The sequence below is a fragment of the Acidovorax sp. FG60 genome (assembly GCF_057808995.1).
Genome location: NZ_JBMDJC010000007.1, coordinates 113205 through 289670 on the forward strand (window position 1 = coordinate 113205; position 176466 = coordinate 289670).

The window sequence follows — 176466 nt, forward strand, 5'->3', positions numbered from 1 at the left end:
AAGCCGAACCGCCCTACATCTGCACCCCCATTTGCCCGCAGTGCCTGGTGGCCGCCCCAAGGGCCGGGGGCCGGAGATGTAACCTTTTGGGAACCTTGAGGCGTGCCGCCGTATCATTGGGACATGCGTCGCGGCCTCTATTTCGTGTTGATGGTGGTGCTGGTCCTGCGGGGACTTACCGGCACCGCCATGGCCGCCGGGGTCTTGCCGCCCCTGCTTCCTGCTAGCGCGCCGCATGCGCAGGAGCACAGCCACCTGGTGGCAGCCGAAGCGGCATACCCTACCTCACAAGAGCACAGGACTGACCAGGCCACAGAGGCCGTGGCTGCAGAAATGCAGGAAGGCAGTCACACCATCGCCCATCACGATGACCATGCCGTGCATGCTGCTGCGGCATCCGCGTGTGATGGTGAACTGGTGGGATGCGCTGCACACGATCACCACTCTGCCGCATGTTCCGCCTGCGAAATCTGCCATTCGGCAATGCTCGACGCCGCCCCGGCAGCGTCCTGCACTCTCCGCCGCCCGGGCACCGCGCTGCCCACGGCGTCTGCACGGTTTGACAGTGCGCCTCCCGCACTGACCATCAAACCACCCATCGCCTGATCTCCAACGCCCGAAGTGCGTCTGCCCCAGCCTGAGCACCCCTGAAACAGGGTGGCCCGGGCGGTAGCGCAACACCTTTTTCGTCCGTTGTCTGGAGATCGCCATGCGCGCGCCTGCTTCATTTCCGTATCACGCTTCATCGCCCCCGCGAACCGCCTGCCTTGTGCTGCTGGCACCGCTGCTTTCGCTGGCCCAGGGCCTTGCTCCCACACCCAGCCATCCTCTGGCACCGGCTGCCGACGCTGCCCATGTTGGTGCCTCGACGGCTCCACTGGCTCACCCCGCCCTCGTCCCACAACCCCCATTGCCCGGCGCGCCCCCATCGCCCCGGTCATGGCGCGAGGCGCACGAGGCGGTGGCTGCCTTTCCCAGGGGGCATGCCGACATCGTCGCCTGGGAGGCTCGGCAGAGCGCCCAACCCGCCACACCCCCGTCCACCGTCGAAGGGCAAAAAAGCCCCCACCGTCATCACCACGGGCACCACGGCAGCAGCAGCAGCAGCAGCAGCAGCAACGGCCAGTCCGCTTCACCCACGCCGATGCATCAACGCCACCACGCACCGGGAGGCAAGCCATGAACCTCCCCGCCCAAATGCCGCACATTTCTCCACACCTGTCCCCGCGCCTTTGCCTGCTGGCCGCTGCAGCCGTACTGGCCGGTTGCGCCAGTGTCTCGCCCGATGGCCTGCGCGGTGACGTCGCCACTCTCGCTGCGGGCCGCACCGGGGGCGTGCAAGCGAGCCTGCCTGCAGCAGACCCTGCCGCCCGCGCCTCTGCAGCAAAATCCGTCGAAGGCTGGCTGGCACAGCCCTTGACACAAGACGCTGCCGTGCGCATTGCCCTGCTCCACAACCCCGGCCTGCAAGCCCGCCTGGCCGCACTGGGCGTGGCCGACGCTGAGCGCGTGCAGGCCATTACCCTGCCCAACCCGCACCTTGCACTGGGGAGATTCACCAACAGCCACGAGCGCGAAATCGAGCGCACCCTGGCCTTCAGCCTGATTGACCTCATCACCCTGCCCTGGCGCACCGCGCGCCAGGCCGAGCGCCTGCAGATCGCGACGCTGCAAGCCGCGCAGGACGTGGTGACGCTTGCTGCCGACACCCGCCGCGCCTGGCTGCGTGCCGTGGCCGCGGAGCAAATAGCCGCCACCCACGACCGCATGGTCGAGGCGGCCGAGGCCGGTGCCGAGCTGGCCCGCCGCATGGTGCAGGTGGGCAACTGGAGCCGCCTGCAGCAGGCCCGCGAGCAGGCCGTGCTGCAAGAGGCCACCCGCCAGCGCGCCCGCGCCCGCCTTGCCGCAGCCACCGAACGCGAGCAGCTCAACCGCCGCATGGGCGTGTGGGGGCTGCAGACGCAGTACCAGCTGGCCAACCAGCTGCCGCCCCTGCCCGCCAGCGCCTTGCCCGCGGAGGGCATCGAAGCCACCGCGCTGCGCGAACGGCTCGATGTGCAAGCGGCCCGCCGCCAGCTCGACACCCAGGCCACCCGGCAGGGCTGGAGCCGCGCAGGCGCCGTGTTTGGCGACATCGGCCTGGCCTATAGCCGCAACACCACCACCGAGCGGGATGGCGGCCACCGCGAGATCACGCGGGGTTGGGAGCTGGAACTGCCTTTGCCCCTGTTCGACTGGGGCGGCGCAGCCCGCACTCGCGCCCAGGCCGAGGTGGAGCAAAGTGCCGCCCAGCTGCAGGACACCGCCGTGCGCGCCCGCAGCGAGGTGCGCGCCGCCTGGCTCACCTACCGCACCGCGCTCGACCTGGCACGCCAGCAGCAGGCTGAGGTGGTACCCCTGCGCCAGCTCATCAGCGACGAGACCACCCTGCGCTACAACGGCATGCTGGCCAGTGTGTGGGACATGCTGGCCGAAGCGCGCAACAGCACCCAGGCCGTGGCCAACGCCATCGAAGCACAGCGCGACTTCTGGCTGGCCGAGACCGATCTGCAGCTCGCACTCACCGGCACATCGCCAGGCGCCCTGCAGGGCCTCGCATCGGGCGCCGCAGCCTCCACCACCCCACAAGGCCACTGACATGAACCGCCGCAATTTCTTCTCCGGCGCCGCCACGGCAGTGGCCGCAGCCTCCGTCAGCCGCGTGGCCCTGGCCGCGCTGCCCGAGCCCGCCATGCAGTCCAGCGCCGACACCGCGCCGCCGCAGCACCCGCCCACGGGCCGCCCCTACAACCCGGTGGTCACTTTGAATGGCTGGACCGCCCCCTGGCGCATGAACGCAGGCGTCAAGGAGTTCCACCTGGTGGCCGAACCCGTGGTGCGCGAGGTGGCGCCCGGCTTCATGGTCAACATGTGGGGCTACAACGGCCAGAGCCCCGGCCCCACCATCGAGGTGGTTGAAGGCGACCGCGTGCGCATCTTCGTCACCAACCGCCTGCCCGAGCACACCACCATCCACTGGCACGGCCAGCGCCTGCCCAACGGCATGGACGGCGTGGGCGGACTCACCCAGCCCGCCATACAGCCCGGCAAGACCTTTGTGTACGAGTTTGTGGCGCGCCGCCCCGGCACCTTCATGTACCACCCGCATGCCGACGAAATGGTGCAAATGGCCATGGGCATGATGGGCCTGTGGATCACCCACCCGAAGGCCGCGCACCCGCACATCGCCAAGGTGCAGCGCGACTACGCGTTTTTGCTCAACGCTTTTGACGTGGAGCCCGGCAGCATGACCCCCAAGGTCAACACCATGCTGGACCACAACATCTGGTGCTGGAACAGCCGCGTGTTCCCCGCCATCAGCCCGCTGGTGGCGCGGCAGGGTGAGCGCGTGCGCATGCGCATCGGCAACCTCACCATGACGAACCACCCGATACACATCCACGGCCACGAATTTGAAGTGACCGGCACCGACGGCGGCCCCGTGCCCAAAAGTGCGCGCTGGCCCGAGGTGACCACCGACGTGGCCGTGGGCCAGATGCGGCAGGTCGAGTTCATTGCCGACGAGCTGGGCGACTGGGCGCTGCACTGCCACAAGAGCCACCACACCATGGGCGCCATGGGGCACGACGTGCCGACCATGATCGGCGTGGACCACCGGGGCCTGGTGGGCAAGATCCAGAAAATCGTGCCCGACTACATGGTGATGGGTGAGCGCGGCATGGCCGACATGGGTGCCATGGAGATGCCGCTGCCGGACAACACCTTCCCGATGATGACCGGCACCGGCCCCTTTGGCCCGCTGGAGATGGGCGGCATGTTCACCACGCTCAAGGTGCGGGCCGACCAGCCTGCGGGCGACTACCGCGACCCGGGTGACTTCAAGCAACCTGCGGGCACGGTGGCCTACGAATGGCAGGGTGCCCCCGCCAGCACACCACGCCCCGCCCGCGCAGACACCCCAGGCACCGCGCCCGGCGCAGCGAGCGCACGCAAGCCCGCTGCCAGCGGCCACCAGCACTGAACCTCCCCATCAGCACACACCATGAATACTATTAAATTGATAGCTGCTTGCGCTTTATGGATAAGCGCTAGCACCTCTTTTGGCCATGAAAACGCCCATCACACCGCATCGAACAGCCCGGTGGTCAAGGAGCAAAAGGACTGGGGCATCGCAGGCGACGCCAAGGCTGTGCGCCGCACCATCACCGTCCGCATGAGCGATGACATGCGCTTTGCGCCGAATCACATCGAAGTGCGCGAGGGCGACACCGTGCGGCTGCGTGCCGAGAACAAGGGCAAGGTGCTGCACGAGATCGTGATCGGCACCAAGGCCGAGCTGAACCAGCACGCCGAGATGATGAAAAAGCACCCCGGCATGGAACATGACGAGCCCTACATGGCCCACGTGGCGGCGGCCAAGACCGGTGACATCGTGTGGCACTTCAACCGCGCCGGGAGTTTTGACTTTGCCTGCCTGATCCCCGGCCACTACCAGGCCGGCATGACCGGCACCATCACTGTGCTGCCGCGCAACCCATAACGCCAGGAGAGACACGCCATGACCAACTCACGCAATCCACGCTCCGCATCCACCGCAGCCCACCCTGCACGACGCCAATGGCTCACCACCGCACTGCCTTTGCTGGGTGCGGGTGTAGCCGTCGCCCTGCTGCCCGGCCTGTCCCGAGCAGCCACCAACACCACTACACCGCTGGAGGTGTGGAAAGACCCGAACTGCGGCTGCTGCCAGGACTGGGTGGACCACATGCAGGCCAACGGCTTTGCCGTGAAGGTGCACGCCACCGGCAACAACGCCGTGCGCGCACGGCTGGGCCTGCCGCAAAAGCTGGGCTCGTGCCACACCGCGCTCGTCGGCGGCTATGTGGTGGAAGGCCATGTGCCTGCCAGCGACGTGCGCGCGCTGCTGCAGCAAAAGCCCAAGGCCCTGGGCCTGGCGGTGCCCGGCATGCCCGTGGGCTCGCCGGGCATGGACGGCCCTGCGTATGGCGACCGGCGTGACCCGTACGACGTGCTGCTGGTGGCGCGCGACGGCAGCACCCGTGTTTTCAAAAGCTACAACAAGAAGGCATCGACATGAAAATCCTTTACATCCCACTGGTCGTCAGCCTGCTTCTCCTAGGCGCAGGGCCCGCTCTGGCGCAAGCCCCCACCGCTGCAGCCTCCGATAGCCACAACAGCCACCATCCGGCCCCGTCGGCGACCCAAGCGGAACTGAGCGAAGGCGAAATCACCCGCTGGGACCCGCGCACACTGCGCCTCACCTTGAAGCATGGCGAGATCAAGAACCTGGAAATGCCGCCCATGACCATGGTGTTCCGCGTGGCGGACGCCAGCGTGGTGGGTGACATGAAACCGGGTGACAAGGTGCGCTTTCGGGCAGAGCAGGTCAATGGCGCTTACCACGTCAAGCAGATCGAAAAGGCCCCGTGATCCCCCTGCCGGCTGACTGACGTCGCACAAACCAGCTCGTGCGCCCGGGCACCATAATCGACGGCCATGAGTTCTCAACACGTTCTGGCCGGCAGCGCTGGCAGCATCACCCGCGTGGCGGGCATCGAGGTCGGTCACTTCACCGAAACCCGCCGTCCCACGGGCTGCACCGTCATCATCACCCGCGAAGGCGCCGTGGCCGGTGTGGATGTACGGGGCGCAGCACCCGGCACCCGTGAGACCGATCTGCTCCATCCCTCCAACCTGGTGGACAAGGTGCACGCCATCATGCTGGCCGGGGGCAGCGCCTGGGGGCTGGATGCCGCCACTGGCGCTGTGCGCTGGCTGGAAGAGCGCAATATCGGCTTCGATGTGGCCGTGGGCCGCCTGCCCATCGTGCCTGCTGCCGTGTTGTTTGACCTGCTGGTGGGCGACATGCACATTCGCCCCGACGCTGCGGCGGGCTACGCGGCGTGCGATGCGGCATCCACCGCCGACCCGGCCGAGGGCAATGTAGGTGCGGGCACGGGTGCGGCACTGGGCAAGATCTTCGGCATCCAGCGCGCGATGAAGGGCGGCATTGGCACCGCCTCTGTCACGGTGGATGGCGTGACGGTGGGCGCACTCATCGCCTGCAACGCCCTGGGTGACGTGATCGACCCCGACACCGCACAAGTGATTGCAGGCGCCCGCACCGACGACGGCCTGCGCCTGCGCGACACGCGCCGTGCCCTGCTGCGCGGCGACCCACCCCAGCCCCTGCTGGCGGGCACCAACACCACCATCGGCGTGGTGGCCACCGACGCTGTCATCACCAAGGTGCAGGCCCACCGCCTGGCCGTGGCCGCCCACGACGGCCTGGCGCGCAGCATCAACCCGGTGCACACCATGTCGGACGGCGACACGCTCTTCAGCCTGGGCACTGGCCGCGCAGGCAAAAGCCTGGGCATGATGGTGCTGGCCACCATGGCGGCCGAGGCCACGGCCATTGCCACGGCACGCGCGGCACGCGCGGCGCGGTCCATCACCACGGCGGAAGGTTTGTACTTGCCGTGGGCTGGTGAGTTGGGGTAAACAATGGTCATGGGGCCATGGCCCATGAGCCCATATGATGCCCACACGGCGCAGGGCTCAGCCGCCAGAACACGCCCGCAGCGCACCGCGGCCCCCACGCGCCAGTCTTGCCACCCTATCAATCGCGACAAGGAGAATTCATGAAAGACCTAAACCGTCTGCGGCACAGCTGGTTTTTGTGCCTGCCTTTGCTCCTGAATACCCAAGCCGCCATCGCCCAGGACCAGTTCGTGGACCTGCAATCCAACGGTGGCTACACGTCCTATCGCCTGCCGGACGACACCACACAGGTGGACCTGAGCGCACAGACACAGGGGGCTTGCCGTTTCAATCGCACCTGGGGCTATGACCTGACGAACCGGGAACTGTGGACCAACGGGGGGTGTGGCGGCCGCTTCCAGATTACCCGCAGCTACGCCTCTGGCAACAGCAGTGGGTCCAACGCTGGCGCAGCTGTGGCCGCGGTGGCTGCCATCGCGGGCCTTGCGCTGCTGGCCAACCACAACCGGCACGACAACGACCGGCGACCCGAGTACCCGGACTATCCCGGCCAAGGTGGCGACTGGGGGCGAGAAGTCCGCGTGGACGGCCGCCTGTGCCTGGACGTGCGGGGTGGCAAGTTCCAGCCAGGCACCTCATTGCAGGTGTATGAATGCAACGGCACCGCGTCCCAGCGGTTTGCTGTGGGGCGCGGGGGTGAGATCCGGGTACGCGACCTGTGCGTGGACGTGGACCGTGGCGACCCGCGCGATGGCGCACGGGTGGTGCTGTGGTCGTGCTCAGGCTCGCGCAGCCAAAGCTGGGCCACCCGGGGCGGCCAGATCGTGAGCCAGCTCACCGGAAAATGCCTGGACGTGGAGGATGGCCGGGTCCGCCAGGGCGCACACACCATGGTCTGGCCCTGCAACCGCAGCCCCAGCCAACGCTGGTGGTGGTAAGGAGGGCCCAATGATGATCACAACCCAATCCCCACACGCTCTGCGCACCATGCGCTTGCTGTGCAGTGCAGCGGCGGCAGGCACCTTCGCTCTGGCATGTGCATCCGCCGCGCAGGCAGCGGATGCCCCGGTGTCTTCCCCCACATCCCCACCCAAGGTGACCACCACGGCCCAGAAGCCAGCAGCACCATCGCGCGCCAACCGGCTCCAGGCGATCTGCTCGTCTGCTGACCTGAACCACGACGGCAAGGTGTCTCTGGAAGAGTTTCACCGGGACATCGTGCAAGGCTGGCACAACCTCTCGCCCGATGCGACAGGCCATGTCCAGCTCTCCGACCTGGCCCAGGTGCCGCGCATGGGCAAAGGCCGCCTGAAGCGACTTGCAGCCGTTGACACGGACAGCGACGGCAAGCTGTCGTTCAAGGAAGTCGTTGAAAGCCGCATGGCCTATTTCGACGCGGCGGATACCGATCAGGACGACCAGCTCTCCCTTTCGGAATGTGTGGCTTACGAGCGCCAGCGGCGCGGCAGCAAGCCATAGATCTCAGGAACTCCTTGTCGCTCCTGGCCCCATGTGCCTGGAGGGCGTACGCCACAGCCACATGAACAACCACGGGGCCTCGGATGGTCGCAGAGGCCTCGTGGTTGCTCCACCCCATGTTCAGCACTTATTCCATGTCCCAGGCTTTCCGCAATACCCTGCTTTCTCTGCGCGATCTGATCGTGTCGGCCGGTCCTCTCGCGTTTCTGGCGGTGGGACTGCTGGTGCTGGCGTACTGGTGGCTCAACCCCAACCCACCCAAAACCGTGACACTGGCCACAGGCCCGGCGCAAAGCGCTTACGAGGAGTTTGGCAAGCGCTACCAGAAGGCGTTGGCGGTGGATGGCATCGAAGTCCGGTTGCTGCCCAGCGACGGCTCTTCGCACAACCTGCAGCTGTTGCGAGAAGGCAAGGCCGATGTGGCGTTTGTGCAGGGTGGCACGGCCGAACTGCAACCCGATGATGCCGACGAGCTGGTGTCTCTGGGCAGCCTCTTTGTGGAGCCCGTGTGGCTGTTCTATCGTGCGGAGACTGCAGAACGTGTGTACCACACGCCGCGCATCGACAGCCTGCGGCAGTTGCGTGGCTGGCGGGTCAATGTAGGCTCGGACGGTAGTGGCGTGCCCAAGTTGATGGAGCGTCTGCTCGACGCCAACAAGGTGGCGCCTGGTGCGGTGCAGATGTCCCGGCTGGAGCAGACGCCAGCCACCGTGGAATTTCTGGCGGGAAGACTTGATGCGCTGGTGTTCGCCTCGGCCCCCGAATCGCTGATGGTGCAGATGCTGCTGCAGACACCCGGCGTGCAGTTGCTGGACTTTGCCCAGCACGAGGCCTATGCGCGGCGGTTTCCGTTCCTGACTCCGGTCACATTGCCGCGCGGCGTGGTGGACCTGGCGGCCAACGTGCCCACGCGGGATGTGCGCCTGGTGGCATCCACCACCTCGCTGCTGGCACGCGATGCCACGCACCCTGCCCTGCTCACCCTGTTTGCGCAGAATGCGCAGAAACTGCACGGCGGATCGGGCTGGTTCAACCGGGCCCGCGAGTTCCCCAACTCACGCAATAGCGAACTTCCGATTGCCAAAGAAGGCGACCGGGCCATGAACGAGCCGGTGCCGATGCTGCAACGCTACCTGCCGTTCTGGATGGCAAACCTGATTGAGCGCATGTGGCTGGTACTGGGCATTTTGCTGGCGATCATGCTCCCGCTGTCGCGCGTCGTGCCACCGCTGTACCAGTTCAGGGTGCGATCACGCGTTTTCCGCTGGTATGGCCGGCTTCGTGAGATTGAAAACGACATGGAGGCTGGCAACATTGACGCCGCCGAGCTGCTCAAGGCCCTCAATACGCTGGAGGCACAGGCTGAAAAAGTGAGCGTACCGTTGTCCTACGCAGACGAGTTGTACGCGCTGCGCAATCACATTCACCTGGTGCGCAAAAAGTTGCTCCGCACTTGAGTGCACCGCTGAGTTGAACGCCTCTTTTCTGCAGGCAGCAGGCGAGGTAAACGGCCGAATGTGTTTTGGAGCGCCCGGAAGGCGCCCGCAACTTAGTGCGGCTAACAAAACTCCCCTGGCATCGTCGTTGCGTCCTGTCGTACCGTTTGTACTGCCTGCGACGTAACGCCTAGCCAGGGCCGTTGCGCTGGGTTTTGTGAGCCGCTCTTAGCGTGTCTTGGAAGACTTGGAGCCCAACGGGGCAACTTTGGAGGAAGGGGCGCTGCTGGTCACCTTCCGGGACGACCCCGCTGAGACAGCGTCCAGAACACGGACCGTGGAGGACACTGCCGGAACCACCCGCAAGGAGCCGTCCGCAGCCAGCTTGTCGCGCATTCGCCGGGTCATGGATTGCGTGCTCGCATCGGGTGCTGTGAAAAGGAACAAGGTACCGTGTGGGCTGGCCCAGGTAAGTTGCGTGCGGACGACCCGGCCGTTGGTGACCAGCTCGACCCATGCGCCAATTACAAAGTCAGCGTAGGGATCGGGCGCATCCACGGGCGCCTGAACACTGTCCTCGGGGGCCACAGCGGAGGCTTGCGCTTCAGCAGGGGCTGCTTCTTGGGCCACCGGCTCGGGTTCTGGCTGAGGCGCCGCCACAGGTGCGGGCGCTGGCTTTTCAAAGGCCGACTGATGCAGCCCCACCAAACGCTGCAAGAAGGCGCTGGTCTGCACAGCGGGGTAATTGATGGTCTTGAGCCCCTTGCGCAGCTTGGCCAGCAGGCCGGGAATGGCCTCGTTCAGGCGCTCAGGTTCCTGGCGGGTCAGGTCGGGTTGGGCGCTCCATAGCAGCACAGGTACCAGCGCCAAGTAGCCACCGGGGTCCTCATCCTGCCCATCTCCGCCCTTGAGCACCTGCGCCAAGGCGATCACATCCGCCCATGGGCCGGCGGCAAAATCGAGCACATCGGCAGGCACGTTCTCCAGATCAGGCAGCCTGCGGATGTCGGCCGCAGTCTTTTCGGCCAGCATTTCCCGCTGCTCCGCTTGGAGCAAGGCTTTTTGCTGCGCTTCCTGATGGGCCTTGATCTTCTGCTCCTGAGTCTCCCAGGCAGACTGCAGGGCCTTGAGCACGGTATCAAAAGGCCCTGCATCTTTGATTTCGTTGGCAGTCAGGTGCTCCACCGCCCCTTGCACCAAGCGCATGAAACTGCTGAACCCCGGAGTTGCCTCTGCGGTAAACGCCAGGCTGCGTTGCGTCAGCTCATCCAGCAAACGGCGCGCGGGATGGGTGCCATCGGTGAAAAAACGCCCATCGTGTGTCACCAGTTGTTTGAGTGCGGGCTCCAAACTCTTCACAGCCTTCTGCACGGGCGGCAGAAGGCGAGCATCCTGGGCAATGTTCTCCATCATGCGGCCAACCACCTCAATGGCCATGGCCGGGGATTGGGTGGCCGCCTCCATCGGCATGGCCGCGTACACCACAGGAGCCACACCCGGGCCCCGCCACCCCGTCAAAGGCGCCGACAGCGAAGCTGCCTGGCTGCCGCTGGCAAGCCTTCCCACCAAGCGTTCGAGCTGGGCCATGTCCTCGATGGCCTCGGCCGCTGCACCCACAGAGTAGTAACCACCGCCTTGCGGCATGGGTTGGGCACCCGCCACAACCCCACCCGCAGGAGGCACACCCCACGCAGGCTGCAAAGCCACCGGCTGCGAAGGCATGGCGCCATATGCGCGTGGATCAAAAGGATCTCCGCCAGCCAACATCTGGCGCAGGATGCCCACCGTCAACAATGCTTCTTCTGCGGCTGGCGCCATCGGCGATTGCAGGGAATCGCCACTCCAGCCAGTGGAGGGCCCCATGCCACGGCCATAGCCGGTGTTGCCATAGTCCCCCATGGGCGCGCCCATCGAGTTGCCATAGCCGGAGTACCCGCCACCATAGCCGGTACCCATGCCGGTGTTGGTGCCGGGGCCGCCGTAACCACCGCCACGACCCGCGTTGCCGCCGGGCGTGCCGAGCACCGCGTAGCCCACGGGCTGAACACCATGTTCGCGCAGGCTGGCAGCCGTTTTTTTGTATTCATCCACCAGCAACTTACCCAACAGGTCGCGCATGTGCTGCATCCACAGCTGGCGCACTTCGGGCGATACACCAGTGTCTCCCACCACTTGCTGGAGAGCGCGGATATAACTTTCGGGGCGCAGCGGGTTGCGCTCGGGTTGCACACTGCGCAAGCCCTGTGCGGAACTGACGAGGGTGTTGAGTTCGGCCAGCACCGCATCAGTGGCATGCAGCGCCGATTGCTGCGCCTTGGACAGTTCCACCTGCGCCTGCATCTCGTTCTCATCCATGAGCGAGAGTTCACCGAAGTCCATGCCGGTGTCCTCGGCAGAACTGCGGCCTTTGGCAGCGGGACCTTCTGCAAAAATCTCCAGCAGGGCCATGGGATAACCCTTGACCAGCGCAGCTTCATGCTGGTTCAGCAAGCGCAGGCTGTCACTGACCAGATTGCGCTGCTGGATATTGCGGACGACAGACTCCTCACCCGTCAGGGCCCCTTGCGTGACCTTGACCAATTCCTGCATCAACGCCTCGCCGCCGCGCACGGCGTTGACGACACAGGCGCGGAAAACAGTTCTCGAACGAGAAGCAGTCTGGGACATGGTGGGGAGGAATCGATCGGACAACAGGTTTCCAGATGCAATGCTACTTGACCTGACGCCTTATTTGAGGGCTTTGAACCTCATTCGTTTGGGTTTTGCCCCTTCTTCACCCAGGCGCTTCTTCTTGTCGGCCTCGTACTCCTGGTAATTGCCGTCAAAGAACGTCCACTGGCTGTCACCTTCAGCCGCCAGGATGTGGGTGGCGATCCGGTCCAGGAACCAACGATCGTGGCTGATTACCAACATCGTGCCGGCAAATTCCAGCAGCGCGTCTTCCAGAGCCCGCAAGGTTTCCACGTCCAGATCGTTGGACGGCTCGTCCAGCATCAGCACGTTGCCGCCCGCAATCAGGGTCTTGGCCAGGTGCAAACGACCGCGCTCCCCCCCTGAGAGCATGCCAACCTTCTTTTGCTGGTCGCCGCCATTGAAGTTGAACCGGCCACAGTAGGCGCGGCTGGCCATCTGGAATTTGCCCACGTTCAGGATGTCGAGCCCGCCCGATACGTCTTCCCAGACGGTCTTGTCATTCGACAAGTCATCGCGGTGCTGGTCCACAAAGGCCATCTTGACGGTGGAGCCGATAACGACCTCCCCCGCGTCCGGCTTTTCCTTGCCCGCAATCAGCTTGAACAGCGTGGACTTACCGGCGCCGTTGGGCCCGATGATGCCGACGATGGCGCCTGCAGGAATGTTGAAGCTCAGGTTGTCGATCAGCACGCGGTCGCCAAACGACTTGGTGACGTTCTTGAACTCGATCACCTGGCTGCCCAGACGGTCCGCCACGGGGATGAAGATTTCGTTCGTTTCGTTGCGCTTCTGGTATTCGTAATCGCTCAGTTCCTCAAAGCGGGCCAGACGGGCCTTGCTCTTGGCCTGGCGGGCCTTGGGGTTCTGGCGCGACCATTCCAGCTCCTTCTTCAGGGCCTTGGCGCGGGCTTCCTCACCCTTTTGTTCGGCTTCCAGACGGGCGCCCTTCTGGGTCAGCCAGTCGGAGTAATTGCCCTTGTACGGAATGCCGGACCCACGGTCCAGTTCCAGAATCCATTCGGCGGCGTTGTCCAGGAAGTAGCGATCGTGGGTGATGGCCACCACGGTGCCGGAGTAGCGCTGCAGGAACTGCTCCAGCCAGTCCACCGATTCGGCGTCCAAGTGGTTGGTAGGCTCGTCGAGCAGCAGCATGTCGGGCTTGGACAGCAGCAGGCGGCACAAGGCCACGCGGCGCTTTTCACCACCGGAGAGCACGCCGATGTTGGCGTCCCACGGGGGCAGGCGAAGCGCGTCAGCGGCGATTTCCAATTGGTGTTCGGAGTCGGTACCCGCCGTTGCAATAATGGCTTCCAGCTCGGCCTGTTCGGCGGCCAGCGCGTCAAAGTCGGCATCTTCAGCGCCATAGGCGGTGTAGACCTCTTCCAGACGGGCCTTGGCGGCAAAAACCTTGCCCATGCCGGCTTCCACGCTCTCCCGCACGGTTTGTGTCGGGTCCAGCTGGGGTTCCTGGGGCAGATAGCCGATGTTCAGGCCGGCCATGGGGATGGCCTCGCCTTCGATTTCCTTGTCAAGGCCCGCCATGATCTTCAGGAGGGTGGACTTACCCGAACCGTTAGTCCCCAATACGCCAATCTTGGCGCCCGGGAAGAAGCTCAGGGAGATGTCTTTCAAGATCTGCCGCTTGGGCGGCACGATCTTGCCGACGCGATTCATGGAAAAAACGTATTGGGCCATTGAGTGTCAAACCTGCAAAAATGAGCAGAAATTCTGCGTGCAAACCGAGATTATCGGGCCATGCGACAATACCCACCGTAGCGGGCTCCAGTTGCCCGCCACATCAGCACACTGCTGGGGACGAAGGAAGCATCAACTTCCAGGCTCCCACTCTTGAACCTCATCGGCTTGAGACTGGCTCGACAACCTCCCGGTTGCACGACAGGCCGATACCCAGCGCCCCGGACGGGCGCATCCAAAGACATGACATTTGACGAACTGAACCTGGCTCCTGCCATCCTGAAGGCCGTGCACGAAACGGGCTACGAAACCCCCACGCCCATTCAGGCCCAGGCCATTCCCGCCGTGCTCGCAGGCCACGACCTGCTGGCTGGCGCGCAGACTGGCACCGGCAAGACCGCCGCGTTTACCCTGCCCATGCTGCACCGCCTTTCGCAAAGCGCTGCCCCCAAGAACAAGTTCGGTGGCAAGGGCATCCGTGCCCTGGTGCTGACGCCCACCCGCGAACTCGCCGCCCAGGTGGAAGAATCCGTGCGCGAATACGGCAAATACCTGGACATCAACTCCACCGTCGTCTTCGGCGGTGTGGGCATGAACCCGCAGATCGACCGCGTCAAGCGCGGGGTGGACATTCTGGTGGCCACGCCCGGCCGCCTGCTGGACCTGCAGCAGCAGGGCTTCCTGGACCTGTCGACCGTGCAGGTGCTGGTGCTCGACGAGGCCGACCGCATGCTGGACATGGGTTTCATCCACGACGTGAAGAAGGTGCTGGCCCTGGTGCCCAAGGACAAGCAAAGCCTGCTGTTCTCGGCCACCTTCAGCGATGAAATCCGCGACCTGGCCAACACCCTGCTCAAGAACCCTCAGAGCATCCAGGTCACCCCCAGCAACACCACCGTGCAGCGCATCTCGCAGGTGATTCACCCCGTGGGCCGCGGCAAGAAGAAGCAGGTGCTGCTGCATATCATCCAGCAGCACAACTGGAGCCAGGTGCTGGTGTTCACCCGCACCAAGTTTGGCGCCAACAATGTGGCCGAGTTCCTGACCAAGAACGGCGTGCAGGCCATGGCCCTGCACGGCAACAAGAGCCAGAGCGCGCGCACCCAGGCACTGGCAGGCTTCAAAAGCGGCGAAATCCGCGCTCTGGTGGCCACCGACATTGCAGCGCGCGGCATTGACATCGACGACCTGCCGCACGTCGTCAACTACGAAATCCCGAACGTCTCTGAAGACTACGTGCACCGGATTGGCCGCACGGGCCGCGCTGGCGCTACCGGCGAAGCCGTGAGCCTGGTCTGCATGGACGAAGAAGGCTTCATGATGGACATCGAGCGCTTCACCAAGCAGCAGATCCCGGTCCAGATCATCGAAGGCTTCGGCCCCGACGCGGGCGAGAAGGCAGAGCCCATCGCCATGGGCCGCCAGACCATCTGGGGCGGTGCAGGCAAGCCCCCGAGCCGTGACGTGATGCAGGCAGCCGCCAAGGCAGCCCGCAGCGAAATGATGGACCGCATCCGCACCAACAAGGCCGGCCAGGGTGCTGGCGGCGGCGGTGGCGGTGACCGCGGCCCCCGCAGTGGCGGCGGTGGTGCCCGTGGTGGCCGCGCCGGTGGTGCCCCTGCTGCAGCGGGCGGTGGCGGCAATGGTCCGCGCGGTGGCCGTGCCGGTGGTGGCGGTGGCGCCCAGGGCGGCGGCGGCGCACGCGCTGGCGGCCAGGCACCTGCACGCGGCCGCTCCGGCGGCAGCGCCGGTGGCGGAGGCGGCGGCTACGAAGGCGGCAATCGCTACGACGACTCGCAACCCCCACGCGCGAATGCCCACCTGGGCACGCACATGGGCCATGCCAACCCAGGCCATCGCAACTCCAGCCATGCAGGCGGCGGCGCTGGCGGCCAGCCAGATCCCATGCGCACCAGCGTGGACAGCTTGGGCGGCGGCGGTCGCCGTGGCGGTGGTGGCTATCGTGGCAACAACGGTGGAGGTGGCGGCTATGGCGGAGGCACGGGTGGTTCTGGTGGCCGGGGCAACGGGTCTCGTGGGCCGGGCGGTTCTCGCGGCTCTTTTGGCCGCTGATCCGTCGGTAGGCAAAAACACAGCCCATACCGGCACAGCGCCGGGCGAAGCGCTGCCACCCGAGGTGCATGCGCTGTATGCCCTTGGTCGGCACATGCCGGACATCACGCATCCACGGCTGCACCTGCACGCTGTGGATTTTGCGGCCTTGGGTGCCCAGCCCGCGGTCCCGGGCCTGCCACATGTAGATGATGTCTACATCACGTTGGGGACGACCATCGCAGCGGCCGGCAGCCAGCAGGCTTTTCGCGCGGTGGACCACGACGCGGTCATTGCCACCGCGCGCACAGCGATGGCGGCAGGTGCCACCCGCTGCGGGGTAGTGACCGCCATGGGCGCAGACGCAAATTCCCGCATCTTCTACAACCGTATCAAAGGCGAGGTCGAGCAGGCGCTTAAAAGCCTGGGCTTTGACACGCTCGTGATCGCGCGCCCATCCTTGCTGCTGGGTGAACGCCGGGCTCTGGGCCAGGCCGCGCGCCCCGCCGAGTCCCTGTCCATCAAGGCCTTCAAGTTGCTGGACCCGCTCATCCCCGCCAGCTACCGCGCCCGCCCCGGTGCCGATGTGGCGCGAGCGCTTGTCCATGCCGTGCAAACGCGGCCTTCGGGGCTGCACGTCCTGTCAGGCAACGCGCTGCAGGTCTTCTGACCTCCTCCCCAGTCCACTGCAGTTGCCTGTGCGATGCTGTGGCCTATGCGCCCCAACGACTTCCCCCAGCCCCTGGCCACTTTGATGGTGGCCACCTGCAATGTGCTCAACCTGGTCAATCCTGGCCGCCTGTTCTACGAGAACCAAGACCCCTACAGCCAGACGGAGTTTGATCGCAAGCTCACCTGGCTGGGCGACCGGTTTCGCATGCTCAATGCCGACGTGCTGGCAGTACAAGAGGTGTGGGACGACGCAGCATTCAAGGGCGCCCTCGGCCGCAGCGGCCTGCGCTACGACTTCGTGGCGGTACCCGGGGCGGAGAACGATGCGACGCGCACCGGAGCACAAGGCACGCCCCGGGTCGGCATTGCGACACGGCTCAAGGTGGATGCCTTGCAGTCGTTTGCGGAATTTCCCCCGGGCTTCCAGGTAGAAATACCGGGCCTGGGCCTGCACACGCGCTTTGAACGGCCGCCTCTGGTTGCAACACTGCGCATGAAACACGGACAGAGCCTGAACGTACTGACGGCCCACCTCAAATCCAAACGGCCCAAGTTCCTGCAGGATGCACAGGGCAACCCCACGGAAGACCGGGACGACCGCAAGGTGATGGCGCTGGCATCGCTGCGCTCGCTGATCATGCGGGGCGCCGAAGCCATGGCGCTGCGCTGCCTGGTCATCGACCTGCTGCACCGCACCAGCGTGCCGCTGGTGGTCTTGGGCGACTTCAACGACACGCCCGACAGCGTCACCACACAGCTCATCTGCGCCACCAATGAGATCGCCTACGACCGCTCGGCACGCGATGTCGCGCTGTTCAATGCCTACGACCTGCAGGGCGATGCAGCGCTGAAGAAGGATGTCGCGTACTCACACATCCACCAAGGCTCGCCCAGCGTGCTGGACCAGATTCTGGTGAGCGAGGAATTCGTGCACAACGGCAGGAACAGCATGGGCGACGTGCGGCGCGTGGACTACTTCAACGACCACCTGCACGAAGGACGTGACAGGACCCGATCGGACCACGGTTTTGTGCGCGCACTGCTGCGGCTGAAGATGGCACAGCAGACGGAGCCCTCACCTGCACCGTCCACCTCCGCCGGCAGCTCGCTGGCCTCGAATCCAGTCCCATCGGCCCCAAAACTGTGACATCGCACAGGGCTTTGGCGCGTCAACCCCGGGTTTGCAACGGGATGTACGCTGACACGGCATGGCAGTGACGGGCAGGTAACATCGCCGTAACAAAGCCGCCCGGTCAGGCCTCAGAAGGCAGATACCACCATGAACATGTACTCCAACCCTCACCGCACCCCACCAGAAGCGTCATCGGCCCTGCCGCCACCGGCTCGCCCACAGCGCATGCCCTGGAAGGTCTCGGCGTTGCTGGCAGCCGTGCTGCTGACGGCGTGCTCCAGCACCCCGCTGCCACCCTGGCCATCAGCGCCAGCCACGCGAACCAGCGCGCCGGCCCCCTTGCCCCGCGTTCAGCCAGGTACGGTGGTGCCAGCGCCCTTGGGCCAGGCCCCACAGGCGCAGGCCCCGCGCCAAGGGGCGATCGCCAGCCCGCTGCCACCACCCGCGCCGCTGGTGGTGCAAAACGAAGGCCCGATGGCGCCCCCCTACGGTGCGGCCGTGGCTGCCCGGTTCCCTGATCCACCCATGGCCTACAGCACACCCGGCCTGGGACCGGACCGCAGAGCTTTCACCACCAATGCCGAGCTGGGCCAGTGGCTGCATTCCCTGGCCGATCCGGCTCCCCGTGGGCCCACGCGCACCAAGCTGCTCAACCTGGGCATGTCGCAGCGCGGTGAACCCATCCTGGGTCTGCTGGTGACCCGCGCTGCGGGCACGGAACCCGCCAACCTGGACACCAGCGGGCGGCCCACCGTAGTGCTCGTCGGCCAGCAGCACGGCGACGAACCCGCAGGCAGCGAAGCGCTGCTCGTGATAAGCCGCGAACTGGCCCATGGCCTGCTGGAACCCCTGCTGGACCGCATCAACGTGGTGATAGTGCCGCGCGCCAACCCCGATGGCGCCGCCGTTGGCACCCGCGTCACGGCCAATGGCGTGGACATGAACCGCGACCACCTGCTGCTGAACACCCCCGAGGCCCGCGCTCTGGCCAAGGTGGTGAACGACTACCGCCCCATCCTGGTGGTGGATGCCCATGAATACACGGTGGTGGGCCGCTACCTGCAGAAATTCAACGCCATCCAGCGTTATGACGCCCTGCTGCAGTACACCACCACCGCGAACTACCCCGAGTTTCTGACCAAGGCCTCGCAGGAGTGGTACCACCAGCCCATGGTGGCGGCCCTCAAGGCCCAGGGCCTGACCAGCGACTGGTACTACACCACCTCGACGAACCCGGACGACAAACGCATCTCCATGGGGGGCACCCAACCCGACACCGGCCGCAATGTGAACGGCCTGAAGAACACCGTCAGCCTGCTGATCGAAACACGGGGCGTGGGCATCGGGCGCATGCACATCCAGCGCCGCGTGCATTCGCAGGTCACAGCCATCACCAGTGCGCTGCGCAGCACCGCAGAGCGGGCGGCCAACCTGGAGCAGGTCCGATCCTTCGTTGCTCGCGACGTGAGCGCCCAGGCCTGCCGCGACCAAGTGGTGGTAGAAGCAGCGGCCACTCCCACCCAGCGCGAGCTGGACTTCCTGGACCCCGAAACGGGTGCAGACCGCGCCATCCGGGTGGACTGGAACTCATCCCTCACCTTGCGCCCCACCAAAACCCGCGCCCGCCCCTGCGGCTACTGGCTGTCGGCCGGCTCCACCGCCGCCGTTGAGCGCTTGAAAATGCTCGGCCTGCAGGTGATGCGCGTGGCCGAATCTGGATCGGCACTGGCCGATATCTACCGCGAAACAGCGCGTGAGTCCGGCGACCGGCAGGACGTGATCGGCACCATCGCTGGCGGCAAGGGCATTGTTCGCGTGCAGGTATCGCCAGTGCGCAGTGCCATTGACGTGCCTGCGGGCAGCTTCTATGTGCCACTGAACCAGCCCCGCGCCAACCTCGCCGTGGCCGCCCTGGAGCCCGACACGCAAAACAGCTACTTTGCCAACCACCTGATTGAAGAGCTGGGAAATACCGCGCGCATCATGTCACCCCCTGCCCTGGTGTTCGAAGACATCAACTAGCCTTGAACGCGCCTGCCTGAAACCCACCACCGACGAACAATGCAAGGTCTTGTGGGTCGAGGCGGCAGAAATGCGGGCCAAGGCGCAGCGGGTAGGACGCTGAAGCAGCCCAAAGGAGTCTGCAACCAGTGCCCCGACAGAGAAAATACTATAAAAATAATAGCTACTAACGCTTATCCATAAAGCGCTAGCAGCCAAAAATGCATTGAATTCAGGCCCCACCGTGCAGCGATGCAGGGCGGGTATGCCGCGCAAGGCGTGCTTCGGTACGCTCCAGCACATGGCGGGCCATGGCCTGGGCCAGCGCCTCGTCGGCCAGGAACACCGTGCTGTCGCATTCCTGCGCAAGCCGCCGCGCTTCATCGCCGCTGTGGCTGCGCACCACGGTTTCGATATGGGGGTTCAGTGTGCGCGCGGTGGTGATGATCTGCCGCACATTCAGGGTGTCCGGCGTAGCAATGACCAGCATGGCGGCGCGGGCGATGTGCGCCTGTATGAGCACGGCAGGGTCCACCGCATCACCAAACACTGCTGCAATGCCGGACTCCCGCAATGACTCCACCAGTTCGCGGTTCTGCTCGGCAACCACGAACGGGATGTCGTTGACCATCAGCACGTTGGCAACGCGGCGCCCCACCCTGCCGTATCCCACCAGCACCACCTGCCGCGCGAGATAGCGGGCGTCGGTGCTCATGGGCAGTTCGGCCAGGGGGTCGTCGCGCTGCTCCAGTCGCCGCGCCAATGCCGAACGGGCACGCAGCCAGGCCTGCAGCGGGGCAATGGCGTGAAAAAGCATCGGATTGAGCGCCATCGAGATCAACGCCCCCGCCAGCACCAGGCTGGCCCCTTCGGGCGGCAGCAGCCCCAGTGACGAACCCAGCGCCACCAGAATGAAAGAGAACTCCCCGATCTGGGCCAGGCTCGCCGAAACGGTGAGCGCCGTATTGAGCGGGTAGCGAAATGCCAGCACCAGCGCGGCAGCCGCCAGCGTCTTGCCCAACATGATGATTGCCACCACCGCCAGCACCTGCAATGGCCGGCTCCACAACACGGCGGGGTCGAACAACATACCCACCGAGACAAAAAACAGCACGGCAAAAGCGTCGCGCAGCGGCAAGGACTCTTGCGCAGCCCGGTGGCTGAATTCCGACTCGCGCATCACCATGCCGGCAAAAAAAGCCCCCAGCGCAAACGACACCCCAAACAGCGCGGCAGACCCAAACGCAATGCCCACCGCAGCGGCTACTACGCAGAGCGTGAACAGCTCCCGCGACCCCGTGCGCGCCACCTGCCAGAGCACCCAAGGGAACAGACGGCGCCCCACCAGCAGCATCAGCGCAACAAACCCTCCAACTTGCAGCAACGTCCATCCCAAGGTCTGCCACAGCGCCGCGCCATCCACGCCCTGGGCGGCGGAACCTTCCCCCCCTTTGCCGCCACCCAGCCAGCCTGCCAGCGGCGGCAGCAACACCAGCACCAACACCATGGCCAGGTCTTCCACCACCAGCCAGCCCACGGCAATCCGCCCGGTGTGACTGTCCAGAATGCCCAGGGTCTCCAGCGCACGCAACAGCACCACCGTGCTAGCCACCGAGAGCGCCAAGCCAAACACCAAAGCCCCACCCAAGCCCCAGCCCCACCAGGTGGCCAAAGCCATGCCCAGCGCCGTGGCCACCATCATCTGCACCACCGCCCCGGGCACCGCAATCTTGCGCACGGCCAGCAGATCACCCCACGAGAAATGCAGGCCGACGCCAAACATCAACAACATCACGCCGATTTCAGCCAACTGGCTGGCCATTGCCGCATCTGCCACAAAACCAGGTGTGTACGGCCCGATGACCACGCCCGCCAGCAGATACCCGATCAACGCTGGCAACCGCAACCGCGTAGCCACAAAACCCAACGCCAGGGCCAGCCCAAGCGCGGCAGCGATGGTGTGTATGAGCGTGACGCTGTGCGGCATGGTGCGGGCGGGGTGGGGGAATGCGTTAGCGGGTAGGTGACCTCGTTATACCCGCATCCACCGGGCTTTTGCTACTAACAACATCGGAGCCGCCGTCTTCGGGCCAGCTCCGTACGCAGGGTATGATTCGCGGTCTGCGCTACAGCGCAGTTGCGAAATGTTTTGCAATACAAGCAAGTAGGCGCTTCTCTGCCAAAAGCTTGTCTACTGCCCGTAGCTCAACTGGATAGAGCAATAGCCTTCTAAGCTATAGGTCGGGGGTTCGAGTCCCTCCGGGCAGGCCACCCCATCCCCTCTGAAAAACACCTTTTCTGCATTGCGCCAGGGAAGAATCGGGGAGGAATTTTCGATTCATGCGACGCCATCCTGACAAAATCGCAGGCATGGCCGCCCAGAACATCGTAGACCTCCCACCCTGCCGCCCAGGCATGGCAGAAACCCACCGCCGCGCGACAAACGCATTCCGCGCACACTGGCGCGCACACGGTACAGCGCAACCGCAGAAGCTGGTCCTGACCAGGGCCCAGGCCGACGATCTGCTTCTGTGCCGCCTCTATGGCTGCGTGCCAATGAATGGCGTGAAGCCAGAGCAAGGCAAATTCAATGGCAGCCCGATAGAGGTATCGGATGCCACTGCTGGCGTTCTTGTGGCCCACGATGGCACCGAGATGCCGCTGGCGGACTTTGACCAACTAGCTCACGCCTGAAGCCAGCTCTGGACGGTCGTTCTATATGGATGACCTCCTGCGACGGCCGACACAGGCGAGTGTCCCAATGGACTCTTTCCACAAGGAGCTCGCCATGGCCACCGACCCGAACGAACACCCAGCCCACAAGGTCCCCGAGACCTATCCCCTTCCCCCGGGCGACCTGCCGCCCAGTACCGAGACGCCGACTATCCCCCCGCAGCCCCAGCTCCCCCAATCAGGGCCGGACTACGTTGGCGAAATTGAGGATGAAGGTGCAGATCCTGTGGGCCTGTCGCCCAGGACCAGATTTCTTCCGATTGCGGACGTCCCTTAGCCCCGCTGACGCCGCATAGCTACCATGCCCAGAATAGCTAGCAATGACGACAGTCCAAGTAAGGCGTACTCACCGAGCGTGGGAATGCTAGCTGGAGCGGCGGGTGGCGCTAGCCCCACATTGATGATGATCTCGTCGCCAGATGGCACGAACAACGTTTGAATCCCCACGTTAAGGCCAATCGCTGCCAACGTCGTGCCTGCAAAAATCGTTTGATTGACGATCGGAGACGCAGAAACATAGTTTTCCGGTAGGTACAGCTCAGTTCCCAAGAGAAACACGTTGGGCCCCGAAGAGCTTGACCCAGCGGTCGGTACTATAGAAGGCAGCGAAATGCCAGGCGACAGCGCCCCAGGGTACCAATCTCCGTTTGTGTCTGAGCCAATGCAGAGGGCATTTGCACCGATGAATCCATCGCCAAGAAGACACGGTCCAATGAGGCCTATGGAGGAGAAAGAACTGGTGTTTATCGAGCCTGAGCCACTCATCACGACATCAGGACCCACCTGATTGATGTTGATCGTGTAAACAGCCTGAGCTAGGTTCGCTCCCAGGAAGAAAATCAAGCCCACGCCAACGTCTCGCAAATTCATCTCCACCCCTTCATAAGAATACGTATCATTTGAAGTGTAGAGGATGTCTTTGATCCAGCCTAAGCGAAAGTTGCGGGCACGGCCCATGTAACGTCGGTTTTGGGGTGGTGAAGAGGTCGGCCCCTCCAGCTCCCGAAGGGCGATGCAAGGCGCCAAGCTGGTGAATTTGCCTATGTCCTCCCGGGGCTCCAAACTCACCCAGCTCCTCACGGCCGTCAAATACTTGGGCCAGGTAGTTCCCGGGTTCTATCTTGTCGATTCCAGCGTCAGGATCATCAGCGTTCAATGGATCAGGAGACCGCACAGCCACAGCGTGGAATGCGGTCCACAGCCGACCATCACAGCGTCGGCTTCCACCCCTTGCTCACGATTCAAGCGGCGCGGTGGCTCAGTTCTACTTCGGCACGGACATTTCATGCACTGATGCCTGAAGGGACACTCCCTTCCATCAAAACATTCGGAGCACTATCGGTTTGGCTGCGGGACTGCAGCGTAGTTCATGGCAATGGCCTGGACCACTGCGCCAATGAGCGCGCCATCGCCCGCACTCTGAGGCAAAACCTCCCGAACGATCTGGACCGCGTACTCCAGCTGCTCCTTGGCAAGGGCTGCTGACATGGCGTTGCCACGTTTTTCGCTGGGCGACGCGTCGCGGATCACAAGGCTCATGGAAGACTCCAGAAAAAGCTAAAGACGCAGTATGCGCTGCATACGACGCGCTCCATCCCGGCACTACCCAAATCCCGCCAAGAAAGACTGTTCGAAGAATGGGCAGAAGCAATGGCTCCGGACTACCCCTCACATGCTGGAGGCCCAAAACAAAAAAGCGCCGCAACATTTGTTGCGGCGCTTTTTCTGATTTGGGGTGGCTGATGGGGCTCGAACCCACGACAACAGGAATCACAATCCTGGACTCTACCAACTGAGCTACAGCCACCGTAGCTTTGTATTATAGCCTGGGATTTGAGCCCCAAGACCAATTTGCTTAATTTTCTGCAGTGGCCTGCAAAGTGGCCGAGGGCCGCGGCGCTTTGATCTCTGCCTTGAAACGCTTCTTGAGCATCTCATAGTACGCTTGGCCTTCCGCCGAAGCCCACCACTGCATATATTGCTGCCGCTCCTGTTGCGCGCGCTGGCCCTCTGGAGACGGCCGAGGCACCACACGGTTCACCTTGACCACGGCATAACCCTCGCTCCCCAGGTCCACACCAACCCAGGCTGGGAGAGCGTCGGCTGTCGGCGCGTGCAACGCTGCATCAATCAGAGGACGGGGCAGGTTCTGGACCTGCTCACGCGAAATCTGGATGGGGGCACCGAGGCCGCTGGCGGTTGCCGGGGCCGCTTTCCACGCAGCCAGCTTGGCTTCGCCATCCTTGCGCGCCAATTCAGAGGCTTTCTGCCCCACATACAGTTCGCGCACGCGGGCTCGCACTTCTTCCAGCGGCAGGGTTTTGGCGGGGGTGTACTGCACCACACGGCCAGCAGCCAGTTGGCTGGGGCCTATTTCCACGGCCTCGGTATTGCGTTTGTTCTGCACCGAATCCGAAGAGAAAAGTGCTTCCAGGAACTTGGGGTTGGCCAGTGGCCCCACCGCGCCAGGAGCTGGCGTGCGGGTGAGGCCGGACGCGGTCTGCACCTTGAGCTTGAGCTTGTCTGCCACCGGCTTGAGGCTGTCTGCCTGTTCATACACGCTGTTCGTGAATGACTCCGCCACCTCGGCAAACTTGCGCTGCGCCTGCTGCTGCTTGAGTTCGGCTTCCATGGTGGGGCGCAGTTCTTCAAAGGAAGGCTGGCGGGGTGCCTTGATGTCGGTCAGCTGGATGATGTGGTAACCGAAGTCGGTTTCCACCAGATCGCTGATTTCACCCTTCTTGAGGGCAAAGGCCGCGTCTTCAAACGGCTTGACCATGGCGCCCCGTCCGAAGAAATTCAGATCGCCACCTGCGGTGGCCGATCCTTTGTCGTCCGAGGCCTTCTTGGCCACATCCGCAAACGTGGCTGGCGCCTTGCGCACCTGGGCCAGCAGTTCCGTCGCACGTGCCTTGGCCTTCTCACGGTCGGCAGACGATGCGTCCTTGGAGGCATTGATCAGGATGTGGCTGGCGCGACGCTCTTCCTTGCCAGCCATGCGCGCAACGTTTTCCTTGTAGTAGGTGCGCAAGTCGTCCTCATTGAGGGTGATACCGGAACGCACGCTGTCGAGGTCCAGAACCACATACTCCACCGAAGCCTGCTCCATCTGAAGGAACTTTGCGGGATTTGCCTTGTAGTAGGACTCCAGATCTGCATCCGTGGGCGCAACCTTGGCAGAGAAATCTGCAGACTTGAAGCGCACCACCTGGATTTCTCGCTGCTCATAGAGCGGGTCCAGCGCGAGCTTGACCTGGGCATTGGTACTGAAGGCGGTACCCATCACACCACCAATGACCTGGTTGATCGACAGATCGCGGCGGACATTGGCCTCGAAGCCTTCCGGCGTCAAACCTTGCGTACCCACCAGGGCCCGATAGGCTTCTGCGTCCAGCGTACCGTCAGCGCGCTTGAGCCCTGCAATGGCGGGAATCTCCTGCAGGCTGCGTGCCAGCCGCGAATCACTCGTCACCAGGTGCATTTCCTTGGCGGCTGCTGCCAGCACGCGGTCGCGCACCAGGCGCTCGAGCGTGGCGTAGCGGGCCTGGGGAGAGTCAAGAAGCTTGGGATCGACCGAGGGAGACTGCGCACGCATGCGGTCGGTCTCCATGCGATGGGCATTGTCCCAGTCAGTCTGGTTGATCTTGTCGCCATCGACGCGCGCCACCACTGGGCTCTTTTCAGAGAAGTAGTTGCTGTCAATGCCTACCAGCACAAACGATGGAATGATCAGCAAGAACAATAAGATCATCACGATCTTGGAGTGCTTGCGGATGGATTCAAACATGGTCGATCTTTCAGAAGGCAAAAAACAAAAGGCGAACTTGCGTTCGCCTTTGTTCGGTGGTGGTGGGTCCTGACGGTCTCGAACCGCCGACCTACTCCGTGTAAAGGAGCCGCTCTACCAACTGAGCTAAGGACCCCACCTAAACTGATCCTCAGTTCAAGGCATCTTTCAATGCCTTGCCAGGACGGAACTTTGGAACTTTAGCAGCTTTGATTTTAATCGTAGCGCCGGTACGGGGATTGCGGCCCGTGCGAGCAGCGCGTTTGCCGACCGCAAAGGTACCGAAACCGACGAGCGAAACGGTGCCGCCCTTCTTCAGGGTCTTCTTGACGGCCTCGATCGTGGATTCCAGGGCACGAGCAGCGGCGGCCTTGGAGATGTCGGCGTTGGTAGCGATGTGCTCAATCAGTTCGGTTTTGTTCACAAGAAGCCTCTCGGAAAAGAGTTGATGGAATGTCTCGCGGATATCTGGTCTTCACACGTCCGAAAGCGCAGCCGGAGGCTGGTTGAAAACAGACGGGGGAATGACTGGCATACACAGCAGTGGCTGCTGCATCAGATTAAAGCCATCGAGTTTCCGGGTGTCAATACAACACGCTGGTTTGGCGCAGCGTTGGGATGAATTCTAGTCGTATTTCACGCTGCGACAGGGCTTGTGGGGCGTTTTTGTCTCAAACACGCCGTATGGGCAGCACTCCGTATTGACACCCCAGTTCCGACAATGCAGCGCAGGCCACAGTCCCCCGCATTCATCCACAAAACCCCCGACGGGATGCGCGCGCCCCACTCCTGCTACTTCACACGCGCCCGGATTTCTGGCAATGCCTTTTGCAGGTAGTACACCATCGACCAGACCGTGAGCACAGCCGAGGCCCAGATGAGCCAGGTGCCCCACACGCCGGTATCGATGACGCCGAACAGGCGCCCGTCATAAAGAAGGAAGGGGATGGCCACCATCTGCACCGTAGTCTTGACCTTGCCGATCATGTGCACAGCAACGCTCTTGCTCGCGCCGATCTGCGCCATCCATTCGCGCAGGGCTGATATGGCGATCTCGCGGCCGATGATGATGAGCGCAACGAACACATCGGCACGCTGCAGATGCACCAGCACCAGCAGCGATGCACACACCAGAAACTTGTCGGCCACCGGGTCCAGAAAGGCGCCAAACGACGAGGTCTGGTTCAGTTTGCGGGCCAGGTAGCCGTCCAGCCAGTCGGTGGCTGCGAACACCACAAACATCACGGTGGCAATGAGGTTGCGCGTGGCCGGGTCCAGCGGCGCGTAGAACACCCCCACGATCAAAGGTATCGCGACGATGCGCGTCCAGGTCATCAAGGTGGGGATAGTCCAGAACATGGGTCGATTGTGTCACGGCAGGACGAGCAGTCCGGCCGGGGACTCAACGCAAGGCGCGATAGATCTCTTCGGCCAGCTCACGCGAGATGCCGTCCACGGTGACCAGGTCCTCCACACTGGCCGCAGCCACACCGCGCACCCCGCCAAAACGCTGCAGCAGCCGTGCACGCTTCTTGGGGCCCACCCCCGCAATTTCTTCGAGCTGACCACCACCCACCCGCACCTTGGCCCGTGCAGCGCGCATGCCGGTGATGGCAAACCTGTGGGCCTCGTCGCGGATCTGCGCCACCAGCATCAGCGCCGCCGAGTCCTTGCCCAGGTAGACCTTCTCGCGGCCATCTGCAAACACCAGCTCTTCCAGGCCCACCTTGCGGCCCTCGCCCTTTTCCACGCCCACGATGCGAGTCAGATCGAGCCCCAGCGCGGTGAACACCTCGCGCGCCACGCCCACCTGGCCCTTGCCACCGTCGATGAGCACCAGATCGGGCAGGCGTGCCACACCTTTGGGCTTGGTGGGCTCTTCACCCCCGGGCGCGGGGTTGGCCGCAAAGTCGATGCCCCCAGCTTCGCGCGCGGCCTCGGCCACCTTGCTGTAGCGGCGCGTCAGTACCTGGCGCATGGCGGCATAGTCGTCGCCGCCCGTAATGCCTTCGATCTTGTAGCGGCGGTATTCGCTGCTCTGCATCTTGTGGTGATGGAACACTACGCACGATGCCTGGGTGGACTCACCCGCCGTGTGCGAGATGTCAAAACACTCGATGGTGAGTTGGTCCAGATCTTCGGGCGGCAGATCCAGCGCCTCGGCCAGGGCACGCGTGCGCGCCTGTTGCGAGCCCTCTTCGGCCAGCAGGCGGGCCAACTGCAGATCGGCGTTCTTTTGCGCCATGTCCAGCCAGGCGCGGCGCTGTTCGCGCGGCTGGTGGATGGCGGTCACGCGCACACCACTTTGGTCGCCCAGTGCCTCCAGCAACGCCTTGTCCACGGGTTCGCTGGTGACCAGCACCGGCGGCACCGGCACGCCGATGTAATGCTGGGCGATGAACGCTTCCAGCACCAGCACCTCGACACGGCGAATGGGCGCGGCCGGAGTATTCTCATCGGTGCCATCACCGCCCTCTTCCTCGAACACGGCGGCAGCGTCTTCCACATGCACCGGGAAATACGGCCGGTCTCCCAGATGCCGCCCCCCGCGCACCATGGCCAGGTTCACGCAGGCGCGGCCGCCTTGCACGCGTACGGCCAAGATGTCCACATCCTTGTCGTCCGCAATCTCGATGGACTGCTGGTGCAGCACCCGCGACAGCGCCTGGATCTGGTTGCGCACATCGGCGGCCTGCTCAAATTCAAGCTTGTCGGAATGCGCCATCATCCGCACCTCCATGGCCTTAAGCACCTCCTGCGTTTCGCCGCGCAGCAGTGCCTCGGCATGCTGCACGTCGGCGGCATAGGCCTCGGGCGAGATCAAGTCCACACAAGGCCCGGTGCAGCGCTTGATCTGGAATAGCAGGCAGGGCCGCGTGCGGTTGGCAAACACCGTGTCTTCGCAGGTACGCAGGCGAAACACCTTTTGCAGCAGTTGGATGGTTTCCTTGACCGCCCAGGCGCTGGGGTACGGACCGAAATAGCGGTGCTTCTTATCGACCGCACCCCGGTAATAAGCCATGCGCGGAAACACTTGAGCGGGCGCATTGCCGCTGGCCGTGGGCGTGCCTGTGATCTTGAGATAGGGATAGCTCTTGTCGTCCCTGAACAGGATGTTGAACTTGGGGTTCAGCGTCTTGATGAGGTTGTTTTCCAGCAGCAGCGCCTCGGCCTCGGAGCGCACCACCGTGGTCTCCATGCGCACGATCTTGCTGACCATGTGGCCGATGCGCGTGCCGCCATGGTTCTTGGTGAAGTAGCTCGACACGCGCCGCTTGAGGTGACGCGCCTTGCCTACATACAGCAGCGCGCCCTGGGCGTCGAAATAGCGGTACACGCCCGGCAGCGCGGGCAGCGCAGCCACCTGGGCCAGGAGTTCTTCGGCATGCACTTCTTCAGACATGGGCGCTATTGTCATGGCAACGCTGTGCTTCTTTCTAAGGACACGTTTTGCCAAGGTGGGAGCCTCGGCATGGAAGGGTACGCAGAGCCAAGACACCAGGTCCAACTGAACAACTTCCAAGCCAGCAAAGGCCTGACCGAGGTCAACTGGAGCAACCTAGCGCCGCAGGACCTGCGCGGCCAATGCGCTCAAGAGCCGACACCGCTCCTTAGAAGCCCTCGAGGGAGGGCAGTTTCCGCTACGGTGACCAATCCATAGCCCCGGTATCCGTGTAAATTAACCTCCTCACAAAGAGAGGGATAAATGAGGAATCTCACCACATACAGGGTAATCGCCACTGCACTGGCTTTGCCACTGTTAGTCGCCCCATTTGGCAACGCCCAGGCGGGCGATGCCGAAGAGCGCGGCGAAATCGTCGTTCTGTTCATCAAAAACTATTCTTCGGGCGACTACGCCAAATTGGACGCTTGGTACACCAAGGCACTGCGGGAAGACGCACGCATGCCCTCCGGCGTTTACCGCGCCAACCGGTTGGTTCGATCCATAGGGTTCGGCGGGGTTTCGCCCCTGCCGCCTTGCGCCAAAGAGCCTTGCCCGCGCGTGAACGACACTTTCTGGGTCGAACACCAGCAACGGGCTCAGGCTTGGCTCGCACAGAACCCCCAGTCCACTCTGGCCGCAATGACCCTGGCCAGCGCCTACAGCAAGCAGGCGTGGGCCTATCGGGGCGGAGGCTATGCCAACACCGTGCGCGATGAGGACATGAAGAAGTTCCAGGAACTCAACCATGAGGCCCTACGCGCCCTTTTTGCGAGCGCCGAGTACGGTCGCAAGGATCCAAACTGGTGGACCCAATTACTGACCTACGCGCAGTATGGCCAAGTCAGCCGCCATGACTATGCCAAGCTGGCCCAGGACGCCATCGCCGCCTTTCCCAAAAACCACGACATCTACTTCACCATCTCGCATAGCCTGCTACCGCAGTGGGGCGGCAGCTACAAGGCAATTGCCGACCTGGCGGCGCAGGCCGTGGCGAACACAAAGACAGACGAAGGGCAGACCTTTTACGCTCGCATCTACTGGAATGTCTACGGTAGTCTAGCCCACCAGGGCGCCGCTGTATTCACTCGTCCGGACGTGGACTGGACTCGCATCCGCGCGGGCTTCGAGGACCTGGTCAAACGCTACCCGGACAACTACAACCTCAACTCATACGCCCGCCTAGCCTGCGTGGCGGCCCAGGACAAGAAGACCACCGCAGCGGTGCTACAGCGAATCGGTCAAGACGTTGTACCGGACGCCTGGGAAGGTCGCAATGAGTATGCGCGCTGCAAAAGCTGGTCGCAGGATGGAACGCCGTAATGTGGCGCTCACCACTGGCGGTGGCTGCTCTCTCTAGCGCAATGGTCGGTACGTGCGTAGCTCAACCAACCTTTCGTGATTACTTAGATGCCTACCAAAGCCTGGAGCGCCAGGAGTTCGCAGAGGTAGAGCGCCTGTATGCCATCGCATCACAACAGCCCGCCAGCAACTCCAGCCGAAATGGGGCCGAATCCTTCTTCAGCGCCCTGCGAGTAGGCAGCGGCGGCACGGGTGGCAACACGCCCAAAGCTGCAGCCGCCTGGAACCTGGCGCTGCAATGGATACAGGCTTCGCCGAATAGCGTGCCTGCCGCTATCTTCCTGGGCCGACTGGCGATGCGCGATGCCCCCGCCAACCGCGACTGGGTAGCCCAAGAATACCAGACTGCACACGCCACCAGGGCCCTGGAAGAGGTCAAAGAGCAAGGTCGCCTGGACCCGATGTGGAGTGCCACATACATCGCCCTGAAGTCCATGAGCGGAGCCACGCCTGCGCAGACGCTGGCACTGGTGAAAGCCCATCTGCCAGCCATGTCGGAGCCGGGCCAGATGTTCTTTGAAGAAGTGGTGGCCGCACTGAACCTCAAAAGCACGGACGCCGTTTCCCAGCTAAGGGAGCTATCTAACCTCGCAGTGCAACGTACGGCCAACACGCAAGGCACGGGAATGCATGCCGTGATCTACCTCGCAGCCTTCCACCACTGGCCAGCGCTGCGACTCAACCCATTCAAACCCGGACTGACAGACTGGAAAACGATAGACACATCCCTCACCGACCTCGGCAACCGCCGCCAGGACTCAATCAACCAAGTTCATCATGCCGCGCTGGCTTGCCTGGCCCAGGACCGGAAACGAGTAGTCGAACTGTTAACCGGACTACCTGAACCCAAGGGCATCAGCACATCGATATGGCGCTCATGGGGGGGCGAACCGTTCTACCAACGTTGCAAAACATGGGCGTATGGGCAACCCGTGCCCGCATGACAGCGTCCGGTAGTGCTCGAGGACAATCTGCACCACCCAATCTGCCGGGGATGCCTGATATGGACTTTTCAACGGCCCATCACGACTGCATAGCTGCTCACATCACTCGTTGAAACTGCAACAGGTGTGCAGGGAAATCGAACCATAGTTAACTTGAGAGGCAACCTTGCAGAGCAACCGGTGCTCCCAATTAAATTCACTCTGCCTCGATCTTCGAAGTCTTCACCACCGTGGCCCAGCTGGAAAGGTCCGCCTTGACCTTGTCACCCAGCTGCGCCGGGGTCTGGTAGTCAGCCGTGGCGCCTTGCTCTTGCGCCTTTTGCTGGAAGGCCGCGCTTTGCACCACGGTGCGGATGTCGGCAGTGAGCTTGTCCACCACCGGCTTGGGCACTGCAGCGGGTACAAACAACGCGAACCACGACGTGGCATCGACCTTGGGGTAACCCGCCTCGGCCGTGGTGGGCACATCGGGCAGGCTGGGCAGCCGCTGCTTGCCCGTCACGGCCAGCACGCGCAGCTTGCCGCTGGCGATGTGGGGCATGAACGGAGGCGCGGTGCCAAAAGTCAGGTCCACCTGCCCACCCAGCAGGTCCTGCAGCGCGGGGCCCGTGCCTTTGTAGGGCACGTGGACCATCTTGATGGAGCCCTGCTGCTCCAGCATGGCGCCCGTGACATGCTGCAGCGAGCCATTGCCCGATGAGGCGTAATTGAGCTTGCCGGGGTTGGCCTTGGCATAGGCCATCAGCTCAGGCAGCGTCTTCACGGGCAGGTCGTTGCGCACCACGATGATCTGCGGGGCCGAGATCACGTTGGCCACGGGCTGAAAGTCGGCCTGGTCCCACTGCTTTTGTTTGGTGATGTGGGGCGAGATGACGTGGTAGCCCGAGTACTGCATGAACACGGTGTAACCATCGGGCTCGGCGCGTTTGACGATGCTGGCGGCAATATTGCCGTTGCCACCGCCCTTGTTGTCCACGATGACCGACTGGCCCAGCACCGGCGACAGGGCCTGGGCCAGCATGCGGGCCGACAGGTCGGTGGTGCCACCTGCGGCGGTGGGCACCACCATGGTCACGGTCTTGGTAGGGTAGGCGCCTTGCGCCAGGGCAGAAGCCCAAAAGCCGGTGGCGATGGCCGCCAGGGCCAGGGACGTGAATTGCTTGCGATGCAGGTTCATGCGATGTCTCCGCTTTCTCTGTTGTTGAATGTCGTTCCGGGGCGGCGGCTGGGCAGCCAGCACCCGCCATAGCCATCTCAGGCGTTCAATCCACGGTGGCGCCGGTGTCCTTGACCACACGGCTCCACTTGGGCAGGTCGGACTGCACCAGCGCCGCCAGTTGCGCTGCCGTACCCTTGAAGGGTTCACAGCCCACGGTAGCCAGCTTGTCCACCACGTCCTTGTGCTCCAGCGCCCGGGCCACCTCGGCCTGCAGCTGCGCCACGATGGGCGCGGGCGTGCCGGCCGGGGCAAACAGCGCGTACCAGGGCGCCTGGCCAAAGCCCTTGATCGTCTCGCCAATGGTGGGCGCATCGGGCAGCGCAGCCACACGCTTTTCATTGACCACACCCAGCACCTTGAGCTTGCCCGCCTTGATGAACGCAATGGCCGACGGCAGGCTTTGCACCGACAGCGGCACCTGCCCGCCCACCACGTCGGTGGCGGCTGCGGCAGAGCCCTTGTACGGGATGTGCTGCAGCTGGATGCCAGCGGCTTTTTGCAGCATCTCGCCGATCAGGTGGTTCAGCGTGCCGTTGCCCGCCGAGGCAATCGAATACTTGCCAGGGCTGGCCTTGGCCAAGTTCACCAGCTCGGCCACGTTGTTGGCGGGAAAAGACGGGTGCGCCACCAGCACATAACCGGCCGTGGCGACAGGGGCCACGGGGGCAAAATCTTTCACCGGGTCAAAGCCGGGGTTCTTGTACAGCGCGGGGCCAATCACATGGGCGCTGTCGGCCGTCAGCAGCAGGGTGTAGCCATCGTTGCGCGCGCGGGCCGTGGTGCCCGTGGCCAGGGTGCCGCCGGCACCAGGGCGGTTTTCCACGATCACGCTCTGGCCCAGTTGCTCGCCGAGCTTTTGCGCCACCACGCGCGCAATGGCGTCGTTGGCGCCACCCGCAGCCTGGGGCACGACCACGGTGATGGGCTTGGAGGGGTATTTGTCCTGCGCGCCCGCTGCGAAGGCAGCGGAGCACAGCACGGCGGCGGTGAAGATGCGGCGGGTCAGTGGGGCGGGGAAGGTCATGGCTTTTGTCTCCTGGTGTTATGTGTGAATGCAGGCTCGCCCGCGCTCAGCGGGCCAGCGCCCTTTCACGGATCGCTTCGAAATCGGCAGGCACCGGGTGCAGCGCCAGGCGCGGACCCGCCTTGGCGATCTGGCTGGGAATGTCGTGGCCAATGAACGCAGGCAGTTGTTGCGCAGCGGCCACCAGATGCACCAGATCCACCCCGGTGTCATAGCCCATCAGCGCCAGCGCATGCACGATCTCTTCGCTGCACACATTGCCGCTGGCACCGGGTGCATAGGGGCAGCCGCCCAGGCCACCCAGCGAGGCATCGAACCGGTCCGCACCCGCGTCGATGGCCGCCAGCACATTGGCCAGCCCCATGCCGCGCGTGTTGTGGAAATGCAGGGTGAACTCCACCCCCGGCCAGCGCGCGCGGGCGGCCGCCGTGAGCTGGTGCACCTGCGTGGGGTAGGCCATACCCGTGGTGTCGCACAGCGTGATGCCGCGCACGCCCAAGTCCGCAAAACGCTGCACCCAGCCGAACACATCGGCCTCGGCCACATCGCCCTCCATGGGGCAGCCGAACACGCAGGACAGCGACACATTCACCGCCACGTTGGCGCCCTGCGCCAGGGCCACCACTTGCGCCAACGCCGCAAACGACTGTTCCTGCGTCATGCGCAGGTTGGCCAGGTTGTGCGTGGCACTCACCGACATGACCAGGTTCAACTCATCCGTGCGCGACTCGATGGCACGCTCTGCCCCTCGAAGGTTGGGCACCAACGCGGTGTAGACCGTGCCCGGGCGGCGCGTGATCTCGCGCATGACGATCTCGGCATCTTTCAGCGCGGGAATGGCGGTGGGCGATGTGAACGAAGTCACCTCGATCTTGGACAGGCCCGCTGCCGACAGCGCATCGCACAGCGTGATCTTGTCTTCAGTGGGAACGAAGGTCTTCTCCATCTGCAGGCCGTCGCGCAGGCCGACCTCCTGCATGTGGATGCGGCGATTCGCGCCTTGCCACACGGTGTTGGATGCACTCATTGAATGACCCCCTTGCTGCGCAGCAGGGCGATCTGTTCGGCCGTCAAACCCGCGTCGGCAAGCACCGCATCGGTGTCATCGCCCAGGTGCGGAGCACTGCTGCGGATGGTTCCGGGCGTGCCCGAGAGCTTGGGCACGATGCCCGGCACTTCCACGCTGTAGCCGTCGCGCGTCTGCTGCGTCAGCAGCATGTCGCGGGCGCGGTAGTGCGGGTCTTCGGCGATGTCCTTGGCGGTGTAGACCTTGCCCGCCGGCACGCGGGCGGCGCCCAGCGCGTCCAGCACCTGCTGCACGGTGCGCTGCGCGCTCCAGATGCCAATCGCAGCGTCGATCTCCTCCACGCGGGCCACGCGGCCGGTGTTGTTGGACAGGTCCGGCGCGGCGCCCAGGTCGGGCCGGCCGATGGCATCCATCAGCCGCTTGAAAATGCTGTCGCCATTGCCCGCCACCAGCACCCAGCCGTCCGTGCAGGGGTAGGCGTTGCTCGGCGCAATGCCCGGCAGCGCGCTGCCCGCCGCCTCGCGCACGGCACCAAAGGCGCTGTATTCGGGGATCAGGCTTTCCATCACGTTGAACACAGCCTCGTGCAGCGCCACGTCAATCACCTGGCCTTTGCCGCCGTTGACCTTGCGGTGGTACAGCGCCGTGAGCACGCCGATGGTGCCGTGCAGCGCCGCCAGCGTGTCGCCAATCGACACCCCCACGCGCACCGGCACGCGGCCCGGCTCGCCCGTCAGGTGGCGCAGGCCGCCCATGGCCTCGCCAATGGCGCCAAAGCCGGGCAGGTCGCGGTAGGGCCCCGTCTGGCCGTAGCCCGAGATGCGCAACATGACCAGGCCGGGGTTGATCGCGTGCAGTTCCTCGGGCGACATGCCCCAGCCTTCGAGCGTGCCGGGGCGGAAATTCTCGACCAGCACATCGGCCTCGGCGATCAGCTGGCGAGCTATTGTTTGCCCCTCCTTTTGCCGCAGGTCCAGCGCCACCGAGCGCTTGTTGCGCGACTGCACCTGCCACCAGACGGAGGTGCCTTCCTTGATCAGGCGCCAGTTGCGCAGCGGGTCGCCCGTCTCGGGCGCCTCGATCTTGATCACGTCGGCGCCAAACTCGCCCAGCGTCTTGCCGCAGAACGGCCCGGCAATCAGCTGGCCCATTTCGATGACGCGCACGCCTTGCAGTGCGGCGGGGGATGCAATGGAATCCATGGAAATGTGTGTCTCCTGCGGGCGGTGATGCTGGGCGGGAATGATGCGCACCTGCGGCCCTCCTGCAAAACGCTCAAGCAACAAGCCACCATCGCAATCCGGCATGGCAATAGTCCACTGAATCACAGAAATCAGCGGTGCGCCGGGGTTGCAGCGGGATGCGCGGCAAGGCGCCTGGGGCAGCCAAGGCAGGCCGCCTTGGCAAGCCAGGCAACGCCGGCGCGCGCTCGCTGCAACCCCGGCCCGCAGGGTGAGTGTCTGGCAAGGCCGCACTCGTCGTTGCCGTGCTCGCCGGGTGTGCAACCCGGCTCCGCCCGGCGTCTAGATTGCAGCCTTGCCAGACCCTCACGCACCGCCGATTTCTGTGATTCAGTGGACTACGCTGCTTGCTACCATCGGTGCCCCATGAAACTCGACCCCGTCTCCCTGCGCCTGTTCGTTGCCGTGATGGAAGAAAACACCATCGCCGCTGCCGCCGCGCGCGAGCACCTGGCCGCATCGGCCGTCAGCCGCCGCCTGGCCGACTTGGAAGACGCGCTGCAGGTGGCCTTGTTCACCCGCAGCAACAAAGGCACCGAGCCCACCGCCGCCGCGTTTGCGCTGCTGAACCTGGCGCGCGGTGTGCTGAACGATCTGGACGGCATCGCCACGCAGATGCGCGACTACGGCACGGGCGTGCGCGGCCATGTGCGTGTGGTGGCCAATATTTCGGCCATCACGCAGTTTTTACCCGCCGAGTTGCAGAGCTTTTTGGAGCAACACCCGCAGGTGGATGTGCGGCTGCAGGAGCAGATCAGCAGCGCGATTGCCCATTCCGTGGCCGAGAACGCCGCCGACGTGGGCATCCTCAACGAAGGCAGCTACGGCGAACGCGTGACGCTGCTGCCCTACCGCACCGACGAACTGGTACTGGTGGTACCCACCGGCCACGCGCTGGTGCGGCGCAAGTCCGTGCGCCTGGCAGACGCCCTGCCTTTTGACTTTGTGGGCGCGCACCCGGGCAGCGCCATCAACAACCAGCTGACCCGCGCGGCCGCCGAGGCCGGCCTGCCACTGCGCCTGCGCATGCAGGTGACGAGCTACGACGCGCTGTGCCTCATGGTCAACGCGGGCCTGGGCGTAGGCGTGATGCCCCGTGGCAGCGCCGCGCTGTACCGGGGCACGCTGGCCATCCGCACCGTCACGCTGAACGAGCCCTGGGCGCAGCGGCGGCTGGCGCTGTGTGTACGGTCTGAAGAATCGCTCTCCAGCGTTGCCCGGCTGCTGGTGGAGCACCTGCGCGCGCAGCCAACGGGGCCATCACCATGAGCCGCCCCCTGCCCCCGCTCCAGTGGGATGTGTTCTGCCGCGTGATCGACAACTTTGGCGACATCGGCGTGTGCTGGCGCCTCGTGGCGCAACTGGCCGCGCTGGGCCACCGCGTGCGCCTGTGGGTGGACGACGCTTCGGCCCTGCAGTGGATGGCGCCCCAAGGCTGCCCCGGCGCGGAGTTGCGCGCCTGGGGTTCGCCACCACCGAGCCCTGATGAACCCGCCCCCGATGTGATGGTGGAGGCCTTCGGCTGCGACATTGCTCCTGAATTCATAGCTTATAGCGCTTATCCATCAAGCGCTAGAGGCCAAAAATCCTCCAAACCAGTCTGGATCAACCTGGAATACCTGTCGGCAGAAGGCTATGTGGAGCGCAACCACAGGCTGCCGTCACCCATCCTGTCCGGCCCCGCCGCAGGGTGGACGCGCTGGTTCTTCTACCCTGGCTTCACGCCCGGCACGGGCGGCTTGCTGCGCGAACCCGACCTGATGGCAAGGCGCGAGACGTTTGACCGCAGCGCCTGGCGTGCAGAGCACGCCGCCGTCTTCGGGCTGGGCGATGGTTGCGCCGAGCAGCGCTGGGTTTCGCTGTTCTGCTACGAACCCGCCGCCTTGCCGGAGCTGCTGCGGCACAGCCAGACACGGCCCACGCAGTTGCTAGTGACTCCGGGCCGCCCCACGGCTGCCGTGCGGGCTACATTGGCTGAGGGTTGTGATCAAAATATCGGTCAAATGGGCCTCCAGCGCTTATCTGACAAGCGCGAGCAGCTATCAATTTCATATCTACCCCACCGCCCCCAGCCAGCGTTTGACGAGATGCTCTGGGCCTGTGACTTCAACGCCGTACGCGGCGAGGACTCGCTGGTGCGGGCGCTGTGGGCGGGCCAGGCGTTTGTGTGGCAGATCTACCCACAGCACGACAACGCGCACCACGACAAGCTCTGGGCGTTTCTGGACTGGCTGCAGGCCCCCGCATCGCTGCGGCAGTTCCACGCGACCTGGAACGGACTGGACGCCGAGCCGCTGCAATGGCCCAGCGACGACACCCTGGCCGAGTGGACGGCCTGCACCCAGGCCGCCCGTGCGCGCCTGCTGACACAGGACAACCTCGTCGCACAACTTTTGGGCTTTGTCGCCGAAAAACGGTAAAATCCGAGGCTTTGCGCAAATCAGGTACGGCACAGCAGTGCCACCACCCCGCGCACTTTCGCCGCAGAACATGCACCGGCGCGCAAACCAGGCGGTTTGCCAGCCCGCGCGTTGAGCGGCCCCAACCCAAGCAACTTGCTATGAAAATCGCTCAAGAAATCCGCGCCGGCAACGTCATCATGCACGGCAAGGACCCCATGGTGGTCCTGAAGACCGAATACGCCCGCGGCGGCCGCGGTGCAGCCACCGTGCGCATGAAGCTCAAGAGCCTGATCGGCAACTTCGGCACCGAAGTCGTGTTCAAGGCCGACGACAAGATCGACAACGTGATCCTGGACAAGAAGGAGTGCACCTACTCCTACTTCGCCGACCCCATGTACGTGTGCATGGACACCGAGTACAACCAGTACGAAGTGGAAGCCGAAAACATGGGCGACTCGCTGAACTACCTGGAAGACGGCATGACCGTGGAAGTGGTGTTCTACGACGGCAAGGCCATCTCGGTCGAACTGCCCACCAGCGTCGAGCGTGAAATCACCTGGACGGAACCCGCCGTCAAGGGCGATACCTCCGGCAAGGTCATGAAGCCTGCCAAGATCGCCACCGGCTTTGAAGTGCCCGTGCCCCTGTTTGTCAGCCAAGGCGACAAGATCGAAATCGACACCCGCACCGGCGAATACCGCAAGCGCGTGTAAGCTGCCCTGCGCAGTTCTCCCTTGCGGGAGAACGACCACAAAAAAGGCTTCCCCTGGGAAGCCTTTTTTCATGGTATTTTTAGCCGCCAGCGCTTATCTACAAAGCGCAGATAGCTATCAATTACATAGCTATCAAATGGGTTGCGCCACCAGATCGTGCCCACGCACGCCGACAATGCGCGCCTTGGTGAACTCGCCCACCTTCATGGTCTTGCTGATCTTCTCGGGCGGCAGCAGCTGCACGGTGCCGTCGATCTCGGGCGCATCCGCATAGGTGCGGCCCACACCGCCCTTGCGGCCCAGGCCAGGCGCTGAATCCACCAGCACCTGCATGGTGGCGCCCACGCGGCGCTGCAGCTTGGCAATCGACACCTCTTCGGCCACTGCCATGAAGCGGGCACGGCGCTCTTCGCGCACTTCCAGAGGCAACATGCCCGGCAGCTCATTGGCAGCAGCACCTGTCACATCACTGTAGGCAAAGCAGCCCGCACGGTCGATCTGCGCCTCGCGCACAAAATCGAGCAGGTGCTGGAACTCTTCTTCCGTCTCGCCAGGGAAACCGGCGATGAAAGTGCTGCGGATCACGATCTCGGGGCAGGCCTCGCGCCAGCGCAGGATGCGCTCCAGGTTGCGCTCGCCGCTGGCCGGGCGCTTCATGCGCTTGAGCACGTCGGGGTGGCTGTGCTGGAAAGGCACATCCAGGTAGGGCAGCACGCGGCCCGTGGCCATGAGCGGGATCACCTCGTCCACGCTGGGGTACGGGTACACGTAGTGCAGCCGCACCCAGGCGCCGTAGGGCTCGGCGATCTCGCCCAGCGTCTGCACCAGCTCCAGCATGCGCGTCTTGACCGGCTTGCCGTCCCAGAAGCCGGTGCGGTACTTCACATCCACACCGTAGGCCGACGTGTCCTGGCTGATGACCAGTAACTCCTTGACGCCACCTTCAAACAGGGCCTTGGCCTCGCTGAGCACATCGCCAATGGGTCGCGACACCAAGTCGCCGCGCATGGACGGGATGATGCAGAAGGTACAACGGTGGTTGCAGCCTTCGCTGATCTTGAGGTACGCATAGTGCTTGGGCGTGAGCTTGATGCCCGCAATACCAAAGCTGCCCGGCACCAGGTCCACAAACGGGTCGTGCGGCTTGGGAAGGTTCAGGTGGACGGCATCCATCACCTCTTGCGTGGCATGCGGACCGGTTACGGCCAGCACGCTGGGGTGCATCTGGCGCACCATGTTGCCGCCGTCGTCGCCCGTGCGGGCGCCCAGGCAGCCGGTGACGATGACCTTGCCGTTTTCGGCCAAGGCTTCGCCAATGGTGTCCAGGCTTTCCTTGACGGCGTCGTCAATGAAGCCGCAGGTGTTGACGATGACCAGGTCCGCGCCCTGGAAGGTCTTGGAGGTTTCGTAACCCTCAGCGCTCAGCTGCGTGAGGATCAACTCGGAATCGGTCAGCGCCTTGGGGCAGCCCAGGCTGACGAATCCGACTTTGGGTGTTTTGGTGGGGGCAATTGCTTCGCTCATATCCCCGTATTGTCCCAGTTCCGGCATCAGACCGGTGGGACGGGCAATTGCCTGCAATGCTTGCGACTCGCCGCGACCTATGAAACTGGCACGATCCTAGGCCAGCGGCCGTCGCGCAAGGGCCGCCGCGCTGGCGGCGTCCCCCTGGGGGGAAGCCGCGAAGCGGCTCCGGGGGGGCTACCGCTTGAGTCCAAACGCGCCCAGCATCTGCTCCGTCTGCTTTTGCATCTGCTCCTGCATCTGCGTGAGCATGGACTGCGACTGCTCCACATAGTTGCCCATCATGCCCTTGAGCATGGGCGATTGCAGGCTCATGAACTGGGCCCACATCTCTGGCGTCACACTCTGCGACTGCTCGGCCAGCTTGGCCTGAACGTCGGTAAACGCCTGTACGTTCTTCTCCAGGTACGCGCCCATGAAACCCTGCATGGCATGGCCATAAAAACGGATGATGTTGGCCAGCACCGCCTCGGTAAACATGGGTGCGCCACCGGCCTCTTCTTCCAGAATGATCTGCAGCAGAATGCTGCGCGTGAGGTCTTCGCCCGTCTTGGCGTCGCGCACTACCACCTGCTGGTTGGCCATGACCAACTGGCGCACCTCGGCCAGGGTGATGTAGGTGGAGGTGTCTGTGTCGTACAGACGGCGATTGGGGTATTTTTTGATGACACGCTGCGCCGACTTGGGCGCGGCACTTTTCTGTTCGGACACGACGAACTCCTCGGGCTGGAAGCCCATGTATTGCAGTGCAGCACATTCTAGGGAACGGGCAGCCCGGCACCAGCAAAGGAATACCCTGATGACTAGCTGCGCGCCACTGTCGCCGGGGTGACACTTTCCAGACCCGGTAGCGTCACCACGCTAGGCGCAGCCGTCACAGGCCTGCACCAGCCCATCCACCGATGCGGCGCACCGTCTGACAGCTGAATACGTTTGCCGGTGCGATAGTGGGCGTTTGCCCTCTTTTCCACACGATGCTCGAAAGTTTGCAACTCTCCCCCTGGCTCGCTACAGCAGTAGCGGCCTTGTTTGCCACGACCTTGGCAGCCATCGCCCATCGGATGATCGCCATCATCCTGCGCCGCGCAACAACCCCCCTCCCAGTGGTGCATACCGTGGTGCTGGCATGCATACCGGTCATGCGGATTCTGCTTCCGTTGATCGCGCTGCAACTGGTGTGGCAAGCCGCCAGCGATGATCTGCCGTACATCGGCGGTATCCGCCATCTCAACGGCCTGGCGGTGATTGGCGCGGCCTGCTGGCTGCTGATTGCGGCGATTGGCGGCCTGGCCAATGGCGTCATTGCCCAACACCCGGCAGATGTGGAAGACAACCTCACGGCCCGACGCATCGCCACCCAGGCACGCGTGCTGTCGCGCACGGCGATGACGGGTGTGGTGATGGCGGGCCTCGCACTCATGCTCATGACTTTTCCAGGGGCCCGGCAAGTAGGCGCCAGTTTGCTCGCGTCGGCCGGGGTGGTGGGGATCGTGGCGGGCATTGCAGCGCGCCCGGTCTTCAGCAACATGATCGCCGGCCTGCAGATCGCGCTGGCCCAGCCCATCCGTATCGACGATGTGCTCATCGTCGAAGGGGAATGGGGACGGGTAGAAGAAATCACCAGCACCTATGTGGTGCTGCGCATCTGGGACGAGCGGCGCTTGATCATCCCGCTGCAGTGGTTTATAGAAAACCCGTTTCAAAACTGGACACGCACCAGCTCTGAAATCCTGGGAACCGTTTTCCTGTTTGCCGACTACCGCCTGCCGCTGGACCCGCTGCGGGCCGAATTGCAGCGGGTGCTGGAAACCGCACCAGAGTGGGACAGGCGAGTGAACGTGCTGCAGCTCACCGATGTGACCGAGCGCACCATCCAGATTCGCGTGCTGGTCTCCGCGCGATCATCCGGACTAGCGTTCGACCTGCGGTGCCGGGTGCGCGAAGCACTGGTGACCTTCATTCAACGCGAATACCCGGACTGCCTTCCACAAGTGCGTGTGCCTGCACAGGGGGCTGAAGCACCGACGAGACCACTCGAGCAAGAGCCCCCGTTGAAGGCCTGAGCCAAGGCAGCGCTATCGATGCACCCACAAGAAGCCCCGCCGGATTTCTCCACGGTAGCAACCATGCCGGAACATGGGCATTCTTCCTCAATAGCCCATCTTGAAGTACGCCACGGCAAGCACCGCAACGATGGCGGCGAGAGCAGCAAGCCAGAAGATCCGGATGTCGTACAGACCCAGTTCAGGATCAGTGTCCACAAAACCCTGATGGACACTTGAAGAATTGGATGGGGTGTTCATGGTGGCATCCCTTCTCTTTGAAGCCACCAAAGTTATCGCGACCCCGTGCGTCTTCGTGTCAGACAAAAACCAATTCAGTGATTTGCCGCCAGGCACGCAGGCGCCGTCACCCTCGGTGAACCCAATGGGTGCAAGGAGCCAACAAAGAAGTTCGTCGGTATCCCCAGGGCGATGAACGACCGCGACGCCCGACATCGCATAAAAAAGAGGACTGATTCGAGCGCGACCAAAGAAAAAGCCACCTGTAAAAAGGTGGCTTTGTGCTTTTTGAAACCTGGTCAAGGTTTTCACAAGTTTTTCAGTGGTCTGAAAGCTGGTTTCTTTCAGGAAAAAACTTGGTAGGCGCGATTGGACTCGAACCAACGACCCCCACCATGTCAAGGTGGTGCTCTAACCAGCTGAGCTACGCGCCTGTCGTTGTTTAGACCACGATTATAGCCATAAAAATCGGGTGCTTTGCTCAAAACAGCACAGCAAACGGCAAAGAGATGTTCGTGGTTCTTGTTCCATGCCTACGGACCCGCTACTCAGCGCCTGCGCGCGGAGCGCACACCGGGCACGCCGGCCACGATGCCCAACACCTTGTTCAGCCGGCCCGAATCGGCAACCTCCACCGTGAAGGTCATCCACGCCGTGCCTTTCACCGACTGCGTCTGCACGCCGATCACATTGGTCTTCTCGCGCGCAAAGACTTCGGAGATATCGCGCAGCAGGCCCTGGCGGTCGGCGGCTTCCACGGCGACGTCCACGGGGTACACGGCAGCCAGTGCAGCCGATTTGGAGGTGGAGCCCCACTCCACATCGATCACCCGCTCAATGCTGCGTGCAGCCATTTCGCGGAAGTTGCTGCAGTCGGCCCGGTGCACGCTCACGCCCTTGCCCCGCGTGACAAAACCACGGATCAGGTCCGGAGGGGCTGGCTTGCAGCACTTGGCCAGCTGGGTCATCAGCGAGTCAATGCCCACCACCAGCACACCGCCCTTGGGTGCGGCATCGTTGGTGCGTGTTTTCTTGAGCAACAAATAGTCGTCGGGCTGCAAAACCGGCTCGGGCGGTCGCAGCACCGTTTCGATGTTGCGCAGCGAGAATTCATCCTTGCCCACCACTTCGAACAAGGCATCGGCGGACTTGAAGCCCAGCTGCACCGCCAGATCGTCGAGCTTGATGGCAGTCTTGCCCTCGCGCTGCAGCAGCTTTTCGACCGCCTCACGCCCACGGGCCACGGTTTCGTGCGTGGCCTGGGCGTTGAACCAGGCTCGCACCTTGGCTTTGGCGCGGTTGCTGGTGAGGTAGCCCAGCTCAGCATTGAGCCAGTCGCGTGAGGGGCGGCCTTCCTTGACGGTGGATATCTCCACCGTCTGTCCGTTTTGCAGCGGTGTGTTGAGCGGCACCATCGCACCGTCCACCCGGGCGCCCCGGCAACGGTGCCCGACACTCGTGTGCACGGCATACGCAAAGTCCACCGGTGTGGCGCCCTGGGGCAGCTCCACCACAGCAGCATCTGGGGTCAGCACATAGATGCGGTCTTCAAACAGGCCCCGGTTGGGCAAGGCACCCGACAGATCGCGCTCCCAGGCCAGCAACTGGCGCAGCACCGCAATCTTGGCGTCGTATTCACCGGTGGCCGAAACCCCTGCATAGCCCTTGCTGCCTGCCTCTTTGTAGGCCCAATGCGCCGCCACTCCGTGCTCCGCATGGTCGTGCATGGCCTGGGTACGGATCTGGATCTCGATGGGCTTGCCGTTGTCGTCGCGCACGATGGTGTGCAGCGACTGGTAGCCATTGGGCTTGGGCTTGGCGATGTAGTCGTCAAACTCCTCCACGATGGGCTTGAACTGCTCGTGCACCCAGCTCAGGGCCGCGTAGCAGTCCTTCACCGTGGGCACCACCACGCGCAGCGCGCGGATGTCAAACACCTGGTCAAAGTTGAGCGACTTGCCGCGCATCTTCTTGACGATGCTGTAGATGTGCTTGGGGCGCCCCTGCACGCTGGCGCTGATGCTGCGTGCGCGCAGGTCGGATTCAAGCCGCGCGCGCAGCTGCTCCATGTACACCTCGCGCTCGCCCCGCTTTTCGTCGAGCAGGCGGGCCACTTCCTTGTAGGTGTCAGGCTCCAGGAAGCGAAAGGACAGGTCCTCCAGCTCCCACTTGACCTGCCAGATACCAAGGCGGTTGGCCAGCGGTGCAAACACCTGCAGCGACTCGCGCGCCAGGCTGGGCGATACGGGGCGCTTGCTGGCCGCATGAAAACGCAGCGTCTGCAGGCGCGAGGCCAAGCGCAGCATCACCACACGCAGGTCGCGCGAGAAGGCGAGCAGCATCTTGCGCACGTTCTCGGTCTGCACGGCGGGGTCTTCCAGGTGCTCTGCGGTGCGGGCCTGCTGCTGCACGCGCATGAGCTTGGTGGTCTCTACCGCCAGCGCGGCAAAGTTGGCACCAAAGGCCTTGGCGATCACCTCTTCAGGCTTGTTCAGATGAATGCACGCATGCACCAGGTAGCTGGCGGCCTGCATGGCCTCCGAGCCGCCAATGCCCTTGAGGATGGCAGCCACGGCATCGGCGTGGGCCAGCGTGTTTTCGCCGGAATCCAGCGTTTCGCCAGCCATCAAGGGCTCGGCAAACGCGCGCGCACGCGCCAGCGCGTTCACCTGCTCAGGCAGGGTGTGTGCGGTAGCGGCAATGAGCTGGGGGACAGCGTCGGCCTGGGGGGTGTGGGACGCCTGTGCGGGAGGGTAGGTTTTCATCCGGCCACAACACCTTCCGCCGAAAGCAAAAAGCCGGTGACCGCAGCCACCTGATCGCCCGCCACCAGCGTGGGAGCATGCCCCACGCCTTCAAATTCGACCACGTGTGCCCGGGGCCCGCGCTGCGCCATGGCCTGCGCGGTTTCGCGAAAGAGCAGGTCAGACTGTGCACCTCGCAACAGCAAGGTGCGGGCCGTGATGTGGTCATACTGTTGCCACAGCATGGCCTCACCAGCCACTGCGGACTCTTGCGTGAGTGTTTTGAACGGCACCGCGATGGCCGGGTCATAGTGCAGCGTGATGCCACCACCGGCAGATTCCGGCAACGCGCGCACCATGGCACGCGACAAGTCCAGCCACTGCTCGGGTGTATGGGGGCCAAAGCTGGTGGAAATCGCCCACATGGCGTCGGCCGCCTGCTGGAGCGACTCGAACCGCGCCTGTTGCCCCAGGTACAAGCCGATGCGCTGCAGGGCCTCCCACTGGATGACGGGGCCCACGTCGTTGAGTACCAGCCTGCGCACAGGCACCGGCAAAGGCAGCCCCGGCTGGCCCGCAATGCCCATGCCAATGAGCCCCCCCATGCTGGTGCCCACCCAGTCGAGGGTGGTGATGGGTGCCTGCTGGTGCACCTGGGCCAGCATGGCCAGCATGTCCGCGGCGTACTGGGGAATCTGATAGCCCATGGGGTCAGCCAGCCAGTCGCTCTGGCCGCGCCCGACCACGTCGGGGCAGATCACGCGGGCATGCTGGCTCAACGCACGGGCCAGGGTGTCGAAGTCGCGCCCCTGGCGCGAGAGGCCATGCACACAGACCACCACATGGGGATGCGCCGGGTTGCCCGTGGCATTCCACTCCCAGTAAGCCATGCGATGGTGTGTAGCCGCAGATGCGGAGGAGTTACCGGAAGACACCACAGGCGCCCCCGGGCCAGGGCACAGTACGTAGTTCAGCGTAGGTTCAATCATGGGTGCGAAATCCGGGGGCAGCGCTCGATAATGCAGGAGCCGTCGGCACCCATTGTTCGTTCATGCGTGCCGACTTTTTCTTGCGTTGCATCGTAATTCATTCGGAGAGACTCACATGCTGAAAGGCAAAACCGCCCTCGTCACCGGCTCCACCAGTGGCATTGGTCTTGGCATCGCCAAGGCGCTGGCCCGCCAGGGTGCCAACATCGTGCTCAATGGCTTTGGCGATGTGGATGGCCCCCGCGCCGAAGTGCTGGCAGCTGGCGAAGCTGCTGGCGCCAAAGTGGGTTACCACGGTGCAGACATGAGCCGGGTGGCCGACATCGAGGACATGATGAAGTACAGCGCCGCGCAGTTCGGGCGCGTGGACATCCTGGTGAACAACGCAGGCATCCAGCACGTGGCCAATGTGGAAGACTTCCCCGTGGAGCGCTGGGATGCAGTGATCGCCATCAACCTCACAAGCGCCTTTCACACATCGCGCCTGGCGCTGCCGGCCATGAAGAGTGCCAACTGGGGCCGCATCATCAACGTGGCATCGGTGCACGGCCTGGTGGGCTCGGCACAGAAGGCTGCGTACGTGGCGGCCAAACACGGCATCGTGGGTCTGACCAAGGTGACGGCGCTGGAGAACGCCACAAGCGGCGTGACCTGCAACGCCATCTGCCCTGGCTGGGTGCTGACGCCCCTGGTGCAAAAACAGGTGGATGCCAAGGCGGCCGAACACGGCCTGTCGAACGAAGACGCCAAGAAGCTGCTGCTGGGCGAAAAAGAGCCGTCCATGCAGTTCACCACGCCCGAAGAACTGGGCGAGCTGGCTGTGTTCTTCTGCTCCCCCGCCGCCAACAATGTGCGTGGCGTGGCATGGAACATGGATGGCGGCTGGGCAGCGCAGTGAGAAAGCACGCGCGAGCGTCTGATCGCTGGTGGCATGCCAGCACAGGCGCCCGGTAAACTGCAAAACTGATAGCTGCCAGCGCTTACCAGATAAGCGCTGGCGGCCAATATTTCCTAAAAAATCAGCGCATCTGCACCGAACCCGACACGTTCACGATGACCTGGGCCTTGCCCGCTTCGACCGGCACGGCGGAATCAGAGAACGAGCCCGCCTTGGCCTCCATGGCCATCATGCGCGGACGTGGCCCGGGCACCATCTCATTGCTGTTCACCGCCACCTCGCGCAGGCTGTAGTTGCTGAAGCCAAAACCCTTGGCCAGTTCGGCCGCGCGTGCCTTGAACTGTTCGATGGCCTGGGTCTGGGCTTCGCCCTCCACCTTGGCCCGGGCCTCGCGCGACAGGCCGAAAGCCACATTGCTGATGGCCAGCGTCTGGATCTTGCCGGCCGTGGCCGTGATGCGCGCGAAGTCGCGGCCTTCCAGCACCAGCTCGGCACGACCCTGCCAGCCGTTGATCTTCCCGTCCTTGCCATAACGCGGGTACAGCCCGAAGGGGCCGGTACGCACATCGAGCTGTCCGGGCTGGGCGTTGCGCTTGGCTTCGGCCAGGGCTGCGTCCAGCGCCTGCTTGAGCTGTGTCTGTACTGTGGCGGCGTCGGCAGCCTCCTTGCTGGTGGCAAGGTTGAGCACCAACAGGTCCTGCTGCACCTCCACCGTGCCCGTAGCCGACAGCTGCACGACATTGCCCAGCTCGGGGGGGGGAGAATTTTGAGCAAAAGAGGCACCAGCGCAAGCAATCAAAACGCCAGCAGCTATCAATTTAGTAGTAATTTTCATCACAAAGGTGTCCTTGATATCGGTGCACGGCCCGGGGCCGGGCCATGCGGGGCACCACCTTAACCGCACTGCCCATGCGTTGCGATGAAGCCCCTCCACCGCGCGTGCGAAGCTGGGCAAAACTTGTAACAGTTGGTCAAACCCAGCCCCAAAACCCGAACTTCGGCGTTCCAAGTGGTCAGAATCGGCTCTGTTACAAATTGGACTTGGGATCAAGATGGCCACAACAACCAATCGCACCGACAAAGTTCTGGTGGTGGACGACGATGCACGAATCCGTGATCTGCTGCGCCGCTACCTCACGCAGGAAGGCTTTGAAGTCATGGTCGCCGAAGACGGCAAGGCGCTTAACCGCCTTCTGCTGCGCGAAACCGTGGACATCATCGTGCTTGACCTGATGATGCCGGGCGAAGACGGGCTTTCCATCTGCCGCCGCCTGCGTGCCGCCAATGACCGCACCCCCATCATCATGCTCACCGCCAAAGGCGAGGACGTGGACCGCATCGTGGGCCTGGAAGTGGGCGCCGACGACTACCTGGGCAAGCCCTTCAACCCCCGCGAACTGTTGGCCCGCATCCACGCTGTGCTGCGCCGCCGCCCCGCACAGGAAGCGCCTGGCGCCCCCTCGGGCGACAACGAGGTCGTGACCTTTGGTCCCTTTACCTTCGACCTGGGCACCCGCGCACTGCAGCGCAATGGCGAAGAACTGCCCCTGACCACCGGCGAATTTGCCATGCTCAAGGCGCTGGTGCGCCACCCACGCCAGCCCCTTTCGCGCGAAAAGCTGGCCCTGCTGGCCCGTGGCCGCGAGTTTGAGCCGTTTGACCGCAGCCTGGACGTGCAGGTCTCGCGCCTGCGCAAGCTGGTGGAGGTGGATGCCGCCGCCCCGCGCTACATCCAGACCGTGTGGGGGGTAGGCTACGTGTTCGTGCCGGACGGAACCAGCTGACCCCTCTTTCCTTGCCTGTATGCACAATTCCGACGGCAATTCGAGGTCGAGATCTTCATCATCGGTCCGGCAGTCCGTGACCGCTTCCCCCGACGCCACCAGCCCCGCCCCCCTGGAGTCCTTGCGACAGGCCCGGGAGCAGCGGGCGCGTGTGGGCCTCAATCTCTTCTGGCGCACTTTCTTCCTGCTGGCGCTGCTGTTGGTGGGGAGCATTCTGGCGTGGCTGCAGACCCTGCGGGCGCTGGAGTTCGAGCCGCGCACCCTGCACACCGCGCAGCAGATCGCATCCCTGGTCAACCTGAGCCGCGCAGCGCTGGTGCATTCCGACGCCATTGCTCGTGTGTCGCTCATCAAGACCATGGCCGACCAGGAAGGCGTGCGCATCCTGCCGCGCGAGCCGCGCGACAAGTTCGAGCTTCTGGAGGGCACGGCCCTGGGCAACCGCCTGACCGACGAACTCACCCAGCGCCTGGGGCCCGACACCATCGTGGCGCAGAACGTGAATGGGGAAACCGGCCTGTGGGTCGGCTTCAACATCAATGGCGACCCCAACTGGCTGCTGATGGACCGCTCGCGCTTCAGCCCGGCGGGCGGCCGTACCTGGCTGATCTGGCTGATCACAGCAGGGGCGTTGTCCTTGGCCGGTGCGGCGGCCATTGCGCGGCTGATCAACCGGCCTCTCAAGCAACTCTCCTACGCGGCCAACCGCGTCAAGGACGGCGACTTCGCAGCGAGCCACCTCGACGAAGAAGTGGTGACCAGCGAAATCCGCGAAGTGAACATCGGCTTCAACCGCATGGCGCAAAAATTGGCCAAGCTGGAGCAGGACCGCGCCGTGATGCTGGCGGGCATTTCGCACGACCTGCGCACGCCGCTGGCGCGCCTGCGGCTGGAAACCGAGATGAGCGTGACCGATGAAGTGGCCCGCGAGCACATGGTGGCAGACATCGTGCAGCTCGACGCCACGATCGACAAGTTCCTCGACTACGCTCGGCCGGACCATGTCACGCTGACACCGGTCAACCTGCATGCCGTGGTGTCGTCCTGCGTCTATGCCGTGCAAGACCATCGCGAACTGCAGATCACGATGTCCGTGCCCGAAGACCTCAACGTGCTGGCCGACGAAGTGGAACTGGCCCGCGTGATCTCCAACCTGCTCGAAAACGCGCGGCGCTACGGCAAGGCCGAGGACACCGGTATCACCAACGTGGACATTGCCGCCAAAGGCCGTGAGAACTGGGTGCTGGTCAAACTGCGCGACCATGGCCCCGGCGTGCCACCCGAGCAGTTGTCGAATCTGACCAAGCCCTTCTTTCGCGGTGACTCTGCGCGCACCGCAGCGGCAGGCGCGGGGCTGGGGCTCTCCATCGTGGACAAAACCGTGCAGCGCATGGGCGGCATCTTTGCACTGGCCAACTCCAGCACCGGCGGCCTGGTAGCCCACCTGCAGTTGCAGCGGGCCACTGATCTGCCCGAGGGTGCAGACCCCAAGCAGCGGCTGCAGCGCCCGTCCGTCAAACGCCAGCTGCCGCGGCGTCGCGCCGAAGACCGGATGGCGTGATCGCCCCGCACTGCCCCATGTACAAAGCTCTCACCTGGAGGGCTTTGTTTTTGGCGCATCCTCTCGGCATCCGAAGGTGGCGGCGACCAGACCGCAAGAGCCCTCAGCGCACCATGCAGGGCGCCTTGTTGTTGAACTTCCAGCCTGGGATCAGGAACTGCATGGCAACTGCGTCGTCGCGTGCGCCCAGGCCATGCTGCAAGTACAGGCGGTGGGCACGCTCGACCTCGTCCATGTCCAGCTCCACGCCCAGGCCGGGCTTCTTGGGCAGCTGGATGAAGCCGTCCTTGATCTGGAACGGTTCCTTCGTCAGCCGCTCACCGTCCTGCCAGATCCAGTGCGTATCAATCGCCGTCACGCGGCCAGGGGCGGCGGCGCCCACGTGGGTGAACATGGCCAGCGAGACGTCGAAATGGTTGTTCGAGTGCGAACCCCAGGTCAGGCCGAAGGCCTGGCACATCTGCGCCACGCGGACCGACCCGGCCATGGTCCAGAAGTGCGGGTCGGCCAGCGGGATGTCCACCGACTGCAGGGCCAGGCTGTGCGCCATTTCGCGCCAGTCGGTGGCCACCATGTTGGTGGCGGTGGGCAAGCCCGTGGCGCGGCGAAATTCCACCATCACCTCGCGGCCCGAAAACACGCCTTCGGCACCGCAGGGGTCTTCGGCATAGGCCATCACGCCGTGCAGATCACGCGTGAGGCGAATCGCATCTTTCAGCAACCAGCCGCCATTGGGGTCCAGCGTGACGCGCGCTTCGGGAAAGCGCTCATGCAGCGCGCGGATGGCCTCGACCTCTTCCTCGCCGCGCAGCACGCCGCCCTTGAGCTTGAAGTCGGCAAAGCCATAGCGCTCGTACGCCGCCTCGGCCAGGCGCACGATGCCGTCGGCCGACATCGCCTTCTCGTTGCGCAGGCGGAACCAGTCGTTGTCGGCACCGGGCTCGGTGCGGTAGGCCAGGTCGGTCTTTTCGCGGTCGCCCACGTAGAACAGGTATCCCAGCATCTGCACCGCCTCGCGCTGCACGCCGTCGCCCAGCAGCGCGGCCACGGGCACGTTCAGGTGCTGGCCCAGCAGGTCCAGGAAGGCGGACTCCACGGCCGTGACGGCGTGGATGGTGATGCGCAGGTCAAAGGTTTGCAGGCCGCGTCCGCCTGCATCGCGGTCGGCAAACTGCGCGCGCATGGCGTTGAGCACGGCGTTGTGGTGCCCGATGGGGCGGCCCATGATCAGCGATCGCGCGTCCTCGATGGTCTGGCGAATCTTCTCACCGCCGGGCACCTCACCCACCCCGGTGTTGCCCGCGCTGTCGCGCAGGATGATCAGGTTGCGCGTGAAGAAGGGGCCGTGTGCGCCGCTCAGGTTCATGAGCATGCTGTCGTGGCCCGCCACGGGCACCACGCGCAGCTCGGTGACAACGGGGGTACTGGCGACGGAAGGGATGGAGGAGGTGGTCATGGTGGTCTGGAAACGAAGATGGGGCGGGCAAAGGCGCCCCGTGACAAGGCTCAATCGGCAGTGATTTTTCGGGTTTCGATGACGGTCTTCCAGCGCGCGAATTCGCGCGCCTGGTAGGCAGTGAAGGCTTCGGGCGTGCTGGCCACGATCTCCAGGCCCTGGTCGAGCATGCGCTTCTTCACGGCGGGGTCGTTCATGGCGGCGATGGCTGCGTCCGAAAGCTTCTTCTTCACGGCGGCGGGCAGGCCCTTGGGCGCGGCCATGCCCTGCCACGAGTAGACCTCGGCACCGGCCACGCCAGCCTCGGCCAAGGTGGGCACGTCGGGCAGCACGGGGCTGCGCTTGTCGCCGGTGACGGCAATCGCGTGCAGCTTGCCCGCCCGGATGTGCTGCAGCACGGCGTTCACGTTCTGGAACGAGAACTCCACCTGCCCGCCCAGCAGGTCGTTGATGGCCGGTGCGCCGCCCTTGTAAGGGATGTGCAGGCCTTCGGTGCCGCTCTGCTGCCAAAAGACCTCGGCCGAGAGGTGGTCCGACGAGCCGTTGCCCGAGCTTGCAAAGCTCACCTTGCCAGGATTGGCCTTGAGCTGGGCAATCACCTCTTGCACGGTGCGCGCCTTCTGATTGGGGGCAGCCACCAGCACGTTGGGTGCCTGCACGGGCACGGTGATGTAGTCAAAGTCCTTGAGGGCGTCGTACGGCACGCTTTTGAGCAGGTGCGGCGCCACCACAAACGCACCGAGCGACGACACCAGCAGCGTGTAGCCGTCGGGTGCGGCGCGCTTCACCGCACCGGCCCCCAGCGTGCCCGTGGCACCGGGGCGGTTGTCCACCACGAAGTTCTGGCCCAGCTTGTCGCCCATGTGCTGCGCCATGGCGCGGGCCACCATGTCGGTGGAGCCCCCTGCCGGAAAAGGCACGACGACGGTGACTGGTTTTTCGGGCCAGGGGGTGGCGGCGGTCTGGGCCGATGCAGCCAGAGCGATGGTGCAGGTACTGGCAATCAGCAGCAGTTTCTTGAACATGGGGAGGTCTCCTGAACAGTTGTGGAAGGGCCTTCTACGGGGCCTTGGTTGGGGAAAGTGAACCGGGGTGTGCCCAGGTTGACGACGAGCTGGCACCAACGTGAACATCCGCTCACCAAAAGTAAGAGGTCATACAAGCAGCTATTCATTCAATCAACCCTGATTCAAGCCTCAAACACCTTATTAACAGGCGCATTCTGAATGCCTGGATGGGCAAATGTTAACGTTAACAGTCGCATTAAAGACTATGGAAAACCCTTAGTCATAGGACCACCAACCCATTGATGGGAAAAGCGCTTGTAAGCCCCGGAGCGTTTGGCCTGCAGTCTGCGTTACGCTAGGCATCCACCCGCCTAGCCAGCCCATGAGCATCCAAACACAGTTCTCTCTTCTCAGATTGCAGGGCGAGCCTCTGCCACAGGACCTTGCAGCCCTTCTCCATCACCAGGAAGAGCTGCAACGCCGCACCGGCGTCTGTATGGGCACAGCGGCCGACTGGGCCCCCTGGTTGGACACCAGCGACCTGAGCGAAGCCGAGCGGGCCGACCCCGAGATTGCTGCGAACCTTCGGGCCATCGCCGAGGTCTGCCGCCATATTGCTTTTGTGGTGGCCGATGATGAAGGCAATTACTTTGGCTACTGGCGCGGGCCGTCGTCAACACCCATTGCCGACAGTGTGGTGGTGCAACTGAGCAACGAAGCGCAGTTCTCGGTGTGCGGAACCGCGAACATCGCGGGAGCCATCCTGACCCAGTGTTGCTACGGCGGAACGTTCGACGAGACCCGCCAATGGTTTCTGCGCCTGGGGCTGACCGCCCTGCCCGCCTACCCCTATGACCTCGGCAATCCGCAGGTCACGCCCTCCCCGGCAGCCTTGCACGAGCAGCTTTTCAAGGCATATCTACCTGAGGCTGGGTAACTACACGCCCTACTTCGCTTATCAGCGAAAAGGCGGAACCGGTAGCAGCGGTATCAGCGGACCGCGCTTCTTTGAACCTGTGGCCCTCAGCCAAAGCCATCTGCGCCCACTGTGCAAAAAAAAAGAGGCTCGCGGCCCATCGCACCCGGGTGGGTGTACACAGCATCGCAGCTTGCCGCCGTCCAGATGGTTGCGCTCGCGCGCGTGGATTTCCAGCCTGCGTAATGGACTGTAATCGCTTACACCCAACCCGCTCGATATTCTGAAGTCGTGCTGTTGAGGAAGACCTGCATAACCCTTGCGAGGCGGTGGTCGTGCGGATCGGGATGGGGCACAAGGCGTCTTTTCTTGCCAATAGCCGCGCTATTGACAAGAAAAGCAATGCAGTGGACCGCCCGAGACCGCGCCATCACAGACCGCAGGGAGTTGTGCAGGTCATCCTCAAGGGCCTCTTTTTCAAAGGCCCTGCAGTACACAAGAGTCAATGCAATTGCATTTGACTGCTGTCTCCGCATTACTTATTCACTTTCAAGGAAGCACCATGCCCAGCACTCTCTCTACCGGCTTTGGCCAGACAGGCATTTTGGCAAACAGCCCCAACAACTACGACACCCTGCAACCTGGCCAGTACCGCCTCACCAACGTGACGCTCGTTCCTGGCATCCCGGTATTCAGCACAGAGGAAATCTACAAGTTGAGCAACGGCGCTGGCACGCCCGATATTTCGGTCAAATTTCAGTCAATGATTGGACATGCTGCCGGGGCTATCGTTATCAACGTGTACGCCATCTAGCAGGACTGGTTCGGCGGGCGCCCCATAGGATGGACTGCTGGGCAGTTTCTGACCAACAGCGAGGCGCCCGTCCTGAGGAATCATCGCTTCGTGGATAGACTCGGCGGATGCCGCCCCCTCCCCCAAGCACCCTGCCAGAGACACCGGAACCTATTCGCAACCGACCGGTGGTGACGTTGCGTGAAGTGGCTGAGCAGGCGGGGGTGTCCATGATCACCGTCTCTCGCGCCATCAACACGCCCAGCCAGGTGTCCGAGCCCACACGCATTCGGGTACAGGCAGCCATCTCCAGCCTGGGCTATGTGCCCAACCTCATTGCGGGGGGCTTGCGCTCGGCGCGCAGCCACCTGGTCACGGCCCTCGTGCCCACCACCACGGGGCAGCTGTTCGGCGAGATGGTCCAATCGCTCACCGACGCGCTGGAATTGCGCGGCTACCAGGTGATGTTGGGCCAGGTGGGCTATGCACATTCGCGCGAAGACGAACTGCTGCGCGCCATCGTGGGCCGCAGGCCCGACGGCATTGTGCTCACTGGCATCATGCATTCGCCCCAAGGGCGGCGGCTGCTGCAGGCCTCTGGCATCCCTGTGGTGGAGACCTGGGACTTCACCCCCAACCCCATCGACATGCTGGTCGGGCTGTCGCACGAACAACTGGGCGCCGCCGTGTGCAAGCACCTGCATGCCAAAGGTCGGCGCCGGCTGGCGCTGCTCAGCGGCGACGATGAGCGCGCCGCGCGGCGGCGAAAAGGCTTTTATGCCGAAGCGGGCCGACTGGGCTTGCGAGAGCCCGCCCTGCAGTTGGAGAAATCCCCCACCTCCCACACCGAAGGGCGTGCGGGTCTGGCGGCCTTGCTGGCCGCCCAGCCAGACATCGATGCCGTGTTCTGCAGCTCCGACATGCTGGCCTTGGGGGTCCTCACCGAGGCGCGGGCGCGCGCCATGGCGGTCCCCGACCAGTTGGCCGTCGTCGGTTTCGGAGACATCGAGTTCGCCCAGACCGTGATCCCCAGCCTCACGACCGTGCGCATCGACGGCACGCGCATGGGCCAGACGGCGGCAGGCTTCATTGCCGACCGCGCGGAGGGAAAGACCGTGGCAGAGCCGGTGGTGGATATCGGCTTTTCGATCATGGAGCGCGAGAGCGCATAGCGGGTAGCCCGGCACCTCCAGAGATCCAGGCCGTACGCATCGGCATGTCTCTACAGGCCAATACCGTTCAATTTGTGGTGTATTGTATGAACACCATGCGCAGCAGCCCCTCGCCAGATCTCGAGCAATTCCTGGAACAACTCGCCCACGAAGCCCGCCCGGGCGACCGACTCCCCACCATCCGCGAATTGATGAAGCGCTTTGGCGCATCGCAAATGCTGGTTCAGCGGGCTTTCCAAGGCCTCAAGGAAAAGGGGCTGATTGATGCCCAGGTGGGTCGGGGCACCTACTTCCTGGGCGCAGGTTCGCAACCTGTGACGACGACTGAAACGAGTCCCTTACCGAGCAAAATCCCGCATCCCAAAGCCCCTGCGGCAGTCACCTCCACTGTGAAATCGGTGCTGCTGCTGCGCCGCTCCATCAGCATTGCGCGCGGGCGCGTGCTGATCGAAAGTCTGCAGCACCGCCTGGCGGCCGACGGGCACCGGGTGCTGGAGCTGTCGTACAACGACCCGGACCATGCGCTCACGGTGCTCAAGGGCCTGCCGCGCTTCGATGCCTGCGTGGTGCAATCCACCTTCAAGGCCATTCCCATCGCCCTTCTGGCGGCTCTGCGCGACAAGTGCGACGTGCTGGCCGTGGACGGGGCGGCGCTGGTGGGTGCCGACGTCGAGGCCGTGGGCACCGAGTGGGGCGAGCCGCTGGCAGCCGCCATTGCCCTGCTGATGGAGCAAGGCCACCGGCGCATTGCCTACGCATGCACCTCGCACCCCTTTCTGGCCACTCAGCTCGGGCGTCGGCGCTTTAAGTATTTGCAAGCGACGCTGTCCGATGTGGTGCTGCAGGAAATCACGCTGGACATGCTGCCGCACGAGGACTACACCGCCCGACTGGTGGAACAGATCCAGGTCCGCGCGAAGGGCGCCGACAGCGCGAGCGCTTTGCCCTTTACAGCCCTGGTGGCCTGGGGCATCGAGGATGGCGCCCTCTTCCAGCGCCTGCTGGCCCACAGCGGGATTTCGGTGCCCGCGCAGCTGAGCGTGGTATTGCTCGGCCGCACGGACCTGGCCAGCGAACATGCGGACTTTTTCGAGGTGATCGGTTGCAGCGTGGCTGACCAGGTCGATGCCCTGCACCGCGCCATCACGGCGCGCTGGGCTGACGCAGGGACACCCTACGGCGTGCACCTGACGCCGGTCACGCACCGTGCGGGCACATCGGTAGCAGCCCCTGCGCGGTAGCTATGGCTCCACGCAGCCGGGTGCCACGCGCGCCACGGTGTCCACCACGAGCCGCGCCGATTCGCCGACATAGGCTTGTGCATCCAGCGCCTGCAGCAAGTCATCCGGCAAGGCACCGCCATTGAACGGCGGCTGTGCGCGGATCGCGTCGATGAAAGGCACGCCCTCAGACTGCGAGCGCTGCGCCGCCGCGTAGAGCAGGCGATGCGCCTCATGCCGGCCCATAAGGCGGGTGAGCCGCATCATCACAGCCTCAGAGGCGATCAACCCCCGCGTCATTGCGAGGTTGCGGGACATTGCCTGCGGGTTGACCGCCAGGCCTTGCGCCAGCCGCGCCAGCGTCTCGGCCACCGAGGTGGCGATGATGGCGATCTCGGGCAGCAGCGTATCGGCCACGTTGGTGGCCGATGAGTCACCCTCGTCCATGCGCACCATGGTCTCCAGCGCGGCCTGGGTGCGCGTACGCAGCATGCGCGCCAGACTGACCAGCAGCAGTGCCAAGGAAGGGTTGCGCTTTTGCGCCATGGTGGAACTGCCCACCTTCCCGATGTGAAAGGCTTCCGCCACTTCACCGACCTCGGTGCGCTGCAGGAAGACCACGTCCTGCGCGATCTTCTGTGCCGTGCCCGCCAGGAGGCCCAGTGCGGCCAGATAGTCGCTGGCCCGGTCATAGGACGACCGCAGCGGCATGTCGGCCGACAGCAGGCCCAGTTGCTGCGCCATCAGCGCCTGCACTGCGGGCCCGAGCGGCCCGGTGGCAGCAAAGGTGCCGATGGCGCCCCCCATGCTGGCTGGAAACGAGGAGGCAAGCCGCTCGGCAAGGCGACGGCGGCCACGGTCCAGTTCATCGACCCAGCCCGCGATCTTGAAGCCCAGGGTCATCGGTAACGCGTGCTGGCCATGCGTGCGACCTGCCATGGGCGTGGCCTGGTGCTCCAACGCCAGCGCGGCCAATGCTGCTATGGCGGCATCCAGGTGCCCTGCCAGCAGCCTGTGGGTTCGCACCATCTGCAGTGCGCTGGCCGTGTCGAAGATGTTCTGCGTGGTCGCGCCCCAGTGGATGAAGCCAGCCGCAGGCTCACCGCACAGCTCCTCGAACCGGTGGAGCACTGGCACCAGCGGGTGTTGTGCGAAAGCGATGGCCTTTGCCAAATGCGGCAGGTCGAACAGTTCTGCCCGAGCATGGGCAGCGATCACCGGTGCCACTTCGGCAGGTATCACGCCCAGCCCGGCCTGGGCGTGGGCCAAGGCCGCCTCCACGTCCAGCCAGGCCTGCAGAGTGGCCGAATCGCTCCAGATGGCCTTGGCAGGTGCACTGAACCAGTGACCCGTGATGAAAGATTCGAACATACCGATCGCCATGTGTGCTCCATCCATACAACTACGGGTATATCCGTAGATTGTGTTGTATTGCGTTGTCCATCGAGGGCAAGCCGCATTCCAAACGCCAAGTGCCAGCGAATTTGCGACCACCCACTGATTGCATTGTATTGCATTAAGAAAATTCAATACATACAATTCACATGCAACCGCCAAACCACAATCCACGGAGACAAATCCATGACACGGCATTTCCTGGCAAGCACGGCTTGCCCAACCTCTTCAGCGCCCTACTCCGCACTTGTGTGCGTCGCCTTGGCCAGCCTCGGGGCCTGCGGTACAGCGCAGGCCCAGTCCTCGCTGACCATTTATGGCATCGTCGACCAGGGCCTGGCCCGTGCCAATGGGGGCACAACCCCCGGCGCCCTGCTACCCGGGCGCGGCGTGGCGCCGCGGGTCTGGACCATGAAGGCCGGCAACACGTCGCGCCTGGGGTTCATGGGCCGCGAGGACATGGGCGGCGGTCTCTACTCGCGCTTTCAGATCGAGCACCGCTTTGCCGCTGACACGGGCGCGCCAAGCAATCCCAGCATCTACTGGCTGGGCCGCTCGGTGGTGGCAGTAGGCAGCAAGCAGTGGGGCGAGGTGTATGCGGGGCGCGAATACTCGGCTGCCTACACAGTGGCTCTCAACGCAGACCCCACCTATTGGAGCTACGTGAGCCAGTTGGGCTCTGCCTACACCTATGCCAACTACACGCCAGTGGCGGCTCCCGCAGAAGCATCCAACATCCGTTGGGCAAACGCCGTAGGCTACAAATCGCCCGTGATCTCTGGCGTGAGCATGGAGATTGCAGGCGCTTTTGGCGAAGGAGTGCGCAGCAACGCCACCTCGGGCAACCTGCAGTACAAGAACGGGCCTGTATGGGTGGGCGCTGCGTTCGATCGGCTTGACTCCAGCACCCACCTGGCTCTGGTGGCAGGCGGGTACGACTTCGGCATGGTTCACACCAAGGCCAGCTACAGCCGCGCCAAAGGCGGGGTCAATGGCGATGCCACGGCCTACAGCGTGTCGGCCATGGTGCCGCTGAGTTTTGGTCGTACCTACCTCATGGTTGGGCACCTGAAACCCGCCACCCAACTCGATTCGCAGATGATCGGCGCTGGTCTTCAGTACGACCTGAGCAAACGCACATTGCTCTACACCAACCTCGGCACCGCCAAGCGCGACGGCCTCACACGCACCACAGCCATCGACTTTGGCGTGAAGCACACGTTCTGAACAGGAGTCACCATATGCAACGCAGACAACTCCTCCGTCAGGCCGCCGCGATGACAGTTCTGAGCACGGGCACTCTTATCACGCACACCGCGCAGGCGCAGAGCGACAGCGGAAATACCAAACCCATCTCACTGATCGTGGGCTATTCCGCTGGCGGAAGCGCAGATCTTGTCGCGCGCATTGTTGCGACCGAGCTGGGCAAGCGCCTAGGCCGTACCGTCATCATCGAGAACGTGGCGGGCGCCAGCGGCATGCTGGCCGCACAGCGGGTGCTCAACGGACCGGCCGATGGCAGTCTGATCTACATGGGAGGCACCGACACAGTGGTCGTGCCCATGGTCAACCCCAAGGTCAAGCTCGACTGGGAGAATGATTTCATTCCGGTGGGGCGCATGACCACCGTCCCGATGATCTTTGCCGTGCGCAAGGCGTCTCCCTACGCCAACCTGCAAGATCTTGTCGCCGCGCTGCGCAAGGGTGGCAAGGACAGCATCAACTTCGCCACGCCAGGCATCGGGACGATGCAGCACCTGTACGGCGCGCTGATCAACAAGCAGGCGAAGGTGTCCATGCTGCACGTGCCCTACCGAGGTGGCACCCACATCACCAACGACCTGGTCGGCGGACAGGTGGACAGCGCCATGTTGGTGCTCTCCACGGCCATGCCATTTCTCAAGGACGGCAAGATCAGAGCGCTGTCGGTCTCCGACACCGCACGGGTGCAGCAGCTGCCTGACGTCAAGCGCATTGGAGAGGAGGAGGGGTTCTCCGGCATGGCACTGCCATTGTGGCAAGGCCTCTTCATGAAGGCGGGCACGCCCGCCGCGACTGTGAACGCCGCCGACAAGGCACTGCAGGAAGCGCTTGCGCAATCCGAGCTGCGGCAGAAGCTGCAGGAAGCAGGCATTACGGTCGCCCCCTTGAACGGTCCTGAATTCAAGACATTCATCAAACCGCAGGCGAAGCTGTACCGCGATATCGTGACGACATCCCAGATCACGATGGAGTGAAGTCGCGCGGCAAGCGCGGCAGAACCATGGGGCCCAGCGCAGCCCCCAACGCTCTTTTTGCTCTGGATACCGGATTGCGAAGTGTGTGGCCCTCTCCTGGTGGTTCAGGCCCCACACTCCTCGCAGCGCGGGCAAGACAGGCATCCCCCCGGACGGGGGATGCCGCGCAGGCTACGAACAGACAATGCCGCCCGGGCCGGTCGGCGCAAAAATTCAGGACGCATAGATCAGCGCCGCCGCCCGAGCTTCCATCGCCAGCCCCTGCCCCACGGGCCCCAGGCGCTCGGCCGTCTTGGCTTTCACATTGACTTGCCCCTCAGCGATGCCCACGGCCCGTGCAATGGCGGCACGCATGCCGGGAATGTGCGCCGCCAGTCGCGGAGCTTGCGCGATCACGGTGCTGTCGATGTTGCCGATCTCGTAGCCCGCCGCACGCACGCGCCGCGCTGCTTCGGCCAGCAACACGCCGGAGTCGGCACCGCGAAAGGCAGCGTCGGTGTCGGGGAAATGGCTGCCAATGTCGCCCAGGGCAGCTGCGCCCAGCAGCGCATCGGTGATGGCGTGCAGCAGCACATCGGCGTCCGAGTGGCCCAGCAGCCCCGTGGGGTGGGCAATGTCCACGCCACCAATCACCAGCCGACGACCGGGCACCAGGGCGTGCACGTCCCAACCTTCACCAATCCTGAAATTCATCCGCTTGCCTTTGTTGTTGCTTGCCTTGCGGCGTTGTATTGCCTTGCGCCCCCGCCGCACTCATCCACGGCGCCGTGAGGCCGGGGTTAAAGCACTGAAGGAAACGGTTCTAGAACAGATTCTTTTTGCCCGGTGCGGTGGTCACCTGGCCACGGTCGCCCCCAAAACGCTCCAGCGTCGTGCCGTGCGCACGCGCAGCCAGTACGGCCGCCGCCAGCGCAAAATCGTCCGGGTAGGTGACCTTGAAGTTCTGCGCCCCACCTGGCACCAGGCGCGGGTGCAGGCCCATGGCCTCCATGGCGCTGGCCTCGTCGGTCACGTTGGAACCCACCTTGTCGATGGCATCCATGAGGGGGCCGATGCGGAACATCTGCGGCGTCTGGGCCAGCCACTTGTCGCTGCGATCCACCGTGGAGGCCACACGCACGCCGCCGGGGCCGTCGATGGAGGTCTTGAGCGTGTCGGCCAGCTTGTGCGCCAGCAGGCCCCCGACACTGTCGCCAGCGCACTGGTCGATGAGGGAGTCGATCTGCTCGGACGTGACCAGGCAACGCGCGGCATCGTGCACCAGCACCCAGTCATCCGGCTGCGCGCCCCGTTCCAGCAGCGCCTTGAGGCCGCCCAGCACCGTATCGGCCCGCGTAGGGCCGCCACACTCCACCACAAAAAAGGTGGGGTGCGCATGCGTGTCCAAAAACCGGTCCCCGGGGGCCACCGCGACCAGGGTGCCCAGCAGCCGCCCTACACCGGCAAAGGCCGCGAGCGTGTGCAGCACCATCGGTTGGCCCGCCACCAGGTGGTACTGCTTGGGCAAAGGGGCTGTGGGCGGGGGCGCCGCAACTTCCACAGCCGAAAACGCAGCCACGGTCGAGGTCGATGGCGCAGCATTGCCGGAGGCGGACGCGGGGGCAGCAGCGCCCGCCGCAACAGCCCGCAAGCCCATTCCGGCACAGGGCACCAGCGCCCAGAATCGCCCATGGGCAGACAAAGGGGCGAGCGGGGGTTGGAGCAAGGGAGCAATCATGAAGCGCTCATTCTAAAATCCTCCGTTGCCCTCCGATCCAGCCCGTGCGTGTTTCGCGCCCCTGGGGATGCGGTGGGCCCAGACGACACCGTCCGCATGGAACTGCCCAAACTCTCCCCCGGAAAACGTTTCACCCTGCCCCGCCCCGTGGGCAGCGCCGATTCCCTTCTACTGGCCCGTCTGGCCGAACGTGACAAGGCAGGGGGCCGCACCACCGCCATCGTCACGGCCGACGCCACCGATGCGCAGCGGCTCATCGACGAGATGGCCTTTTTTGCGCCGGGCCTGCGCTGCGCGCTGTTCCCGGACTGGGAGACGCTGCCCTACGACACCTTCTCGCCGCACCAGGACCTGATCAGCGAGCGGCTGGCCACGCTGTGGCGCATCTCCCAGGGTGAAGCCGACGTGGTGCTGGTGCCTGCCACCACAGCGCTGTACCGCCTCGCGCCGCCCTCCTTCCTGGCGGGCTATACCTTCCACTTCAAGGTCAAGCAAAAGCTCGATGAAGCCAAGTTCAAGGCCCAGCTCACGCTGGCAGGCTACAGCCACGTGTCCCAGGTGGTCAGCCCTGGCGAATACGCGGTGCGCGGCGGGCTGATCGACCTGTTCCCCATGGGCTCGCTGGTGCCCTACCGCGTGGATCTGTTCGACAACGAGATCGACAGCATCCGCACCTTCGATCCCGACAGCCAGCGCAGCCTGTACCCCGTGCCCGAGGTTCGCCTGCTGCCCGGCCGCGAGTTCCCCATGGACGACGAGGCGCGCGCCAAGTTCCGCAGCCGCTGGCGCGAAATGCTTGAGGGCGACCCGACCAAGAGCCGCATCTACAAGGACATGGGCGCCGGCGTGGCCACCGCCGGCATCGAGTACTACCTGCCGCTGTTCTTCGACGACACCGCCACCGTGTTCGACTACCTGGGCGGCGAAGCCACCGTGGTGCTGCACGGCGACCTGGAGCCCGCCTTCCAGCGCTTCTGGCAGGACACGAAAGACCGCTTCCGCCTGGTGCAGGGCGACCCCGAGCGCCCGGTGCTGCCACCCGAGGCGCTGTTCCTGTCGGCCGACCAGTTCTACACGCGCGCCAAGGAGCATGCGCAGCTGTCCATCCGCCCCGGCGTGGAGGACATTGCCGACAACCCGCACTTCCACAAGCTCGGCGACCTGTCGGTGGTGCGTGGTGCCGAGGACCCGCTGGCCCGTCTGCACGCCCACATCCGCAACACGCAACACCGCGTGCTGCTACTGGCTGAGAGCGATGGCCGGCGCGAGAGCCTGCTCGACTTTCTGCGCGCCAGCGGGGTGAACCCACCGGCCTTCGACTCGCTGGCCGAATTCCAGGGCACGGCCGACGAAAAGGTGGGCATTGCCACCGCAGGCCTCACCGTGGGCTTCAGCTGGATCGAGGACGGCATCGACTTCGTCACCGAGACCGAGCTCTTCGCCGCCGGCCCCACCACGCGCCGGCGCAAGAAGCAGGAGCAGGTGAGCGACGTCGAGGCGCTGATCAAGGACCTGGCCGAGCTCAACGTAGGTGACCCCGTGGTGCACAGCGCGCACGGCATCGGCCGCTACCGCGGCCTGGTCAACATGGACGTGGGCAACAAGAACCCCGACGGCACGCCCGCCATGCAGGAGTTTCTGCACCTGGAATACGCCGACAAGGCCGTGCTCTACGTGCCCGTGAGCCAGCTGCAGCTGATCAGCCGCTACACCGGCGTGAGCGCCGACGAAGCGCCGCTGCACAAGCTGGGCAGCGGCCAGTGGGAAAAGGCCAAGCGCAAGGCCGCCGAGCAGGTGCGCGACAGCGCGGCCGAGCTGCTCAACATCTACGCCCGCCGCGCCGCGCGCGAAGGCCACGCCTTCCGCTACAGCCCGCAGGACTACGAGACCTTTGCCAACGACTTCGGCTTCGAGGAGACGGCCGACCAGAACGCCGCCATCCACGCCGTGATCCAGGACATGATCAGCCCCCGCCCCATGGACCGCCTGGTCTGCGGCGACGTGGGCTTTGGCAAGACCGAGGTGGCGCTGCGCGCGGCCTTTGTGGCCGTCACAGGCGGCAAGCAGGTGGCCTTTCTTGCGCCCACCACGCTGCTGGCCGAGCAGCACTACCAGACGCTGGTGGACCGCTTCAGCAAATGGCCGGTGAAGGTGGCCGAGGTCTCGCGATTCCGTTCCGGCAAGGAGATCACCTCGGCCATCAAGGGCATCGGCGACGGCACGGTGGACATCGTGGTGGGCACGCACAAGCTGCTCAGTGAATCCACCAAGTTCCACAACCTGGGCCTCTTGATCATCGACGAGGAGCACCGCTTCGGCGTGCGCCACAAGGAGCAGATGAAGGCCCTGCGCGCCGAGGTGGACGTGCTCACGCTCACGGCCACGCCCATCCCCCGCACGCTGGGCATGGCGCTCGAAGGGCTGCGCGACCTCTCGGTCATCGCCACCGCGCCGCAGCGACGCCTGGCGATCAAGACCTTTGTGCGCAACGAGGGCACGGGCGTGATCCGCGAGGCCGTGCTGCGCGAACTCAAGCGCGGCGGCCAGGTCTACTTCCTGCACAACGAGGTGGAGACCATCGAGAACCGCCGCCAGAAGCTCGAAGAGATACTGCCCGAGGCCCGCATCGCCGTGGCCCACGGCCAGATGCCCGAGCGCGAACTGGAGCGCGTGATGCGCGACTTCGTGGCCCAGCGCTACAACATCCTCCTGTGCTCGACCATTATCGAGACCGGGATCGACGTGCCCACCGCCAACACCATCATCATGAGCCGCGCCGACAAGTTCGGCCTGGCGCAGCTGCACCAGCTGCGCGGGCGCGTGGGCCGAAGCCACCACCAGGCGTACGCCTACCTCATGGTGCCCGACGTGGAAGGACTGACCAAGCAAGCGCAGCAGCGGCTTGAAGCCATCCAGCAGATGGAAGAACTGGGCAGCGGCTTCTACCTGGCCATGCACGACCTGGAGATCCGCGGCGCGGGCGAGGTGCTGGGCGAGAACCAGAGCGGCAACATGCTGGAGGTGGGCTTTCAGCTGTACAACGAGATGCTCAACGAAGCCGTCAAGGCGCTCAAGGCCGGCAAGGAGCCGGACCTGCTCAGCCCCCTGTCCGTCACCACCGACATCAACCTGCACGCCCCCGCCCTGCTGCCCGACGACTACTGCGGCGACGTGCACCTGCGCCTGTCGTTCTACAAGAAGCTGGCCACGGCCAAGAACCCCGACCAGATCGACGGCCTGCTCGAAGAGATCGTGGACCGATTCGGCAAGCTGCCGCCGCAGGCCCAGACCCTCATCGACGTGCACCGCCTGCGCGTGCTGAGCCAGCCCTACGGCGTGGTCAAGGTGGATGCGGCCCCTGGCGTCATCAACATCACCTTCAAGCCCCAGCCGCCCATCGACCCGATGCGCATCATCGAGCTGATCCAGAAAAACAAGCACATCAAGCTGGCGGGCAACGAGAAGCTGCGCATCGAGCGCGAGCTGAAAGAACCCAAGGACCGGGCACAGATGGTGCGGGACATCTTGCGCAGCCTGGGGCAGCCACTGGTGGTTGCTTGATTTTTAATGAAATTGGCCTCTAGCGCTTATCTGGAAAGCGCTAGTAGCTATTAATAGCATAGCGAACAGAACCATGTGGCTGGAAGCCGCCCTCGCCCTCGTCGCTCTGGTTACCGCTCTGGCGGCCCGTCCCTGGCGCATGCTGGCCAACCGCAAGCCTCTGGCACACGAGACGCAGGGCGCGCCGTCTGCGCTGTGGACGCCACTGCTCGCCACGCTGGTCTTCCTGCCCTGGCTGTGGGCCCTGCCCACACTGCACGCCATGCCGCTGCAGCTGCAATGGTCGGGCGCCTGCCTGGTGGTGCTGATGCTGGGCTGGCCGCTGGCGATCCCGGTGCTGATGGGCGTGGGCATCGTGGCCTGCCTGATCTCCCCAGCGATGGCCTGGGCCGATGCGCTGGGTGCCACGGTGTGGCTGGGCGTGGTGCCCGCCACGCTGGGGCTGGGCCTGGGTGCGCTGCTGCGGCGCTACACGGGCACCAAACCGTTTGTCTATGTGCTGGGCCGTGCGTTTCTGGGCACCGTGGTCTGTGTGTTTGCAGCGGGCGTCCTGTCGCAGTGGAGCGGCCACCTGCTGCCCGGCGTGGGCGATGAGCTGTCGCTGGTGGCGCGCTGGCTGATGGCCTGGGGCGATGGGTTTGTCACCGGCATGCTCGCGGCGATTTTTGTGGCCTTCAAGCCCGAGTGGCTGGCCACATGGTCGGACCGGCTGTACTTGCCCCGGCCGGACTGAGCCTCGGCTGCTGCAGCGATGGTTGACACAGCGCAAGGGGTATCCGCCTTTGCAGCGCGATAGTGGACATCACACCAACAAGGAGTGCCCCACCATGAAGCTGCTGAACGATCTTTTCTCTACCGACTACGGGCTGATGAGCATCATTGGCATCGGGTTCATGCTGTGCATGGCCGCGTTTTTCCTGCGCATGTTCCTGGTCAAGATGAACGAACCACCTACGCCCAACCCCGCCACCGCCGGGCGCACGGGCAACGGCAAGAGCCTGCCGCCTTCGCGCTGATCCGGCCCGCACGGTCTGAGCGCCGTAGCCCGGCACGGGGAAGCCGAGGAGGCGATGCGATTGCGGGCTGTAGCCCTTAAAAAACCGCTCCCACGTTCTGCCATGGTCCACGGCCCGTTGCCGCCAAACTCCAGCGCGCAGTGCATGCCGCCCTTTTCGACCCGGACACCCAAGCCAAGCTTGCCGCCAGCGGCACAAGCGTCTTAGAACCTGTTCAAAATCTTTTCGGGGATCGCATTGGAGTGCAATCGGGATGAGTGGAAGCTTCGGATGCGCCGCATGGGCTCGTGCCCATGCAAGCAGCCGGGGCGTCCAATCACCCGATTTCACTCCAACCCTTCGGGCAAGTGCCTTGCCGGGCGGTCCGCGGCGTTGCGGCGCTTGCCAATAGCCGGGCTATTGGCTGCACCCCGCGCCTTGCATCCCATCCCGGCAAGGTACTCGTGCGACCCTGAAAAGATCTTGAACAGGTTCTTAGCCCAGCGCCAGACTGTCCGCATCGAACGACGGTGGTCGCAAAAGGTCCTCGTCGATGCCCATCACTTTGCTGGCGCGCTCCAGGGCCTGCCACAGGGGCGCAGGCATCTGCAGTATTTCTTCGGGAGAGGCTGACTGCGCAATCCATGCGCTGATGTCAACGTGCTGCTCGGCGGTGAGCAAGTCCAGGTGCAGCATTTCGTCAATGGTCTTCATCGGTGGTCTATCGGTAGCGGGTCTTGGTAGCGAGGGCACCTGCTGGTGCTGGGAAGTGGAAGCCCAAGGCTACCTGACAACCATCAACATGCGGCCGAGAGCGCCAATATCAACCGGGGCACGCCGAGCCCCCGGCGCTCGGGAAACGCGACCATCCAGCCCTGATCATGAAAGAACCTGGCCACCGGGCTGGTCACCGTGGCGCTGAACCTGGTAGCTTCATTGCCGATGGTCGCGCAAAGCCGAAACGCTACTCCCCGCGCCCCCGCACCTGTACCCTGAACCCCCAGTTGTTCTCCAGCCCCACATTCACCGCCTTCCCGCCGTCCTCGAATTTCAGCGTGACCACGGTGACCTCGCCATCCGCCACCGAGCGCGAGATGAGCTGAAAGGTCTGCGCATCAAGCCAGTGGCCCTTGATGGCGATGACCGCATGGGGTCCCTGCTGCACGGTGCGGTACTTGCCGTCCAGGCCCAGCGGGCCGGTAACCGGCTCGCGCGGCAAATCGGGGCGGCTGCTGTCGAAGGTGACCTCATAGCGCGGGTTAGCAGGCGTGAGATCCAGCACCAGGCGCTGGATGCCCATGCCGTTGCGCTCCAGCAGCCAGGCCTTGCGCGAAACGGTGGCGGCCAGTTCGGGCGTGGTGGCGGGGATGGCGCTGGGCTTTTCCACCCCGGCGTCGCGGATACGGGCGGCCAGATGGTCCTGCCCGGCAGCGTCAGCAGGCAGGGGCTCGCGCGAGCGCACGGCGGCGGTGATGTGGTCGATGAACAGGGTCAGCGGGTAGTGGCGCCGGCCGGTCACGGCGACGACCACGTCGAGGTCGGGCAGCACCACGATGAGCTGGCGGTTGAAGCCGGCCGTGAAGTACGCGCGCTTGGACGGGATGCTCCACCAGCCGTTGGCGTACTTGAAGGCGGGCGCACCGTTGCTGGTGCCAAAGCCCATGTCCACCACGGGATTGAAGACCTGCTCCACCCAGGCGGCGGGCAGCAGCTGGCGGCCGTTCCACTGGCCCTTGCGCAGGTAGAGGTAGCCGATGCGCGCCATGTCGCGCGGGTGCAGGTACAAGCCCCAGCCGCCAACCTCCAGGCCCTGCGGGTCCTTGCGCCAGCGGACGTCGGTGATGCCCAGGGGGCCGAACAGGCGTTTTTGCGCATAGGCCAGGGTGCTGCCGCCGGTCTTGAGCGCCAGGATGGCCGAGAGCAGATGGGTGTTGCCACTGTTGTAGTTGAAGCCCGTGCCGGGCGCCTGGGCCATGGGCCGGTCGAGCACAAAGCCCTGCCAGTCGCGCGTGCGGGTCAGCTGCAGCATGGTCTCGGGCACGGCGTCGCTGAGCGGCTCGATCCAGTTCAGGCCCGAGGTCATGTCCAGCAGGTGGCCCACAGTCATGGCCTTCTTGGAGGCATCGGCGTTGGCGACCTTGCGGTCAGCAAAGAAGTCGAGCACGGGCGCATCGCGCGAGGCGATCAGCCCGTCCTGGATGGCCATGCCGGTGAGCGTGGCGACGACACCCTTGGTGGTGGAGTTGACGGCATGCTTGAGCCCCTCGCGGTACGGGGCATAGAAGGCCTCGGCCACCAGGCTGCCGTGTCGGGTGACGAGCAGGCTGTCCATGCCCTGCGCTGCGCCAAAGTCGACGAGCTTGGCCAGCGCTGCGGAGTCCATGCCCTGCGCCTCGGGCGTGCTTTCTGCCCAGTCGTCAGCAGGCCAGATAGCGGCGAGAGGGGCTTCGGCAGCCGATGCAGCGGGGGATGCGGCAGGTGATGCGGGGGCCGCTGCATCCTGCGCTCCCGCTGGGGTAAAAGGCACCGCCGCGCTGGCCAGCAGTACGGCCGTGGCCTGCCTGCGGTTGATCCATGTCGCGGAGACTTTCTCTCCCGCGTTGCCGTCTCTGTGCATGGCCATCGTCAGTACCCTCAGTGCATGTTGTGCAGAAATCATATGCGCCCATGGGCCCGTACTGCACATCGTCCGCATCCAAGGCAAACCCAAGAGCTGGAAGCAACCGCTCTCGGCCGCGAGCCGCGGAATTTATGCCCTGCGGGGCGATACGGTTTGGGGCTATCGAGTACGCAGGCGCGGGCGATACCATTGCAGGTTGTGCTCCCCCAAAAAATCGACTCCCACGTTCTGCCATGACCCACGCTACCGAATTCGCGCCCGGCCTTGTTGTCCAGGGCATTGAAGCCCCCCTGTCCCTGTCGAGCTACAAGCTCATCGCGTTTGACATGGACTCCACCCTCATCAACATCGAGTGCGTGGACGAAATCGCCGACGCCGCAGGCCGCAAGGCCGAGGTGGCCGCCATCACCGAAGCGGCCATGCAAGGCGTGATCACCGACTACAAGGAAAGCCTGCGCCAGCGCGTGGCCCTGCTCAAGGGCGTGACGGTGCAGCATATGGAACAGGTGTTCACAGAGCGCCTGCGCTTCAACCCTGGCGCCCAAGAGCTGATCACCGCCGCCAAGGCGGCGGGCCTCACCACGCTGCTGGTCTCCGGCGGCTTCACCTTTTTTGCCGACCGCGTGAAGGCCGGGCTGGGCATTGATTTCGCCCGCTCCAACATGCTCGAAGTGCAAGATGGCCAACTCACCGGCCGCATGGTGGACCAGGCCTGGGGCGACATCTGTGATGGCGCCGAAAAGCGCCGCACGTTGCTGGAAGTGGCTTCGCTCATGGGCATCTCGCCCCAGCAGGCGATTGCCGTGGGCGATGGCGCCAATGACCTGCCCATGATGGGCGCGGCGGGCCTGTCGGTGGCCTACCACGCCAAGCCCGCCGTGCGCGCGCAGGCCAAGGTGGCCATCAACCAGGGCGGGCTCGACCGGCTGCTCGAAGTGCTGCGCTGATCAACGACGGTATCGCCCTCCAGTCATGCTGAAAGTCCGCATCACCCGCGCAGCACAGGCCCTGCGCCGGGGCTGGAAGCAGCACCTGGCCACCCTCGCGCTCGCCTGGATCGCCATCGTGGCGGTGGACACCTGGCGCACGCGCGACCTGCCCCAGGGCCCTGCGCCCGATGTGGCGCTGGTGATGGCCCCCAGCGCTGGCGCCACCGCCCCCACCACCCTGGCCCAGTGGCGCGCCCAGCACCCCGGTCAGGCCGTGGCCGTGCACTTCTGGGCCGAATGGTGTGCAGTCTGCAAGCTCGAAGAGCCCAGCATCGCCAGCCTGTCCACCGACTGGCCCCTGCTGGGCGTCGCCATGCAGTCGGGCAACGCCGAGCGGGTGGCCCAGGTGCAACGCCAGCGCGGCATGCCGTGGCCCACGGCGGTGGACCCGCAGGCCACCCTGTCGCGCAGCTGGGGCGTGCGTTCCGTGCCCGCGCTGGTGGTCATCGACGCGCACGGCCAGGTGCGGTTCGCCACCTCGGGCTACACACCCGAATGGGCCATGCGCCTGCGGCTGTGGTGGGCGCAGACCGTGCCGCAGTGGAGTGCAATGCTTCCAAAATGATAGCCTCTAGCGCTTGATGGACAAGCGCTGGAGGCCATTTTCATTCAAATCCCCGGCCCGACGCCAAAGTTACCGCTCTGATCTGTTTGGCGCAGATCTTCAAGACCAACCGCCTCCGCCTTTGCACACTGGCCCCGTACCACCCACGGAGGCCCGCATGCACATCACCCTGAACCAACAGCCCCAGCCCGTACCACCCGGCTGGGAGGACGAACCCCTGCTTTGGCTGCTGCGCGAGCCCCTGGGCCTCACGGGCACCCGCTTTGGCTGCGGCATGGGCCAATGTGGAGCCTGCACCGTGCTCATCGACGGCGTAGCGCAGCGCGCCTGCCTGCAGACGGCGCGCGGGCTGCAAGGGCGCTCCATCACCACCATCGAGGGGCTGGCGGCGCCCGACGGGACGCTGCACCCCGTGCAACAGGCCTGGCTGGACCTGCGCGTGCCCCAGTGCGGCTACTGCCAGAGCGGCCAGATCATGGGCGCCGTGGCCTTGCTGCGCGCCACACCCCGCCCCAGCGATGCGCAGATCGACGCCGCCATGTCGGCCCACCTGTGCCGCTGCGGCACCCAGCACCGCGTGCGCGCAGCCATCCACCAAGCAGCCGGGGGAACCAAACCATGAAGCGCCGCCAGTTTTTGGCAGCGGCAGGCGCCGGGGTACTCACCGTCACGCTGGCGGGCTGCAGCCTGGTGCCAGTGATCCCCAAGCGCCCCACTTCCACCGCCGATGACGCGCTGGGCTGGATACGGCACGAAAACGGCCGCTACACCCTGTGGCTGCCCAGCGCCGAAATGGGCCAGCAGATCAGCGCCGCCATGCAGGGCCTGGCCGCTGCCGAGCTGGGCGTGCCGCCTGCACAAGTACACCTGCAACTGCCCAGCACCCGCCACATCGCCCGCGTGCGCGCCACCGTGGGCAGCGCCAGCGTGCAGGACTTTGCCCTGCCCCTGGCCCGCGCCTGCGCCACGCTGCGCGAGGCCCTGGCGCAAGGCCAGACCACGGGAACGCTGGCCCCGCGCGACATCCCGGCCAGCGCGCTGCGCAGCCTGCAGGCGCGCACGGGGGCCGCCAAAGAAGCTGCGGCGGCGCCGGGCCAGCTGCACGCCCTCGTCACCGGCCGGCCGCTGTTTGCGGGCGACACGCGCCTGCCCGGCCTGCTCTATGGCCGCGTGCTGCGCGCACCGATGTCGGCCGAAATCACCTCACGCCCGCAAGCGTGGGATGAGACGGCCGCCCGCGCCGACCCAGCCTGCGTGGCCGTGGTGCAGCACCCGCGCCTCGCGCGGATGGGCAGCCTGGGCCTGGGCATCGCGGCGCGCACGCCCTCGGCGCTCGACCGCATCGAGGCCGCGCTGGCCGTGCAATGGCAGGTGGAAGATGGCAGCGCATTCGAGCAGGCCGCCATCGACGAGCGCATCGACATCGACACCCACCTGCGCCGGGGCGCGCTGCAGCACCGGCTGCGCAAGGACGACCTGCCCACAGACACAGCATGGACGCTGGACCTGCGCATGGACGTGCCCCTGGCCGCCCACGCGCCCATAGAGCCGCTCAGCGCAACGGCGCACTGGCTGGCCGACGCAGACCAAGGCATCGCCCTGAAGGTATGGGCGGGCACCCAAGACCTGTTCTACATGCGCGACGTGCTCGCTCGCCAGCTGGGCCTGGATGCCGAACGTATCGAGGTGCAGGCCTGCCGCATCGGCGGCGGCTTTGGCGGCCGCACGCTGTGCACGGTGGAGCTGGAGGCCGCCGTGCTCGCCCAGGCTGCAGGGGCACCCGTCAAGGTGCAATGGAGCCGCGCGCAGGAGTTTGCCCAGGGCTTCCAGCGCCCGCCCTCCAGCCACCGTGTGCGGGCCCGCGTGCAAGGCGGGCGCATCACCCACTGGTGGCATGCGCTGGCCAGCAGCCACATCCTGTTCACACCCGCCGCCATGCCGGTGTGGATGCAAACCCTGGCCGACCTGGCGGGCGACAGCGGCGTGGCGCGCGGCGCACAAATGCCGTACGACGTGCCCCAGCAGCGCATCGAGTTCACCGCCCAGCGCCTGCCCGTGCACACAGGCCCCTGGCGCGGCCTGGGTGCGGGGCCCAACACCCTCGTGGTGGAGAGCACCATGGACGAATGCGCGCGCCACGTTGGGGCCGACCCGCTGGACTGGCGCCTGCAGCACACCACCGATGCACGCCTGGCGCAGGTGCTGCGCAGTGCCGCTGCAGAATCCAGATGGTCAGAGCGCCCCGCCAGCGACGCCACCACCTTGCGCGGGCGCGGCATCGCAGGCGGTATCTATAAGGGCGTGAGCTACGCCGCCGCCGTGGCCGACGTGGAGGTGCAACGCGCCACCGGCCAGGTGCGCGTAACGGCGCTGTGGTGCGCGCACGACTGCGGCCTGGTGCTGCAGCCTGACGGCGTGCGCGCGCAGACCGAGGGCAACCTCGTGTGGTGCCTGGGCATGGTGCTGCACGAGCAACTGCCCGTGGCCCGCTCGGGCGTGGCCGCTGCCAGCTTTGCCGACTACCCGCTGCCACGCATGGGCGACGTGCCGCCGCTGCATGTGCACCTGATCGACAGCAGCGCGCCGCCCACCGGTGCCGGAGAAACCGCCATGGTGGCCGGGGCTGGAGCGATCACCAACGCGCTGCGCGACGCCACCGGCGTGCGTTTTGCCCGCCTGCCGGTGCGCAGCGCGGATGTGCTGCAGGCCTTGAGCACGCGGGACTAGGGATGTCCTGCATAACTCCCTGCGGTCCGTGATAGCGCGGCCTCGGGCGATCCGCTGCGTTGCTTTTCTTGCCAATAGCCGGGCTATTGGCTGCGAAAAGACGCCTTGCGGCCCATCCCGATCCGCACTACCACCGACTCGCGCGGGTTATGCAGGACATCCCTAGCGGGGCAGCACCAACGGCACAATCCGCCCATGCAAGACTTTGCCAGCGCCGCCATGGTCCGCCTGCTGGTGCGCGCCATGGCTGCGCACGGGCTGGTGCCGCCACCGCCCCCACCGGGTGCCGACGGGCTGGCCGCGAGCCACGTGCCCCTGGCCTACAAACGCAGCGTGGTCGAAGCCGTGCTGCATCAGGGCGGCCTGGGCACACTGCTGCAGCTGGCGCAGCGGGTGGACCTGCTGGCGGGCGACCCGGTGCACCGTGCGCTGCTGGGCGCCACCCACCCGCCAGAGCTACTGGCGCGCTGGCAGCGGCTGGAGCGATATGTGCATTCGCGCCACCAGGTCAGCGTCACCGCCAGCGCCCCGGGCACGCTGGCACTGCGCCACCACGCGCGCCCCGGTGTGCCGGAAGAACCCCACCCCACCGAAAGCCTGGCCGTGCTGGGCGTGCTGGTGGGTGCCAGCCAGGCCCTGGGCGTGCGCGGGGTGCGGGTGGAGATCGGCGCGCCCGAGGCCGCAGGCCACCGCGTGAACCTGCGGATGGAAGCCCCTGTCGCCACCCCGGCGGAACTGCACGCGCAACTGGCACCGCTGGCCGCGCGAAGGTTGCTAGGCCATTGGACCTTGCACTGGGAACCTCACGACAGCAACGCACCCACAACCTCCACTCAGCAGCCCAAGCCCGCCACCCATCTGTGCGATGCCCTGCCCTGGCCGCCGCTGGCGCACCAGCTGGCGCGCCATGTGCTGCACGACCCGGCCGCGCAGCACACGGTGGATGCACTGGCCCGGCACACCGGCCTGGCCCGCCGCAGCCTGCAGCGGGCGCTGACCGACAGCGGCCTGAGCTGCCGCCACATCGTGACCGAGGCCCGCGCTCGCGTGGCCGCGCAATGGCTGCTGGAGAGCCCGCATGGCCTCGCAGAAATCGGGTTTGCGTGCGGTTTTTCCGACCAGCCCCACTTCACACGCGAATTTGCACGCCATGTGGGCCTGACTCCGGCGCGCTACCGGCAGGCATTTGCAGTCGGAGGCATGCGAGGGTCGGATATACTATCAATTTGATAGCAAAAACTCGATATCTATCGAGCGCAATGGGCCATTTTATTCAATATTTTCGGCTTTGGAGGGCAACCCGGCCACGGGTGCTCGCTTGCGCATGGCGCTGCCGCCCCGGGGCAGCGCCACCGTGGGCAGCAGGGCGCGTGCAGCTGACCCACCCGCAGCGGCCGGTGCCATCAGGTCGGCCAACGTCACGCTGTCCAGCACCGCCAGGTAGGCCTGCATGGCCTGCCACAGCACGCCCTTGAGGCGACAGTGGTTGCTCAGGCGGCACTGGTTGGTGCCGGGATCAAAACATTCCACCAGGTTGAAGTCGGTCTCGGTGGCACGCACCACGGCGCCGATGTTGATGGCCGACGCCGGCACCATCAGCCGCATGCCACCGCCCCGCCCGCGCGTGGTCTCCAGCAGCCCCTGGGCGGCCAGCTGCTGCACGATCTTCATCAAGTGGCTGCGCGAGATGCCGTAGCCCTCGGCCACCTCGATGATCGTTACAGGTTGCTCGCGGCCTTCGGTGGCTGCGCAGTACATGAGCACGCGCAGCGTGTAGTCGGTCCATTGGGTCAGGCGCATGGTTTTGCCGCAGGTCAATTGAAAGAGGTATGCAGGACGAATTTTATTGAATAAAATATTCACATTAAATGAATCTTTAAAAGGACCTGCCATGAATGCCCGTGTTGACCATCTGGAAGCTGCCTCCGCCCACCCCGCCCCGCTCAGCGCCGACCAGCAGATCGGCCAGATCGCGGTGCAACTGCCCGGTGCCACGGCGGTTTTTCGGCGGCTCAAGCTCGACTTTTGCTGCGGCGGCCAGGTGAGCCTGGCGAAGGCGGCGGCCGACAAGGGGCTGGACGCGAACGCCGTGCTGGCCGAGCTGGCGGCCCTGCAACGCAGCGACGCCGTGCCCGAAGCCGCATCGCCCAGCGCACTGATCGACCACATCCTGGCGCGCTACCACGAGGTGCACCGCCAGCAGCTGCCCGAGCTGATCCGCATGGCCCGCCGCGTGGAGGCCGTGCACCGCGACAACCCCCATGTGCCCGCCGGACTGGCCGACCACCTGGAAACCATGCACGAAGAGCTGCTCTCGCACATGCTCAAGGAAGAGCAGGTGCTGTTCCCCATGCTCAAGAGCGGCGGCAACCCCTTTGTGGGCCAGCCCATCGGCATGATGCGCGCCGAACACGTGGACCACGGCGAAGCGTTAGACAAGCTCAACGCCCTGACCAACGACGCAACGCCCCCGCAAGGCGCGTGCAACACCTGGCGCGCGCTGTATGCAGGCATTGCCCAGCTGGGCGATGACCTCATCAACCACATCCACCTGGAGAACAACGTGCTGTTCCCGGCGTTCGAAGCCGGCGCAGCGCCCTCGTCGCAAGGTTGCGGTCCGTCAGGCTGCGCGTGCAGCGGCGGGGGCACACTGCAGGCATGAACCTGCAAACCACTTCACCCGAGGGTCTTGGGGCACAGGCACCACCCAGCGTGGAAAGCATCACGCAGCTGGTGCATGGCTTTTACGGCGATGTGCGCCAGGACCCGCTGCTGGGGCCCGTGTTTGAAAAGGCCTTGCACGGCCAGTGGGACGCCCACCTGCAGCGGCTCGTGGACTTCTGGAGCACGGTGGCACTGGGCACGCGCAGCTTCAAGGGCGACGTGTTTGGCAAACACATGGCGCTGGAGGGCGTGACTCCCGCCCACTTTGCCGCCTGGGTGGGGCTGTGGCAGCAGCACACCAGCCGCCTGTTTGCCCCCGAGGTGGCGCACGACCTGCAGGTAGCGGCACACGGCATTGCGCGCAATTTGTTCCGGGGTTTCTTTGGCAGCGACCCGGCGTTTGTGACGCCGCACAGCGGGCACGGCGAGCGCTGAGCCCAGGCCTTTGCCTGGGTCTTTGCGCCAGGGCTACTTCTTCTTGTCGCCCGGTGTGAAGAACAGCGCCAGGCCCACCGCGATCAGCGCCACCGGCCACCACACCCGCAGCAGCTCGCGCAGGCTGATGCTGATCAGCCCCAGATTGGTCAGCAGAAAAAACACGCCCAGTACGACCAGAACAATGGCAGCGATATGGCCCTTCATGTGCATTCCCTCGGAGTAGTTGTGTATCTGAGGGCGATTATGGCGGGCCGGACAGCCGCGCCCCCAGGTGGTCCACAAATACACGCACCTTGGGGGACAAATGCCTGCTGGATGGCCACAGCGCGCGGAACTGGCGGCTGGGGCCCATGTCCTGCTCCAGCACACTGACCAACCGGCCATCGGCCAGGGCATCACGCACCAGAAAGTCGGGCAGACAGGCAATCCCGAGCCCGCGCAACGTGGCGCCCAGAACCGCCTCGATGTTGTTGCAGGCAAGTACGGTGCGCAGGCGCGGCTCGGCGCTGGCCACGCCCTCGCGCCAAGGCCAATCGAGCAGCTTGCCGGAGTCCGGATGGCGAAACCGCACGCAGGCGTGCTGTTCCAGATCGCGCATGGCCGCAGGCGTGCCATGGCGCGTCAGGTAGGCCGGGGCTGCGCATAACAGCAGCCGGAAGGCCTGCAACGGGCGCGAGACAAGGCGGGAGTCGCGCAGGTCACCGCTGCGGATGGCCACGTCAATGCCCTCGTCGATCAGATCGACCGCGCGGTCGCTGAAATTGATGTCCAGTTCCACCTCTGGGTGGCGGGTCAGAAACTCCGGCACCAGGGGGATCAGGAAGTGGTACCCCACGATGGGCGCGCTCACCCGCAGCCGCCCACGGGGGGCCTCGCGCGACAAGGACAGCATGGCCTGCGCATCGTCCAGGTCATCCAGGATGCGCCGACAGCGTTCGTGAAACAGATGTCCCTCTGCCGTGAGCTGGATGCGCCGGGTACTGCGCTGCAAGAGTCGCACACCCACCTCCTGCTCCAGCCGCGCCACGCCCTTGCCCACGGCAGACGCGGATATCGCGAGCGCCCGTCCTGCCGCCACAAAGCTGCCAAGTTCCGCCGTTTTGACAAAGGCCAACATGCCGCTGAGCTTGTCCATCTGCCCTCACGTGATTGCTTGATACGGTCAATTCAAGCGATTTGGTCCGCAATGAAAGGAATGGGAGTTACTTTTTCCACCATTCAGGCCAGTTTAACCTTTGCCAAGTCCACAAAACCCGCACCATGCCCACTCCGTTGTTCATTCGCGCCGCAGTCGGCAGTCCCTGTGCTGTCCACGATTCGCTGCTTGGCCTGCAAGCTGAATACCTGGGCTGGGTATACGGCGAGATGGCGCGGAGCTTTTCCGCCCTTCCCACCCGCGATGCGGGACGGCTCCACACTGAAGGCAACGCCGACGTGATTCAGGCGCTCTGCGCCGGGCGCACACCGGGCAGCGTTTTCTATCTGATGGAGGTCGATGGCGAAGCCGCCGGCATGTGTGGCCTACGTAGCCTGGGCGGCAACACCGCCGAGATCAAGCGCCTGTATGTCCGCCCTGCCTACCGGGGCATGCAGCTCGGGTCGTCCGCACTGCGCAGGCTGCTCGCCGACGCCCGTCTTTGGGGATACACCCGCATCTGCCTGGACACCGCCTTGTTCATGCAGGCTGCGCACTGTCTGTACGAAGCCCACGGCTTTACCGACTGTGCGGCCTACGAAGGCACCGAGGTGCCCGCCGCGCTGCAGGGCCAATGGCGCTTCATGCACCGCGCCATCACCCATCCTTGCCCATGAAAACGCTCTCCGCACGGCATGCCAGGCGCGCAGGCCTGGCAGCCATACTGCTCCTGCTGCCCCTGGTGCTGCAAAGCCTCGGACACCACTGGGTGCGTGTCGCAGACACCAGCCTGCTGTACGTGATGCTGGCGCTGGGCCTGAACGTCGTGGTGGGCTATGCGGGCCTGCTGGACCTGGGCTACGTCGCCTTCTACGCCCTGGGCGCCTACCTGTTCGCGTTACTGACCTCACCGCACCTGACCGACCACTTTGCCTGGATCGCGGCGCTGTTCCCGCAAGGGCTGCACACCCCCTGGTGGGTGACCATCCCGCTGGGCGCGGCGCTGGCCGCCATCCTGGGCATGCTGCTGGGGGCGCCCACGCTGAGGCTGCGCGGTGACTACCTGGCGGTGGTCACGCTGGGCTTTGGCGAGATCGTGCGCCTGCTGGTCATCAACCTGGGCCACCCGGTCAACATCACCCACGGCGCCCAGGGCCTGGGGCTGATTGACCCGGTCCGCATCCTGGGAGTGGACCTGGGCCAGCCCCTGGTCGTGGCAGGCCACGAAGTAGCCTCCGTCACCCTCTACTACTACCTGTTCCTGACTCTGGTGCTGATCACCATCGTGATTTGCCAGCGCCTTCAGGATTCACGCATTGGCCGCGCTTGGATGGCCATCCGCGACGACGAGACTGCCGCGCGGTCCATGGGCATCAATACCCGCAATCTCAAGCTGCTGGCTTTTGGCGTGGGGGCCAGCTTTGGCGGAATCACCGGTGCAATGTTTGCTGCCTTCCAGGGCTTTGTTTCGCCCGAAGCCTTCAGTCTGAACGAGTCCGTGCTCATCGTGGCCATGGTGGTGTTTGGGGGCATGGGCCATATCCCGGGCGTGGTGTTGGGCGCCGTGCTGCTCGCGGCCCTGCCCGAAATGCTGCGCTACGTGGTCGGCCCTTTGCAGGCCGCGACCAACGGGCAACTGGACGCCGGCGTGGTGCGCCCGCTGCTGATTGCGCTGGCGATGATCGTCACCATGCTGTGGCGCTCCAGTGGACTGTGGCCGACGCCCGACAAGGCACAAGCACCCGGATCAACCGGGCACAGCAGGTGACTTGCGGATCAGGCCTCTGCAGCACCGGCACCTCGCAACGGCTTGAGCAGGTCCGACAGCCCATTGTGGTCAATCTCGTGCATCAGCGCCAGCAATTGCCCCAGCTCGCCTTTGGGAAAGCCCTCGCGTGCAAACCAGTTCAGGTAGTTGCCGGGCAGATCGGCCAGCAGCGTGCCTTTGTATTTGCCGTAGGGCATCTCGGTGGTGACCAGGCGCTGCAGTTTCTCCGAATCCATCGCCCCAGCCTCCTCAGCCGCCGGCCCGCTTGACCTTGTGGCCCAGCTTTTGCAGTGCGGCCATCACGCGCTCCACATGGTCGCCCTGCACTTCGATCACGCCATCTTTCACCGTGCCGCCACTGCCGCAGGCGGCTTTGAGCTGCTTGCCCAGCTGCTCCAGTGCGGCCGCGTCCACCAGCACGCCCTTGACCAGGGTCACAGCCTTGCCGCCCCGGCCCTTGGTTTCACGCGACACCCGCACGATGCCATCTCCGGTGGGCAAAGGCTTGTTCTGCTTGCAGGTGCACTGCGCCACGGGCTGGCGGCAGCCGGGGCACATGCGGCCGGACTCGGTGGAATACACCAAGCCGCCCAGGTCAGCCAACGACTTCATGGCTTTTTTCCTTCCACCTCTTGCTGCAGCATGTGAAAGTTGAGCAGCCGGGTGGCCAGCATGGTCTCGGTCAGAAAACACACCAGCGCCAGCAAAAACGACGCCACCCCCGCCAGAAAACCCGCCACGGCCAGCCGGTTGGATTGGAAGTTGGTGGTCTCGCCGAGGAACAGCAGGATGATGGTGATGCCGATCAGGAACGCACAGAACGTGAGCAGCCCGATGCAGCCATTGGCCAGCCGCCCACGCAGCCGCAGGTCGGCCAGTTCGTTGTAGGCGCGGGCCAGAAACTCGGGCTCGGTGTTGGCGCGGGCGCGGTCTTCCACCACGCGGGCCCGGTCGATGATGCGGGCCAACCGGCCCGCCACAGCGCCAATCATGCCGGACACGGCCGTGAGCAAAAACACGGGGGCCACCGCCAGCTGGATGCCGTGGGTGATGGCAGAGGAGTCAAGGGTGAGGGCCATGGTGCTTAGGAAACAAAGGAAAAACCGGCGAACCGCCGGTGGCCCAATTATCAGGGTGATGGCGCGCGCAGCCAGGCCCTGCGCACCACGGCCTTGACTGCCTGGCGCGCGTGCAGGGGCTTCGGCAGCAACTGCGGCGACAATCGCCCCATCCCTTCCCACCGTTCGCGCTGTTGTGCGTCCCCCTTTCAACGCCGCCCCAGCGCTGCCTCCATGCCCTTTGCCTCCCTCGGTTTGTCCCCTGCCCTTGTCCACGCTGCAGAAAAAGCGGGTTTTGTAGCGCCCACGCCCATCCAGGCGGGGGCCATCCCGGCCATCCTGCAGGGGGCTGATCTGCTGGGAGCCGCCCAGACGGGTTCGGGCAAGACAGCCGCTTTTGCCCTGCCCTTGCTGCAGCAGCTGCAGCTGAGCGCCACCGGCGGCCCACGCCGGGTGCGCGCCCTGGTGCTGGTGCCCACGCGCGAGCTGGCCGCCCAGGTGGGCGAGGTGCTGCGCAGCCTGGCACAGCACCTGCAGCAGCCGCTGAAAGTGGCCATTGTGTTCGGCGGCGTCTCGATCAACCCGCAAATGCTGGGCCTGCGTGGCGGCGCAGACATTGTGGTGGCCACGCCGGGCCGCCTGCTGGACCTGGTAGACCACAAAGCGCTGCGCCTGTCGGCCGTGGCGCACCTGGTGCTGGACGAGGCCGACCGCCTGCTGGACCTGGGCTTTGCCGAAGAACTGCAGCGCGTGCTGGCGCTGCTGCCTGCGCAGCGGCAGAACCTGTTCTTCTCGGCCACCTTCCCTGCCGCCGTGCAAGCGCTGGCCGATGGCCTGCTGAACAACCCGTTGCGCGTGGAGGTGCCCCACACGCCGGGCAACGAACCGGCCATCGAGCAACGGGCCATTGCGGTGGACGCCGTGCGCCGCACCCAACTGCTGCGCCATCTGGTCAAGGAACACAACTGGTCGCGCGTGCTGGTGTTTGTGGCCACGCAATACGCTGCCGAGCATGTGGCCGAAAAGCTCTACAAAGCGGGTATCTTTGCCACGCCCTTCCACGGCGGCCTGAGCCAGGGCGCGCGCAAACAGGTGCTGCAGGAGTTCAAGGATGAACGCTGGCAGGTGGTGGTGACCACCGACCTGGCCGCACGCGGCATCGACATTGCGCAGTTGCCTGCGGTGGTCAATTACGACCTGCCACGCTCGGCCGTGGACTATGTGCACCGCATCGGCCGCACGGGCCGCGCGGGCGAAAGCGGTGTGGCCGTGAGCTTTGTGACGGCCGATGCCGAAGCACATTTCCGCCTCATCGAAAAACGTCAGCACCTCACCATCCCGCGCGAACACATTGCGGGTTTTGAACCCACCGAGGCCCCTGCGCCCGCGTCATCCGCAGATCCCCAGGGCACCGGCGGCATCAAGGGCAAGCGGCCCAGCAAAAAGGACAAGCTGCGCGCAGCAGCGGCTGCAGTTACCGAAGCGCCCCCCGCCGCCCACAAAAAAGGCTCCTGAAAGGAGCCTTTGGAAGCGCCGTGAAGGGCGGCCGCCCAAGCAGCCTGAGTTTCAGACCTCTTCGTCGCCCTCGTCCATGCCATCCTCATCAGCGCCTTGCGGCTCGCCCGGCGCCCGTGGCGTGCGCTTGGCGGGCTTGGCCAGAATCTCGACATAGAACTGCGCGCCGCCCTCAGCGGCCACACCGTTGATCAGCCCGGTCAAGGCCGACAGGTGCGCCACGGTGGCGTCTTCCTTGGTGGGACCAAACTGGCAGTCAAAGTCCCAAAAATCAGCGCCTTCGGGCAGGTCGCGGCGCCGTTCGCGCTTGATGTACTTGCGGATTTCGTGCTTGACGGCATCCAGAACGCGGTCCCGGTTCTTGCCTTCAACATGGAGTTGGAAAGTTTTTCTCATGGGTGATGGTACCGCCTGTGACAGATATGGATTCCCAGCCGGGCACCCCAGTGCCACAATGGTGCATTACTTTTGGTTACCGCCAAGCCCGATGTTCCACGACCTCAGTCTGCTGCACACACTGCCAGCGGCCGTGCTCGTCACGCAGGAGGGCGCCATCCGCTTTGCCAACGCTGCCAGCATGGCGCTGCTGGAAGCGCCCAGCACCGATAGCCTGATAGGCCGCCTCTCGGGCGATTTTGTGCATCCCATGGATCAGGTGCGTTCTACCAACCGCATCCAGCAGGTCGCTGTGCCCGAACAGGGCGGGCGGCCCAACAAATCGTCTGAATTTCGCATCCGCACACTGCAGGGCAACCTGCGCATGGTGCTCATCAGCAGCGTAGCTGTGGAATGGAACGGAGCCCCCGCCGTGCTGATGTGTGGTCTGGACATGACCCACCAGAGCGAGATCGAGGCCCAGCTGCGCGAGAGCGAGCAGAACTTCCGTCGCCTTTTTGAGAACATGCAGGACGTCTACTACCGCACCGATGCCCAGGGCATCGTGCAACATGTGGGCCCTGGCGTGCGCCGGGTGCTGGGCTACGAGCCCCACGAAATCGAGGGCCGCACGGCCGAGTCGTACTACCCGCAAAGCACTGACCGCGACGCGTTCAAGGCCGCCATCATGGAGCATGGCGAGGTGTCGGATTTTCCGGGCCAGATGGTGCGGCGCGACGGCACCGTGATCGACATCTCCATCAGCAGCCACGCCTTGTACGACCATGCTGGCAATTTCGCAGGGGTGGAGGGCATTTACCGCGACGTGACGCAGCGCAAGAACCTGGAGCGCGAGCTGCAGCGCCTGGCCACCACCGACATGCTCACCGGCATGGCCAACCGCCGCGCATTTCTGGAATGTGCGGAGTCGGTGTATGCCCATTCACGCAGCAATGGCGAGCCGCTCACGCTGCTGATGCTGGACCTGGACCATTTCAAATCCATCAACGACCGTTTTGGCCACCTGGAAGGCGACCGCGCCCTGGTGGCGTTTGCGCAGGCCGTCAAAAACCAGCTGCGCGCCAGCGACACCGTGGGCCGCCTGGGCGGCGAAGAGTTTGGCGTGCTGCTGCCGCTGACCAGCATGGACGAGGGCCTGGAAGTGGCGAAACGCATCCTGCACGGCGTTCGCGCCCTGCAGCTGAGCGACGAGGCAGGCCACGCCTACGGCATCACGGCCAGCCTGGGCCTGAGCACCTTCCACCAGGCAGACCGCAGCCTGCGCGACATGCTCGACCGCGCCGACCAGGCTCTGTACCTGGCCAAAAACCAGGGGCGCGACCAGATCGCTTCGCTGGAACCCTTGGGCAAACAGCCGAATGGCCAAGTAGCCGAGTAACCTATCTGCGGCTGCGCCTTACCAACGCATGCGTTCCTGCTGCAGGTTCCACAGGCAGGCGGCAATCCGCAGCAGCATCTCCATCACCTGTTCAGAGCCGCTGCTCGACAGCTCCAGGCCATCGATGATCACGGCCAGCTGCGAGATGGCGTCTTCGGGCGCAGAGGCACCGCCCGTCCGCGCAATCTCGGCAATGGCGATGAGTACATCTGTGCGGTTCATGGAGCATCTTCCCCACAGCAAAAGAATCTGATGACCTGCACCGCACCGGGCCTGTGCGTCCAGTCAGCGGGGTGCCAGGGACAATTGCTTGGGGGATGAAGCCCCTGCGGGCAGGGCAAGCAGCGGCTGCGTACCACGATAGCCTGCTGCCAAGGCATCCCCAGCGCCGTCAGGCGCCAGCCTGAACTGGTGAACGACCTCCAGCAGGCGCCGGACCTGGTTTTTCATGCCGGTGGATGCCGACGAACTGTCGTCCACCAGCGCGGCATTTTTCTGCGTGGCGGCGTCCAGCTGCCGCACGGCCTCCCCGATCTGTGCGATGCCCCGGGCCTGCTCCTGCCCCGCGTCCTTGATCTCGCTGATGAGCGCCACCACCTCACCCACCCGCTGCACAGTGCTGGCCACCCTCTCGCCCGCTTGTCCCACCAAGGTGGATCCGCGCTCCACACCACGCACACTGGCGGCAATCAGGCCCCGGATCTCGCGGGCGGCCGTGCTGCTGCGCTGGGACAGCCCACGCACCTCGCCCGCCACCACGGCAAAGCCGCGTCCCTGCTCACCTGCGCGGGCCGCCTCCACCGCCGCATTGAGGGCCAGCAGGTTGGTCTGGAACGCGATGTCATCAATCACCTTGATGATGTCGGTGACCTTTTGCGACTGCACGCTGATCTCCTGCATGGTGGTGATCACGTCGCGCATCACGCTACCGCCCTCGTTGGCCACCTTGGCGGCCTCTTGGGCCAGCTCGGTGGCGCGGTGGGCATTATCGGTGTTGTGTTGCACGGTGATGGTGAGCTGCTCCATCGAGGCGGCCGTCTCCTGGAGATTGGACGCCTGCACCTCCGTACGGCGCGCCAGGTCTTCGGTGCCGCCCGCAATCAGCACGGCCTCCTGCGCCACCGTCTCGGTGCTGGAGCGCACCTCGGTGATCACGCGCACCAGCTGGTGGTTCATCTCCCGCAGGGCGCCCAGCAATTCTGCGGTTTCATCCGTGCCGCGCACATCGATCTGTGCGCTCAGATCGCCACCCGCCACCGTGCGGGCCAGCACCACCGCCTGGCGCAAGGGGCGCGAGATGGAGCGGGTGATGACCCACGCCATCGCAGCCCCCGCCACCAGGGCCAGCCCGGTGGCCGCCAGCATCCACCAGTGAATGGTGTTGCTCATCTCCCGTGCGCCGGCAAACTCTGCCGCCGCCACGTTGATCTGCAGGGCTACCAGCTTCTCGATGGCGTCCTGCACCTTGGCCGCATTGGGGCGGATCTGGTTGATATAAAGCTCGGAACCATCGTCGTACTTGCCTGTCACCAGTGCCGAGGCAGCCGGGATGAGACCCTTGTCCAGGTAGGTGGCATTGGCATCGGCAAAGGCCTGCGCCAGACCTTGCTCCTCAGCAACCAGCGCCTTGCCGGAATACGCCGTCCACAGCGTGTGGATGCGCTCCACGTTGGCAGTCAACGCGGCGTGGCTGGCCTGCAGGTTGCTGGTACCCGGGTCCATCAGCATGTCCATCACCAGCACCCGGTTGCGCTGCGTCAGGTGGCTGATCTCTGCCAGCACGCCCAGGGGCACCGTGCGGTCACCATACAGCGCCGCGCTGCGCTCGGTCAGGCGCTTGGCACCGCCGATGCCCCCCACAGCCAGTGCAGAAATCAGCAGCAAAAGCACTGCAAACGCCAGCGCCAGCCGGGTGCCAATCTTGATTTTTTGAAGCATCTGAATCTCTCATGAAGGTTCACTGGGTGGGCAGCCGGGGTCATTGCCACCGCATCAGCTGGCGCGCACGCCTTGCCAGCAAGGTCTACGTCTGCCGCGGCTGATACTAATTGTTTCAAGTGACAAAATAATGACGATGGGATAAACATTCCCCATTCATTTCAGTGGTTAAAATCGGCGCCGCTTTGACAAGCTGAGACTTCATAAATCACTCCGATGTCCCGGCCGGGCATAGGCCCATGGTCAGAATTTCACAGCCGCATCCTTATTAATTAAAACCAACACACAAAAATCCATGAAATATATCTATGCCGTATTCATGCTGGCACTTGCACTGCTACAGGCGGACCAGGCCAGGGCACAAGCCGTAACGGGCGCGGGCTCGTCGGCCGCAGCCCCCATCTACCGCAGCTGGGCCAAGGCCTACGCCAGAGCCACCGGTTCCAGGGTGGACTACGACCCGGTGGGCTCCAGCGCAGGCATGAAAAAGATCCAGCAACAGGCCGTGGGCTTCGGCGCCACCGATGTCTACCCGCCTGACAAGGACCTCATCGAACACGGCTTGCTCGCACTGCCCGTGGCCATCACCGGCATCAGCCCCATCGTCAACCTGCCCAAAGTCCAAAACGCACAGCTGCGCCTGACGGGCGAGGTGCTCAGCCGCATCTTCCTGGGCGAAATCAGCCGCTGGAATGCCCCCGAGATCACCGCGCTGAACCCCGAGACTCCGCTGCCCGATATGCCCATCAAGGTGGTGGTGCGTGCCGACGGCTCGGGCACCACCTACAACTTCGCCGATTACCTGGGCAAGGTCAGCCCGAAATGGAAGGCTTCCCACGGGGCCAAGACCAGCATCCAATGGCCCGAAGGATTTCTGGCCTTCAAGGGGAGCGATGGGGTGGCCAAGGGTGTGCGCGACACGGCGGGTGCCATCGGTTATGTGGATTTTGGGTATGTGGCCGAATATGGCCTGGCATCGGTGCAGATGAAAAATGCCGAGGGTGTTTTTGTGAAACCCTCCATCGACGCTTTCAAATCCGCACTGTCCAACAGCGAGTGGCCAGCCACCGGGGCCTTCCACAATACGCTGACACAAAAACCCGGCAAAGCCGTGTGGCCCATCACCATGGGCACGTTTGTGGTGTTCCCCAAAATCACTCAAAATCCAGAGCAAACCACCCTGGCCCTCAAATTCATTATCTGGTCGTTTCTCAATGGCGATACCCTCGTCCATGAAAACAATTTTGTTCGATTACCAGACCGGGTTCAGGCATCTGCTTTCAAGGCAATTACCTCCATCCGCGATAAAAATGGCACTCCGCTGGGCATGAGCCTGATTTCATCGTCCGCACCCTTGCAGCAATAATCCGGCACTTATGGTTTCCGCCCTTAAAATCAATCACTGGGATTTCTATTAATCTTTCACCGGCAGGCTCTGCCGCCCCCATCACCAGGCGCCGTCTTCATGGAAATCGAGTTCAAGTTCTGCATCCCCCCAGAGCGCCTGGCTGCGGTGCAGGCCGCCGCGCGCAGGGGCACACACGCGCACATCCGTATGGAGGCCCGCTACTTCGATACGCCCGATGCAGCGCTGTCGTCGCGTGGCATTGCTTTTCGGCTGCGCCGCGAGGGCGACCAGTGGGTGCAAACCGTCAAGGCCCTGGGCAACGGACCGCTGGACCGCGAGGAGCACAACGTGGACCGGGGCCACGTCACAAGCCCTGCCCCAGAGCCCCAGCCTGAGTTGCACGCAGGCACCGTGGCGGGCACACGGCTGCTGGGTGCTCTGCGGGCCGCCAGCGGCCCTCTGACCGAAACCTACGGCACCGAGATGGACCGCGTGACACGGGACATCGCCTTCAAGGGCGGTGTGGTGGAGTTGGCTCTGGACACCGGCCGGGTCATCGCCCATCGCGGCACGCCGCAGCAGAAAGAGGCCCGCATCTGCGAACTGGAGCTGGAACTCAAGGCCGGCCCGCTGGCGGGCCTGGCGGCCATCGCCACCCGGTGGGCCACGCGGCATAGGCTGTTTCTGAGTACGGTGTCCAAGGCAGAGCGAGGCGAGCGTCTGCTGGCCCCGCAGTGGGCCCGGCCCGCCACCAAGGCCACCCCGATGAAGGCCAATGGCCTCCCAAAGCACTTCCTGAACGGGCGCGCGCTGCAGCGCGCGGCAGTGGCCCATTGCCTCCACCAGATCCTGGCCAACGCCAGCGAGATCGTGGAAGGCGGGGGCGATGAAGAGCATGTGCACCAGTTGCGCATCGGCATCCGCCGCTTACGCACCGCCTTGCGCGAGTTGGCGCCGTTGGCACCCGGCGCGTTCGACCCCGCCTGGGAGCCGCCGCTGGTGGAGGTGTTCCAGCACCTGGGCCAACTGCGCGACCAGGGCCAAGCCCTGCAGTCCATCGTTGCCGATCTGCGCGATGCGGGTGCGCCTGCCCTGGATGTGATTGTGGCGGCGGGGCACGCCCCCGCCCCATCCGCCGCCGCCATCGTGCGCATGCCAGCATTCCAGGCAGCGTTGATCGCCCTCATGGCGTTCACGGCCCAGGGCGAGGACGCCCCGCCGGCGGCCGCAGAAGAAGCCCTGGACACGAAGGACACCCGCCGCCTGCTGCACAAGCGATTGCGCCGCCTGCACGCCAAGGTGCGCCAAGGCTCCCAAGACTTTGCCGCCCTGCCGGTGGAGGAACAACACCGCCTGCGCAAGCGCTTGAAGCGTTTGCGCTACCTGACGGAATTTGTCGCGCCTGCGCTGGACGCCGAGGGGGAATCGTTCCTCGCCAGCCTGCAGCCTGCGCTGACGGCTCTGGGCCGGCTGGGCGATGAACGTGTGGCCCGCGTGCTGTACAGCGACATCGCTGCCACGGACCCGCGGGCCTGGTTTGGCGTGGGCTGGCTGGCTGCACGGGAGGCGTTGACGGTGGCTGACTGCGAAAAGGCCTTGGCCCACCTTGCCGACATGCCCCGCCTGCGCAAGGCGGGCAAGCGCTGAGAGCGGTGGCTGCAGTAAACGCACCGTATCCCCTTTGCGGGGCACAGCGGGGTTCCCAAGCTGGCACGGCACAATGGGCCCATGACGGCATCTCCCTCTCCCCAGCGCACCCACCCGCCTTCGCGCACCGCCCACCGCAGCACCCCCGACAAAGACCAGATCGCCCTGCTGGAACCTTTCGAGCGCCTGGGCGCGGACCGCATCGGCCTCGTTGCCACCCCAGAACAGGCCGACAAGGCCTGTGATGCCCTGGCAGCGGCCAGCGCCTGGGGGTTCGACACCGAATCCAAACCCACCTTTGTGCAGGGCGAACAGTCCGACGGGCCCCACATCGTGCAGCTGGCCACGCTGGAAACCGCCTGGGTGTTTCAGCTGCACGACCCCGGTTGCCGTGCCCGCGTGGCCGAGCTGCTGGCACTGCGCGGCGTGACCAAGGCGGGCTTTGGGCTGGGGGATGACACCAAACGCATCCAGCACAAACTGGGCGTGCAACCAGCCGATGTGCTGGAGCTCAACACCGTGTTCCGCCAGCATGGTTACCGCAAAGACATGGGCGTGAAAGGCGCCGTGGCCGTGCTGTTCAACAAGCGCTTCATCAAGTCCAAGAAAGCCGCGACATCGAACTGGGCCAACGCCCGGCTGACTGAGGCCCAACTGATCTACGCAGCAAACGATGCGTGGGCAGCGCTGCGGGTGTTCAACGCGCTGGAGGGCTCTGCCACGCATCAAGGCGTATAGCCAGGCAGCAGCCATTTACTATCAAAATAATAGCTTCCAGCGCTTACCTATCAAGCGCTAGCAGCCAATTTTTCTTAGATTCTGGCCGCACTCACCTCACAAACGCGCCGCCAGTCTCGCCGCCTGATCGATAGCACGCTTGGCATCCAGCTCGCCCGCTTCCAGCGCGCCACCAATTCGGTGCGGCTTGCGGCCGGCAGCCTCCAGTTCCTGCGCCAGGCTGAAGAGGGGCACCTGCCCGGCGCAGAGCACCACGGTATCGCACGCAATCCAGGTGGGGTCTTCGCGCTTGTCGCCGTATGACACCAGCAGGCCCTCGTCGGCAATGCGCTCGTAGTTCACGCCGCTCACCATCTGCACCTGTTTCATCTTGAGCGTGGTGCGGTGGATCCAGCCCGTTGTCTTGCCCAGGCCCGCGCCGAGCTTGCCCTTCTTGCGCTGCAGCAGCGTCACCTGCCGTGCAGGGGGCGTCACGCGCGGGCCGCTGGGCGCCAGACCACCGCGCGCCTCGGCCGGGTCGGTGATGCCCCACTCGGCCTTCCAGGCGAGCAGATCGAGCGTGGTGGAAGGGTGGTCGCCATGTGTCAAGAATTCCGCCACGTCAAAGCCGATGCCGCCCGCGCCGATGATGGCCACGCGCTCACCCACCGGCTTGCCATGGCGCAGCACGTCGATGTAGCTCAGCACCTTGGGGTGGTCCTGGCCGGGGATCTTCGGGTCGCGTGGCTCCACACCCGTGGCAATCACCACCTCGTCATAGCCCGCCAGGTCGGTGGCCAACACGCGCTGGTTCAGGTGCAATTGCACGCCGGTGTCCTCCACCCGCGTGGCCAGGTAGCGCAGCATTTCGTGGAACTCTTCCTTGCCAGGAATCACCTTGGCCATGTTGAGCTGACCACCGATGGCGGGCGCGGCGTCGAACAGATGCACCTCGTGCCCGCGTTCGGCGGCCACGGTGGCGGCGGTCAGGCCCGCAGGCCCTGCGCCCACCACCGCCACACGCTTGCGCGACGACACCGGGCGGTACACCAGTTCGGTCTCGTGGCAGGCACGCGGGTTCACCAGACAGCTGCTGGTCTTGTTCTGGAACACGTGGTCCAGGCAGGCTTGGTTGCAGGCGATGCAGGTGTTGATGCGGTCTGCCCGGCCTTGCGCAGCCTTTTTCACAAACGCCGCATCAGCCAGCAGTGGCCGCGCCATCGACACCATGTCGGCGCAGCCATCGGCCAGCACCTGCTCGGCCACCTCGGGCGTGTTGATGCGGTTGGAGGTGACCAGCGGCGTGGAAATGCCCGCCGCCGCAAACTCGGCTTTCATCTTCTGCGTGACCCAGGCAAACGCTGCGCGCGGCACGCTGGTGGCAATAGTGGGCACCCGCGCCTCGTGCCAGCCGATGCCGGTGTTGACGATGTTGGCCCCGCCCGTAGCGACGGCCTTGCCCAGGGTGACGATCTCGTCCCACGCACTGCCGCCGGGCACCAGGTCGATCATCGACAGGCGGTAGATGATGATGAAGTCCTTGCCAACGGCCTCGCGCATGCGGGCCAGGATCTCCACCGGCAGGCGCATGCGGTGGCTGTAGTCGCCGCCCCAGGCGTCGGTGCGCAGGTTGGTGGTTTGCGACAGGAACTGGTTGATGAAATAGCCCTCCGATCCCATCACCTCCACGCCGTCGTAGCCCGCCTCGCGCGCTTTCACGGCACAGTTCACAAACGCACGAATTTGCCGCTCCACCCCGCGCGCCGACAGCGCGAACGGTGTGAACGGCGAGATGGGTGACTGCAGCCGCGAGGGCGCCACCGCCAGCGGGTGGTAGGCATAGCGGCCCGTGTGCAGGATCTGCAGGGCGATCTTGCCGCCCGCTTCGTGCACGGCCTCGGTCACCACGCGGTGGCGCTTGGCCGCCCCAGACGTCGCCAGCGTGCCCGCAAACGGTTTGGCCCAGCCCGCGATGTTGGGCGCAAAGCCACCCGTCACGATCAGGCCCACATCCCCCTCGGCCCGCTCGCGGAAGTACGCCGCCATGCGAGACAGGTCGCGCCCGTCCTCCAGCCCCGTGTGCATGGAGCCCATGAGCACGCGATTCTTGAGGGTGGTGAACCCCAGGTCCAGGGGGGCGAGCAGGTGCGGGTACAGGGCGGCGCCGGGCATAGAGGCAGCGGCCGCAGGGGCGGCAATGGAGGAAGAATGCATGGAAGGAGCGTGGGCTAGAAGTATTTTCTAGAACTTTATTCTAGAATCCAGTTCCATGGCAAGCCGCAATTCCCCGCCTCCCACTTCATCCTCTGCCGAAGCCCCCACCGACCGCCGCCAGGACATCCTGAACGCCGCCCTGGCCTGCGCGGCCGAAGGGGGCGTGGACGCGGTGACCATCGACGGCGTGCGTGCGCGCTGCGGGGCCAGCGTGGGCAGCATTTATCACCACTTTGGCAACCGCGACGGCATCGTGGCGGCGCTGTTCTTTGACATCTTTCACGACCAGTCTCGCAGCGTGCAGGCGCAGCTCGATGCCGCCCAGGGCGTAGAGGCGGGCGTGCACGCCCTGGTCACCGGCTATCTGGACTGGGTGGTGGCGCAGCCAGAGCGGGCCCGGTTCATGTTCCAGTCCCGGGGCGCCGTGGCCGCTGGCCCGCGCACGCCCGACCTGGCCGAAGCCGCGCGGCGCCGCAACCAGGCCCTGGTGGCCTGGTTCGAGCCCCACCGCCAATCGGGCGCGCTGCGCAACCTGCCGTGCGAGCTGATGCCGTCGCTGGTGATGGGGCCGGTGCAGAGCTATTGCAGGGCGTGGCTGTCAGGCAATGCAGGCCAGGGCGGCCTGCCCTCGCCCACCACGTACCGCGCAGAGCTGGCGGACGCAGCGTGGCGGTCCGTCAGGGCGTAGACCGAGCGATCCGATCAGTAATGCGGCGGCAGCTCGTCGCGCAGGTTGCGCGGGCCGTTCGAGCCACCTTCGGGCGCCTGCTGGCGCAACTGGATGACCTCGTGCGTCAACCGGTCGATCAGTTGCTGTTGCTGGTAGATGGTCATGTTCAACTGGTCCAGCAGGTCTTCGGTAAAGCTGGCCTTGATCTCCAGGCTTTCCAGGCGCTGGAGAACGTTGGCGAGATCGTTGGCGTCAGACATCGACGCTTCAGATGGCCTGGCCCAGGCGCGCCACGCCTTCGCGGATCTTGTCCACATCGGCCGTGGCGAACGACAGGCGGAAGGTGGCGTGGTCGGGATTGGCGCAGAAGAACGGCGTGCCGGGCACAAAGGCCACACCCTTTTCAATCGCGCGCTTGGCAAGCACATTGCCGTCAGCCACCTTGCCGCCAGCACCCGTCAGGCGCGCCCACACAAACAGGCCGCCCTGGGGCTGCACAAACTCGATGGCGTCCCCCAGCTCCTTGCGCAGCGCATCGCCCATGGCCTGTGCGCGCTCGGCGTACACCTTGCGCACATGGGCCAGCGTGGCGGGCATGCGGCCGGCCTTGAGGTACTGCGCGGCCGTGGCCTGGGCAAAGGTGCTGGTGTGTGCATCGCTGAACTGCTTGCACATGGTGGCCTTGCCCAACAACTCGGCCGGGGCAATCATCCAGCCCACGCGCAGGCCGGGCGACAGCACCTTGCTCAAGCTGCCGCAGTGCACCAACAGATCGCGGCTGCCGGGTACGGTGGCCGACAGGTTTAGCAGACTGGGGGGCGGCGCGTCGCCAAAGTACAGGTCGCCATAGGGGTCGTCTTCGACGATCAAGGTGTTGTGCTTGACGGCCATCTCCAGCACGGCCTTGCGGCGTTCCAGGCTCATCATGGCACCGCTGGGGTTGCCGAAGGTGGGGATCAGGTAGACGAACTTGGGTTTGTGCTCGGCGATGAGCTTTTCCAGCTCATCGGTCTTCACGCCGTTGCCATCGATGGGCGCGCTGATGAGTTCGGCGCCATACAGTCGAAAACACTGGATGGTGGCCAGGAAGGTCGGGCCTTCCACGATCACCTTGTCGCCGGGGCTGATGAGCGTCTTGCCCAGCAGGTCCAGTGCCTGCTGGCTGCCGGTGGTGACGATGAGGTTGTCGGCGGCCACGTCCTTTGCGCCCTTGCTGGCCATGAAGGCGGCCAGTTGTTCGCGCAACGGGTTGTAGCCCTCGGTCGCACCGTATTGCAGCGCGGCGCCGGGTTCTTCGGCCAGGGCGGCGTTGCTGGCGGCGCGGATGCCCTCCACGTCGAACATGGCGCTGTCAGGGAAGCCGCCCGCAAAGCTGATGATGCCGGGCTTGCCCAGCAGCTTGAAGAGTTCGCGGATGGCGGAGGTTTCTACGTTGTTCAGGCGGTCGGCGAATTGCATGGCGTGGGCAGGAGTTGGTGGCAAAGGATTCCGCATTGTCGCCAATTGGCGTGCAGGTTTCCTGCGGCTTAGACTGCGAGGGCAAAAACCTGGCCCACCGCACAACTACCGAGACCAACTATGCCCCTCGAAATCCGTCAGTTGCCCCGCATGCGCCTTGCCTATATGCGCCAGACAGGCCCTTATGGCCCCTCGCTCACGCAACTTTGGGAGCGGTTCGGCCGCTGGTGCGAAGCAAATCGTTTGAGCGAGCCACGCCCCAAGTACTACGGCATCAGCCTGGACAACCCCGCATGCACCCCGCCCGCGCAATGCCGCTACGACGCCTGCGTGCAGGTGGGCGTGGGCCTGCGCACCGGCACCGAGGCCATGATCCAGGACTTTGCCGGTGGCGATTACGCCTGCCTGCGTTTCGTCGGTACCGGGCCCGAGATCGGCGCGGCCTGGGCCAGCATGATGGCCCCGGGCCTGATCCCCGCAGGTTGGGAAGCTGCCCCTCGGCCCGCCATCGAGGTCTACGACGAAGACTTTGCCGTCAACCCCGCCACCGGCGCGTTCCCCTGCTGGCTGTGCCTGGCGGTGCAGCGCACCCACTGAGGTAGTTCGTTCTAACCCTCGCGAAAACGATGCAGGCGCGGGCGCAGCCCCGCATGCCGCAGTACATAAACGACACACCCCGCCCCATGAAGACGTCTGACATCGAGCCTTTTTTTGCAACCTTGAAGGCCGCCAACCCCATGCCCAACACGGAGCTCGAATACACGACGCCGTTCGAGCTGCTGGCTGCCGTGCTGCTGTCGGCCCAGGCCACGGACGTGGGCGTGAACAAGGCCACGCGCAAGCTGTTCCCGGTGGCGGGCACGCCGCAGGCCATCCTGGACCTGGGGCTTGAGCGACTGGAGGGCTATGTCAAGACCATCGGCCTGTACCGCACCAAGGCCAAAAACCTGATGGAGACCTGCCGCATCCTGGTGGAGCAGCATGGGGGCCAGGTGCCGCGCACGCGCGAAGCCCTGGAAGCCCTGCCAGGTGTGGGCCGCAAGACGGCCAATGTGGTGCTGAACGTGGCCTTCGGCGAGCCGACCATGGCGGTCGATACGCACATCTTTCGCGTAAGCAACCGCACGGGCCTCGCGCCCGGCAAGAACCCGCTGGCGGTGGAACTGCAGCTGATGAAGCGCGTGCCCGCCGAGTATGCGGTGGATTCGCACCACTGGCTCATCCTGCACGGCCGCTACGTGTGCCAGGCACGCAAGCCGCGCTGCTGGGAGTGTGCGGTGAGCAGGTATTGCGACTACCAGCCGAAGACGTTGGCGCCTTGAGTTGAACGAACCAGGTAAATTGCTTCTTTTTTTATAGCAACTAGCGCTTATTGGTCAAGCGCTAGAACGGAAAATGCTTGGAACCTGCGTTAGCAAGCGACGGCATGTGCCCGCAGCCAGGCGGCGAAGGCCTCTTCGGTGATATCGCCAGCGGCAACAGCGAGCATGGTGACCACACACGATGCATCGTCAGCGTTAAGCCTCCAGCCATTGAGCCGCAGAAACAATTCGGCCGCCACATAGCCCGTTCGCTTGTTTCCATCAATAAACGGATGGTTGCGCGAAATTCCATAGCCATACGAGGCTGCCAGCGCGGCTGCATCAGGCGGCGGCTCGCCATAGTTGTTCAGCTGCTGCGGCTTGCCCAGGGCCGAATCCAGCAAACCCGCATCGCGGACGCCTGTCCCGCCCCCATGTTCGGCCAGCTGCACTTCGTGGATGGCAATGATGACGGCGCGGTTCAGCCAGACCCATTCGCTCATTTGGCCAGCTCGTGCAGTACGGCCCGGCGCTCTTTCATGATCTCGCGCGCCACGCGCATCTGCGCTTCAAATTCGGGGTTGTGGGTGGTGATCCGCAAACCGTCAGGCGATTCCGTCACATACAGCTCGTCTCCCTTTTCCAGCTGCAACCGCGCCAGCAGTTCCTTTGGGAAAATCGCGCCGACAGAGTTGCCCACCTGGGTGAGTTTGAGAGTGTGCATGGGAAACCCCCGAGTAATTACAAACGTAATACTAGACTTTCTACCACCCCGCGTCAAACCACCCCGGCCACTCCCAGCGCTGTCATCTCCCCCGACACCCCCGCCCACGCCACATCGAATCCAGGCACTTTGCGCTCTGGAGGCACGGGGTGCGCACGCAGCGCCCAGGTGGCACCAGCCACCACACTATCGATCACCGGTACCGTCACCTGCGGCTGCACCAGAGCAGCCATGCCGGCCAGCCCCGCCCCGCCCAGGATGACGGCCTGCACACCCATTTGCCGCACCACGTCGCGGCAGGCCTGGGCGAGCAGCGTGCGGGCGGCTTCGGGGTCGGCGGCCAGCTGAGCGCCGGTGGGTGCCACGGTGTGGATTCCAGCCAGCGCGTGCGCGTGGCCCAGCGCCTGCGCCAGGCGCTGCAGCATGGGTCCCCAGCGCTCGCCGCCCGTAACGATGGCATAGCGCCCGTGGCGAGCGGCTTCTATGAAAGACGCTTCGGCCAGGCCGGTCACGGGCACCGGGCTGCTTTCACGCAGCGCCATCAGGCCCGGGTCGCCAAAACAGCCTATCAGCACGGCATCAGGCTGCGGCTGGTGTTGTGACAGTTCATTCGCCCAGGCATCCAGCGCGGCGTGGGCCGCCACTGCATAGCTGGCCTCGCAGGCGATGTAGGGGGCGCCGAAACGCGCCGTGGCCGTGCGCACCGCTACATGCAAGCCCGCTGCAGCCTGCACATGCCGCTGAAGCAAGTTGCTGACGCTGGCCGATGTATTGGGGTTGATGACGAGCAGTTGGCGCATAACAAGGTGGCAGGATTCAGGCGCCCAGCAGTTGCGCCAGGTCGGGCGTGTCGGCAGCCGGTGGCGTGAACTCCAGCTGCGTTTCAATGCGCGCCAAATGCTTGAGCATGAGGCGCGCGGCCTCGCGCGCATCGCGCAGGCGGATCGCATCAATCAACGCCCGGTGCTCGCGGCAGCCGCAGGCGGTGGCCTCTTCGCGTTCGCGCGCGTGGCTGGGGCTGTAAGTCATGAGGATGAGCGAGGTGCGCGAGACCAGCTCGCGCAGGATACGGCCCAGCGTCTGGTGCCCTGCGGCCTGCGCGATGTGCAGGTGGAAATCACCCGACAGGCGGATCGCACGACGCATGTCACCGCTGGCGCGCGCGGCCTCTTCGTCGTCGATGCAGGTGCGCAGTGCGGCGATGTCGGCATCGGTGGCGTTGGCGATGAACAGCTCCACCAGACGCGGCTCGAGCAGGCGGCGGGCCTCGAACACTTCCAGCGCCTCTTGCGGCGTGGGCTGCGCTATCGATGCGCCCCGGTTGGGTGTGAGCGTGACGACCTGCTCATTGGCCAGCCGCACCAGCACAGGCCGTACGCGTGTGCGCGACACGCCAAAGGCCGCCGCCAGCTTGTCCTCCACCAGCTTGGTGCCGGGTGGCAGGCGGTGGTCGAGGATGGCCGAGACCATGCGGTCGTACATGTCGTTGTCGCTGAGCTGGCCTGGGGCCTCGAGCGCAACGGTCGGTTCAGGGGCTGCAGCGCGTGCGCGCCGAGGCCTGGGAATAGTGGTCGTCATAAGGGTGCCGTTTTTAACCCGTGCGGCCCTTGCGCCTGCGGCCCAAGGCCCACACCAGCGCCAGCGTGATACCCATGACAACGAAGGAGACCACGGTGGTCAGCGTTCCCAGTGCGTAGATGGAGGGAGTGGTCACCGTACTGGTCAGGCCCTGCAGCTCCAGCGGCAGCGTGTTCACGTCGCCAATGGCCTGCGAGGTACGGGCGATCTCGTCCCAGCTGAGCGTAAAGCCGAACATGCCAATGCCCACGACCGAGGGCGCGATCAGCGGCAACACCACATGCGCGAAGCCCTGCCAGGGCGTGGCACCCAGGTCGCGTGCCGCTTCTTCGTACGCAGGGTTGAAGCGGTTGAACACCGCGAACATGATGAGCAGACCGAACGGCAGCGTCCAGGTAAGGTGCGCGCCCAGCGCTGAGGTGAACAGGCCCAGCGAGGTACCGTAGCCCTCCAGCGCGCTCTCCAAGCCCATCGACTCCAGCGCGGCCTTGATGCCGTTGTCGATGAGCCGGAACTCCAGCCCGATGCCCAGCGAGACGATGATGGACGGCATGATGAGGCTGGCCACCACGATGAAGAACAACGTGTTGCCGCCCGCCAGCCGCTTGCGAAACGCCAGGCCCGCCAGCACCGACAGCAGCACCGTGCACAGCATCACCGCCACGCCCAGGCCGAGCGAGCGCCACAGCGCCGCGCCAATGTCCACCACGCCCAGCCCCTCGGCCAGCTTGGTGAACCAATGCAGCGACAAGCCGCGCATGGGGAAAGTGAGCCCGCCCTCGGGGCCCTGGAAGCTCAGGATGAAGATGACGAACATGGGCCCGTACATGAACAGCACGAACAGCGCAAAGAAGATGGCCAGGGGCCAGAAGCTGGCGGGGCGGGAATCGCGCACTTTCATCTCACAGCTCCTTGCGGATATCGACGAGGCGCGTGAGGCCCCAGATGATCATCAGCACCACCGCCAGCAAAATCACCGCATTGGCCGCCGCCAGCGGGAACTGCAGGTAGGACGTCTGCACCTGGATGATCTTGCCGATGGAGGCGATCTGCTGGCCGCCCATCACGCCGATGGTGACGAAGTCGCCCATAACGATGGTGATCACAAAGATGGACCCGATGATGATGCCGGTGCGCGACAGCGGCACGATCACGTTCCACAGCGTCTGCCAGCCACTGGCGCCGCTGTCGCTGGCCGCCTCGATGAGGCTGCGGTCGATGCGCATCATGCTGTTGAAGATGGGCACGATCATGAACATGGTGTAGAGGTGCACAAAGGCCAGCACCACCGAGAAGTCCGAGAACAGCAGCCACTCCACAGGTGTTTCGATGAGGTTCATGCCCATCAGCGTCTGGTTGACCAGCCCATTGCGTCCCAGCAGCGGCACCCACGAGATCATGCGGATCACATTCGATGTCCAGAACGGAATGGTGCACAGCACGAACAGCAGCGTCTGCATGCCCGAAGAGCGCACATGGAAGGCCAAAAAATAGGCCACGGTGAAGCCGATCACCAGCGTGATCAGCCACACCAGAAAACTGAACTTGAGCGTGGACCAATACGTCTTGAGCGTGACGCACAGCCCGTCGGACACGTCACTGCAGCCGTCAAAGATGGACACGTAGTTCTTGAACGTGAAGCCCGGCAGCAACTCGTACTCATTGAAGTCCCAGAAGCTGACCATCACGATCAACGTCAGCGGAATCAGGAAAAACAGCGCAAACACCAGGGTGAACGGCGCAGCCTGCCACCAGGCGGCAATGCTGCGGCCGGGGACAGCTGCAGCAGGTAAGGACTGTGTGGTCGTGCTCATGGTGTTTGCAATCAATGAATTCAAAGGTCTACCGTTCGGCGCTTGCTCTTGAGACTGACGCTGCCCAAGACCAGTGCCCCCGTGCAAGGGCCGCCCCGCCGCACCGGGGGCGTCCCCCTCCCGACCCGCGCAGCGGGTTGAGAGAGGGGTGAAGGCGCGCAGCGCCTCAGGGGGTGCACTCCTTATGCAGCGACGAATTCATTCCATTTTTGGACCATGTAGTTGTTCTCGTCCATCAACGCGTTCCAGCAAGCGATGCCGCCCATGCGCGACTCATAGCTGCCGCCGTCGCGCACCGCGCCAGCCTTGGCCAGCACATCGCCATTGGGGCTCTTGATGTCCTGCGTGGCAGGCTTGCCTTCCATCCAGTAGGCCCACTCGTAGGCTTCCATCTTGGACTTGGCGGTCTCCAGCACAGCGCTGTAGTAGCCCTGGCGGTTCAGGTAGGCACCGGCCCAGCCATCGAGGAACCAGTTGATGAACTCGTAAGCGCCATCGAGCTTGCGGCCGCTCAGCGTGGCGGGCAGGCCAAACCCTGCAGCCCAGGCGCGATAGCCTTCCTTCAAGGGCTGGAAGTTGCAGGCGATGCCCTTGGTGCGCACGGCCGTCACAGCCGGGCTCCACATCGACTGGATCACCACCTCGCCCGATGCCATGAGATTGACCGACTCGTTGAAGTCCTTCCACAGCGCGCGGAACTGGCCCTGCTTCTTGGCTTCGATCAGGGTCTTGATCGTGAGGTCAATCTCCTTCTTGGTCATGTTGCCCTTGTCGGGGTACTTGTAGATGCCCATGGCCTCGACCACCATGGCGGCGTCCATGATGCCGATCGAAGGAATATTCAGGATCGCGGTCTTGCCCTTGAACTCAGGGTTGAGCAGCTCGGCCCAGGAGTTGATGGGGCGCTTGATCAAATCGGGGCGGATGCCCAGGGTGTCGGCGTTGTACACGGTGGGGATCAGGCTCATGAACTGCGTGGGCGCAGTCGCGAATTTCTTGGACTTTTCGCCTTCCAGGTAGATCACCTTCTTGGGCGCCGTGCCCTGGTCGCCCACGGCCTTGCCGGCCACCTGGCCGGTGGTGAACAGCGTGGTGATCTTGTCTGCGTTCTTGATGCGCTTGGTGTCGATGCCCTTCAAGTTGCCCGTGGGCACGATCTTTTTGAGCGAGAAATACTCGGTGTCGATCAAGTCAAAACTGTTGGGCGCGGTGACGGCGCGCTTGGTCACGTCGTCCGTGGTCACGGCCACGTACTGGATCTCGATGCCGGTGTCGGCCTTGAACTTCTCGGCAATCGCCTTGTCCTGGTTCACCGCCGTGCCCAGGTAGCGCAGCACGATCTTTTCCTGCGAATGCACGGCCGGGAACATGCCAGCGGCCAGGATGCCCGCCGTGCCCTTGAGCAGCGAGCGGCGCGCCACACCAGTGGCTTCAGGGACAACAACAGGGGAATCAGCACGGGAAGCATCGGACATGGGAAAACTCCTTGGGTTGCGGAAGGGGACGGGTGGAAAAAGAGGTAAAGCGGCGGCGCGGTCAGGCGGCGACGGCCACTGCGGGAGCGGGCACGGACAGCGGGTGCGCCTGGTCGGGCGTCCAGTGCAGTTGCACGCCCTGCCCCACCTGGTAGGGCCGCGCTGCAAAGGTGGCCTCGGACACCATCACCGAATACGCCGCCGTGGCGTTGGCCGACAAGGCCACGCCCTGCTTTTGCAGGCCCAGCAGCACATAAGTGCCCTGGTACTCCACGTCGGTCACCACGGCCTGCATGCACTGGGCACCCCCGGGCAATTCGGCACTGGCGGGGGCAATCTGCAGGTGGTCGGTGCGCACGCCCACCTTGCCTTCGGGCGTGTCGATCACGTTGTGCCCACCCATGAAGCGCGCCACGAATTCGCTGGCGGGCCTGTTGTAGACCTCGTGGGGTGAACCCACCTGCTCAATCACGCCGTGGTTCATTACCACCATGGTGTCGGCCAGGGCCATGGCCTCTTCCTGGCTGTGGGTCACGTGGATAAACGTCAGGCCCAGCTCTTTTTGCCAGCGGCGCAGCTCGGCACGCATCTGGATGCGCAGGAAGGGGTCGAGCGCGGACAGCGGCTCGTCGAGCAGCAGCACGCGCGGCTGGGTGATGAGGGCCCGCGCCAGCGCCACACGCTGCTGCTGCCCGCCGGAGAGTTCTGCGGGCTTGCGCTCGGCCAGGTGCCCCAGGGCAACGCGCTCCAGCAGGTCGCGCGCCTTGGCCTGGCGCTCGGCCTTGGCCACGCCTTTCATCTTCAGGCTGAAGGCCACGTTGTCCAGCGCAGAGAGGTGCGGAAACAGCGCAAAGCTCTGGAACATCATGGCCGTGCCGCGCGCGGCGGCGGGCAGGTCAGTGATGTTGCGGTTCTCCAGCAGGATGTCTCCGCTGGTCACCGACTCATGCCCTGCGATCATGCGCAGCGTGGTGCTCTTGCCGCAGCCCGAGGGGCCCAGCAGGCAGCAGTAGCTCCCGCTGGCAATGCGCAGGTTGATCGCATCCACCGCCGGCTTGCCCTGGGCGTAGCGTTTGGTGAGGGCGACGATCTCGATGGCGGCCGGAGTCGGCTCGGGGGTGAGGCTTTGCATGAACCTGCCATACGCAAAGCCTGTGCCAACTTTGTACACAATGTTTTATTTGTTTTGCATACAAAACGCACCACCACTGTGCGCGGCCACACCTGCACCAAAGCGCTTGTGCACCACAGTCGGCCCAGACGCAGCTCGTTATGGTGCACACGGTGCCCTGCGGGATTTAGTAAATCACCCTACGTCCGCACGCAGGTGCGTGGCTATACTGGCCTCGGCATCAAGAAACAATTTCTTACGTACAGCCCTTCCGCGCTCGCCGCATGAACCTCGACCCACGCTCGATGATTGCCATGGCGGGCTTCATGTCCGCCATCATGGCCATCGTGCTGCTGTTCATGCGGCGCTACTACCCGCCCTCCATCCGCGGGGTGGGCGCCTGGGCCGCAGCGCCGCTGCTGTGGCTGGTGTCCACCGTGCTGTTCGGCGCGCGCGGACTCATTCCGGACTGGCTCAGCCTGGTGCTCGCTAACCAACTGCTGGTGCTGGGCACCGTCACCTACTACATGGGCACGCGCAGCTTCATGGGGCAGCCAACCGTCTGGCGGCCCTGGAACTGGCTGATGGTGGGCACCACCCTGGTGTTCATCGTGCTCACTTACTGGGCGCCCAACTACGCCATGCGGGTCGGCTTCTTCACGGTGGTCATGGAGGTGATCTACATCGCACAGATGCGCTTCATGCTGCGCCACGGTGGGCGCAACTTCCCCGTGCGGCTGGTGGAGGTGGTTCTGGCCCTGCACATGGCGGTGCTGGCCGTGCGGCTGATCTCGATCGTGACCGGGAATGCCGGTGCCGACCTGATGGAGCCTTCGCTGTTCCAGACGCTGTACATCGGGGCCTATGTGATCACTGTGCTCATGCTGTCCATCGGCGCGGTGCTCATGGCCACCGACCGCCTGCGGACCGAGCTGGAACACCTGGCCACCCACGACTCCCTTACCAACACCCTGAACCGCCGAGCGCTGCTGCAGCGCTGCGATGAAGAGCTGGAGCGCGCACAGCGCTACGGCAACGGGCCGTCCATCATGATGGTGGACCTGGACAACTTCAAGGCCGTGAACGACACCCGAGGCCACCAGCATGGCGATGCGGTGCTGGTGCATTTTGCAGAATGCACCCGCCAGGTGCTGCGCCGCGCGGATCGGCTGGGGCGCTACGGCGGCGAGGAGTTTTTGGTGCTGCTACCCGACGCAGACACTGCCGCCGCCCAGGGCGTGGCCCAGCGCATCCACGCCACGCTGTCCGCCGGCCATCCCCTGGACTGCGAGGTCAGCATCGGGCTGACCAGCTGGACCGGCCCCCACGAAACGCTGGATGCCATGCTGTCGCGTGCCGATGCGGCGCTGTACCGCGCCAAGAACGAGGGGCGCAACCGGACCTGCATCGCTTGATACGAAGCAGGGAAGTCCAGCAGGTTCAAGCCGTCTGCGTGGCCACACCGGCCGATTCAAAGCTCGCCATTTCCGCCAGCACCGCGCAGGCGGACTGCAACAGCGGCCACGCCAACGCAGCGCCCGAACCCTCGCCCAGGCGCAGGCCCAGGTCCAGCAGCGGTTCGGCCTGCATTTGCGCCAGCATGAGGCTGTGGCCGCGCTCGCCCGAGCGGTGCGCAAACACGCAGCGCTGCAGCACCGCAGGCTGCAGACGGCTGGCTGCCAGCACGGCAGCGCTGGTGATAAAGCCATCCACCACAATCACGCGCCGCTCAAGCGCTGCCTGCAACACAGCGCCCACCAGCGTGGCCACCTCATAGCCGCCCAGCGCGGCCAATGCGGCCAGCGGCGTGGTGGCCTCGGCATTCGCGTCCAGCGCCTGCTGCAACACGGCGCGTTTGCGCTCGATGCCTGCAGCATCCAGGCCCGTGCCCGCGCCCGTGACGTCCGCCAGGGGCAGGCCCGCCAGGCGCGCCAGCAGCAGCGATGCGACCGAGGTGTTGGCAATGCCCATCTCGCCGAGCAGCAGCGCATTGCCGGGCAAGGCGCGCACCACCTCTATACCGTTAGTGATCGCTTGAGCGCATTGCTCCGCAGTCATGGCTGGGCCGACCGATGCGTCGGCCGTGCCGGGCGCCACCTTGCGCAGCAGCAACTGGGGCGCGCCCGGGGCGGTATCGCGCGGCGCGATGGGCTTGGCCACGCCGCAGTCCACCACGGTGAGGGCCAGGCCGTGTTGGCGAGCCAGCACGCTCACGGCAGCGCCACCGGCCAGAAAGTTCTCCACCATCTGCCAAGTCACGTCACTGGGGAAGGCCGACACCCCCTTGGCCGCCAGGCCATGGTCGCCCGCACACACCAGCATTTGCGGCTGCAGCAGCGCGGGGGCCTCGGTGCCCAGCACCTGGCCGATGCGCAGGGCCAGCGACTCCAGCCGACCCAGTGAACCGAGCGGTTTGGTCTTGTTGTCGAGCAGGTGCTGCAGACGGGCGGTCAACGGAGCGTCGGAAATATCGGCGATGGCGGGGACGGTGAACTGGGCCAGGGAGTGCATGGTGTGTAAGACAACAGAATGAAAAAGGAAACAGGAAGGGCTGAAGGCCGTGGGCAACAGCACTCAGGCGGTGGCCGGATCTGGGGCGATCAACGCCCGCAGCGCACCGGGCGCAAAGCTGGCGTCCGCCATGCGGGCCAGCCCTTCAAACACCGCATCGAGCGTGGGCACGGGCGCCGCACCCACGCGGCCAAACAGGGCCTGCAGCGCGGCGGGGTCTTCGAGCAAGCCATGCAGGTACACGCCCAGCACGTTGCCCGCCGGGTTCTGCCAAGCGATGCCGGGGATAACCTCGCGCGCCACATCTCCCTTGGCAGCCATGGCCGGGTGCTGGGCGGTTTGTCCGTGGTGGATTTCGTAACCTGTGGCGTACACACCCGCCAGCGCGGCCCAGGCACCCCACACCGCGCCAAACTGCGCCTGGGTGCGTTGCACGGTCTTGGCAACCTCGAAGGTGGTGACTAGTGGCAGCAGGCCCAGGCCCGGCGCATTGCCGTCGATACCCGCTGTGTCAATCAGCGCCTCGCCCAGCATCTGCAGGCCGCCACACACGCCCAGCACCGTGCCGCCTTGCCCCGCGTGCTGGGCAATGGCGCTGTCCAGCCCTTGCGCGCGCAGCCAGGCCAAGTCGGTAGCGGTGGATTTGGAACCTGGCAACACCACCCAATCGGTGGGCTTCAACCCGCCCAGGTCGGCCGGGCTGCGCGCCCAGAGCAGGCGCACGCCGGGAACGTTCTTGAGCGGCTGGAACTCGTCGAGGTTGCTGATGCGCGGGTAGGCCACCACAGCCACCGTGGTATGCACCGCGCCCGCTGACAACGTGCGGTCATCGAACACGCCGTCTTCCTCGGGCAGGCCGTGGCGCCATTGCATGGGGATGGTGGCCACGGTGGGCACACCAGTGAGGTCTTGCAGCATCTGCGGCGCAGGGGCCAGCAGGCTGGCATCTCCGCGAAACTTGTTGAGCACAAAGCCATGGATCAGCGCGCGCTCGTCCTCGGGCAGCAGTGCCCAGGTGCCGTACAGGTGGGCGAACGCGCCGCCCCGGTCGATGTCCGTCACCAGCAGGCAGCGCGCATCGGCATGGCGGGCCACGCGCATGTTGACGATGTCGCTGGCATGCAGGTTGATCTCTGCGGGCGAACCTGCGCCCTCGATCACCACCACGTCGTTCTCGGCACGCAGTGCATCCAGCGCAGCCGCGATCTGCGGCCACACCTTTTCGCTGCGGCCGCGCCAGGGCATGGCCGTGAGTTCGGCGCTCACCTGCCCCATCAGCACGACCTGGCTGTGCGTGTCGGCCTCGGGCTTGAGCAGCAGCGGGTTCATGCGCACCTCAGGCTCGGCACGCGCAGCCAGGGCCTGGAAATACTGGGCGCTGCCGATTTCGCCCATCACACCCGCAGGGCCGGGCACCACACGCGCGTTGTTGCTCATGTTCTGCGCCTTGAACGGCGCCACCTTGAGGCCCAGGTTGCTGTAATAGCGGCACAGCGCCGTGGTGAGCCAGCTTTTGCCCGCGCCGCTGGTAGTGCCCAGCACCATCACGCAACGGGCCAATTGGGGAGCAGAGTTTTCAGTCAAGGCAATGGGCGGACCATGCGGTCCATGATGTGTTCAAGCGCTGCCGCCGCATCGGTGCAGCGGCCGGTGTGCACAGGCGAGGTCTGGATGATGGCGCTGCGTTTGGCGGTGAGCCAGTGAAAGCGCTGGCGGTACGGCAGGCGCGCAATGGGGCCACAGCCTTCGTCGCCCGCACAGATGGCCACGATGGCGGCCAGGTGGCGGCGCACGGCGTCAATGTCGGCGTGCGGGTCCATGGCCAGCAGGCGCGCTTCATCGAGCGCGATTGCAGCCTGGAGAAAGCCGGTGCGCTGGCACGACAGGATCACGCCGGCGTTGATGAACTCTTCGCGCTCCACGCGCGGTACCACGCGCACGGTGGCGTAGTCGTACACCTCAGGCGCGTGCATCGACGGCCTCCTTCAGCGCATTCACCCAAGTGGTGCGCCCGGCAATGCGCGCGCAGAAGTAGTCCACATAGGCTTGGCGGTGGGTAGCGGCTGCGGTCAGCAGGCCTTCTTCGTGGTCGGCACCGGCCAGCACCAAAAACTCGTCGGGCACCTCGGCCAAGATGCTGGCCACCACCCCGGGCGTGAGGCGCACGGCCAGCTCGGAATCCACCTGCGCGAGCAGCGTGGCCCGGGCCAGCAGCACATGGTCGGCAATGGGCGCAAAGGGTTTGGCGGGCAGGGCCACCGTGCCGTTCCAGGCGTGGTGAAAGGTCAGCGCCGCACCGTGGTCGATGAGCCAGGGCTGGCGGTGCCACATCAGCAGATTGGTGTTGCGCGCGGTGCGGTCCACATTGCCCACCAAGGCATCGAACCACACGAGGCGCGAGGCAAAATCATCCGACACGACATCCACCGCCGGGTCGAAATTGAGCGCGCCCGACAGGTAATCCAGCCCCACGTTCAGGCCACCGCTGGCGCGCACCAGGTCCTGGATCTCCGGGTCGGGCTCGGTCTGCGCCAGGGCGGGGTCGAGCAGGGCCAGCACGATGTCGGGCACGGGCAGGCCCAGCGCACGGGCGATGCCACCCGCGATCATTTCAGCCAGCAGGGCGCGCACGCCCTGCCCTGCGCCACGGAACTTGAGCACGTAGGTGCCCAGGTCGTCGCCTTCGACGATGGCGGGCATGGAGCCACCTTCACGCAGCGGCGTGACGTAGCGATTGACGGTGATGGTTCTCACAAGGTCTCCCTCGATCCGATGGAATGCGGGATGGTACGGCCCGGCAGCGCCTGCCATGCGGCCTGCAGCGCATCTTGTGCCGCGGGCGCCAGCACCCCCAGGCGCACGGTGCCGGGGAGGCCGAACGACGTCGCATCCCGCAGCTTGATGCCGCTGGCTCGCAGCGCGGCCAGATCGCTTTGCAACGTGTTGGTGGCGGGCTGCGCGCAGAAATAGTTGGCCAGGCTGCCTGCGTGCAAGGCCCAGCCCAGGTCGATACACAGAGCCTGCTGGCGAGCCTTCCAGTCGCGCAGGGTGCGCAGGCTGTGCAGCAGCCATTGCTGCACAGTGGCGTGCGTCCACGCCTGCAGCAAGGCCACGCCGTGGGCGCCCACGGGCCAGGAAGACGCCAGGGCCGTCAGGCCCAGTGCCTGCCCTTCAGAGTCTGGCGGCGCAATCGCATAGGCCGCGCGCACGCCCGTCAGCCCCAGGGCCTTGTTGGGGGTCCAGAGCTGCCAGCAGGCCGATGGCAGGTACGGCTGCGGTGCGCCCGTCCATGCGCCCTCGGGGTCCAACCTCAGAGGGACATACGCGCAGTCGAGCACACGCCAGGCAGCAGCATCGCCCGGCCGCCAAGCGCCCAGCGCGGGATCTTCTTGCCCCAAAGGGCTCGACGGCTCGCACGCCCATTGCAAACCCGCCGCAGCACCGCCGCTGCGCAGCACATCCAGCCCCCGCACCTGCGCAGCCTGGGCATAGTCGCCATAGCTGTGCGGCGGCACCGCCACCTGCACGGCGCCCTGCTGTGCGGCCAGCGCGGTGATGCGGTGGATGAACTCGCTGGCACTCGCAGCCAGCACGATGCGCCCCGGCACCACGCCATGGAAGGCGCCGAGGGCCTCGCGCAGGGCCGTGTAGGCCGGGTCGGGGTAGCGCGTGGCATCGGCCGACTGGAGGGCGTGCAGCGCCTCCGGGCAGGGCCCGCAGGCGTTGCTGTTGGTCGAAAAATCAAACACCGGGATGCCCGCAGCGTCCGGGCCACCGTGCAATTGCACAGGCAAGCAAAAAGGACCTGGGAATGTCATGCATGCACCCAGGCAAAGGCAACCAGGACCAGCAGCTGAAGGGCGGCCGCCACCGGCACCATCGCCAGCACCACCTGCGTGCCCAGGCGCGCGGCACGACGCGTATCGAGTGGCCCAGCCCGATGGCCCTTGCTGTGCAGCGTGTACACACCCGGCTTGGCCAGGCGCACGTTCAACGCCAGTGCCATGGCCGCCATGGGCCAGCCGCTGTTGGGGGATGGCGTCTTGCGCGCCTGGCGGGCCAGAGTGGAAAAAGGCAGGCCCTTGGCGACCACCGACAACAACAAGGCCGTGATGCGTGCAGGCACCCACGACAGCACGTCGTCCGCCCGCGCCGCCCACTTGCCCGCCCATTGCCAGTACCGCCCGCCGCGCATGCCCGGGTAACCCCACATGGCATCGGCCGTATTGGCAAAGCGGTACAGCGCAGCGCCCGGCAGGCCCAGCAGCGCAAACCAGAACAACGGCGCCACCACGGAGTCGTTGAGGTTCTCGGCCAGCGACTCGATGGCCGATTCGCGCACTTGTACGGCGGTGAGCGCGCTTACATCCCGGCTCACCAGCCGGGCCAGCTGCGCACGCCCGGCGGGCAGCGATTGGCCTAGCGCCACCTCCACCGCCAGCACTTCATCGTGCAGCATGCGCCAGGCCAGCAGGGGCTTGAGCAGCAGTGCCAGCAACGCCGCCGCCACAAAACCGTGCAGCATCAGCACCAGCTTCTGCGCCGCCCAACCGAGTATAAAAACAATAGCAGCCAGCGCACACCAGACAAGCGCTGCGCGCCAAAATAGCTTGAAATCTCGGGCCACTGGCATCCGGGGCGCCAGGCGCTCACCCCACCACTGCAGCGCCCGCCCCATCCAGACCACCGGGTGCCAGGCAGCGGGCGGCTCGCCCAGCCACCAGTCCACCGCCAGCGCCAGCAGCGGCACGCCGATCCACACCGCCACCATGGGCCAGCCCCCGGCGGGTGTGAGCAACAAAAGCCAGTGGTCGGACACGGCGGCCTCACTAATCTTCGATGCCGCGCTGCGCGGGAATGCCCGCCTTGAACGCGTGCTTGATCAGCTGCATCTCGGTCACGGTGTCGGCCAGCTCGATGATCTCGGGGGGGCAGCGGCGGCCGGTGAGGCACACGTGCACGTCCTTGGGGCGATCGCGCAGGGTCTGCAACACGCCGTCGAGCGGCAGCCAGCCGTAGATCAGCGGGTAGGTGATCTCATCCAGCACCACCAGAAAATGCTCGCCCGACAGGATGGCGGCGCGCGCCTTTTCCCAGCCGTCGCGCGCGAGCTGGGCCGAGTGCTCCAGGTCCTTGCTCTTCCAGCTGAAGCCGTCGCCCAACCCCTCGATGGGCAGGCCGATCTGCTCGAACATGCGGTGCTCGCCAAAACGCGCGGTGGGCACCTTCATGAACTGGAAGATCTTCACGGCCTTGCCCCGGCCATGGGCGCGCAGCGCGAGGCCAAAGGCGGCCGTGCTTTTGCCCTTGCCGTCGCCGGTGTTGACGATGATAAGGCCCCGGCGTTCGCCCTCGGGTTTTTCGTAGCGTTTTTCGGTCGGCGGGGTTTCGATCTGCATGGTGTCGATTCTTTCAGAGAGGCCGGGCATCACACGCCGGCCGGTTGCAAAGGGGAAGACAACGAGGACGGACGGCGCGCCTGCCACGCGGCGCCCGCCATCGCCACCAGGGCCATGACCAGCAGGGCCACGATGCCGGCCATGCGCTCCACGGGGCTGGGCTCGGTGGCGCTGTCAGAAGGGGTTGGCTCTGGCTGCCGCTCCAGCAACACGCCCATGGTAGGCACGGCGGGCGCGGAGGGTGGTGCTTCTGCCTGGGCGGGCGGCGCGGGCAGGTCAGCGGCGGGGGGCGCAGGCTGTGGCGCTGCCAGGGCTGGCGACTGCGGCGCGGCAATGGCCATGCCAGCAGGCGGGGTCAGCTCTACGGACTCACCACGAGCCGCGTGCTCCACCCAGCGGCGCACGCTGGGCAGCTCGGCAGCCAGCGGCGCGGCACGCGTCAGCTCCCGGTACATCTGCGCCATCTGCTTTTGCGTGTCGGCATCGGCCTGCCAATAGCCCTGGCGCTGCGCCTGCACCAGGCGCTCCAGCGACTGGGCGTAGGCCTGTGGATGTTCTTTGAGCCACTCGGGCAGGCCCAGCTGGTGCTTGTCGCGCACCAGCACGTCATAAAAGCTTTGCCAATGGTCGCTGCGCACCGTGTCGGGCGCCACGGCCTGCCAGCCCCAGGCGAACTGCACGGCCTTGAGCACCTGCAGCGTGCCCGAATAACCCTCGGCCTTCTGCGCCTTGAGCCAGCCCGGGTGCAGGTAGCGCGACTGCATCTCCAGCGCAATGGCGCGCTGTGCAGTTTCGGTGGTGGGCTCGCCCACATCCTGCAGCTGGGCCACATGCAGCTCCAGCCCCTGCGGCCGGCCGGCCACACGGGCTGCGGCCGACAGGCCACCCAGGTACTGGAACGGGTCGTCCGAGCTGACCATGGCGTACAGGTTCGAGCTGCGCGACAGGATGGCTGCGTCGGTGCGGCGCAGGTGCGCTCCCAGCGCCTTCGCCGCCGTGCCGCCCGCAACCCCCGTCACCGGCTCGCCCTCCAGATAGGGCTGGCTCATCCGCTCGAGGAACATCTGGCCCAGGCGCGCATCGTTGGTTTGCAGGCCGTCGCTTTGCACCGCGTCGGACAGGCCGGTGCCGTAGTCGCCCACCGCATTGCCAAACGAGCGCACGCGTGCCAGTTGCTCAGCCTGTGCGCGGGGCACGCCTTGCTTGCGCAGCTCCTGGCCGATCTGCGCGGTGTTGCGCGCGATCACATTGCCGGGCTCGGCCGTGGCGGCCTGGGCCACCGCACGGTCCAGCAAGCCCATCAGCGCGGGGAACTGGTCACGGTACGAACCGGTGATGCTCATGAGCACATCAACGCGCGGGCGCTTGAGCTCTTCGGCGGCAATGGTCTCGACGCGCACCGGGCGGCCCGAGTCATCCCACACCGGGCGCATGCCCAGCGCCACCAGCGCCTGCGCTTCCATGATGCCCTGGTGGCGCAGCGTTTCGCCCGCCCACAGCGACAACGCCAACCGCTGCGGCGCCTGGCCGCCATGGCGCGCCTGGTAGTCCTTGAACCAGTCGTTGAACAGCGTCTGCGCCACGGCATAGGCCTGGCGTGTGGGCAGGCGGCTCGGGTCCAGCCCCGTGAGGTTGCGGCCTGTGGGCAGGCTGTCGGGGTTGCGGATGGGGTCGCCGCCGTAGGCTGCGGGCAGGTAGCGGCCCTCCAGCGCAGCCAGCAAGCCGGGCAGCTCGCCCTCCGTGGCCAGCAGGCGCTCCAGTTCCTGCGCGCGCTGGGCCAGCTGCAGCAGCGCGGGCGTGTCGATGGGTTGGCGCGCTGCGCGGTTGGGCACATGGTCTTCGGCGCGCACCAAGCCGTCCTGTGCGGGCGGCGCATCGGGCAGCGCGGGGCGCAGGTCCAGCACGCTGGCGGCCTGCGCATCGGTCAGCGCCACTTCCAGCCAGCGCGCGGGGCGCGCGGCCAGCACCGCGTCGTGCTTGATCAGGAAGGCTTCGTCGATGTCTTCGCCCAGCGCCTCGATCAGCGGCTTGCGCAGCGCCTGCAGGATGGTCTCGCGCCGCTGCTCGGGCGCGGGCACGCGGCCGAACACGGCCAGGCCCTTGGGCTGCGAGCTTTGCGCGAGCTGGTCCAGGTAGGGATGCAGAATTTCAAGAAAGCCGTGGAAGTCGGCCGTGATGCGCTCGGCGCTCCAGCCCAGGTCGCGGTGCAGCTGGTGCTCTACAAACTGCGCGACCAGCTGCTTTTCGAGCGCGCGGCGCGTGGGGCCTTCGTCCACCGTTTCCCACTCGTGCATCACCTCGTGCATGTGGGCCATGCGCGCCTCGAAACCTGCCGGGGCGAACACGGGCGTGCGGTGGCTCACCAGCACGGCGCGGCCCCGGCGCTTGGCCGTGAGGGCCTCGCCCAGGTTGTCCACGATGTATGGATAGACCACGGGCAGATCGCCCAGGGGCAGCAGCGCGTCGTCGTGCACATCCAGCGCACGCGCCTTGCCACCGGCCCATTCCTGCGTGCCGTGGGTGCCGAAGTGGATCAACGCATCGGCCTCCAGCTGCGCCCACAGGTACACGGCCAGGTAATGGTGCGACAGCGGCGCCTTGCTCTTGTGCATGAACGGGTTCTGGCCCAGGCGCAGTGTTTCCTCGCGCGGGGGTTGGGGCAATACCGAGAGCTTGCCCACCTGCAGGCGCGGGATGGCGAACACCTTTTCGCCCTGCCAATCGACCACGTAGCGGCTCTTTTCGGGCGCGCCCCAGTGCGCGTTCATGCGATCGCGCACGGCCTTGGGCAGCGTGGCCAGGTGCTGCTCATAACGCGCCAGTGGCAGCGCGGCGGCCTGTCCGTTTTGCAGCAGCGCGCGCACATCAGCACCGGGGTAGTAGGCGGCCAGCAGCGGCTTGAGCCCATCGATCCAGCCCTGCTCAGGCACCTGCTGTGTGCGGTAGCCCGCCTGAGCCAGGCCGCCCGACACCTGCTCCAGGCTGCGCGGCACGTTGAGGAATGAGGCGCCGAAGTTGGTGCCACCCGGCGGGTAGTTGTAGACCATGGCCACCAGGCGCTTGTCGGCGGCGGGTTTCGTCTGCAGCGCGATCAGGCGCCGCGCCTTGGCGGCCACGGCCTGGGCCTGGCGCTCGATGAGGCGAAAGTCTTGCCCCTCGGCGCCGTGGGCGGCGACCAGGACCGGATCGATGGCGCCCGCCGCCTCGGGCTGCGCCAGGTAAAACGGCACATCGGACAGCGACAGGCCCGTGTCGCTGGCCTCCCACGCGGCGGCATCGCCCGCGCGGTAGGGCTGCGTGCCCAGCAGGGGCACGCCCCAGCGGGCCAGCAGCGGCTGCAGCGCGGCGGCCTGGGGCACCAGCTGGTGCAGCACCAGGGCAGAGGCATGCAGGCGGCCGGGTCCGGTGCCGCTCTCGGGGGGCAGCTCCAGCACCTCGGCCAGCGTCTGCGCCGTGACCTGCTGGCCAAAGGCCGCGTAGGCGAACAGGCCTTGCTGGCGGAAGGTGTGCAACCAGGCATCGAGCCACTCCGTGCTGCCGTCGATGAAGTGGTGGCGGTGCACCAGCACGGCCACCGCCGGCAGGCCCCGCAGCGCGGGCTGGCCCTGACGCCAGGCCTCCAGCGCGGCGGCATTGGGCAGCAGGCGGGGCGCGTCGGGGTGGTAGATGCCCCGGGGGGGCAGGATGTCGGGCGCGGGCAAAGTCGGCATCGCAACACCCGCCACCGTGGCGCGCGCCAGGGCGATGGCGTTCTTGAGATTGCGCGGGCCGCCCGCTTGCAGGTAAGCCACCATGCGGGCAGGAGCCTCCAGCGCAGACAGGTCCACAGCAGGCGTGCCCGCAGGCACCCAGACCACGCGGCCCGGGGCGCGTGCGGCGCGGGCATCGAGCTGCGCGCCGACCATGCGGCGCAAGCGCGCCTCCACGCTGGCATGCGGTGCATCCACCCACACCATGGCGGCGCCTGCCAGTGCGCGCTCCAGCTTCTGGGCCTGGGCCGCGTCGAGCACCGCCGCGCCGGCCAGCGGGTAATCGATGTGCACAAAGCCCAGACCCGCGTCGGAGGCCAGGCGCTGCACCATGGCCGTGCGCGGGGCGGTGGTGATGTCGGACGTGAGCCAGAGCAGCACCGGCGCTGTTTTATCGGCGCCGCCCGCTGCCAAGGCTTTCTCAGCCTGGACGGCATGCACCAGCGGCGCAGCCAGCAGCAGGCACCACAGTGCCGCGCGCAAGATCAGTGCCTTCATGGCTTGGCGGGTGCCGGCGTGGCGGCGCCACCCGCGCCACCGGCCGAAGCGCCGGCAGGAGCAGCGCCCGTTTCAGGGATGTAGACGATGTTGCCGTCTTCGAGCTTGTAGGCCACGCCCGCACGCACGCCCTGCCCTTGCGCTGCGCTGCCAGCGCCCTTGAAGCGCACTTCCTTACCCTGCTCGCGCACCACCACTTCCATGTTGGGCTGGCCGGGGTTGCGGATGATGGTGACGCTTTCGTTGGCGCTCGTCTGGGTCTGCACGGCCACGGCCGTGAGCAGCGCCACGACCAGCACCAGAAACACGTCCACCAGGTTCACGGCGGACAGCATCGGATCGTCATCGTCCTCTGCCAGCACATTCAGGTGCTTCAAGCTCATTCCCCCACCCCGCGCTCCTTGCGCACCACCAGCAACTCGGCCAGCAGCCAGCGGCGGCGCACCGAATACACCACCAGGCCCACCGACGCGGCGGCCAGCGCCAGCACCACGCCCGCAAAGGCACCGCTGAAAACGGCCAGCGCCTGCTGGCCGTTGCCCGCGGCCACGCTCTGCAGCGCGGGGCCGAGTGGGATCATCGTGGCGATCAGCCCCAGCATGGGCGACAGGCGGCTGAGCAGGCGCACGGGCTCCACCTGGCGCACCAGTTGCAGCTCCAGCTCTTCCATCGACAGGCCCGGCGCCACGCGCAGCGAGCGGTACTGCGGCTGGCGCCAGCGCTGCCAAGCCTCCATCAGTGTGGCGCCACCCGCCCACAGTGCGTAGACAAACGCCAGCCCCACCAGCACCAGTACCGGCCACAGCAACGACTGCGCAACCTGCGAAAAACCCGATTCGATGTTCATGCTTGCACTCCCTTGATTCCTTGATGGTTGTTCTTGCGTTGCAGGGAGGGCAGCGCCATCCACATGCCATCCAGATGCCGCACGTGGATGCGGTGGTCAAACACGCTCTCCAGCGCCGCGTGCGTGGCGGGTGCATCGCAGGCGCCCTGGTGCAGCACGCGGCCCTGTGCCATCACCACCATGTCGTCGGACTGCAGTGCCAGCGACACCTCATGCAGCACGCTGACCACCGTGCCCCCCGCATCGACCAGTGCACGCATGGTGTGCAGCCAGTCCGTCTGGTGCGGCGGGTCGAGGTTGGCCAGGGGTTCGTCCATCAGCAGCACCTGCGCCTGCACGGCCAGGGCGCGGGCCAGCAGCACGCGCTGGCGCTCGCCGCCCGACAGCTGCGACAGCGGGCGGTGGCGCCAGTCCCAGGCCTGGGTGGTGCGCAGCGCCTGCTCGACCGCCGCGTGGTCGGCCGCGCCCGGCGGCGCCAGCCAGGCCTGGTGCGGCAAGCGGCCGAGCATGGCCACGTCATAACTGGTCAGGTCGTCGGCCGAGCCTTCGTTCTGCCCCAGCCAGGCGAGCTGGCGGGCACGTTCGCGCGCGGGGATCTGCGCCAGCGGGCGGCCCAGCAGCAACACTTCGCCCTGCACGGCGGCGCGCGACAGCAGGCCCGCCAGCACCTTGAGCAGGGTGGACTTGCCCGCGCCGTTGGGGCCGACGATGCTGGTCCAGCGCCCGGCAGGCAATTGCAGGTCAATGCCCTGCAATATCGAGCGATTCCCGATGCTGGCGCTTATTCCATTTGCACTGATAGCTATTGATTTCATAGTGCACCCCCTTGCGAGGTGCGCCGGTGCATGAGCCACAGCAGATAGGTGCCGCCCAGCGCCGCCGTGAGAACGCCCACGGGCAGCTCCTGCGGCGCCAGCAGCCAGCGCGCCAGGATGTCGGCCGCCATGAGCAGCACCGCGCCCATCAGGCTGGAGAGCACGATGTGCCGTTCGTGCGTCACGCGCACGATGGAGCGCACCAGGTGCGGCGCGGCCAGCCCCACAAAGGCGATGAGCCCCGTTTGCGCCACCGCCGTGCCCGTGGCCAGCGCCATGGCAGCCACCAGCCCCACACGCATGGGCATGAGCGGCAGGCCCAGGCTGGCGGCCGTGGCCTCGCCTAGCGTGAGGCCATCGAGCGCGCGCGCAAGCATCCAGGCCACCAGCGAGCACAGGGCCCACACGGCTGCCATCAGCACGCAGGCCATCCAGCCCACAAAGGCGGTGCTGCCCAGCGTGAAGGCTTGCATGGCCTGAAGGATGTCGGGCGAGGCCAGCTCCACGAGGTCACGCAGCGCACCCAGCACCACGCCCACAATCACCCCCGCCAGCAACAAGCGCAGCGTGTGCTGCACGCCCTTGGCGAGCAGCAGCGTGAGCACCACCGCCCCCGCCGCGCCCAAAAATGCCATGCCCGTGATGCCGATGCGGGCCATCCACTGCGCCGCCACCGGCGACACACCGAACAGCGCCATGGCCACCGCCCCGCCCAGCGCTGCGCCCGAGGCGCTGCCCAGCAGGTACGGGTCGGCCAGCGGGTTGCGGAACAGGCCCTGCGCCACCGCGCCCGACAGGCCCAGCAGCGCACCCGCCAGCCACGCGCCCAACGTGCGCGGCAAGCGGATGTCCCACACGATCTGCCAGGCCACGGAGTCGCCGTACATGCGCAGCACGCTGTCAAAACCCGTGCTGCCCACGCTGGCGCCACACAGGGCCAGCAAGACGCTGGCCAGCAGCAGCCAGGCGGCACACCACACAGCGCGGCGGCTGGCAGAACCGGTGGGCAAGTCCATGGGAACGTGGGTCATGGGGCCTTGTCCACCAGGCAGCGCGCCATGATGCGGGCCGCCTCGGCCATGCGGGGGCCAGGCCGCACCACCACATCCGAATCACCCGGACCGAACACGCACAGCCGGTTCTCGCGGATGGCGCGCATGGTCGCCCAGCCGGGGTACGGCACCATGGCCTGCATGCTGCGGTTGCCGATCATGATGATGTCGGGGTTGGCGCGCACCACGAACTCGGGGTTCAGGCGCGGAAACGGGCCCAGCGATGCGGGCACCACATTGCGCACCCCCAGCCGGGTGAGGGATTCGCCGATGAACGAGGCCTCACCCGCCGCATAGGGCCCCCGGCTCACCTCGAAGTACACGCGCGCATTTTTGGCTTTGGGCGGCAGGGACTGTGCCGCCGCCAACACACCCGCATCGATCATGCGCCAGAGGCGGTCAGAGCCCTGCGCGCGGGGCACGCCCAGCAGATCGCTGACAGTGCCCAGCACGCGGTGCACGTCGGCATGGGTCTTGGGCTCCAGTTGCACCACCGTGAGGCCCAGCGCCTCCAGCCGGTCACTGGCGCGCGAGCTGACGGACATCAGCACCACATCGGGCTTGAGTGCCACGACGGCCTCGATGCTTGGGTCCAGCCCGCCCCCCACCTTGGGCAGCTTGGCAATCACGGCCTCCGGCCAGTTGGAGTAGCGGTCCACACCCACCAACCGGTGGCATTGCTCCAGTTCGCACACGCTTTCGGTCAGCGAGGGCAACAGGCTGACGATGCGCTGGGGGGGGCGGGGCAGCGAGACCTCGCGGCCCCGGTCGTCCCGGATGTGCACCGGCTGCGCACGCGCGAGGCCGGCCATCAGCAGGCCCAGCAGCACCAGGATGGCGATGACCCACAGGATGCGGCGCACGGGGGTTGGTTTCATCAGCGAGATTCTTTCAAGGTAAGCGGCAGGCCAGCCGCCATGAGCGTCACGCGGGGGCACACCTGCGCCACCTGCTGGTTGAGCGTGCCGAGTGCATCCACAAAAGCGCGCACCTCGCGCCCCATCGGGATAACCCCCAGGCCAATTTCGTTGCCCACCAGAACAACGGGGCCAGGGGATTTCCGAACCGCTATCAAAAACATAGCTACTTGCGCTTTCCAATCAAGCGCTAGAGCCTGTTTTTGGTCAAAACTCATAGCTTCCACACCCACGGGCATGGTCCAGCGGGTGAGCCACAGCGTGAGGCAGTCCACCACCAGCAGGGTTTGTGGGGTGCTGTGCAACCCCACGGCAGCGGCCACGTCGTGCGGCTCTTCCACGGTTTGCAGGCCAGGCACCCGTTCGGCGCGGTCACGTTGGTGGCGGGCGATGCGCTCGCGCATCTCCTCGTCCCAGGCCTGCCCGGTGGCGATCAGCACGGCGCGGTGGTCGGCGGACTGGGCCAGCCAGTCGCGTGCCAGCAGCTCAGCGCGGCGGGATTTGCCGCTTTTCTGACCGCCCAGGATGAGTTCGGTAGTGATGGGGTGCGACGCGGATGTCATGATTTGCTCTGGCCGCCCAGCAGATGCGCAACCGCCTCGGGGCTCGAAGGGAACCACGCATGGAAGTAGCTCGCGTGGATGCTGCCCTGCTCGTACAGCGCCTCGCCCGCATCCGGCGCAACCGCCTCGTTCGGGCCAGCCGTGCGGGCCACCACGAGGGCGCTGCTGTCGCTGGTCGAATAGTGGAAGGTGTGGCCGCGCAACGTGTGTCCTGCCACGGTCAGTTGCTGCGGCCCCAGCGCTGCCAGGCGCTTTTGCATGGTGACGTGACCGAGCAGCAGGCCCCACAAAGTGGCCGTGCTGCCATCGGCCAGGGTGATGGATTCAAACAGCGCCATCATGCCGCCGCACTCGGCCCACAGGGGTTTGCCCGCGGCCACATGGGCGCGCAGGCTGGCTTGCATCCCGGTGTTGGCCGCGATCTTCGCGGTGTGCAGCTCGGGGTAACCGCCGGGCAGCCACACCGCGTCGCAATCGGGCAGCACCGCATCGTGCAAGGGCGAGAAGAACACCACGCGCGCGCCCGTCTGCTCCAGGCATTGCACGTTGGCAGCGTAGATGAAGCAGAACGCCGCATCACGCCCCACGGCCACCGTACGGCCTGCGAGCAAAGCAGGCACGGCAACCGTGGATGCAGGCGCCGGAAAGTCCACGGCCCAGCGCTGCAGGTCCTCCAGCGTCATCTGGCCCAGCGGCGTAGCAGCCAGCGCATCGGCCGCTGCGTCCAGCCGCTGCAGGCTGTCGTCCAGCTCGTGCGCGGCCACCAGGCCCAGGTGGCGCTCGGGCAGCAGCGCCGCACCGGCCTTGGCGGCTAAAGGCGCATTGCCTGGCTGCACCCGCATCAGCGCGCCCATCCAGTCGTCGGCATCTTGCAAGCCGTCACGCAACATGTCGGCATGGCGCGCGCTGCCTACGCGGTTGGCCAGCACCCCCGCCCAGGGCAGGCCCGGCCGGTAGTGGCGCAGGCCATAGGCCAGCGCGCCAAACGTGCCCGCCATGGCCGAGGCATCGACCACCGCCAGCACCGGCACACCAAAGTGCCGGGCCAGGTCGGCCGCGCTGGGGCTGCCGTCAAACAGGCCCATCACGCCTTCGATAAGGATCAGGTCCGACTCGACGGCGGCGTCGCGCAGTCGCTGCGCGCAGTCGGCCTCACCGTTCATCCACAAATCGAGCTGGTGCACCGGCGCCCCGCTGGCCAGCAGGTGCCAGTGCGGGTCCAGAAAATCCGGCCCGCACTTGAAAACCCGCACGCGCCGCCCCTGGCGTGTGTGCAGGCGCGCCAGGGCGGCGGTGACGGTGGTCTTGCCCTGTCCCGAGGCCGGGGCTGCAATCAGCAGCGCGGGACAGCGTGTCACACCCCACCCCCAGTGCGGTACTCACCCAGCGGCCGACGAAACTGGCGCGCCCCAAGCCAGTGCCACCGTGGAACTGGCTCCGCCAGGCCACGGGTGGCGTCCCCCCTCCGGGGGGAAGGCGCGCAGCGACTCAGGGGGGGCTTCATTGAGGTGCCCACTTCACACCGGCGTAGACCGTGCGGCCTGCGGTGGCATAGGTGCGGGCCAGCTGGTAGTCCTTGTCGGCCAGGTTGTCGATGCGGGCCAGCAGCGTGTAGTCGCGCGCAATGCGGGTACTGGCGTACAGGTTGACCAGCGTGTAGCCACCCAGCACATTGGTGTTGGCCACGGTGTCGAAGCGGCGGCCGGATGCCTGCACCTCCGCGCCCACGGTCCACCCCGCCAGGCGGGTGTCGGCGCCGAAGGTGGCGTGCTGCTTGGCACGGCGCGCCAGCTGCTTGCCGGTGTCCAGGTCACGCGGGCGCTGCAGGTCGATGGAGCCGTGCAGCTGCACATCGCCCAGGCGGTGCGATCCCGCAAACGTCACGCCCTTGTATTCGGCCCGGGCCGTGTTGGCGTAGCAGCCGAAGTCCGACAGGCAGGTGCCGGGGCCAGAGAACGAAATCAGGTTGCTCACACGGTTGCGAAACAGCGTGGCCGAGAACGTGCTGTTGCCCTGGGCGTAGCGCAGCGCCACTTCGGCATTGCGGCTGCTTTCGGGGCGCAGCGTGGCCACGCCGTATTCGCTGAAGCGGTGGTACAGCGTGGGCGCACGGAAGGCCGTGCCCACCGACGCCGTAGCGCGCCACTGCGGGGTGATGGCGTAGCCGTAGGCCACGCTGCCAGTGCTCTTGCCACCGAATTCGCTGTCCGAGTCGTGGCGCAGATTAAGCTGCACGGTGTGGCCTGCCGCGTTGTAGCCGTAGCCCAGGGCCAGCGCGTCTTGCGAGCGCTTGGCATCGATGGGGGCGTTTTCGAGACGGTCTTCGCGGCGCTCCAGCGCGGCCGTGACCAAGTGCGCGCCCTGGCGCCATTCGTTCTGGAAGTAGTAGCCACGCAGGCGCGTGTCGCTCAGGTAGGGCGAGGGGCGGGTTTCGTATTCATCGCGCGAGTCGGTGATGGACAAGCGCGTCTTGTAAGCGCTGCTCCACTGGGCAATCCAGTTGAGGCCCAGGGCGTGCATGGTGTGCAGGTTGCGGTCGTCCTTGCCCAGCCCGCTGTCGTAGCCACTGTTGGAGTCATTGACCATGAGCGTTCCCTCCAGCCGGTGCGCCGCATCGACCTGCAGGCCCACTCGGGCATGGCCTGCCGTGGTGCGGTAGCCGTCGCGGTCAGGGTTCTGGGTGGCCACCGTGCGGGCGTTGAAGCCCTTGCTGTCATCGCGCGCAAAGCCCAGCGCGTAGTCCACGGTGCCGCTGGCCCCGCTGATTCCGGCCTCCACCTTGGTGGTGTTGTGGTTGCCAATGCCCACGCCCACATACGGCGCCGTGCCGTTCTCGCCGCGCTTGGTGAAAATCTGCACCACGCCGCCCATGGCATCCGATCCGTATACGGCGCCTGCGGGGCCGCGCAGCACTTCGATGCGATCGATGAGGCCGAGCGGAATGCTCTCCCACGGCGCCCCCCCGGTGGACTGCGAATCGATGCGCACCCCGTCGATGTACACCGCTGTGAAGCGCGATTCAGCACCGCGCAGGAATACACCCGTGGTGGCACCCGGGCCGCCATTGCGCGAGAACTCCACACCCGGCAGACGGGCCAGCAGGTCGGCCAGGCCAGTGGCGCCGCTGCTTTCGATGGTTTCGCGGTCCACGATGGAGATGTCGGCCACCAGGTCGGACAGCGGCTGCGGCGTGCGCGTGGCGGCCACCACGGTTTCGGCGAGCGAGGGCGCGCGCAGGTTCTGGGCCAGCAGTTCGCCGGTTGCCGGGGCACTCTGGGCCAGCGCACTGCAGGCGCTGCCAACCGCCAGGGTCAACAGGGCCACACGGTGGGCAGGCAGGCGCAGCAGCGCCAAAGGGCGCGCACGAAGGGTACGGATTTTCATGGGGATCATCGTCAACAAACAACCCGGGCCGGCCTCCCGCCAGCATGTGGGTGATACAGCCGCGCAGCTCCAAAAAGGGCGCACGCAGCCACCGTGTTGGCCGGTATCCGGGCTGGCGGAACACCCCCCCAATGCCTTCCCATGCGCTTGTTCAAGGCGCTCAGTGGCGTATGGATGGAGAGAGAGTCGAAAGACTCGTCCGCTGACCGTTGCGGGGGCAGCGCAGGCTGGGCGTGTACCGGTGGTACTGCGCCTCCCTGCTTCCCGTTGAACTGCGGCATGTGAACCACACCGCGAGCACCAACCGCGCGATTTTACGGCTGTTTACAGCCTGCAACCCTACAATCGGGGGCTGTATGGCAACACCGTCCCCCACCGACCAGATCGCCGAGCGCGTCGACCGCCTGCTGCTGCGCCACGCAGAACTGCAACGCACCAACGCGCTGCTGACCGATCAGGTGGCCGCGCTGACGCAAGAACGGGACTCCCTCAAATCCCGCCTCAGTGCCGCCCGCGCCCGCGTGGATGCACTGCTGGAGCGCCTGCCCGCCGCAGCCCCCGCCGCTGTCACCAAGGAAGCCGAATGAAGCAAATCGAGGTGCAGATCCTGCAGCAAAGCTACCTGCTGACCTGCCCCGAGGGCCACGAAAGCCGCCTGCTGGATGCTGTGGAGCGTGTCGATACCGCGATGATCCGCATCCGCGATGCGGGCAAGGTCCGCGCCCGCGAACGCATTGCGGTGCTGGCGGCCTTGAACCTGGCTTTCGAAATCGCCGACCGCGAGGCTGCCGACCTGGCAGCAGGTGCCGCCGCCAAAACGGCCAGCACCACCATCGCAACCGCTGCCAGCACGGGTACGCAGGAAACCCTCCTACCCGACGAAGACCAGCAGCGCCTTCATGCCCTGGTGCAGCGCCTGGATCAGGCATTGGGCGACGACGGCCGCCTTCTTTGACAGCCCCCCCAGCACAGCGCCAAGCCTAACGGATTGCCCCCGATCTGCACCCCTCAAGGCTTACGGGCTTTACATGGCCCCAGACACTCAACCCGTGCAGGCAGCGCCTACAATGGCGGTGTCTGCGAAGCCGCCGGGCTTTATATTTCCTTGAACCAATGCTCAACGAGCTCGGGCTTGGTACATTGCCCGGTGAGCGTGATCATCTCGCGTCAGATGAACCCAACGCTTGGCTGCCCTCGCCCACCTGAACCCCCGGTTCAGGATGAGAGTCCGGTGGCATTCGCAGACACCTTCTTCCCCATGCCCCTGTCCACGCAACCCCACGCTGCAGCATCTCCGACAGGGCATCTCCCCGCCTTCCCTCTCCTCTTTCCACCCCTTTGTCTGACGTCGCGCCATGCTCGATCCCCTGCTGATTGTTGAACTCGGTGTCCTGGGCCTGGCCACAGGTTTTCTGGCGGGCCTACTGGGCATTGGCGGCGGGATGCTGCTGGTCCCGTTCCTGACCTACATCCTGGGCGCGCAAAAGGTCGCACCCGATCTGGCGGTGAAGATGGCGATTGCGACCTCGATGGCCACCATCATGTTCACGTCGATCTCCAGTGTGCGGGCCCACCACCAGCGCGGCGCCGTGCGCTGGGACATCGTCAAGCGGCTGGCGCCTGGCATCGTGCTCGGTGGTTTCATTGCGAGCCTGGGCGTGTTTGCGCTGCTCAAGGGTTCGTTCCTAGCCATCTTCTTCGCGTTGTTCGTGAGTTTTTCGGCCACGCAGATGTTTCTGGACAAAAAACCCGCCCCCACGCGCCAGATGCCCGGTGGTGCAGGCCAGGTGGCGGCAGGTGGTGTGATCGGATTCCTTTCAGGCCTGGTGGGGGCCGGTGGTGGCTTTGTGAGCGTGCCGTTCATGACCTGGTGCAACGTGCCCATCCACAATGCGGTAGCCACCAGTGCGGCGCTGGGTTTTCCCATCGCACTGGCCAACGTGGTGGGCTATGTGATCGGAGGGCAGAACGTGGAGGGATTGCCAACCGCCTCGCTGGGCTACATCTGGCTCCCCGCCCTGGCCGTGATAGCGACCTGCAGCGTGCTCACCGCGCCACTGGGAGCCAAAGCAGCACACAGCCTGCCAGTCAAGCAGCTCAAGCGTGTATTCGCATCGCTGTTGTTCGGGCTGGCGGCGTACATGCTCTGGAAGGGCATCGCGGCGTTTTAAGCGTCTCTGGACCGACCTCCATGCTACCGGGGGGCCCTAGCACCAGGTTGCCTTAGTTCTGGACCGAACTGCGCCGCCCCCGCGCATTCAAAGGCAAGGGCCTGGCAAGCATGGCGCGAAACTCCTGGGCAGGAAGCCCTGGCGCGCAGAGAAATCCCTGGTAGTGGTCGCACTGCATCTGCAGCAACACCGCCTGCTGGGTTTCTGTTTCCACCCCCTCTGCCACCACCTCAATGTGCATGGCACGCCCCATGCTGATGATGGCACTCACGATGGCCCGGTCTCCATCATCGTCGGGCAGGCCACGCACAAAGGACTGGTCGATCTTGAGCTTGTGGATCGGCAGCTTCTTCAGGTACGCCAGGCTGGAATACCCGGTGCCGAAATCGTCGATGGCGAGCCCGATGCCAAGCCCGGCGAGCACACGCAGGCGCTGCTCCATTTCCTGTGCATCCTGCAGCAGGATGGTTTCCGTCAGCTCCAGCTCCAGCAGCGTGGGCGGCAACTGGTGCACCGCCAGTAGCCGGGTGATGCGGTCCACGAAATCAGGCTGCCGGAACTCCAGCGCCGACACGTTCACCGAAATCATGATCGGCATGCCACTGTGCATCCACACCGCCGCCTCACGCACGGCCTGCTCCATGACCCACGCGCCCAGCGTCACGATGTAGCCAGACTCCTCCGCCAGGGGGATGAACTGCCCAGGTGATACTGCACCGAACTCCGGGTCGGTCCAGCGGATCAGCGCTTCGGCCCCCGTGATGCGCCCGGTGGCCATGTTGACCTGTGGTTGGTAGTGCACTGCCATGCGGTCAAGCCCCAGCGCCTGGCGCATCGCATGCTCCATCTGCATGCGCGACAGCAGATTGGCATTCATCTGCGGCTGGTAAAAGCCATAGCTACCCCGGCCGCGCTCTTTGACACGGTACATGGCCGTGTCAGCCTGCTTGATGAGATCGTCCAGCGTCGCACCGTCCTGTGGGTACAGCGCCATGCCGATGCTGCACTGGATGGAGAAGCCCATGCTGTCAAGCATGAAGGGCTTGAGCATGTCGTCCAGGATGCGGCGCGCCACGCTCTCAGCCACCACGGCATCACCGCCATGCAGGTAGATGACAAATTCATCGCCACCCAGTCGACACAACATGTCCGTCTGGCGCAGGCAGGCCTGCAGGCGCTCGGCCACCAGTTGCAGCACGCGGTCACCGAAAGGGTGGCCGAGGGAGTCATTGATGATCTTGAAGCGGTCGAGATCCAGAAACAGGATGGCAAAGCCCGTGTCGCTCTGGCGCGCCCCCTGGATGGCAGTGTCCACACGCTGCGACAACAGCAGACGGTTGGGCAGGCCCGTGAGTACGTCGCTGTAGGCCAGCTCCTCAATGCGCTTCTGGGCGGCGTGCTGCAGCGTCAGATCCCGCATGAAGCCTATGCTCTGCACCAGACGCTCTTCGTCGTCGCGCAGCGCCACCCATGACAACTGCACTGCGCAATAGGTGCCGTTGTCACGGGGCAGCCACAGCTCGCCTTCCCAGAAACCCTCCTTGGCCCACCCCTGCAGCACCTGCTCCATGAAAGCCGCGTCCGACCCACCACCGAACAACGACGCCGCCAGGCATCCTTCAAACGATTTAGCAGACGGCCCCACCAGCCGCTCGCAGCCTGGGTTCATGCGCAAGACCCTGTGCTGGCTGTCGGCGATGAAGATGGCGTCCAGGCTGGACTCGAACACCCGTGCGGCCAGTCTCAGGCTGGCCTGTATCTCGGTCTGGCGGGTGATGTCCCGGTACGAATAAACCCGCCCCACTGGCCGCCCCTGGCTGAACTGCGGCACGGTGCGCAACTCCAGCACCAAGCCATTTCGCAACACCAGAATGTCGGTGCTCTCCTGCATCGGTTCTCGGGCGATGGCAGCCAAACGCTCCGCGTAGGCACGTGCGTCCTCAACCTGGGCCTCCATGTGCGCATAGACAGCCGCATCGTCGCGCCGCACCAGCAAATCGCGCGGAATATTCCACAGTTGCGCAAGCCGCTGATTGAAAGCCCGCACCCGGCCATCGAGGCTGCACACGAGCATGCCGTCAGCGGCAGAATCCAGCGTGGCGCGCAGCTCAGACAGCAAAGTTTCCAGCTCGCGCTCGGTCGATTCCTGGACACTGCGATCCAGCATGGTCAGCATGAAGACCGTGCCAGAAGCGACCTCTGCAGGAACGCGCGTCACCTGACGATTGACCGGAACCAAGGTGCCGTCAGCGCGCAAAAGGCTGGTGTGGGAATGAATGCCATCTGCAACCACCTGGGCCGACTCCCCCCAGAACGCCATGTCCTGCGGTGTGGAGGCCAGACGCAACACGGGCGTACCCACCATCTCGGCTACAGGCAAGCCCACCAGCCGCTGCGCGGCGGCATTCGCGTGAAGGATGAGCAGACTGGTCTCATCGACCAGCCAGACGGCCTCCTGTAAACCGTCGAGCCAGCCGTGGGACTGCGAAACGGTCACGACCCTGCCTCTTCGGGACCGGGGCTGACCGCACGCTCGAAAAAGTAACAGATACGCTGCCGCGGAGAGAGGTAGTCCAGCGCATCGCGCGGCAGTTGCGCAGGCTTGAGGCTGCGCCGGATACCCAGCTCGGGCACAGTTTCCAGGTCCAGAATAGGAGCCTCATCCTTGGGCACCCGGGAGTCATGGACGATGACCTTGGGCCGCAGCGGGCGCGAAGAGTTGACCGAGGCAACAATCGCATAGCGGTCGTTCACCAGCTGGACGATGGAGCCTGGCGGGTACACCCCCATCATGCGGATGAACGCCCCGAGCACCACGGAATCGAAGCGCGCCTTGAGCTGTGCAAAGATGACCGACAAAGCCTCGTGGGGTGTGAGCGCATCCACTCCATTGGCGGGATTGCACATGCGATCGTAGCGATTGACGAGGGCGAGCACCTGGCTCGCGCGCCCCAGATCGGACCCCGACAACCGCAGTGGAAACCCACTGCCATCGGCCATCTCATGGTGCCGAGCAACGGCGGTAATCACAGGTTCGGGCAGCCCCATGCGCGTGGCCAGTGTCACGGACTCAGCCACATGGGTCTCGTAACGCGTACGCTCCATCGGAATCATGGAGGGCGTAGGTTGCCTGAGATTCGGCGGCAGCTTGAGCTTGCCCAGATCATGAATCAGCGCGGCAATGCCAAGGTCGTGCAGCTCGGCACTTTTCATGCCCAACGCACGGCCCAGCAGCAAAGAGATCACCATCACGTTGATCGGGTGCAGGGCATTGCGCTCGCCCACCCCTTCCGACAACAGCCGGATGACAGAATCACCGTTTTCCAGGAGTTCGGCCACGCAACCTGACACCAGCGTTTCGCCTTTGGTACGGGCCTGGTCGGGGTGCTCCGAGACAACACGCTCCAGCGCCTGGTATTGCCGCGTGGCCTCCCCAAACCGCTGATTGCAGGCCGCCAGCGTCCGGTTCTGGGCCTCCAGCAATTCACGCCTGCGCTGCGCCTCTGGGTCCACCGTGGCTGTAGCTGTCGCAGCCTCAGGTGCACTCGAAGACGATGCCTTCATTTCCGGCACGCTCCAGGCTGCAGGCACGAGTTCCCTCAGTTCTGGATCGCTCTTTTTGGGAAAGTACCGCACCTCGGTGAGCCCCAGCTCACGCAAGGTGGCAATCTGCTCTGCCGCCGCCACACGAAAGCTGCTCACCGGGAACGGATGGTGCAACCAACCCACGTCGAGCTGGATGTACATGCCGACACGCAGTTGGCTGATGTCGATGAGGATGGAGGAGTTCACTTCAAGGCGTGTGAAACATGGCGACGTCAATGCCACCAATAGTTACACAGATTATCGCCAGATCGAGGGTCTTGTCGAAGGAGTGCGCCTGCGCCGCAGCGGCATGGCAACACTTGCCTTTCTCACCAAGGGCAAGCGTTGATCACCCTTGTATAGACATGGATTTACGAGGCCTCGCGAACCCCGTCGCACCGCAGCTTGCGAATGGGGGAACTGCTGGCTAGCGGCACCACAACGACGGTTTGTAGACCAGGTCCATCCAGAGTGCCCAGCTGGCCACTGCGCACAGCAAACCTCCTGCGATGCGCGTTCCCCAGTCCGCACGTTTTGCATTGACCCCTGCTTTCAGCCGAATCCACACCAAGGGCCCGCCCACCAGCCACACACCACTGCCCAGGCCAAAAAGCGCCATGCTGAGCGCCCCTTCCAGAGGCCCTCCGCTCAGCGCAGCCACGAGCAGCGCGGAATAGAGCAGGCCACAGGGCATCAAGGCCCAAAGCCCACCAGCAACCAGAACCCCGCCTGGTGCACTGACCAGAGGCCGCACACGCGCCCATACGGTACGGCCCGCCTGCTCTACCCACTGGGGTTGGCGCGCCTGGATCACCATCATCAAACCCCACGCCATCACCGCAACATGCATCAGGGTCCACGCAGGGCGAAGTGCCACGGTCTGCTGGGTCACCCATGCCAGGCTGTCCATGGCCCATGCAGCCAAGCCACCCGCCATAGCGTACCCGGCCAAGCGGCCAGCATGAAAAGCGACGGCGCGCTGAATGACACCGCCACGGGGCACCCACTGCACTGTCTGCACCGTCAGGGGAGTTGCCTGTGGCTGCGCATCGCCACCGGCTGTGGACGCCATGCCCCCACCGCCCTGCCCGATCAATGCCCCACAAGGCGCAGAACACATGGCCAAACAATGGGACCCGCCAACGAGCCCCATCAGCAAGGCGGTTGAGGCGACCGTAGCAATCATGAGGATCAGATGATGCGCGAAAAACGGGCGCGGTTGCGGTCAGCCTGCAGGTAACGGTCAAAGACCATGGCAATGCCACGCACAAAGAACCAGCCCATGGCAGTGACCTCGACCCCATCGGGCCGCACCACCACAAGCCCCTGCTCGGCCATGGTTTCCAGTTGCGCCAGCTCCGCAGAGAAGTAGTGGCGAAAGTCGATCAACCACGCTTGCTCCATGGGCTCAAACAACAGCTCGCCTTGGCACATCAAGGCCATGATGACGGCGCGGCGCACAAGATCGTCGCGCGTCAGGGCCAACCCACGAACGACGGGCAGGCGCCCCTGATTCAGAAAATCGTAATACTCATCCAGGGTCTTGGCATTTTGGCTGTAGGTGGCTCCGACCCGGCCAATCGCAGACACCCCCAGGCCGATCAGGTCGCAATCAGGTTGCGTACTGTAGCCCTGGAAGTTGCGGTGCAGACGCCCCTGGCGCTTGGCGACTGCCAATGCATCCTCAGGCAATGCAAAGTGGTCCATGCCCACATACACGTACCCAGCATCCATAAAGGCGTCCAGCGAACGGGAGAGCATCGACACCTTGCCTGCAGCAGCTGGCAACTCGGCCGAAACAATACGGCGCTGAGGCTTGAAACGTTCTGGCAGATGGGCATACGCGTACAACGCGATACGGTCAGGCCGCAGCTGCGTAACCTGGGCCAGCGTGCGGTCAAACGACTCTGGCGTCTGCCGAGGCAGGCCGTAGATCAAATCCACATTGATGGATTCAAAACCCAGCGAACGTGCGGACTCCACCAGCGAAAACACCTGCTCGGCAGGCTGTATGCGGTGAACGGCCTTTTGAACCTCGGGATCGAAATCCTGCACCCCAAAGCTCAGTCGGTTGAACCCCAGTTCCGCCAGCACTGCAAGGCGGTCCGCATTGACGGTGCGAGGGTCCACCTCAATCGAATACTCCCCGCCCGGCGCCAACGAAAAGCTGCGTTTGAGCATGCCCATCAGCTCCCGCAAGCCCTCGTCCGATAGAAAAGTGGGCGTGCCACCACCCAGGTGAAGCTGACTCACCACCTGCCCCGTGCCGCAGTGTGCTGTGTGCAAGTCAATCTCGCGGCTCAAATACCGCAAATACACCTCTGCACGATCATGGTGTTTGGTGATGATCTTGTTGCATGCGCAGTAGTAACAAAGGGACTCGCAAAAGGGGATGTGCACGTACAAAGACAGCGGCAAGGCCTTCGTCATGGAGCCCAGTCTGCGCTGCTCCAAGGCAAGCGCGTAGTCGTCCTGCCCAAAGGCCTCGACGAAACGGTCAGCTGTTGGGTAAGAGGTATAACGGGGCCCTGGCACGTCGAAACGGCGCAGCAGCTCGGGCGAAACAGCGGTCATGGGCAAATTCCTTGCGTACACTTCGACTGTGCCGTAAGCTGCACTCCATGTCCTTGACCTGCATCAAGTGATGGGCCGGGACGAACAGCGACAATTTGATGCACATCAGTCGCCCACCCGCACCCAAAGGCCCAGCCTGTTAGGCATATGGGGCGATATGCTCAAACCTTACCCAGCCTCTGTTCCTATGAACCCGCTCACCATCAAAGTCGCCTGCTCCAACTGCAACCTGCGCGAGCTGTGCATGCCGGTGGGGCTGAGCGAGGAACAGCTGCAACGCATTGACGAGGTCGTTGCCGTTCGCCGCAAGATCAAACGCGGTGGAACCCTTTTCCGCAACGGCGAATCCTTCACCTCGCTCTATGCCATTCGAACCGGCTTCTTCAAAACATGTGTAGCCACCGAAGACGGGCGTGACCAGGTCACGGGTTTTCAGATGGCAGGCGAGATCATCGGCCTTGATGGCATCGTGAATGACCACCACACCTGCGATGCGGTGGCCCTGGAAGACGCGGAAGTCTGCGTCATGCCCTTTGACCGCATCGAAGAACTGTCCCGCGAAGTCACCGCCTTGCAGCACCATGTGCACAAGATCATGAGCCGCGAGATTGTCCGTGAGCATGGCGTGATGCTGCTCCTGGGCAGCATGCGCGCTGAGGAGCGCCTGGCCGCGTTCCTGCTCAATCTGGTTCAGCGCCTGCACGCCCGGGGGTTCTCGCAGTCCGAGCTCGTGCTGCGCATGACCCGCGAAGAGATCGGTAGCTACCTGGGCCTCAAGCTCGAAACCGTGAGCCGCACCTTCTCCAAGTTCGTGGAAGAAGGCATTGTCGAGGTCAAGCAGCGCCATGTGCGCATCCTGGAGACCGAGGCCCTCAAGCGCATCGTGAACAACCAGCAAGCCTGCCACTGAACCTGCTGTCGTCTGCCATCCTGGCAGTCCTCACCACATTGACCTTTGCCAATAGGTGGCACTACCGCTCAAGGGCACGATGATGTCTTGCGGCAGTCATCGGGACGCTCGCCTTCGGGAACCGGGCAACGGTTAAGTTCAAACGGTGACATGGCCAGCAGCGTGGTCAACGCGCTGGATGCCATCGTGATTATCCAGAACGCAAAAAAGGCCAGCGTGTACACGCCCTGCCGTGACAATGCCAACGGCTGCCCAAACCAGTGCAGGTCTTGCGGATCCACCATCGCAAAAACCAGCATTTCCATCACACCGGCCATCAAAAAGGCCGGCCAGGCAATCCACATCACGCGTTGCATCCACATTGGTTTGTCTCCTGGTAAGGCCGTGCAGGCATGCTGCCCGGCCAGGTGGGTTCAGCGCGGCTGGTCCTGGACCGGGGTGGCCGCGTGGTTGCGGCCCTTCATGGCTGGCAACAGGCTTTTTTCTGGGGTGGCCAGTGTCTTGTTGATCTCGATGCCCTGGCGGTAATAATCTTCCGCGACCACAGGGTCGGGGCGCGATATCGCGAGCCACAGGGTCACAAACCCTGCAATGATCACGATCACGGGACCGGCGATGATCAGCCACACATGGCCAAACCTCCACCAGGGTGCAGCGGCAGAAGGGGCAGTGCCGAGGGCGGAACTGGATGGCATGGTGCTTACTCCTCAAAAATTATCTTGCTCAAAGCAAGACCCGCGAAGGTCTTGCACCGGGTCGCTCGCTGCGTTATCGCGGCACCAGAAACACGGATTTCTCGCTCACATGGGCGTCCGCGCCCAAGGCCTGCACATCGAACTGCACGGCATGTGATCCCGAAGGGGCTGATCCATACGGTATCTGCAGACGGACGGCCACCCACCGGGACTCCGCCGCACCGATGTCCACCTCGGCATCAGAAGCGACTTCCAGCCCTTCAAGGCCACGCACACTGATGCGATAGCGCTGGGGGCCTTCAGTGGCGTTCATGATCTGCAGGCGGTAGATGTTCTCCAGCTTTCCACCTGCCACGATGCGCGACAGCGCCGCCCGATCACGGACCACATCCACCTTCAAAGGCGTGCGTGTGACAAGGCTGGCCATCATGCCTACGCACAGGGCCACCAGAACCGCGCTGTATATCAGCACTCGTGGCCGCAGCACACGGCGCAGGATCTGCGACTGACTCCACCGTTTGGCCACGCCGTTCTGCGTAGAAAACCGGATGAGCCCGCGCGGATACTGCATCTTGTCCATCACGGTATTGCAGGCGTCCACGCACAGGCCACAGCCGATGCATTCGTACTGCAAGCCCTTGCGAATGTCGATGCCCACAGGGCACACCTGCACACACAGCGAGCAGTCAATGCAATCGCCCAACCCCTGGGCTTTGTAGTCGATGTTCTTCTTGCGCGGCCCACGCTGCTCACCGCGTTCTGGGTCGTAGGTAACGATCAGCGTGTCCTTGTCGAACATGGCGCTCTGAAAGCGCGCATAGGGACACATGTATTTGCACACCTGTTCGCGCATATAGCCGGCATTGCCATAGGTGGCAAAGCCATAAAACAGTACCCAGAAAATCTGCCAGCCACCCTGCACCGCCAGCAGCTCTGCCCCGAGTTCGCGGATGGGCACGAAATAACCCACGAACGTGAACCCCGTCCACAACGCCACGACAATCCAGATGACCTGCTTGAAAAACTTCTTGCGAACCTTCTCGAAGGTCCAGGGCCCATTGTCCAGCCGAAGCCGTGCACTGCGATCACCTTCGATCTTGTGCTCGATCCACATGAACATTTCGGTGTAGACCGTTTGCGGGCACGCAAATCCACACCAAAGCCGCCCCGCCACCGCCGTAAACAGGAACAGCGACAACGCCGAGATAATGAGCAGGCCCGTGAGATAGATGAAATCCTGGGGGTACAGAACCAGGCCGAAGATGTAGAACCGCCGAGCCCCCAGGTCAAACAGCACCATCTGGCGCTGCCCCCATTCAAACCACGGCAGCCCGTAGAAAACGATCTGCGTGAGAAACACCATACCCCAGCGCCAACGCGCGAAGAGGCCACTGATGGAACGCGGGTAGATCTTCTTTTGCGCTTCGTACAGGGAAACAATCTCGCCCTGCGATGAGGCATCGGACGCAACCGGCGCTATCGGGATGACCTTGCGAGCAGGCTCGCTGGGTGGGTTCATGATGGTATCGGTCCGTTTGCTTCGTGGTTCTCAGTTTGCGCTGCCCCCTGGAGCTGTGCCTGGGCACTGCTCCAAGTGGCCAAGGCTCAGCGTGCAGCGGCCTGGGTGCCGTTCGACAAGCCCCAGACATAGGCCGACAGCACACCGATCTGCGCTTCTGTCAGCTTGTCCGCCTGGGCGGGCATCTGGTTAACCTTGCCGTTGTTGACCATGGCAGTGATGGCCGCCTCGCCCCAGCCATGCAGCCAGATGTCGTCGGTCAGGTTGGGGGCACCCAGTGCCTGATTACCCTTGCCGTCCATTCCGTGGCAGGCTGCACACGCCGTGAACTTGGACTTGCCCAACGAAGCACGCAGCGAGTCATGCGGGCTGCCCGAAAGACTCAGCACATAGTGCGAGAGATTGCGCACATCTTCGGGGGAGCCCACTGCGGCAGCCATGGGAGGCATGTTGCCGATACGGCCCTTCTCGATGGTTTCACGGATCTTCTCGGGTGCACCGCCATGCAACCAATCGCCATCAGCCAGATTGGGGAAACCCTTGCTACCCCGGGCGTCCGAGCCATGGCACTGCGCGCAGTTGTTCATGAACAGGCGCTCGCCAATGGCCTGGGCCTGAGGATCCTTGGCAATGTCTTCAGGCTTCATCGAGGCAAACCGGGCATACAGCGGCTCCAGCTCGGCCTTGGCCTTGGCCATCTCAGCCTCGTATTCACCCTTCTGTGTCCAGTTGAGCTTGCCGGAAAAGCTGCCCAGGCCTGGATAGGCGGCCAGGTAGCCCAGGCCGAAGATGATGGTGATGACAAACAGCCACACCCACCAGCGTGGCAGGGGGTTGTTCATCTCGACCAGGTCTTCGTCCCAGACGTGGCCGGTAGTGTTGTCGGACGTGGCCATCACCTTCTTGCGGCCTGCCATCCAAAGCAGAATGCCGCAGGCGATGATGCCGACCAGGGTCAGCGTGGTCACAAAGACCGACCAGAAATTGCTGGTGAAGTCACTCATGGGGTGTTCTCGTTCTGGTGAAGGTCAATCTTGCTCGAAAGGCAGCTGGGCGGCCTCGTCGAACCGGGCCTTGTTGCGGCCTCGGTAGGCCCAGACCCAGATGCCAATGAAACAGGCCATTGAAGCCAGCGTGGCCACAATGCGCATGGTGGTGATGTCCATGGGGATATCTCCTTTACTTGAGCGCGCGGCCCATGACTTGCAGGTACGCAATCAGCGCTTCCATCTCCGTCTTGCCCTTGACATCAGCGGCAGACGCAGCGATCTGTTCGTCGGTGTACGGCACACCCACAGTGCGCAGGGCCTTCATGCGCGGCGCCACGCTGGCGGGGTCCACGGCGTTCTTCTCCAGCCAGGGGTAGGCAGGCATGTTCGATTCGGGCACCACATCACGCGGGTTGTTCAGGTGGATGCGGTGCCATTCGTCGCTGTACTTGCCTCCCACGCGGTGCAGGTCGGGGCCTGTGCGCTTGCTGCCCCACTGGAAGGGGTGGTCGTACACAAACTCACCCGCCACCGAATAGTGCCCATAGCGCAGGGTTTCAGCGCGGAAGGGGCGGATCATCTGCGAGTGGCAGTTGTAGCAACCTTCACGGATGTAGACGTCGCGGCCCACCAGTTGCATGGCGTTGTAAGGCTCCACGCCCTTGACCGCCTCGGTTGTGGACTTCTGGAAGAACAGTGGCACGATCTCTACCAGGCCGCCGATGGCGATGACCAGGAGGATCAGCACGATCATCAGGAAGTTGTTGGTTTCCACCTTTTCATGGGAGAAGCCGGTCGAATTCGATGGGTTGTTGTTAGACATGAGTTATCTCCTTCGGCTCAGGCGTGGGCCGCATTCACGGCAGGAATCGCCACCTTGACCGAACGGCCCGAGATCGCTGTCATCCACACGTTCCAGGCCATGACCAACATGCCACCCAGATACAGCAGGCCACCGGCCACGCGGATCACATAGAACGGATAGGTCGCCTTCACGCTTTCCACAAAGGTGTAGGTGAGCGTACCGTCGGGGTTGATGGCGCGCCACATCAGGCCTTGCATCACACCGGCAATCCACATCGCGGCGATGTACAGCACGATGCCAATGGTGGCCATCCAGAAGTGCAGCTCAATGGCCTTGATGGAGTGCATCTTTTCGCGGCCAAACAGTCGGGGCACCAGGTAGTACAGCGAGCCCATCGAGATCAGACCCACCCAGCCCAACGCGCCAGAGTGCACGTGGCCCACGGTCCAGTCGGTGTAGTGACTCAGGGCGTTGACGGTCTTGATGGACATCATCGGACCTTCGAACGTGGACATGCCATAGAACGACAGCGACACGATCAGGAAACGCAGGATGGGGTCGTCACGCAGCTTGTGCCATGCGCCCGACAGGGTCATGATGCCGTTGATCATCCCGCCCCAGCTGGGTGCCAGCAGGATCAGCGAGAACACCATGCCCACCGATTGCGTCCAGTCAGGCAGCGCGGTGTAGTGCAGGTGGTGAGGGCCGGCCCACATGTAGGTGAAGATCAAGGCCCAGAAGTGCACGATCGACAGGCGATACGAATACACGGGTCGTCCCGCCTGCTTGGGGATGAAGTAGTACATCATGCCCAGGAAGCCTGCGGTCAGGAAGAAGCCCACGGCGTTGTGGCCATACCACCACTGCACCATGGCATCCTGCACACCGGCGTAGGCCGAGTAGCTCTTCATGAGGTCAGCCGGGATCGCAGCGCTGTTGACCACGTGCAGCAATGCCACAGCCAGGATGAACGCGCCAAAGAACCAGTTGGCCACATAGATGTGCTTGACCTTGCGCACACCGATGGTGCCAAAGAACACGATGGCATAGGACACCCATACCAGCGTGATCAGGATGTCAATCGGCCATTCGAGTTCAGCGTATTCCTTGCCCTGGGTGTAGCCCATTGGCAGGCTGATGACGGCCCCGGCAATGACCAGCACCCATCCCCAGAAGGTGAAGGCCGCCAGGGGCCCGGCAAACAGGCGAACCTGGCAGGTGCGTTGCACCACGTAGTAACTGGTGGCGAACAGCGCACTCCCACCAAACCCAAAGATCACCGCATTGGTGTGCAAGGGTCGCAAGCGGCCATAACTGAGCCACGGAATGCCAAAGTTGAGTTCAGGCCAGGCAAGCTGGGCGGCGATGATGACGCCCACCAGCATGCCAACCACCCCCACAACCACGGCCAGGATAGAAAACTGCCGCACCACTGTATCGTTGTAGTGCGCAGCATTTGTTTTTGGAGAATCCATCGGGCACCTCTTTGTAATGCAGTAAGAGTTTGTTGCAGTCAGCTTTTTTGGGCATTGACACAAGTCAACCGTCTCGGAGAATCCGCTCTCCCTCTTGCTCGACACTCTCGAACTGGCCGTGGTAGACCGCCCACCACAGGCCCGCCAGAATCATCAGCACCAGCACCACGGACAGTGGAATCAGCAGATAAAGAATGTCCATCAGGCAGCCTCCAGCCAGCTTGTTTTTGAGATATCAATGGGCACCGCGCCCTGTTGTGGCCGCAGGTCTTCGCCTTGCGCAGGCAAAGCCGGCAGGTCGCGCGCAAGGCGCGCGGCGTTGAGCACCACCAGCAGCGAGCTGAGCGCCATGCCCAGCCCGGCCAACCAGGCTGGCATCCAGCCCACCACCGCCAGCGGAACACACAACGCGTTGTAGCCGGCAGCCCACCACAGGTTCTGGCGCACCACACGCAAGGTACGGCGCGCCAGCAGCACGGTCTGGGGCACCAGCGCCAGGCTGTCGCCCAGCACCACAAAATCGGCCTGAGACTGCGCCAGCGGCACCGCACGGCCAAATGCAAACGACACATGGGCCCCTGCCAGCACCGGGCCATCGTTCAGCCCATCGCCCACCATGGCCACCTGGTGGCCACCGGCCTGCAAGGACTGCAACGCAGCCAGCTTGCCCTGGGGCGTGCACTCGCCCGCCGCCTGGGCAATGCCCGCTTGCGCCGCCACACGTTGCACCGCGCCCACGCGGTCGCCCGACAGCAGTTGCACCGCCACGCCGCCCCGCTCCAGAGCAGCCACTACCGCAGGAGCCTCCGCGCGCAGGTCCTCCACCAGATCGAAGCGGGCCAGCTCGGACACTGCGCCGCTGACATGCTGCTCCGACAGCACCACCTGCAGCGCCGACCCCACTTCTTCAGGCGCCACGCCTGCATGGTGCGCAGACCCCAGCCGGACCTGGCGCGCGGGCTGTCCGGCCCCCAATCTGTCGTGCACCCTGGCCACCAGGCCCTGCCCGGCTTCTTCCTGCAGATCGGTCACCGCCCAGCGACCATCATCCAGCGCAGCAGCCGCAGCCACCACGGCTCGCGATGCAGGATGCATCGAGTGGCGCGCCAGAGACGCCGCCATAGCCAACACCTCTTCCGTGCTCCATCCATGGGCGGTGTGTACAGCCTGCAAGGCCATGCCGTCCCGCGTGAGCGTGCCGGTCTTGTCGAACACCACGGTGTCCACATGGGCCAGCGCCTCCAGCCCCTGCAGGTTGCGCACCAGCACACCATGGCGCGCCAGCGTGCCAGCGGCGGTGAGCATGGCCACCGGCGTGGCCAGCGACAGCGCGCAGGGGCAGGTGACGATGAGCACAGCCACCGCCACCATCAAGGCATGCCCCGGGTCGGACGGCCACCAGTACACCGCAGCCAGGCCCGCTGCCACGAGCACCGCCACCAGAAACGGCCGCGCAATGCGATCCGCCAATTGGGCAAGGCGTGGCTTTTGCAGCGACGCGCTTTCCATCAGCGCCACGATCTGCGCAAAGCGGGTCTGCCCGCCCGTGCCTTCCACATGCACCTCCACCGGCGCCTGCAGGTTGTAGCTGCCCGCCGTGACCGTGCTGCCCACGGGGCGCGCCACGGGGGTGGACTCGCCCGTCAGCAGGGATTCATCGGCGTGCGTGCTGCCCAGCGTAATGCGCCCATCGGCCGGAAACGCCTCGCCCGGCAGCACACGGATGGTGTCTCCTGCCACCACACGGCGCGTGGCCACGCGCACAAAGCTGCCATCGGCAGTGCGCCGCTCTACGCTGTCGGGCAGGCGGTTCATCACAGCTTCCAGCGCACCGGCGGTGCGGTCGCGCAGGCGCAGCTCCAGCCAGCGGCCCGTGAGCAGGAAGAAAACAAACATCGTCAGCGAGTCGTAGTACACCTCCTTGCCGAAGATGCCTGCAGGGTCGAAGGTGCCCGCCGTGCTCACCACAAAGGTGATGGCCATGCCCAGCGCCACGGGCAGGTCCATGCTGACGCGGCGCAGGCGAATATCGCGCAGCGCACTGCTGAAGAACGGCCCACACGAGAACACCACCATGGGCAGCGTGATGACCCACGAGGCCCAGCGCAGCAGTTGCTCCATCTCGCCCGTCAGGTCGCCAGGTTGCGCCACGTACGCGGGCCACGCGTACATCATCACCTGCATCATGCAAAAGCCTGCCACCAGCCAGCGCCACAGGGCACGGCGGTTCTCACGCTGGCGCTGCTCGCGCGCAAAGGCATCCATGGCGGGCATGGCGCGGTAGCCTGCCTTGTGCACAGCGTCCATCCACTGCGAGGGCTGCACCTGGGAGGGCTGCCACACCACGCGCGCACGGCGCGTGGCAGCGCTCACATCCGCCTGCAGCACGCCGGGCACGCTGCGCAGGGCATCTTCGATGGTGAGGGCACAGGCCGCGCAGTGCATGCCTTCCAGCACCACCTGGGAGTCCCAGGCACAGCTGGCGGGATCTTCGGCAGCCTGGCCCGTTGGCCCCACAGGCCGACCGAACGCCGACCACTCCTGCGGGTCGTCCAGCAGCACGGCTTGCGCGGCAGGCTCCGCATTGGAAACAGCATCGGGCGGATGTGCCGGGGAGGAGGCCGGCGCACCGGGTCGAAACATTGACATGGTTCAAGCCTATCGTTCGGACATGACAGGTACATTGACCTGCATCAAGTCCCAGAACATGATTCATCCTAAGCTTGTTCCATCACTTTGAGGAGACCTTTATGTACAAACGCATCCTGATCGCAACGGACGGCTCACCCCTTTCCGACAAGGCCGTGGAACACGGACTGTCGCTGGCCGCGCTCACCGGCGCCTCTGCCGTGGCCCTCAAGGTGGTGCCCCGCTACCCCCGCAGTTACTTCGAGGGCGGCATGCCCGTCGATACCAACGACGTCAAGCGCATCGAAACCCAATGGGGCGATGCGGCACAGGCCATGGTCGATGGCGTGAAGGCCCAGGGCGACGCCCAAGGCGTGGCAGTCAAGGCCGTCATCGCCAAGTCCGACCTCGTGGCCGAAGCCATCATCTCGGCCGCCAAGAAGCACAAGTGCGACCTGATCGTGATGGCATCGCACGGCCGCAAGGGCCTCAAGCGCCTGTTGCTGGGCAGTGAGACGCAGCATGTGCTGACGCACTCGCACATCCCTGTGCTTGTGCTGCGTTAAGCATAAATTCAAACATCAAAACAGGCTCTAGCGCTTTTCCATAAAGCGCTAAAAGCTATTAAATACATAGCAAAACACCGAGAAGGCTAGACGCCCGCTCGGTGTTTTTTCATTCCCGTCCAAATGTTCGGCGCCTCGTGCTCGCCCAATTTGGGGTGCCGTGGCTGTTTCCGCGCCTGGGCCACTTCAAGCGCACATTGCCGCAGGTGTCGCTGAACTTTGTGCGCTACCAGCACGCGCACGACTTTGCGACGCCGCACGAGTTCGACGCTGCCATCCAGTACGGCTACGGCAACTGGCCCAACGCCAATGCGCGCTATCTGATCGGCAAAGAGACCTGCATCGTCTGCAACCCCCAACTGCGCGACGCCCTGCCCCTGCACACTCCGCAAGACTTGGTGCGCGCCACGCTGCTGCAACACATCGAGGTGCCCCTGGCCTGGCAAGACTGGTTGGAAGCACATCGCCTGGACACCTGCGCCAGCCGCTTCGGGCCGGGCTTCAACCTTTACTCGCTCATCATCCGGGCAGCAGTCTCAGGCTTTGGTGTGAGCATCGTGCCCACCTGTTTGGTGGAGAACGAACTACAGGCAGGTACGCTGGTCGAGCCCCTGAAAGACCGCTTTGACAGTCCGCTGGGCTACTACCTCTGCGCGCCCACGGCCTGCACCAAAATTTCGGTGTACCGGCTGGTGGCCGGGTGGCTGGAGCACTGCTGCAACCATGCGGAAGGGGCTGCTGCGCCTGCGACTACAGAGGCGGGGCCGGAATGCATCTTTTGTGCGCCACAGCAAGGTGTGGTGAAGCCAACACCGTCACTACTGCCGCTGCCGTAGCGGGGTGATGAGGCCTGTGCGTTGGTGAACCTGCGTGTGCTGGCACCGCCGGTTTTTGTGCGAACAGTCTGCTTCGCAAAAACCAGGCTCTAGCGCTTATAGATAAAGCGCAACAAGCTATCAATTAAATAGCAAACACTTCTTGCATCACCAAACTCCAACACGGAGGAGTCGGCAGCATCACGACCCAATGCCGGGAAGCCCCCTCACCCAGCCAAGGGCAGGCCTCAATCCGCCCGGCACTGAGAAGAGGTGCTTGACACCACGGAGTAGTCGAACTCCGCATCGATGGAGATGCACGCCGACTCGGGGGAAAACGGTGGAAACCAAGCCACAATTTCACCCCCATTTTTGGCAACGTGAAAGAAGCGGTCGACCTTGGACCAATTCGCTTTGAACCCATCGCTTTCTGAGCAAAACATCTTGGTGCTGGTATAGCTCTTGCCGGAAACGACGTAGCTGTATTCCACCACGGGGAACGGGCGAGTGCCTCGATTTACTTTCACCGGGCGGCTATCAATTTTGAGAAACCGCACCGGTGCGCTGAGGTAGGCGCACGGTGAAACTTTCGGAGTCAGAAAAAGAGGGGCAAGTGATGCTCCGATGATCGCGATCAGGGCGATTCCGAGGGGGATGGAGAGGATGCGGCGATTCAACTGTGTGGCCCAAAGGTGACACGAGAGGCGCTTGGAGGCCCAAGGCCACAAAGCGTCATATGAACATCAGGCGTACCGACAAAGGTTGTGGGCTATGGCCATGGACTCTGACGCGGGCTGACAAGATCTAGAGGACAACGCTCGAACCAGTCGAAGCTGACAAGGCATTTCCATACCGAACTTCTCAAGCACTTCCTGAACATCTCAGCGCCTTACGCTCTACAGGAGCGCATGTTTAAACAGAATCACGCCCCAGACATCGCGGATCAAGCGAAAAAACGGTCTCATATCTGAAGTGCGCCACCCAATACCAGCATGCCAAGACCACAAGAGCCCATAAGAGCCAATCAGGCCCGCACGATGGCGGGCATGCAAAGGCGGCCACAAGACCCGCCTCAACGCATCACACAAACAACCCCTTGTACTGCTCCCGCAGGAGGTTCTTCTGAACCTTGCCCATGGTGTTGCGAGGCAATTCAGCCACCACAAAACACTTCTTGGGGATCTTGAAGTTCGCGAGCTGGGACTTGAGCTGGGCCACGATGGCGTCAGCGTTCAGGCTGGCTCCGGGCTTGGCAATGACCACGGCCACGCCCACTTCGCCAAAGTCGGGGTGCGGCACGCCGACCAGGGCGCTTTCGGCCACGCCGGGCATGTCGTTGACGTAGCCCTCGATCTCTGCGGGGTAGACGTTGTAGCCGCCGCTGATGATGAGGTCTTTGCTGCGGCCTACGATGTGGACGTAGCCGCGCTCATCGACCTTGCCCACGTCACCGGTCTTGAAGTAGCCGTCTTTGGTGAACTCTTCCGCCGTCTTCTCGGGCATGCGCCAGTAGCCCTTGAACACGTTGGGGCCCTTGACCTGGATGCCGCCGATCTCGCCCGTGGGCAGGTCTTTGCCGTCGTCGCCCTGCACACGCAGGCTCACGCCCGGCAGGGGGAAGCCGACGGTGCCACCACGGCGCTCATCCTCGCCCTTGTAGCGCTTGTCGGCGCTGTAGGGGTTGCTGGTGAGCATGATGGTTTCGCTCATGCCGTAGCGCTCCAGAATGGTGTGGCCGGTGCGTTGCTGCCATTCCTTGAAGGTTTCGATCAGCAGGGGTGCAGAGCCTGCGATGAACAGGCGCATGTTCTTCACGGCCTCTTTGGTCAGGCCGGGCTCTGCCAGCATGCGCACGTAGAGCGTGGGCACGCCCATGAACACGGTGGCGCGGGGCATGGCGGCGATAACGGCCTTCGGGTCGAACTTGGCCATCCAGATCATCTTGCTGCCGTTGATAAGCGCGCCGTGGATGGCGACGAACAGGCCGTGCACGTGGAAGATGGGCAGTGCGTGGATGAGCACGTCACCCTTCTTCCAGCCCCAGTAGTCCTTGAGCATGACGGCGTTGCTCAGCATGTTGCCGTGCGTGAGCATGGCGCCCTTGCTGCGGCCGGTGGTGCCGCTGGTGTAGAGGATGGCGGCGAGGTCATCTGCACTGCGGGCCACGGCCTGGTGCTCATCGCTGTGGTGGGTGGCGCGCTCGAGCAGGCTGCCGGTGCGGTCGTCGCCCAGGGTGAACACATGCTGCGTGCCCAGCGTGAAGGCAATCTTGCTGACCCAGCCGAAGTTGCCGGGCGAGCACACCACCACCGCGGGCTCGGCGTTGCCGATGAAGTATTCGATCTCGGCGCTTTGGTAGGCGGTGTTGAGCGGCAAAAAGACGTAGCCCGCACGCAGCGTGGCCAGGTACAGCGCCATGGCTTCGACGGACTTTTCCACCTGCACGGCCACGCGGCTGCCTTGGGGCAGCTTGAGCGATGCGAGCAGGTTGGCAATGCGGGCGCTGGCGCGGTCCAGATCGCGCCAGGTGTAGAACAGCGGCGTGCCGTCTGCCGCCGTGGTCTCGACGGCGGTGCTGTCCAGGTCAGACGGGAAGGCTGCGCGCAGGGCGCTGAAGAGGTTGTTTTGGCTCATGGCAGTTGGACGGTTTTAAAGGTTTGGATCAACAAGGCGGGCGGGGCCCGTCAAAACAACGGCGCGCGTTTTTCTAGGAACGCGGTGATGCCTTCGCGGTGCTCGGCGCTGTCCGCGTAGGCATAGGGGTCAGGCGCCCCGTTTACTATATTTTTCATAGCTTCTTGCGCTTTACCATCAAGCGCCAGAGGCATTTTTAATGCCCGAAATGTCTGCTTGTTCATGCGGGCGGCCTGCGGCGCCAGTGCGGCGATGCGCTGTGCGCTGCCCAGGGCCTCGGTGGCCACCATGTCGTCGGCCACCACACGGCTCAGAAAGCCGCGTGCCAGCATGTCAGGGGCGCTGAAGGTGGCGGCCTCCAGCAGCATCTGGCGTGCGGTCACGTCACCCACAGCACCCGCCACCAGCTGCGCCTCGCGCGGGGCCATCGGGAAACCGAGCTTGGCAATCGGCGCGCCAAAACGCGCACCACTGCCCGCCACGCGGATGTCGCAGCAGCTGGCAATCTCCACCCCGGCACCCATGCAGGCGCCACGGATCTGCGCCACGATGGGCACGTCGCACTGGAGCATGGCGTTGAGCCCACCCCAGACGTCGTTCTCATGAAAGTCCCGCAAGGCAGCGGCGTCAAACCGAAAGCCGGGGTATTCCGAAATGTCACCGCCCGCACAGAAGGCATCGCCCTCCCCCGCAATCAGCACACAGCGCACATCGCTGCGCTGCTGGATGTCTTCAAACACCACACGCAGCTGCCGCCACATGCCACGCGACATGGCGTTCAGCCGCCCGGAGTGGCGCAGGGTGACGTGCGCCACTCCACGCTCACCCGATTCCATCAACACTTCACCCGACATCTCGGCAACCTATCAAGTTATGCACATTACTCAGCCCTGAAAGCCCGCGCTACGCCATCGCGAGTGCCACCGTGGAACCGGCTTTGCCGGGCCACGGGTGGCGTCCCCCTTCAGGGGGAAGGCGCAAAGCGCCACAGGGGGTTAATCAAGCTTTGCGCCAGAGGCCTTCACCACCGCCGCCCAGCGCTTGACCTCGCTGCTGACCATGCCCGCAAACTGCTGCTGGGTCATGCCGCCGTATTCGGCACCGTTGTTGGCCCAGATCGCTTTGAGTTCGTCGGCGCTGCCCAGCTTGCGCACCTCGTCCACGATGCGCGCCTGCACATCGGCGGGAGTGCCCTTGGGTGCCCACAGGCCGTACCAGGTGGTGACGGTGTAGTCGGGCAGGCCAACTTCGGCGGCGCAGGGTACGTCTGGGAACGCGGCATTGCGCTTGGGGCCCGACACCATGAGCGCCTTGATACGCCCACCTTTGATGTGGGACGCCGAGGAACCCAGCCCGTCAAACATCATGTCCACTTGCCCGCCAATCAGGTCCTGCAGCGCGGGGCCGGCACCCCGGTAGGGGATGTGGGTGATGAAGGTGCCCGTCTGCTGCTTGAACAGCTCGCCCGCCAGGTGGTGCGACGTGCCAGCGCCCGCAGACCCGTAATTGAGCTTGGCGGGGTTGCGCTTCACATAGTCCATGAACTGCTGGAAGTTGTTGACCGGCACGTTCTTGGGGTTGACCACCACCACCTGGGGCACGTTGGCCAGCAAGAACAGCGGAATGAAGTCCTTCTCCAGGTCGTAGTCGAGCTTGGGGTACATCGACGGGGCAATCGCGTGGTGCACGGCCCCCATGAAGAGCGTGTAGCCGTCTGGTGCGGCCTTGGAGGCAAAGCTGGCCCCCACGGTGCCGCCCGCGCCCCCTCGGTTGTCGATCACCAGCGTCTTGCCGGTGGCCTTGGAGAACTGCGCTGCCAAGGGGCGCGCAAAGGCATCGGTGCCGCCGCCCGCAGGGAACGGCACCACCAGGTTCACCGGCTTGGTGGGCCAGGCCGATGCCTGGGCCCATGCAGGCACCGTGCCTGTGGCCAGCCCCAAACCTGTGGCAGCAGCCCCCAGCAGCACCTCGCGGCGCTGAATTCGCATGTCTTTCATTCCTTGTCTCCTGTCGTCGTTGTAAAAAGGGAAAGCAGGCCTACGGTGCCCCACCGTTCAAACCGTGCCAGGCACTTGCCACCATCGGCTGGCTCCCCTCTGAGGGGGTCCATCGGCCATTGTCTGCGCCGATGATGACGATGATGGCATTGCGCGGCACCGGGGCCTGCGGTCAGTCACGGCACAGGCTGTCGATGTCCCCCGACACCGGCACCTTGCCTTGCGCGAGCAAGCTGCGGTGCTTGTCGATGCGCTTGAGGTCGTACAGGTAGTTCACCATCAGCCCGTACGATTGTTTCAGTCCTTTGCTGGACGGGTCTCCCGCCCAGTTCAGGCGTTCCACCCGCGCTCCGTTGCCCAGGTGGAAGCGGGCCACCGGGTCCACTGGCTTTCCGTCCTGCAGCTCACGGGCCAGGTAGCGTGCGGCGCACTCCATCAGCATCTGGCGCACAGGCGATCGGGCATCGAGGTCGGTGGCCTTGTCGAGCGCAGCCAGCAGATGGGTGGCCTGCGGGGGTTCAAAGCCCACGGCCCGGCCCAGCTCGGTGCGGCGCTTGTCATCCAGGCGCTCCAGCATCGCACCGGCATGCTTGCCCAGCCAAGCGCGGAAACCCGGAATCGGCGACAACGTGGCAAAGGTGCGCAGCCGGGGAAATTCGGCCGTGAGGGTCTCCACCACATGCTTGATGAGCGAATCGCCAAAGCTCACACCGCGCAGCCCGGTCTGGGTGTTGCTGATCGAATAGAAAATCGCCGTGGTGGCCCGCCCGATGTCAGCGGGTGCCGCCGCTTCGTCGAGCAAAGGCGTGATGCTGGACGAGATTTTGTCCACCAGCGCCACCTCCACAAAGATCAGCGGCTCGTTGGGCAAACGCGGATGAAAGAAGCCGTAGCAGCGGCGGTCGCTGTCGAGCCGGTTTTTCAGATCGGCCCAGCTGCGGATGTCATGCACGGCCTCGTACTTGATGAGTTTTTCAATCAGCGAAGCGGGCGAGTCCCACGACAGGCGGCGTAGCTCCAGAAAGGCCACGTCAAACCAGGTCGAGAACAGGTGCTCCAGCTCGGCATCCAGCGCCAACAGGCGCTTGTCGGACTTGAGCAGGGGCAGCAGCTCGGCACGCAGGTCCAGCAAGAACCGCATGCCTTCAGGGAACGCAGAAAAACGCTGCAGCAGCCGCGTGCGCGGCGACACCAGTGCGCGGCGCAGGCTGATCTCGGCCTGGCCTTCTTCGGCCGTGCCAGCCGCCGCTTCGTAGCGCTGGCGGGCCGATTTGAAGCGCGTGGCGTCGGGGGCGAACTGCTCGCACATCAGCAGCCACATGTCGCGGCGCTCTTCGGGCTCGGCCTTGGCATACCACTCGGCCACGGCCTGGGCGCGGCGGCCACCTTCGATCTCGCTCACCTGCGGGGCCACCACCTCCTGCAGGTCGGCCAGCAGGCGGCGCAGCGCGCGGGGCGACAGAGCCTCCTGCCCGCGCCGCAGCGTGGCCTGCAGCCGCTCGTTGGTGGAACGTGGCACGGCGACCTTGGCCACCACATCGGTCACCGATTTGTCGAGCCCGGCGCGGGCCGGTTTGTCGGCCGCCTTCTCGCTTGCCTTGTCGCCGGTTTTGTCAGCGGGCTTGTCTGCGGCGGGCGCTGCCGTGCGCAGGCGCGACACGCTGCGGGTGATCCATTCGGGGGTGCTGTTGATCATGGGGTGAGCCTCGATTGCTGGTTGCGGGCTACGTCGCGCAGCGCATCGCGCTGGCGCAACAGATGGTTGCGCATGGCCTCTTCAGCGGCATCGCAGTCGCGCGCCTTGAGCGCGGCGAACACGGCCAGATGCTCGGCCAGGCTTTGCTGCAGGCGGCCGGGCACATGCAGCGTTTGCGCCCGGGCCAGGCGCAGGATCTTTCGCAGGTCGCCAATCACCTGGGCCAGCCAGCGGTTGTCCGCCAGTGTGATGAAGGCCTCGTGAATGGCGTAGTTGGCTTCGTAGTAGTCGGCGATCAGGCCTTCGGACGCAAATTGCTGCAGCCGCTGGTGCAACACGTCGAGCGCGGCAATGTCTGCCGCCCCCGCCTTGCGTGTGGCCTCATGCGCTGCGCGGCCTTCAAGCAGTGCGATCACCGGAAAAAGGTCATCCAGGTCGCGTTCGGTGATCTCGGCCACAAAACATCCCCGGCGTGGCTCGTGGCGCAGCAAGCCCTCCGCCACCAACACTTTGAGCGCCTCGCGCAGCGGCGTGCGCGAAATAGCGAGCCGCTCGCACAAGGCCGCTTCGTCCAGAAAACTCCCGGGGGGCAAGGCGCCCGCAAAGATTTGCTCGCGCAAGCGCGAAGCGGCTTCGTCGTGCAGTGAGTTGGGAACCGGGCGCATGGTGCGGGTGAAACTCCAGAGTGATCTTCAACGGCGGGCGGGCAGCTGACTTGCAGCTTTTGCCGCCAACGTGCTTCCAAGTGCCTGCAAATAGATGATTTTCTTGCGGAAGACTGTAATTTCTCATAATTACGTAAAATGACAAGAGGCAAATACCCGAATCCGGATGCCGTTGGGTAAAAAACAGTGTCTTGCGGCGGTTGCGCAACATCCAGTAGGCGAAGGCAAGGGCATGCGCGCTTGGCCCGCTGGCGCGCCTTGGGTACGGCCCCAGGGCCAAGCGGACAAAGGCAAGGGATCAGGCGCACACGCGACGTGCCGTTCTGCGACTCCTCCTACGGCCCATTCCGGTCTATTCGTTATGGCAGCACACCCGCTGAAAACACCCCATCCCAGCCAAAAGCATGGCTCGGCCAACCGCCGTGCCAGACACGTTCACCGCGCTCAGACCTGTCGATTGGCGGTGACACATCCGTTCGCGCACCTCTCCCTACAATGGCCCGAAAGGAGGCGCCAGAATGCCAGGAACAATGCACTCGAACGACAGCATGGTGCGCCGCACAGCGCTGCTGGTATTGGTTGCGGCGCTGTCTGCATGCGGCGGGGGGTCGTCCAGCAGCGACCCGCCTGTCGAACCCAGCGGGCAGGTCATCAACTCCACGCTGCGGTCCGAATCAAACGGCTTTACCTACGCCATCCAGGTTTTCCTGCCCCAGTCGTACGCCACGGGCACTACCATGCTGCCCGTCATCTACGCCACTGAAGGCGACGCACCCTACGGCGCAGGTGGACCCGGGGGTACGGCAATCTCGCGATTTGAATCCTTCAAGCAGGTGATGCAGCGGCGAGGCACCCAAGCCATCCTGGTAGGCATCGGCGGCACATCCCAGCGCGGCACGGACTTTCTGCTGCCCGGCGCCACGCGCTACCTGAACTTCATCACCAAGGAACTTGCGCCTGCGATTGAACGCCAGTACCGCGCCGATCCCAAGCGAAGGGCGCTCTCGGGCCTCTCCCATGGCGGCTACTTCGTTGTTGCGGCCCTGGTGTTGGAGGGCACTGCGGGGGCGCTGAGCTTCTCGCACTACCTCTCTACCGAGTCCAGCTTCGGGGCACACGCGGACCCCGCCGCCTACCGAGCGTTTGAAAAGCAGCTCGATGGCAAGGCCCTGCCTGCCACGCTGTTCCTCGCAGGCGCCCGCAGCAGCAATGGGTCCGTTGTTGTCACGCCCTTGTACACACAGATGGCCGCACAGACCAACCCAGGACTGACCTTGCTGAAGGCCGAGTACGAAACCACCCACGTGGGCGCCGATGTGCCGGCGTTCGAAGAGGCGCTGACGCGGTTTTTCCCGTAGATCAAGCGGCCGCCGCCCCCTGGTAAGGCACCGGGCGCAAAGGCCAATATGCTACATTTTTTATAGCTACTTACGCTTATCCATCAAGCGCTAGAGGCCATTTTTACTTGATTTTTTGCCTTACCACGGGCTGGCGCTGCGCCCAGACCCACAGCAGGACGCCCGCTGCAATCATCGGCACGCACAGCCACTGGCCCATGCTCATACCCAAGGACAGGATGCCGAGGAACGCATCGGGCTCGCGGAAGTATTCGGCAATAAAGCGGAAGGTGCCATAACCCACCAGGAATGCGGCGGCCACCTGGCCCTGGCGACGTTCTTTGCGCGCATACAGCCACAGCAGGATGAACAGCAGCAAGCCCTCCAAGAGGAACTGGTAAACCTGCGACGGATGGCGTGGCTGCAGGGAACCGCTGTGTGCAAACACCATGCCCCACGGCAGGTCCGGGCTGGCAAAACGGCCCCACAGTTCGCCGTTGATGAAATTTCCCACCCGCCCTGCGGCCAAACCCGTGGGCACGCAGGGCGCCACAAAGTCGGCAACCTGCAGCCAGGGGCGCTTGCGCGAATGTGCGAACCACAACATGGCCACTATCACGCCCAACAAGCCACCGTGAAAGGCCATGCCCCCTTGCCACACGGCAAAGATTTCCAGGGGGTGACTCAGGTAATACGCAGGTTTGTAGAACAGGCAATACCCCAGGCGCCCCCCCACCACCACACCCGCCACCCCCAGGAACAGGATGTCTTCCACGTCCTTGCGCGACCATGCGCCAGGACCGGTGATGGAGGCAAACGGCTCGTGCCGCAGGCGCCGGATGCCCAGCAGCATGAACAGGCCAAAAGCCGCAAGATAGGTCAGGCCGTACCAGTGGATGGCCAGCGGGCCGATCTGCAGGGCGACAGGGTCGATGTGGGGATAAGTCAGCATGGGGGCGATTGTGCACGCGCAGCACTACCCTTTCAGGGCGCTGGCCTGCACCTCATGGGCCACAAAGTCGATCCACCGGGCCAGTGCGGGCGGCACAGTGGCGCCCCAGACCAGGCTGGTTTCGCACACGGGCGCCAGGGGAGACTTGCCGCCCAGCTGCCGGTAGACAACGCCCGGCCGCTGAAACTGTTGCACGCTGGCAGGCACCCAGGCCAGCCCCAGGTCGGCCGACACCAGGTTGACGATGGTCTGCATCTGGATGGCCTCCTGGGCCACCTGCGGCACCTGCCCCGCTGCGTGGTACAGCGCCACGATCGCGTCGTACAGCGAGGGCAGGATCGGGCGGGGGAAAATCACCAGAGGCTCCCGCAGCAGGTCAGAGAACCGGACGGTGGGCGTGCGCGCCAGCGGGTGATGCTCAGGCAGCGCAAGCACCAGCGGCTCTTGCGCCACACACAGGCTTCGCAGGGCAGGTGGCGCCTGGCCGGGCGTGTGCAAAAGCAGCCCGGCATCAATCTCCCCCCGCTCCAGCGCCTGAAGTTGCACGTCGCCCGTCGCCTCGATCAATTCAAGCCGCACCCCGGGCCACTGGGCCCGGAAGGCTCGCACCCACTGCGGCAGCATCCCAAAACCCACGGTCGAGACAAACGCCAGACGCAGCCGCCCCACCTCGCCCGCTGCCGCCGCGCGCGCCTGTGCAGGGAGTGCCTGGGCGCGGTCGAGCAAATCCAGCACCTGCGGCAACAGGGCAGCCCCGGCCGGAGTGAGCTGCACGCTGCGTTTGGTGCGGTCGAACAGTTGAAGGCCCAGCGTGCGCTCCAGCCCGGCGATGGCCTGCGTGAGCGGCGGTTGTGTCATGTGCAGGCGCTGCGCCGCGCGGCCAAAGTGCAGCTCCTCAGCCACTGCGGCAAACTGCCGCCACAAACGCATATCAATGAATGGCTCTTTCATATGCTGTACATATTAATCGCCCTGTACAAATGGATTGGATGGCGCCCACCAATCGCCGCATACTCGCGGCTGCGAAAAGTTTCTCCACCCACAAGATTCGCTCCACGAAGGAAAACACACCATGGCAGACAACAAAGTCATCCCGATCCAGCCCATCAACCGCCGCAGCGCCAACATCACCCAGGGCAAGTCGCGCGCACCCAACCGCTCCATGTACTACGCCATGGGCTACGAGGAAGGCGACTTCGTGAAACCCATGGTGGGCGTGGCCAACGGCCACAGCACCATCACGCCCTGCAACAGCGGCCTACAGAAGCTGGCAGACGCGGCCATCGCAGGTATCGAGGAAGCCGGTGGCAACGCCCAGGTATTCGGCACCCCCACCATCAGCGACGGCATGGCCATGGGCACCGAAGGCATGAAATACAGCCTGGTGAGCCGCGAAGTCATCAGCGACTGCATCGAGACCTGCGTGGGCGGTCAGTGGATGGACGGCGTGCTGGTGGTAGGCGGCTGCGACAAGAACATGCCGGGCGGCCTGATGGGCATGCTGCGCGCCAATGTGCCCGCCATCTACGTGTATGGCGGCACCATCCTGCCTGGCCACTACCAGGGCAAGGACCTGAATATCGTGAGCGTGTTCGAGGCCGTGGGCGAGAACGCCGCCGGCAAGATGAGCGACTTTGACCTGAAGGAAATCGAGAAGCGCGCCATCCCCGGCACCGGCTCGTGCGGCGGCATGTACACCGCGAACACCATGTCCAGCGCGTTCGAGGCCCTGGGCATCAGCCTGCCCTACTCGTCCACCATGGCCAACCCACACGACGAAAAGATGAACTCGGCCAAGGAATCGGCCAAGGTGCTGATCGAGGCCATCAAGATGGACCTGAAGCCGCGCGACATCGTGACCAAAAAGTCCATCGAGAACGCCGTGGCCGTCATCATGGCCACGGGTGGCTCCACCAACGCGGTGCTGCACTTCCTGGCCATTGCCCACGCGGCAGGCGTGGAATGGACCATTGACGACTTCGAACGCGTGCGCGTGAAGACCCCCGTGCTGTGCGACCTCAAGCCCAGCGGCAAATACCTGGCTGTGGACCTGCACCGCGCAGGCGGCATCCCGCAGGTCATGAAGATCTTGCTGAACGCAGGCCTGCTGCATGGCGACTGCATCACCATCGAAGGCAAGACGATTGCCGAAGTGCTCAAGGATGTGCCGGACGAGCCCCGCGCCGACCAGGACGTGATCCGCCCCATCAGCAACCCGATGTACGCCCAAGGCCACCTGGCCATCCTCAAAGGCAACCTGAGCCCCGAGGGCGCTGTGGCCAAGATCACGGGCCTGAAGAACCCCGTGATCACCGGACCGGCCCGCGTGTTTGACGACGAACAATCGGCACTGGAAGCCATCCTGGCCGGCAAGATCAAGGCGGGGGACGTGATGGTGCTGCGCTATCTGGGCCCCAAGGGCGGCCCCGGCATGCCCGAAATGCTGGCCCCCACTGGCGCGCTGATTGGTGCTGGCCTGGGTGAAAGCGTGGGCCTGATCACCGACGGCCGCTTCTCGGGCGGCACCTGGGGCATGGTGGTCGGCCACGTGGCGCCCGAAGCGGCAGCCGGTGGCACCATCGCCTTCGTGAACGAAGGCGACAGCATCACCATCGACGCACGCCAACTGCTGCTGGAGCTGAACGTGAGCGAAGAAGAGATCGCCAAGCGCCGCGCTGCCTGGACGGCCCCCGCACCGCGCTATACGCGCGGGGTGCAGGCCAAGTTCGCGTTCAATGCATCGAGCGCCAGCAAGGGTGCGGTGCTCGACGCGTATTGACGTCCAGCGCTTTCAAAAAGCAAAAGCCCGCCGCTCCCGGCGGGCTTTTTTTTGCTGCCAAGACCATGGCATCCGCGTTGTGTGCCCCCGCGTGACTTGCGTCTTAAAACCCGCGCCGCCTCGACCGCCACCGGATCCAGCCGCCCGCCAAAGCTCTCAATGGTGCGGTCACACGCCAGGACCAGCTCGCGCGCATCAATCCCACTTCCTTTCGCACGGCCGCCGTCACGGCGGCCTCACGGGCCGCTATATCCCGCACCAGCCGAAGTACGGTCACCCGTGTACGGTCTGCAGGTGAGGCACTGGGCGAGCCTGGGTTCACCGCATCTTCTGGCGCCGAGGCTTCCACACCAGCCTCGATGTCGAGGATGTCGAAAAAGGCCAGAGGCTGCTCTGCACAGGTAGTCACCATCAGGCCCCAGGGCTCATGCACATCGATGCCCTTGGGGCCACCCTCGCGCGGGTTGTGGTGCCCCCGCTCAAACACAGCGTCCTCCAGCACGCGGAACACGGCATTCGGTTCGGCCAGGCTGCACCACCCGGAAGGAGCCCGGTGAAACACGGCCACATGGGGGGCGCCAGCATCCGCCACCAGCAGAATGCGCCCGCCCGCCAGGAAACACAGCCCATGGGGGTAGCTGACGCCACGCAGTTGTGCCGCAGGCGCGTTGCCAGGCGCAAGAAACTCATCGTTGCGGTAGAGCGCGACAATGTGGCGGTCGTGGTTGCTGACCGCCACCCATTCAGCATTGGGGTCCAGCGCCACACCATCCGGAACCTCCAGCCCGTGCTGCATGAGAAGCTGCGCATCCAGATGGGAAAAACCTGCAGCAGCGTTCAGCAGGTGATGGGTCACGTAATGGGAAAAGCCGTTGCACACCCACAGCTCGTGCAAGCCTGCGCCCAGATCCCGTGCGCACAGGCTTCCTGGGGTGCTCAGGAGTTCCGTTTCCTGCTTGCCGATCACGGACAGGGGCTCCAACGTGTGCAACGCGGTCAGACGATCCGCCGGGGGAATGTCGAACAGCGATACATTGCCCTCCCGGCTGGCGACCGCGATGATGCTGTTGCTGATCCAGCACAGGCCATGGGGGCGCTGGAGGCTGGTGGACGCAACCTCCACGGCATCCGTCAGGTAGAGCACCTTCTGCCCGTTTTCAAACTGGCAGTCCATTCCCACGACCAGCACCCTGTCGAGGGTGATGGCAGCGAGCGCCACACGGCGTCCGTCGGGCGACCAGCTCACATCTTCGGTTCGCCCCATGGACGCAATGGCGTCCAACACCTCTGCGGGGCCGATGCATGCCAGTCTCATGGCGAAACTCCTTGCTGGATGTTGTGAAACGCCAAGGCATCGTCCACACTGCCATCCATCACCACGCATCCATCTTTAAGGACCAACGCTCTGTTGCAAAAGCTCTTGAGAATGACCTCGTTATGGGATGCCAGCACCAGAATGGAGACCTGCTCGATCAGCCCGTTGATGCGCTCCTTGGCCTGGCTGAAAAACTTCGCATCACCAGCACCAATCATCTCGTCCATGAGCAGAATATCGGGAACCACGCTCGTGGAAACGGCAAACGCCAGGCGCAGCAGCATGCCCTGTGAGTATGTCCTGACCGGCAACTGAAGATGCTCGCCCAGCTGTGTGAATGCCTCTACCGAGGGTATGAGGCCCATCGCCTGCTTGCGCGTCAGACCCATCACGATGCCCCGCATGATGATGTTGTCGTACCCAGTGGCATCGACATCCATGCCCAGCATGATGTCTGTGAGCGCTGCAATCCGGCCACTGAAGGACAGCTCGCCTTGCATGGGCTCATAGACGCCCGAGAGCACTCGCAGCAGCGTGGTTTTGCCAGCGCCGTTCGAACCAATCAGGCCGACCCGATCCCCCGGACGCAGCAACAGGCTCACATCACGCAACGCATGCACGCTGACCTGCCGCAAACCGCTGGCCTCCACACGGGCCTTGTCACGCATAGGAAGCCCCAGCACCGTATTGAGCAGGCCCCGTGACCGCGTAGTGAACACGGGAAAGTCGATGGATACGTTGGACAACTGGATATGGGCCATCTTGGGATACCGAAGGGTGGCGGCGCCTACAGCCAGTACACAATCCGCCGCCGAATCGCGACATACTGCCAAAAGAAAATCAAACCCAACAGCAAGACCACCCCCACTGCAGCACCCCAGGTCTGTAGGCTGGGGATCTCTCCCATCAAGGGGCTGCGCGCCAGGTCCAGGAAAAGCGCCAATGGATTCAGGTGCACCACCCACTGTGCACGTTCGGTCAGCTGGTCAGGCACCCAGAGCACGGGGGTCACAAAAAAACTGACCTGCATCAGGCTGCCCAGGGCCACCGTCACGTCACGAAAGCGGGCCGCAAGCCCCCCCAGAATGGCAACCACAAAACTGGCAGCCAGCAAAGTCAGGGCGGTGGCGCCAAGCAGCGCCCCCCACTGCACAGCCCCCAACCGCCCCGCCCACCACAAGACGGCCAACACAATGACCGCGCTGTGCAGCATCAGGATGGAGCATCGAAACACGGTGCGGAACACAAACGCCATCTTGGGGTAAGGCGTCTGCTTCAAAAACGCGTCCGAGCCGATATACGTCAAGCAGCCCTCGTTGATCAGCGCACTGAAATACCCGAACAGCACATGCCCGGCACAAAAATACGGCAGGTACCACTCGGCCGGGTACTTGAACAGTTGGGCGCCGATCAAGCCAAAAGCAACGATGAAAATGGCCGTGTGCAGCGTGATCCAGACAGGCCCCAGAAAGGTCCGCCGATACTGCTTGGCGACATCGTTCCAGCCCATAAAACACCAGAAGCGCCACGCCACCATGGCGCTCCAGATGTCAAACCCCAACAATTGAACTTGCCTCTGACGCGCAGACACGGGGGGATTGGCGGTTGAATGAGCCATCACAGCAATATCAAGCCATCGACTCGTAGACGCGCAGGGTTTTTTCTGCGCACGCTTGCCAGGTGAAAGCACGCACGCGATCACGCCCGCACGCGACCAGTTGGCCCGCCAGTTCTGAGTTCTCGGCAACTCGGCGCATCGCATCCGCAAGTTCGTCGATGCGCAGAGGATCAATCAGCAAGGCCGCATCCCCCGCAACCTCCGGGATGGAGGTCGTGTTGGACGCCACCACCGGCACCCCCGCCGCAAAGGCTTCCAGAACCGGCAGTCCGAATCCCTCGTGGAGCGACGGGAACACCAAGGCCGTTGCACGCTTGATAACCACCTGAAGATCGGCATCCGGCAAGTGCTGCAGCCAGCGGACATGTTTGAGCGCGCCCCCGGTGAATTGGGCGACAACGTCTTCGCACCCCCAGCCCGGTTTGCCGACCACCACCAACGGAAACTCCCGCTGCAGAGGCTCGGGCAGGCTGGCGTGGGCCAAAAGCAGGCGGCTGATGTTCTTGCGCGGCTGCAGGGTACCGACGCTCACAAAATAGCGGTCTGGCAATGCATGCCGATCCCGCACGGCTTTTTCCACGGACTCATCGACCGGAGCAAACCACTGCGGACCTACACCCAGAGGAATGGCAGTGATCCGCTCTTCGGGCAGGCGGAAGTGCGTAGCGATCTCCTGGCGGGAGTAATTGGAAATCGTGATGACCTGCTGCGCCCAGAACGCAGTACGCCGCCACAATTCGTTTTTCAGGCCCTTGAACCGGTATCGGACCCACTCGGGGTGAGAGAGCGGGATCGCATCAAAAATCGTCGCCACCACCGGCGTTCCACGCAAGCGCGGAACCAGATGGTCGGTGGCATGGATGACATCAATCCCCGCGCAGAGCGCGCGGCGCACCCTGCCAAAGTCCACCCCCGGCAGCGTGGCGCCCAGGGCCTGCCGCGCAAAAGGTCCAAAGGACATCGCAGGTGTCGCGCCCTGCCAGAGGCTCGCCGGAGCATCGAACAGATAGGGCTGCAGTTGCGCTGACGGCGGCATGGCAGCCATCAGCTCCCGGGTGTAGGTACCAATGCCATCCACACCACCCTGCTGGACAGAACGTGCCAGCACGCTGACGCCAAAAGCTACCCTCATCGGGCCACCTCACACAGCAGCCAGCAGGGCGCACAGTAGTGGTTCACCATCATCGGGCCCCGGGATAAGTGCGCCGCAAGTCTGCTTCCACCATCATTCGACAGATCTGCTCTACGGAGGTGCGCGCCTCCCAACCCAGTTCGGCCCGGGCCCGGGAGGCGTCGCCCACCAGGATATCCACCTCTGCTGGGCGAAAGAAACTGGGATCCACGCTCGCCACAACGCGCCCCGTCCCCACATCCACGGCCACTTCCGAAGCAGCGGCACCCGCAAACTCCAGGGATATGCCAGTAACCGAGAACGCCATACGCACAAAGTCGCGCACGGTCTGCTGGCGGCCGGTTGCCAGCACGTAGGTACCAGGCCTATCTGCCTGCATCATCTGCCACATTCCTTCGACGTACTCGGCCGCAAAACCCCAGTCGCGACGCGCATCCAGGTTGCCCAATTCGAGCACCCCCCTTTCGCCATGGGCCATGCGGGCCACCGCATTCGATATCTTGCGTGTCACAAATTCACTTCCCCGAAGGGGGCTTTCATGGTTGAACAGAATGCCGCTGACGGCATACATGCCATAAGCTTCCCGGTAGTTGATGGTCATCCAGTGGGCAAACAGCTTGGACACCGCATAAGGGCTGCGCGGACAAAAGGGGGTGGACTCGCACTGCGGCGTTTGACCCACCCCACCGAACATCTCTGAGGAACTGGCCTGGTAGTAGCGTATGTGGGGGTCCACCAGCCGGACAGCTTCCAGCAGATTCAATGCACCTTGGCCATTGACCAGCGCCGTAGTAGTCGGAGCGTCAAAACTCGCTCCCACAAAGCTCTGTGCCGCCAGGTTGTACAACTCGTCCGGACGGAATTTTTGCAGAAGTGCAATGGCAGAGCCGGGGTCCGTCAGATCAAAATCAACCAGCAGCAAATGGGGATGGCCCATCACGCCCAGCTCCTGAAGGCGCCAGGTATTCACACTGCTGGTGCGTCGATGGGTGCCTATGACTTGGTAACCCTTGTTCAGCAGAAACGCTGCCAGATAGGCGCCATCCTGTCCGGTGACTCCCGTGATGATGGCCGTCTTGCCACGTGCAGCGATGATGGGCTCTTTTCTGTAACACAACCTTGCCATACCCGCCCCAGGGTCGGAGCGAAGACCGGCGGCTGCAGAGTCTTGGAGTCAACGAGGCTTGCGCGGGCGCATGCCCAGGGCTTCCTTGTTCTTGTTGATCCGGTCCTGCTTGCGTTGCTCCATCTTTTCCATGGCTTTACGTTTCGTATATCCCGTGGAATCAGCCCAGGCCCACCATAAGGCCGTGGCACCAAAGGGCGCCAGCACCCACCACCAGGACCAGGCGGCCACGGGTCCAACCTCGAAATACTTCAATGCCAGAAGCAACAGTGAAAGACCCAGCAGGTACATCGCGATCTCCAGAAAAGGCCGAAACCGCCCGGTTGACCCCGGACAAATCCCTGTCAACCCAAGCCACTACAATTCCATTAAAGAACTGTAACTCAACCACAGGAATTCCCACCATGAAGCGTACCCTGATCACCCTTGCCATGACGCTGTCGGTTGCGGCACCCGCCATGGCCGATCTGGCCTTGGCAACCTCGAAGAACTGCATGGCTTGCCACGCTGTGGACAAAAAGCTGGTGGGCCCTTCGTACAAGGATGTGGCTGCTAAATACTCCGGTCAGAAAGATGCTGTGGACAAGCTGGCCGCCAAGATCGTCAAGGGCGGCGCGGGAGTGTGGGGTCCAGTTCCGATGCCTGCCAACGCACAGGTCAACGATGCAGAAGCCAAGAAGCTGGCTGCGTGGGTGCTGACGCAGAAGTAAATCGCCTCAAACTCACCCCGGGGGCGGCATAGCCCCTTGGTGAAAGGCCGCGCCACGCACTGTGACGCGGCCTTTTTAGTTTCTAGAACCTGTTTTGCTTTTCAGGGCGCTGGCAAATTGCAGGACACAGCAACGAAAAGCTGCGAGCCCCTCTGATCACACCCGAGAAACGACCGGCACCGCCTCCAGCCCGCGCGTTCGCAGCTGGTGCTCAAGCTGCCCCACATACGCTGCGGTGGAGTTGTCGGACTCAGTGGCACGCGCTGCCAGGTGCGCTTCCAGTTCATCCAGCCGCGCCAACACAGTGGCGTGCGCCTGCTGGTGCTGAGCATCCAGAAAAGCCCGCAACTCCGTAAAACGCGAGGCTTCCGCCTTGTCCGCCAGTTCGCGCTGGACCTGCATTTCCTTGGTATGACGTCGCGTCTCCATCAATACCGAACCCTGGAGCGACAAGACATAGACGATAAAAAAGATGCCCAACAAGCCCGTAAGGCCCAACATGATGAGCCCCAGCGGAGCCTCAAAGACCACAATGCCGAGCGACACCAGGGACGGTGCGGCCAGAGCGGGCCAATTGAGGGCGGCGAGTGCAGCAATGGCTAAAACCGTCACCCAAAGAACGATGGAACGCAGATGCATGAAAACCTCCTGTAGGCAGCGCCCAGGCGAAGATCCGCAAGCGCCATGCGCCGTTGTAACGCATGCACGGGCCGTCACCGACCGCAGGCGGGAGATTTCAGGCGGTGTCCTACAAAGAGAACTAAGGAGGCGCGGAGCCCTAGGGCGCCTCACAAGCGCGGTGGACCAGCGACGGGATTGTGTGGCCACATCACATCGCTACGCGATATGAGTGCCCCCAAACCCCGCAAGCGCTGCGCGCTGGCGCCGTTACACGGCACCTTCTGGATCAGTTGGTCTGAGCCAACTGATCCAGGATTGCGGGGTTTTCCAACGTGCTGGTGTCCTGCGTGATGGCCTCGCCCTTCGCGATGCTGCGCAGCAACCGACGCATGATCTTGCCGCTGCGGGTCTTGGGCAGGTTATCGCCAAAGCGGATGTCCTTGGGCTTGGCGATGGGGCCGATTTCCTTGGCGACCCAGTTGCGCAGTTCGTTGGCAATCTGCTTGGCTTCTTCGCCCGTGGGGCGGGAACGCTTGAGCACCACGAAGGCGCAGATGGCTTCGCCGGTCACATCGTCGGGGCGACCCACCACAGCGGCCTCGGCGACGAGGTCGGTCTTGGAGACCAGGGCCGATTCGATCTCCATCGTGCCCATGCGGTGGCCCGAGACGTTCAGCACGTCATCGATACGGCCAGTGATTCGGAAGTAGCCCCGATCGGCGCTGCGCACCGCCCCATCCCCCGCCAGGTAGTAGCCCTTGAGTTCTTCGGGGAAGTAGCTCTTCTTGAAACGCTCAGGGTCGTTCCAGATGGTGCGGATCATGCTGGGCCAAGGGCGCTTGATGACGAGGATGCCGCCCGAGCCGTTGGGCACATCGTTGCCCATTTCGTCCACGATGGCAGCGGTAATGCCGGGCAGGGGCAGCGTGCAGCTGCCAGGCACCAGCGGCGTGGCGCCAGGCAGCGGCGTGATGACATGGCCGCCCGTTTCGGTCTGCCAGAAAGTGTCCACGATGGGGCAACGCTCGCCGCCCACGTTCTTGTGGTACCACATCCAGGCTTCGGGGTTGATGGGCTCGCCCACGCTGCCCAGGATGCGCAGGCTCGACAGGTCCGAGCGTGCAGGGTGTACCGCCTCGTCAGCTTCCGCAGCCTTGATGAGCGAACGGATGGCCGTGGGTGCTGTGTAGAAGATGGTGCACTTGTGGCGCTCGATCATCTGCCAGAAGCGGCCGGCATTCGGGAAGGTGGGAATGCCTTCAAAGATGATCTGCGTGGCGCCTGCAGCCAGCGGGCCATAGGCGACGTAGGTGTGGCCCGTGATCCAGCCGATGTCGGCCGTGCACCAGAACACATCGTCAGCGCGCAGGTCGAACGTCCAGTCCATGGTCATCTTGGCCCACAGCAGGTAGCCGCCGGTGCTGTGCTGCACGCCTTTGGGCTTGCCGGTAGAGCCGCTGGTGTAGAGGATGAACAGCGGATGCTCGGCACCCACAGCCACCGGCGCGCATTCGGTGCTTTGCCCTGCCAGTGCTTCGGCAAAGGTCTTGTCGCGCCCGGCCACCATGTTGCAGGCCGTGGCCGTGCGCTGGTAGACAAACACATTGCGGAGGGTGTCGCAGCCGCCCATGGCCAGGGCTTCGTCGATGATGGCCTTGAGCGGCAGCTCTTTGCCACCCCGCATCTGGTAATTGGCGGTGATCACGGCCACGGCACCCGCGTCAATGATGCGCTCGTGCACCGCCTTGGCGCTGAAGCCGCCAAACACCACGCTGTGCGTGGCGCCAATGCGGGCACAGGCCTGCATCGCCACCACGCCTTCGATGGTCATCGGCATATAGATCAGCACCCGGTCGCCCTTGCTCACGCCATGGGCCTTGAGGGCGTTGGCAAACTGGCTCACACGGGCCAGCAACTCTTTGTAGGTGATCTTGGTGACCGTGCCATCGTCGGCCTCAAAGAGGATGGCGGTCTTGTTCTCGGTGGGCGTGCCGATGTGGCGGTCCAGGCAGTTGGCCGAGGCATTGAGTTCGCCGTCGGCAAACCACTGGTAAAACGGTGCGTTGGATTCATCCAGCGTGCGCGTGAACGGCTTGGACCACTGCACGTTCTCGCGCGCCAGGCGCGCCCAGAAGCCTTCGAAGTCCTTGTCGGCTTCGGCACACAGCGCATCGTAGCCCGCCATGCCTGACACGCGGGCGGCTTTGACGATCGCATCGGAGGGAGGGAACACGCGGTTCTCAACCAATACGGACTCGATGGCGGATGTGGGCGCACTCATGGTGTTGTCTCCTGGGTCTGATGGAATTGGAATTGGGCGGTACTGTCGGCCGTGGCACTTACAAGCCACTGACTGGCACGAAGCTTACAGAATAGGCCACCTGCAACCAGGCGGAAGAGCGCTTGCGGATGAGGGGTGTCACGCGGCACCCCTAAAATCGCGCGACCCAAGATCCACCCTTCATTTCATGTCCCTCCCCAAAAAACCCGTCCCCCCGGCGCCCATGCGTCCCCTGCCCTCGCTGATTTTTGCCAGCCGGTGGCTGCAGCTGCCCCTGTACCTGGGCCTGATCCTGGCCCAGGCGGTGTACGTTTTCCACTTCTGGGTGGAGCTGGTGCATCTGATCGAGGCCGCTTTTGGCAACACCACCGCGCTCAAGAGCCTGGTCTCCAGCATTGGCTACAAGAGCGACTTCGAGGTGACCTCGCTCAACGAAACCATCATCATGCTGGTGGTGCTGGCGCTGATCGACGTGGTGATGATCTCGAACCTGCTGATCATGGTGATCGTGGGGGGCTATGAAACCTTCGTCTCGCGCCTGCACCTGGAAGACCACCCCGACCAGCCCGAGTGGCTGAGCCATGTAAACGCCTCGGTGCTCAAGGTCAAGCTGGCCACCGCCATCATCGGCATCAGCTCGATTCACCTGCTCAAGACCTTCATCAACGCCGCCAACTACGACATCAAGGTGCTGATGTGGCAGACCATCATCCATGTGGTGTTCCTGCTCAGCGCGCTGGCCATTGCCCTGACAGACCGCCTGATGGCGCATTCCACACCGCCCGCGCGCCACTGACGGCGCCCTCCCCCCTCTGCACCCGAAAGAGGCCGCCCATTGCGGCCTCTTTGCTTTTTCTTGAGTGAAAATAGTTCCATCGCTTAACTGGCATTGATTTATAGCTGCAAAAAATGTAGCAAATTAGATCGATATCTGCTCCCAAATTTCTCCCCAATCGGGCGGCACAGTGCAGGCCATACCCACTTGCAGGAGAAATCCATGGACCGCAGCACAGCCGCCCAAGCCATCGTCGCCCCCCTCGCCACCGCCACGCAGCCCCCCACCAACCGCCGTTTTGCCCTGAACGCCCTGGGTTCCCTGGGCGTGGCCACCCTGTTCGGCTGCGGGGGCGGAGACACCGAAACTACGGACACGACCGACACCACCGGCACAGGTACCGGAACGGGGACAGGCACGGGTACCGGCACCACAACCACCTGCTCGGTTGTCCCCGAAGAAACCGCAGGCCCCTACCCCGCCGATGGCTCCACGGCCAGCAACAACACCTACAACGTCCTGGCGCTCAGCGGCATCGTGCGCTCGGACATCCGCAGCTCCATCGGCTCGTCCACGCAGGTCAGCGGCGTGCCGCTGACCATCACCATCACGCTGACAAACACCAGCGCCAGCTGCGCAGCGCTGTCGGGCTACGCCATCTACCTGTGGCACTGCACGCAGGACGGCAACTACTCGGTCTACAGCTCGAACAACATTGCCGACAACTACCTGCGCGGCGTGCAGGCCACGGATGCCAGCGGCACCGTGACCTTCACCACCGTCGTGCCCGGCTGTTATGCGGGCCGCATGCCGCACATGCACCTGGAGATCTACCCCACGCTCGCGTCGGCCACCAATGCGCGCAACAAGGTCAAGACCACGCAGCTGGCCTTCCCCACCGAGCTGCTCAGCAGCATCTACAGCGCCAATTCCGGCTACAGCGCCAGCGTGCGCAACCTGGCTTCCATCACCTTTGCCACCGACAACGTCTTCAGCGATGGCACCACGCTGGAGATGACCACGATGCAGGCCAACAGCGGCGGCGGGTACTCGGCCAGCATCACGATCTCGATTGCGGCTTGACTGAAAGCCCCCTTGAGTCGCCTTCGGCGCCATCCCCCGGAGGGGGACGCACCCGGTGGCCCGCCAAAGCCGGTTCTACGGGTGCACTGGCCTGGGCCGCGCCGGTTTCTGACGGCGAATCCACTCGTTGAACGCTTTTCTCCACTATACCGACGGAAAAAACCATGACTTTGCACTCTCTTCGCCTCCACCTGCTGGCCCGCATGACCCTCGCGACCGTACTGGCAGCCACATCCGCCGCCCCCGTGCTGGCGCAATCGCAGGGCCGGCAAGAGCCGCCCGCTCCGCCGCCCGAAGCCTATGCCGCCTGCAAGGGCAAGACCGAAGGCGCCAGCGTGACGCTGACCATGCCCGACGGCAAATCGCTCGCAGGCACATGCCGCACAATGGGCAGCACCCTGGTGGCCATGCCCGCAGGCGGGCCTGGCGGCCCCGGCGGTGCAGGCGGCCCGCCCCCCGCCCGCTAGACCGTCCTGCAGCCCCATCGATGCCCCACCTGACCCTGCACCGCAAAGCCTTCATCGCCCTGGCAGCCCTGCTGGTGGCCTTGTTGTTGATCTTTGCAGGCTTTTCGCGGCTGGGCTTGCAGCGGGGCCTGGGGCCGTATGTGGCAGAGATCGAACTGGCCCGCATGGACTGGCTGGCCGAGCGCCTGCAGGCCCACCACACGCAGACGGGCGGTTGGGAGACCCTGCGCAACCAGCCCCGCCTCTGGGGCCAGCTCAGCCACCCTGGCAGCGGCCTGCGCCGATCAAACACCCAAGGCGCAGAAGACACCCCGCCCACCGACCGAAGCGGTTCGCCCGGCATGCCCCCCGAACTGGCGAACGGCAACCCGGCAGCGGACCGCAGTTTGCAGCAGCCCCCACTACCGCCCCCCGATGGCGGCCCGCCCCCGGGCGAGCGCGGCGCGGGTGGCCCACAACGTCACCCCGACGACCTGTTCCCCCGTCTGGGTCTGGTGGACGCACAGCAACACCTGGTGGCTGGCACGGCGCCCCAGCCGGGTAGCGCGCGCCTGGCCCTTACGGGAGCCGACGGCAAGACCATCGGCCAGCTGGTGCTGGCACCTCCACAGGGTGTGCGCAGCGAAGCCGACCAGGCCTTTCTGGCGCAACACCTGGGCTTTGTGGCATGGACAGGCCTGGCCGGGCTGGCACTGGCACTGCTGCTGTCGGGCTGGCTGGCACGGCGCTGGCTGGCCCCCGTCGAGGCCCTGGCCAACGGCGCACGCGGCATTGCGCAGGGCCACCTGCACACCCGCGTGCACGTGCACGGCAACGACGAACTGGCCCAGCTGGCCCGCACCTTCAACACCATGGCCGAACAACTGAGCAGCATCGAGGCCAGCCGCCGCCAGTGGCTGGGCGACGTAGCCCACGAGCTGCGCACCCCCCTGGCCGCCATGCGCGCCGAAATCGAGGCCGTGCAGGACGGCATCCGCCCGTTTGACGACAAGACCGCGCTGCGCCTGCACCGGCAGGTGATGCGCCTGATCCAGCTGGTGGGCGACCTGCGCGCCAGCCTGGACGCGGCGGGCACCAGCGCGCCCTCGGCCCAGGTGCCCGTGCACCCGCTGTCGCTGCTGAACGAGGCGCTCGCATCCATGCGCCCGCGCTTGGCGCAGGCGGGCATCGACGTGGACACCACCGGCCTGGACGCCCTGACCACGCAGGTTCCGGCGCAGCCTGCACCCCTGGTGCGGGGCGATGCTCAGCAACTGCACCAGGTGTTCTTGAACCTGCTGGAAAACAGCCTGCGCTACACCGACGCGGGCGGCCTGCTGCGCCTCTCGGCACGCCTGTTGCCACCGGCCGATGGAGCCGCCCAACTGCAGGTGCAGCTGGACGACAGCGCGCCCGGCGTGCCCGCGCACGAGCTTCCACGCATCTTTGACCGCCTGTACCGCGCAGAAACCTCGCGCAACCGCGACCATGGCGGCTCTGGCCTGGGCCTGGCGATTTGCCGCGCCATCGTGCTCGCGCACGGCGGCACGCTGACGGCCGACACCTCACCCCTGGGCGGCCTGCGCATCACGCTGCAACTGCCATTGCTGGACAACCCCTCATGAGCCAACGCATCCTCGTCATCGAAGACGAACCCGACATCGCCGCCATCGTGGTGGACTACCTGCGCCACGCGGGCTACACCGTGGAACACCAGGCCGAGGGCCGCGCGGCGCTCGCCAGCATGCTGGCCGCGCCGCCGGACCTCACGCTGCTGGACATCATGCTGCCCGGCATGGATGGGCTTGAAATCCTGCGCCAGGCGCGCCGCCACACCCAGCACCCCATCATCATGCTGACCGCCCGCGTCGAAGAGGTAGACCGCCTCATCGGCCTGGAGCTGGGCGCAGACGACTACATCTGCAAGCCGTTTTCGCCGCGCGAGGTGGTGGCCCGCGTCAAGGCCGTGCTGCGCCGCACCGCCGCCGCGCAGGAGCCACCGGCAGCCACCACCACGGTGGCAGCGCTGATGCTGGACGAATCGCATTGGCAGGCCACGTTGCACGGCACGCCGCTGGGTCTGACGCGGCGCGAGTTCCGCCTGCTGCAAGTGCTGGCACGCCAGCAGGGGCGCATCTTCTCGCGCGCGCAGCTTCTGGACCAGGCCTATGAAGACACCCTCGATGTGAACGAGCGCGCGATCGACAGCCATATCAAGAATCTGCGCAAAAAACTCAAGGCCGCCAGCGCGGATGGCAGCGACTGGATTCGTTCGGTGTACGGCGTGGGTTTTGCGCTGGACCCGACGGCGGCCGAGTGAGCCTCGCCCGATGGGCAGATTGCTACATTTTTAATAGCTATTGACGATTATCCAATAAGCGCAGGGGCCATTTTTTTCACGAGATAGTGGTGTGGTGGGCCGCCTATTCAGCCCCTGTCTCACCCCAACGCACGCAGCGCACCTACACCACCTCCGCCCGGGCACGGGTGTGATCGGGGCCACACCCTGGCCACTTTTACCTGTTCGCCCCGATGCCCGCCCTGCCCCCATCGCCCCGCGCACCAGCACCACCCCGGCCCACCAGCCGCCCCCAGAAGCTCCCCGGAGGCCTGGTGTACGTCACACCCGCCATGCCCGGCCTTACCCGCGTGCGCAGCGGTGCCAAGGCTTTCCGCTACCGTTTGCCCGATGGCCAGTGGCTGCAAGACCCGGACGAGGTCGCCCGCATCAAACGCCTGGCTATCCCACCGGCTTATACCGACGTGTGGATTTGCCCCCTGCCCCACGGGCACCTGCAGGCCACGGGGCTGGACGCGCGCGGACGGCGCCAATACCGTTACCACCCGCAGTGGCGCGCGCAGCGCGACGAGGGCAAGTTCGAACACATGCAGGCGTTTGGCCGCGTGCTCCCGCGCCTGCGCAGCCGCGTGGCGCGCGACCTTGCAGCGCACCGCAACGGCCAGCCTCTGACTCGCACGCTGGTGCTGGCCACGCTGGTGCGCCTGCTGGACACCACCTACCTGCGCGTGGGCAATGAGGAATACGCCGCCACCAACCGCTCGTATGGCCTGACCACGCTGCGCACGCGGCATGTGCAACTCAAAGGCAGTCAGCTCAAGCTGCGATTTCGCGGCAAGAGCGGCGTGTTGCAAGAGGTCGAGCTGGACGACCCGCGCGTGGCCCGCGTAGTGCGACGCTGCCAACAACTGCCGGGGCAGGAACTCTTTCAATACGAGGACGAAGACGGTAGTTTGCGCACCGTAGGCTCGGGCGACGTGAACGACTATCTGCGCGAGATCACGCACGGCGCTGCAGACTCAGAAGGTGATCATTTCACTGCCAAGGACTTTCGCACCTGGCACGGCACCACGCAGGCGCTGGAGCTGACGCGCCTGGCCTGTACGCAACCAGTTGCCCCCACCGCCGCCGATAAAAACGTGCGCTACAACGCCAAGGCCATTCTGGCCGAGGTGGCGCGCCAGCTGGGCAACACGCCCGCCGTGTGCAAGAAGTCGTACGTGCACCCGGCTGTGCTGGAGCTGGGCACACGATTGGCATCTGACGCGGGGCCCGGCCTGCAGGCGGTGTGGAATCACATTGGCGGCACCACATCGCCACGGGGCTTGAGCGCGGCGGAGCGCCGACTGCTGGCGTTTCTGCGCAAGCCGCAAAAGCTGCACAAGGCGCGCCCCACCACCAAAGCGTAAGCATGGTGCTGCTGGGGTGTCGCACAAGTGCCGTTCAGGGCCATCGCGGTGAGCGCTGTCTCGCTAAACTGGCACGCTGCGCCTTCTCACCGTCTTTCAGCCCGGCCCCGCGCACAGGCCGCCCCCCCAACTCCAGCCTGCCGCCATGCCCACCGCCACCATTGCCTTGCCAGAGTCCGCCCATTCCCTGGCCGACCACCACCTGCAACGCCCGTTCCTCAGCCAGACGGAGCGTGAAGCCATCAACCGGGGCCGCTGGTTCGCCGCGCTTACGCCGTCGCTGCGGCATGACATCTTCCGGCTGGGCCGCATCACGCGCTACACACACGGCCAGATGATCGTGGAGCAGGGTGATCTGGCGCAGGACTGGTTTGCCTGTGCCAGTGGTGCCATCCGGTTTCGGCGCACCACGCCGTCTGGCAAGCAGGTGACGCTGGCCTATGTGGAGCCCGGCATCTGGGTGGGCGAGGCCGAGGTGCTGCACCGGGGGCCCAACACCTACGACGCGCACGCCCACGGCCCCACCACGGTGCTGAGCGTGGCCGAGGGCGTGTTCCGCCAGTTGCTGCGCGAACACCCCGAGTTCGGCGAGGCCCTGCTCACGCTGCAGGCACGCCGCATGCGCTACCTGTACTGGATGATGGAAGACATGGCCACCCTGCCCCTGCGCGCGCGGCTGGCCAAGCAGCTGCTGCACGTGCTGCGACGTTTTGGCGAGCGTGCGGCCGTGCCCGGCCAGCGCGGGGCCATCGGGCTGGCACTGGTGCAGGACGAGCTGGCACAACTGCTGGGCGGCTCACGCCAGCGCATCAATGTGGAACTCAAGTGGATGGAGCGTGAGGGCATCATCGGCATCCACCAGCGCAGCATCGTCGTCTACCAGCAAGACCAACTCGAAGCGCTGGCGCAGCAGGAATAGTCCTGCTGCCTTGCGACCGGCCAATAAAAAACAATAGCACCTTGCGCTTATTGGACAAGCGCTGGCGGTCATTTTTTCTTGAACTTTTGACCCACGCCACACCGCGCTGACCCTCAGCGCCCCACCATATTGCCCGGCACCACCCACTGGTCGAACTGCTCGCCCGTCACATGGCCCGAGGCCACGGCCGCTTCGCGCAGGCTGGTGCCTTCCTTGTGGGCCTTCTTGGCGATGAAAGCAGCCTTGTCGTAGCCGATGTGGGTGTTGAGCGCGGTCACCAGCATCAGCGAGCGATCCACCAGTTCGGTGATGCGCTCGCGGTTGGGCTCGATACCCACGGCGCACTGGTCGTTGAAGCTCACCATGCCGTCGGCCAGCAGGCGCACGCTCTGCAGAAAGTTGTGGGCCACCATGGGGCGGAACACATTGAGCTCGAAGTTGCCCGAGGCGCCGCCGAAGTTGATGGCCACGTCGTTGCCGAACACCTGGGCGGCCAGCATGGTCACCGCCTCGCTCTGGGTGGGGTTGACCTTGCCGGGCATGATCGACGAGCCGGGTTCGTTCTCGGGGATGCTGAGTTCACCAATGCCGCTGCGCGGGCCGCTGGCGAGCCAGCGCACGTCGTTGGCGATCTTCATCATGCTGGCGGCGAGGGTCTTGAGCGCGCCGTGGGCATGCACCAGCGCATCCACAGACGCCAGGGCTTCGAACTTGTTCGGCGCGGTGACGAAGGGCAGACCCGTGAGGCGCGCCAGCTCGGCGGCAGCCTGCTCGGCATAGCCCTTGGGCGCGTTCAGCCCCGTACCTACGGCGGTGCCGCCCAGCGCCAGCTCGTACAGGTGGGGCAGCGCCGCGCGCACATGGCGCTCGCCATGGTCGAGCTGGGCCACGTAGCCCGAGAACTCCTGGCCCAGCGTGAGCGGGGTGGCGTCCTGCAGATGGGTGCGGCCGATCTTGACGATGCCGTCGAAGTCCTGCGCCTTCTTCGCCAGCGTGGCGCGCAGCTTGGCAATGGCGGGCAGCAGGCGGTGCGTGAGGGCTTCCACGGCGGCCACGTGCATGGCGGTGGGGAACACGTCGTTGCTCGACTGGCTGCGGTTTACGTCGTCGTTGGGGTGCACCAAGCGGCCTTCGCCGCGCTCGCCACCCAGGAGTTCGCTGGCGCGGTTGGCCAGCACTTCATTGACGTTCATGTTGGTCTGCGTGCCCGAGCCCGTCTGCCAGACCACCAGCGGAAACTCACCGGGATGTTTGCCAGCAATCACCTCGTCAGCAGCGACCACGATGGCCTCAGTCTTCTTCGCGTCCTGCAGGCCCAGCGCCTGGTTGACAACGGCCGAGGCGCGCTTGACCTGGGCCAGCGCCTTGATGATCTCGCGCGGCTGCTGCTCGCCAGAGATGTCGAAGTTCTGCAGCGAGCGCTGCGTCTGCGCGCCCCAGAGTTTGTCGGCCGGGACTTCGATGGGGCCAAAGGTGTCGCGTTCGGTGCGGGTGGTCATGGACAGCGGTTCTCCAAGTGAAACAACAGGTGCGACCTGGCAACGGGGCCGCTCCCGGCAGAATAATGCAAAAAATAACCATTCTCATTTAATACACTGCACTGCTGGTGCGCAAGCATGCGCTCGTCAGTGTGTGGCAAGCCCCGCTGGAGAGCGCAAAAAGCGGTGCCGTCATCACTGCCGGTGGGGGCTTCGCTTCGGCCCGCTGTGAGGTCTTGACAAGGCCCCACACCTTCTCGCGCTCAATCGTCGGCTTGTTCTTACACCGCACGGGCGCCAGCGGGCACACCATGGCGGTGCAGCAACTTTCCTCGCCGCGAATCCACGGAGACCATCATGGCCAAAAGCAGCCTGCTTGGCATCGATGCCGACAACCTTTCTCCCCTTCACAGCGCCAAGGGCAACGACAGCCTGGGCCCCAGCGACGCGTCCGACTCGGGCAGCGACAGCGCCGGGCTGTATGGCACCGACCCCGACAATGACACCGACCGTTACGGAACCGGCGAACGCGCGAGCGTGGAGCCCGAACTGCAGCTGGAGTCGCGCGACATCCTGCCCGACCACCTGGAGTCGATGGACACCGACGACGACACGGCTGAAAACGGCGATGTGCGGGCGGGAGCCGACCAGTATCCGGCCGATGACCCGGCGGACGACCCGGAGCTGGATCCGGACTCCGGCGACGGTGCCGAAGCGTAAAAGCAAGGCGTGGCCTCCAGCCAGTCTGCCGTTGGGGCTAGCGAGCTTTGAGAGGCGGGTCAGACTGCGATAGCCGCGTTGTCCACAGGTAGTCTGCGCCAAGGCCGCGCCAGCGCCGTGTCAGCAGGGGGGTGGGATAATTGCGGGCTGCGTGCCCCGGCATGCGTTCGTTCCCGCCTCACGACAGAACCACGATGACCACCACAATCCAATACGACGACCTCGTCGAGTCCATTGCTGCCGCGCTGCAGTACATCAGCTACTACCACCCCACCGACTACATCGCCCACCTGGCCCGTGCCTATGAGCGCGAGAAGAGCCCGGCGGCCAAGGATGCGATCGCCCAGATCCTGACCAACAGCAAGATGAGCGCCACCGGCCAGCGCCCCATCTGCCAGGACACCGGAATCGTCAACGTGTTCCTGAAAGTGGGCATGGACGTGCGCTGGGAAGGCTTCACGGGCAGTCTGGACGACGCCATCAACGAAGGCGTGCGCCGGGGCTACAACCACCCCGACAACACGCTGCGCGCCTCGGTCGTGGCCGATCCGCAGTTCGCCCGCAAGAACACCAAGGACAACACCCCTGCCGTGATCTTCACCGAGATCGTGCCCGGCAACACCGTGGACATCACCGTAGCGGCCAAGGGCGGCGGCTCGGAGAACAAGTCCAAGATGTACATGCTCAACCCCGGCGACAACGTGGTGGACTGGGTGCTCAAGACCGTACCCACCATGGGCGCTGGCTGGTGCCCGCCCGGCATGCTGGGCATCGGCATTGGCGGTACGGCCGAAAAGGCCGTGCTCATGGCCAAGGAAAGCCTGATGGACGACCTGGACATGTATGAACTGCAGGCCAAGGCCGAAGCCGCCAAGACCGGCGGCCCCGCGCTCGACAAGGTTGAAGAGCTGCGCCTGGAGCTGTTTGAAAAGGTCAACGCGCTGGGCATTGGCGCCCAAGGCCTGGGTGGCCTGACCACGGTACTGGACGTCAAGATCAAGATGTACCCCACGCACGCGGCGAGCAAGCCAATTGCGATGATCCCCAACTGCGCCGCCACACGCCACGCGCACTTCGTGATGGACGGCTCGGGCCCGGTGTACCTCACGCCCCCGAGCCTGGACCTGTGGCCCAACGTGAACTGGGCGCCCGACTACAACAAGAGCAAGAAGGTCAACCTCGATACGCTGACCAGGCAAGAAGTGGCCAGCTGGAAGCCCGGCGACACCCTGTTGCTCAACGGCAAGATGCTGACGGGCCGCGATGCCGCACACAAGCGCATCCAGGACATGCTGGCCAAGGGCGAGAAGCTGCCCGTGGACTTCACCAACCGCGTCATCTACTACGTGGGCCCGGTGGACCCCGTGAAGGGCGAAGCCGTAGGCCCTGCAGGCCCTACCACCGCCACACGCATGGACGGCTTCACCGAGATGATGCTGGCCCAGACCGGCCTGATCGCCATGGTGGGCAAGGCCGAGCGCGGCCCGGTCGCCATCGAGGCTATCAAGAAGCACCAGAGCGCCTACCTCATGGCCGTGGGCGGCGCCGCCTACCTGGTCTCCAAGGCCATCAAGGCCGCCAAGGTCGTGGGTTTTGAAGACCTGGGCATGGAAGCCATCTACGAATTCGACGTGGTGGACATGCCCGTGACCGTGGCCGTGGACGCCGGTGGCACCAGCGCCCACATCACCGGCCCGGCCGAATGGCAAAAGCGCATTGCCTCGGGCGAATTCAAGGGCATCGGGGTCGCTGCGGCCTGAGGCCCCGCTCGGCGTCGCCCTGGCGGCAGACTCGACGCTGGTACCAGGGCAATCGCTCTCCCAACCGCCTTCGGGCGGTTTTTTCTTGGGGCTCGCCCACTCCGGCACGAAGGCTGCGTCTTTCCTACAATCCACGCTTTCCTCCAAATGCCAGAGCTTGGTTCCTCGATGCCGCAGGCCTCTTCTCCCATCGGTGTTTTTGACAGTGGCGTCGGTGGGCTGAGCGTACTGCGCGCCCTGCTGGCCGCCATGCCCCACGAACGTTTCGTGTACCTGGCAGACAGCGCCAACGCCCCCTATGGCGAGCGCGGCGATGCCTTTGTGGCCGCCCGCACCCACGCCATCACCGAGTACCTGCGGGAGCAGCACCACATCAAGGCGCTGGTGGTAGCCTGCAATACCGCCACAGCAGCGGCCATCCACGAGGTGCGCAGCAGCCACCCAGAATTACCCCTCGTGGGCCTGGAGCCCGCCATCAAGCCCGCCCTCGCGGTGACAAAGACAGGCCACGTGGGCGTGATCGGCACCCGGGGCACGCTGACCAGTGCGAAGTTCGGCAAGCTCTTGGCCTCGCTGGCTGATCAGGCGCATTTTGTGGTGCAACCCTGTGACGGCCTGGCCCATGCCATCGAGCGCAGCGTGGCGCTGCCAGTGGCCGACCAAGGCAGCCCCGTCCATGCCACGGAGACCGGGGCGCTGTGCGCGCGTTATGTCCAAGCCATGGGCAGTTTTGGCACCGCCCCGGGGCAGATGGACACGCTGGTTCTGGGCTGCACGCACTACATCTTTGTGGCGCACGAGCTGCGCGCACTGGTCGGGCCGGGCGTGCAGTTCATCGAGACGGGTGAGCCCGTCGCCCGCCAGACGCGGCGCTTGCTGGAGACTGCGGGTCTAAAGGCCGCGCCCGATGGTGCCGTGGCCACGGATGCACCACGCACCCGCCTGTTGACCACCGGGCCGGTGGCCATGCTTCAGGCGGCTGCAGAGCGCTGGCTGGGTTTGCCAGCAGACTGCTGTGAAACGGTGTCTGTGCCTTGACCAACCGCTGTGTTAGGGCCTGGCGCTTTGCCAGCAAGCGCAAATTGCAAAGTGCCATCAACAAAGTGGCGTTCAACTTTTCTTCTACCCAGAACTAGTTTCAGCAGCAGCGCTCCACAGCCGTTCACCCGCATGCTCCACATGGGTGAGGTACAGGCGCAGGTCGAACTCGTATTGGTGGTACTGCGGCTCCATGTGGGTACACAGTTGGTAAAAAGCCTTGCCGTGGTCCTTCTCACGCAGATGGGCCAGCTCGTGGACCACAATCATGCGCAGAAACTCGTCGGGTGCCTGTTTGAACATCGACGCAATGCGGATCTCATGCTTGGCCGCCAGCCGGTTGCCCTGCACGCGCGAGACCGCCGTGTGCAACCCCAAGGCATGGCGCACCACGTGGATCTTGTTGTCAAAAAGGACCTTGTTGACCGTGCCCGCATTGCGCAGGTAACGCGCCTTGAGTTCCTGCGCGTAGTCATACAGCGCCTTGTCGCTGCGCACCGCATGGACCTGGGGATACTTGCGCTGCAACATGCCCCCCAGCCGCCCCTGCGCAAGCAGATCACGCGCCTGGTCCTGCAAAGACACCGGATAGGAACGCAGATACGGTAGATCAGAGGTCATGGAAAGCACGACAGTTCGAAGAGATCACAGAACTGCGCAGGACCGCATTGAATACAACGCACACGGGCACAAGTCATTGCCACAGCATGCCGATCAACTTTTGCCACCAGCACATGCAAGGCAACCCCACACGGGGACACCAGTGTGAGGTTGAATGAAAGAATCAGTGCAGGTGGCGCGGACGGCGACCACCACCGCCACCATGACCACTGCCGGAGCCGCCCCCACCAGGGCCACGCGGCGGTTTTCCGATCTCCAGCGAGTTCACCAGTGCATCAAAGCGCTGGCTGTACAGTTTGTCGATCTCGGCCACCACGCCACCCAGTTCGGCACCATCAAAGTGGCGCTCCATCATGTTGACAACGTCCTGCACCAGCAAATCACGCTGCACCTGCATGATGGCGGCGGGCGTGGGGCCGACAAACAGCATGACGAAATCGTCGCGCGACTCCGCACCCTGCTCTTCCTCGTCCTCGTCGAAATCTGCGTCGTAGAACGTGACTTCGATGGCAGCACCTTGCTCGGCAAGCTCATTGAGGCTCATGCACATTTCGTCCAGAACTTGGCGAAAGTCTTCATCCCCCCGCACCGTCCAGCACATCTGCAGCAAGTGTTCCTGCGCGTCGTATTTGATGCCGGGCTCTTCTTCGTAGGCGCTGGCTGCGCCATCAGCCAGCGAGCGGGCTCCGGCGTACTTCCACAAGGGTTTGAGCGCCTCCTGGAGTTGGTCAAAGCTCACATCAGCGCGCAGCTGGACTTGTCCGTGGACGTGGATTTCGAAGGGAGCGTTGTAACTTGACATGATTGAATCGTAGTGGTGCCCCGAGCCGGGGTCGAACCGGCACGCCCCTTTTCAGGAAAGCGGCGGATTTTAAGTCCGCAGTGTCTACCAATTTCACCATCGGGGCGCCGGCTGCCCAACGCACTCCTGCGTCGCAGCGTAACCCGGGCAGCGCATGCGCGCAATGCCCTGTCGTATCTCTGGTCACAGGGCCGACGCCCCGCCGAGCCGCCCGCCTTGCACCACCAAGAAAAAAGGGAAGCCGAAGCTTCCCTTACAAATATGGAGCGGGAAAAGAGTCTCGAACTCTCGACCTCAACCTTGGCAAGGTTGCGCTCTACCAACTGAGCTATTCCCGCATTCGCCTACTGCACCCGACGTTTCCATCAGAGCCAATCAGCAAGCCTCAAATTATATCGCTATTTTTTGGCTCTATTCGATTGCAAACCAAAAAATCAACCAATCACCATCCATCCTTCAACAGTCGTCTTGATTACGACGATCACAGAAGATCTTCAGACATCAAGACACAGACCGTATCTGGAGGCGCGGTCCGGAGTCGAACCGGACTAACCGGATTTGCAATCCGGGGCATAACCGCTTTGCTACCGCGCCAGAAATTCACATTCCTCTGACAAAAAAGGGAAGCATTTGCTTCCCTTTTTGTGGAAATTGGAGCGGGAAAAGAGTCTCGAACTCTCGACCTCAACCTTGGCAAGGTTGCGCTC

165 protein-coding genes, 7 tRNA genes and 1 riboswitch are annotated in these 176466 nt (G+C 64.7%); of the genes, 72 read left to right on the top strand and 100 right to left on the bottom strand.

Features of this window, described 5'->3' with window-relative positions; genetic code table 11:
• Positions 1–123: 123 nt before the first annotated feature.
• The 10 genes from ACODS0_RS12310 (at position 124) to ACODS0_RS12355 (ending at position 9461) form a co-directional block, all read left to right on the top strand.
• Positions 124–606, top strand: coding sequence for a hypothetical protein (locus tag ACODS0_RS12310; RefSeq protein ID WP_488835230.1), 483 nt, complete (start codon positions 124–126; stop codon positions 604–606).
• 573 nt (positions 607–1179) lie between these two features.
• Positions 1180–2637 (top strand): TolC family protein, encoded by a 1458-nt coding sequence (locus ACODS0_RS12315; protein ID WP_488835232.1) that lies wholly within the window; start codon positions 1180–1182, stop codon positions 2635–2637.
• Position 2638: 1 nt separating this feature from the next.
• On the top strand, positions 2639–4021 hold the full coding sequence (locus tag ACODS0_RS12320) for a multicopper oxidase family protein (protein ID WP_436129984.1): 1383 nt from the start codon (positions 2639–2641) through the stop codon (positions 4019–4021).
• A 21-nt stretch (positions 4022–4042) separates the two neighbouring features.
• Positions 4043–4540 carry a cupredoxin domain-containing protein gene (locus tag ACODS0_RS12325; RefSeq protein ID WP_488835234.1) on the top strand — a complete coding sequence of 166 codons (498 nt, stop codon included), beginning with the start codon at positions 4043–4045 and terminating at the stop codon, positions 4538–4540.
• 18 nt (positions 4541–4558) lie between these two features.
• Entirely contained in the window at positions 4559–5098 is a 540-nt protein-coding gene (locus ACODS0_RS12330; RefSeq protein WP_488835236.1) for a DUF411 domain-containing protein, read from the top strand.
• On the top strand, positions 5095–5451 hold the full coding sequence (locus ACODS0_RS12335) for a copper-binding protein (RefSeq protein ID WP_488835238.1): 357 nt from the start codon (positions 5095–5097) through the stop codon (positions 5449–5451). Before ACODS0_RS12330 ends, ACODS0_RS12335 begins: the two co-directional genes overlap by 4 nt.
• A 66-nt stretch (positions 5452–5517) precedes the next feature.
• The gene (locus ACODS0_RS12340; protein ID WP_055400754.1) at positions 5518–6525 is read left to right on the top strand and encodes a P1 family peptidase; all 1008 of its coding nucleotides are present in this window, start codon (positions 5518–5520) and stop codon (positions 6523–6525) included.
• A gap of 140 nt (positions 6526–6665) precedes the next feature.
• Positions 6666–7463 carry a lectin gene (locus ACODS0_RS12345; RefSeq protein ID WP_488835240.1) on the top strand — a complete coding sequence of 266 codons (798 nt, stop codon included), beginning with the start codon at positions 6666–6668 and terminating at the stop codon, positions 7461–7463.
• 10 nt (positions 7464–7473) lie between these two features.
• Complete coding sequence (locus ACODS0_RS12350; protein ID WP_488835242.1) at positions 7474–8004, top strand: EF-hand domain-containing protein; 531 nt, start codon at positions 7474–7476, stop codon at positions 8002–8004.
• A gap of 134 nt (positions 8005–8138) precedes the next feature.
• On the top strand, positions 8139–9461 hold the full coding sequence (locus ACODS0_RS12355) for a TAXI family TRAP transporter solute-binding subunit (RefSeq protein WP_488835244.1): 1323 nt from the start codon (positions 8139–8141) through the stop codon (positions 9459–9461).
• A 207-nt stretch (positions 9462–9668) separates the two neighbouring features.
• Here the strand turns inward: ACODS0_RS12355 and ACODS0_RS12360 are convergent, their stop codons facing one another.
• Both ACODS0_RS12360 and ettA read right to left on the bottom strand, forming a co-directional pair.
• Complete coding sequence (locus tag ACODS0_RS12360; RefSeq protein WP_488835246.1) at positions 9669–12107, bottom strand: DUF1631 family protein; 2439 nt, start codon at positions 12105–12107, stop codon at positions 9669–9671.
• A 60-nt stretch (positions 12108–12167) separates the two neighbouring features.
• Complete coding sequence (gene ettA, locus ACODS0_RS12365) at positions 12168–13829, bottom strand: energy-dependent translational throttle protein EttA (protein WP_055400762.1); 1662 nt, start codon at positions 13827–13829, stop codon at positions 12168–12170.
• A gap of 243 nt (positions 13830–14072) precedes the next feature.
• On the opposite strand from ettA, the gene ACODS0_RS12370 reads away from it, so the two are divergent.
• The 4 genes from ACODS0_RS12370 to ACODS0_RS12385 all read left to right on the top strand — a co-directional run bounded on the left by ACODS0_RS12370 (position 14073) and on the right by ACODS0_RS12385 (position 19707).
• The gene (locus tag ACODS0_RS12370; protein WP_488835249.1) at positions 14073–15902 is read left to right on the top strand and encodes a DEAD/DEAH box helicase; all 1830 of its coding nucleotides are present in this window, start codon (positions 14073–14075) and stop codon (positions 15900–15902) included.
• Positions 15892–16551 (top strand): Rossmann-fold NAD(P)-binding domain-containing protein, encoded by a 660-nt coding sequence (locus ACODS0_RS12375; protein ID WP_488835251.1) that lies wholly within the window; start codon positions 15892–15894, stop codon positions 16549–16551. Before ACODS0_RS12370 ends, ACODS0_RS12375 begins: the two co-directional genes overlap by 11 nt.
• A 33-nt stretch (positions 16552–16584) precedes the next feature.
• Positions 16585–17700 (top strand): endonuclease/exonuclease/phosphatase family protein, encoded by a 1116-nt coding sequence (locus ACODS0_RS12380; RefSeq protein WP_488835253.1) that lies wholly within the window; start codon positions 16585–16587, stop codon positions 17698–17700.
• 132 nt (positions 17701–17832) lie between these two features.
• Positions 17833–19707: a M14 family metallopeptidase gene (locus tag ACODS0_RS12385; RefSeq protein ID WP_488835255.1), complete on the top strand. Its 1875-nt coding sequence runs from the start codon at positions 17833–17835 to the stop codon at positions 19705–19707.
• A gap of 211 nt (positions 19708–19918) precedes the next feature.
• Here the strand turns inward: ACODS0_RS12385 and ACODS0_RS12390 are convergent, their stop codons facing one another.
• Positions 19919–21673, bottom strand: coding sequence for a cation:proton antiporter domain-containing protein (locus ACODS0_RS12390; RefSeq protein WP_055400772.1), 1755 nt, complete (start codon positions 21671–21673; stop codon positions 19919–19921).
• Positions 21674–21880: 207 nt separating this feature from the next.
• On the opposite strand from ACODS0_RS12390, the gene ACODS0_RS12395 reads away from it, so the two are divergent.
• Positions 21881–21957: transfer RNA gene (locus ACODS0_RS12395), tRNA-Arg, on the top strand.
• A gap of 144 nt (positions 21958–22101) precedes the next feature.
• Positions 22102–22380 (top strand): hypothetical protein, encoded by a 279-nt coding sequence (locus tag ACODS0_RS12400; protein ID WP_488835257.1) that lies wholly within the window; start codon positions 22102–22104, stop codon positions 22378–22380.
• 312 nt (positions 22381–22692) lie between these two features.
• On the opposite strand, the gene ACODS0_RS12405 is transcribed toward ACODS0_RS12400, so the two are convergent.
• The 8 genes from ACODS0_RS12405 to uvrC form a co-directional block, all read right to left on the bottom strand.
• Positions 22693–23376 carry an IPTL-CTERM sorting domain-containing protein gene (locus tag ACODS0_RS12405; RefSeq protein WP_488835259.1) on the bottom strand — a complete coding sequence of 228 codons (684 nt, stop codon included), beginning with the start codon at positions 23374–23376 and terminating at the stop codon, positions 22693–22695.
• 378 nt (positions 23377–23754) lie between these two features.
• The gene (locus tag ACODS0_RS12410; protein ID WP_055400780.1) at positions 23755–23958 is read right to left on the bottom strand and encodes a hypothetical protein; all 204 of its coding nucleotides are present in this window, start codon (positions 23956–23958) and stop codon (positions 23755–23757) included.
• A 192-nt stretch (positions 23959–24150) separates the two neighbouring features.
• Positions 24151–24226 (bottom strand) — tRNA-His (locus ACODS0_RS12415).
• Positions 24227–24274: 48 nt separating this feature from the next.
• The gene (locus ACODS0_RS12420; protein ID WP_488835262.1) at positions 24275–26206 is read right to left on the bottom strand and encodes a SurA N-terminal domain-containing protein; all 1932 of its coding nucleotides are present in this window, start codon (positions 26204–26206) and stop codon (positions 24275–24277) included.
• 60 nt (positions 26207–26266) lie between these two features.
• Positions 26267–26342 (bottom strand) — tRNA-Val (locus tag ACODS0_RS12425).
• 15 nt (positions 26343–26357) lie between these two features.
• The gene (locus ACODS0_RS12430; RefSeq protein WP_008906675.1) at positions 26358–26630 is read right to left on the bottom strand and encodes an HU family DNA-binding protein; all 273 of its coding nucleotides are present in this window, start codon (positions 26628–26630) and stop codon (positions 26358–26360) included.
• A 368-nt stretch (positions 26631–26998) separates the two neighbouring features.
• Positions 26999–27565, bottom strand: a complete 567-nt coding sequence (gene pgsA, locus ACODS0_RS12435; protein ID WP_055400785.1) for a CDP-diacylglycerol--glycerol-3-phosphate 3-phosphatidyltransferase — start codon at positions 27563–27565, stop codon at positions 26999–27001.
• Positions 27566–27608: 43 nt separating this feature from the next.
• Positions 27609–29609, bottom strand: a complete 2001-nt coding sequence (uvrC, locus tag ACODS0_RS12440) for an excinuclease ABC subunit UvrC (RefSeq protein ID WP_488835264.1) — start codon at positions 29607–29609, stop codon at positions 27609–27611.
• A gap of 303 nt (positions 29610–29912) precedes the next feature.
• Between uvrC and ACODS0_RS12445 the strand changes: the two genes are divergently transcribed.
• Together ACODS0_RS12445 and ACODS0_RS12450 are read left to right on the top strand one after the other, a co-directional pair.
• On the top strand, positions 29913–30971 hold the full coding sequence (locus ACODS0_RS12445; protein ID WP_487256379.1) for a hypothetical protein: 1059 nt from the start codon (positions 29913–29915) through the stop codon (positions 30969–30971).
• Positions 30971–31954 carry a hypothetical protein gene (locus ACODS0_RS12450; RefSeq protein ID WP_488835267.1) on the top strand — a complete coding sequence of 328 codons (984 nt, stop codon included), beginning with the start codon at positions 30971–30973 and terminating at the stop codon, positions 31952–31954. Before ACODS0_RS12445 ends, ACODS0_RS12450 begins: the two co-directional genes overlap by 1 nt.
• A gap of 196 nt (positions 31955–32150) precedes the next feature.
• On the opposite strand, the gene ACODS0_RS12455 is transcribed toward ACODS0_RS12450, so the two are convergent.
• From ACODS0_RS12455 to ACODS0_RS12470, 4 genes are all read right to left on the bottom strand, one after another.
• A complete protein-coding gene (locus ACODS0_RS12455) occupies positions 32151–33131 on the bottom strand; it encodes a Bug family tripartite tricarboxylate transporter substrate binding protein (RefSeq protein WP_487256381.1) in 981 nt (326 codons plus the stop codon).
• Positions 33132–33216: 85 nt separating this feature from the next.
• Positions 33217–34197, bottom strand: a complete 981-nt coding sequence (locus ACODS0_RS12460; RefSeq protein WP_487256382.1) for a Bug family tripartite tricarboxylate transporter substrate binding protein — start codon at positions 34195–34197, stop codon at positions 33217–33219.
• Between the two features lie 46 nt (positions 34198–34243).
• Positions 34244–35224: a hydroxymethylglutaryl-CoA lyase gene (locus tag ACODS0_RS12465; RefSeq protein WP_488835269.1), complete on the bottom strand. Its 981-nt coding sequence runs from the start codon at positions 35222–35224 to the stop codon at positions 34244–34246.
• Positions 35221–36426 (bottom strand): CaiB/BaiF CoA transferase family protein, encoded by a 1206-nt coding sequence (locus tag ACODS0_RS12470; protein WP_488835271.1) that lies wholly within the window; start codon positions 36424–36426, stop codon positions 35221–35223. The genes ACODS0_RS12465 and ACODS0_RS12470 overlap by 4 nt, the downstream gene beginning before the upstream one ends.
• Before the next feature lie 405 nt (positions 36427–36831).
• Between ACODS0_RS12470 and ACODS0_RS12475 the strand changes: the two genes are divergently transcribed.
• The 3 genes from ACODS0_RS12475 (at position 36832) to efp (ending at position 39580) form a co-directional block, all read left to right on the top strand.
• On the top strand, positions 36832–37734 hold the full coding sequence (locus tag ACODS0_RS12475) for a LysR family transcriptional regulator (RefSeq protein WP_488835273.1): 903 nt from the start codon (positions 36832–36834) through the stop codon (positions 37732–37734).
• A complete protein-coding gene (gene earP, locus ACODS0_RS12480; RefSeq protein WP_488835275.1) occupies positions 37731–38885 on the top strand; it encodes an elongation factor P maturation arginine rhamnosyltransferase EarP in 1155 nt (384 codons plus the stop codon). Before ACODS0_RS12475 ends, earP begins: the two co-directional genes overlap by 4 nt.
• A gap of 140 nt (positions 38886–39025) precedes the next feature.
• Complete coding sequence (gene efp / locus ACODS0_RS12485) at positions 39026–39580, top strand: elongation factor P (protein WP_008906801.1); 555 nt, start codon at positions 39026–39028, stop codon at positions 39578–39580.
• A gap of 132 nt (positions 39581–39712) precedes the next feature.
• Here the strand turns inward: efp and rimO are convergent, their stop codons facing one another.
• Both rimO and phaR read right to left on the bottom strand, forming a co-directional pair.
• Positions 39713–41104, bottom strand: coding sequence for a 30S ribosomal protein S12 methylthiotransferase RimO (gene rimO, locus ACODS0_RS12490; RefSeq protein ID WP_121419683.1), 1392 nt, complete (start codon positions 41102–41104; stop codon positions 39713–39715).
• 177 nt (positions 41105–41281) lie between these two features.
• A complete protein-coding gene (gene phaR, locus ACODS0_RS12495; protein ID WP_055402453.1) occupies positions 41282–41842 on the bottom strand; it encodes a polyhydroxyalkanoate synthesis repressor PhaR in 561 nt (186 codons plus the stop codon).
• 236 nt (positions 41843–42078) lie between these two features.
• On the opposite strand from phaR, the gene ACODS0_RS12500 reads away from it, so the two are divergent.
• Complete coding sequence (locus ACODS0_RS12500; protein WP_488835278.1) at positions 42079–43167, top strand: mechanosensitive ion channel family protein; 1089 nt, start codon at positions 42079–42081, stop codon at positions 43165–43167.
• Between the two features lie 87 nt (positions 43168–43254).
• Here ACODS0_RS12500 and ACODS0_RS12505 read toward each other — a convergent pair whose 3' ends face one another.
• From ACODS0_RS12505 to ACODS0_RS12520, 4 genes are all read right to left on the bottom strand, one after another.
• On the bottom strand, positions 43255–43698 hold the full coding sequence (locus tag ACODS0_RS12505; protein WP_488835280.1) for a hypothetical protein: 444 nt from the start codon (positions 43696–43698) through the stop codon (positions 43255–43257).
• A gap of 45 nt (positions 43699–43743) precedes the next feature.
• Positions 43744–43820: transfer RNA gene (locus tag ACODS0_RS12510), tRNA-Val, on the bottom strand.
• Positions 43821–43934: 114 nt separating this feature from the next.
• The gene (locus ACODS0_RS12515) at positions 43935–46151 is read right to left on the bottom strand and encodes a RelA/SpoT family protein (RefSeq protein WP_431152623.1); all 2217 of its coding nucleotides are present in this window, start codon (positions 46149–46151) and stop codon (positions 43935–43937) included.
• Positions 46148–47119 (bottom strand): alpha/beta fold hydrolase, encoded by a 972-nt coding sequence (locus tag ACODS0_RS12520; RefSeq protein ID WP_488835282.1) that lies wholly within the window; start codon positions 47117–47119, stop codon positions 46148–46150. Before ACODS0_RS12520 ends, ACODS0_RS12515 begins: the two co-directional genes overlap by 4 nt.
• A 115-nt stretch (positions 47120–47234) precedes the next feature.
• Here ACODS0_RS12520 and ACODS0_RS12525 point away from each other — a divergent pair, with 115 nt between their 5' ends.
• Positions 47235–48017, top strand: a complete 783-nt coding sequence (locus ACODS0_RS12525) for a 3-hydroxybutyrate dehydrogenase (protein ID WP_121506865.1) — start codon at positions 47235–47237, stop codon at positions 48015–48017.
• A 121-nt stretch (positions 48018–48138) separates the two neighbouring features.
• On the opposite strand, the gene ACODS0_RS12530 is transcribed toward ACODS0_RS12525, so the two are convergent.
• Positions 48139–48852 (bottom strand): SIMPL domain-containing protein, encoded by a 714-nt coding sequence (locus tag ACODS0_RS12530; RefSeq protein WP_488835284.1) that lies wholly within the window; start codon positions 48850–48852, stop codon positions 48139–48141.
• Positions 48853–49069: 217 nt separating this feature from the next.
• On the opposite strand from ACODS0_RS12530, the gene ompR reads away from it, so the two are divergent.
• Entirely contained in the window at positions 49070–49801 is a 732-nt protein-coding gene (ompR, locus tag ACODS0_RS12535; RefSeq protein ID WP_010460834.1) for an osmolarity response regulator transcription factor OmpR, read from the top strand.
• 19 nt (positions 49802–49820) lie between these two features.
• Positions 49821–51362 carry an ATP-binding protein gene (locus ACODS0_RS12540; protein WP_228894678.1) on the top strand — a complete coding sequence of 514 codons (1542 nt, stop codon included), beginning with the start codon at positions 49821–49823 and terminating at the stop codon, positions 51360–51362.
• Positions 51363–51465: 103 nt separating this feature from the next.
• On the opposite strand, the gene gudD is transcribed toward ACODS0_RS12540, so the two are convergent.
• Positions 51466–52818, bottom strand: a complete 1353-nt coding sequence (gene gudD / locus ACODS0_RS12545) for a glucarate dehydratase (RefSeq protein WP_488835287.1) — start codon at positions 52816–52818, stop codon at positions 51466–51468.
• A gap of 50 nt (positions 52819–52868) precedes the next feature.
• A complete protein-coding gene (locus tag ACODS0_RS12550) occupies positions 52869–53843 on the bottom strand; it encodes a Bug family tripartite tricarboxylate transporter substrate binding protein (protein ID WP_121506869.1) in 975 nt (324 codons plus the stop codon).
• Between the two features lie 364 nt (positions 53844–54207).
• On the opposite strand from ACODS0_RS12550, the gene ACODS0_RS12555 reads away from it, so the two are divergent.
• From ACODS0_RS12555 to ACODS0_RS12570, 4 genes are all read left to right on the top strand, one after another.
• Positions 54208–54762 (top strand): hypothetical protein, encoded by a 555-nt coding sequence (locus ACODS0_RS12555; protein ID WP_488835290.1) that lies wholly within the window; start codon positions 54208–54210, stop codon positions 54760–54762.
• A 541-nt stretch (positions 54763–55303) separates the two neighbouring features.
• Positions 55304–55555, top strand: a complete 252-nt coding sequence (locus ACODS0_RS12560) for a hypothetical protein (protein WP_055393637.1) — start codon at positions 55304–55306, stop codon at positions 55553–55555.
• Positions 55556–55662: 107 nt separating this feature from the next.
• Positions 55663–56706 carry a LacI family DNA-binding transcriptional regulator gene (locus tag ACODS0_RS12565; protein ID WP_488835292.1) on the top strand — a complete coding sequence of 348 codons (1044 nt, stop codon included), beginning with the start codon at positions 55663–55665 and terminating at the stop codon, positions 56704–56706.
• Between the two features lie 86 nt (positions 56707–56792).
• Positions 56793–57947: a GntR family transcriptional regulator gene (locus tag ACODS0_RS12570; protein ID WP_488835294.1), complete on the top strand. Its 1155-nt coding sequence runs from the start codon at positions 56793–56795 to the stop codon at positions 57945–57947.
• On the opposite strand, the gene ACODS0_RS12575 is transcribed toward ACODS0_RS12570, so the two are convergent.
• A complete protein-coding gene (locus tag ACODS0_RS12575) occupies positions 57948–59297 on the bottom strand; it encodes a class-II fumarase/aspartase family protein (RefSeq protein WP_488835297.1) in 1350 nt (449 codons plus the stop codon). It abuts the gene before it with no gap.
• A gap of 210 nt (positions 59298–59507) precedes the next feature.
• On the opposite strand from ACODS0_RS12575, the gene ACODS0_RS12580 reads away from it, so the two are divergent.
• Positions 59508–60548 carry a porin gene (locus ACODS0_RS12580; RefSeq protein ID WP_488835299.1) on the top strand — a complete coding sequence of 347 codons (1041 nt, stop codon included), beginning with the start codon at positions 59508–59510 and terminating at the stop codon, positions 60546–60548.
• 14 nt (positions 60549–60562) lie between these two features.
• Positions 60563–61558 (top strand): Bug family tripartite tricarboxylate transporter substrate binding protein, encoded by a 996-nt coding sequence (locus ACODS0_RS12585; RefSeq protein ID WP_431152614.1) that lies wholly within the window; start codon positions 60563–60565, stop codon positions 61556–61558.
• A 213-nt stretch (positions 61559–61771) separates the two neighbouring features.
• Here ACODS0_RS12585 and ispF read toward each other — a convergent pair whose 3' ends face one another.
• The gene (gene ispF / locus ACODS0_RS12590; protein ID WP_055393645.1) at positions 61772–62251 is read right to left on the bottom strand and encodes a 2-C-methyl-D-erythritol 2,4-cyclodiphosphate synthase; all 480 of its coding nucleotides are present in this window, start codon (positions 62249–62251) and stop codon (positions 61772–61774) included.
• Between the two features lie 109 nt (positions 62252–62360).
• Positions 62361–63275, bottom strand: a complete 915-nt coding sequence (locus tag ACODS0_RS12595; RefSeq protein WP_228894664.1) for an IspD/TarI family cytidylyltransferase — start codon at positions 63273–63275, stop codon at positions 62361–62363.
• A gap of 96 nt (positions 63276–63371) precedes the next feature.
• On the opposite strand from ACODS0_RS12595, the gene mfd reads away from it, so the two are divergent.
• The 3 genes from mfd (at position 63372) to ACODS0_RS12610 (ending at position 67852) form a co-directional block, all read left to right on the top strand.
• A complete protein-coding gene (gene mfd / locus ACODS0_RS12600; protein WP_488835302.1) occupies positions 63372–66836 on the top strand; it encodes a transcription-repair coupling factor in 3465 nt (1154 codons plus the stop codon).
• 73 nt (positions 66837–66909) lie between these two features.
• Positions 66910–67569, top strand: coding sequence for a hypothetical protein (locus tag ACODS0_RS12605; protein ID WP_228894658.1), 660 nt, complete (start codon positions 66910–66912; stop codon positions 67567–67569).
• Between the two features lie 94 nt (positions 67570–67663).
• Entirely contained in the window at positions 67664–67852 is a 189-nt protein-coding gene (locus ACODS0_RS12610) for a DUF3149 domain-containing protein (RefSeq protein ID WP_228894656.1), read from the top strand.
• A gap of 474 nt (positions 67853–68326) precedes the next feature.
• On the opposite strand, the gene ACODS0_RS12615 is transcribed toward ACODS0_RS12610, so the two are convergent.
• Together ACODS0_RS12615 and ACODS0_RS12620 are read right to left on the bottom strand one after the other, a co-directional pair.
• Entirely contained in the window at positions 68327–68545 is a 219-nt protein-coding gene (locus ACODS0_RS12615) for a hypothetical protein (protein WP_055400951.1), read from the bottom strand.
• 250 nt (positions 68546–68795) lie between these two features.
• Positions 68796–70454 carry a serine hydrolase domain-containing protein gene (locus tag ACODS0_RS12620; protein WP_488835305.1) on the bottom strand — a complete coding sequence of 553 codons (1659 nt, stop codon included), beginning with the start codon at positions 70452–70454 and terminating at the stop codon, positions 68796–68798.
• 230 nt (positions 70455–70684) lie between these two features.
• Here ACODS0_RS12620 and serB point away from each other — a divergent pair, with 230 nt between their 5' ends.
• From serB to ACODS0_RS12645, 5 genes are all read left to right on the top strand, one after another.
• A complete protein-coding gene (serB, locus tag ACODS0_RS12625) occupies positions 70685–71398 on the top strand; it encodes a phosphoserine phosphatase SerB (RefSeq protein WP_488835306.1) in 714 nt (237 codons plus the stop codon).
• 25 nt (positions 71399–71423) lie between these two features.
• A complete protein-coding gene (locus ACODS0_RS12630; RefSeq protein ID WP_488835308.1) occupies positions 71424–72005 on the top strand; it encodes a redoxin domain-containing protein in 582 nt (193 codons plus the stop codon).
• Positions 72006–72162: 157 nt separating this feature from the next.
• Positions 72163–72627 (top strand): (2Fe-2S)-binding protein, encoded by a 465-nt coding sequence (locus tag ACODS0_RS12635; RefSeq protein ID WP_055402315.1) that lies wholly within the window; start codon positions 72163–72165, stop codon positions 72625–72627.
• Positions 72624–74732 carry a xanthine dehydrogenase family protein molybdopterin-binding subunit gene (locus ACODS0_RS12640; RefSeq protein WP_488835310.1) on the top strand — a complete coding sequence of 703 codons (2109 nt, stop codon included), beginning with the start codon at positions 72624–72626 and terminating at the stop codon, positions 74730–74732. The genes ACODS0_RS12635 and ACODS0_RS12640 overlap by 4 nt, the downstream gene beginning before the upstream one ends.
• 195 nt (positions 74733–74927) lie before the next feature.
• Positions 74928–75962: a helix-turn-helix transcriptional regulator gene (locus ACODS0_RS12645; RefSeq protein WP_488835312.1), complete on the top strand. Its 1035-nt coding sequence runs from the start codon at positions 74928–74930 to the stop codon at positions 75960–75962.
• 39 nt (positions 75963–76001) lie between these two features.
• Here the strand turns inward: ACODS0_RS12645 and ACODS0_RS12650 are convergent, their stop codons facing one another.
• Positions 76002–76532, bottom strand: coding sequence for an RrF2 family transcriptional regulator (locus ACODS0_RS12650; RefSeq protein ID WP_121506885.1), 531 nt, complete (start codon positions 76530–76532; stop codon positions 76002–76004).
• Positions 76533–76623: 91 nt separating this feature from the next.
• Here ACODS0_RS12650 and ytfE point away from each other — a divergent pair, with 91 nt between their 5' ends.
• Entirely contained in the window at positions 76624–77394 is a 771-nt protein-coding gene (gene ytfE / locus ACODS0_RS12655; RefSeq protein WP_218299449.1) for an iron-sulfur cluster repair protein YtfE, read from the top strand.
• Positions 77391–77831, top strand: a complete 441-nt coding sequence (locus tag ACODS0_RS12660; protein ID WP_488835315.1) for a group III truncated hemoglobin — start codon at positions 77391–77393, stop codon at positions 77829–77831. The genes ytfE and ACODS0_RS12660 overlap by 4 nt, the downstream gene beginning before the upstream one ends.
• 33 nt (positions 77832–77864) lie before the next feature.
• On the opposite strand, the gene ACODS0_RS12665 is transcribed toward ACODS0_RS12660, so the two are convergent.
• Together ACODS0_RS12665 and ACODS0_RS12670 are read right to left on the bottom strand one after the other, a co-directional pair.
• Complete coding sequence (locus ACODS0_RS12665) at positions 77865–78038, bottom strand: LiaI-LiaF-like domain-containing protein (protein ID WP_171012331.1); 174 nt, start codon at positions 78036–78038, stop codon at positions 77865–77867.
• Between the two features lie 37 nt (positions 78039–78075).
• On the bottom strand, positions 78076–78969 hold the full coding sequence (locus ACODS0_RS12670) for a LysR family transcriptional regulator (protein ID WP_121419660.1): 894 nt from the start codon (positions 78967–78969) through the stop codon (positions 78076–78078).
• A gap of 125 nt (positions 78970–79094) precedes the next feature.
• Between ACODS0_RS12670 and ACODS0_RS12675 the strand changes: the two genes are divergently transcribed.
• On the top strand, positions 79095–79646 hold the full coding sequence (locus ACODS0_RS12675; RefSeq protein ID WP_488835318.1) for a GNAT family N-acetyltransferase: 552 nt from the start codon (positions 79095–79097) through the stop codon (positions 79644–79646).
• Entirely contained in the window at positions 79643–80737 is a 1095-nt protein-coding gene (locus tag ACODS0_RS12680) for a branched-chain amino acid ABC transporter permease (protein WP_488835320.1), read from the top strand. Before ACODS0_RS12675 ends, ACODS0_RS12680 begins: the two co-directional genes overlap by 4 nt.
• A gap of 8 nt (positions 80738–80745) precedes the next feature.
• Here ACODS0_RS12680 and ACODS0_RS12685 read toward each other — a convergent pair whose 3' ends face one another.
• From ACODS0_RS12685 to ACODS0_RS12695, 3 genes are read right to left on the bottom strand one after another with little or no spacing between them, the layout of a single operon-like run.
• Positions 80746–80973 carry a DUF3820 family protein gene (locus ACODS0_RS12685; protein ID WP_431152600.1) on the bottom strand — a complete coding sequence of 76 codons (228 nt, stop codon included), beginning with the start codon at positions 80971–80973 and terminating at the stop codon, positions 80746–80748.
• A 13-nt stretch (positions 80974–80986) separates the two neighbouring features.
• Complete coding sequence (locus tag ACODS0_RS12690; RefSeq protein WP_487262477.1) at positions 80987–81349, bottom strand: translation initiation factor Sui1; 363 nt, start codon at positions 81347–81349, stop codon at positions 80987–80989.
• On the bottom strand, positions 81346–81816 hold the full coding sequence (locus tag ACODS0_RS12695; protein ID WP_121506890.1) for a DUF2721 domain-containing protein: 471 nt from the start codon (positions 81814–81816) through the stop codon (positions 81346–81348). The genes ACODS0_RS12690 and ACODS0_RS12695 overlap by 4 nt, the downstream gene beginning before the upstream one ends.
• Positions 81817–82029: 213 nt before the next feature.
• Between ACODS0_RS12695 and ACODS0_RS12700 the strand changes: the two genes are divergently transcribed.
• Entirely contained in the window at positions 82030–83310 is a 1281-nt protein-coding gene (locus ACODS0_RS12700) for a DEAD/DEAH box helicase (RefSeq protein WP_121506891.1), read from the top strand.
• Between the two features lie 51 nt (positions 83311–83361).
• Here ACODS0_RS12700 and ACODS0_RS12705 read toward each other — a convergent pair whose 3' ends face one another.
• Positions 83362–83706, bottom strand: a complete 345-nt coding sequence (locus tag ACODS0_RS12705; RefSeq protein WP_218299443.1) for a DUF6172 family protein — start codon at positions 83704–83706, stop codon at positions 83362–83364.
• A 91-nt stretch (positions 83707–83797) separates the two neighbouring features.
• On the opposite strand from ACODS0_RS12705, the gene ACODS0_RS12710 reads away from it, so the two are divergent.
• Positions 83798–85084, top strand: coding sequence for a sensor domain-containing diguanylate cyclase (locus ACODS0_RS12710; protein ID WP_488835325.1), 1287 nt, complete (start codon positions 83798–83800; stop codon positions 85082–85084).
• A gap of 18 nt (positions 85085–85102) precedes the next feature.
• Here the strand turns inward: ACODS0_RS12710 and ACODS0_RS12715 are convergent, their stop codons facing one another.
• Positions 85103–85306, bottom strand: coding sequence for a hypothetical protein (locus tag ACODS0_RS12715; protein WP_055402288.1), 204 nt, complete (start codon positions 85304–85306; stop codon positions 85103–85105).
• A gap of 63 nt (positions 85307–85369) precedes the next feature.
• Positions 85370–87022 (bottom strand): methyl-accepting chemotaxis protein, encoded by a 1653-nt coding sequence (locus ACODS0_RS12720; RefSeq protein WP_488835327.1) that lies wholly within the window; start codon positions 87020–87022, stop codon positions 85370–85372.
• Between the two features lie 295 nt (positions 87023–87317).
• Between ACODS0_RS12720 and pstS the strand changes: the two genes are divergently transcribed.
• The 3 genes from pstS (at position 87318) to ACODS0_RS12735 (ending at position 90755) form a co-directional block, all read left to right on the top strand.
• A complete protein-coding gene (gene pstS / locus ACODS0_RS12725; RefSeq protein ID WP_488835329.1) occupies positions 87318–88388 on the top strand; it encodes a phosphate ABC transporter substrate-binding protein PstS in 1071 nt (356 codons plus the stop codon).
• Positions 88389–88487: 99 nt separating this feature from the next.
• Positions 88488–90017 (top strand): CYTH and CHAD domain-containing protein, encoded by a 1530-nt coding sequence (locus ACODS0_RS12730; protein WP_488835331.1) that lies wholly within the window; start codon positions 88488–88490, stop codon positions 90015–90017.
• An 81-nt stretch (positions 90018–90098) separates the two neighbouring features.
• A complete protein-coding gene (locus ACODS0_RS12735; RefSeq protein ID WP_488835333.1) occupies positions 90099–90755 on the top strand; it encodes a 3'-5' exonuclease in 657 nt (218 codons plus the stop codon).
• 96 nt (positions 90756–90851) lie between these two features.
• Here ACODS0_RS12735 and ACODS0_RS12740 read toward each other — a convergent pair whose 3' ends face one another.
• The gene (locus ACODS0_RS12740) at positions 90852–92906 is read right to left on the bottom strand and encodes an oxidoreductase (protein WP_488835430.1); all 2055 of its coding nucleotides are present in this window, start codon (positions 92904–92906) and stop codon (positions 90852–90854) included.
• A 97-nt stretch (positions 92907–93003) separates the two neighbouring features.
• Between ACODS0_RS12740 and ACODS0_RS12745 the strand changes: the two genes are divergently transcribed.
• Positions 93004–93636, top strand: a complete 633-nt coding sequence (locus ACODS0_RS12745) for a TetR/AcrR family transcriptional regulator (RefSeq protein WP_121419647.1) — start codon at positions 93004–93006, stop codon at positions 93634–93636.
• 14 nt (positions 93637–93650) lie between these two features.
• Here the strand turns inward: ACODS0_RS12745 and ACODS0_RS12750 are convergent, their stop codons facing one another.
• Both ACODS0_RS12750 and ACODS0_RS12755 read right to left on the bottom strand, forming a co-directional pair.
• Entirely contained in the window at positions 93651–93878 is a 228-nt protein-coding gene (locus ACODS0_RS12750; protein ID WP_015014770.1) for a SlyX family protein, read from the bottom strand.
• Between the two features lie 7 nt (positions 93879–93885).
• Positions 93886–95076 (bottom strand): aminotransferase-like domain-containing protein, encoded by a 1191-nt coding sequence (locus ACODS0_RS12755; protein ID WP_488835336.1) that lies wholly within the window; start codon positions 95074–95076, stop codon positions 93886–93888.
• 120 nt (positions 95077–95196) lie between these two features.
• Here ACODS0_RS12755 and ACODS0_RS12760 point away from each other — a divergent pair, with 120 nt between their 5' ends.
• A complete protein-coding gene (locus ACODS0_RS12760) occupies positions 95197–95673 on the top strand; it encodes an AraC family transcriptional regulator (protein WP_436130921.1) in 477 nt (158 codons plus the stop codon).
• 86 nt (positions 95674–95759) lie between these two features.
• Positions 95760–96398 (top strand): endonuclease III, encoded by a 639-nt coding sequence (nth, locus tag ACODS0_RS12765; RefSeq protein WP_055395271.1) that lies wholly within the window; start codon positions 95760–95762, stop codon positions 96396–96398.
• A gap of 89 nt (positions 96399–96487) precedes the next feature.
• Here the strand turns inward: nth and ACODS0_RS12770 are convergent, their stop codons facing one another.
• The 8 genes from ACODS0_RS12770 to ACODS0_RS12805 form a co-directional block, all read right to left on the bottom strand.
• The gene (locus ACODS0_RS12770) at positions 96488–96880 is read right to left on the bottom strand and encodes a type II toxin-antitoxin system death-on-curing family toxin (RefSeq protein WP_121419644.1); all 393 of its coding nucleotides are present in this window, start codon (positions 96878–96880) and stop codon (positions 96488–96490) included.
• Positions 96877–97101, bottom strand: coding sequence for an AbrB/MazE/SpoVT family DNA-binding domain-containing protein (locus ACODS0_RS12775; RefSeq protein ID WP_056169497.1), 225 nt, complete (start codon positions 97099–97101; stop codon positions 96877–96879). Before ACODS0_RS12775 ends, ACODS0_RS12770 begins: the two co-directional genes overlap by 4 nt.
• A 53-nt stretch (positions 97102–97154) precedes the next feature.
• The gene (locus ACODS0_RS12780) at positions 97155–97901 is read right to left on the bottom strand and encodes an aspartate/glutamate racemase family protein (protein ID WP_121506903.1); all 747 of its coding nucleotides are present in this window, start codon (positions 97899–97901) and stop codon (positions 97155–97157) included.
• A 16-nt stretch (positions 97902–97917) separates the two neighbouring features.
• Positions 97918–98679, bottom strand: coding sequence for a GntR family transcriptional regulator (locus tag ACODS0_RS12785; RefSeq protein ID WP_431152592.1), 762 nt, complete (start codon positions 98677–98679; stop codon positions 97918–97920).
• 13 nt (positions 98680–98692) lie between these two features.
• Positions 98693–99580, bottom strand: a complete 888-nt coding sequence (locus ACODS0_RS12790) for an ABC transporter permease (protein WP_488835340.1) — start codon at positions 99578–99580, stop codon at positions 98693–98695.
• A 1-nt stretch (position 99581) separates the two neighbouring features.
• On the bottom strand, positions 99582–100493 hold the full coding sequence (locus ACODS0_RS12795) for an ABC transporter permease (RefSeq protein WP_055395265.1): 912 nt from the start codon (positions 100491–100493) through the stop codon (positions 99582–99584).
• A 182-nt stretch (positions 100494–100675) separates the two neighbouring features.
• Positions 100676–101968 carry an ABC transporter substrate-binding protein gene (locus tag ACODS0_RS12800; RefSeq protein WP_488835342.1) on the bottom strand — a complete coding sequence of 431 codons (1293 nt, stop codon included), beginning with the start codon at positions 101966–101968 and terminating at the stop codon, positions 100676–100678.
• 61 nt (positions 101969–102029) lie between these two features.
• Positions 102030–103100: an ABC transporter ATP-binding protein gene (locus ACODS0_RS12805; protein WP_488835344.1), complete on the bottom strand. Its 1071-nt coding sequence runs from the start codon at positions 103098–103100 to the stop codon at positions 102030–102032.
• A gap of 284 nt (positions 103101–103384) precedes the next feature.
• Here ACODS0_RS12805 and ACODS0_RS12810 point away from each other — a divergent pair, with 284 nt between their 5' ends.
• Positions 103385–104494, top strand: coding sequence for a GGDEF domain-containing protein (locus ACODS0_RS12810; protein WP_487262841.1), 1110 nt, complete (start codon positions 103385–103387; stop codon positions 104492–104494).
• A 25-nt stretch (positions 104495–104519) separates the two neighbouring features.
• On the opposite strand, the gene cobT is transcribed toward ACODS0_RS12810, so the two are convergent.
• The 16 genes from cobT to ACODS0_RS12890 all read right to left on the bottom strand — a co-directional run bounded on the left by cobT (position 104520) and on the right by ACODS0_RS12890 (position 122814).
• The gene (cobT, locus tag ACODS0_RS12815; protein WP_488835346.1) at positions 104520–105590 is read right to left on the bottom strand and encodes a nicotinate-nucleotide--dimethylbenzimidazole phosphoribosyltransferase; all 1071 of its coding nucleotides are present in this window, start codon (positions 105588–105590) and stop codon (positions 104520–104522) included.
• Between the two features lie 63 nt (positions 105591–105653).
• Complete coding sequence (locus ACODS0_RS12820) at positions 105654–107135, bottom strand: cobyric acid synthase (protein WP_488835433.1); 1482 nt, start codon at positions 107133–107135, stop codon at positions 105654–105656.
• Positions 107136–107170: 35 nt separating this feature from the next.
• Positions 107171–107563 carry a DUF3037 domain-containing protein gene (locus ACODS0_RS12825; protein ID WP_488835348.1) on the bottom strand — a complete coding sequence of 131 codons (393 nt, stop codon included), beginning with the start codon at positions 107561–107563 and terminating at the stop codon, positions 107171–107173.
• Entirely contained in the window at positions 107550–108344 is a 795-nt protein-coding gene (locus ACODS0_RS12830) for a HipA family kinase (RefSeq protein ID WP_488835350.1), read from the bottom strand. The genes ACODS0_RS12825 and ACODS0_RS12830 overlap by 14 nt, the downstream gene beginning before the upstream one ends.
• Complete coding sequence (locus tag ACODS0_RS12835; protein WP_488835352.1) at positions 108341–109408, bottom strand: aminotransferase class I/II-fold pyridoxal phosphate-dependent enzyme; 1068 nt, start codon at positions 109406–109408, stop codon at positions 108341–108343. Before ACODS0_RS12835 ends, ACODS0_RS12830 begins: the two co-directional genes overlap by 4 nt.
• Positions 109405–110361, bottom strand: a complete 957-nt coding sequence (cbiB, locus tag ACODS0_RS12840) for an adenosylcobinamide-phosphate synthase CbiB (RefSeq protein ID WP_488835435.1) — start codon at positions 110359–110361, stop codon at positions 109405–109407. The genes ACODS0_RS12835 and cbiB overlap by 4 nt, the downstream gene beginning before the upstream one ends.
• A gap of 58 nt (positions 110362–110419) precedes the next feature.
• Positions 110420–110989, bottom strand: a complete 570-nt coding sequence (gene cobO / locus ACODS0_RS12845) for a cob(I)yrinic acid a,c-diamide adenosyltransferase (protein WP_121508745.1) — start codon at positions 110987–110989, stop codon at positions 110420–110422.
• Between the two features lie 29 nt (positions 110990–111018).
• Complete coding sequence (cobN, locus tag ACODS0_RS12850) at positions 111019–115236, bottom strand: cobaltochelatase subunit CobN (RefSeq protein ID WP_488835354.1); 4218 nt, start codon at positions 115234–115236, stop codon at positions 111019–111021.
• The gene (locus ACODS0_RS12855) at positions 115233–115619 is read right to left on the bottom strand and encodes a DUF2149 domain-containing protein (RefSeq protein WP_488835356.1); all 387 of its coding nucleotides are present in this window, start codon (positions 115617–115619) and stop codon (positions 115233–115235) included. Before ACODS0_RS12855 ends, cobN begins: the two co-directional genes overlap by 4 nt.
• On the bottom strand, positions 115616–116083 hold the full coding sequence (locus ACODS0_RS12860; RefSeq protein ID WP_055395233.1) for a hypothetical protein: 468 nt from the start codon (positions 116081–116083) through the stop codon (positions 115616–115618). The genes ACODS0_RS12855 and ACODS0_RS12860 overlap by 4 nt, the downstream gene beginning before the upstream one ends.
• On the bottom strand, positions 116080–116898 hold the full coding sequence (locus ACODS0_RS12865; RefSeq protein WP_488835358.1) for an ABC transporter ATP-binding protein: 819 nt from the start codon (positions 116896–116898) through the stop codon (positions 116080–116082). Before ACODS0_RS12865 ends, ACODS0_RS12860 begins: the two co-directional genes overlap by 4 nt.
• Complete coding sequence (locus tag ACODS0_RS12870) at positions 116895–117929, bottom strand: FecCD family ABC transporter permease (RefSeq protein ID WP_488835360.1); 1035 nt, start codon at positions 117927–117929, stop codon at positions 116895–116897. The genes ACODS0_RS12865 and ACODS0_RS12870 overlap by 4 nt, the downstream gene beginning before the upstream one ends.
• Positions 117926–118828 (bottom strand): ABC transporter substrate-binding protein, encoded by a 903-nt coding sequence (locus ACODS0_RS12875; RefSeq protein ID WP_488835362.1) that lies wholly within the window; start codon positions 118826–118828, stop codon positions 117926–117928. The genes ACODS0_RS12870 and ACODS0_RS12875 overlap by 4 nt, the downstream gene beginning before the upstream one ends.
• On the bottom strand, positions 118828–119430 hold the full coding sequence (locus ACODS0_RS12880) for a bifunctional adenosylcobinamide kinase/adenosylcobinamide-phosphate guanylyltransferase (protein WP_488835364.1): 603 nt from the start codon (positions 119428–119430) through the stop codon (positions 118828–118830). Before ACODS0_RS12880 ends, ACODS0_RS12875 begins: the two co-directional genes overlap by 1 nt.
• Complete coding sequence (locus tag ACODS0_RS12885) at positions 119427–120788, bottom strand: cobyrinic acid a,c-diamide synthase CobB (protein ID WP_488835366.1); 1362 nt, start codon at positions 120786–120788, stop codon at positions 119427–119429. Before ACODS0_RS12885 ends, ACODS0_RS12880 begins: the two co-directional genes overlap by 4 nt.
• 142 nt (positions 120789–120930) lie before the next feature.
• Positions 120931–122814 (bottom strand): TonB-dependent receptor domain-containing protein, encoded by a 1884-nt coding sequence (locus ACODS0_RS12890; RefSeq protein ID WP_488835368.1) that lies wholly within the window; start codon positions 122812–122814, stop codon positions 120931–120933.
• An 81-nt stretch (positions 122815–122895) separates the two neighbouring features.
• Positions 122896–123134: riboswitch (cobalamin riboswitch) on the bottom strand.
• A 36-nt stretch (positions 123135–123170) separates the two neighbouring features.
• Between ACODS0_RS12890 and ACODS0_RS12895 the strand changes: the two genes are divergently transcribed.
• The 3 genes from ACODS0_RS12895 to ACODS0_RS12905 all read left to right on the top strand — a co-directional run bounded on the left by ACODS0_RS12895 (position 123171) and on the right by ACODS0_RS12905 (position 124985).
• Positions 123171–123401, top strand: a complete 231-nt coding sequence (locus ACODS0_RS12895) for a hypothetical protein (RefSeq protein ID WP_055395219.1) — start codon at positions 123171–123173, stop codon at positions 123399–123401.
• On the top strand, positions 123398–123769 hold the full coding sequence (locus tag ACODS0_RS12900; RefSeq protein WP_055395217.1) for a cell division protein ZapA: 372 nt from the start codon (positions 123398–123400) through the stop codon (positions 123767–123769). Before ACODS0_RS12895 ends, ACODS0_RS12900 begins: the two co-directional genes overlap by 4 nt.
• 400 nt (positions 123770–124169) lie before the next feature.
• Positions 124170–124985, top strand: a complete 816-nt coding sequence (locus tag ACODS0_RS12905) for a sulfite exporter TauE/SafE family protein (RefSeq protein WP_055395215.1) — start codon at positions 124170–124172, stop codon at positions 124983–124985.
• A 52-nt stretch (positions 124986–125037) separates the two neighbouring features.
• Here the strand turns inward: ACODS0_RS12905 and ACODS0_RS12910 are convergent, their stop codons facing one another.
• Together ACODS0_RS12910 and ACODS0_RS12915 are read right to left on the bottom strand one after the other, a co-directional pair.
• Positions 125038–127482: an EAL domain-containing protein gene (locus tag ACODS0_RS12910; RefSeq protein ID WP_488835372.1), complete on the bottom strand. Its 2445-nt coding sequence runs from the start codon at positions 127480–127482 to the stop codon at positions 125038–125040.
• Positions 127479–128777 (bottom strand): HD-GYP domain-containing protein, encoded by a 1299-nt coding sequence (locus ACODS0_RS12915; RefSeq protein WP_121506922.1) that lies wholly within the window; start codon positions 128775–128777, stop codon positions 127479–127481. Before ACODS0_RS12915 ends, ACODS0_RS12910 begins: the two co-directional genes overlap by 4 nt.
• A 10-nt stretch (positions 128778–128787) precedes the next feature.
• Between ACODS0_RS12915 and ACODS0_RS12920 the strand changes: the two genes are divergently transcribed.
• Positions 128788–128919: a hypothetical protein gene (locus ACODS0_RS12920; RefSeq protein ID WP_255577649.1), complete on the top strand. Its 132-nt coding sequence runs from the start codon at positions 128788–128790 to the stop codon at positions 128917–128919.
• A gap of 78 nt (positions 128920–128997) precedes the next feature.
• On the opposite strand, the gene ACODS0_RS12925 is transcribed toward ACODS0_RS12920, so the two are convergent.
• Together ACODS0_RS12925 and hemN are read right to left on the bottom strand one after the other, a co-directional pair.
• Entirely contained in the window at positions 128998–129756 is a 759-nt protein-coding gene (locus ACODS0_RS12925; RefSeq protein WP_488835374.1) for a sulfite exporter TauE/SafE family protein, read from the bottom strand.
• A 5-nt stretch (positions 129757–129761) separates the two neighbouring features.
• Positions 129762–131144 (bottom strand): oxygen-independent coproporphyrinogen III oxidase, encoded by a 1383-nt coding sequence (hemN, locus tag ACODS0_RS12930; protein WP_055395207.1) that lies wholly within the window; start codon positions 131142–131144, stop codon positions 129762–129764.
• 187 nt (positions 131145–131331) lie between these two features.
• On the opposite strand from hemN, the gene fnr reads away from it, so the two are divergent.
• Positions 131332–132054 carry a fumarate/nitrate reduction transcriptional regulator Fnr gene (gene fnr / locus ACODS0_RS12935; RefSeq protein ID WP_218299410.1) on the top strand — a complete coding sequence of 241 codons (723 nt, stop codon included), beginning with the start codon at positions 131332–131334 and terminating at the stop codon, positions 132052–132054.
• A gap of 68 nt (positions 132055–132122) precedes the next feature.
• Here the strand turns inward: fnr and ACODS0_RS12940 are convergent, their stop codons facing one another.
• The 9 genes from ACODS0_RS12940 to ACODS0_RS12980 all read right to left on the bottom strand — a co-directional run bounded on the left by ACODS0_RS12940 (position 132123) and on the right by ACODS0_RS12980 (position 140180).
• A complete protein-coding gene (locus ACODS0_RS12940; protein WP_488835377.1) occupies positions 132123–132416 on the bottom strand; it encodes a hypothetical protein in 294 nt (97 codons plus the stop codon).
• A gap of 51 nt (positions 132417–132467) precedes the next feature.
• Positions 132468–132749, bottom strand: a complete 282-nt coding sequence (locus ACODS0_RS12945; RefSeq protein ID WP_055395201.1) for a FixH family protein — start codon at positions 132747–132749, stop codon at positions 132468–132470.
• A 73-nt stretch (positions 132750–132822) separates the two neighbouring features.
• Positions 132823–134268 carry a cytochrome c oxidase accessory protein CcoG gene (ccoG, locus tag ACODS0_RS12950; RefSeq protein WP_488835379.1) on the bottom strand — a complete coding sequence of 482 codons (1446 nt, stop codon included), beginning with the start codon at positions 134266–134268 and terminating at the stop codon, positions 132823–132825.
• 86 nt (positions 134269–134354) lie between these two features.
• The gene (gene ccoP, locus ACODS0_RS12955; protein WP_055395196.1) at positions 134355–135272 is read right to left on the bottom strand and encodes a cytochrome-c oxidase, cbb3-type subunit III; all 918 of its coding nucleotides are present in this window, start codon (positions 135270–135272) and stop codon (positions 134355–134357) included.
• A gap of 24 nt (positions 135273–135296) precedes the next feature.
• Positions 135297–135434 (bottom strand): cbb3-type cytochrome oxidase subunit 3, encoded by a 138-nt coding sequence (locus ACODS0_RS12960; protein ID WP_055395194.1) that lies wholly within the window; start codon positions 135432–135434, stop codon positions 135297–135299.
• 13 nt (positions 135435–135447) lie between these two features.
• Complete coding sequence (gene ccoO, locus ACODS0_RS12965; RefSeq protein WP_055395192.1) at positions 135448–136080, bottom strand: cytochrome-c oxidase, cbb3-type subunit II; 633 nt, start codon at positions 136078–136080, stop codon at positions 135448–135450.
• A 17-nt stretch (positions 136081–136097) separates the two neighbouring features.
• Entirely contained in the window at positions 136098–137537 is a 1440-nt protein-coding gene (gene ccoN / locus ACODS0_RS12970; protein ID WP_055395190.1) for a cytochrome-c oxidase, cbb3-type subunit I, read from the bottom strand.
• A 64-nt stretch (positions 137538–137601) separates the two neighbouring features.
• Complete coding sequence (gene ccoS, locus ACODS0_RS12975; RefSeq protein ID WP_008906189.1) at positions 137602–137739, bottom strand: cbb3-type cytochrome oxidase assembly protein CcoS; 138 nt, start codon at positions 137737–137739, stop codon at positions 137602–137604.
• Positions 137739–140180, bottom strand: a complete 2442-nt coding sequence (locus ACODS0_RS12980; RefSeq protein WP_488835437.1) for a heavy metal translocating P-type ATPase — start codon at positions 140178–140180, stop codon at positions 137739–137741. The genes ccoS and ACODS0_RS12980 overlap by 1 nt, the downstream gene beginning before the upstream one ends.
• Before the next feature lie 107 nt (positions 140181–140287).
• On the opposite strand from ACODS0_RS12980, the gene ACODS0_RS12985 reads away from it, so the two are divergent.
• Together ACODS0_RS12985 and ACODS0_RS12990 are read left to right on the top strand one after the other, a co-directional pair.
• Positions 140288–140731 carry a universal stress protein gene (locus tag ACODS0_RS12985; protein ID WP_055395188.1) on the top strand — a complete coding sequence of 148 codons (444 nt, stop codon included), beginning with the start codon at positions 140288–140290 and terminating at the stop codon, positions 140729–140731.
• A gap of 137 nt (positions 140732–140868) precedes the next feature.
• Positions 140869–141567, top strand: coding sequence for a LysR substrate-binding domain-containing protein (locus ACODS0_RS12990; protein ID WP_488835384.1), 699 nt, complete (start codon positions 140869–140871; stop codon positions 141565–141567).
• Positions 141568–141794: 227 nt separating this feature from the next.
• On the opposite strand, the gene ACODS0_RS12995 is transcribed toward ACODS0_RS12990, so the two are convergent.
• The 6 genes from ACODS0_RS12995 to ACODS0_RS13020 form a co-directional block, all read right to left on the bottom strand.
• On the bottom strand, positions 141795–142223 hold the full coding sequence (locus ACODS0_RS12995) for a hypothetical protein (RefSeq protein WP_488835386.1): 429 nt from the start codon (positions 142221–142223) through the stop codon (positions 141795–141797).
• Between the two features lie 403 nt (positions 142224–142626).
• Entirely contained in the window at positions 142627–144180 is a 1554-nt protein-coding gene (locus ACODS0_RS13000) for a malonate--CoA ligase (RefSeq protein ID WP_488835388.1), read from the bottom strand.
• Positions 144181–144230: 50 nt separating this feature from the next.
• Positions 144231–145034, bottom strand: a complete 804-nt coding sequence (locus ACODS0_RS13005; protein WP_121506931.1) for an enoyl-CoA hydratase/isomerase family protein — start codon at positions 145032–145034, stop codon at positions 144231–144233.
• A 141-nt stretch (positions 145035–145175) separates the two neighbouring features.
• Positions 145176–146177, bottom strand: a complete 1002-nt coding sequence (locus tag ACODS0_RS13010) for a Bug family tripartite tricarboxylate transporter substrate binding protein (protein WP_488835390.1) — start codon at positions 146175–146177, stop codon at positions 145176–145178.
• Between the two features lie 172 nt (positions 146178–146349).
• Positions 146350–147873 carry a malonyl-CoA decarboxylase gene (locus tag ACODS0_RS13015; RefSeq protein WP_488835392.1) on the bottom strand — a complete coding sequence of 508 codons (1524 nt, stop codon included), beginning with the start codon at positions 147871–147873 and terminating at the stop codon, positions 146350–146352.
• Positions 147870–148538 (bottom strand): GntR family transcriptional regulator, encoded by a 669-nt coding sequence (locus ACODS0_RS13020; RefSeq protein ID WP_488835394.1) that lies wholly within the window; start codon positions 148536–148538, stop codon positions 147870–147872. Before ACODS0_RS13020 ends, ACODS0_RS13015 begins: the two co-directional genes overlap by 4 nt.
• A gap of 518 nt (positions 148539–149056) precedes the next feature.
• Here ACODS0_RS13020 and ACODS0_RS13025 point away from each other — a divergent pair.
• Positions 149057–149896, top strand: a complete 840-nt coding sequence (locus tag ACODS0_RS13025; RefSeq protein ID WP_488835396.1) for an alpha/beta hydrolase — start codon at positions 149057–149059, stop codon at positions 149894–149896.
• A gap of 103 nt (positions 149897–149999) precedes the next feature.
• On the opposite strand, the gene lgt is transcribed toward ACODS0_RS13025, so the two are convergent.
• Entirely contained in the window at positions 150000–150827 is an 828-nt protein-coding gene (lgt, locus tag ACODS0_RS13030; protein WP_218299405.1) for a prolipoprotein diacylglyceryl transferase, read from the bottom strand.
• 24 nt (positions 150828–150851) lie between these two features.
• Positions 150852–151778 carry a LysR family transcriptional regulator gene (locus ACODS0_RS13035; protein WP_306554119.1) on the bottom strand — a complete coding sequence of 309 codons (927 nt, stop codon included), beginning with the start codon at positions 151776–151778 and terminating at the stop codon, positions 150852–150854.
• A 121-nt stretch (positions 151779–151899) separates the two neighbouring features.
• On the opposite strand from ACODS0_RS13035, the gene ilvD reads away from it, so the two are divergent.
• Positions 151900–153606, top strand: a complete 1707-nt coding sequence (gene ilvD, locus ACODS0_RS13040; RefSeq protein WP_121419613.1) for a dihydroxy-acid dehydratase — start codon at positions 151900–151902, stop codon at positions 153604–153606.
• 103 nt (positions 153607–153709) lie between these two features.
• Here the strand turns inward: ilvD and ACODS0_RS13045 are convergent, their stop codons facing one another.
• The 6 genes from ACODS0_RS13045 to ACODS0_RS13070 all read right to left on the bottom strand — a co-directional run bounded on the left by ACODS0_RS13045 (position 153710) and on the right by ACODS0_RS13070 (position 159088).
• Entirely contained in the window at positions 153710–154921 is a 1212-nt protein-coding gene (locus tag ACODS0_RS13045; RefSeq protein WP_488835399.1) for a YncE family protein, read from the bottom strand.
• A complete protein-coding gene (locus tag ACODS0_RS13050; protein ID WP_121506936.1) occupies positions 154918–155682 on the bottom strand; it encodes an ABC transporter ATP-binding protein in 765 nt (254 codons plus the stop codon). The genes ACODS0_RS13045 and ACODS0_RS13050 overlap by 4 nt, the downstream gene beginning before the upstream one ends.
• Positions 155683–155708: 26 nt before the next feature.
• A complete protein-coding gene (locus tag ACODS0_RS13055; protein WP_488835402.1) occupies positions 155709–156512 on the bottom strand; it encodes an ABC transporter permease in 804 nt (267 codons plus the stop codon).
• A gap of 37 nt (positions 156513–156549) precedes the next feature.
• Positions 156550–157647 carry a glycosyltransferase family 4 protein gene (locus tag ACODS0_RS13060; RefSeq protein WP_488835404.1) on the bottom strand — a complete coding sequence of 366 codons (1098 nt, stop codon included), beginning with the start codon at positions 157645–157647 and terminating at the stop codon, positions 156550–156552.
• Between the two features lie 73 nt (positions 157648–157720).
• On the bottom strand, positions 157721–158797 hold the full coding sequence (gmd, locus tag ACODS0_RS13065) for a GDP-mannose 4,6-dehydratase (protein ID WP_488835406.1): 1077 nt from the start codon (positions 158795–158797) through the stop codon (positions 157721–157723).
• A 48-nt stretch (positions 158798–158845) separates the two neighbouring features.
• Positions 158846–159088 (bottom strand): TIGR04438 family Trp-rich protein, encoded by a 243-nt coding sequence (locus ACODS0_RS13070; RefSeq protein WP_055400492.1) that lies wholly within the window; start codon positions 159086–159088, stop codon positions 158846–158848.
• Positions 159089–159201: 113 nt separating this feature from the next.
• On the opposite strand from ACODS0_RS13070, the gene ACODS0_RS13075 reads away from it, so the two are divergent.
• Positions 159202–159507 carry a c-type cytochrome gene (locus ACODS0_RS13075; RefSeq protein ID WP_055400490.1) on the top strand — a complete coding sequence of 102 codons (306 nt, stop codon included), beginning with the start codon at positions 159202–159204 and terminating at the stop codon, positions 159505–159507.
• 156 nt (positions 159508–159663) lie between these two features.
• On the opposite strand, the gene ACODS0_RS13080 is transcribed toward ACODS0_RS13075, so the two are convergent.
• Complete coding sequence (locus ACODS0_RS13080; protein WP_055400488.1) at positions 159664–160146, bottom strand: hypothetical protein; 483 nt, start codon at positions 160144–160146, stop codon at positions 159664–159666.
• 268 nt (positions 160147–160414) lie between these two features.
• Positions 160415–162409 (bottom strand): acetate--CoA ligase, encoded by a 1995-nt coding sequence (gene acs, locus ACODS0_RS13085; protein WP_431152562.1) that lies wholly within the window; start codon positions 162407–162409, stop codon positions 160415–160417.
• A gap of 223 nt (positions 162410–162632) precedes the next feature.
• On the opposite strand from acs, the gene ACODS0_RS13090 reads away from it, so the two are divergent.
• The 7 genes from ACODS0_RS13090 (at position 162633) to ACODS0_RS13120 (ending at position 169340) form a co-directional block, all read left to right on the top strand.
• Positions 162633–163205, top strand: coding sequence for a TIGR00645 family protein (locus ACODS0_RS13090; protein WP_218135473.1), 573 nt, complete (start codon positions 162633–162635; stop codon positions 163203–163205).
• Positions 163206–163406: 201 nt separating this feature from the next.
• Complete coding sequence (locus ACODS0_RS13095; protein WP_488835410.1) at positions 163407–164267, top strand: dioxygenase family protein; 861 nt, start codon at positions 163407–163409, stop codon at positions 164265–164267.
• Between the two features lie 164 nt (positions 164268–164431).
• Positions 164432–164734: a hypothetical protein gene (locus ACODS0_RS13100; protein WP_488835412.1), complete on the top strand. Its 303-nt coding sequence runs from the start codon at positions 164432–164434 to the stop codon at positions 164732–164734.
• Positions 164735–164754: 20 nt separating this feature from the next.
• The gene (locus ACODS0_RS13105; RefSeq protein ID WP_488835414.1) at positions 164755–166338 is read left to right on the top strand and encodes an ATP-binding protein; all 1584 of its coding nucleotides are present in this window, start codon (positions 164755–164757) and stop codon (positions 166336–166338) included.
• Complete coding sequence (locus ACODS0_RS13110) at positions 166335–167033, top strand: response regulator (protein WP_488835416.1); 699 nt, start codon at positions 166335–166337, stop codon at positions 167031–167033. Before ACODS0_RS13105 ends, ACODS0_RS13110 begins: the two co-directional genes overlap by 4 nt.
• 212 nt (positions 167034–167245) lie before the next feature.
• Positions 167246–168421: a DNA topoisomerase IB gene (locus tag ACODS0_RS13115; RefSeq protein WP_487256448.1), complete on the top strand. Its 1176-nt coding sequence runs from the start codon at positions 167246–167248 to the stop codon at positions 168419–168421.
• Positions 168422–168566: 145 nt separating this feature from the next.
• On the top strand, positions 168567–169340 hold the full coding sequence (locus tag ACODS0_RS13120; RefSeq protein ID WP_121508750.1) for a Crp/Fnr family transcriptional regulator: 774 nt from the start codon (positions 168567–168569) through the stop codon (positions 169338–169340).
• A 113-nt stretch (positions 169341–169453) separates the two neighbouring features.
• Here the strand turns inward: ACODS0_RS13120 and fumC are convergent, their stop codons facing one another.
• A complete protein-coding gene (fumC, locus tag ACODS0_RS13125; protein ID WP_436130883.1) occupies positions 169454–170839 on the bottom strand; it encodes a class II fumarate hydratase in 1386 nt (461 codons plus the stop codon).
• A gap of 336 nt (positions 170840–171175) precedes the next feature.
• Between fumC and ACODS0_RS13130 the strand changes: the two genes are divergently transcribed.
• The 3 genes from ACODS0_RS13130 (at position 171176) to murI (ending at position 174336) form a co-directional block, all read left to right on the top strand.
• Entirely contained in the window at positions 171176–171538 is a 363-nt protein-coding gene (locus ACODS0_RS13130; RefSeq protein ID WP_488835420.1) for a hypothetical protein, read from the top strand.
• A 194-nt stretch (positions 171539–171732) separates the two neighbouring features.
• The gene (locus ACODS0_RS13135) at positions 171733–173298 is read left to right on the top strand and encodes a fumarate hydratase (RefSeq protein WP_488835422.1); all 1566 of its coding nucleotides are present in this window, start codon (positions 171733–171735) and stop codon (positions 173296–173298) included.
• Between the two features lie 168 nt (positions 173299–173466).
• Positions 173467–174336, top strand: a complete 870-nt coding sequence (gene murI, locus ACODS0_RS13140) for a glutamate racemase (RefSeq protein ID WP_487256721.1) — start codon at positions 173467–173469, stop codon at positions 174334–174336.
• Between the two features lie 84 nt (positions 174337–174420).
• Here murI and ACODS0_RS13145 read toward each other — a convergent pair whose 3' ends face one another.
• The 5 genes from ACODS0_RS13145 to ACODS0_RS13165 all read right to left on the bottom strand — a co-directional run bounded on the left by ACODS0_RS13145 (position 174421) and on the right by ACODS0_RS13165 (position 176353).
• Positions 174421–174957: a M48 metallopeptidase family protein gene (locus tag ACODS0_RS13145; protein WP_488835424.1), complete on the bottom strand. Its 537-nt coding sequence runs from the start codon at positions 174955–174957 to the stop codon at positions 174421–174423.
• A 163-nt stretch (positions 174958–175120) separates the two neighbouring features.
• Positions 175121–175759: a DUF6806 family protein gene (locus tag ACODS0_RS13150; RefSeq protein ID WP_488835426.1), complete on the bottom strand. Its 639-nt coding sequence runs from the start codon at positions 175757–175759 to the stop codon at positions 175121–175123.
• A 13-nt stretch (positions 175760–175772) separates the two neighbouring features.
• Positions 175773–175865: transfer RNA gene (locus ACODS0_RS13155), tRNA-Leu, on the bottom strand.
• Between the two features lie 156 nt (positions 175866–176021).
• Positions 176022–176097, bottom strand: a tRNA-Gly gene (locus tag ACODS0_RS13160).
• A gap of 182 nt (positions 176098–176279) precedes the next feature.
• Positions 176280–176353 (bottom strand) — tRNA-Cys (locus ACODS0_RS13165).
• Positions 176354–176466 lie beyond the last annotated feature (113 nt).

Coding starts and splice junctions, on each gene's coding strand:
- ACODS0_RS12900 (WP_055395217.1), top strand. CDS start 123,398: ATGAAGCAAATCGAGGTGCAGATCCTGCAGCAAAGCTACCTGCTGACC.
- phaR (WP_055402453.1), bottom strand. CDS start 41,842: ATGGGCTTCCAGCCCGAGGAGTTCGTCGTGTCCGAACAGAAAAGTGCC.
- efp (WP_008906801.1), top strand. CDS start 39,026: ATGAAAATCGCTCAAGAAATCCGCGCCGGCAACGTCATCATGCACGGC.
- ACODS0_RS13070 (WP_055400492.1), bottom strand. CDS start 159,088: ATGTACCTGCTGGGTCTTTCACTGTTGCTTCTGGCATTGAAGTATTTC.
- ACODS0_RS13015 (WP_488835392.1), bottom strand. CDS start 147,873: ATGATCAACAGCACCCCCGAATGGATCACCCGCAGCGTGTCGCGCCTG.
- ACODS0_RS12380 (WP_488835253.1), top strand. CDS start 16,585: ATGCTGTGGCCTATGCGCCCCAACGACTTCCCCCAGCCCCTGGCCACT.
- ACODS0_RS12595 (WP_228894664.1), bottom strand. CDS start 63,275: ATGATTGCTCCCTTGCTCCAACCCCCGCTCGCCCCTTTGTCTGCCCAT.
- ACODS0_RS12960 (WP_055395194.1), bottom strand. CDS start 135,434: ATGGACATCACCACCATGCGCATTGTGGCCACGCTGGCTTCAATGGCC.
- ACODS0_RS13090 (WP_218135473.1), top strand. CDS start 162,633: ATGCGTCCCCTGCCCTCGCTGATTTTTGCCAGCCGGTGGCTGCAGCTG.
- ACODS0_RS12820 (WP_488835433.1), bottom strand. CDS start 107,135: ATGGTGCTGGGCACTACCAGCGGCGCGGGCAAAAGCTGGCTCACCACG.
- ACODS0_RS12890 (WP_488835368.1), bottom strand. CDS start 122,814: ATGAAAATCCGTACCCTTCGTGCGCGCCCTTTGGCGCTGCTGCGCCTG.
- ACODS0_RS12710 (WP_488835325.1), top strand. CDS start 83,798: ATGTTCCACGACCTCAGTCTGCTGCACACACTGCCAGCGGCCGTGCTC.
- gudD (WP_488835287.1), bottom strand. CDS start 52,818: ATGACCACCTCCTCCATCCCTTCCGTCGCCAGTACCCCCGTTGTCACC.
- fnr (WP_218299410.1), top strand. CDS start 131,332: ATGAACCCGCTCACCATCAAAGTCGCCTGCTCCAACTGCAACCTGCGC.
- ACODS0_RS12760 (WP_436130921.1), top strand. CDS start 95,197: ATGCCCCTCGAAATCCGTCAGTTGCCCCGCATGCGCCTTGCCTATATG.
- ACODS0_RS12680 (WP_488835320.1), top strand. CDS start 79,643: ATGAAAACGCTCTCCGCACGGCATGCCAGGCGCGCAGGCCTGGCAGCC.
- ACODS0_RS13105 (WP_488835414.1), top strand. CDS start 164,755: ATGCCCCACCTGACCCTGCACCGCAAAGCCTTCATCGCCCTGGCAGCC.
- ACODS0_RS12740 (WP_488835430.1), bottom strand. CDS start 92,906: ATGCCCGGCGCCGCCCTGTACCCGCACCTGCTCGCCCCCCTGGACCTG.
- ACODS0_RS12895 (WP_055395219.1), top strand. CDS start 123,171: ATGGCAACACCGTCCCCCACCGACCAGATCGCCGAGCGCGTCGACCGC.
- ccoG (WP_488835379.1), bottom strand. CDS start 134,268: ATGAACCCACCCAGCGAGCCTGCTCGCAAGGTCATCCCGATAGCGCCG.
- ACODS0_RS12670 (WP_121419660.1), bottom strand. CDS start 78,969: ATGGACAAGCTCAGCGGCATGTTGGCCTTTGTCAAAACGGCGGAACTT.
- ACODS0_RS12800 (WP_488835342.1), bottom strand. CDS start 101,968: ATGTCCGATGCTTCCCGTGCTGATTCCCCTGTTGTTGTCCCTGAAGCC.
- ACODS0_RS12770 (WP_121419644.1), bottom strand. CDS start 96,880: ATGAGCGAATGGGTCTGGCTGAACCGCGCCGTCATCATTGCCATCCAC.
- ACODS0_RS12785 (WP_431152592.1), bottom strand. CDS start 98,679: ATGACGACCACTATTCCCAGGCCTCGGCGCGCACGCGCTGCAGCCCCT.
- murI (WP_487256721.1), top strand. CDS start 173,467: ATGCCGCAGGCCTCTTCTCCCATCGGTGTTTTTGACAGTGGCGTCGGT.
- ytfE (WP_218299449.1), top strand. CDS start 76,624: ATGAATGCCCGTGTTGACCATCTGGAAGCTGCCTCCGCCCACCCCGCC.
- ACODS0_RS13010 (WP_488835390.1), bottom strand. CDS start 146,177: ATGAAAGACATGCGAATTCAGCGCCGCGAGGTGCTGCTGGGGGCTGCT.
- lgt (WP_218299405.1), bottom strand. CDS start 150,827: ATGCTGACTTATCCCCACATCGACCCTGTCGCCCTGCAGATCGGCCCG.
- ACODS0_RS12385 (WP_488835255.1), top strand. CDS start 17,833: ATGAACATGTACTCCAACCCTCACCGCACCCCACCAGAAGCGTCATCG.
- ACODS0_RS12685 (WP_431152600.1), bottom strand. CDS start 80,973: ATGGATTCGGAGAAACTGCAGCGCCTGGTCACCACCGAGATGCCCTAC.
- ACODS0_RS13075 (WP_055400490.1), top strand. CDS start 159,202: ATGAAGCGTACCCTGATCACCCTTGCCATGACGCTGTCGGTTGCGGCA.
- hemN (WP_055395207.1), bottom strand. CDS start 131,144: ATGACCGCTGTTTCGCCCGAGCTGCTGCGCCGTTTCGACGTGCCAGGG.
- ompR (WP_010460834.1), top strand. CDS start 49,070: ATGGCCACAACAACCAATCGCACCGACAAAGTTCTGGTGGTGGACGAC.
- ACODS0_RS12350 (WP_488835242.1), top strand. CDS start 7,474: ATGATGATCACAACCCAATCCCCACACGCTCTGCGCACCATGCGCTTG.
- ACODS0_RS13135 (WP_488835422.1), top strand. CDS start 171,733: ATGACCACCACAATCCAATACGACGACCTCGTCGAGTCCATTGCTGCC.
- ACODS0_RS12985 (WP_055395188.1), top strand. CDS start 140,288: ATGTACAAACGCATCCTGATCGCAACGGACGGCTCACCCCTTTCCGAC.
- serB (WP_488835306.1), top strand. CDS start 70,685: ATGACCCACGCTACCGAATTCGCGCCCGGCCTTGTTGTCCAGGGCATT.
- ACODS0_RS12420 (WP_488835262.1), bottom strand. CDS start 26,206: ATGTTTGAATCCATCCGCAAGCACTCCAAGATCGTGATGATCTTATTG.
- ACODS0_RS12675 (WP_488835318.1), top strand. CDS start 79,095: ATGCCCACTCCGTTGTTCATTCGCGCCGCAGTCGGCAGTCCCTGTGCT.
- ACODS0_RS12465 (WP_488835269.1), bottom strand. CDS start 35,224: ATGAGTGCATCCAACACCGTGTGGCAAGGCGCGAATCGCCGCATCCAC.
- ACODS0_RS12640 (WP_488835310.1), top strand. CDS start 72,624: ATGAAGCGCCGCCAGTTTTTGGCAGCGGCAGGCGCCGGGGTACTCACC.
- ACODS0_RS12925 (WP_488835374.1), bottom strand. CDS start 129,756: ATGATTGCTACGGTCGCCTCAACCGCCTTGCTGATGGGGCTCGTTGGC.
- ACODS0_RS12795 (WP_055395265.1), bottom strand. CDS start 100,493: ATGAGCACGACCACACAGTCCTTACCTGCTGCAGCTGTCCCCGGCCGC.
- ACODS0_RS12805 (WP_488835344.1), bottom strand. CDS start 103,100: ATGCAAAGCCTCACCCCCGAGCCGACTCCGGCCGCCATCGAGATCGTC.
- ACODS0_RS13100 (WP_488835412.1), top strand. CDS start 164,432: ATGACTTTGCACTCTCTTCGCCTCCACCTGCTGGCCCGCATGACCCTC.
- ACODS0_RS12875 (WP_488835362.1), bottom strand. CDS start 118,828: ATGAAACCAACCCCCGTGCGCCGCATCCTGTGGGTCATCGCCATCCTG.
- ACODS0_RS13115 (WP_487256448.1), top strand. CDS start 167,246: ATGCCCGCCCTGCCCCCATCGCCCCGCGCACCAGCACCACCCCGGCCC.
- ACODS0_RS13130 (WP_488835420.1), top strand. CDS start 171,176: ATGGCCAAAAGCAGCCTGCTTGGCATCGATGCCGACAACCTTTCTCCC.
- ACODS0_RS12810 (WP_487262841.1), top strand. CDS start 103,385: ATGATTGCCATGGCGGGCTTCATGTCCGCCATCATGGCCATCGTGCTG.
- ACODS0_RS13025 (WP_488835396.1), top strand. CDS start 149,057: ATGCCAGGAACAATGCACTCGAACGACAGCATGGTGCGCCGCACAGCG.
- ACODS0_RS12735 (WP_488835333.1), top strand. CDS start 90,099: ATGACGGCATCTCCCTCTCCCCAGCGCACCCACCCGCCTTCGCGCACC.
- ACODS0_RS12790 (WP_488835340.1), bottom strand. CDS start 99,580: ATGAAAGTGCGCGATTCCCGCCCCGCCAGCTTCTGGCCCCTGGCCATC.
- earP (WP_488835275.1), top strand. CDS start 37,731: ATGAGCCGCCCCCTGCCCCCGCTCCAGTGGGATGTGTTCTGCCGCGTG.
- ACODS0_RS12615 (WP_055400951.1), bottom strand. CDS start 68,545: ATGAAGACCATTGACGAAATGCTGCACCTGGACTTGCTCACCGCCGAG.
- ACODS0_RS13080 (WP_055400488.1), bottom strand. CDS start 160,146: ATGCATCTGCGTTCCATCGTTCTTTGGGTGACGGTTTTAGCCATTGCT.
- ACODS0_RS12310 (WP_488835230.1), top strand. CDS start 124: ATGCGTCGCGGCCTCTATTTCGTGTTGATGGTGGTGCTGGTCCTGCGG.
- cobN (WP_488835354.1), bottom strand. CDS start 115,236: ATGAAGGCACTGATCTTGCGCGCGGCACTGTGGTGCCTGCTGCTGGCT.
- ACODS0_RS13110 (WP_488835416.1), top strand. CDS start 166,335: ATGAGCCAACGCATCCTCGTCATCGAAGACGAACCCGACATCGCCGCC.
- ACODS0_RS12550 (WP_121506869.1), bottom strand. CDS start 53,843: ATGTTCAAGAAACTGCTGCTGATTGCCAGTACCTGCACCATCGCTCTG.
- ACODS0_RS12540 (WP_228894678.1), top strand. CDS start 49,821: ATGCACAATTCCGACGGCAATTCGAGGTCGAGATCTTCATCATCGGTC.
- ilvD (WP_121419613.1), top strand. CDS start 151,900: ATGGCAGACAACAAAGTCATCCCGATCCAGCCCATCAACCGCCGCAGC.
- ACODS0_RS12315 (WP_488835232.1), top strand. CDS start 1,180: ATGAACCTCCCCGCCCAAATGCCGCACATTTCTCCACACCTGTCCCCG.
- ACODS0_RS12630 (WP_488835308.1), top strand. CDS start 71,424: ATGCTGAAAGTCCGCATCACCCGCGCAGCACAGGCCCTGCGCCGGGGC.
- ACODS0_RS12715 (WP_055402288.1), bottom strand. CDS start 85,306: ATGAACCGCACAGATGTACTCATCGCCATTGCCGAGATTGCGCGGACG.
- ACODS0_RS12825 (WP_488835348.1), bottom strand. CDS start 107,563: ATGCACGCGCCTGAGGTGTACGACTACGCCACCGTGCGCGTGGTACCG.
- ettA (WP_055400762.1), bottom strand. CDS start 13,829: ATGGCCCAATACGTTTTTTCCATGAATCGCGTCGGCAAGATCGTGCCG.
- ACODS0_RS12325 (WP_488835234.1), top strand. CDS start 4,043: ATGAATACTATTAAATTGATAGCTGCTTGCGCTTTATGGATAAGCGCT.
- ACODS0_RS12335 (WP_488835238.1), top strand. CDS start 5,095: ATGAAAATCCTTTACATCCCACTGGTCGTCAGCCTGCTTCTCCTAGGC.
- ccoO (WP_055395192.1), bottom strand. CDS start 136,080: ATGTCTAACAACAACCCATCGAATTCGACCGGCTTCTCCCATGAAAAG.
- ACODS0_RS13050 (WP_121506936.1), bottom strand. CDS start 155,682: ATGGCCCATATCCAGTTGTCCAACGTATCCATCGACTTTCCCGTGTTC.
- cbiB (WP_488835435.1), bottom strand. CDS start 110,361: ATGGTGGCGGTGTGGATCGGCGTGCCGCTGCTGGCGCTGGCGGTGGAC.
- ACODS0_RS12605 (WP_228894658.1), top strand. CDS start 66,910: ATGTGGCTGGAAGCCGCCCTCGCCCTCGTCGCTCTGGTTACCGCTCTG.
- ACODS0_RS12580 (WP_488835299.1), top strand. CDS start 59,508: ATGACACGGCATTTCCTGGCAAGCACGGCTTGCCCAACCTCTTCAGCG.
- ACODS0_RS12945 (WP_055395201.1), bottom strand. CDS start 132,749: ATGCCATCCAGTTCCGCCCTCGGCACTGCCCCTTCTGCCGCTGCACCC.
- ACODS0_RS12455 (WP_487256381.1), bottom strand. CDS start 33,131: ATGAACCTGCATCGCAAGCAATTCACGTCCCTGGCCCTGGCGGCCATC.
- cobT (WP_488835346.1), bottom strand. CDS start 105,590: ATGCACTCCCTGGCCCAGTTCACCGTCCCCGCCATCGCCGATATTTCC.
- ACODS0_RS12320 (WP_436129984.1), top strand. CDS start 2,639: ATGAACCGCCGCAATTTCTTCTCCGGCGCCGCCACGGCAGTGGCCGCA.
- ACODS0_RS13045 (WP_488835399.1), bottom strand. CDS start 154,921: ATGAGACTGGCATGCATCGGCCCCGCAGAGGTGTTGGACGCCATTGCG.
- ACODS0_RS12585 (WP_431152614.1), top strand. CDS start 60,563: ATGCAACGCAGACAACTCCTCCGTCAGGCCGCCGCGATGACAGTTCTG.
- ACODS0_RS12940 (WP_488835377.1), bottom strand. CDS start 132,416: ATGTGGATGCAACGCGTGATGTGGATTGCCTGGCCGGCCTTTTTGATG.
- pgsA (WP_055400785.1), bottom strand. CDS start 27,565: ATGTTCTGGACTATCCCCACCTTGATGACCTGGACGCGCATCGTCGCG.
- ACODS0_RS12690 (WP_487262477.1), bottom strand. CDS start 81,349: ATGAAGTCGTTGGCTGACCTGGGCGGCTTGGTGTATTCCACCGAGTCC.
- fumC (WP_436130883.1), bottom strand. CDS start 170,839: ATGACCACCCGCACCGAACGCGACACCTTTGGCCCCATCGAAGTCCCG.
- ACODS0_RS12360 (WP_488835246.1), bottom strand. CDS start 12,107: ATGTCCCAGACTGCTTCTCGTTCGAGAACTGTTTTCCGCGCCTGTGTC.
- ACODS0_RS13120 (WP_121508750.1), top strand. CDS start 168,567: ATGCCCACCGCCACCATTGCCTTGCCAGAGTCCGCCCATTCCCTGGCC.
- ACODS0_RS12775 (WP_056169497.1), bottom strand. CDS start 97,101: ATGCACACTCTCAAACTCACCCAGGTGGGCAACTCTGTCGGCGCGATT.
- ispF (WP_055393645.1), bottom strand. CDS start 62,251: ATGAATTTCAGGATTGGTGAAGGTTGGGACGTGCACGCCCTGGTGCCC.
- ccoP (WP_055395196.1), bottom strand. CDS start 135,272: ATGAGTGACTTCACCAGCAATTTCTGGTCGGTCTTTGTGACCACGCTG.
- ACODS0_RS12855 (WP_488835356.1), bottom strand. CDS start 115,619: ATGAGCTTGAAGCACCTGAATGTGCTGGCAGAGGACGATGACGATCCG.
- ACODS0_RS12755 (WP_488835336.1), bottom strand. CDS start 95,076: ATGCAATTCGCCGACCGCCTGAACAACGTAGAAACCTCCGCCATCCGC.
- cobO (WP_121508745.1), bottom strand. CDS start 110,989: ATGCAGATCGAAACCCCGCCGACCGAAAAACGCTACGAAAAACCCGAG.
- ACODS0_RS12370 (WP_488835249.1), top strand. CDS start 14,073: ATGACATTTGACGAACTGAACCTGGCTCCTGCCATCCTGAAGGCCGTG.
- ACODS0_RS12700 (WP_121506891.1), top strand. CDS start 82,030: ATGCCCTTTGCCTCCCTCGGTTTGTCCCCTGCCCTTGTCCACGCTGCA.
- ACODS0_RS12470 (WP_488835271.1), bottom strand. CDS start 36,426: ATGGATTCCATTGCATCCCCCGCCGCACTGCAAGGCGTGCGCGTCATC.
- ACODS0_RS12520 (WP_488835282.1), bottom strand. CDS start 47,119: ATGATTGAACCTACGCTGAACTACGTACTGTGCCCTGGCCCGGGGGCG.
- uvrC (WP_488835264.1), bottom strand. CDS start 29,609: ATGTCTGAAGAAGTGCATGCCGAAGAACTCCTGGCCCAGGTGGCTGCG.
- ACODS0_RS12645 (WP_488835312.1), top strand. CDS start 74,928: ATGCAAGACTTTGCCAGCGCCGCCATGGTCCGCCTGCTGGTGCGCGCC.
- ACODS0_RS12720 (WP_488835327.1), bottom strand. CDS start 87,022: ATGCTTCAAAAAATCAAGATTGGCACCCGGCTGGCGCTGGCGTTTGCA.
- ACODS0_RS12475 (WP_488835273.1), top strand. CDS start 36,832: ATGAAACTCGACCCCGTCTCCCTGCGCCTGTTCGTTGCCGTGATGGAA.
- ACODS0_RS12835 (WP_488835352.1), bottom strand. CDS start 109,408: ATGACATTCCCAGGTCCTTTTTGCTTGCCTGTGCAATTGCACGGTGGC.
- ACODS0_RS12355 (WP_488835244.1), top strand. CDS start 8,139: ATGTCCCAGGCTTTCCGCAATACCCTGCTTTCTCTGCGCGATCTGATC.
- ACODS0_RS12460 (WP_487256382.1), bottom strand. CDS start 34,197: ATGACCTTCCCCGCCCCACTGACCCGCCGCATCTTCACCGCCGCCGTG.
- ACODS0_RS13020 (WP_488835394.1), bottom strand. CDS start 148,538: ATGCGCCCGGTTCCCAACTCACTGCACGACGAAGCCGCTTCGCGCTTG.
- ACODS0_RS12390 (WP_055400772.1), bottom strand. CDS start 21,673: ATGCCGCACAGCGTCACGCTCATACACACCATCGCTGCCGCGCTTGGG.
- ACODS0_RS12530 (WP_488835284.1), bottom strand. CDS start 48,852: ATGAAAATTACTACTAAATTGATAGCTGCTGGCGTTTTGATTGCTTGC.
- acs (WP_431152562.1), bottom strand. CDS start 162,409: ATGAGTGCGCCCACATCCGCCATCGAGTCCGTATTGGTTGAGAACCGC.
- ACODS0_RS13005 (WP_121506931.1), bottom strand. CDS start 145,034: ATGTCGGGTGAAGTGTTGATGGAATCGGGTGAGCGTGGAGTGGCGCAC.
- ACODS0_RS12500 (WP_488835278.1), top strand. CDS start 42,079: ATGCTCGAAAGTTTGCAACTCTCCCCCTGGCTCGCTACAGCAGTAGCG.
- gmd (WP_488835406.1), bottom strand. CDS start 158,797: ATGGCAAGGTTGTGTTACAGAAAAGAGCCCATCATCGCTGCACGTGGC.
- ACODS0_RS12705 (WP_218299443.1), bottom strand. CDS start 83,706: ATGAGAAAAACTTTCCAACTCCATGTTGAAGGCAAGAACCGGGACCGC.
- rimO (WP_121419683.1), bottom strand. CDS start 41,104: ATGAGCGAAGCAATTGCCCCCACCAAAACACCCAAAGTCGGATTCGTC.
- ACODS0_RS12730 (WP_488835331.1), top strand. CDS start 88,488: ATGGAAATCGAGTTCAAGTTCTGCATCCCCCCAGAGCGCCTGGCTGCG.
- ACODS0_RS12745 (WP_121419647.1), top strand. CDS start 93,004: ATGGCAAGCCGCAATTCCCCGCCTCCCACTTCATCCTCTGCCGAAGCC.
- ACODS0_RS12575 (WP_488835297.1), bottom strand. CDS start 59,297: ATGTTCGAATCTTTCATCACGGGTCACTGGTTCAGTGCACCTGCCAAG.
- ACODS0_RS13035 (WP_306554119.1), bottom strand. CDS start 151,778: ATGAAAGAGCCATTCATTGATATGCGTTTGTGGCGGCAGTTTGCCGCA.
- pstS (WP_488835329.1), top strand. CDS start 87,318: ATGAAATATATCTATGCCGTATTCATGCTGGCACTTGCACTGCTACAG.
- ACODS0_RS12410 (WP_055400780.1), bottom strand. CDS start 23,958: ATGAGCCTTGTGATCCGCGACGCGTCGCCCAGCGAAAAACGTGGCAAC.
- ACODS0_RS12980 (WP_488835437.1), bottom strand. CDS start 140,180: ATGTTTCGACCCGGTGCGCCGGCCTCCTCCCCGGCACATCCGCCCGAT.
- ACODS0_RS12880 (WP_488835364.1), bottom strand. CDS start 119,430: ATGACATCCGCGTCGCACCCCATCACTACCGAACTCATCCTGGGCGGT.
- mfd (WP_488835302.1), top strand. CDS start 63,372: ATGGAACTGCCCAAACTCTCCCCCGGAAAACGTTTCACCCTGCCCCGC.
- ACODS0_RS12570 (WP_488835294.1), top strand. CDS start 56,793: ATGAACACCATGCGCAGCAGCCCCTCGCCAGATCTCGAGCAATTCCTG.
- ACODS0_RS12650 (WP_121506885.1), bottom strand. CDS start 76,532: ATGCGCCTGACCCAATGGACCGACTACACGCTGCGCGTGCTCATGTAC.
- ACODS0_RS12555 (WP_488835290.1), top strand. CDS start 54,208: ATGAGCATCCAAACACAGTTCTCTCTTCTCAGATTGCAGGGCGAGCCT.
- ACODS0_RS12330 (WP_488835236.1), top strand. CDS start 4,559: ATGACCAACTCACGCAATCCACGCTCCGCATCCACCGCAGCCCACCCT.
- ccoS (WP_008906189.1), bottom strand. CDS start 137,739: ATGGACATTCTTTATCTGCTGATTCCACTGTCCGTGGTGCTGGTGCTG.
- ACODS0_RS12860 (WP_055395233.1), bottom strand. CDS start 116,083: ATGAACATCGAATCGGGTTTTTCGCAGGTTGCGCAGTCGTTGCTGTGG.
- ACODS0_RS12610 (WP_228894656.1), top strand. CDS start 67,664: ATGAAGCTGCTGAACGATCTTTTCTCTACCGACTACGGGCTGATGAGC.
- ccoN (WP_055395190.1), bottom strand. CDS start 137,537: ATGGATTCTCCAAAAACAAATGCTGCGCACTACAACGATACAGTGGTG.
- ACODS0_RS13150 (WP_488835426.1), bottom strand. CDS start 175,759: ATGTCAAGTTACAACGCTCCCTTCGAAATCCACGTCCACGGACAAGTC.
- ACODS0_RS12660 (WP_488835315.1), top strand. CDS start 77,391: ATGAACCTGCAAACCACTTCACCCGAGGGTCTTGGGGCACAGGCACCA.
- ACODS0_RS12635 (WP_055402315.1), top strand. CDS start 72,163: ATGCACATCACCCTGAACCAACAGCCCCAGCCCGTACCACCCGGCTGG.
- nth (WP_055395271.1), top strand. CDS start 95,760: ATGAAGACGTCTGACATCGAGCCTTTTTTTGCAACCTTGAAGGCCGCC.
- ACODS0_RS12345 (WP_488835240.1), top strand. CDS start 6,666: ATGAAAGACCTAAACCGTCTGCGGCACAGCTGGTTTTTGTGCCTGCCT.
- ACODS0_RS12340 (WP_055400754.1), top strand. CDS start 5,518: ATGAGTTCTCAACACGTTCTGGCCGGCAGCGCTGGCAGCATCACCCGC.
- ACODS0_RS13145 (WP_488835424.1), bottom strand. CDS start 174,957: ATGACCTCTGATCTACCGTATCTGCGTTCCTATCCGGTGTCTTTGCAG.
- ACODS0_RS12695 (WP_121506890.1), bottom strand. CDS start 81,816: ATGGCCCTCACCCTTGACTCCTCTGCCATCACCCACGGCATCCAGCTG.
- ACODS0_RS13095 (WP_488835410.1), top strand. CDS start 163,407: ATGGACCGCAGCACAGCCGCCCAAGCCATCGTCGCCCCCCTCGCCACC.
- ACODS0_RS12445 (WP_487256379.1), top strand. CDS start 29,913: ATGAGGAATCTCACCACATACAGGGTAATCGCCACTGCACTGGCTTTG.
- ACODS0_RS12620 (WP_488835305.1), bottom strand. CDS start 70,454: ATGGCCATGCACAGAGACGGCAACGCGGGAGAGAAAGTCTCCGCGACA.
- ACODS0_RS12905 (WP_055395215.1), top strand. CDS start 124,170: ATGCTCGATCCCCTGCTGATTGTTGAACTCGGTGTCCTGGGCCTGGCC.
- ACODS0_RS12450 (WP_488835267.1), top strand. CDS start 30,971: ATGTGGCGCTCACCACTGGCGGTGGCTGCTCTCTCTAGCGCAATGGTC.
- ACODS0_RS12405 (WP_488835259.1), bottom strand. CDS start 23,376: ATGGGCCGTGCCCGCAACTTTCGCTTAGGCTGGATCAAAGACATCCTC.
- ACODS0_RS13000 (WP_488835388.1), bottom strand. CDS start 144,180: ATGAGCCAAAACAACCTCTTCAGCGCCCTGCGCGCAGCCTTCCCGTCT.
- ACODS0_RS12515 (WP_431152623.1), bottom strand. CDS start 46,151: ATGAAAACCTACCCTCCCGCACAGGCGTCCCACACCCCCCAGGCCGAC.
- ACODS0_RS12865 (WP_488835358.1), bottom strand. CDS start 116,898: ATGAAATCAATAGCTATCAGTGCAAATGGAATAAGCGCCAGCATCGGG.
- ACODS0_RS12780 (WP_121506903.1), bottom strand. CDS start 97,901: ATGCGCCAACTGCTCGTCATCAACCCCAATACATCGGCCAGCGTCAGC.
- ACODS0_RS12525 (WP_121506865.1), top strand. CDS start 47,235: ATGCTGAAAGGCAAAACCGCCCTCGTCACCGGCTCCACCAGTGGCATT.
- ACODS0_RS12565 (WP_488835292.1), top strand. CDS start 55,663: ATGCCGCCCCCTCCCCCAAGCACCCTGCCAGAGACACCGGAACCTATT.
- ACODS0_RS12665 (WP_171012331.1), bottom strand. CDS start 78,038: ATGAAGGGCCATATCGCTGCCATTGTTCTGGTCGTACTGGGCGTGTTT.
- ACODS0_RS12560 (WP_055393637.1), top strand. CDS start 55,304: ATGCCCAGCACTCTCTCTACCGGCTTTGGCCAGACAGGCATTTTGGCA.
- ACODS0_RS12750 (WP_015014770.1), bottom strand. CDS start 93,878: ATGTCTGACGCCAACGATCTCGCCAACGTTCTCCAGCGCCTGGAAAGC.
- ACODS0_RS12870 (WP_488835360.1), bottom strand. CDS start 117,929: ATGACCCACGTTCCCATGGACTTGCCCACCGGTTCTGCCAGCCGCCGC.
- ACODS0_RS12400 (WP_488835257.1), top strand. CDS start 22,102: ATGGCAGAAACCCACCGCCGCGCGACAAACGCATTCCGCGCACACTGG.